The organism is Pseudobutyrivibrio xylanivorans (assembly GCF_010906925.1).
In the GTDB taxonomy this organism is placed as follows: Bacteria; Bacillota; Clostridia; order Lachnospirales; family Lachnospiraceae; genus Pseudobutyrivibrio.
Genome location: NZ_VTVE01000001.1, coordinates 1,211,100 through 1,404,277, shown reverse-complemented (window position 1 = coordinate 1,404,277; position 193,178 = coordinate 1,211,100). Strand labels below are relative to the sequence as shown.

Annotated in this window: 195 protein-coding genes, 5 tRNA genes, 1 rRNA gene and 1 pseudogene (1 of these 202 only partly in view); 184 read left to right on the top strand and 18 right to left on the bottom strand. The window is 38.2% G+C overall.

The window, feature by feature from the left end; genetic code table 11:
• The 14 genes from F0Q01_RS06665 to F0Q01_RS06600 form a co-directional block, all read left to right on the top strand.
• Positions 1-124 (top strand): 23S ribosomal RNA (locus tag F0Q01_RS06665); the annotation flags it as partial.
• 119 nt (positions 125-243) lie between these two features.
• Positions 244-316, top strand: a tRNA-Ala gene (locus F0Q01_RS06660).
• Positions 317-493: 177 nt separating this feature from the next.
• Positions 494-564 (top strand) — tRNA-Trp (locus tag F0Q01_RS06655).
• Positions 565-871: 307 nt separating this feature from the next.
• On the top strand, positions 872-1,726 hold the full coding sequence (locus tag F0Q01_RS06650) for a LysR family transcriptional regulator (RefSeq protein WP_090487561.1): 855 nt from the start codon (positions 872-874) through the stop codon (positions 1,724-1,726).
• A gap of 133 nt (positions 1,727-1,859) precedes the next feature.
• A complete protein-coding gene (locus F0Q01_RS06645) occupies positions 1,860-3,086 on the top strand; it encodes an EAL and HDOD domain-containing protein (RefSeq protein WP_090487558.1) in 1,227 nt (408 codons plus the stop codon).
• Between the two features lie 197 nt (positions 3,087-3,283).
• Positions 3,284-3,511: an HPr family phosphocarrier protein gene (locus F0Q01_RS06640; RefSeq protein WP_090154718.1), complete on the top strand. Its 228-nt coding sequence runs from the start codon at positions 3,284-3,286 to the stop codon at positions 3,509-3,511.
• A 71-nt stretch (positions 3,512-3,582) separates the two neighbouring features.
• Positions 3,583-6,081: an ATP-dependent DNA helicase gene (locus tag F0Q01_RS06635; RefSeq protein WP_090487555.1), complete on the top strand. Its 2,499-nt coding sequence runs from the start codon at positions 3,583-3,585 to the stop codon at positions 6,079-6,081.
• A 109-nt stretch (positions 6,082-6,190) separates the two neighbouring features.
• Positions 6,191-9,991, top strand: a complete 3,801-nt coding sequence (locus F0Q01_RS06630; RefSeq protein WP_090487552.1) for a phosphoribosylformylglycinamidine synthase — start codon at positions 6,191-6,193, stop codon at positions 9,989-9,991.
• Positions 9,992-10,135: 144 nt separating this feature from the next.
• On the top strand, positions 10,136-11,206 hold the full coding sequence (locus F0Q01_RS06625; protein ID WP_090487549.1) for a carbamoyl phosphate synthase small subunit: 1,071 nt from the start codon (positions 10,136-10,138) through the stop codon (positions 11,204-11,206).
• Positions 11,206-14,406 carry a carbamoyl-phosphate synthase large subunit gene (gene carB / locus F0Q01_RS06620; protein ID WP_090487545.1) on the top strand — a complete coding sequence of 1,067 codons (3,201 nt, stop codon included), beginning with the start codon at positions 11,206-11,208 and terminating at the stop codon, positions 14,404-14,406. Before F0Q01_RS06625 ends, carB begins: the two co-directional genes overlap by 1 nt.
• 109 nt (positions 14,407-14,515) lie before the next feature.
• Positions 14,516-15,331 (top strand): YhfC family intramembrane metalloprotease, encoded by an 816-nt coding sequence (locus F0Q01_RS06615; RefSeq protein ID WP_090487541.1) that lies wholly within the window; start codon positions 14,516-14,518, stop codon positions 15,329-15,331.
• A complete protein-coding gene (locus tag F0Q01_RS06610) occupies positions 15,312-16,121 on the top strand; it encodes an alpha/beta fold hydrolase (protein WP_090487538.1) in 810 nt (269 codons plus the stop codon). The genes F0Q01_RS06615 and F0Q01_RS06610 overlap by 20 nt, the downstream gene beginning before the upstream one ends.
• A gap of 81 nt (positions 16,122-16,202) precedes the next feature.
• A complete protein-coding gene (locus tag F0Q01_RS06605; RefSeq protein ID WP_090487534.1) occupies positions 16,203-16,847 on the top strand; it encodes a MerR family transcriptional regulator in 645 nt (214 codons plus the stop codon).
• The gene (locus F0Q01_RS06600) at positions 16,828-17,139 is read left to right on the top strand and encodes a YbjQ family protein (protein WP_090154736.1); all 312 of its coding nucleotides are present in this window, start codon (positions 16,828-16,830) and stop codon (positions 17,137-17,139) included. The genes F0Q01_RS06605 and F0Q01_RS06600 overlap by 20 nt, the downstream gene beginning before the upstream one ends.
• Before the next feature lie 52 nt (positions 17,140-17,191).
• Here the strand turns inward: F0Q01_RS06600 and F0Q01_RS06595 are convergent, their stop codons facing one another.
• Positions 17,192-17,584 (bottom strand): pyridoxamine 5'-phosphate oxidase family protein, encoded by a 393-nt coding sequence (locus F0Q01_RS06595; RefSeq protein ID WP_090487531.1) that lies wholly within the window; start codon positions 17,582-17,584, stop codon positions 17,192-17,194.
• 286 nt (positions 17,585-17,870) lie between these two features.
• Here F0Q01_RS06595 and F0Q01_RS06590 point away from each other — a divergent pair, with 286 nt between their 5' ends.
• From F0Q01_RS06590 to F0Q01_RS06480, 23 genes and pseudogenes are all read left to right on the top strand, one after another.
• The gene (locus F0Q01_RS06590; protein ID WP_090487529.1) at positions 17,871-18,473 is read left to right on the top strand and encodes a hypothetical protein; all 603 of its coding nucleotides are present in this window, start codon (positions 17,871-17,873) and stop codon (positions 18,471-18,473) included.
• 3 nt (positions 18,474-18,476) lie between these two features.
• The gene (locus tag F0Q01_RS06585; RefSeq protein ID WP_090487526.1) at positions 18,477-19,034 is read left to right on the top strand and encodes a hypothetical protein; all 558 of its coding nucleotides are present in this window, start codon (positions 18,477-18,479) and stop codon (positions 19,032-19,034) included.
• Between the two features lie 41 nt (positions 19,035-19,075).
• Positions 19,076-19,870, top strand: a complete 795-nt coding sequence (locus F0Q01_RS06580) for a leucine-rich repeat protein (protein WP_090487523.1) — start codon at positions 19,076-19,078, stop codon at positions 19,868-19,870.
• A 26-nt stretch (positions 19,871-19,896) separates the two neighbouring features.
• Positions 19,897-21,258, top strand: coding sequence for a hypothetical protein (locus tag F0Q01_RS06575; protein WP_143096640.1), 1,362 nt, complete (start codon positions 19,897-19,899; stop codon positions 21,256-21,258).
• A gap of 42 nt (positions 21,259-21,300) precedes the next feature.
• Positions 21,301-21,789, top strand: coding sequence for a hypothetical protein (locus F0Q01_RS06570; protein WP_090487517.1), 489 nt, complete (start codon positions 21,301-21,303; stop codon positions 21,787-21,789).
• The gene (locus F0Q01_RS06565; RefSeq protein ID WP_330584276.1) at positions 21,773-22,666 is read left to right on the top strand and encodes a DMT family transporter; all 894 of its coding nucleotides are present in this window, start codon (positions 21,773-21,775) and stop codon (positions 22,664-22,666) included. The genes F0Q01_RS06570 and F0Q01_RS06565 overlap by 17 nt, the downstream gene beginning before the upstream one ends.
• 12 nt (positions 22,667-22,678) lie before the next feature.
• The gene (locus F0Q01_RS06560) at positions 22,679-23,491 is read left to right on the top strand and encodes a TrmH family RNA methyltransferase (RefSeq protein WP_090487514.1); all 813 of its coding nucleotides are present in this window, start codon (positions 22,679-22,681) and stop codon (positions 23,489-23,491) included.
• Positions 23,492-23,555: 64 nt separating this feature from the next.
• Complete coding sequence (locus F0Q01_RS06555; protein WP_090154751.1) at positions 23,556-24,149, top strand: HD domain-containing protein; 594 nt, start codon at positions 23,556-23,558, stop codon at positions 24,147-24,149.
• Between the two features lie 13 nt (positions 24,150-24,162).
• Positions 24,163-25,236: a tRNA 2-thiouridine(34) synthase MnmA gene (gene mnmA, locus F0Q01_RS06550; RefSeq protein WP_090487511.1), complete on the top strand. Its 1,074-nt coding sequence runs from the start codon at positions 24,163-24,165 to the stop codon at positions 25,234-25,236.
• Between the two features lie 40 nt (positions 25,237-25,276).
• Positions 25,277-26,323 (top strand): lysylphosphatidylglycerol synthase transmembrane domain-containing protein, encoded by a 1,047-nt coding sequence (locus F0Q01_RS06545; protein ID WP_090487507.1) that lies wholly within the window; start codon positions 25,277-25,279, stop codon positions 26,321-26,323.
• Positions 26,307-27,002 carry a CDP-alcohol phosphatidyltransferase family protein gene (locus F0Q01_RS06540; RefSeq protein WP_090487504.1) on the top strand — a complete coding sequence of 232 codons (696 nt, stop codon included), beginning with the start codon at positions 26,307-26,309 and terminating at the stop codon, positions 27,000-27,002. Before F0Q01_RS06545 ends, F0Q01_RS06540 begins: the two co-directional genes overlap by 17 nt.
• Entirely contained in the window at positions 27,003-27,818 is an 816-nt protein-coding gene (locus F0Q01_RS06535; protein ID WP_090487501.1) for a phosphatidylserine decarboxylase, read from the top strand.
• A 176-nt stretch (positions 27,819-27,994) separates the two neighbouring features.
• Positions 27,995-28,816 (top strand): transporter substrate-binding domain-containing protein, encoded by an 822-nt coding sequence (locus F0Q01_RS06530; protein WP_090487498.1) that lies wholly within the window; start codon positions 27,995-27,997, stop codon positions 28,814-28,816.
• A gap of 13 nt (positions 28,817-28,829) precedes the next feature.
• Complete coding sequence (locus F0Q01_RS06525; RefSeq protein WP_090154764.1) at positions 28,830-29,486, top strand: amino acid ABC transporter permease; 657 nt, start codon at positions 28,830-28,832, stop codon at positions 29,484-29,486.
• Between the two features lie 28 nt (positions 29,487-29,514).
• The gene (locus F0Q01_RS06520; protein WP_090487495.1) at positions 29,515-30,267 is read left to right on the top strand and encodes an amino acid ABC transporter ATP-binding protein; all 753 of its coding nucleotides are present in this window, start codon (positions 29,515-29,517) and stop codon (positions 30,265-30,267) included.
• A 24-nt stretch (positions 30,268-30,291) separates the two neighbouring features.
• Positions 30,292-31,806 carry a sodium/proline symporter gene (locus F0Q01_RS06515; RefSeq protein ID WP_090487492.1) on the top strand — a complete coding sequence of 505 codons (1,515 nt, stop codon included), beginning with the start codon at positions 30,292-30,294 and terminating at the stop codon, positions 31,804-31,806.
• Between the two features lie 38 nt (positions 31,807-31,844).
• Positions 31,845-32,093 carry a DUF6171 family protein gene (locus F0Q01_RS06510; RefSeq protein ID WP_090154771.1) on the top strand — a complete coding sequence of 83 codons (249 nt, stop codon included), beginning with the start codon at positions 31,845-31,847 and terminating at the stop codon, positions 32,091-32,093.
• 123 nt (positions 32,094-32,216) lie between these two features.
• The gene (locus tag F0Q01_RS06505) at positions 32,217-33,737 is read left to right on the top strand and encodes an alpha-N-arabinofuranosidase (RefSeq protein WP_090487489.1); all 1,521 of its coding nucleotides are present in this window, start codon (positions 32,217-32,219) and stop codon (positions 33,735-33,737) included.
• A gap of 364 nt (positions 33,738-34,101) precedes the next feature.
• Positions 34,102-34,791, top strand: a pseudogene (locus F0Q01_RS06500) (methionine ABC transporter ATP-binding protein); the annotation flags it as partial.
• 88 nt (positions 34,792-34,879) lie between these two features.
• Positions 34,880-35,542: a methionine ABC transporter permease gene (locus tag F0Q01_RS06495; RefSeq protein ID WP_090487486.1), complete on the top strand. Its 663-nt coding sequence runs from the start codon at positions 34,880-34,882 to the stop codon at positions 35,540-35,542.
• Positions 35,543-35,602: 60 nt separating this feature from the next.
• Positions 35,603-36,472 carry a MetQ/NlpA family ABC transporter substrate-binding protein gene (locus tag F0Q01_RS06490; protein ID WP_090487483.1) on the top strand — a complete coding sequence of 290 codons (870 nt, stop codon included), beginning with the start codon at positions 35,603-35,605 and terminating at the stop codon, positions 36,470-36,472.
• Positions 36,473-36,605: 133 nt separating this feature from the next.
• Positions 36,606-37,376 (top strand): tRNA threonylcarbamoyladenosine dehydratase, encoded by a 771-nt coding sequence (locus F0Q01_RS06485; RefSeq protein WP_090154781.1) that lies wholly within the window; start codon positions 36,606-36,608, stop codon positions 37,374-37,376.
• Positions 37,377-37,378: 2 nt separating this feature from the next.
• The gene (locus F0Q01_RS06480) at positions 37,379-38,320 is read left to right on the top strand and encodes a LysR family transcriptional regulator (RefSeq protein ID WP_090154784.1); all 942 of its coding nucleotides are present in this window, start codon (positions 37,379-37,381) and stop codon (positions 38,318-38,320) included.
• Here the strand turns inward: F0Q01_RS06480 and larC are convergent, their stop codons facing one another.
• From larC to F0Q01_RS06460, 4 genes are read right to left on the bottom strand one after another with little or no spacing between them, the layout of a single operon-like run.
• Complete coding sequence (gene larC, locus F0Q01_RS06475; RefSeq protein WP_090487479.1) at positions 38,321-39,532, bottom strand: nickel pincer cofactor biosynthesis protein LarC; 1,212 nt, start codon at positions 39,530-39,532, stop codon at positions 38,321-38,323.
• A gap of 16 nt (positions 39,533-39,548) precedes the next feature.
• Positions 39,549-40,292 (bottom strand): nickel pincer cofactor biosynthesis protein LarB, encoded by a 744-nt coding sequence (gene larB / locus F0Q01_RS06470; protein WP_090487476.1) that lies wholly within the window; start codon positions 40,290-40,292, stop codon positions 39,549-39,551.
• Positions 40,293-40,295: 3 nt separating this feature from the next.
• The gene (gene larE / locus F0Q01_RS06465) at positions 40,296-41,114 is read right to left on the bottom strand and encodes an ATP-dependent sacrificial sulfur transferase LarE (RefSeq protein WP_176753767.1); all 819 of its coding nucleotides are present in this window, start codon (positions 41,112-41,114) and stop codon (positions 40,296-40,298) included.
• Positions 41,115-41,132: 18 nt separating this feature from the next.
• Complete coding sequence (locus F0Q01_RS06460) at positions 41,133-42,263, bottom strand: aldo/keto reductase (protein ID WP_090154792.1); 1,131 nt, start codon at positions 42,261-42,263, stop codon at positions 41,133-41,135.
• Between the two features lie 343 nt (positions 42,264-42,606).
• Between F0Q01_RS06460 and pgeF the strand changes: the two genes are divergently transcribed.
• Together pgeF and F0Q01_RS06450 are read left to right on the top strand one after the other, a co-directional pair.
• A complete protein-coding gene (pgeF, locus tag F0Q01_RS06455) occupies positions 42,607-43,428 on the top strand; it encodes a peptidoglycan editing factor PgeF (protein WP_090487473.1) in 822 nt (273 codons plus the stop codon).
• Between the two features lie 27 nt (positions 43,429-43,455).
• Complete coding sequence (locus F0Q01_RS06450; protein ID WP_090487469.1) at positions 43,456-45,480, top strand: zinc ribbon domain-containing protein; 2,025 nt, start codon at positions 43,456-43,458, stop codon at positions 45,478-45,480.
• Here the strand turns inward: F0Q01_RS06450 and F0Q01_RS06445 are convergent.
• On the bottom strand, positions 45,471-46,742 hold the full coding sequence (locus F0Q01_RS06445) for a PLP-dependent aminotransferase family protein (RefSeq protein WP_090487466.1): 1,272 nt from the start codon (positions 46,740-46,742) through the stop codon (positions 45,471-45,473). The two genes, F0Q01_RS06450 and F0Q01_RS06445, sit on opposite strands and share 10 nt — an antisense overlap.
• 121 nt (positions 46,743-46,863) lie before the next feature.
• Here F0Q01_RS06445 and F0Q01_RS06440 point away from each other — a divergent pair, with 121 nt between their 5' ends.
• The 13 genes from F0Q01_RS06440 to F0Q01_RS06380 all read left to right on the top strand — a co-directional run bounded on the left by F0Q01_RS06440 (position 46,864) and on the right by F0Q01_RS06380 (position 57,935).
• The gene (locus F0Q01_RS06440) at positions 46,864-47,430 is read left to right on the top strand and encodes an ECF transporter S component (protein ID WP_090487463.1); all 567 of its coding nucleotides are present in this window, start codon (positions 46,864-46,866) and stop codon (positions 47,428-47,430) included.
• A gap of 145 nt (positions 47,431-47,575) precedes the next feature.
• Complete coding sequence (gene nifS, locus F0Q01_RS06435; RefSeq protein WP_090487460.1) at positions 47,576-48,781, top strand: cysteine desulfurase NifS; 1,206 nt, start codon at positions 47,576-47,578, stop codon at positions 48,779-48,781.
• 14 nt (positions 48,782-48,795) lie between these two features.
• Complete coding sequence (nifU, locus tag F0Q01_RS06430) at positions 48,796-49,233, top strand: Fe-S cluster assembly scaffold protein NifU (RefSeq protein WP_090154803.1); 438 nt, start codon at positions 48,796-48,798, stop codon at positions 49,231-49,233.
• Positions 49,234-49,337: 104 nt separating this feature from the next.
• The gene (locus F0Q01_RS06425; RefSeq protein ID WP_090487457.1) at positions 49,338-50,948 is read left to right on the top strand and encodes a spermidine synthase; all 1,611 of its coding nucleotides are present in this window, start codon (positions 49,338-49,340) and stop codon (positions 50,946-50,948) included.
• Positions 50,949-50,961: 13 nt separating this feature from the next.
• Positions 50,962-51,594, top strand: a complete 633-nt coding sequence (locus tag F0Q01_RS06420; protein ID WP_090487452.1) for a precorrin-2 dehydrogenase/sirohydrochlorin ferrochelatase family protein — start codon at positions 50,962-50,964, stop codon at positions 51,592-51,594.
• A 9-nt stretch (positions 51,595-51,603) separates the two neighbouring features.
• Positions 51,604-52,770: an ATP-binding protein gene (locus F0Q01_RS06415; protein ID WP_090487449.1), complete on the top strand. Its 1,167-nt coding sequence runs from the start codon at positions 51,604-51,606 to the stop codon at positions 52,768-52,770.
• A 167-nt stretch (positions 52,771-52,937) separates the two neighbouring features.
• Complete coding sequence (locus tag F0Q01_RS06410; RefSeq protein WP_090154819.1) at positions 52,938-53,813, top strand: AraC family transcriptional regulator; 876 nt, start codon at positions 52,938-52,940, stop codon at positions 53,811-53,813.
• Entirely contained in the window at positions 53,810-55,252 is a 1,443-nt protein-coding gene (locus F0Q01_RS06405; protein WP_090487448.1) for a C40 family peptidase, read from the top strand. Before F0Q01_RS06410 ends, F0Q01_RS06405 begins: the two co-directional genes overlap by 4 nt.
• Before the next feature lie 76 nt (positions 55,253-55,328).
• Positions 55,329-56,075: an alpha/beta hydrolase family protein gene (locus tag F0Q01_RS06400; RefSeq protein WP_090154823.1), complete on the top strand. Its 747-nt coding sequence runs from the start codon at positions 55,329-55,331 to the stop codon at positions 56,073-56,075.
• A gap of 68 nt (positions 56,076-56,143) precedes the next feature.
• Complete coding sequence (locus tag F0Q01_RS06395; protein ID WP_090487444.1) at positions 56,144-56,374, top strand: hypothetical protein; 231 nt, start codon at positions 56,144-56,146, stop codon at positions 56,372-56,374.
• Positions 56,375-56,420: 46 nt separating this feature from the next.
• Complete coding sequence (locus F0Q01_RS13980) at positions 56,421-56,843, top strand: DUF4430 domain-containing protein (RefSeq protein ID WP_090487441.1); 423 nt, start codon at positions 56,421-56,423, stop codon at positions 56,841-56,843.
• A gap of 1 nt (position 56,844) precedes the next feature.
• Positions 56,845-57,363, top strand: a complete 519-nt coding sequence (locus F0Q01_RS06385) for a hypothetical protein (protein ID WP_090487438.1) — start codon at positions 56,845-56,847, stop codon at positions 57,361-57,363.
• A 161-nt stretch (positions 57,364-57,524) separates the two neighbouring features.
• A complete protein-coding gene (locus tag F0Q01_RS06380) occupies positions 57,525-57,935 on the top strand; it encodes a flavodoxin family protein (RefSeq protein WP_090487436.1) in 411 nt (136 codons plus the stop codon).
• A 34-nt stretch (positions 57,936-57,969) separates the two neighbouring features.
• On the opposite strand, the gene F0Q01_RS06375 is transcribed toward F0Q01_RS06380, so the two are convergent.
• Both F0Q01_RS06375 and F0Q01_RS06370 read right to left on the bottom strand, forming a co-directional pair.
• The gene (locus tag F0Q01_RS06375) at positions 57,970-58,269 is read right to left on the bottom strand and encodes a hypothetical protein (protein WP_242941837.1); all 300 of its coding nucleotides are present in this window, start codon (positions 58,267-58,269) and stop codon (positions 57,970-57,972) included.
• 91 nt (positions 58,270-58,360) lie between these two features.
• A complete protein-coding gene (locus tag F0Q01_RS06370; protein ID WP_090487434.1) occupies positions 58,361-58,681 on the bottom strand; it encodes a hypothetical protein in 321 nt (106 codons plus the stop codon).
• Positions 58,682-58,912: 231 nt separating this feature from the next.
• Between F0Q01_RS06370 and F0Q01_RS06365 the strand changes: the two genes are divergently transcribed.
• From F0Q01_RS06365 to F0Q01_RS06270, 21 genes are all read left to right on the top strand, one after another.
• On the top strand, positions 58,913-59,413 hold the full coding sequence (locus F0Q01_RS06365) for a GNAT family N-acetyltransferase (protein ID WP_090487431.1): 501 nt from the start codon (positions 58,913-58,915) through the stop codon (positions 59,411-59,413).
• Between the two features lie 10 nt (positions 59,414-59,423).
• A complete protein-coding gene (locus F0Q01_RS06360) occupies positions 59,424-60,242 on the top strand; it encodes an MBL fold metallo-hydrolase (protein WP_090487428.1) in 819 nt (272 codons plus the stop codon).
• A 9-nt stretch (positions 60,243-60,251) separates the two neighbouring features.
• Positions 60,252-61,088 (top strand): histidinol-phosphatase HisJ family protein, encoded by an 837-nt coding sequence (locus F0Q01_RS06355; RefSeq protein ID WP_090487425.1) that lies wholly within the window; start codon positions 60,252-60,254, stop codon positions 61,086-61,088.
• Between the two features lie 29 nt (positions 61,089-61,117).
• Positions 61,118-61,570: a GNAT family N-acetyltransferase gene (locus F0Q01_RS06350; RefSeq protein WP_090487422.1), complete on the top strand. Its 453-nt coding sequence runs from the start codon at positions 61,118-61,120 to the stop codon at positions 61,568-61,570.
• 91 nt (positions 61,571-61,661) lie between these two features.
• Positions 61,662-62,840 (top strand): iron-containing alcohol dehydrogenase, encoded by a 1,179-nt coding sequence (locus F0Q01_RS06345; protein WP_090487419.1) that lies wholly within the window; start codon positions 61,662-61,664, stop codon positions 62,838-62,840.
• A gap of 130 nt (positions 62,841-62,970) precedes the next feature.
• Positions 62,971-63,438: an NUDIX hydrolase gene (locus F0Q01_RS06340; protein ID WP_090487416.1), complete on the top strand. Its 468-nt coding sequence runs from the start codon at positions 62,971-62,973 to the stop codon at positions 63,436-63,438.
• A gap of 24 nt (positions 63,439-63,462) precedes the next feature.
• Positions 63,463-63,879, top strand: a complete 417-nt coding sequence (locus F0Q01_RS06335; RefSeq protein WP_090487413.1) for a hypothetical protein — start codon at positions 63,463-63,465, stop codon at positions 63,877-63,879.
• 107 nt (positions 63,880-63,986) lie between these two features.
• Complete coding sequence (locus F0Q01_RS06330; protein WP_090487410.1) at positions 63,987-64,277, top strand: chorismate mutase; 291 nt, start codon at positions 63,987-63,989, stop codon at positions 64,275-64,277.
• The gene (locus tag F0Q01_RS13860; RefSeq protein ID WP_242941836.1) at positions 64,267-64,509 is read left to right on the top strand and encodes a hypothetical protein; all 243 of its coding nucleotides are present in this window, start codon (positions 64,267-64,269) and stop codon (positions 64,507-64,509) included. The genes F0Q01_RS06330 and F0Q01_RS13860 overlap by 11 nt, the downstream gene beginning before the upstream one ends.
• Positions 64,509-64,712 carry a GNAT family N-acetyltransferase gene (locus tag F0Q01_RS13855; RefSeq protein WP_242941835.1) on the top strand — a complete coding sequence of 68 codons (204 nt, stop codon included), beginning with the start codon at positions 64,509-64,511 and terminating at the stop codon, positions 64,710-64,712. The genes F0Q01_RS13860 and F0Q01_RS13855 overlap by 1 nt, the downstream gene beginning before the upstream one ends.
• Before the next feature lie 18 nt (positions 64,713-64,730).
• Positions 64,731-64,901, top strand: coding sequence for a chorismate--pyruvate lyase (locus F0Q01_RS06320; RefSeq protein WP_090154854.1), 171 nt, complete (start codon positions 64,731-64,733; stop codon positions 64,899-64,901).
• Positions 64,902-64,920: 19 nt separating this feature from the next.
• Positions 64,921-65,775: an SDR family oxidoreductase gene (locus F0Q01_RS06315; RefSeq protein ID WP_090487407.1), complete on the top strand. Its 855-nt coding sequence runs from the start codon at positions 64,921-64,923 to the stop codon at positions 65,773-65,775.
• Positions 65,776-65,808: 33 nt separating this feature from the next.
• Positions 65,809-66,618: a GNAT family N-acetyltransferase gene (locus F0Q01_RS06310; RefSeq protein WP_177209272.1), complete on the top strand. Its 810-nt coding sequence runs from the start codon at positions 65,809-65,811 to the stop codon at positions 66,616-66,618.
• Between the two features lie 45 nt (positions 66,619-66,663).
• Positions 66,664-67,104 carry a DUF5680 domain-containing protein gene (locus F0Q01_RS06305; protein WP_090487405.1) on the top strand — a complete coding sequence of 147 codons (441 nt, stop codon included), beginning with the start codon at positions 66,664-66,666 and terminating at the stop codon, positions 67,102-67,104.
• 20 nt (positions 67,105-67,124) lie between these two features.
• On the top strand, positions 67,125-67,586 hold the full coding sequence (locus F0Q01_RS06300; RefSeq protein WP_090487402.1) for an HD domain-containing protein: 462 nt from the start codon (positions 67,125-67,127) through the stop codon (positions 67,584-67,586).
• Positions 67,587-67,629: 43 nt separating this feature from the next.
• Entirely contained in the window at positions 67,630-68,178 is a 549-nt protein-coding gene (locus F0Q01_RS06295; protein ID WP_163927172.1) for a putative ABC transporter permease, read from the top strand.
• 19 nt (positions 68,179-68,197) lie between these two features.
• Positions 68,198-68,386: a hypothetical protein gene (locus F0Q01_RS06290; RefSeq protein ID WP_090487396.1), complete on the top strand. Its 189-nt coding sequence runs from the start codon at positions 68,198-68,200 to the stop codon at positions 68,384-68,386.
• Positions 68,387-68,425: 39 nt separating this feature from the next.
• Complete coding sequence (locus F0Q01_RS06285; protein WP_090487392.1) at positions 68,426-68,809, top strand: VOC family protein; 384 nt, start codon at positions 68,426-68,428, stop codon at positions 68,807-68,809.
• Between the two features lie 38 nt (positions 68,810-68,847).
• Positions 68,848-69,636, top strand: a complete 789-nt coding sequence (locus tag F0Q01_RS06280) for a class I SAM-dependent methyltransferase (protein WP_090487388.1) — start codon at positions 68,848-68,850, stop codon at positions 69,634-69,636.
• Positions 69,637-69,897: 261 nt separating this feature from the next.
• Positions 69,898-70,506, top strand: coding sequence for a DUF3793 family protein (locus tag F0Q01_RS06275; protein ID WP_090487386.1), 609 nt, complete (start codon positions 69,898-69,900; stop codon positions 70,504-70,506).
• Between the two features lie 24 nt (positions 70,507-70,530).
• Complete coding sequence (locus tag F0Q01_RS06270) at positions 70,531-70,962, top strand: flavodoxin (protein ID WP_090154872.1); 432 nt, start codon at positions 70,531-70,533, stop codon at positions 70,960-70,962.
• Positions 70,963-71,108: 146 nt separating this feature from the next.
• Here F0Q01_RS06270 and F0Q01_RS06265 read toward each other — a convergent pair whose 3' ends face one another.
• The 3 genes from F0Q01_RS06265 to F0Q01_RS13925 are packed head-to-tail and all read right to left on the bottom strand — an operon-like array spanning position 71,109 to position 72,437.
• Positions 71,109-71,492 (bottom strand): hypothetical protein, encoded by a 384-nt coding sequence (locus tag F0Q01_RS06265; protein ID WP_090487383.1) that lies wholly within the window; start codon positions 71,490-71,492, stop codon positions 71,109-71,111.
• The gene (locus F0Q01_RS06260; RefSeq protein WP_163927170.1) at positions 71,492-71,926 is read right to left on the bottom strand and encodes a LytTR family DNA-binding domain-containing protein; all 435 of its coding nucleotides are present in this window, start codon (positions 71,924-71,926) and stop codon (positions 71,492-71,494) included. The genes F0Q01_RS06265 and F0Q01_RS06260 overlap by 1 nt, the downstream gene beginning before the upstream one ends.
• A complete protein-coding gene (locus F0Q01_RS13925; protein WP_242941834.1) occupies positions 71,883-72,437 on the bottom strand; it encodes a CPBP family intramembrane glutamic endopeptidase in 555 nt (184 codons plus the stop codon). Before F0Q01_RS13925 ends, F0Q01_RS06260 begins: the two co-directional genes overlap by 44 nt.
• A 562-nt stretch (positions 72,438-72,999) precedes the next feature.
• On the opposite strand from F0Q01_RS13925, the gene F0Q01_RS06250 reads away from it, so the two are divergent.
• The 7 genes from F0Q01_RS06250 (at position 73,000) to F0Q01_RS06220 (ending at position 81,702) form a co-directional block, all read left to right on the top strand.
• Positions 73,000-73,623 (top strand): YesL family protein, encoded by a 624-nt coding sequence (locus tag F0Q01_RS06250; protein ID WP_090487380.1) that lies wholly within the window; start codon positions 73,000-73,002, stop codon positions 73,621-73,623.
• Positions 73,620-75,251 (top strand): sensor histidine kinase, encoded by a 1,632-nt coding sequence (locus F0Q01_RS06245; protein ID WP_090487377.1) that lies wholly within the window; start codon positions 73,620-73,622, stop codon positions 75,249-75,251. The genes F0Q01_RS06250 and F0Q01_RS06245 overlap by 4 nt, the downstream gene beginning before the upstream one ends.
• Positions 75,226-76,809: a response regulator gene (locus F0Q01_RS06240; protein ID WP_090487373.1), complete on the top strand. Its 1,584-nt coding sequence runs from the start codon at positions 75,226-75,228 to the stop codon at positions 76,807-76,809. Before F0Q01_RS06245 ends, F0Q01_RS06240 begins: the two co-directional genes overlap by 26 nt.
• Positions 76,810-76,947: 138 nt before the next feature.
• The gene (locus tag F0Q01_RS06235; protein ID WP_090487370.1) at positions 76,948-78,618 is read left to right on the top strand and encodes an extracellular solute-binding protein; all 1,671 of its coding nucleotides are present in this window, start codon (positions 76,948-76,950) and stop codon (positions 78,616-78,618) included.
• A 117-nt stretch (positions 78,619-78,735) separates the two neighbouring features.
• Entirely contained in the window at positions 78,736-79,653 is a 918-nt protein-coding gene (locus tag F0Q01_RS06230) for an ABC transporter permease (RefSeq protein ID WP_090154890.1), read from the top strand.
• A 12-nt stretch (positions 79,654-79,665) separates the two neighbouring features.
• Positions 79,666-80,565 (top strand): carbohydrate ABC transporter permease, encoded by a 900-nt coding sequence (locus F0Q01_RS06225; protein WP_090154892.1) that lies wholly within the window; start codon positions 79,666-79,668, stop codon positions 80,563-80,565.
• A gap of 6 nt (positions 80,566-80,571) precedes the next feature.
• On the top strand, positions 80,572-81,702 hold the full coding sequence (locus F0Q01_RS06220) for a glycosyl hydrolase family 8 (RefSeq protein WP_090487368.1): 1,131 nt from the start codon (positions 80,572-80,574) through the stop codon (positions 81,700-81,702).
• Positions 81,703-81,784: 82 nt separating this feature from the next.
• Here the strand turns inward: F0Q01_RS06220 and F0Q01_RS06215 are convergent, their stop codons facing one another.
• Positions 81,785-82,711, bottom strand: coding sequence for an aldo/keto reductase (locus F0Q01_RS06215; RefSeq protein ID WP_090487365.1), 927 nt, complete (start codon positions 82,709-82,711; stop codon positions 81,785-81,787).
• Positions 82,712-82,792: 81 nt separating this feature from the next.
• On the opposite strand from F0Q01_RS06215, the gene F0Q01_RS06210 reads away from it, so the two are divergent.
• From F0Q01_RS06210 to F0Q01_RS06155, 12 genes are all read left to right on the top strand, one after another.
• A complete protein-coding gene (locus tag F0Q01_RS06210) occupies positions 82,793-82,966 on the top strand; it encodes an iron-containing alcohol dehydrogenase (RefSeq protein WP_143096639.1) in 174 nt (57 codons plus the stop codon).
• Between the two features lie 625 nt (positions 82,967-83,591).
• Positions 83,592-83,936, top strand: a complete 345-nt coding sequence (locus F0Q01_RS06205) for a hypothetical protein (protein ID WP_090487363.1) — start codon at positions 83,592-83,594, stop codon at positions 83,934-83,936.
• A gap of 21 nt (positions 83,937-83,957) precedes the next feature.
• The gene (locus F0Q01_RS06200; protein ID WP_090487360.1) at positions 83,958-84,164 is read left to right on the top strand and encodes a hypothetical protein; all 207 of its coding nucleotides are present in this window, start codon (positions 83,958-83,960) and stop codon (positions 84,162-84,164) included.
• An 11-nt stretch (positions 84,165-84,175) separates the two neighbouring features.
• On the top strand, positions 84,176-85,420 hold the full coding sequence (locus F0Q01_RS06195; RefSeq protein WP_090487358.1) for a glycosyltransferase family 2 protein: 1,245 nt from the start codon (positions 84,176-84,178) through the stop codon (positions 85,418-85,420).
• Between the two features lie 357 nt (positions 85,421-85,777).
• Positions 85,778-86,509, top strand: a complete 732-nt coding sequence (locus F0Q01_RS06190) for a LytR/AlgR family response regulator transcription factor (RefSeq protein ID WP_090487355.1) — start codon at positions 85,778-85,780, stop codon at positions 86,507-86,509.
• Entirely contained in the window at positions 86,497-87,741 is a 1,245-nt protein-coding gene (locus F0Q01_RS06185; RefSeq protein WP_090487352.1) for an ATP-binding protein, read from the top strand. Before F0Q01_RS06190 ends, F0Q01_RS06185 begins: the two co-directional genes overlap by 13 nt.
• A 249-nt stretch (positions 87,742-87,990) precedes the next feature.
• Positions 87,991-88,194 (top strand): hypothetical protein, encoded by a 204-nt coding sequence (locus F0Q01_RS06180; protein WP_090487348.1) that lies wholly within the window; start codon positions 87,991-87,993, stop codon positions 88,192-88,194.
• An 18-nt stretch (positions 88,195-88,212) separates the two neighbouring features.
• Positions 88,213-88,398, top strand: a complete 186-nt coding sequence (locus tag F0Q01_RS06175; RefSeq protein WP_090487345.1) for a hypothetical protein — start codon at positions 88,213-88,215, stop codon at positions 88,396-88,398.
• Between the two features lie 20 nt (positions 88,399-88,418).
• Entirely contained in the window at positions 88,419-88,796 is a 378-nt protein-coding gene (locus F0Q01_RS06170; RefSeq protein WP_090487341.1) for a hypothetical protein, read from the top strand.
• Positions 88,797-89,181: 385 nt separating this feature from the next.
• The gene (locus F0Q01_RS06165; protein WP_143096638.1) at positions 89,182-89,544 is read left to right on the top strand and encodes a hypothetical protein; all 363 of its coding nucleotides are present in this window, start codon (positions 89,182-89,184) and stop codon (positions 89,542-89,544) included.
• Positions 89,545-90,187: 643 nt separating this feature from the next.
• A complete protein-coding gene (locus F0Q01_RS06160; RefSeq protein WP_090487332.1) occupies positions 90,188-92,428 on the top strand; it encodes a peptidase domain-containing ABC transporter in 2,241 nt (746 codons plus the stop codon).
• On the top strand, positions 92,425-93,978 hold the full coding sequence (locus F0Q01_RS06155; protein ID WP_090487329.1) for an HlyD family efflux transporter periplasmic adaptor subunit: 1,554 nt from the start codon (positions 92,425-92,427) through the stop codon (positions 93,976-93,978). Before F0Q01_RS06160 ends, F0Q01_RS06155 begins: the two co-directional genes overlap by 4 nt.
• A gap of 64 nt (positions 93,979-94,042) precedes the next feature.
• Here F0Q01_RS06155 and F0Q01_RS06150 read toward each other — a convergent pair whose 3' ends face one another.
• Positions 94,043-95,161, bottom strand: coding sequence for a 5-methyltetrahydropteroyltriglutamate--homocysteine S-methyltransferase (locus F0Q01_RS06150; RefSeq protein ID WP_090487326.1), 1,119 nt, complete (start codon positions 95,159-95,161; stop codon positions 94,043-94,045).
• A gap of 196 nt (positions 95,162-95,357) precedes the next feature.
• On the opposite strand from F0Q01_RS06150, the gene F0Q01_RS06145 reads away from it, so the two are divergent.
• The 3 genes from F0Q01_RS06145 to F0Q01_RS06135 all read left to right on the top strand — a co-directional run bounded on the left by F0Q01_RS06145 (position 95,358) and on the right by F0Q01_RS06135 (position 97,095).
• A complete protein-coding gene (locus F0Q01_RS06145) occupies positions 95,358-96,272 on the top strand; it encodes a LysR family transcriptional regulator (RefSeq protein WP_090487322.1) in 915 nt (304 codons plus the stop codon).
• A gap of 123 nt (positions 96,273-96,395) precedes the next feature.
• The gene (locus F0Q01_RS06140) at positions 96,396-96,779 is read left to right on the top strand and encodes a hypothetical protein (protein ID WP_090155218.1); all 384 of its coding nucleotides are present in this window, start codon (positions 96,396-96,398) and stop codon (positions 96,777-96,779) included.
• A 10-nt stretch (positions 96,780-96,789) separates the two neighbouring features.
• Complete coding sequence (locus F0Q01_RS06135; RefSeq protein ID WP_090487319.1) at positions 96,790-97,095, top strand: hypothetical protein; 306 nt, start codon at positions 96,790-96,792, stop codon at positions 97,093-97,095.
• 74 nt (positions 97,096-97,169) lie between these two features.
• Here the strand turns inward: F0Q01_RS06135 and F0Q01_RS06130 are convergent, their stop codons facing one another.
• Positions 97,170-97,754 carry a hypothetical protein gene (locus F0Q01_RS06130; RefSeq protein ID WP_090487316.1) on the bottom strand — a complete coding sequence of 195 codons (585 nt, stop codon included), beginning with the start codon at positions 97,752-97,754 and terminating at the stop codon, positions 97,170-97,172.
• Between the two features lie 150 nt (positions 97,755-97,904).
• Complete coding sequence (locus F0Q01_RS06125; RefSeq protein ID WP_090155212.1) at positions 97,905-98,306, bottom strand: RrF2 family transcriptional regulator; 402 nt, start codon at positions 98,304-98,306, stop codon at positions 97,905-97,907.
• 266 nt (positions 98,307-98,572) lie between these two features.
• Here F0Q01_RS06125 and F0Q01_RS06120 point away from each other — a divergent pair, with 266 nt between their 5' ends.
• The 6 genes from F0Q01_RS06120 (at position 98,573) to F0Q01_RS06095 (ending at position 102,848) form a co-directional block, all read left to right on the top strand.
• On the top strand, positions 98,573-99,193 hold the full coding sequence (locus F0Q01_RS06120; RefSeq protein WP_090487313.1) for a GDSL-type esterase/lipase family protein: 621 nt from the start codon (positions 98,573-98,575) through the stop codon (positions 99,191-99,193).
• A 23-nt stretch (positions 99,194-99,216) separates the two neighbouring features.
• Positions 99,217-100,107 (top strand): transporter substrate-binding domain-containing protein, encoded by an 891-nt coding sequence (locus tag F0Q01_RS06115; RefSeq protein WP_090155208.1) that lies wholly within the window; start codon positions 99,217-99,219, stop codon positions 100,105-100,107.
• Positions 100,108-100,142: 35 nt separating this feature from the next.
• Positions 100,143-100,802 (top strand): amino acid ABC transporter permease, encoded by a 660-nt coding sequence (locus F0Q01_RS06110; protein ID WP_090487310.1) that lies wholly within the window; start codon positions 100,143-100,145, stop codon positions 100,800-100,802.
• On the top strand, positions 100,783-101,457 hold the full coding sequence (locus F0Q01_RS06105; RefSeq protein WP_090487307.1) for an amino acid ABC transporter permease: 675 nt from the start codon (positions 100,783-100,785) through the stop codon (positions 101,455-101,457). The genes F0Q01_RS06110 and F0Q01_RS06105 overlap by 20 nt, the downstream gene beginning before the upstream one ends.
• A complete protein-coding gene (locus F0Q01_RS06100) occupies positions 101,458-102,195 on the top strand; it encodes an amino acid ABC transporter ATP-binding protein (RefSeq protein ID WP_090155202.1) in 738 nt (245 codons plus the stop codon).
• 80 nt (positions 102,196-102,275) lie between these two features.
• Positions 102,276-102,848 carry an AAA family ATPase gene (locus F0Q01_RS06095; RefSeq protein ID WP_163927168.1) on the top strand — a complete coding sequence of 191 codons (573 nt, stop codon included), beginning with the start codon at positions 102,276-102,278 and terminating at the stop codon, positions 102,846-102,848.
• Here the strand turns inward: F0Q01_RS06095 and F0Q01_RS06090 are convergent.
• On the bottom strand, positions 102,845-103,726 hold the full coding sequence (locus F0Q01_RS06090; RefSeq protein WP_090155198.1) for an AraC family transcriptional regulator: 882 nt from the start codon (positions 103,724-103,726) through the stop codon (positions 102,845-102,847). The genes F0Q01_RS06095 and F0Q01_RS06090 overlap by 4 nt on opposite strands.
• A gap of 184 nt (positions 103,727-103,910) precedes the next feature.
• Here F0Q01_RS06090 and F0Q01_RS06085 point away from each other — a divergent pair, with 184 nt between their 5' ends.
• The 77 genes from F0Q01_RS06085 (at position 103,911) to F0Q01_RS05705 (ending at position 185,831) form a co-directional block, all read left to right on the top strand.
• Positions 103,911-104,804, top strand: a complete 894-nt coding sequence (locus F0Q01_RS06085) for an ABC transporter permease (RefSeq protein ID WP_242941833.1) — start codon at positions 103,911-103,913, stop codon at positions 104,802-104,804.
• 16 nt (positions 104,805-104,820) lie between these two features.
• On the top strand, positions 104,821-105,684 hold the full coding sequence (locus F0Q01_RS06080; protein ID WP_090487300.1) for a carbohydrate ABC transporter permease: 864 nt from the start codon (positions 104,821-104,823) through the stop codon (positions 105,682-105,684).
• A gap of 58 nt (positions 105,685-105,742) precedes the next feature.
• Positions 105,743-107,347, top strand: a complete 1,605-nt coding sequence (locus F0Q01_RS06075; protein ID WP_090487295.1) for an extracellular solute-binding protein — start codon at positions 105,743-105,745, stop codon at positions 107,345-107,347.
• 34 nt (positions 107,348-107,381) lie between these two features.
• A complete protein-coding gene (locus F0Q01_RS06070; protein WP_090487292.1) occupies positions 107,382-108,470 on the top strand; it encodes a Gfo/Idh/MocA family protein in 1,089 nt (362 codons plus the stop codon).
• A 1-nt stretch (position 108,471) separates the two neighbouring features.
• On the top strand, positions 108,472-109,632 hold the full coding sequence (locus F0Q01_RS06065; protein WP_090487289.1) for a Gfo/Idh/MocA family protein: 1,161 nt from the start codon (positions 108,472-108,474) through the stop codon (positions 109,630-109,632).
• A gap of 20 nt (positions 109,633-109,652) precedes the next feature.
• Positions 109,653-110,834: a Gfo/Idh/MocA family protein gene (locus F0Q01_RS06060; protein WP_090487286.1), complete on the top strand. Its 1,182-nt coding sequence runs from the start codon at positions 109,653-109,655 to the stop codon at positions 110,832-110,834.
• Between the two features lie 318 nt (positions 110,835-111,152).
• Positions 111,153-111,223: transfer RNA gene (locus tag F0Q01_RS06055), tRNA-Pro, on the top strand.
• A 34-nt stretch (positions 111,224-111,257) separates the two neighbouring features.
• A complete protein-coding gene (locus F0Q01_RS06050; RefSeq protein WP_090155183.1) occupies positions 111,258-111,401 on the top strand; it encodes a YezD family protein in 144 nt (47 codons plus the stop codon).
• A 111-nt stretch (positions 111,402-111,512) separates the two neighbouring features.
• Positions 111,513-112,757, top strand: a complete 1,245-nt coding sequence (metK, locus tag F0Q01_RS06045; protein ID WP_242941832.1) for a methionine adenosyltransferase — start codon at positions 111,513-111,515, stop codon at positions 112,755-112,757.
• Between the two features lie 16 nt (positions 112,758-112,773).
• Positions 112,774-113,649, top strand: a complete 876-nt coding sequence (locus tag F0Q01_RS06040) for an AAA family ATPase (RefSeq protein ID WP_090155173.1) — start codon at positions 112,774-112,776, stop codon at positions 113,647-113,649.
• Between the two features lie 26 nt (positions 113,650-113,675).
• Positions 113,676-115,070, top strand: coding sequence for a nitrogenase component 1 (locus F0Q01_RS06035; protein ID WP_090487283.1), 1,395 nt, complete (start codon positions 113,676-113,678; stop codon positions 115,068-115,070).
• Entirely contained in the window at positions 115,071-116,504 is a 1,434-nt protein-coding gene (locus F0Q01_RS06030; RefSeq protein WP_090487280.1) for a nitrogenase component 1, read from the top strand.
• Between the two features lie 19 nt (positions 116,505-116,523).
• Entirely contained in the window at positions 116,524-117,588 is a 1,065-nt protein-coding gene (locus tag F0Q01_RS06025; RefSeq protein WP_090487277.1) for an ABC transporter substrate-binding protein, read from the top strand.
• A gap of 24 nt (positions 117,589-117,612) precedes the next feature.
• Positions 117,613-118,842: a radical SAM protein gene (locus F0Q01_RS06020; RefSeq protein WP_090487274.1), complete on the top strand. Its 1,230-nt coding sequence runs from the start codon at positions 117,613-117,615 to the stop codon at positions 118,840-118,842.
• Between the two features lie 10 nt (positions 118,843-118,852).
• On the top strand, positions 118,853-119,614 hold the full coding sequence (locus F0Q01_RS06015; protein WP_090487271.1) for an ABC transporter permease: 762 nt from the start codon (positions 118,853-118,855) through the stop codon (positions 119,612-119,614).
• A complete protein-coding gene (mtnN, locus tag F0Q01_RS06010; RefSeq protein WP_090487268.1) occupies positions 119,611-120,318 on the top strand; it encodes a 5'-methylthioadenosine/S-adenosylhomocysteine nucleosidase in 708 nt (235 codons plus the stop codon). Before F0Q01_RS06015 ends, mtnN begins: the two co-directional genes overlap by 4 nt.
• Positions 120,319-120,363: 45 nt before the next feature.
• Positions 120,364-121,152, top strand: coding sequence for an ABC transporter ATP-binding protein (locus F0Q01_RS06005; protein WP_090487265.1), 789 nt, complete (start codon positions 120,364-120,366; stop codon positions 121,150-121,152).
• Positions 121,153-121,513: 361 nt separating this feature from the next.
• Complete coding sequence (locus F0Q01_RS06000; RefSeq protein ID WP_090487262.1) at positions 121,514-122,785, top strand: radical SAM protein; 1,272 nt, start codon at positions 121,514-121,516, stop codon at positions 122,783-122,785.
• Positions 122,786-122,797: 12 nt separating this feature from the next.
• Entirely contained in the window at positions 122,798-123,841 is a 1,044-nt protein-coding gene (locus F0Q01_RS05995; protein ID WP_090487259.1) for an ABC transporter substrate-binding protein, read from the top strand.
• Between the two features lie 12 nt (positions 123,842-123,853).
• Complete coding sequence (locus F0Q01_RS05990; protein WP_090487256.1) at positions 123,854-124,288, top strand: pyridoxamine 5'-phosphate oxidase family protein; 435 nt, start codon at positions 123,854-123,856, stop codon at positions 124,286-124,288.
• A 15-nt stretch (positions 124,289-124,303) separates the two neighbouring features.
• Entirely contained in the window at positions 124,304-125,704 is a 1,401-nt protein-coding gene (locus F0Q01_RS05985) for an MATE family efflux transporter (protein ID WP_090487253.1), read from the top strand.
• A 158-nt stretch (positions 125,705-125,862) separates the two neighbouring features.
• Positions 125,863-126,933 carry a sulfate/molybdate ABC transporter ATP-binding protein gene (locus tag F0Q01_RS05980; RefSeq protein ID WP_090487250.1) on the top strand — a complete coding sequence of 357 codons (1,071 nt, stop codon included), beginning with the start codon at positions 125,863-125,865 and terminating at the stop codon, positions 126,931-126,933.
• Positions 126,934-126,944: 11 nt separating this feature from the next.
• Positions 126,945-127,709: an ABC transporter permease gene (locus tag F0Q01_RS05975; RefSeq protein ID WP_090487246.1), complete on the top strand. Its 765-nt coding sequence runs from the start codon at positions 126,945-126,947 to the stop codon at positions 127,707-127,709.
• A gap of 79 nt (positions 127,710-127,788) precedes the next feature.
• Complete coding sequence (locus F0Q01_RS05970) at positions 127,789-129,237, top strand: aminotransferase class I/II-fold pyridoxal phosphate-dependent enzyme (protein WP_090487243.1); 1,449 nt, start codon at positions 127,789-127,791, stop codon at positions 129,235-129,237.
• Positions 129,237-130,109, top strand: a complete 873-nt coding sequence (gene speE / locus F0Q01_RS05965; protein WP_090149985.1) for a polyamine aminopropyltransferase — start codon at positions 129,237-129,239, stop codon at positions 130,107-130,109. The genes F0Q01_RS05970 and speE overlap by 1 nt, the downstream gene beginning before the upstream one ends.
• Positions 130,110-130,124: 15 nt before the next feature.
• Positions 130,125-131,384: a saccharopine dehydrogenase family protein gene (locus F0Q01_RS05960; protein WP_090487240.1), complete on the top strand. Its 1,260-nt coding sequence runs from the start codon at positions 130,125-130,127 to the stop codon at positions 131,382-131,384.
• Between the two features lie 19 nt (positions 131,385-131,403).
• Complete coding sequence (gene nspC / locus F0Q01_RS05955; protein WP_090487645.1) at positions 131,404-132,549, top strand: carboxynorspermidine decarboxylase; 1,146 nt, start codon at positions 131,404-131,406, stop codon at positions 132,547-132,549.
• Positions 132,550-132,558: 9 nt separating this feature from the next.
• Positions 132,559-133,662 carry an agmatine deiminase gene (gene aguA, locus F0Q01_RS05950; protein ID WP_090487237.1) on the top strand — a complete coding sequence of 368 codons (1,104 nt, stop codon included), beginning with the start codon at positions 132,559-132,561 and terminating at the stop codon, positions 133,660-133,662.
• 20 nt (positions 133,663-133,682) lie between these two features.
• A complete protein-coding gene (gene aguB, locus F0Q01_RS05945; protein ID WP_090487234.1) occupies positions 133,683-134,558 on the top strand; it encodes an N-carbamoylputrescine amidase in 876 nt (291 codons plus the stop codon).
• 413 nt (positions 134,559-134,971) lie between these two features.
• Positions 134,972-135,622 (top strand): DUF3990 domain-containing protein, encoded by a 651-nt coding sequence (locus F0Q01_RS05940; RefSeq protein ID WP_090487231.1) that lies wholly within the window; start codon positions 134,972-134,974, stop codon positions 135,620-135,622.
• A 4-nt stretch (positions 135,623-135,626) separates the two neighbouring features.
• Positions 135,627-136,271 carry a helix-turn-helix domain-containing protein gene (locus tag F0Q01_RS05935; RefSeq protein ID WP_090487227.1) on the top strand — a complete coding sequence of 215 codons (645 nt, stop codon included), beginning with the start codon at positions 135,627-135,629 and terminating at the stop codon, positions 136,269-136,271.
• Between the two features lie 124 nt (positions 136,272-136,395).
• Positions 136,396-137,520 (top strand): glutamyl-tRNA reductase, encoded by a 1,125-nt coding sequence (gene hemA, locus F0Q01_RS05930; protein WP_090487221.1) that lies wholly within the window; start codon positions 136,396-136,398, stop codon positions 137,518-137,520.
• Positions 137,507-138,478: a porphobilinogen synthase gene (gene hemB, locus F0Q01_RS05925; protein ID WP_090487218.1), complete on the top strand. Its 972-nt coding sequence runs from the start codon at positions 137,507-137,509 to the stop codon at positions 138,476-138,478. Before hemA ends, hemB begins: the two co-directional genes overlap by 14 nt.
• Before the next feature lies 1 nt (position 138,479).
• Positions 138,480-139,736 (top strand): glutamate-1-semialdehyde 2,1-aminomutase, encoded by a 1,257-nt coding sequence (gene hemL / locus F0Q01_RS05920; protein WP_090487642.1) that lies wholly within the window; start codon positions 138,480-138,482, stop codon positions 139,734-139,736.
• A gap of 146 nt (positions 139,737-139,882) precedes the next feature.
• Positions 139,883-140,962, top strand: coding sequence for a sulfate ABC transporter substrate-binding protein (locus F0Q01_RS05915; protein ID WP_330388706.1), 1,080 nt, complete (start codon positions 139,883-139,885; stop codon positions 140,960-140,962).
• Between the two features lie 62 nt (positions 140,963-141,024).
• Positions 141,025-141,858, top strand: coding sequence for a sulfate ABC transporter permease subunit CysT (cysT, locus tag F0Q01_RS05910; RefSeq protein ID WP_090487212.1), 834 nt, complete (start codon positions 141,025-141,027; stop codon positions 141,856-141,858).
• A gap of 11 nt (positions 141,859-141,869) precedes the next feature.
• Positions 141,870-142,700, top strand: a complete 831-nt coding sequence (cysW, locus tag F0Q01_RS05905) for a sulfate ABC transporter permease subunit CysW (RefSeq protein WP_090149099.1) — start codon at positions 141,870-141,872, stop codon at positions 142,698-142,700.
• A gap of 14 nt (positions 142,701-142,714) precedes the next feature.
• Complete coding sequence (locus F0Q01_RS05900; RefSeq protein ID WP_090487209.1) at positions 142,715-143,776, top strand: sulfate/molybdate ABC transporter ATP-binding protein; 1,062 nt, start codon at positions 142,715-142,717, stop codon at positions 143,774-143,776.
• 11 nt (positions 143,777-143,787) lie between these two features.
• Positions 143,788-145,518 (top strand): adenylyl-sulfate reductase subunit alpha, encoded by a 1,731-nt coding sequence (locus F0Q01_RS05895; RefSeq protein WP_090487206.1) that lies wholly within the window; start codon positions 143,788-143,790, stop codon positions 145,516-145,518.
• The gene (locus tag F0Q01_RS05890) at positions 145,515-145,826 is read left to right on the top strand and encodes an indolepyruvate ferredoxin oxidoreductase subunit alpha (protein WP_090487203.1); all 312 of its coding nucleotides are present in this window, start codon (positions 145,515-145,517) and stop codon (positions 145,824-145,826) included. The genes F0Q01_RS05895 and F0Q01_RS05890 overlap by 4 nt, the downstream gene beginning before the upstream one ends.
• A 13-nt stretch (positions 145,827-145,839) precedes the next feature.
• The gene (gene cysD, locus F0Q01_RS05885) at positions 145,840-146,745 is read left to right on the top strand and encodes a sulfate adenylyltransferase subunit CysD (protein WP_090487199.1); all 906 of its coding nucleotides are present in this window, start codon (positions 145,840-145,842) and stop codon (positions 146,743-146,745) included.
• Positions 146,746-148,380 (top strand): sulfate adenylyltransferase subunit 1, encoded by a 1,635-nt coding sequence (locus tag F0Q01_RS05880; protein ID WP_090487196.1) that lies wholly within the window; start codon positions 146,746-146,748, stop codon positions 148,378-148,380.
• A 139-nt stretch (positions 148,381-148,519) separates the two neighbouring features.
• Positions 148,520-149,740 carry an O-acetylhomoserine aminocarboxypropyltransferase/cysteine synthase family protein gene (locus F0Q01_RS05875; RefSeq protein WP_090487193.1) on the top strand — a complete coding sequence of 407 codons (1,221 nt, stop codon included), beginning with the start codon at positions 148,520-148,522 and terminating at the stop codon, positions 149,738-149,740.
• A gap of 42 nt (positions 149,741-149,782) precedes the next feature.
• Positions 149,783-150,649, top strand: a complete 867-nt coding sequence (locus tag F0Q01_RS05870; protein ID WP_090487190.1) for a 4Fe-4S binding protein — start codon at positions 149,783-149,785, stop codon at positions 150,647-150,649.
• 117 nt (positions 150,650-150,766) lie between these two features.
• A complete protein-coding gene (locus F0Q01_RS05865) occupies positions 150,767-151,015 on the top strand; it encodes a sulfurtransferase TusA family protein (protein WP_090149121.1) in 249 nt (82 codons plus the stop codon).
• A gap of 1 nt (position 151,016) precedes the next feature.
• Positions 151,017-151,334, top strand: a complete 318-nt coding sequence (locus F0Q01_RS05860; RefSeq protein WP_090487187.1) for a thioredoxin family protein — start codon at positions 151,017-151,019, stop codon at positions 151,332-151,334.
• Positions 151,335-151,350: 16 nt separating this feature from the next.
• Positions 151,351-151,557: a sulfur carrier protein ThiS gene (gene thiS, locus F0Q01_RS05855; protein WP_090149127.1), complete on the top strand. Its 207-nt coding sequence runs from the start codon at positions 151,351-151,353 to the stop codon at positions 151,555-151,557.
• A complete protein-coding gene (thiF, locus tag F0Q01_RS05850) occupies positions 151,557-152,393 on the top strand; it encodes a thiazole biosynthesis adenylyltransferase ThiF (RefSeq protein WP_090149130.1) in 837 nt (278 codons plus the stop codon). Before thiS ends, thiF begins: the two co-directional genes overlap by 1 nt.
• Positions 152,393-152,827, top strand: a complete 435-nt coding sequence (locus tag F0Q01_RS05845) for a M67 family metallopeptidase (protein ID WP_090149133.1) — start codon at positions 152,393-152,395, stop codon at positions 152,825-152,827. The genes thiF and F0Q01_RS05845 overlap by 1 nt, the downstream gene beginning before the upstream one ends.
• A 105-nt stretch (positions 152,828-152,932) precedes the next feature.
• Positions 152,933-153,838, top strand: a complete 906-nt coding sequence (hemC, locus tag F0Q01_RS05840; protein ID WP_090487185.1) for a hydroxymethylbilane synthase — start codon at positions 152,933-152,935, stop codon at positions 153,836-153,838.
• A 3-nt stretch (positions 153,839-153,841) separates the two neighbouring features.
• Entirely contained in the window at positions 153,842-155,368 is a 1,527-nt protein-coding gene (gene cobA / locus F0Q01_RS05835; protein ID WP_090487182.1) for a uroporphyrinogen-III C-methyltransferase, read from the top strand.
• A gap of 138 nt (positions 155,369-155,506) precedes the next feature.
• Positions 155,507-156,436 (top strand): ABC transporter substrate-binding protein, encoded by a 930-nt coding sequence (locus tag F0Q01_RS05830; protein ID WP_090487179.1) that lies wholly within the window; start codon positions 155,507-155,509, stop codon positions 156,434-156,436.
• 26 nt (positions 156,437-156,462) lie between these two features.
• Complete coding sequence (locus tag F0Q01_RS05825) at positions 156,463-157,224, top strand: ABC transporter permease (protein ID WP_090487176.1); 762 nt, start codon at positions 156,463-156,465, stop codon at positions 157,222-157,224.
• Positions 157,224-157,997, top strand: coding sequence for an ABC transporter ATP-binding protein (locus F0Q01_RS05820; protein WP_090487173.1), 774 nt, complete (start codon positions 157,224-157,226; stop codon positions 157,995-157,997). The genes F0Q01_RS05825 and F0Q01_RS05820 overlap by 1 nt, the downstream gene beginning before the upstream one ends.
• 31 nt (positions 157,998-158,028) lie before the next feature.
• Positions 158,029-160,158: an anaerobic carbon-monoxide dehydrogenase catalytic subunit gene (gene cooS / locus F0Q01_RS05815; protein WP_090487170.1), complete on the top strand. Its 2,130-nt coding sequence runs from the start codon at positions 158,029-158,031 to the stop codon at positions 160,156-160,158.
• 137 nt (positions 160,159-160,295) lie between these two features.
• Complete coding sequence (locus F0Q01_RS05810) at positions 160,296-160,988, top strand: DUF975 family protein (RefSeq protein WP_163927166.1); 693 nt, start codon at positions 160,296-160,298, stop codon at positions 160,986-160,988.
• A gap of 315 nt (positions 160,989-161,303) precedes the next feature.
• A complete protein-coding gene (locus tag F0Q01_RS05805) occupies positions 161,304-162,635 on the top strand; it encodes an O-acetylhomoserine aminocarboxypropyltransferase/cysteine synthase family protein (RefSeq protein WP_090149157.1) in 1,332 nt (443 codons plus the stop codon).
• 66 nt (positions 162,636-162,701) lie between these two features.
• Positions 162,702-163,634, top strand: a complete 933-nt coding sequence (cysK, locus tag F0Q01_RS05800) for a cysteine synthase A (RefSeq protein ID WP_090149160.1) — start codon at positions 162,702-162,704, stop codon at positions 163,632-163,634.
• Between the two features lie 187 nt (positions 163,635-163,821).
• Positions 163,822-166,194 carry a ferrous iron transport protein B gene (gene feoB, locus F0Q01_RS05795; RefSeq protein WP_090487164.1) on the top strand — a complete coding sequence of 791 codons (2,373 nt, stop codon included), beginning with the start codon at positions 163,822-163,824 and terminating at the stop codon, positions 166,192-166,194.
• A gap of 174 nt (positions 166,195-166,368) precedes the next feature.
• On the top strand, positions 166,369-166,830 hold the full coding sequence (locus F0Q01_RS05790) for a helix-turn-helix domain-containing protein (RefSeq protein WP_090487161.1): 462 nt from the start codon (positions 166,369-166,371) through the stop codon (positions 166,828-166,830).
• 117 nt (positions 166,831-166,947) lie between these two features.
• Positions 166,948-167,850: a LysR family transcriptional regulator gene (locus F0Q01_RS05785; RefSeq protein WP_090487158.1), complete on the top strand. Its 903-nt coding sequence runs from the start codon at positions 166,948-166,950 to the stop codon at positions 167,848-167,850.
• Positions 167,851-167,855: 5 nt separating this feature from the next.
• The gene (locus tag F0Q01_RS05780; protein ID WP_090487155.1) at positions 167,856-170,300 is read left to right on the top strand and encodes a homocysteine S-methyltransferase family protein; all 2,445 of its coding nucleotides are present in this window, start codon (positions 167,856-167,858) and stop codon (positions 170,298-170,300) included.
• Between the two features lie 18 nt (positions 170,301-170,318).
• Positions 170,319-171,362, top strand: coding sequence for a 16S rRNA (cytosine(1402)-N(4))-methyltransferase RsmH (rsmH, locus tag F0Q01_RS05775; RefSeq protein WP_090487152.1), 1,044 nt, complete (start codon positions 170,319-170,321; stop codon positions 171,360-171,362).
• A 159-nt stretch (positions 171,363-171,521) separates the two neighbouring features.
• Positions 171,522-172,679 (top strand): SPFH domain-containing protein, encoded by a 1,158-nt coding sequence (locus tag F0Q01_RS05770; protein WP_090149174.1) that lies wholly within the window; start codon positions 171,522-171,524, stop codon positions 172,677-172,679.
• 21 nt (positions 172,680-172,700) lie between these two features.
• Entirely contained in the window at positions 172,701-174,368 is a 1,668-nt protein-coding gene (locus F0Q01_RS05765; protein WP_090487149.1) for a hypothetical protein, read from the top strand.
• Positions 174,355-175,128: a TPM domain-containing protein gene (locus F0Q01_RS05760; RefSeq protein ID WP_163927164.1), complete on the top strand. Its 774-nt coding sequence runs from the start codon at positions 174,355-174,357 to the stop codon at positions 175,126-175,128. The genes F0Q01_RS05765 and F0Q01_RS05760 overlap by 14 nt, the downstream gene beginning before the upstream one ends.
• A 197-nt stretch (positions 175,129-175,325) precedes the next feature.
• A tRNA-Val gene (locus F0Q01_RS05755) sits at positions 175,326-175,398 on the top strand.
• Between the two features lie 26 nt (positions 175,399-175,424).
• Positions 175,425-175,498 (top strand) — tRNA-Met (locus F0Q01_RS05750).
• Positions 175,499-175,852: 354 nt separating this feature from the next.
• Positions 175,853-176,395, top strand: a complete 543-nt coding sequence (locus F0Q01_RS05745) for a GNAT family N-acetyltransferase (RefSeq protein WP_090487143.1) — start codon at positions 175,853-175,855, stop codon at positions 176,393-176,395.
• 79 nt (positions 176,396-176,474) lie between these two features.
• Positions 176,475-176,852, top strand: a complete 378-nt coding sequence (locus F0Q01_RS05740) for a VOC family protein (RefSeq protein ID WP_242869188.1) — start codon at positions 176,475-176,477, stop codon at positions 176,850-176,852.
• A 236-nt stretch (positions 176,853-177,088) separates the two neighbouring features.
• On the top strand, positions 177,089-179,257 hold the full coding sequence (locus F0Q01_RS05735; RefSeq protein WP_090487140.1) for a hypothetical protein: 2,169 nt from the start codon (positions 177,089-177,091) through the stop codon (positions 179,255-179,257).
• 115 nt (positions 179,258-179,372) lie between these two features.
• Positions 179,373-180,167, top strand: a complete 795-nt coding sequence (locus tag F0Q01_RS05730) for a hypothetical protein (protein WP_090487137.1) — start codon at positions 179,373-179,375, stop codon at positions 180,165-180,167.
• A 12-nt stretch (positions 180,168-180,179) separates the two neighbouring features.
• Positions 180,180-180,926, top strand: coding sequence for a sce7726 family protein (locus tag F0Q01_RS05725; RefSeq protein ID WP_090487134.1), 747 nt, complete (start codon positions 180,180-180,182; stop codon positions 180,924-180,926).
• Between the two features lie 126 nt (positions 180,927-181,052).
• Positions 181,053-182,558, top strand: a complete 1,506-nt coding sequence (locus tag F0Q01_RS05720; RefSeq protein ID WP_090487131.1) for an ABC transporter substrate-binding protein/permease — start codon at positions 181,053-181,055, stop codon at positions 182,556-182,558.
• Between the two features lie 19 nt (positions 182,559-182,577).
• Positions 182,578-183,315: an amino acid ABC transporter ATP-binding protein gene (locus F0Q01_RS05715; RefSeq protein ID WP_163927162.1), complete on the top strand. Its 738-nt coding sequence runs from the start codon at positions 182,578-182,580 to the stop codon at positions 183,313-183,315.
• A 104-nt stretch (positions 183,316-183,419) separates the two neighbouring features.
• Positions 183,420-184,589: an alanine racemase gene (gene alr, locus F0Q01_RS05710; RefSeq protein WP_090149198.1), complete on the top strand. Its 1,170-nt coding sequence runs from the start codon at positions 183,420-183,422 to the stop codon at positions 184,587-184,589.
• Positions 184,590-184,616: 27 nt separating this feature from the next.
• A complete protein-coding gene (locus F0Q01_RS05705) occupies positions 184,617-185,831 on the top strand; it encodes an EAL domain-containing protein (protein ID WP_090487128.1) in 1,215 nt (404 codons plus the stop codon).
• On the opposite strand, the gene F0Q01_RS05700 is transcribed toward F0Q01_RS05705, so the two are convergent.
• Positions 185,775-186,287 (bottom strand): YgjV family protein, encoded by a 513-nt coding sequence (locus F0Q01_RS05700; protein WP_090487126.1) that lies wholly within the window; start codon positions 186,285-186,287, stop codon positions 185,775-185,777. The genes F0Q01_RS05705 and F0Q01_RS05700 overlap by 57 nt on opposite strands.
• Positions 186,288-186,442: 155 nt before the next feature.
• Here F0Q01_RS05700 and leuD point away from each other — a divergent pair, with 155 nt between their 5' ends.
• From leuD to F0Q01_RS05680, 4 genes are all read left to right on the top strand, one after another.
• Positions 186,443-186,910, top strand: coding sequence for a 3-isopropylmalate dehydratase small subunit (gene leuD, locus F0Q01_RS05695; RefSeq protein ID WP_090149208.1), 468 nt, complete (start codon positions 186,443-186,445; stop codon positions 186,908-186,910).
• Between the two features lie 154 nt (positions 186,911-187,064).
• Entirely contained in the window at positions 187,065-188,309 is a 1,245-nt protein-coding gene (locus F0Q01_RS05690) for a 3-isopropylmalate dehydratase large subunit (RefSeq protein ID WP_090487123.1), read from the top strand.
• A gap of 1 nt (position 188,310) precedes the next feature.
• A complete protein-coding gene (locus F0Q01_RS05685) occupies positions 188,311-188,790 on the top strand; it encodes a 3-isopropylmalate dehydratase (RefSeq protein ID WP_090149213.1) in 480 nt (159 codons plus the stop codon).
• A gap of 14 nt (positions 188,791-188,804) precedes the next feature.
• Entirely contained in the window at positions 188,805-190,046 is a 1,242-nt protein-coding gene (locus F0Q01_RS05680) for a homoaconitate hydratase family protein (RefSeq protein ID WP_090487121.1), read from the top strand.
• 114 nt (positions 190,047-190,160) lie between these two features.
• Here the strand turns inward: F0Q01_RS05680 and F0Q01_RS05675 are convergent, their stop codons facing one another.
• Complete coding sequence (locus tag F0Q01_RS05675) at positions 190,161-191,438, bottom strand: chloride channel protein (protein ID WP_090487118.1); 1,278 nt, start codon at positions 191,436-191,438, stop codon at positions 190,161-190,163.
• Positions 191,439-191,518: 80 nt separating this feature from the next.
• Between F0Q01_RS05675 and F0Q01_RS05670 the strand changes: the two genes are divergently transcribed.
• Both F0Q01_RS05670 and F0Q01_RS05665 read left to right on the top strand, forming a co-directional pair.
• Entirely contained in the window at positions 191,519-192,445 is a 927-nt protein-coding gene (locus tag F0Q01_RS05670; protein ID WP_163927160.1) for a diacylglycerol/lipid kinase family protein, read from the top strand.
• A 142-nt stretch (positions 192,446-192,587) separates the two neighbouring features.
• Positions 192,588-193,178: the 5' portion of a DUF5692 family protein gene (locus F0Q01_RS05665; RefSeq protein WP_090149224.1), read on the top strand. Its footprint extends 522 nt past the window's final position; the window shows 591 of its 1,113 coding nt (coding positions 1-591); the start codon lies at positions 192,588-192,590; its stop codon lies beyond the right edge, outside the window.

Here is a 193,178-nt window from a genome sequence, read left to right as displayed (position 1 = left end):
AGATGAGATATCCCCTCCTTCAAGGAGATAAGATCCCTTAAAGACGATAAGGTAGATAGGTTCAAGGTGTAAGTGTGGTAACACATTCAGCTGATGAATACTAATAGATCGAAGGTTTATTCTAAAAGATGTTTAGCGAATAGGATACTAAGTCCTACTGTGTGAAGTTTTGAGGTTGCTATAAAATAAAGGTAGCAAGCATTTATTAACGCTTGCTATTTTTCTTAATAAAGTAACTTATTTGGGGGCGTAGCTCAGTTGGGAGAGCACCTGCCTTGCAAGCAGGGGGTCAAGAGTTCGAATCTCTCCGTCTCCACTAAAGTTCTTGCAGAATTTTGCAAGAACTTTTTTTATGAAAGTCACTTTGAAAAAACTTAAATTAATGTGAAGTTTTTGTGATTTTTCTATTGAAAGCGACTACATATTGTGATATTATCATTGAGTCGCGTGGGTGAAGGACTTAAATTAATTTTAGGTTTTTCGCTTACGATTTAGGGGATTGGTCAAATGGTATGATAGGGGTCTCCAAAACCTTTGGTGGGAGTTCGATTCTCTCATCCCCTGTTTGACTAGAGCTGTAAGCTACATAGCTTACAGCTTTTTTTATTGCGTTATAAGAAAGTAAAAGTTTCCGATGAGAAACTAATTGTTTATTCTTTTTTTCACAATTATTACATATAATGAAAATGTGCAAACGCATTATATCAGCCAACCCCTACGGCTGATTATGATTAACACCCTATTAATCATTTCTCCCCTATTTTTATAATAGGCCCTTTGTAAAATTCGATTTTACAAAGGGGTTTTTTTTTATATAATAAAATATAAGCTATTTATAGCGAAATATTATAGGGAGAATAATAATAGGGAAATGAATACTAAGAATTTTAAGTGCTTTCAGGTTCTTTATGAAGAAAAGAATCTTGTTCCAGCTGCTAAGAAATTATTCATGTCTCCTCAGGGGTTAGGAAAGTTAATCAAGAATCTTGAGGATGAGCTGGATACACCTTTGTTCATCAGAAGCAAGGATGGATTCTTGCCTACTGATGCAGGGATTTTGTTTTACGAAAAATGTCTTGAGCTAGAGAAAAGTTTTCGGGATTTAATGATTAATCTTGAGAATGTCCGCAACCGAGAAAAGCGTTTTCAGATTGGATTTGCGTCTGGCTCAATTAGGGTTATTGATATAAATAAGATTCAGAAGTTCATGGATGAGAATCCAGCAATCGTCGGAGCCTGGTACGAGCAGGATAATGCTATGGTTAAGGAACGAGTTCTTAATGGGGAATTAGGATTTGGATTTGCTATTGGCGCTCCAGAGGATGATCGTCTCAAGGGGGAGCTTATTAAATCTGAGGATATGGTCTTATATGTATATAGAGGACATCCTCTTTTTGATAGAGAAGAGATTTCCGTAGAGGAAATTAAAGGAGATAAAATTATCTCTATGGCTAGCAGATATAGGATTCATCAGGATTTTCTTACAGCTTGTCATATGAATGGATTCCATCCTAACATAGTGGGTAATGTTAATGAAGGATTCTCTATTTTCAGACTAGTTGAAAATCGTGTTGGTCTTGGTGTGTCTCCAAAGATTTTACCAGACTCTGATGATGTTAGAGCGGTAAAGCTCAAGGGTGAATATTCTTGGGATGTATACGGCATTTATCGCGAGGATGGAGCAGATGTAGAGCTGGCTAAAAAGTTGATTGCGTTTATTAAATAGTGTCTAAAAAGAGACATGATTCATTGAATATAGATAATCTTAGTGATATAATATTTTTAAATATTCAGACAATTTAAAACATTGACTGAAGGGGATTTTAATAGGTGTTTTTACAGACAAAAGGAGAAGGATTATGCTTGCTACACTAGTACCACTTTTTTTTGAAGACATGTCAGTGGCATCATATTGTTTGTATGCCCAAAAGGAGAACATGTTTGAACATCCTCATTTACTTGGAGCTGGTAAGTATGATGGGGCCGGTTCTATCGTAGGAATCGAAGTATTTGACAGTATTTCAGAGACGGATTTAATTGATAATTGCAGTATTATTATTCCGATTAATAATATTTCATTGTTTTCAAATATAGAGCAGCAGCTCACTAGATTTCAAGGAAGAATAATGCTTCTTCTTGATCAGTCTATTAAGCCGGAGGATTCTTATAACAAGAGAATTGTGGACCTTAAAAACAAGGGATTTAAGCTTGCAATTAAGGATTTGCCTCTTGCTAATGTTGAAGACTATAAGACCTTACTTAAGGACTTTGATTTATTCCTTGTTAATAGTGATACAGGTGATGTGGTAGAACAGGCAAAGGCTTTCAGAAAGGTTTTGCCTAGTATAGATTTCTGTGCAGAGAATTTACATTCTAAGGAAGAATTCGATGCAGCTAAGGATTCTGGTTTATTTAAGATTTTTGAGGGAACATTCTTCAGAATTCCTATTAATACTCAGGATACAGAGGTTACACCTATCAAGATGAATTACATGAAGCTTATGAGTGTGATTAATCGTCCTGACTTTGACCTAGAGGATGTAGCCAATGTAATTGGTCAAGACCCGGCTCTTTCTATAGAGCTTCTAAAAATTGCCAATAAACTGACACTTAATTCAAATATTAGATCTATTCAGCAGGCTACAGCACTTTTAGGGCAGCGAGAGCTTAGACGTTGGTTGAACACTACATTGTTTAACGGACTTGCAGCTGGTAAGCCAAATGAAATCACTCGTCTTTCATTGATTAGAGCTAGATTTGCAGAGAATCTTGCATTGGTATTTGATTATGCAATGCGCAAGGATGAGCTTTTCCTTATGGGATTGTTCTCACTCTTGAATTTAATTCTTGATATGCCAATGGAAGAGGCTCTTACACAGGTAGGTGTTAGCAATGAAATCAAGAAGGCCCTTGTCAGCGGAGATGGTATTTTTGCACCACAGCTAGACTTCTTACTTAGCTATGAAGCTGGTGACTGGCAGGAAGTTTCTAGATTAATGGTGCTTCATGACATAGAAATGCATGTGGTATATGATGCTTATGTAGAGGCATTGAAGTGGTATGGCAATATGTTTATAGAACATTAATTAAATAAAAATGTCTTATTTAGCCTCGTGGGTGGTTCCACGGGGCTTTGTTTTGGATAAAAAACAATTTTTGCGTCTTTTAGTGCACGAATTGATAATTGTGGGCTCGAATTAGATTGACATACTCCTATAATGATGATATAAATTTATAGTGCTTTTTTTAGGTATGTTTTATTGTTTATAGGAGTTGAGTTATTATGAAGTTTAAAATTAGACTTGAGAACACTAAAGATGCTGAAGAGTTTGTAAAAGCAGCATCAGAGTGCGGCGGCGAGGTTGATCTTCATAGTGGCGTTGTATATATCGATGGTAAGTCGCTTCTTGGTGTGCTAGCTATGGGTATTAAGCGCGAGATGGATGTTCATGTTTCTGAGCATGTATATGCATCCTTCAAGAATGAAGTTGAAAAGTTCGTTGTTGCGTAGAATAGAATAATGTATAATAAAGCCTGTGATTATCACAGGCTTTTGCTTTGCAAAACTTTATTTTATTCAAAATGAAAGTATCTAGATTAGTTACTCCTGAGGGAGAGAAGGCACAAATTAATATTTCCGTTAGAAACTTGGTTGAGTTTCTGCTGAGAGAGGGCGACATTGATAACCGAAGAGGCTCTGTTGACCCATTTGAAGCGATGCAGGAGGGTAGTAGGATCCATAGAAAGATTCAAAATTCTATGGGTCCATTTTATAGTGCAGAAGTTCCTCTCAAATATGCTGTAGAGTACGACGATTACATACTAGGACTTGAGGGAAGAGCAGATGGACTAGTATTAGATAGAGATGAAAATGGCGATGTAGTCACTGCTACAGTTGATGAAATAAAGGGCATGTATATGGATGTCATGACCTTTGAAAAGCCGGTTCTAGTGCACGAGGCTCAGGCTAAGTGTTATGCCTATATTGTGGCTAAGGAATATGAGCTTGAGACCATAGAGGTTCAGATGACCTATGTGAGTCTTGAGACAGAGGAAATCAAATATTTTAATAAAATATATACATATGAAGAGATAGAAGAATGGTTTTTAACAATAATTGGAATATTTAAAAAGTGGGCAGATTTTCAATTCTACCATAAGAAGGAGCTTATTGATTCCATTCAAGGCTTGCAGTTTCCTTATGATTACAGAGATGGACAAAAGAAGCTTGTTGCTGATGTGTACCGTAGCATTTATAGAAGAAAGATTCTTTTTATGCAAGCTCCAACTGGTACAGGAAAGACTATTGCCAATGTATTTCCGGCTGTGATGGCATTAGGACAGAATTTAGCAGAGAGAGTTTTTTATCTTACGGCCAAGACGGCTACAGCTTTGGCGGCTCGAGATGCATATAGTTTGCTAGTTGAAGGCGGTTACGAGGGTAAGACAATAATGCTTACCGCCAAGGAAAAGATGTGTCTATGTGATGAGGCGGATTGTAATCCTGACTATTGCCCATATGCAAGGGGTCATTTTGACAGAATAAATGATGTAATATATGAAGTTATTACTAAAGAGACAGTAATAACACGAGATATACTCCTGGGATATGCTCAGGAGTACGTGGTGTGCCCTTTTGAGTTGGCACTTGATGTAAGCACATGGTGCGAGGGAATTATCTGCGATTATAATTATGTGTTTGACCCAAATGTTTATCTGAAGAGATTTTTTGCGGAAGGCAAAAGTGGCGAGCATATTTTCCTAGTTGATGAGGCTCATAATATGGTAGATAGAGCTAGAGAGATGTATTCCGAGACTCTAATCAAAGAGGAGATTCTTTCTATTAAAAGATATGCTAAGTCGGTTAGTAGAAAGCTTACCAATGCGCTGGAAAAATGCAATCGTATTATGCTTGAGTATAAAAGACTCTGCGATAGTGACATTACTGTCCTAGAAGATATCGATACATTAGTTTATGCATGCGATAATCTTCAGATGATATTTGAGCAGCTATTCAAAAAGGAAATAAAATTTGGCATTTACCAGGATGAGGTCCTTGATTTTTATTTTAGATTGAGAAATTTTACAGCTATAGCTTATCAGCAGGATAGGGCCCACTACAGAATATACTGTGATTTTGATGAGGATAAGAATTTTAATTTACATCTTTATTGTATTGACCCATCTGCACAGCTGCAGGATAGACTTAGACTAGCTAGGGCATCAGTGTATTTTAGTGCCACACTTCTTCCTATAGATTATTACAAGGACTTATTGTGCAACGATAAGGATGTTTACGCTATATATGTAGATTCAGTTTTTGATCAAAAGAATAGACTGTTGTTACTTGGTACTGATGTGACAAGTAAATATACAAGACGAGGCGATGGCGAGTATACTAAGTTCGCTAAATATATTCATAGCATTGTAAGTGCAAAGCAAGGCAATTATATGGTCTTTGGACCTTCCTATAAATTCATTGAGGATATTAGGCAAAAATATGTGGAGCTTATGGAAAATGATTTTTCTGAGCAGGGTGATTTTGCATGGGAAAATATATCTGAAATAGAGCGGGAGGATTCAGAAGTTTCATATAAAGAAGAATTTGATAATGTAGAGCTTTTAGTGCAGAGACAGAAAATGACAGAGCAGGAGCGAGAGGATTTCTTGCTGGAATTTGAAAAGCAAAGGGACAAGTCAATGGTGGCCTTTTGTACCCTTGGTGGCATTTTCTCAGAGGGAATAGATTTAGTCGGTGGAAAGCTTATTGGAGTTATAGTGCTTGGAGCTGGATTGCCACAGGTGGGAAATGAAAGAAAGCTTATGTCAGATTTCTTTGATGAATATGGTAAAAATGGATTTGAATATGCCTATCTTTATCCTGGAATGAACAAGGTAATTCAGGCAGCGGGAAGACTTATTCGTACAAAGGATGATGTAGGAGTAATCGCTCTTTTAGATGAAAGATTCAGATTTTCAAGCTATAGAAAGACTTTTCCCCGAGAATGGAATGATGCTGCATTTACAACTGTAGATGATGTTTCGGTAAAATTGACGAATTTCTGGGAGAAAAAAAGCTAAAATACTATTAGGAGATGTGAATTTTTTGTGTTATACTGTCTACAACTGTGGGATATGAGATGACTAATCAGTCCCAGAGGAGTCTAAATAAATATCACGGAGGTGTAATGTGGGCAAGGTAAGAAGAATTTACGTCGAAAAAAAGCCACAATTCGCAGTATCTGCTAAGTCACTGTTTTCCGAAATAGGAAGCTATTTGGGTATCAAGGGTGTTACAGGAGTCAGGGTTCTGATTCGTTATGACATTCAGGATGTTTCTGATGAGGTCTTTAAGAAGGCTGTTAAGACCGTTTTTTCGGAGCCGCCTGTTGATGATGTTTATGAGGAGTCATTTGACTATAATGGTCGTGTCTTCTCTGTTGAGTTTTTGCCAGGTCAGTTTGATCAGCGTGCTGATTCTGCTGAGCAGTGCATGAAGCTTTTAAATGAAAATGAAAATCCAACTATTCACACAGCAACTACCTATGTTATTGAGGGTAGCATTTCTGACGATGAATTTAATGCTATTAAAGAGCATTGTATTAATCCAGTTGATTCTAGAGAGACTTCACTTGAAAAGCCAGAGTCTCTATCTGATATTTTCGAAGAGCCAGCCGATGTCAATACTTTTGACGGTTTCATTTCTATGGCTGAGAAAGATTTACGCAAGTTATATGATTCCTTAAATCTTGCTATGACATTTAAGGATTTCCTTCACATTCAAAATTATTTTTCCAATGAAGAACATAGAGACCCTACTGTTACTGAAATTAGGGTATTAGATACATATTGGTCTGACCATTGTAGACATACTACTTTCTCTACAGAGCTTAAGAATGTCACATTTGCTGATGGTTACTACAGAGCTCCTATCGAGGATACTTACAATGATTATCTTGATAACTTCAAGGTACTTTACAAGGATAGAGATGACAAGTTCGTATGTCTTATGGACCTTGCGCTCCTTGCAATGAAGCGTCTTAAGGCTGATGGCAAGCTTGCAGATCAGGAAGAGTCAGATGAGATTAACGCATGCTCAATTGTTGTACCTATCAATGTAGATGGTACAGAAGAGGAGTGGCTCATTAACTTCAAGAACGAGACACACAATCACCCTACTGAAATTGAGCCATTTGGTGGCGCTGCTACTTGTCTTGGTGGTGCAATCAGAGATCCACTTTCAGGACGTACTTATGTATATCAGGCAATGCGTGTAACTGGTGCCGCTGATCCTACAGTATCTGTTAAGGATACTATGGAAGGAAAGCTTCCACAGAAGAAGCTTGTTCGTGAGGCAGCTCATGGATATAGCTCATATGGTAACCAGATTGGTCTTGCTACTGGATATGTTAAGGAAATCTATCACCCAGATTACGTTGCTAAGCGTATGGAGATTGGTGCTGTAATGGGTGCTGCTCCAAGACGTGCTGTTCAGCGTCTCAACTCTGATCCAGGAGATAGAATCATCCTCCTCGGTGGACGTACAGGTCGTGATGGTATCGGTGGTGCTACAGGTTCTTCCAAGGCTCACAATACAGAGTCTACTGCAGTGTGTGGTGCTGAGGTTCAAAAGGGTAATCCACCTACAGAGAGAAAGATTCAGAGACTTTTCAGAAGAGAAGAAGTTTCTTATATAATTAAGAAGTGTAATGACTTTGGTGCAGGTGGTGTTTCAGTTGCCATCGGTGAGCTTGCTCCAGGTCTTCAGGTTAACCTTGATAAGGTGCCTAAGAAATATGCAGGTCTTGATGGTACAGAGCTTGCTATATCTGAGTCACAGGAGAGAATGGCAGTTGTTGTTGCTCCTGCTGATGTTAACAAATTCCTTCAGTATGCAGCAGAGGAGAACTTAGAGGCAATCGAGGTTGCTATTGTAACAGAGGAGCCTAGACTTGTGCTTAACTGGAGAGGTAAGGAGATTGTTAATCTTTCTCGTGCTTTCCTTGATACAAACGGTGCACATCAGGAGACAGACGTATTCGTAGAGCTTCCTGATAATCAGAATAAATATACTGACAAGATTGGTATTGAAAAGGTTGCTAAGGATATTGAAAATGGCGACTTTAAGGCTGCTTGGTTAGATACTCTTGCTGACTTAAATGTCTGCTCGCAGAAGGGTCTCGTAGAGATGTTTGACGGCTCTATTGGAGCAGGTTCGACACTTATGCCTTTCGGTGGTAAGTATCAGCTTACAGAGACACAGGCAATGGTAGCTAAGGTGCCAGTTGCTGATGGCAATACAGATGCAGTTACAATGATGGCTTATGGCTTCAATCCATATGTCAGCTCATGGTCACCATACCATGGTTCACAGCTTGCAATTTTAGAGTCAGTTGCTCGTATCGTTGCAACAGGTGGTGATTACAAGAAGATCAGATTTACATTCCAGGAGTACTTCCGCAGAATGAGCGAGGATCCAAAGAGATGGAGCCAGCCATTTGCAGCACTTCTTGGTGCATATAAGGCTCAGATGGAGTTTGGACTTCCATCAATCGGTGGTAAGGATTCAATGTCAGGTACATTCAATGAAATTGATGTTCCACCAACACTTGTTTCATTTGCTGTAGATGTGGCTAAGGAGCAGGATATTGTTACTCCAGAGTTAAAGGAAGCAGGAGATAAGCTTTACTTACTTAGAGTTCTCCGCGACAACTATGATCAGCCTAATTACGATCAGGCAAAACTTATCTTTGAAGTTGTTAGACAGATGGTTGAGCTTGGCAACATTAAGGCAGCTTATGCACTTGATGCATACGGACTTGTACCAGCTGTTTCAAAGATGGCATTTGGTAACAAATTCGGTGTTAAGCTTCATGATGCATGTCAGACAGAGCTTCTCTTTGGTTGTGTCATTGGTGACATTGTTGTAGAAGTTTCTGAGGATGGCGCAATGGCAATTATACAGGAGCTTGAGAAGCGCGGATTATCAGATTGCGGTTATGAAGTTGGCGAAGTTACAGCTGATAGCACATTTACATATAAAGACACAAAGATTTCTATGGATGAGGCCATTGCTGCTTGGACAGGTACTCTTGAAAAGGTATTTAAGACACGCAGCTACGAGGATACTTCACTTGTAGATACAGGTGTATATGAGGCTAAGAACTTCTACGTTTGCAAGAACAAGATTGCAAAGCCAAGAGTATTTATTCCAGTATTCCCAGGAACTAACTGCGAATATGACTCTGCTAGAGCATTTGAAAATGCTGGTGCTATTGCAAATGTTAAGGTATTCAAGAACCAGACAGCAGAGGATATCAGAGAATCAGTTGACGAGTTCTCAAGAGCCATTGCTCAGTCGCAGATTGTAATGTTCCCTGGTGGATTCTCAGCTGGTGATGAGCCAGAGGGTTCTGCAAAGTTCTTTGCAACTGCATTCAGAAATGAAAAAATGAAGGAGGCTATTCACGGTCTTCTTGATAATAGAGATGGACTTATGCTTGGTATCTGTAATGGTTTCCAGGCCCTCATCAAGCTTGGTCTCGTACCTTATGGCGAGATTCATACACAGAAAGAGGATGCTCCAACTCTTACATACAACACAATCGGACGTCACATTTCTAAGATTGCTTACACTAAGGTAGTCAGCAACAAGTCTCCATGGCTTGCAGGTGCATACCTTGGCGAGACATACTGTGCTCCAGCTTCTCATGGTGAGGGACGTTTCGTCGCTTCTGATGAGTGGCTTAAGAAGCTATTTGAAAATGGTCAGGTGGCTACACAGTACGTTGATGAAAATGGTAATCCTACAATGGATGAAGAGTGGAATATCAATGGAAGTTACTGTGCTATCGAGGGTATTACTAGCCCAGATGGTAGAGTATTTGGTAAGATGTGCCATGCTGAGCGTAAAGGGCAGGGCGTAGCTCTCAACATTTACGGTGAGCAGGATATGAGACTCTTTGAAGCTGGTGTAGCTTACTTTAAGTAAAACGTAAAATCCAAGGTATATTCTACCTTGGATTTTTACAAAACATAGAACCGGTTGGATTCTGTGTAGATGATAGATAGCTTCTGTTTATGAAAATACTAGTCAGAAGCAGGAGAAAATGTAAAAGGGTAGAAAAGAGGAAAGATGAAAGCATTTTTGATTTTGGAAGATGGTACAGTGTTTGAAGGAACAAGTATTGGTTCTACAAGAGAAGTTGTCAGCGAGATAGTATTCAACACATCAATGACAGGTTATCTTGAGGTACTTACAGATCCTTCTTATGCAGGTCAGGCAGTGTGCATGACATACCCACTGATTGGCAACTATGGTATTACTGATGATATGGAAAGTGGCAGACCTTGGCCAGACGGATTTATCGTTAGAGAGTTAAGCAGAATTCCTTCTAACTTCCGTTGCAAGGGAACTATCCAAGATTTTCTAGTAAAGCACGATATTCCAGGTATTGCTGGTATAGATACTAGAGCACTTACAAAGATTCTCAGAGATCGTGGTACAATGAACGGAATGATTACTACAAATGAGAATTTCAATTTTGAAGAAATTAAGCCAAAGCTTCAGGCTTATGTTACAGGTGATGTAGTTTCAAAGGTTACTTGTTCAGAGAAGACAGTTTTAAAGGGAGCAGGTAAAAAGGTTGCACTTTTAGATTTTGGTGCAAAGAAGAACATTGCAAAATCTCTTAATGATAGAGGTTGTGAGGTAACTATTTATCCAGCTCACACAAAGGCTGAGGAAATCCTTAAGACTAATCCAGACGGAATTATGCTTTCAAACGGACCTGGAGATCCAAAGGATTGTGGACCTATCATAGATGAGATTAGAAAGCTTTACGAAAGCGATACACCAATATTTGCAATTTGCCTTGGCCATCAGCTTATGGCACTTGCAACAGGTGCAGATACACACAAGCTTAAATATGGACACAGAGGAGGGAATCACCCTGTTAAGGATTTGCAGACAGGTCGAGTATATATTTCCTCTCAGAACCATGGCTATGTTGTAGATACAGACAAGCTTGATCCTAAGGTTGCAACACCAGCATTTGTAAATGTTAATGATGGAACCAACGAGGGTCTTAAGTATACTGGAAAGAACATTTTCACTGTTCAGTTCCATCCTGAGGCATGCCCAGGACCACAGGACAGCGGATACTTGTTTGATAGATTTATTGAAATGATGGGAGGAGCGAAATAATGCCAAAGAGAAGTGACATTAAAAAGGTAATGGTGATTGGCTCAGGTCCTATCGTCATCGGACAGGCAGCAGAGTTTGACTATGCAGGTACTCAGGCTTGCCGTTCACTTAAGGAAGAGGGCATGGAGGTATGCTTGGTTAACTCAAACCCAGCTACAATCATGACAGACAAAGAAATTGCAGATCAGGTTTATATTGAGCCTCTTACTGTAGATGTTTTAAAGCAGATTATTATTAAGGAAAAGCCAGATTCACTTCTTCCTACTCTTGGAGGTCAAGCTGGACTTAACCTTGGTATGGAACTTGCTGAGTCAGGATTCTTGGCTGAGCAGGGAGTTAAGCTTATCGGTACAACTGCTGAGACAATTTTTAGAGCAGAGGATAGACAGGCATTCAAGGATACAATGGAAAAGCTTGGTGAGCCTGTAGCAGCATCCCTTGTAGTAAATACAGTAGAGGATGGTATCAAATTCACAAATACAATCGGCTATCCTGTAGTACTTCGTCCTGCATATACACTTGGTGGTTCAGGTGGTGGTATTGCTCACAATCAGGCAGAATTAGTTGAGATTCTTACAAACGGACTTAGACTTTCTCGTGTACACGAAGTACTTGTAGAGAGATGTATCGCAGGTTGGAAGGAAATCGAGTACGAGGTAATGCGAGATGCAGCAGGCAACTGCATCACAGTATGTAACATGGAGAATATTGATCCAGTAGGTGTACATACAGGTGATTCTATCGTAGTTGCTCCTTCACAGACACTTGGCGACAAGGAATACCAGATGCTCCGTACATCAGCTCTTCGTATCATCGATGAGCTTGGTATCACAGGTGGATGTAACGTACAGTATGCTCTTCATCCAGAGAGCTTTGAGTACTGCGTAATCGAGGTTAACCCTCGTGTATCTCGTTCATCAGCACTTGCTTCAAAGGCAACAGGTTATCCAATTGCTAAGGTAGCTGCAAAGATTGCCCTTGGTTACACACTTGATGAGATTCCAAATGCAATTACTAAGAAGACTTTCGCCAGCTTCGAGCCAATGCTTGACTACTGTGTAGTAAAGATTCCTAGACTTCCATTTGATAAGTTCATTACTGCAACTAGAAAGCTTACAACTCAGATGAAAGCTACTGGTGAGGTAATGTCTATCTGCAACAACTTCGAAGGTGCCCTTATGAAGGCCATCCGTTCACTTGAACAGCACGTTGACTCTCTTATGAGCTATGACTTCTGTGATATGACAGATGAGGAACTTAATGAGGCACTTACTGTTGTAGATGATAGAAGAATTTACTGTATCGCTGAGGCACTTCGTAGAGGTGTATCATACGAAAAGATTCATGATATTACTCAGATTGATATCTGGTTCATTGATAAGATTAAAATCCTTGTTGAGATGGAACAGCGCCTTGCTAATGAGGAACTTACGGTAGAGCTCCTTAAGGAAGCTAAGAGAATTGAGTTCCCTGACAATGTCATCGCTGATTTAAATGGCAAGATGACAGAGGAAGAAGTTCGCAAGATGCGTTATGACAATGGAATTGTAGCAGCTTACAAGATGGTTGATACATGTGCAGCAGAGTTTGACGCAATGACTCCTTACTACTATAGCGTTTACGGTAGCGAGAATGAGGCAGCTGAGACTAGCGGACGCAAGAAGGTACTTGTACTTGGTTCTGGTCCTATCAGAATCGGACAGGGTGTTGAGTTTGACTACTGTTCAGTTCACGCTACATGGGCCTTTGCTAAGGAGGGCTGGGAGACAGTCATCGTAAATAACAACCCAGAGACAGTTTCAACAGACTTTGATATTGCTGATAAGCTTTACTTTGAGCCTCTTACTAATGAGGATGTAGAGTCTATCGTTAATCTTGAAAAGCCAGATGGCGCAATCGTTCAGTTCGGTGGTCAGACAGCTATCAAGCTTACAGAGCACCTTATGAAAATCGGTGTGCCAATCCTTGGTACAAAGGCTGAGGATGTAGATGCAGCGGAGGATAGAGAGCTCTTCGATGAAATCTTAGAGAAGACTCAGATTCCACGTGCAGCCGGCGGAACAGTATTTACAGCTGAGGAAGCTAAGGAAGTTGCAAACAGACTTGGTTACCCAGTACTTGTACGTCCTTCATACGTTCTTGGTGGTCAGGGGATGCAGATTGCATTCAATGATGAGGAAATCGAGAAGTTCATGGACATCATCAATCAGATTGCTCAGGATCACCCAATCCTTGTAGACAAATATTTACAGGGTAAGGAAATCGAGGTTGACGCCATCTGCGATGGTGAGAATATCCTGATTCCAGGTATCATGGAACATATCGAGCGTACTGGTATCCACTCAGGTGATAGTATTTCAGTATATCCTGCACATACAATCACACAGGATATCAAGGACAAGATTGTAGACTATACAGAGCGACTTGCTAAGGCTCTTCACGTACTTGGTATGATTAACATCCAGTTTATCGCCATGGATGGAGAGGTTTATGTAATCGAGGTTAACCCACGAAGCTCTCGTACAGTTCCATATATCAGTAAGGTAACAGGTATTCCAATCGTAGACCTTGCAGCTAAGGCTATCTTAGGTCACAAGATCACAGATATGGGATACAAGCCAGGTCTTCAGCCAGAGGCAGATTACATTGCAATCAAGATGCCAGTATTCTCATTTGAGAAGCTTCGCGGTGCTGAGATAAGCCTTGGACCTGAGATGAAATCTACAGGTGAGTGTCTTGGTATTGCTAAGACATTTGAAGAGGCTCTCTACAAGGCATTCCTTGGCGCGGGAGTTGTACTTCCAAAGCACAAGCAGATGATTATCACTGTAAAGGATGCTGACAAGCCGGAGGCACTTGAGGTAGCAAAGAGATTTGAGAAGCTTGGTTACAAGATTTATGCTACACGCTCTACAGCTAAGTTCCTTCAGGACGGCGGTGTAGATGCACTTCGTGTCAACAAGATTACACAGGAATCACCAAATGTAATGGACCTTATCCTTGGTCACAAGATCGATCTTGTTATCGACACACCTACTCAGGGACATGGTGACAAAACAAGAGATGGTTTCCTTATCAGAAGAAATGCAATCGAGACAGGTATCAACTGTATCACAGCTATGGATACTGCAGTTGCTCTTGCAACTTCTCTTGAGTCTGCAACTACAGAGTACACACTTGTAGATGTGGCAACTATATAATTTAATATAATTAATTAAAAAATATTGACCTTCCACTATGTGGAAGGTTTATATTTTATTCAAAGACATGGCCTGGTCTAAGAATAATTACATTGGGAGGTAATGAGATATGGGAACAGTACCCGTAGCATCACTTGTAGGAATGTGTGTTTCACTGGTTATTGCATTTGGATTACCAATTGGACTCGTGATATATGGGAGAGCGAAACTAAAAGCAAACTTGATTTGGCTTGTAATCGGAGCAGTTACATTTGTAATATTTGCCCTGGTTTTAGAGCAAATTATGCATACTGTAATGCTTAGGCATCTAGGTGATACTTTAGCTGGAAATGTTTTATTGATGGCAATTTATGGGGGACTTGCAGCAGGTATATTTGAAGAAATAGGCCGTTTTGTTTCTATGAATTTATTTAAGAAACATAGTCTTGGAAAACAAAATGCATTTATGTATGGAGTTGGCCATGGTGGAATAGAAGCAATTATACTTGTTGGCATAACTTACATTTCGAATCTTTTAACTTCATTTATGATTAATGCAGGAACTTTTGAAGCCTCACTTTCTATGCTTGATGATAAAATGAAAGAGGATACTCTGAATCAGGTTTCCTTATTATGGACACTGCATCCGACAGTATTTTTTATGGCAGGCGTGGAGCGCATTATAGCTATAGCTTTACATATATGTTTGTCTTATATTGTTTATAAGGCAGTAACGGAGCATAAGATATATCTTCTTTTGGTAGCTATTGCTATTCATGCAGGTATTGATTTTATAACAGTTCTTCTCGGTGCTCAGATTTCAGTTTTCATGCTTGAGATTATACTTCTTCTTATCGTTGCAATAATTTCTATAATTGTTTATAAGAAATATAAAGGTGAAAAAACCGACAACAGGGAGCAGGATTATGAAAGAGAGAGTTTATGAAAACCGATGTGGAGCCATCCACTATTGGATAAATCCAGATGGGGATAATAAAGATAAGCAGATAGTATTTCTGCCGGGGCTTACTACTGATCATAGACTGTTTGATAAGCAGATAGAATATTTCGAAGGTAAGTATCCGGTGTTTGTATGGGACCCACCGGCTCATGCATCTTCCTATCCATTTGAGTTGGATTTTTCTCTATCCGATAAGGCTAGATGGCTAGATGAAATTCTTATGGAAAATGGTTTTGATAAGCCTGTAATTGTGGGACAGTCAATGGGGGGATATTTGGGACAGATGTATATGCAGCTTTTCCCAGAAAAGATAGTAGGATTCATTTCTATTGACTCAGCTCCGCTGCAGAAGCAGTATTATACAGGAATTGAACTATGGCTTTTACATAGGATGACTCCAGTCTATCGTCATTATCCATGGAAGACTCTGATTAGACAGGGAACAAAGGGCGTTGCTACTTCTGAATATGGGCGTGAGTTGATGAGAAAATTCATGATGACCTATGATGGTAATCAGGAAAGATATGCTAGGCTTGCGGGCAGTGGATTTAAGATTTTAGTGGAGGCAGTAGAAGAAGAGCTTCCTTATGAGATAAAGTGTCCGGCGGAACTTATATGCGGAACAAAGGATATGGCTGGGTCCACCAAAAGATATAATAGAGCTTGGCATAAGAAATCGAATCTACCAATTCATTGGATAGAAGGCGCTGGTCATAACGCAAATACGGATTGCCCAGAGGAAGTAAATAAAATAATTGAAGATTTTTTAAAATAAGTGTTGACCTTCCATCTGGTGGAAGCTTTATATTATAGCCATAGACAAGGCCAAGTCGAATAAAAAATCTAGGGAGAAAGCATGAAAATCAATCAAGTTGAAGAGCTAGTTGGAATTACTAAAAAAAATATTCGCTTCTATGAGGAGCAGGGATTGATTAATCCTGAGAGAAATAGAGACAATGGTTATAGAGAATATTCTCTTAAGGATGTGGATCTATTAAATAAGATAAAGCTACTTAGAAGTCTGGATGTTCCAATTGATGAGATTCGGAAATTGGAAGCAGGAGAGATATCCATGGTAGATTGTCTGGATAGGCACATTTCCCATTTTACACATCGCCAAAAGGAACTGGATATTATGAAAGAGATGTGCAGGGAAATAATGGCTGAAAATGTTCAATTTGATGATTTACAGGCAGACTCTTATCTAGAAAATATGAGAAACCTAGAAAGGGGAGGTGTCAGATTTATGGATGTAAATAAAACAGATATAAAGAAGACCAAAAGAGGCCCAATTATTGCAGCAGGGGTTAGCATCATATTTTTTATCCTTATGATAGTGTTTATGTGCTGGACGAAAAGTGCAGATGAGGAGACCCCTATAGGATTAGTTGTAGTTATGGTATTATTGTTTGTGTCTATGATTGTTGGAGTTTTGCTAGCACTTAGACAGAGATTAAAAGAAATTGATGGAGGAGAGATTAATGAAGCTCGTAAGTATTGAGACAATTCCAGGACAGGAATTTGAGGTTATTGGTGTGGTAAAGGGTACTATCGTACAGTCTAAAAACTTTGGTAAGGATTTTATGGCTGGAATGAAGACTCTTGTTGGTGGTGAGATTTCAAGCTATACAGAAATGCTTGTAGAGGCAAGACAGATTGCCACAAAGAGAATGGTAGATGAGGCAGAGCAGCTTGGGGCTGATGCTATCGTAGGAGTTAGATATGCATCTTCATCTGTTATGCAGGGTGCAGCAGAGGTGCTTGCATACGGAACTGCAGTAAAGTTTTTATAGAACTAGATAAATAATTAGGGATGGCAAATGCCATCCCTTTGTTGTTCATTAATTAAAATGTAACTGTCTTTGGAGCATCAGTGAATGATGAGAAAGTAGCTGTAGCGTTCTTGAAGTAAAGAACCTCAGTGTTGTCATCTTCAGCTGAATACATAGCCTTGAGATTTGGATAAGCATCAAGCATGTTCTCCTTAGCCTCGATTCTATCATCACGTACAAGCTCGCCTGCAACACGTACCCACTTTCCTTCTGCAAATCCGCAAATCTCTACCTTAGGATTCTTCTGAATCTGCTTTGATACGTCCTTTGACTTTCCAGTCTGGATGTAAAGCTTATCTTCGAAAATATGAATAGTGCCGAAAGGACGAACTCTTGGCTGGTCACCATCAACTGTAGCTAAATAATATGTACCGCATTTCTTTAAAAACTCGCAAACTTCTTGCATAATGAAAACCTCCTTAATGAATAATGCTTAAACACTTATATTATAATTAATTGCATGCAATCTTTTCAACCCTAAAATTCATAGGACGATTATGCAAACATGATAAATTGAAGTGTAGATTATTATTCCAACAAAAAAATTATACCAATAACTTTAAAGTAGTTATAGACAACTATAAAGGAGACTGGTATAATTAATATCGGTGTATGCGTTTATATGATTATTGAATCTAAAGTTTCAATTTTACGGGAAAATATTGGTTAATAGTAAAAAGGGAAGGACGGTTATGATGAAAAACAAAGCATTTTTTACAACATTAATTATTGGTGCACTTCTTTGCGGATGTGGTAGAACGTCGGACGTTGGTACAGGGAATATAGATAATGATGACTTAGTAAGAGAAGAGGTAAGTATAGAACAGCTTGCCACTAGGGGAAATGGAGATATGGTAGATTATGAATCTATCTATCTTAAATCAGATAATACTAATATAGGAGATAGAAATTACAGTTTATTATACTTAAATGATGATGACGTACCTGAGATAGCAGTTTATGGAAATGGTCTTCAGCATAATGATTTAGTTGAGATATATACCATAGTTGAAGGGGATGTAAAAGAACTTGGAGATTATGGTATGTATGGAACTATACAATATATCAAGCAGGAAGGAATTATCTACGAGGAGTACGATAGTGCTGAAAGCTTCTATACAAATATTTATAAGATGCAGGATGGAGATGTAACTACTGTAAATAGTCTGCAAATGGATTATGGAACGGATGGTATTGTTTATACTATAGATTCCCATTCAGCAGATGAAAGTGATTATAGAGAAATGCTTGCAGAGTATGACGGTAAGTTGGTAACAGTTGGAGCAGGTAAATAGTAGATGGATGCTAAGCTTGTTCAGAAAATGAAAAAAATTAGAAATGGGATTTTTGATTTAGTTGGCCTAACAATATTGTTATACACGATAGCTTTTATTCCGCTGACGATAGCAGGCCTTCAACTAAGAGCATGGGTTAATGTAGCATGCGCAGTGTTTGTTGGAGTTTGCGTGTTATTGTGGCTGCTTTTAACATTTATTACTGCTGATAGTATAAAAAAGAGAATTACTATGGGAGTAACACTTTTGGGAATAGCATGTTTCTTATGGATTTTTAGATTTCCATTATTTATATTTTGTGCAGCGGTGCCGCATAAAGAGCGAGTAGATACAATTGATGGAAAAACTTTTGTTGGCTATGAAGACAATTTCTGGGATAAATCAATAGACTATTACGAATATAAGAATTTTATTGTATCAGGTGCTAAACGGATTTTTTCATTATATACCGTAGAAGAAAAGCCGGATGGCAGCATAGCATATTATGATATGGATGGAAATAGGATAGATCATCTTCAGGATTTGCATGAATATAGGTATGTGGATGAATTAAAAGAATAAAAGTTATTTTATTCTTCAGATGTTATAAGGGAAGATAATTTATGAAAAAGAAACATTTAGTTATAGGCTTGGTGATAATAATAGTTTTACTATGTGGAGTAATCTGTTTTTTGAATCGAGACTATAGTTTTTCTTTTGTAAGAGACGAAAAGTATGGTTTATCTGTAAAAGTTAATAAATACATTGGAAGAGATCCAGTAATAGTTTTGCCAACTAAAATAGGTATTTGGGATGTGGTGGAATATGATGAATCTTTTTTGAACAACGAAAGAATAAAAGTTGTGACAATTCCAGAGGGCAATATAGCTTATCCTAAATTCCAGGATGATAATTATATACAGGTCGTTTTCTTTGATAATAATTGTACAGCAATACCTGATTCTTTTTTTGAAGGTTGTTGTAATTTGCGAGAAGTAAATGGACTATTGAAGGTTGAAATAATTGGAGCAAATGCTTTTCGCGGATGTAGTAAATTAGAAAATGTGGATTTTTCTTATAAATTAGAAGTCATAGGCGAGGGGGCTTTTGAAGGTACAGATATAGTTGATATAGACCATGGTATGACGATTTATTCAGAAGAAGAGAATGATGTTGTGGATAAATATTTTGAATTATGCAAAGTAGAGTCAATAACTGAAGATAAAGTGATTTTATATAGTCTAGATTCTGAATGTTATTATGAAATCGATTTAAGTGAAGCGGAAGACTTGATTGAAGGTGAGTATTACAATGTAGTATTTACTAGTAAAAATCAAATTGGCGAGAATAGATACTCAATCGAAGATGCTACTGTTATGTTAGAAACCTTCGAAGAGTGCATAATATGTAATTATTGAATATTATCATGGAGGAAATGATGTACATGAAAAATAAAAAGTATAGATGGTGTGTTGCTGGTCTTGCGGTTGCTATGGTTATGTGTTCCTGTGGCAAGTCGACAGATTCAGTTAGCAATAAAAATGAGGAAGTAGTAGAAGAAAAGCAATCAGAAGAAAATACGGAAGAGATTGTATCTGAAGTAAAAAATAGCTATTTTTTTGATGCATCCCAGGAGAATCCTACATATACAGTAAATGCATTCTTGGAAGAGGATGTGGATGAGGTCAACATGAAAGTTGAGCAGGTGGCTACTTATGATAATGGCGATGTATATACCATTAATATTCAGTATGATGATTGTCCGGGCAGATACTATTATGATGTTACAGATAGATTCAATCTAGGTTTCTTCTATGTAACAGATAGCAAGATAATAATGATAAGAGAACAGGAAGATGTTCCAACGGAAGATGAGTTTATTTCAGATGGTATCCTAATATGTGATAGTGAGGATTCTACGATAAATAATGATGGCGAAGAAGTTGAAATAACAAATGAGGATGGCACTTGTAGATGTAGTATTTACAACACCCTTATAGAAAGCGGCTTTTATTCTACTTTTGTTTGGACTGAAGGAAAAGGGCTTACTTGTTTCAGATCTGGATATGGAGCAGGGGGAGAGCCAATCGAACTAGTGCTTCAAGACTATAGAGATATCAAAAGCATAAGTTTACTAGATATATATGATTTTGATGATGATTCTTCTTTAGAAAATGGTATGTATACTCAGGTGACAGATGAAGCATCGGAAGAGGAGTTTTTATCATATTTTTATAATGATGATTCTCAGTATGAGATGATTGAAGACGCTGGTGCTGAGGTTTTTGTTGGAACAGTAGAAGATAAAAACGTATTTGTATCATTGGTTAGCAATAGTAAATCAGAGTATCCTAAGGAGGCCTATGGATTTAAATATTCAACTAGTGACGCTGTAAAAGAGGCTAAATACATTCCATATCAAGAAGGTATAGAGGTCCTTGATGGAATAAAATCTATAGATGGTAAAGAATACCAGTACATCGATGAGATTAGGCCTCTGCTAGATTACCAAGAAAAAGAATATATAAGAGAAGATGGCAAAATAGTAAAGGTGGAATATAGCTCAGATTCAGAGGAATATGGAACCTATAATTCCTCAGGAACCCTATATTATGACAGTCAAGAACGTCCTTTTTATAAATCATATTATGTCACTAGCGGCTCAAAATATATGTTTTATTTATACGATGAAGAAGGAAAATTGATGCAGATATTTGATTTTGGTGGCATGGCCTATAAAGGGCTAGAAGAAAACCAGGATATTGAAATTGGAGTGGATTTTAAAACATATATTTTTGAAAGATAATGGGGATGGCAAAGGCCATCCCTTTTTTATATAATTTATGCTATGGGAAATAAAGATAATCAGGAATTTAATAAGGCCTTATCTAATTTCATAAATGATGCAGCAGCTGGTGGAGCAGTGCGGCATTTGGCAGACAAGGGATATGGCATAAGCGAGATAGGCGAGCAGCTGGATTTTCCGGTGTCAAAGGAGAAGATTGCCAATTTTATGTGGGAACATTTTCTAAATACAGGAAAGATTTCCCTTGAAGCGCCAAGGGACACCTATGAGAAGGCTTCTTTTGTGAAGGAGCAGGATGAATTTGGCAAGATTAGTTTCAGAAGGGTGACAGAAACTGTTGATAACTCAAACCGTAAATACGTATTATGTGAATTCGGCAAGAAGTTATATAGGAAAGATCCTGAGTTTGTGACGTGGCTAGATAGCTTGGAGGATAGGGATAAGGAATATATTTTACTATTGCCTTGGCCGCTAGAGCCTGTGTACCATGAGCTGGATGAGAGAATGATTAGACTTGGATTTAAAGCATAAGATAGGACAGATTATGAAGACTACAAATCATATTAAAGGTATTATTTTTATTTTGCTGGCAGCATTTGGATTTTCTCTTATGACCTTTTTTGTAAGGATATCGGGAGACCTTCCAACAATGCAAAAGGTATTTTTCAGAAATAGTGTTGCACTTATAGTAGCGGTATCAGTAATGATTCGTTCCAAGGAAAAAATTGTAGTGGGAAAGGGCAACAGGCTAGGTCTTTTCCTAAGATGTTTTTTTGGTACTACAGGAGTGATTTGTAATTTCTATGCCATAGATAGACTTGGAATAGCAGATGCTAATATGCTAAATAAGCTATCGCCATTTTTTGCCATACTACTTTCTATTGTTATTTTAAAAGAGATACCAAATAAATTTGATATTATAACCACAGTTATAGCTTTTATAGGGGCGTTGTTTATCATAAGACCTACAGGAGCTGTCTCATCATTCTTCCCAGCAATTATGGGATTGATAGGAGGATTTGGAGCGGGAGCAGCATACGTATTCGTTAGAAAAATAAGCAATAATGGTGTGAAGACACCTGTTATTGTAGCTGGCTTCTCACTGTTCTCGTGTCTTGTAACTTTACCATTTTTAATTTTTGATTATTCTCCAATGAGTTTAAAGCAACTGGGATTTTTGGTAATGGCTGGAGTGGCAGCATCTCTTGGACAGTTTTCTATTACAACTGCCTATAAGTATGCGCCTGCAAAAGAGATATCTGTGTTTGATTACACTCAGGTAATATTTGCTGCACTGCTTGGATTTGCATTTTTTGGAGAGATTCCAGTGGCACTTAGCTTTGTTGGATATGGAATTATCATCACCGTGGCGGTGATTCGTTGGAATAGAAATAGAAAGATAGATTAATGGTAAATCATTATGGCAATAATTAGAATTAATGATATTAATGACGATAGAGTGGAGTTGTTTACAAAATATAATGAGGCTCAGCTTTATCATTATTTTGAGCCAAAGGGGGGAGCATTTATAGCAGAGACACCTGAGGTAATTAAGCGTGCCCTTGATAGGGGAGCGGAGCCTTTGGCGTTTCTTGTAGAAGAAAAGGCTTTTGAAAGTGATGTGGTACAGAGTCTGCTTAGAGACTATTTAGAAGAAATTGATGTATTTATAGCACAGCTTAATGTGATTAATAAAATCACAGGTTTTAATCTGACCAGAGGTGTGCTTGCTGCATGTAAGCGTCCTAATCTTCCAGAGGCAGGAGATCTTTTAGCAGGGGCTAGACGAGTTGCTATTTTGGAGGATGTGATGAATCCTACCAATGTGGGTGCTATTTTTAGAAGTGCAGCAGCCCTTGGAATAGAGGCGATTTTTCTTACCCATCCCAGTGCGGATCCTTTCTACAGAAGAGCTGCTAGAGTTTCTATGGGGACGGTATTTCAGGTGCCATGGACATATTTTATAAAGGATTCAGACTATATGAATACTCTTCATGAGGCGGGATTTTCTGTTGTTTCTATGGCTCTTAAAGAAGGTGCTATACCCCTCTCCGCGCCAGAGTTGAAGGCACAGGAGAAGCTTGCAGTGGTATTTGGAACAGAGAGTACTGGAATAAAGGATGAGACAATAGCAAAGTCTGATTTTGTTTCTATTATTCCAATGCACAATGAGGTGGATTCTTTAAATGTTGCAGCAGCAAGTGCAGTGACATTTTGGGAGCTTTGTAAATAATCATTATTTATTAAGAAATATAAGGATTATTATTTGTAAGTAATATTCATAGGGAGGCGTTATAATGGATGAGCGATTGAAAAGGCAGATGGATTTTGCCCTTGAGATAGATAAAGAGAAAAACATTTTCAGACAGACTCATATATCAGGTCATGGTCGAAATGAGAATGATGCAGAGCATGCTTGGCACATGGCCATTATGGCTTATCTATTGCAGGAGTATTCCAACGAGAAAATAGATGTGGCAAAGGTAATGCTCATGTGTTTGATTCATGATATAGTGGAAATCGATGCAGGGGATACCTATGCATACGATGAAGAGGGGCTTAAGACCCAGAAGGCCAGGGAGGATGCTGCAAAAGAGCGCATTTTTTCTATTTTGCCAGATGATCAAAAGGAAAAGCTCATGGGGCTTTTTGATGAGTTTGAAGCCTATGAGACTGCTGAGGCAAAATTTGCTCACGCCATGGACAATATACAGCCACTTATGCTTAATGACAGCAATGGTGGAGCTGACTGGAGAGAGCATCAGGCTAAGGCATCTTTAGTTTATGGTCGTCAGGGCAAGACAGCACTTGGTTCTCAGAAATTGTTTGATGAAGTGGTAGATGTGCTTATCAAGCGCAACATTGAAAATGGAAATATTAAACCAGAATAAGTAAAGGATTTTTATGAAAGCACTTATTGCAATGAGCGGCGGTGTAGATAGTAGTGTAGCTGCTCTTTTAATGAAAGAAAAAGGATATGATTGTATTGGTTGCACCATGAAGCTCTATGCCAATGAGGATATTAATGTGTGCGCCACTAACACTTGCTGTTCTTTAGATGATGTAGAGGATGCTAAATCAGTGGCAAGGCGACTTTCCATGCCTCATTACACATTTAATTTTCAGGATAGATTTAGAGAGACAGTTATAAACGATTTTATTAATTGCTATGAAAATGGAATGACACCTAATCCATGTATTCAGTGCAACAAGCACATGAAGTTCTCAGAGCTCTATAGGAGGGCATTGGAGCTTGGCTGTGACAAGGTAGTAACAGGTCACTATGTAAGAATCCGTAAATGCGATAATGGATACCAGCTTTTAAAGGGACTTGATGACAACAAGGATCAGTCTTATGTTCTCTATAACATGACACAGGAGGAGCTTGCACACACTGATTTTCCTCTGGGAGAATTGACTAAGGATGAGGTTAGAAAGATTGCTGAGAGCAATGATTTTATCAATGCCAACAAGCCTGACAGTCAGGATATTTGTTTTGTGCCAGATGGAGATTATGTGTCTGCACTTAAGAGACTTACTGGCAAGGAATATGAGCCAGGTGAATTTGTGGACGCCGATGGCAATGTGCTTGGTCAGCACAAGGGAATAGTAGGATATACAATCGGTCAGAGAAAGGGGCTTGGTATTTCTGCTGCTCATCCACTTTATGTGACAAAGCTTGACGTTCCTAATAATAAGGTTGTGTTAGGAAAGAATGAAGATCTTTTTACAAGAGACGTGTATGTTAAGGATATAAATTGGATTGGTCCAGATGAGACTCCAGAGAGATTTTCTTGCAAGGCTAAGGTTCGCTATAGAATGGCAGAGCAGCCATGTCAGGTAGAAAAGACTGGTCCTACTTCTGCAAAGATTATTTTTGATGAGCCACAGAGGGCAATTACACCGGGACAATCTGCTGTATTTTATGATGGAGAGGTTGTTCTTGGTGGAGGAATAATATATAATAATTCACTGTGATAAATTTTGGTTTTAGTAAAGCTTTAAGGAATATTTTGTAATGAAAGGTTCTCAAAAGAAAAAAATATTTTGGATGATTTTTTCTTTGGCCTTGGCGCTTTTGACCATATGGGCGGTGCTAAAGCAGAGTGAGGACATGTCTATAAAAAAGCTCCTTACAATTATTGAAGGAGCAGATAAAAAATGGATTATTGTCTCCATGATTTCGGCTGCTTTGTTTGTTTTTTTTGAAGCGGTAGCGATTTGCTCGATTTTAAAGGAAATCTCATACAAAAAAAGTATAGGTAAAGGTATTCTTTACAGTACATCAGATATTTATTTTTCGGCTATCACACCGTCAGCTACAGGTGGTCAGCCTGCCAGCGCATTTTTCATGTTGAGAGATGGCATACCGGTGGGTGTGGCATCCGCTACTTTAGTTGTGAATTTGATGATGTATACGGCAGCTATTATTTTTCTTGGTTTGATAGCTGTAATCCTATCACCTAAGCTATATTTTGAATTTAATTTTTGGTCTAGGGTTTTTATAGGGGCAGGAGCTATAGGACTTACAGTTCTAGTTATTTTCTTCTTGGCGGTTTTGCGAAGAGGTGAAAAGGTATTTACCGCACTGGCAAATCTTCTTCGATTCCTGCACAAGAAAAAGATTATTCACAAGCTGGACAGTAGATTACTGAGGCTTAACAAAATACAGATTGATTATGAAAATTGCTCCAGCCTTATTGCTGGCAAGTCTTCAATTATGTTCAAGGCGTTCTTTTGGAATGTGATTCAGCGAAGTTGCCAGATTGTAGTACCTTCAATGGTATATATGGCATTGGGCGGTCAGAGACATCAATCTGTTTTGCTGTTTTTTAAACAGTGCCTAATTACAATAGGTTACAATTTTGTCCCTATTCCAGGTGCTATGGGAATAGCTGATTATCTTATGATTGATGGATTCTCTAGTTTTATGACAAAAAATGCGGCGTTTGAATTAGATATGATTAGCCGCGGTATTACATTTTATATTTGCGTGACAATCAGTGGATTAGTCACACTGATAGGATATATGAAAGGGAAGAAGAGATATGATAGGAGTTTATGATTACACGGTTATTTTAACTTATCTTTCAACTTGCTCAGGCTTGCTTGGAATTATTTTTACAATGACAGAGGTGGGACATCCATACTGCGGCACACTGTTTCTTATGATTTCAGGATTGCTTGATGGATTTGATGGCAAGGTTGCTAGAACAAAACAAAACAGAACTGATTTGGAGAAGCGTTTTGGAATTCAAATCGATTCACTTTCAGATTTAATATGCTTTGGTATTCTTCCAGCAACTATCGGAATTGCACAGCTTAGAGTAAATGGACGTCTTCCAGAACTTTCACTTACTGACAAGCAGATTCCAAACCACATGGGACTTTTAGTGCTTCTTATTTCTATTGCTGTATTTTATGTACTTTCAGCACTTATTAGACTTGCTTATTTCAACTCTACAACAGAGGAGAGAGCAGAAGAGGCTAAAATCAAGGGTAAGGAATACTTTACAGGTATGCCAGTTACTGTAGCAGCACTTATTTTTCCACTTACACTTGTAGTTCATTGGTTTGTTAGAGCGGATCTTACAATGTTCTATTTCTGGGTATTGTTTATTATGAGCCTTCTTTTTATAGGCAATTTCAAGGTACCAAAGCCTAACATTAAGCAGTTTATCGGTATTTTCTTTGTGGGATTAGTTGAGTTTGTAGCAGTTATTTTTATTTTATTCTTTTCGTAGATGAGTACATTAAATTTTTTATATGAAACAAAATTGGGGCGAATAATACTTCGCCCCTTAATATCAAAACCAATTTCTGATTTTTCTGGATTTATTTTAGATTCCAAAATATCAAAGGCATTAATTCGCCCTTTTGCAAAAAATAATAATATTAATTTAGATGACTATATTTTAGATGATATAGGTTCTTTTAATGACTTCTTCTGTAGAAGAATTAAGTCAGAACTCAGACCGATTGATGGTGAGCCTAGTCATCTTATCACTCCATGTGACGGATTACTTAAGGTGATTCCTATTAAAAATGGAGAGGTTTTCCCTGTAAAGCAGAGCATTTTTACAATAGGAGATTTGCTTAAGGATAAGGAGCTGGCAGACAGTTTTGAAGGTGGCTATTGTCTGGTATATCGTCTATGCGTTAATCATTATCATAGATATAGCTATTTTGAATCTGGTGTGAAAGGTGTGGATGTAGTTATCCCTGGAGTTTATCACACAGTTCGTCCTATAGCCCTTGAGGCAGGTCCTGTTTTTGTACAAAACGCAAGGGAGTATACAGTTATCGAAACTGAGAATTTCGGCAAATGCGTACAGATGGAAGTTGGTGCTATGCTTGTAGGACGTATAGTAAATGAGGAGCCTGAGTCAAAAGAGGTAACTCGCGGCAGCGAGAAAGGCCACTTTGAATATGGCGGCTCTACTATCATAGTGCTTGTTCCACCGGGTAGAGCAGTAATTGATGAGCAATTGCTTGAGGCATCTGCTAAGGGAGAGGAGACTCCTGTTGTTTTAGGTCAACAAATAGGAACTACGATATAGTAAAATCATATTATAGATTATTATTGCCTTTCACTTCTCTGGTAGGTACAGAGAGGTGGGAGGTTTTTTGTTTTGGAAATGTAATTGATGATAAAAAATTAAATTATGTTTACATAAGTGGTTTAGTATGCTAAAGTAATAAAGTAATTTTTAACGAAACTATAAGGAGAAAATAGATGAAGAAGAGATTACTTGCTGCTTTATTAACTGTTGCAATGGTTGCATCTTTTGGTGCTTGCGGTGCAAAAAAAGAAGAGGCTACAACAGGTGAGGCTACAGAAGAGACAGTAGATAGCGATGTTGCTTATATTCAGGAGAAGGGTACTTTAGTTGTTGGTATCACTGATTTTGCTCCTATGGATTATAAGGATGATGATGGCAACTGGATTGGCTTTGATGCTGATATGGCGAAAAAGGTTGCTGAGTCACTTGGCGTAGATGTTGAGTTTGTTGAGATTGATTGGGACAACAAGATTCTTGAGCTTGATAATAAATCAATCGATGTGGTTTGGAATGGTATGACTCTTACATCAGAAGTTACTAATGCAATGGAGTGCACTAATGCATATCTTAACAATGCACAGGTTGTCGTAGTATCTAAGGACAAGGCAGAGGATATTACTTCAGCAGAGGATGCATCTTCACTTTCATTTGCAGTAGAGTCTGGTTCTGCTGGTGAAGCAGCAGCTTCAGAGAACGGATTTGACTATGTAGCTGTTAAGTCACAGGCTGATGCAGTTATGGAAGTTGCAGCTGGTACTTCAGATGCATGTATCATCGACTTGTTAATGGCAGGTGCTATGGTAGGCGAGGGCACAAGCTATCCAGATCTTACATATACAGTTGAGCTTACAAGCGAGGAGTACGGAATCGGATGTCGTAAGGGTTCAGACCTTGCAGCATATATTAATGATGAGCTCAAGGCACTTTACGAAGATGGCACTATGAACGCAATTGGCGAAGAGTACGGAGTTCAGGCAGCTATCGTAAAACAGTAGGACGGTATTTAAGATGTTTGCAAACGTAACATTATCACTACTTGAGGGTTTCTTGGGAACCCTCAAGTTATTTATTTTAACACTTTTATTATCACTTCCATTGGGACTTCTTATTAGCTTTGGCTCTATGAACAAGAATCCTATAGTGAGACTTCCAATCAGATTTATAATTTGGGTTGTACGTGGTACGCCACTTATGTTACAGCTTCTCATTATTTTCTATGGACCGGGTATATTTTTCGGGATGAATTTCTGGGGCTCTGGTGACACTGGTAGATTTACAGCAGCACTTGTTGCATTTGTAATTAACTACGCTTGCTATTTCAGTGAGATTTTCAGAGGTGGTATCCAGTCTATTCCAAAGGGACAGTATGAGGCGGCCGCAGTTCTTGGACTTACTAAGGGGCAGACTTTCTTTAAAATAGTGCTTCTGCAGGTAGTAAAGAGAATTGTTCCACCTATTTCAAATGAAGTTATCACACTTGTTAAGGATACTTCTCTTGCGAGAGTTATTGCCTTCTATGAAATCATCTGGGAGGGCGAGAGATTTATTAAGAGTGCAGGAATCATTTGGCCACTGTTCTATACAGGTGCATTTTATCTTGTATTCAGTGGAGTTTTGACTCTGTTATTTGGCTATATTGAAAAGAAATTGGATTATTTCAAATAGGATAATTCATAAGGACGAGAGATAGACTATGGCGATTTTAGAAGTTAAGGATTTAAAAAAGAGCTTTGACAATCAGGAGATTTTAAAGGGAATTAGTTTTGAAATGGAAAAGGGGCAGACTCTTTCTATTCTAGGAAGCTCTGGCTCTGGTAAGACTACCCTTTTAAGATGTCTTAATTTTTTAGAGACACCAGATGCTGGCACAATATCTGTTAATGGAAATCTGCTTTTTGATGGTGCAGTAGGACATGAAAAGGGAGTTGATTTAAGAGAAAAGCGACTTCACTTTGGAATGGTTTTCCAGCAGTTTAATTTATTCCCACAGTATACAGCTCTTGAAAATGTTACTCTTGCTCCAAAGCTTGAGGCTAATGGCAAGAGCGATGAGGAGATTATAGAGCTTGGCAAGGAGCTTCTTGTTAAGATGGGACTTGAGGATAGGATGAACAATTACCCTCACCAGTTATCTGGAGGTCAGCAGCAGAGAGTGGCTATCGCAAGAGCGCTAGCACTTAAGCCAGATATTCTGTGTTTTGATGAGCCTACAAGTGCTCTTGATCCAGAGCTTACTGGAGAAGTACTTAAGGTAATCAAGGAGCTAGCTGATCAGCATACCACCATGATTATAGTTACTCATGAGATTGGATTTGCTAGAGATGTTTCTGATGAGATTATCTTCATGGACAATGGTGTGATAGCAGACAAGGGAACACCGAGTCAGCTTATTGATAATCCATCTAACGAGAGAACGAGACAGTTTTTGGCTAACTATTTAAAATAAATTTTCATAGAGAAGGGAGAAAAAATGGCTACACTAGGTATTGTTATTGCAATCGTAGTTTATTTGGCAGCACTGCTTATTATGGGGGCTTCATTTGCCAAGGAGAATCACACTGTAGGTGATTATTATTTAGGAGGAAGAAAGTTAGGTCCTTTTGTTACAGCTATGAGTGCTGAGGCATCAGACATGTCTTCATGGCTTCTTATGGGACTTCCAGGAGTTGCTTTCGCTACTGGTATTTGCGATGCATTCTGGACAGCTTTTGGACTTGGTATTGGAACTTATCTTAACTGGCTTTTGGTTGCTAAGCGTCTTCGCAAGTATTCTGAGAAAAATGATTCAGTGACCATTCCAGATTTCTTCGAGCACAGATTTAGAGATAAGAGCCATATACTTATGCTTTTATCATCACTTATTATTGTAGTGTTCTTTGTTCCTTATGTAGGTTCTGGATTTGCTGCATGTGGTAAGCTTTTTTCATCACTTTTTGGACTTGATTATACAGTAGCAATGATTGCATCAGCAGCGGTTATTATCGGATACACAGCTACAGGCGGATTTATGGCTGCATCTGTAACAGACTTTATCCAGTCAATCATTATGACTATTGCTCTTATTGCAGTTGTTTGCTTTGGCCTTTCTACTGTTGATGGCCTTCAGACAGTAAGCACATATTCCACATCACTTGATGGATATATTAGCTTACTTTCAACATATGATTTTGATACAGCATCAAGAGTTTCTTATGGTGGTATCATTACTATTATTTCAACAATGGCGTGGGGACTTGGTTACTTTGGTATGCCTCATATTCTTCTTAGATTTATGGCTATCGAGAAGCCAGAGAAGATCAAGCTCAGCCGTCGTATTTCTACTGTTTGGGTATTTATCGCCATGGGCGTAGCTATATTTATCGGTGTTATGGCAAGAACTATGGTTAGCAAGGGCGCTTTGGCAGAACTTCAGGACCCAGAGAGAGCAATCATCGTAATTGCTCAGACTCTTGCAGAGCACAGCTTTATAGCATCACTTTTAGCAGGTGTTATCTTAGCTGGAATTTTAGCATGTACAATGTCTACTTGCGATTCACAGATGCTTGCGGCTTCATCATCAGTGTCTGAGAATATTATCCATGAGACATTTGGAATTGAGCTTTCTGAGCATATGCAGATGGTAATGGCAAGAGTAGTTCTTGTTATTATCGCAGCTATTGGTGTTATCATTGCTAGAGATCCTAACAGCTCAGTGTTTGGTATTGTATCATTTGCATGGGCAGGATTTGGTGCTGCATTTGGACCTATTATGCTTCTTGCTCTTTTCTGGAAGAGAGCTAATAGATATGGTGCTATCGCTGGTATGCTTGGTGGCGGTGTTATGATTTTTGTTTGGAAGTTTTTAATCAAGCCACTTGGCGGTGTCTTTGGTATCTATGAGTTGCTTCCAGCATTTATCGTTGCCCTTATCCTCTGCGTTGTAGTAAGCCTTGCTACTGAAGCACCTAGCAAAGAGATTGTTGAGGAGTTTGAATCAATCAAGTAAAATAGTCATAATTAGTAATCGAAAGATGCATAATAACTATGATTGATAAAAGAGTTTGTGTGCGATGTCTGCTTCGTGATATGGTTGATGCAGATATGGCTATGATAGAAAAATATAAAAGTGCGCTAAAAGAGGCGGATATGGTATCTGACGAGGAATACGAAAGACGCCTTGATATATGTGGTGAATGCGACAAGCTAAATGCAGGTACTTGTATGTCCTGTGGATGTTATGTTGAAATTCGCGCAGCAGCTAAAATATCAAAATGTCCTACAAAAAAATGGTAGGGCATTTTTTAGTGATATTTTTACCTTTTTTTATCAATTTTTTGCTTATTAAAAGATATGTTATTGACGGAGGAAATTAGGTATTGTAAAAAGAAAATAATAAGGGAAAAAAGGAGAAGAATAATGTCAAAATTAGTTATCAATAACGAAAACAAAAAGAGCACCATAGCTCCAGAAATTTACGGACATTTTTCAGAGCATTTGGGACGCTGCATCTACGAGGGGCTTTATGTAGGTGAGAACAGCGATATTCCTAATGTAAATGGAATGAGAACTGATGTAGTAGAGGCCTTAAAGGAGATGAAGATACCTGTTCTTCGTTGGCCAGGTGGATGCTTTGCGGATGAGTATCACTGGATGGATGGTATTGGACCAAAGGAATCTCGAAAGAAGATGATCAACACTCATTGGGGTGGAGTTGTTGAGGATAATAGCTTTGGTACACATGAGTTTTTTGAACTTTGTAGACAGCTTGGATGTAAGACATACGTAAATGCGAATATGGGCTCAGGCACTGTCAGAGAAATGAGTGAGTGGGTTGAGTACATGACATTTAACGGTGTTTCTCCAATGGCTGATCTTAGAAAAGCTAATGGTCATGAGGAGCCATGGACAGTTGATTATCTTGGAGTAGGCAACGAGAACTGGGGATGCGGCGGTAATATGCGTCCACAATTTTATGCTGATGAATACAGACGTTACCAGACATACGTTAGAAATTATGATGGCAATAAGCCAATAGCAAAGATTGCTTGCGGTGCCAATGTAGATGATTATCACTGGACCAAGGTTGTGCTTGATACATGCTTCGATGGTACTCCTGAGAAAGAGCATGGATTTATGGATGGTCTTTCACTTCATCACTATACTCTTCCAGAGATGGATGGAGATTGGAACTACAAGGGAAGTGCTACTGATTTTACAGAGGAAATATTCTACAAGACTCTTAAGAGATCTTATTACATGGAAGAGCTCATCACAAAGCATGGTGCAATCATGGATCAGTATGACCCAGAAAAGAAGATTGGCATGATGGTAGATGAGTGGGGTATTTGGACAGATGTAGAGCCAGGTACAAATCCAGGATTCCTTTATCAGCAGAATACAATGCGTGATGCACTTGTAGCTGGTATGAATTTAAATATCTTCAACAAGCATTCAGACAGAGTAAAGCTTGCATGTATAGCTCAGATGGTTAACGTGCTTCAGTCTGTTGTTCTCACTGAAGGCGAGAAGATGATAAAGACACCTACATACTATGTATTCAAGATGTATCGTCATCATCAGGGGGCTACACTTTTAGGAAGCGATTTGCTTAACTCTAGCAAAGTAGGCTCTGGTGAAAATGAAGTTCCTAAGATATTTGAGTCAGTTTCTGAGGATGAAAATGGAGTAATCAATATTACTCTTACAAACAATTCTCTTAAGGATACAGAGAATATAGAGATTCAATTAACAAAGGATGGAGATGCATATTCAGTATGTGAGGCATCTATTGTAACTGGTGCTATGAATGCACACAATACATTTGAAAATCCTGAGGTAATTAAGGAGCAGGAGTTTACAGATTACTCTAAGGCTGTAAATGGAATCAATGTTACTATTCCAGCTTGCTCAGTAGTAAGTATTAGAATTAAGAAATAGCCTAAATTTAGGAAAATAATAGTGTTTCAAATATAGCTAGTTATCAATTTGGTTGATAACTAGCTATAATTTTTGCCTATTTGATTTCACAGCGGTAGGAGACTATTATATTCCTATAACAAATACATATGATTATTTAATTGTTATTTAATATTCAAGAAAGGAGCAAGGCAAATGAGAACTATAAATTGTACATCAATGATGAATATGTGCATGCGTCGAATGCTGTTCTCCCAGGTGATTAAGGGCCGAGGGTGCATGGCTTATTGTCTTGCGCCAATATCTTAAGAAGCCATTGCCTGGGAGTAGTTATAAGCGGCAATGGTTTTTTTATTGCCAGGTTATGGCACAAGGAGATTTATAAATGAGAGCAATAGAAATTAAAAACTTATCAAAAAGCTTTGAAAGCAAGGACAGCAGAGTTGAGGCACTTAGAAATATCAACTTGAATGTTGAAAGCGGAGATATCTGTGGAATCATCGGAATGTCTGGAGCCGGTAAGAGCACATTGATTCGATGTTTGAACTATCTTGAGAAACCAACTAGTGGTCAGGTTATAGTTTACGGAAAGGAGTTAGGACAGCTTAATGAGGCTGAGCTTAGAGCACAGCGGCAGGAGATATCAATGATTTTCCAGCACTTTAATTTGCTTCAGCAGAAAAATGTCATTGATAATGTAATATTTCCACTTACACTTCAGGGTGTAAAAAAGAAAGAAGCCAGAGCAAAAGCATTCGAGCTTCTTGCAAAAGTAGGGCTTGAGGATAAGGCTAAATCATATCCTTCGCAGCTTTCAGGTGGACAGCAGCAGAGAGTTGCAATAGCAAGAGCCCTTGCTTCCAATCCAAAGATTCTTCTTTGCGATGAGGCAACAAGTGCACTTGATCCACAGACAACAGCATCAATCCTTACACTTCTTAAGGAGATTAATAGAGAGTATGGAATCACAATAGTTCTTATTACTCATCAGATGTCAGTAGTAAAGGCCATCTGTAATAAGGTGGCAATCATCGATGACGGCGAGCTTATTGAAAGCGGAAGAATCGATGAGGTTAATCTTCCAGAAGACAAGTTCTTTTGGCTGAACAAGGAAAATGAGTTAAAGAATAGAGAACAAAGAGAAGGAAAGGAGGCAAAAGATTATGTGGGATAGTGTTACAACAAATATGATATTAAACGGAATACTTGAGACAGTCTACATGACAGTGGTTTCCACATTCTTTGGATACCTTCTTGGACTTCCAATGGGAATTTTACTTACTACTTCAGATAAAAACGGATTAAAGCCTAATCCATTTTTATATAAAGTGTTGGATGCAATTTCAAATGTAGTGCGAAGCGTACCATTTTTGATTTTACTTATTTTACTTATTCCTGTTACAAGACAGATTGTAGGTAAGTCATACGGCACTACAGCAACAATCGTTCCGCTTGTTATTTCAGCAGCTCCATACATTGCAAGAATGGTGGAGTCATCACTTAAGGAAGTGGACGCAGGAGTTATAGAGGCAGCCAAATCAATGGGCGCATCTAGAATCCAAATCGTATTTAAGGTGCTTCTTGTTGAGGCAAGAACATCTCTTATCACCAACGCGACAATAGCCTTAGGTACTGTACTTGGTTATTCAGCTATGGCTGGTACCGTAGGCGGTGGTGGACTGGGAAATATAGCAGTCCAGTACGGATACTATAGATATCAGACAGATATCATGATAGTTACAGTTATCTTGCTTATTATTTTATTCCAGGTATTTACAAACTCTGGAATGTTCATAGCAAGAATACTGAATCACAAGAAAGTATAAGGGTATATTAGGGGAGATAATATATTACTTAAATTTTTACACACAAAGGAGAGAAAAGACATGAGAAAGAAAATTTTAGCAAGCATTTTAGGGGCAACATTTGTAATAGGTGCATTAGTAGGTTGCGGAAGCAGCGACGCTACAGCGGATGCACAGCCAAAGGCAGATGAGGCAACAGAGGCAAAAGAGGAGAACAAGGAGCTTACAACAATTACAGTAGCAGCATCAGCTACACCACACGCAGAGATTTTAGAGTATGCAGCTCCACTTTTAGAGGAGAAGGGCTACAAGCTTGAGGTTACATTATTTGATGATTATGTTCAGCCAAACCTTGTAGTAGATTCAGGCGAGTTTGATGCAAACTACTTCCAGCACGTACCATATCTTGATAGCTTCAACGAGGAGAAGGGTACACACCTTGTAAATGCAGGTGGCATCCACTATGAGCCATTTGGTATCTACCCAGGTCAGAAGGCATCTCTTGACGATATCGAAGATGGTGACACAATTGCTATTCCAAACGACACAACAAACGAGGCTAGAGCACTCCTTCTTCTTCAGGACAATGGTCTTCTTACATTAAAGGATGGTGCAGGTCTTACAGCTACAGTTAATGACATTACAGAGAATCCAAAGAACATCAAGTTTGAGGAGCTTGAGGCAGCTCAGGTAGCTCGTGTAAAGGACGAGGTAGCATTTGTTGTATTAAATGGTAACTATGCACTTGAGGCAGGATATTCTGTATCAAAAGATTCTATCGCTTACGAGTCTGCAGATTCAGAGGCTGCTAAGACATACGTAAACATCATTGCTGTTGCAGAAGGTCACGAGAATGATGAGGGAATCAAAGCACTTGTTGAGGTTCTCACATCTGACGATGTTAAGAGCTATATTGAGTCAACTTATGACGGTGCAGTTGTTCCATTTTAATTAGTGAAATTGCAGCTTATAATTGACAAATCACTGCAAAGAAAATAATATATAATTACCTATTGTTTAGATAGGAGATTAAAAGCAGATGGTAGATATCATCTGCTTTTGCTTTGTAGGATAGGATAATAAAATGTTAAATCAGTTTTCGAGAACAGAACTCCTTTTAGGTAAGGATGCAATGGAGGAGTTACAAAATAAAAGAGTGGCTATCTTTGGTATTGGTGGCGTAGGGGGCTATGTATGTGAGGCCCTAGTTCGTACTGGAGTGGGTCACTTTGATTTGGTGGATGATGACAAGGTATGCCTGACTAATCTCAATCGACAGATCATTGCCACTAGAAGTACCGTTGGCAAGCACAAGGTAGACGTCATGAAGGAGAGGATGTTAGACATCAATCCAAAGGCTGATATTACAGTTCATAAGTGCTTCTTCCTTCCTGAGAATGCAGATACATTTGATTTTAAGTCATATGATTACGTAGTAGATGCTGTTGATACAGTTACTGCCAAAATAGAAATTATCATGCGTTGCAAGGAGCTTGATGTTCCTGTAATTAGTTGCATGGGCGCGGGCAACAAGCTTGACCCTAGCAGATTTAGAGTGGCCGACATTTACAAGACTACCATGTGCCCACTGGCAAAGGTAATGAGACGTGAGATGAAAAAGCGTGGAGTTAAGAGTCTTAAGGTGGTATTTTCCGATGAAAAGCCAACACGTCCAGTTGAGGATATGGCTATTAGCTGCAGGACTAATTGTATTTGTCCACCAGGCGCAGAGCACAAGTGTACAGAGAGACGTGATATACCAGGCTCTATTGCATTTACACCTGCTGTGGCAGGACTTGTTTTAGCAAGTGAGGTTATTAAGGATTTGTCTAACGGTTTTGGAGGGAGAGTTTAATTATGACATTACAGCAGGTTTTATACGCTCTTACAATTCAAGAGTGCGGTTCAATGAACAAGGCAGCTGAAAAGCTTTATATCGTTCAGCCTACTTTGACTTCTGCAATTCAGGAGCTTGAAAATGAAGTGGGCATCACTATTTTCATGCGTACCAATAAGGGCGTTATTGTAACACCTGAGGGCGAGGAGTTTCTTAACGACATTAGAGGCTTTTATCGTCAATACGATATTGTAATGCAGAAATACAGTGGAGAGGGTAATTACAAGAGAAAGTTTGGTGTTTCCACACAGCACTATACATTTGCAGTACGTGCTTTTGTTGATATGGCAAAGCAGTACGATATGAATGATTTCGATTTTGCTCTTAGAGAGACTACCACTATGGATATTATCAATGACGTTAGTTCTCTAAAGAGTGAGGTGGGAATTCTCTATATCAATGAGAGAAATAAGAGAGCCATGAACAAGCTTTTTGTGGAGCATGGACTGGAGTTTCACACACTTATAAAGTGCCGTGCCTTCGTTTATTTATGGAAGGACCATCCACTTGCAAGCCAGGATTCTATTAGCATTGAGGATTTGCAGGAATATCCATGTATGTTCTTTGAGCAGAGAGACCAAAATGAATTTCTGGCAGAGGAGATTCTTAGCGAGAACTTTTATCCAAAGACATTGAGAGTCACAGACAGATCGACAATGCTTAATCTTATCCGGGCTCTCAATGGTTATACACTATGTTCAGGAATCATCTGGGGCGATTTAAATGGCGACGGTTATATCGTAGTTCCATATCGCGGAGATGAGGAGAATCCTAACAGCGTAATGGAAATTGGATATGTAACTAAAAAGAATAGTGTAATGAGTAAAATGGGAGAGCAGTTTATCGAGGAAATCCACAAAGCTTTGGAGCAAATCGATAAATCTGTTATCTACGAAGGATAATTACTCATTTATGAAAGGGGCTATGGTAGTTCTTACTTCTGTAAGACTAAGCCCTTTTTCTTTTGCAATTTTTGATAAATCATCAAACTCTACTTTAGATTTTTGGACTCCATAGCCACTTGATTTTTTAACATGAACAGGGCCTAGTGGAGTATCAATAGTTTCTATTTTTCTATCAAGAATAAAGCGATTACATGCTTTTTCTCTGATGCCAATAGTGGTAGTGTTGGCAAAAATAGCTTTTACCACAGCATCCTTATCTGCAGCAGTTGTGATAACTGTAAGCAATACGCCAGGACGATTTTTCTTCATCTGGACAGATGTGAAGAATGCTTCCCTAGCTCCTGATTCATAGATGGCATCAAGAGCAAATCCTAAATCTTCTCCAGTAATATCATCTATATTGCAGTTTAATTCTATTATTTCATCTGTTGAGCCTATGGTCTCACCTAGGAAAATGCGGACACAGTTAGCCACAGGGAAATCTTTCTTGCCCATACCGTAGCCAATTTTTTCAGTAGTCATGGTAGGCATAGATTTAAATTCTCTGCCGAAATGCATGAGAATTGCAGCTCCTGTAGGAGTGCATAGCTCGCTTTCTACTGTGTCGCTGTATGTTGGCAGGCCCTTTAGTAATAGTGCAGTGGCAGGAGCAGGCACAGGTAAAATGCCGTGGGCGCACTTAACAGTTCCACTTCCCACATTGATAGGGGATACGATGATATCCTCCACCTGAAGCTTATTTATTAAGTAGCATACGGCAATCACGTCAGCTATGGCATCCATAGTGCCTACCTCATGAAAATGAATTTCACTGACAGGCTCACCGTGGACAGCTGATTCAGCCTCTGCTATAGAATTATAGATTTCGATTCCATGATTTTTAACTGCATCATCAACAGATAGATGTTCTATGATATGGGTAATGTCAGCTAAGCTACTGTGAGAATGATGGTGGTGTTCATGATTATGGTCATGTTCGTCGTGATGGCTGTGTTCTATTTCTTCTTCTACGCCATTTATGGATACAGTGACATGAGTTCCCTTGATACCACATTTTTCCGCAGAAGAAGCGGTATATGCAACTCCTGGAATTCCTATTTTATTAAGCTCATTAAGGGTGGCATCTTTGTCATCTACCAGTTCAAGTAGAGCAGCTGTAAGCATATCACCAGCAGCACCCATTTTACATTCAATATAGAGAGTCTTCATAGTTCCTCCTATAAGTTTAACGATGGTTAATTAGGCTGGCTTGGTAGGCAGCTCCAAAACCATTATCAATATTTACCACGGAGATTCCGTTGGCACAGGAATTTAGCATGGATAAAAGTGCTGATATTCCACCAAATGATGCACCGTATCCTACAGAAGTAGGAACAGCAATTACAGGACATTCTGCAAGTCCGCCAAGTACGCTGGCAAGAGCACCCTCCATACCTGCGATGGCAATTATTACATTGGCATCTACAATATCATCAAGGTGGGAAAGTGTGCGATGTATACCGGCAACTCCCACATCGTATATACGTTTTACATTGTTGCCAAGAAACTCTGCTGTAAGAGCAGCTTCTTCTGCAACAGGAATATCGCTAGTACCACCTGTGGCTACTACAATTGTGCCCTTGCCATTAGCCTGTGGAATGCCGCCTATGATGGCAATTTTTGCATCTTCGTAGTAGGTAATGTCGTGAGCTTTTTTGACTTCATCAGCCTTTTCTGGTGAAATGCGAGTAATGAGGATTCTATTTTGATTTGATTCCTTCATGGTATCAATAATGCCAATGATTTGTGCTGGTGTTTTGCCGGCGCCATAGATGATTTCTCCTACACCATTTCTCAGGGCTCTGTGAGTATCAAGCTTAGCGTAGCCGATGTCCTTAAAAGGCTTTGTTTTTAATTGGTGCATGGCATCATCGACAGAAATATTTCCGTTTTTAACACCTTCTAATAATTCTTTGATTTCATCATTCATGGTCTAATTATCCTTTTTTGATGATAGAACTTCGTTAAGACTTCCTGTACGATATCCTTGTAAATCCAGTGATATATATTTGAAGCCAAAGCTTTTGAATTCAGTAATTATTCTGTTTCGATTATCATCCTGAAGGAGAATAGGAAAATCCTCAGGAAGAGTCTCTATGCGAGCTGTATCCTTTTGCATGCGTACACGAAACTGCTTAATCCCAAGTGAGGAGATAAGATCCTCAGCTTTTTCAATCATTGCAAGCTTTTCTGGAGTGATTCGCTCGCCGTATGGAATTCTGGATGAAAGACAGGCAAATGATGGCTTGTCCCATGTAGGAAGACCTAGCTCCTTGGAATACTGACGGATTTCTGCCTTTGTCAATCCCACTTCTCTAAGAGGACTTAAAATCTCTAATTCTTTTATGGCCTGAAGCCCTGGACGATAGTCACCTAGGTCATCTAAGTTAGAGCCCTCTGCTATGTAAGCAATGCCATTTTCTGCAGCCATCTTTTTCATACGAGAGAAGAGAATGTGCTTGCAGATGTAACAGCGGTTAGAAGGATTCTTGGCGAATTCTTCGTCCTCCACCTCGTGGGGATAGAGGATAAGCTGGCGGATGCCTTCTTTTTTGCAGAATTCAGAAGCTTCATCCTGCTCTTTGTGAGGGAAGACTTCGCTGATTCCTGTGATTGCTATGCAGGAATCCCCTAGGGTATCGTGGGCTACCTTAAGAAGAAAAGTAGAATCCACCCCAGCTGAATAGGCGATGGCAATACTGCCTTTTTCCTTAAGGTATGCTTTTAATTCATTTAGTTTATTGTCGCTCATGATTGTAATCCTTTTGTGTTATTCAAATGCAGCTGCACAATCCTGTAGTCTGTTAATGATATCAATATGCTGAGGACATACACCCTCACACTGACCACACTGAATACATGCGCTGGCCATTCCTTTATTTGATACGGCCTTGTCGTAGTCAGCCTGACCTGCCTCTTTTTGCTCCCAGATAAGCTGCTTGTTTCTTGCAGAGAAAATCTCTGGAATAGGAATCTGCATAGGGCAGCCGTCTGTACAGTAGTGACAAGAGGTACAAGGGATAGAATCGATGCCATCCAAGATATCCTGCGCCTGCTTAATAACTTTCTTTTCATCTTCTGAAAGTGGCTTAAAGTCTGCCATATAAGAAAGATTGTCAGCCATCTGCTCCTCAGTGGACATACCTGAAAGTACAGTGATAATGCCATCAAGTGATGCCACGAATCTAATTGCCCATGAAGCTACGCTTAAATCTGGTCTTGCACTTGTAAGCAAATCTCTAACTGCCTTTGGAGGATTGGCCAATGTGCCACCTTTAATAGGCTCCATTACTACAATTGATTTGCCATGCTTTCTGGCAACTTCGTAGCAAGCTCTTGACTGAACATCTGGATTGTTCCAGTCAGCATAGTTGATCTGAAGCTGAACAAACTCAGCATCTGGATGAGCTGTAAGAATCTCATCAAGTCGCTCAGGAGTAGAGTGGAATGAGAATCCCCAATGCTTAATCAGGCCCTTTTCCTTCATTTCCTTTACATAATCCCAAAGATGCCATTCATCGTATTTTTTATAGTTGCCATCCTGAAGAGCGTGGAGAAGATAGTAGTCGATGTATCCTGCTCCAGTGCGCTCAAGACTAGTAAGAAGCTCCTGCTTTGCGCTAGCCTCATCTGTTGCAGCAAATGAAGCAAGCTTTGTTGCCAGTGTGTAGCTCTCACGTGGATATCTATCTACGAGAGCAAGCTTTGCTGCCTTCTCTGATTCGCCGCCATCATATACAAAAGCGGTGTCAAAATAGGTAAGACCTGCCTTCATAAACATGTCTACCATTTCCTTAGTACGTTCTATATCAATCTTTGTTGGATTGTCCTTTTCCTTTGGAAGGCGCATCAAGCCAAATCCAAGCTTTGGTGTGCTTTCACCGAAATATCTTTCTGCCATAGTGACCCCCTTTTACTTAAATACAATAGTATTATGGGCATTTGTATTTGCCAGTTTACTGCCCAGATATGTTTTAAGTATAACATATAGGAAATTTAAATAAGAATATCATTTGTTGTCGTCTTGCTTATTATTTTTTGCGGTAGGGTAGGGGCGAGGTGAGGTTTCCTGCTGTAGGTTATGTAGATGGCGAATTGATTTTACTGCCTAAAATGAAAAAGTCCGTGCAAGCAGTAGAAAAAGATACTTTACAGGTCGGTGCAAAAGTATTATTATACTACCAAGGCTTAAATTGATATAAGTGACATATGAGGTATGCAGAAGAATAGACGAGGACAATGCTATGAATAAAGAGACAAAAAATAACGTGACTTTTATGACATTTGATTTGTTTAAGAATGCAGGTGTGAAGCATGGCTTTTCTACAAGGATTGGTGGAGTGAGTGATGGTGTTTTTGATTCACTTAACTTGGGATTCAATCGTGGAGATGAGGATGCCAATGTACACGAGAATTTTAAGCGAATTGCAAATGCACTTGATATGAATTATGAGCGTATGTGCCTTTCAAAGCAGACACACACAACCAATGTAATTGTGGTGGATGAAAAGGATGCAGGAAATGGAATAGTTAGACCGCTTCCTTATGATGATGTAGATGGGCTTATTACAAATGTAAAGGACATGCCACTGGTTACTTTTTATGCGGATTGTGTTCCTCTTTTTTTGTATGATCCGGTTCATGAAGTGGTGGCTCTTTCCCACTCTGGTTGGAGAGGAACAGTTGGAAAAATTGGCAAGGTGACTATTGAAAAAATGGCTGAGCATTTTGGCACAGTTCCAGCTGATGTAATCTGTGGTATAGCTCCAAGCATATGCAGAAATTGCTACGAGGTAAGTGCTGATGTTGCAGATGCTTTTGTAGGTGCATTTGGAGAAGAAAATAGAGATGTGATTTTAAAACCATCGGTCTTTAATCCAGATGATTCAGATAAATACATGCTTGATTTGTGGGCTGCATGCAAGCTTGTTTTTCTTGAAGCAGGAGTGCCAGAGGAGAATATTGAAATTACGGATTACTGCACTCGGTGCAATCCAGATTTATTCTACTCACACAGAATTATGGGAGCAAATCGAGGCAGCCTAGCTGCGTTTATTTCATTGTAGTTTAGTTTATTTGGGAGAATGTTGTTTATGAATTGTAAAAATTGCGGAGCGCCTGTAGATGGACATATTGCCTGCCCTAAGTGTGGGCGGATAGTTGATTTTTCTGGCGGAGTTTCAAAACCAGAACCTCGCACTAGTTATGGAATTAATTGGGGTACAGAGGAAACACCTGCAGCTACGGCAGGGGTGGAGTTGGCAAAAGAGAATAAAGCAGAAGCTACATCAGTATCAAACCAGGTATTTGAGCCTGTGACAGAAGAGCCAGTAGCAGAAAATAGTGTAAAGACAGCTCCTTTTGTAGCTGAGTCTAGAACAGATACATCAGAAGATGAATCTGAGGATATCTCTATTTTTGATACATTCAGCGAAGCTATGTATGATATTGCTGAGGACGTGTTAGAGGTTGGGGATGATATGAAAGAGGATATAGCTGATGCAGTTGAGAATATTACTGATGCTGTAGAGAATATTGCTGATGCTATTACTGCAGATTCGGATGATGAGGATGAAGAAGATAATTCGGCTGCTGTCACTTCAAGTTCTATAGCTGCAGAAGATAAAGAAGAGGAGCCATACAGATATAAGGATAATAAATATGAGTTTAGTGGTGTAGCAAGTTCAGCTGACTCAAGCGATATTTCGAAAGGAAATCGAGCAAAATCTCGTAAGAGTTTTAAAGGGAAGCTGTTTGCTGCGCTAATGTCCATTTTGGTGTTCATGCTACAAATAGTTTATGAAACTGCAACTTATCAACCTACGTATACATATGATACACCATCGACTAGTATAGATAATAGATATTTAAATTCTGAATATGCTAGGCAAGAATTATACAATAAAACAAATTTAAATATTTACGGTTTGTCGGCAGGAGTCGAACAGGATCCAGTTGTATATGTTTACGCTGACTTAGGAAAGATCTATAAAAGTGATGGAGAAAGAATTGAAATATTTAATAATGCTATTGTGAAGTCTGACTTAAATCACAAAAGGATTGCATATTATCAGGAAGGGCAGTTGTTTTTGGTAGATAAAAAGTTGGAGCCAGAAATCGTAGCTAGTAAAGTAAAGGATTTCCAAATTTCATCAGATGGAGATGACCTTGCATATATAAATGAAAACAATGATTTGATTTATCGTAAATACGATAACAATGATTATGAAGAATATACAGTAGCTTCTAATGCGGATTCTTTTGTTTTTGCTGCTTCAACAAGTAAAGCAGGCTTTTTATATTTAGGGGAAACTGATGAAGGAAAAGCTCTTATTCAGTGTGACAAAGATGGAAACAATCAGAAAGTAATAGCATCAGGAGAGTGCAAACCAATTTCTGTTGCATATGATTTACTTTGTACTTTTTATTTGGATGAGAATAATCACTTGCATAGATATTATGATGGAAGTGATGAAGATATAGAATATGATGTGACAATAAATGATAATTCTGAGTATATTATTTCCAATGACAAGAGCGCTATATTAGTTAACAATATTGCTGTGGATGGTAAGATCTACTGTGCTAACAAATTTACAAAAGAATTATCTGTTATTGATGAGCCAGGATTATCTGAGGTTGATATTTATGAGGCTACAAAAGCTGTTGTAGCATTAGCCGTTACATATCGGTCAGATGAAGGGCTTGTAGAAGTGAAATTTGGTCCTGGCGGATCTACCAAATATGTGATTACAGAAAGTACAAATGTAGATTGCTTTGCAGTTAATGCCAAAGAGGATGTAGTACTGTACAAGCTTGATAATCAGTTGTACAAATGGTCTAGAACAGAATCCACAGATGAAGTTATAGATGAAGATGCTTCAGCCATTGATAATATATCTGTCTCAAGTCCTGGAGAATTCTATTATCTAAAGGGAAGTGAATTGTATTATTATAGTACTATTACCCATACACATGAACCGGTTTTATTATCAGATGAGGTAGACAGGATAGATAAATACACTGATAATACAGGTCATGTTACAATCGGATTTGTTAAAACTGATTTAATAACCCGATATATGTTGACAGAAAACGGACAATATATTCAGGAGTAAAGGGCATTTACAGCCGCTGGAATATCTTCCTTTGGAATTCTGCTGAAGGACAAAAGAAGAGTTTCCTCATCTTCAGTAGAGCTGATAGTATTTACCGCGATGCCTTTTTTTAGAAGCGCATCTGATAGGTTTTTACCTTTTAAATTTAAGGCGATTTCCATTCCGCTATCGCCAAATAATAATTGTTCAGAAGAGAAATGTTTACTTAGTTCACTAAGAGCTAGTTCACGTTTCTCTTCTTGTAGTTTACGGATTTTTTTTATGTGCCTGTTAAGATGGCCATCACGAAGAAACTGGGCAAGTGCAATTTGCTCAGCCTTTGAGGTGGTTTGGTTGAAATATTTTTTTATGTCCTGATACTGGTTTTTGGTGTCCTTTGGAAGAATAATATAACTGATTCTGACGCTTGGAAGAAGGACACTTGAAAAGGAGCCAAGGAAGGCCACTTGCTCTCCGCCAGTCATGGCATATAGACTAGGGGTAGGGGTGGTTGAAAATACAAACTCATTTTGATAGTCATCCTCTATAATAAGGTGGTCATTGGTGAAGGCATGGTCGATAAGCTCGCGGCGTCTCTTCATAGTCATGACCTGGCCCCATTTGGTCATGTAGGATGGGGTGACATATATGAGGGCACTGTTTTTATCTCTATAATTTACCTGATAGCCAGCCATCTCAAATGTCTTGGCACCATCAGAAAATTCTCTTGTAGGAAAAGATATAGTCTTATCAGTTGGATTAAGAGCAATTAGAATCGTAAGCAAACTTTGGAATCCGGCGCCGATTACCACGTCATCTGCGCTGCAAATGATATTTCTTTTTTTCCTAACATATTTTGCAATTTCTGCTCTAAGATCTTCTTCACCTTGATTGTCGGAATAGGATAGTAAACGTTCCTCTTGTCTGAGGGCGGATTTCATATATCTAGTCCAAAGCGGAAGGCAAGAAACCTGCTTATCTTCGCCGATTGTAGCTAGGTCATAGCGGATTTTGGCAGTATCTTTTTTGATATTTTCAATTTCTTTTTCCTGAACGCGGTCCTTCATGGTGGCCGAAAGACCTGTTACAAAATAGCCAACCTTCTCCACTGAGTAAATATATCCATCGGCAGACAGCTGCAAGTATGCTGTTTCTACAGAGGTGCGGCTAACACTAAGAAGCTGCTCCGTCTCCCTGAGAGATGGCATTCTATCCCCTTTGTTTAGGGCTCCTTCGTTCATTTGCTTAACATAATAGTCATAGATTTTCTCGTATACCTTCATATCTGTCCCCTAAAAATTAATTTAAATTGAGTATTTTTTAAGTATCAGTTTGGTGGTATTATACCGCTAACATAAATGATTAGGAAGTGCTTTCGAATAAAAAGTTTAAATGGAGGACATCATGAAAAACACATCTATCAGCACAAAAACTAACGCAACTGAAACCACTCATACTTTGATTATTGCTTCTTTGATGGCTGCACTTACATGTGTGGGCACTATGATTATAAAAGTTCCAACACCGACAAATGGATATATTCATCCAGGAGACGGATTTGTTTTGTTATCGGGTCTTTTACTAGGGCCTATTTGGGGAGGCTTGGCAGCAGGCATTGGTTCAGCTCTTTCTGATTTAATTGGCGGATATTTTATTTATGTTCCTGCCACTTTTATCATTAAGGCACTGACTGCGTTTGTAGGGTATTTTGTTTTTGTTTTTATGAAAAAGGTTATTTCTTCAAAAACCAATCCTGCGCCAGTGATTATTTCAGGAATAACAGGAGAGGCTGTGATGGTGGTTGGATATTTCCTTTTTGAAATTTTCATGCTTGCCACTGTAAATGGCTCCTCAGTACAAGCTGGATTTGTGGCTGCTACAGCAGGCTTGATTCCAAATATTATACAGGGAGTTTTTGGAGTAATTATTTCCACAGTTCTTTATCCTTTGCTTACTAAACTTTCTCGATAAGAGACCATTATTGATAAAATATTTCATCTATTGAAAAAAGTGGAATCGCCTATTGACTATATAGGCGATTCTTTTTATAGTAATCACATATTTAACCAGTAGGTAAATATATTTAAGATAAAAAAAGTGAAAGGAACAGGAGATAATGTTTGTTTATGCAGATAATGCGGCAACAACAGCCGTTAGTAAAAATGTATTAGATGCAATGGTTCCAATATACACAGAAGTATATGGAAATCCATCTAGCTTATATTCAGTAGGACAGAAGGCTAAGGAGATTCTTGAGGAATCAAGAGAGAGAATTGCAAAAATCTTAGGAGCTAAGCCACGTGAGATTTACTTTACATCAGGTGGTAGCGAGGCTGACAATCAGGCTATCGTATCAGCTGCCAGATTTGGAGATAAGAAGGGAAAGAAGCATATTATCTCAACAAAGTTTGAACACCATGCAGTACTTCATACTCTTCAGGCTCTTGAGAAGGAAGGCTTTGAAGTAACACTTCTTGATGTACATGAGAATGGTGTTGTTACACCTGAGCAGGTAGCAGATGCTATTCGTGAGGACACTGCACTTGTAACAATCATGTACGCTAACAATGAAATCGGAACAGTTCAGCCAATCGCTGAAATCGGTGCTATTTGCAAGGAGAAGGGTGTTCTTTTCCACACAGATGCAGTTCAGGCTGTTAGTCATATTCATATTAATGTTGTAGAGCAGAATATTGATATGCTTTCAATCTCAGCTCATAAGTTCCACGGACCAAAGGGCGTTGGTGTGCTTTATGCTAGAGGCGGTGTTGCTCTTACTAACATCATCAATGGTGGTGCTCAGGAGAGAGGTAAGAGAGCAGGTACAGAAAATCTTGCAGGTATTGTTGGTATGACAGTAGCTCTCGAGGATGCTGTTGAGCATATGGATGAGAACAATGCAAAATTCGAGAAGCTTCAGGACAGACTTATTGAGGGACTTTCAAAGATTCCTTATTCAGAGCTCAATGGTGACAGACGCCAGAGAGTAAAGCCAAATGTTAATTTCTGCTTTGAGGGAATTGAGGGAGAGTCATTGCTTCTTCTTTTAGATGACAAGGGAATTGCAGTGTCATCAGGCTCAGCTTGTACATCAGGCTCACTTGATCCTAGCCATGTACTTCTTGCTATCGGAAGACCACATGAGGTGGCGCATGGTTCTCTTAGAATTTCTCTTGGAGAGGATGCAGATGAGGAGCAGGTAGACTACATCATCAAATCTGTAACAGAGGTTGTGGAGTATCTTAGAAGCTTTTCACCATTCTGGGGTGATTTAACAACTGGCAAGAGACCACACGTTTTTTCAGAGCATAAAGCAGTATAAGGAGGAAATGAAAAATGGCACTTTATAGTGAAAAGGTTATGGACCATTTTAGAAACCCAAGAAATGTGGGAGTTATAGAGGATGCTGATGGAGTTGGAGAAGTAGGAAATCCAGTCTGCGGCGATATTATGAAAATCTATTTAAAGATTAACGATGAGCAGGTCATCAACGACGTAAAGTTTGAGACATTTGGTTGCGGTAGTGCCATTGCATCTAGCTCAATGGCTACAGAGCTCATTAAGGGCAAGCCACTTTCTGAGGCATTACAGCTTACAAACAAGGCTGTTACAGAGGCGTTAGATGGACTTCCACCTCACAAGCTTCACTGTTCAGTACTTGCTGAGGAGGCAATCAAATCAGCAGTAAAGGATTACTATGACAAGAATGGAATCGAATATGATCCAGCTGATTTCCCAGAGGATCATGACTGCGAGGCATGTCATTTACAGTAACTAAAGAGTGTGGTCAGGAGATAAAGGCTCCTGACCTTTTTATTGCAATAGAATAGAGGACACCATATAATTAATTCAATTGAATTATAAGGTGGGGGACAATAATGGAAAGACCAATACTAAAAAATAAAATTTACCTGTATTTGACAGAGTTTTTCGCAGGAATGTCAGTTATGGCTGTAGAGCTAGGTGCCAGCAGACTATTGGCGCCTTATTTTAGTTCATCACAAATAGTGTGGACCATTATAATAGGAACAATTATGATAGCCATGGCGCTTGGAAACCTTTACGGTGGCAGGATGGCAGACAAGGATCCCAATCCAGATAAGCTTTATAAGAGGATTGTGATAGCAGCCATTTGGATAGGACTTATTCCTGTAGTTGGAAAATATATAATTATTGGAATATCGGCGCTTCTGATTTTTGCAGTTAGCAATCATTTCCTTGTTATTGCAGGATTTGTTGCCTGCATGGTGTTATTCGTATTTCCGTTATTTCTTCTGGGAACAGTTACTCCTTCCCTTGTAAAGTTTTCTGTGGATAGCTTGGATGACAGCGGAAGTGTAGTTGGAAAGCTCAATGCCAGCAACACAATCGGAAGTATCATAGGCACCTTCGTGCCTACATTTATTAGTATTCCTGCAGTGGGTACAGCAGTTACATTCTTGATTTTTGCTGGAATACTTTTAGTGCTTTGCATTGTATATTTTGTAAGTTCAAAGATAAATTTTTCACAGGCCAAGAGGGTTCCTATTAGCATAGTGCTATTTTTAGTCTGCTGCCTACTTGGCCATAGCAATAGCTTTGCTTTTTGGCAGACTAATCTTAACTATGAGGGTGAATCTATTTATAACTACCTGCAGGTGTATGAGGACGATAAACAGGTGACACTTTCTACCAATGTGTTGTTTGGCGTCCAGTCGGTATATCAAAAGGAAAAGGGGCCTACCGGCTTGTACTATGACTATGCCATGGCGTCACTTTATATGGCAAATGAAGAGGCGAAGGAGACACCCTTAAAGATACTTATCCTTGGAAATGGCAGTGGAACATTTGCTACTCAGTGTGAGAGATATTTTGACAATGTAGATATTACCGGTGTTGAGATTGATGGAAAAATCACCGATTTGGCCACGAAGTATTTTGAACTGCCAGAGGATGTTCCTGTTGTCACATACGATGGCAGGGCATATCTTAATGCTATTGATGAAAAATACGATGTGATTATGGTGGATGCCTATCAGGATATTACCATTCCATTTCAGATGTCTTCCCAGGAGTTCTTTCAGTTGGTAGCAGACCATCTCGATGAAAATGGTGTGATGGTAGTCAATCTTAATATGAGAAGTGATACCCCAGGAAATATTAATGATTACCTTTCTGATACTATAGGCAGTGTATTTCCATACATTTACACAGCAGATGTTAGTGGATGGAGCAACAGAGTTTTATACGCTAGCTTTAATTCGGAGATGGTGGCTAATCTAGAAGGGGCTATTAATAGAGAGACTGATTCGGATTTACGATATATGATGGGAAAGTCCTATGAGGGGTTGCAAGCGTACAATCCAGGTGATTTGATTATGACTGATGACAAAGCTCCGGTTGAGCTTCTAGGTATGCAAATAATTGACGAAATTATCGTGGATGAAGTAAATTATTATAAAAGAATATATAAGGATAAGGGTCTTTCGGGACTTTTAGAATTGATATAAGAGAGGGGATTTTATGGCTTATTTTCCAATGTTTGTTGATTTGACAGACGCCAATTGTCTGGTCGTAGGAGGAGGCTCTGTAGCCCTTAGAAAGGTTAACGTTCTTCTGGATTTTGGCGCAAAAGTCCATGTTATTGCAAAAGAGATTTCAATGGATTTGGCCGCACTTTCAGAGGAGACGGATCACTTGCTTCTTGAGCAGAGAGAGTTTACGCCATTTGATTTGCAAGATAGAAAATTGGTTATTGTTGCAACAAGCGACAATGAATTAAATGGGCAGATTTATATGATGTGCTCAGAGGGTGGAATACCTGTAAATGTAGTTGACGACCAGGAAAAATGCAGCTTTATTTTTCCTTCTTATATCAAGGAGCAGAATCTTGTAGGTGCATTTTCAAGTGGAGGCAATAGCCCTGCCCTTACTCAATATCTTAAGAATAAAGAAAAAGAAATACTTACACCTAGGCTTGGTGAGCTTAATGAAGTTCTTGGTCGTTGGCGTCAGCCAATCAAGGAGCTTTTCCCACTGGAGTCTAGTCGCAAGAGTGCATTCGAGCAGCTTATTGACTATGCTCTTTGCTATGATGGCATTCCAACAGACGAGGAGATAGAAGAGTTGCTTGGGGCCATTAGTATGACTTTGTAGAGGAATATAATGAAAGAAATATCTTATAAGGAATTAACAGAATTAGCAGAAGGGAGTTATGTATTAGTCGACATTCGAAATGAAGGCAGTCTAAAATATGGAATGATTCCAAATGCCATCAGCATTACTCACGAGATTTTTGAGACGGATTTTGAGGGTGTCGTAGCTAGACTTGATAAATCGAAAAAGATTGTTTTGTACTGTACAAGAGGTCAGATTTCAGTGGATGATGCTGAGCTTCTTTGCGATGAGGGATTTGATGCTGTTAGCTTAAAGGGTGGATATAATAGCTACCTTTCAGCACTTATGGAGCAGCAGGAATCTGAGGGAGAGGCAGAGCTTTCTGAGAAGACAGCTGAGATAGAAAAAAGCATTCGAAAGAAATTCCACAAGACTCTTTTTTCACCATTTGCCAGAGCCTGCAAGCAGTATGAGCTTATCAAAGAGGGAGACCATATCTGCGTGTGTATTTCTGGGGGCAAGGACTCTATGCTTATGGCAAAGCTTTTTCAGGAGATTAAGCGCCATCAGAAGGTGAATTTTGAGCTAACATTTCTTGTAATGGACCCTGGATATAGCCAGGTAAATAGACAGCTTATAGAGAGCAATGCCAAGCTTATGGGCATTCCTATTGTTGTGTATGAAAGCGATATATTTGATGCGGTTGATACAGTAGATAAGAACCCATGTTATCTTTGCGCCAGAATGAGAAGAGGACATCTGTATTCCAAGGCCAAGGAATTGGGCTGCAACAAAATAGCTTTGGGCCATCATTATGACGATGTTATCGAGACTATTCTTATGGGAATGCTTTACGGGGCCCAGGTGCAGACTATGATGCCAAAGCTTCATTCCACTAATTTCGAGGGCATGGAGCTGATTAGGCCACTCTATCTGGTGCGCCAGGATGATATTATCGCATGGCAGAGATACAATGGCCTTCACTTCCTACAGTGTGCTTGTCACTTTACTGAGACTTGCGACAGCTGCTCAGTTGATGGTACCAGCGCATCAAAGAGACTTGAGACTAGAAATCTCATTGCTGAGCTTAAAAAGGTTAATCCTTATGTGGAATCCAATATTTTCCGCAGCGTGGAAAATGTTAATCTAGCTACAGTTATTGCTTACAAGCAAGATGGAGTTAAGCATCATTTCCTTGATACCTATGATGAATAGTTACTCTTAAGTTATGATAAAAAATATGGAGAACCATCCTTTGGGTGGTTCTCTTTTTTGTCTAATTCTCTTACAATATTTAACATTTAGATGACAAAAATTGACAATATTTTGCAAAAAAAATACAATTAAGGGCAATATATCTATTATTATGTGGGGTTTATGGGATGGACTTTAGCCAGTATGAAATGCAAGGCTTACATGATGTAGGCGCTATTAATATTTTCATGGGAAATCAAGGTCGCAATTACAAGAGGCATTGGCATTCCTATGGAGAGATTATTTTAGTAGGGCCAGGAGATAGGCACATTTTCATGGTCAATCAAAATACCTACGATTTAGTGTCAGGTGATTTTGTATTGGTTTGGCCTAGAGAGATGCATGAGGTAGTAGATACGAATTTGGAAGAGGCATTAATTATTCAATTTAGCAATACTTTTATGAATTCATTATTTGATCTTCAACGTATCATGCATTTTTATAGAAATCTTCATGTACTTTGCGTAAATAATCATCGGCAGTTAGTTTTACAGTTACAGGAGATTGTTCATAAGATGCGAGACATTTTCTTTTCAGATTCATCTGATAAAGAGCTGAGATGTTGCATGCTTCTTATGGAGTTTATGCTTACACTAGATGAGCATAAAAATGAGTTTGCCCCAGAAATTAATTCTCTGGATAATAATGGATATAATGAAGATATCATGCGACGTATGATATCAGTTACTGATTACATTAAAAATAACCTTACTGCTGACGATTTGTCACAGGCGACTATGGCAAAGATGGCCGGCATTAGTAAGGATTATTTTTCCAGACTATTCAAGACAGTTACTGGCACTAATTATAGCAAATGGCTAAACATGATTAGGATGGAAAAGGCTACAGAACTGTTGAGTCTGGACAATAGACCACTTACCGAGGTTGCGATGCTTGCGGGATTTCAAAGTATCCCTAGCTTTAATAGAGTATTTCGCGCCGAAAAAGGTATGTCTCCAGGGGAGTATAGGAGCTTACGTGTAAAGGAAAAGGAGGTATTATGACTAGATTAACTAGACATGGAAGAACTATTGTTAAGGCACTATCTATGGTAGCACTTGCTGCAGTATTATTAGCAAGCGTAGGTACTAGTGCTGTTCATGCTGAGGTAGCTACAGAGAGTTCAGTTACACAGGAAATGTGTAATCCTACATATTGGAATAATTTATATGGCGATACAAATGGCACAGTTTTAATGGATGCCAATCAAATAAATTCTTTTAATAGTGCAGCATTAAAGGCAGCTGATTGTCATATGAACGATTTGACTGCTATGGATGCTAGCTTTGACAGCTCAGAGCTTAAAGGCAATCTTGCTAGCGCTATTATTTCTGAGAAGCCTGAGAAACCTATTTTTGTTAATGGCGTTCAGACAGACACAGCTACATATTATGGGGCTATTTCCCAGTTGGTTTCAGCTACAGGCTGGGACGGAGTAATTGGGCCTAAATATGCTCTTGCTGTTAGTCAGACTCAAATCAAATCAATCCCTACAGCTGATTATATTGGATATGATGAAACAGACTCAGACGATGAGGTTACTTTATCTAGCCTTAGAGTAAATGAGCCATTTATTGTAAAGCAGACAGCTGTTATAAATGATAAGGTTTTCTATTGGGGATATTCTAATAGCGTATCTGGTTGGGTACTTGCAAGCGATTTAGCTTTTTGCGGTAGCAAGGCTGAGTGGCTTAATATGTGGCAGACAGGTGTATCCAATAAGGATTTTATTGTGGTAACAACAGACTATTTCACACTTTCTGAGTCACACTATGCACCTAGTGTATCTGGTGTTAAGTTGACTATGGGAACCACTCTTAAATTAGTTCCAGAATCAGAGATTCCTAGAAATATTTCAATGCGAGGAACATGGAATAATTATGTTGTATATATTCCAACTAGAGGTGCAGACGGAAGCTGCGTTAAGGAGATTGCATTAATTGCTCAGAATAAAGATGTAAACGAGGGATATTTACCTATGACATCAGCTAATGCAGTTGATTTAGCTTTTAAATATCTTGGAGATACATACGGATGGGGCGGTATGCTTGATTCTGTAGACTGCTCTGCATTTGTTAGAAATGTTTATAAGTGCTTTGGATTAGAAATGCCTAGAAATACTAACTGGCAGAAGGAAGTGCCTGGCACTTGCGTAAATGTTGGCGAGTACGATAGTGCAAGCAAGGCAGCATTAATTTCTGGTTGTACACCAGGAACTCCTCTTTATTTTTCAGGTCATACTATGATTTATCTTGGCACTGTAAATGGCACATCTTATGTAATAAGTGCATTAGGCTCAACAGCTGACAGTGAAGGATATCTTGATGTTCGAGTTCAAAATACAGTAGCAGTAACACCACTTACTGTTAGAAGGAAAAACGGAACTACATGGCTTGAAAACATTAATGGTGTAGTTATGCCATGGGCGATTGCAAACAATTAGAGGGGTAGTGAATTGAAACATACGGATATGCGGTATGTAATAAACTAGAAATAAAGGCAAAAGGAGAATGGTGGTAATGAAGGAATTTTACATTGATTGTGACGGGATTAAGTTGCATGCCAAATTGGATTTTCCAGAGGGGTTTGAAAAGGGGCCTCTTTGTATTCTGATTCATGGCTTTACTGGTCACATGGAAGAGGACCATATTGTAGCTGTTCAAAAGGCTATCAATAAGGCTGGGGTTGCTGTGCTTCGCGCAGAAATGTATGGTCATGGCAAAAGTGATGGGCAGTTTGAAAATCACACACTTTATAAATGGGTGACAAACGCTCTTGCTGTAGTTGATTATGCCAAGACTTTAGATTTTGTAACAGATTTATATTTGTGCGGACACTCTCAGGGCGGACTTCTGACAATGCTTATAGGTGGTATGTGCAACACTGCTTTTAAGGCAATTATTCCATTATCACCAGCTTGGATGATTCCTGAAATCTGTCGAGAAGGCTCCGTTCTAGATCAGACCTTCGATGTGAACAATATTCCTGAGACTGTATCATCCGGTGATTGGAATCTGTCGGGAAATTATATTAGAGTAGCTCAGACAATTCATGTGGAGGATGAGATTGCAAGATATAATGGTCCGGTTCTAATAGTTCACGGTGAAGCAGATGAGGTGGTCCCATTTTTCTATGGAGAAAAGGCTGCAAAGCTTTATAAAAACGCAAAGCTTGTTCCAATAAAAGATGATGATCATTGCTACGGACGCCATATGGATGAGATGGCAGATGCGGTATATCAGTTTTTTGCTGAGGATATGAAGTAATACATGGGGTTATATAATGTATGTTGTAAGTTAATGTTTCAATAAATAACAAAAGTGGAGGGTAAAAAATGAAAAAAGTGGATAATGCAACAAAGTATTATCTAGGATTTATTGCAGCAGCATCTCTTGTTGCTATAGGTGGGGCAATTGATATGCCAAGTTTTTTCGAGGGCTTATTAATAGGAGCTAGTATTCCAATTGCTGTTTACTGCCTTTGGAAATATGGCGTTTATCAGAATGAAAAGAAGAACAAAGCCAAAGAGGATGATGCTACTGGTATGAACAATGAAAATGCTTAAGGCTACAATGGGGACATTGTGAATTTAAGCAAAGGAGAATTTTGAAGTGAAAAATACTAGCACAAAAAAGATTGTTATCTCAGCCATAGTTTTAGCAGTGCTTATTGCAGCATTTGCACTTTTATATGGCAAGTTTCCAGCCAAGAGTACAGCCGGTGACAAGGCTATTGTTATTGAGGTTGTAGATGAAAGTGGAAACAGTACAGAATATGATGTTGATACAGATGCTGAGTATTTGAAGGATGCCATGGATGATTTGGCAGAGGCAGATGATAGCTTTTCTTTCAGCGGCAAGGATGGCGGTTATGGTCTCATGGTGCAGGTTATTAATGGCAAGCAGGCTATCTATGAAGAGGATGGTGCTTACTGGGCATTGTATGTAAATGGTGAGTATGGTCAGTATGGAGTGACAGAGCAGCCAGTTACTGATGGAGATACTTATACTTGGTCATATGAAGCGGCTGAATAGTATGGAAGACAAGTTTCGTTTTTCTGCCAAAGACATTGCACTAATCGGTGCCATGATTGCAGTAATAGAAGTATGTAAGGCAGTTCTTAGCTTTATGCCAAATGTAGAGTTGACCACATTTTGGTTGATTATGTTTACCCTATATTTTGGAAGAAAGGTTATAGCGGTAGTGCCAGCCTTTATTTTAGTAGAGGGCATTATCTACGGCATGAATACCTGGTGGATAATGTATCTATACATCTGGCCTTTGCTTGTGCTTTTGACTTGGCTTTTCAGAAAAGAAGATTCAGCATTATTCTGGGCAATTTTCTCAGGCATATTTGGGCTATGTTTTGGTGCCCTTTGCTCTATAACCTATTTTTTCATAGGATTTAGCTCAGGTGGAATTGCAGCAGGATTTAACACCGCCTTTCCTTGGTGGATTGCAGGAATAATGTGGGATATGATTCACTGCGTAGGAAATTTTGTTTTAATGCTATTTCTGTACAAGCCAATACGAAATGTAATGAAACGGTTTTAATTTTAGGACTTTATGATTAGAAAAATTCTAGTCATAGAGTCCTTTATTTTGTTGCGGAACATTCTAAAAAAATAGGCTTGCAAAAATAGGTGGTAGGAGTTATTATAAAGAAAATAGATTGCACGCAATATAATGATACAAAATCTAAAGGAGGGCTAATCATGAAATGCGCTGTTAGATATTACACAAAGACAGGAAATACTAAGAGACTTGCTGAGGCTATTGCTAATGTAGTTGGAGTTGAGGCTTTGCCAATTAGTGAGCCAATTACTGAGCAGGTAGATATTCTTTTCCTTGGAAATTCATATTATGCTTTTAGCATTGATCCAGAGGTTAAGAGCTTTGTAGCTTCACTAGATAAGAATCTTGTTGGCAAGATTGTTAACTTTGGCTCAGCAGCAATGCTTAATTCTACATACAAGAAGGTTAAGGCTGAGGCTGACAAAGTTGGTATTCCAATGGACGAGAGAGAGTTCCATTGCAAGGGCGAGTTCAAGGGACTTCACAAGGGCAGACCAAATGCCGACGATGCAAATGCAGCAGCAGAGTTTGCAAAAAAGATTATTGGCTAAATAGACAACAGGCTGTCACAGAAGTGGCAGCCTATTATATTGCTAATTTCCAGCGATTATCTATTTTAGGACTGTAGTAGAGTCGCACAGTCCGCTCAGTTCCAAAAATCACCACTCGACACTCAAATATCTCGGTGCTATTGCTAACGTATATGCCGTCCTTAGTAGTGCGGGTCCCCTGCTTGGGGACTGGCTTGTAGGTCTTGATAGAGTAGGTTTCAAATATGCCATCCTCATTTTGAAGGCGGAACTTCAGTGGGATGGCTGAGCCATCTGATTTTATCTGGCAGATGACATCTATATTGTCAAAAATATTTTTCATTTTGTAGTACATGTATGGTCACTTCCATTCTTGTAAAAATAGTATCGAAACTATAGGAGATATGTAGCCGTCATACTGGCGCTCACCAAGATCAGGAAAGCAGTTAGCACACTGCCTCTGGCAGCATATTCCTATCGTCTATATAAATATCACAGGTTATTTTTCTGGAATTGTTCCCGTAGAGCTCAACAATCTCAGGTAGATTGTCATTAATAGCATCAAAACTAAGCCCCTGCTCAACACACCAATCAAGAGCAGAAGACAGGGCATCGCCTGCTCGGCATGTCCATAGGATAATTTTATTGCCAGCGGCCTGCTGAGCCTGAAGATATTGAATCAACCTAGTATTAGGCTCCCCAAGCTCTGGCCAGTTACTAAAGCAGAGAGTACCATCGAAATCCACAGCTATTATCTTGTAATCCATAGGCAACCTCCTGAAATCTCGAATGTTAGTTCCGAAAATATGTTCTATATCTGTATCAATAATATACACCCTGCTTTCTCTTTTTTCAATCGAACAGAAAATAAATTTTCAACCAATTACTCGAACTAATAATAATTGGGAATTTAATCTTTATTTTAGTAGGTGGAAAGTATACAATTAGCATAATTAATTAGTTGATAGTAGGACTATTTACTTGCAAGGAGAGGAAAAATGAATATTGAATATCGCTTAGGAACAAAGAGTGATCTGGACAATATTTGTGTATTGATAAGGGATGCAGTTAAGGAAATGGAAAGACATGAAATCTATCAGTGGGATGATGTCTATCCTGCTAGAGGAGATTTTGAATCTGATATAGAAAAACAGACACTATACGTAGCATACGAAGAGGATAACTTAGTTGCTTTATATGTTATTAGCGGAGAGTGTGACGAGCAGTATGGCAATGCAAATTGGAAATACGATGATAACTCAGCCTATGTATTGCATAGATTTTGCGTTTCACCACGTTTTCAGAATAAGGGCATAGGAAAGGCAGCTCTTATTCACATCGAGCACCAGATAAAGGATATGGGATATGAATCTGTTAGACTAGATACTTTTACAGAAAATCCATTTGCGCAAAACTTGTATCGCCACAATGGCTATGAGGCCAGGGGTTTTGCTGATTGGCGCAAGGGTCGATTCGATTTGATGGAGAAAAAATTGTAGGTAATAGAAGATGAAAACAGAAATAACAGTCATAGTTGACAATATAGCAAGTGAAAATTTATGCGGTGAATGGGGACTGAGCCTTCTTGTTAAATATAATGGAAAGAAGATTCTTGTGGATGCAGGCGGTTCCAATCTTTTCCTTGAGAATATGAAAGGACTGGGAGAAGATGTTGCAGAGGTAGATTATGGAGTCCTTAGTCATGCTCACTATGATCATGCCAACGGCATGCCTGGTTTTTTTGATAACAATTCAAAGGCAAAACTTTTTGTTAGAGAAAATACAGCTGCAAATTGTTATGATAAGAAATTCATTTTTAAGAAATATATTGGCATACCTAAGAGAATGCTTGAGGACTATGCAGATAGAATAGAGAAGGTAGAAGGGGTATACGAAATTACAGATGGAGTATATCTAGTGCCACATACTACAGCGGGGCTTTCTAACATTGGAAAACGAGAAAAAATGTATAGGAGGACTGGCTGGAAATGGAGCTTTGATGATTTTGACCATGAGCAAAGTCTTGTAGTTGATACAGATAAAGGATTATTGATTATTAATTCCTGTTCACATGGAGGGGTTATAAATATCATTAACGAGGTGAAAGCGGCATTTCCTGAAAAGAAAATATATGGATATATTGGCGGTTTTCATTTGTTTAACAAGACTGATGAAGAAATATTAGATGTAGCCACTGCAATCAAAGAAACATCAATAGAATATATTTGTACAGGACACTGTACTAGAGGAAGAGCCTTTAAAATTTTAAAGGAACAGCTTGGGGATAGAATTGAACAGATGAAAGTGGGACTGCAGATAGAGATTTAAGGGGAATGTATGGGAGAGGTTTTATCATCAGCACATGTGCATACAACTTTTTGTGATGGAAAGTCTACGGCGGAGGAACTAGCTGTAAGGGCATGTGAATTAGGATTTGTTTCTCTTGGTTTTACATCTCATGCACCGCAGACTTTTGATGAGGCACATTGTATTAATCCATCCAGGGAAAGTGATTATAAAAAAGAAATAAGAAAGATCCAGCAAGACTACAAGGGAAAGATGGCTGTGTATCTTGGGATTGAACGGGATTTATATAGTTGCTCAGATGTAGCCGATTATGATTATTTTATTGCATCGGTTCATTATTTTATGAAACCTGATGGAAGTTATGTTGGGGTTGATGGAGCAGCTGAGGAGCTTCAGAAATATATTGATGAATACTGCGGTGGCAGTGGGCTAGAAATGGCTAAGCAATATTTTTCATTGTTTAGAGATTATGTGCTTGATTTTAAGCCTGCGATAATAGGGCATTTTGATTTATTAAGATACAACAATTCCATATTGCATCTATATGATGAAGAGTCTTTGGCCTATAGAAAAATGGCTCTTGATGCGCTGAGAGATATGTATGAAACAAATGCTTTTCTTGAGGTAAACACCGGTGGCATGGCAAGAGGGTATATGAAGGCTCCATATCCTGCGCCATTTTTGCTTAAGGAATGGAAAGAATGGGGAGGAGAAGTGATTATCAATTCTGATTGTCATGATGCCAAATTGCTAGACGCTGGGTATTCACAGGCCAAAGATATTTTATTATCTCTAGGTTATGATCATGTTGTGCGACTTAGTGCAAATCCACAAGAGGGTATGTGGGAGCAAGTTGGGTTGCTTTAAAGTATAATGGCTTTTGAATGGGAGGTTTTATGGGTATTGATTATAGGAGACTTAGCAAAGAGTATTTAGAAACATTTATTCAAATGCGAATTACGCAACTTCGCGAGGAGGGGGCTAAGGAAGAAATCGATTTGGAACCTGCTCTTAGAGATTATTATGATAGGCATATGGCTGATGGGACATTTGTATCTTGGCTAGCCTTTGATGGAGAAAAAATCATCGGAACAAGTGGAATGTCATTTGTAGAGAAGCCTCCATATTTTGGCTGTCCCTCTGGAAAGATGGGATTACTTTCCAGTATGTACACAGACCCAGAGTACAGGAGACGAGGAATAGCAAAGGAGCTACTTGATAGAGTGGTTAAAGAGGCGAGAAACTATGGCTGCGGAACAGTACAGATTACTGCCTCAGATATGGGTGTGAAGCTGTACTCGTCATATGGATTTATTCATAACGGAAATTTTATGCAGTATAAGCTTTAGCAGGAGTTTTTTATCACAGAATGGGGTTATTACTTGTGTTGTTACAAAATAATATTTAAGAGGAAACAGATTTTTAGAGGAGGGTTTTTACATGTTTGATTTCAATTATTTTACACCTACAAAGGTGGTATTTGGAAAGAATACTGAAGCAAAGGTTGCTGATTTAGTAAAGGAGTTTGGTGGTACAAAGCTTTTAATTCATTACGGTGGTGGAAGTGTTGTTCGCTCTGGACTTTTAAAGAGGGTGACAGACACTTTGGACGCAGCAGGAATTAGCTATGTAACATTAGGTGGAGCAGTTCCAAATCCTCATCTTGGTTTAGTATACGAGGGGATTGAACTTTGCAAGAAAGAAGGCGTGGATTTCCTTTTGGCAGTTGGTGGAGGAAGTGCAATCGATTCAGCTAAGGCAATAGGATATGGTGTAGCCAATGAAGGAGATGTATGGGATTTTTACGATTATAAAAGACAGGCAAAAGGCTGTCTTCCAGTAGGAGTAATTCTTACAATTGCTGCTACTGGTAGCGAGATGAGCGATTCTTCAGTAATTACTAAAGAGGATGGTCTTGTTAAGCGTGGATACAGCAGTGATTTTGGGCGTCCAAAATTTGCAATCATGAATCCAGAGTTGACTATGACATTGCCAGACTATCAGACAGCATGTGGATGTACTGATATTATGATGCACACCATGGAGAGATATTTTTCAAATGGTGGAAATATGGAAATTACAGATTCTTTGGCAGAGGGGCTTCTTCGCACCGTCAAGAAAAATGCCCTTATTTTATACAAAGATCCAAAGAACTATGACGCTAGAGCAGAAGTTATGTGGGCGGGAAGTCTTGCCCATAATGGACTTACAGGCTGTGGTAATGATGGCGGTGACTGGATGACTCACAAGCTAGAACATGAGCTTGGTGGTCTTTACGATGTGGCCCACGGAGCAGGTCTTGCAGCTATCTGGGGAAGCTGGGCTAGATATGTATATAAGAACTGTTTGCATAGATTCAAGAAGTTTGCACTAAATGTCATGGAGGTAGAAAACAGCGGCACTGATGAGGAAATTGCACTTCGCGGAATTGAAGCAGTAGAGGATTTCTATAGACAAATTGAGATGCCTACAAATCTTCGTGAATTAGGTATTAACCCTACAGAAGATGAGCTTGCTCTTATGGCAAAAAAATGTGCTATCGGAGTTGGCGGAGAAAAAGGCTCTGCAAAGGTGCTTAATGAAGCGGATATGCTTGCAATTTATAAGGCAAGTATGTAGGAGCGATAATACATGGAAGAAGAGGTCTAAAATAGTGGTACGTGCATTAACTAGTGGGATTTGAATGGCAAACAGAGAAGAATAGCATTGGCAGGCTATACAGGAATCAAAAATAAAAGGAATAGAGAATATGGATTATATTAAGGACTTAAGAAAAGTAATAGGTCATGATTTAATTGTAGGTGTGGGCTGCGGTTTGCTCCTAGAGAATGAAAAAGGTGAACTTCTTCTACAGAAGAGGAGCGATAATGGTCAGTGGTGTATACCAGGCGGAGCACTGGAGCCTCATGAAACATATATTGAAGCTGTAAAACGAGAAATACGTGAGGAAGTTGGGATAAACGTACTTAACCCAGAGCTTTTTGGATTGTATTCAGGAGAGGATAGAGTCATTCATTATCCCAATGACGATGTGGTGTATTCGTTAGCTGTTATTTTTAGAGCAACTGAATATGAGGGTGTGATTTCAGATGAGGATTCTGAAGTGTTGGAGCATCGCTTCTTCGCACGAAATGAGATTCCAGATGAACTTTTTTATCCTGATGCTCGCCCAATCCGAGACTGGGCCGCTGGCGGAAATACTTGTATTGTTAAATAAGAGCTTTTTAGGGGGAAGTTTAATGTGTTAGCGTGGATTAGAAAATTCAATTTAAAAAAGGCAGGATATATTTCTGTTTCTATAGGTCTATTTACAATAATTGTGCATATTTTAGTGATTACAGGAGTTTTACCATATCTTTGGGTAAATGGTGGACGGTCAGAATCTTTTGAAGTTGCTAAGCAGACTTCAATTTCATCAATTATAATTTTACTTATCAGTATCGTAATTACGTTAATTGCAAGTCAGATTATCCCAATCAAGTTTAATAAGTTTTGGGGAATTGTTGTATCAGTGTTCTTGATTGTCTTGTTGCCATTATCTTTTATTGGAATTATTCAGCAGTTACTAGGTACTGTTTTTGAAAAATGTGTTATGTCACTCGTGACAATAATTGGTTTTATTGCTGCGGTGAGAATTGCCTTTGAAAAGAGATGGTAGAGCGTCTGGTATTTGAAGGAAACTAGAGTTTAATGAGCTATAGGATCAAAAAATAAAGGGAATAGAGAAATAGATTTAATGTAAGGCATATTTTAGGAGATTAGAAAATGATTTGTGCTAGTTTAGAAGAAGTTCGTTCTAATATAGATAGAATTGACAATGAGATTATTAAGCTGATAGCTGAGAGAAGTGATTATGTAAAACAGGCATCTGCCTTTAAAAAGAGTGAGGACGGAGTAAAAGCACCTAATCGTGTTGAGGCTGTGATTAATAAAGTGAGAAGCAAGGCTGAGGAATATGGTGCAAATCCAGATATGGTTGAGAAATTATATAGGGAAATGATTTCAAGTTTTATTAACATGGAGATGGATGAATTTAAGAGGAAAAATGAAAATTAGTAGAGCAGAATTACAAGATTTAGATGAGATATTAAAGTTGCAGTACTTGGCATATCAAAGCGAGGCTGCATTATTTGGAACAGATGATATCCCACCACTTAAGCAGACTATTGAAGAGGTTGAGGATGAATATAGCAATGGCATAATCTTGAAGATGCACACAGATGATAATGTTATTGTAGGCTCTGTTAGAGCAAAAAAGAGAAAGACACTGCATATATCGGTAAATTAATGGTGCATCCTGATTATCAATGTCAGGGATATGGAAGCAAATTATTAGCGGAAATAGAAAAAAGTTTTCCTGATAGTAGATACGAGCTGTTTACCAGCACAAGGAGTGTTGATAATATTAGGCTTTACAAGAAGCTAGGTTATAAAGAATTTGATGAAAAGAAGATTGATGATGAATTAGTGTTTGTATATATGGAAAAGTAATTATAAAAGGAGAAGAATATGGAAACTTGGTACTACACTGTCGTATCTATTGACGGGGATTATGCGAATTTAAAAAGAACAGATATTGATTCAGACGAGTTAAAACTTGTGGCTAGGGCACTACTTCCAGCTGATATAGAAGAAGGAACTAATCTGAAGTACGAGTTAATGCAATATTTTATTGTATAAGCGTTTTTATAGAAATAATATGGAAAAATTAGACGGTAAAATAGCCATAGTAACTGGAGCAAATTCGGGAATGGGTATGGCTACGGTAGAGGCATTAAGTGACGAAGGCGCGAATGTGATTATGCTTTGCAGAAATGAGAAGCGGGGCAAAGAGGCCTTTGAAAAGTTGATGTTAAATAAAAATCGCAAGATAGAGCTAATGCTCTGTGACTTGGAGGATTTTTCATCAATCAATTCATTCGTAGAAGCAATAAAAGAAAAATATGAGAAAATTGATATTTTAGTAAACAACGCTGGATTTATTTCTCTAGATAGACAAATTACAAAAGAAGGATTTGAAAAACAATTTGGTATCAATCATCTGGGGCATTTTTTACTGACTACTAAGTTGATTGATATGATGCATGAAGGGGCGAGAATCGTCAATGTTGCATCAGGTGCTCATAAGGTTGGAAATATTCATTTTGAAGATATCAATTTAGAAAAGAGATACAACGTTATAAAGGCATATTCTCAAAGCAAACTTGCAAATGTACTTTTTACAAGGGAGCTGGCAAATCGTTTGAAGGATAGGAAAATCACAGTAAACTGCTGTCATCCAGGTGCAGTTGCGACTAATATTGGAATAGATAGAAACACTGGATTTGGAAAGACTATTACAAGTTTACTAAAACCATTTTTTCAAACACCTGCCGAGGGGGCGCGTACAGCAATTTTCCTTGCAACGGATGATTCTGTTGAAAATATTTCAGGAGAATATTTTTATAAATGTAAGATTGCATTGTCTTCAAAGCGCTCAAAGGATATGGAGTTAGCAAGAAGATTGTTTGAGCTCAGTGAGGAATTGGTACAAAAGGACAAAGACAAGGTATAAAAACATCAAAATGACGGACTGGAGGAAATGTAATTGAAAGAGTATTTATCTGCAACAACTGGGGATTTACAGAGAGTTTATGACATTGTTCAATCTTCAATTCGAAGTACATACCCTAAGTATTATCCTAAAGAAGTTGTAGATTTTTTTAGTGATTTACATAGCAAAGAAAACATTTTAAAAGATATTGAGGATGAGCTAGTTGGGATTCTTCAGGTAGATGGAAAGTGTGTTGGAACTGGCTGCTATAAGGATAATCATATTACTAGAGTATACATTGAACCGGCCTATCAGAAAAAGGGGTATGGTTCATACATTATGGATTGTTTGGAAAAGAATATTTCATTGAATTATTCGTCAGCAGTTTTGGATGCATCTTTGCCAGCAAGTCACTTATATTCAAGCCGTGGATATGAAACAATTGAACACTGCAAATATCCAGTGGAAAACGACGTGATTCTTGTGTATGAAGTAATGGAAAAGGCACTGTCTAAGAATGAGACAAGGATAGATTACAATGGGAAAAAATTTGTGCCATTGATCAATACTGAAAATGGTGAGGTTGATGGTAATACAGTGTTTATCTATCACCAAAGTGGAACAGATTTTTCTGCTGAATATTCTGGCGGGGAAGTGAAGACTGGTTTTATGGTTGGAAAAGTTGATGCAGCAGGAGAGCTTGATTTCTATTACGAGCATCTGAACTTGGATGACGAGATTCGAGCTGGAAAATGCCATAGTGTTCCAACTATAAAAGATAATGGAAAAATTGAATTACATGAAAAATGGCAATGGCTTAATGGAGATTGTTCCAAAGGAGAATCAGTTGTAGTCGAGCTATAAAAATATAAATAGAAAAGATTGTAGGCAACAAGGAGGAGTCTAAAAATGGATAAAGAATTGGTGGAGTTTTTAATTAGGGCGAAGAAGGCTACATATGCAGGCAAGGGGGCAGAGACAACATCATCTCGTGAGAAATCCCATGATTTGATTTATAGAGATGGCGATTATATGTATTATGATACCTATCTCGGTACAGGGAAATTCGCCGGTGAGGAAGCTCTCTGGATTAAGGATATTCCATATTGGAGTATGAATTATATTGGAATAGTAACTGGGGATAATTTCAGTGGAGATTTTTTGAAGGAGGCACTGCTTTTAGTTCCTGAGGATAAACCTTTTAGAGGGCCGGAGAAATATACTAACGGTGACTACACTTATGATTGCAAAATCGATGGAGATTATAAGTGGTTTAATGGACGAGAAACTATTTCATATAAAGGCGAAGAGATCTATGAATGTATTTTCCACGGTGGACTTGTGGAATAACTTAGAGATTGGTGAGGGCTATGAGTAGATTAAAAACATTAAGAGAGTATGTGGATAATGAACTTTTGATGCTGGCAGAAGATAAGAGGGTGAGTGCAACTGCACATCTTTATGGTGTGTCCCTTGCGGCTACAATACTAGCAAAAAAGCGTGGGATGAATGAAGAACTGGCAGCTATGGCAGCCATGCTTCATGATATGCATGCATACAAAAGTGGTTCATATGATGACCATGCGCATCTAGGAGCGGATTTGGCTAGGGATGTTCTAGGCAAGCTTAACATAACAAAAGAGGAAGAGACAGATATAATATGCTCTGCTATATATCATCATGATGATAAACTGGTGGTTGACTCACCGATGGATGAATTGTTAAAAGATGCAGATGTTATTGATCATTGTTTTAAAGACTCATCAAAGCCGGTGAAGGAAAAAGAGCAGCAAAGATACGATAACCTATGCAAAGAATTAGGACTAAACTAAAGCGTTTTAAATGAAGAAAGTGTTGTATGAAAAGGGGAGAGAAATGAATAATGATAAGAAAATAAAACTATGGAATGTATTTCGCGATTATATGGAATATTTCCTACTATATTGCTTTCTAGGATGGGTATATGAATCAGTGTGGTGCTGTATGATATATCACCATAGAGGATTTATTAATAGAGGATTTCTATTTGGACCGTGGTTGCCAATATATGGATTTGGATTTTTTATAATACTTGGAATATTCAAGATTCTTAGAGTAAAGAAGCCACTTTGGGTATTTATAGTAGGAACAGTTGTGGCCACAGTGGCGGAGCTTGTGGCAAGCTATATTATTGATGCTACAATAGGCACTCCTATGTGGGATTACACAGGATATTTTATGAATTTTCAGGGGCGAATTGCGCTGGTTCCAGATTTGATGTTTGGACTTATGATATGGGTGGCAATTTGTCTGATTCAGCCAGCAATAATTAAATTGCAAAATAAGTATAGATCCTCTAAAATTCATAATACATTTTTTATCGTATTTACGGTATTGTTTATGATAGATCTTATAAGCAGAATATGGCTTGGAAGCAATATCTAAATATAAATAGAGGTCAAAGATGAAAGTAATAAAGCATATTTTTGATGGGGTTTTTGGTTGTGAGGAAAGTACAAAGAATAAGCCGACAGTATCAGTAACACTAGTGGATGAGTTAGGAAATGAATCTTATGTAACAGTGGAAGATCAGTGGCTTGTGGAAAATGGTCTAGATGTGGGCGATAAATGGCCAGAGGATTTAGACCAATAAACATAGGCGCTTATAGTAAATGAAGAGAGGGCTAGAATAATGAAAATTGAACACATTGCAATGTATGTAAATGACTTGGAGGGGGCTAGAGATTTTTTTGTAAAGTATTTAGATGGCAAATCAAATGATGGCTATCATAATAAAAATACTGATTTTAGATCATTTTTTATAAGCTTTGATGATGGGGCAAGACTTGAGATTATGCAGAAGCCTCAGATGGAAGAAGCAGAGAAAACTCTTAATAGAACTGGTTATATTCATATTGCATTTTCGCTGGGAAGTGCTGAGGCGGTAGATAGTCTTACAGCACGTTTCAAGGAAGATGGCTATGAAGTAGTAAGCGGACCAAGAACAACTGGAGATGGCTACTATGAAAGCTGTATTGTAGGCATTGAAGGCAATCAGATAGAAATCACAGTTTAGGACCTGCGCAGCAGAAGCGTACAAGTATGAGGTGAAGGATGATCAAGCTCAATGATATTGATGCGGGGCGGCCTTTTGATTGGGGAAATACGTCAAAAGACTATGCCAAATATAGGGATATTTATCCGGAGGCATTTTATAAGTGCATATTGGATTTGGGATTGTGCAAGGATGGACAGCGTGTACTTGATATAGGTACAGGTACGGGCGTGCTGCCGAGGAACATGTACAAATATGGTGCAAAGTGGACTGGAACAGATATTTCTGAGAATCAGATAGAGCAGGCGAAGCTGCTTGCAGCAGAGCATAATATGGATATTGAATTTTATGCTTGTCCAGCAGAGGAAGTAGAGTATTCTCCAGAGACATTTGATGTTATTACAGTGTGCCAATGCATATGGTATCTCAATGCAAAAGTGTTTCCTGAAAATTTTGCCAAGATGCTGAAGCCAGGTGGCAAGCTCTTGATTTTATATATGGGATGGCTTCCATATGAGGATGAGATAGCAGGAAAAAGTGAGGAGATAATATTAAAATATAATCCTGCATGGACAGGCTGCGGTGATAAGGTGCAACCAGTTTTTGTACCAGAGGAATTGCATTCATATTTTGATTTAGTAAAAAGAGAAGAATTCAGAGTAGATGTGCCATTTACGAGAGAAGGCTGGCATGGGAGAATGCGAGCTTGCCGCGGTGTGGGTGCATCTATGGATGAGAAAAAACTCCCTCTTTGGGATAAGGAGCATATGGAAATGCTTCAAAATAATGCCCCTGAAAAATTCAATGTTAAGCATTATATTTCCTATGCAGAATTACAAGTGAAATAGTAGTCAAAGAGTTATCGCAAAATGCGGTAGCTCTTTTTTTGTTAAGTGCGTTAGCACTGAGATAGAAGTCTGAAAGACTTCCATTATGAATGCGGTAGAGTTACTGTGAATAGTAACTATTCACACTCAAAAAAAGAAAAACAAGAGGGCTTGTTGATATGATTTCTCAAAAGAAAAAAAGTTGTTGACTTGCAACTGATGTTAGATTATTATAACAACAGTTAGTAAGAGCTAACGAAATAAAAATGACGAGAGTAGATTATGAGCGAAGAAGTATTTGAGATAGTTTGTTCCATGGATAGGCGCAAGGTTGAACTTCAGATTGTACTACAGTGTGCACCTACACTAGCGGGACTTAAGACATCCAATCTTCTTATTCTCCCAAAGGACTTAGAAGAGCAGGCTAGAGTGATACTACGTCACACCGGTTTAGTGGGGTATCGGTTAGTGTACGATAGGCACAGAGTTGTGTTTCTTGTATTCAAGAGGGATATGCTTATAAGCTACTTGAAATCAGATGAGGTCAAAAGTTTTCTTGCTTCTTATGAGTACGACGTTGATTGCTTTGGTGCTTGTCTTAAGACATTCCAAAGGAGATATGAGGATTTCGTAAAAAGCAGAAAGAATTTTCCACACGAGATGGGCGCATTTTTGGGATACCCAATGTGTGATGTAAAGGGCTTCATCGAAAATGAAGGCGATGGGTTCTTAATAGCTGGTTACTGGAAGGTTTACGGGGACGCTAATAGGACAAAGCAGCTGTTTGAACTTTTCGACGAAACAAAAGATGATATGGTTTGCATGCTTTCAAAGGGATTTACATTAAATCAGATTATTAGTGAACAGTCCCGTGCATCATTAGCAAGCTAAACAAAGACAAAGGAGAAACATGTCATGAGTAAAGTAAATGTAGTTTTTTGGTCACAGTCAGGTAATACAGAGAGCATGGCCAATGCAGTAGGTGCTGGTGTTACAGCAGCTGGTGGAGAGGCAAATGTTGTTTACGTTGGCGATGCTTCAATAGATGAGTTAAAGAATGCAAAGGCATTCGCACTTGGTTGCCCAGCAATGGGAGCTGAGGTTCTTGAAGAAGGTGAGATGGAGCCTTTCGTAACAGATTTGGAAGGTTTTGTTTCAGGTAAAACAATCGGTCTTTTCGGCTCTTATGGTTGGGGAGACGGACAGTGGATGCGCGACTGGGTTGATCGTATGACAGCAGCAGGCGCAACAGTAGTTGGCGGCGAAGGCGTTATCTGCCAGGAAGCTCCAGATGGAGCAGCTGAGGAAGCTTGCAAAGAGCTTGGTAGAGCATTAGCTGCAATTTAATAAAAGCTTATTTCCTTTCCCTGAGTTTCTAACCGGGTTTCTTAGGGAAGTTATTAGACTCCTTTTACAGCCTCCAGGTATGCCAGTGCCTGGAGGAATTTTTTTGCAAAAAAAGAGAAGCTATAACAGCTTCTCAATTAGAAAATCTATTTATCCTGTATCAATTGATTGATTTCGTTTATCTCACCATTGATGCTTAAGGTATCAAGAAATGTGCATATCAAAAGTATGGCCAGTGACATGACTGTTAAAACTGTAACTGAAAGACTACTATACCAACCAAAAATCATTCCAAAGACCAGTATGAGCCCAATTGAATAAATAAGTTTTATTGTGGTTTCCAAAAGAAAATATGGTATCTCAAATTTGTTAATGATATATACTCCAAAATAGATAAGTGCATTAACGCCTAGTGCTTGGAAAACTGTATCAAGACAGAGGAAAGAAGCCTTGTAGCAAAGGGCCACAAGAGAAAGTACAACCAATGTGACTCCGGTCATGGCAAATATATTAAGGATATTTTTTCGCATTATCGGTTCCTCCTTATAAGCACTTCTCTAATGTCCTTGAGATACTTTCTGCTTACACAGATTCGCTCACCGTTTGTAAGCACCGCTTCAAGCTTTGAGTTGGCTAGATTCTTAACGCTAGAAAGTGTTTCTACATTGAGGATAGTTGATTTGCTAACTCTTACAAACCCAACGTTAGAAAGCATTTCATCTAATTCGATTAGACGAAGATTAGTCTGATAGACATCTGATTTGTCGTATATAAAAGTCTTCTTGTCCACACTTTCTATGTAATAGATATCACCTGCAAAAATAGAGTAGGACTGTCCTTCCTTTTTGCAGAGGATGGTCTTGTCAATTCCGCGGACAAAGTCGCAGACTCTTTTAACATTTTCTGTCAGTTCGCGATACTCAATTGTAACTGCAGGATTCTCGATATCCTGTCTGTTTTTCATTGTAAGTTGCATTTTGTCGGCTCCACATGAAATACCATATGAGTACCAACAGGAAAGAGACAGTCTGTGCAATGCAAACTCGTACTGTCATCAGCTCATCGGCACCGGTATTTGTAACAACGTGTAAAATATTAACGATGGTATTGTTGACAAAATGGTCGCTCATAGACATATATAGGCTTCCAGTAATCCTTGTCAACATAGTAAATTTTAAACCAACCAGTGCACTTACCACAAGCATAAAAAGTGAGGTTATAATCATTCCTCTAAGGCTTTGTCTTCCATCAACATAGTTTCTAATAGGCCCGGCAACATGCCAAAATCCAAATAGGATAGCAGAAATAACAGTGGACTTTACAAATGAATATTTAGTCTCGAGAATTCTAAGAAAAAGTCCTCTGAAATTTCCTTCCTCCATAATTACGTTGACTATATTTCCAATGATGCAAATCAAAAAGAAGATTAGTTCAGTTCTATTGCCAATATTTGAATCGATTGCATAGGCACTCACATACAATTCCAATGATTTAAAATTTCCACTATTTAGTGAAAGTAAAAATTCAGCCCCATATGCGATAAAAAATACGCCCAACCCAAAAGCTAAACCTAGTAAAATATATAGTAAATGTTTACCGTTTTTAAATCCGATTTCATTTTTTGAAATCCTTAGCTTGCAGGCTATTATTGCCATTATAATGATGCCCAGCAGCTTGTGAATGATAGCTTCGCCAACCCAGGTTTGGTCTGTTCTTAGAACAAAATATTCAAGAATGTGTAATAGATAGTAAAAAATGTAAAGGGTAAATACCATAAATAAGGGGTTTTTAATTGTTTTGTGGTTCATTTTTCTACCTCGTTTCTTTTTTTGAATGTCTGTTTTCTCGAAGTTATCATAGGAAAAATATGTCATCAAGAGCTCTACTACCAAGATGCAAAATAGCTATACCAAGATACAAATTTTCTAGAGCAACCATGGGAGATGCCATACTTTTTCCTGTTAATATTTAAATTTTGTCGGTAGATATGAGAGGGAATTTTTTTTATCCTTAGGATAAAGTGGGAGGTAGTATGCTATGGGAATTTTCAGTCCAGATAGTGAATTGATGGAGTTTTTGGGGAAGGTTACAGATTATATAATCATCAATCTGCTCACTCTATTTTTATCTATACCTATAATCACAATGGGTGCAGCCCATACTGCAAAATTTTATACATCAATGAAAATTGCCAGAGGGGAAGAACCAAGCGCAGTAAAAAGTTATTTCAAGTCATTTAGGGAAAACTTTTCTCAGGTTACAGCCGCATGGCTAGTATTTCTTGTGCTAGGAGTAATCCTGGTGTTTGATTGGTACAACGTACTTTACGGCAAAGGCCAGAGTATGCCATTTCCATTAAAAGTCATGCTTGGCATTATCAGCTTTGTTGTCTGGGCTAGCTGCTATTGCATGTTTGTATTTGAAGCCAGATTCAAGGTGACTTTAAAGGAACTGTTTAAAGCATCTATTTTGATGGCACTTGTGAATCTTCCTAGGATGGTTTTGATAGCTATTTTTGTGTTTTTGCCATATTTAATTTGCGCGTGGTATATACAGTGGGGGCTTGCAATATGGCTTTTTGCAACTACAGTGACCTTGTACTACATAAGCAAAGAATTTAACGGGCAGTTGGAGATGTTATATAAGGACAGCGAACAATGAATCTAATTAGTTCTTTATTTGGAAAAATAATAAACCGTGCCAGCACAAAAAAGCTCTTTATCTTTTACACTTTATTTATTATTTTGCCAATGCTTTTAGTGGACGGCATGTTTGTATCTAGTGCATACAGGTATGAGAAGACAGCTCAGGAACATTTGCTAGAGAACCAAGCTAATGCCATTCATTATACCTTTTTTAATCAGGTAGATCAGGCGGCCAAGCTTGGCAATGCCATATACACCAGCATGTATGTGGACAATTTTTTGACTAAGGAATATACATCCAATTTGGACTTTTATAATTCCAGAAAAAGTTTTTTTGACAACACACTTTTGCAGATGGTTGAGAGCCAGTCAGGCCTTACATTTACTTTCTATATAGACAATGACACTATTACAAATGGTGCTGAGTTTCAGAAAATAGATCAGGCTTATGACATGGATTGGTATAAGTGGATGAAAAAAACAGACCTAAATAAGGGCCTTGTTTTTGGAAGTCGCATGACACCTGAGGGGAATGATCAGAGAAAAATTTATTATTATCAACGGCTAAATTACTACGGAAAAGATCCTGACAATTTTGTTGTTATCACGATAGATTACAGCAAGTGCAACAATGATATTGCCAATCTGAACTACGGAAATCCTGCATATATTTGCGATGATAAAAGAATTCTTTTGACAAATGGAAAATACAGTAACGTCAACAAGAAGTACAGTTTAAAGGCAGGTCTTAATCCATCCTATGTGGATCAGGTGGAAGTCTATGGTCAGACTCTATACATTGAAATTGTAAATAACAATAAGGATATTATCAGTGTAATGAGGGCGAGATGGTATCAGTTTTTACTTCTTGCTGTTGTAAATATCATTTTGCCATTTTTCGTTGCAGGAATAATATATGCTGCTTATCAGGCCAAGCTTAAAGAGCAGGAAAATGTTATGGCAAAGAAAAATGCAGAGCTACTGGCACTTCATAGCCAGATTAATCCACATTTCTTGTTCAATGCATTAGAAAGCATAAGGATGCATGCACTGATTAAGCAGGAAAATGAAACTTCAGAAATGGTGGGACATTTGGCTAAGCTTCAGCGACAGTACACTGAGTGGAGCGAGGACAGTATCACAATCGAAAAAGAGATAGAGTTTGTCGATTCGTATTTACGGTTACAGAAATATAGATTTGGAGACAGGCTTTCATTTGAAATAGATGTTGCTGATGAATGCAAAAACTTATTTATACCAAAGCTGTCATTGGTTACATTTGTGGAGAATGCATGTGTTCATGGCATTGAAAGCAAGATAGCACCTGGGTGGATATTTGTTAGAAGTTATATTGACAGAGATACACTCATCATGGAGGTTGAGGATACAGGAAATGGTATCGATGAGAGCATTAGATTGGACCTTTTAAATAAGATGCGTTCATCTAGTATTAGCACACTGAAAGATTCAGGCAGAGTGGGGATTGTAAATGCCTGTCTTAGATTGAAAATGATTTCAGATGATGAGGTGTTATTTGATTTAGATTCGGAGGTAGGTACTGGAACGCTAGTACAGATTTGTATTCCAGTTAAGTATGTAAAGTCAAGGGGGAATAGGGTTGTTAAAAGCATTGTTGGTAGATGACGAACCGTTTATTTTGCAGGGGTTACAGCTTCTTATTGATTGGGACAAGGCAGGATTTGAAGTTCATACTGCCTCAAATGGTGAGGAAGCATACGAGTATTTACAGTCAAATTCTGTAGATTTAATAATTGCAGATATTAAAATGCCTGTAATGACAGGAATTGAGTTGTTGAAAAAAATCCGGGAGGAATTAAACCTGGATACCTACTTTATTATTTTAAGTGGATATGCAGAGTTTGAGTATGCCAGACAGGCGCTTCATTACCATTGTACGGACTATATTTTAAAGCCTGTTGAAAAGGACCAACTGAAATCCCTGTTAAAGAAAATTACAGATTTGGCGCAACAAAAAACATCTAAGGAGAAAAATGGTATCAAGAGAGAAAAGGCATTGATGGAGCGCACATTGATGCATTTGCTCAGCGGAAAATATGACGTAAACGACCTGGAGTACATAGAAGATAAAGTCCCTGTGGATGATGAAAAATGCTATGTGGAAATACAGTTAAATGATAGTGGCTGCCTAGAGGAGTGCGCTGACGAGGATAAGAGAACGCGACTTGATAAGATATATCAGGCAGTGATTGATTATCTGAAGCAGGATGCCATGTATTGCATTCGAGATGTCTCTGATAATAGCCAGATATATGATATAGGCTTTGTATATAGTAGCTTTATGGCGCAAAAGATTAAGTCGACCAGGGAGGACTACCTGAGGGGCTTTTATAACTATATTGTTTCTAACACCAATTTATCTATCACCATGCTGGTGGGAAAGATGGTGTCTGGAATCAGAAATGTTTCAAAATCTTACGGCACAGCAAATATGCTTCGTTCTCTTCAGGGATTTAGAGCTAAAAAAGACATTTATTTTTATGAAGAAGAATATAAGGTGAATGAAGCTGGACTTGTAATATGTAAAAAGCAGCTTGATATGTTAATAAATGCAATTGAAACAGGAGAGCATGTTAATATTCGTAAATGCGTAGATGATTTTTACGAAGAAATGCAAAAGATGGGAGTGACAGGCTCTACAATCGATTTGAATGTTAACTATCTGTTGTTCCAACTTATTCATCTGGCAAGCGAGCTAGATAGTGAGGTAAATCAGGAGGAGATTCTTCGAATTATATCGGAGAGTACCTCTGAAGAAGACATTAGTCGAAGCAGTAAGACTCATCTTTGCAGGATGGCATATGCCTACAGTGAGTACCTGTGTCAGCTTCGTAAAAACGTATCATGTAGTGTCTTAGTAAAAATAGAAGACGAGATAAAAAAGAATTATTCGTCCAACTTAACACTTAAGGATTTGAGCGAAAAATATTATGTTAATTCTGCTTATCTAGGTCAGTTATTTAGAAAAAAATGTGGCTGTTCTTTTAAAGACTATTTAAACCGAACCCGAATTGAGGCGGCTGCAAAATTGCTTAGAAAAACTGATATGAAGGTATATGAGATAGCAGAATCAGTAGGTTACAAGGATGCAGATTACTTTGTAAATAAATTTATTGAGGCAAAGGGCTGTACACCTACAAAATACAAGAAAAATATTGGATAAATATAAAAATTCGGGGAGAAAATATAAAATTTCTCCCCTTTTTTTCTATAGTTTATCGGATGTTTTGTTTGAAGATTAAAAATACAATATTGACATAGGTAAGGGAGAGGGCTCCCGATTATAACAGGAGGGTTTTGTATGAAGAAAAAATTAGTTAGTGCTTTATTAATCACTGGCATGCTTTCATCTATGTTTGCCGGATGTGGCAAATCAGCAGGTGGCGGCGGTGCAGTTAATGCAGACGGTATTAAGGAGTTTACCGCCTTTTTTGCTGTTCCAGGAAACGAGATTAATAATGACAATGAGATCCAAGGTCTCATTGCAGAAAAGACAGGCTGCAAGGTAAAAGAGTCATGGCTTACAGGTCAGTCTGCTGAGGAAGCAGTTGGTACATTTATTGCCGGTGGCGAGTATCCAGACTTTATCGACGGTGGAAATAGTTCAGTTCAGCTTTATGAAGCTGGTGCTCTTATTCCAATTGATGAGTACTATGATGATTATCCAAATATCAGAAATTACTTTACTGATCAGGAATGGGATATGCTCCGTCAGAGCGATGGACATATTTACTGGATTCCACAGTTCTCTAAGATTAATGGAGAGGAAAGAGTTTGTCAGCACAATGACGAGGCTTTCTGGATTCAGACAAGAGTATTAGAGTGGGCAGGATATCCAGAAGTTCATACAATGGATCAGTATTTTGATTTGATTGAATCTTACAATGAGGCAAATCCAACAATGGAGGATGGCACAGCAAATATCCCTTACACAATTCTTTGTGATGACTGGAGATATTTCTGCTTGGAGAATGCTCCACAGTTCCTTGATGGATATCCAAATGATGGTTCAGTAATTGTTGATCCTGAAACACTTACAGTAATTGACTACAATACAACTCCAACAGCTAAGAAGTATTTTGAGAAGCTTAATGAGGAGTACAAGAAGGGCATCGTAGATCAGGAGTCATTTACTCAGACATATGATGAGTATATTGCTAAGCTTTCTACTGGTCGTGTACTTGGTATGATTGATCAGTGGTGGGATTTCTACAATACAGCAGGAGATGCTATCAAGTCAGCAGGTCTTGATAAGCAGGGCTGCGAGTATGTTCCACTTCCAATCACTATCGAAGAGGGCATGACAAACCAGTGGCACAACTCAGGTGGAGCATTCAATGCTTCTTCAGGTCTTGCAATTACAACAAGCTGTCCTGACGTAGAGGGTGCTTTACAGTTTGTAAATGATTTGCTTGCTCAGGATGTTCATGATCTTAGATTCTGGGGTGTTGAAGGTGTTGATTATGAAGTAGGCGATGATGGCTTATATTATAGAACACCTGAGATGAGAACAAATTGTGCAGATTCTTCTTACAAGGCTGCTCACCTTTGCTTCTATTCATACTTCCCACAGTTCAATGGTACAAGCCAGGATGGAAAGAATGCGATGAAGCCAGAGAATCAGGAAAATGAATTCTATGATGGACTTTCAGATAATTTAAAGAAGTGCTTCGATGCATATGGTGTTAAGACTTATGTTGAGATGCTTGGTACATCTCCAGCACCAGGTCCTTGGTACCCAATGTATTCATACTCTCAGACTCTTACAACATCAACACCAGGTGGTGTAGCTTGGAACAAGATTGGTGAGGTTAAGCATGAGTATCTTCCTAAGGTAGTTATGGCTGAGAATTTTGAGGCAGGCTGGGAAGACTATATGAAGGTATATAACGAGTGCAAGCCTGAGGACTTCCTCTCTGAAATGCAGACAGAGCTTGAGCGAAGAGTAGAAATGGCAGCTAAATATCAATAAAAGGTGTAATAGGTTATAAAACCCATGGCGGGCATAATCCTTTTGTGCCCGCCATTATTATACCTATTTATAGCCTAAAATAAGGATTTTTAGCTATAAAAGATGGGAGTTTAAATCATGAAAACCAAAAAATTAAGTAAAATTGAATTCAAGCATCAAAGAGTTCTAATCGTATGGGCTGCCATTATTTGTTTATACGGATTTATTTTCTACTATGTGCCACTTGTAGGGTGGTTAATGGCGTTTCAGAATTATAAGCCAGTGCTTGGAGTTTTTAAATCAGAGTTTATTGGATTAGATAAATTTAAGTTTTTATTTGAAGATGAGAGCTTTATTCGTGTAATTAGAAACACTTTCGCAATGGGTATTATCAACTTGGTTTGTACCTTTGTTATGGCAATCCTATTTGCGATTCTTTTAAATGAAATAAAAACAAAAGGCAGCAAAAAGGTAGTTCAGACAATATCTTATTTGCCTCATTTCTTATCATGGATTATTGTTACTGGTATTTTACATGATGCACTTTCTGGTTCTGGAATTATAAATGAATTGTTAATGAATTTTCATATTATAAGCAAACCTATTGATTTTTTTGCACATGAAGGATATTTCTGGCCTATAGTTGCCTTCGCAAATGTTTGGAAGGAAACTGGTTGGAATGCAATTATATATTTAGCAGCGATTACTTCTATTGATCCATCACTTTATGAAGCTGCTGCTATAGATGGAGCTGGAAGATGGGCAAAAATTAAGCATGTTACACTTCCAGGAATCAAGCCTACTATTATGATTCTACTTCTTATGAATGTAGGAAATATCTTAAATGCAGGTTTTGAAATTCAGTACTTGCTGGGTAATGGACTTGTTCAAAAGGTATCACAGACAATTGATATCTATGTACTTAAATGGGGTATTAGTCAGGCTGACTATTCTTTAGGTACAGCAGCTGGTATCTTCAAGAGTGTGGTAAGTATTGGATTGATTTTAGTATTTAACAATATCGCTAAAAGACATGGCGAAGAAAGATTATTCTAAGGAGGCAAAGGAATGGAACAGAAGAGAAGACGTAAAAAAATTTCCGGCGCTGATTTAGCATTTAGAATTTGCAATGGCATTTTTATGATAGCCTTTGTAATAGTTACTTTATATCCGGTTTTAAATACACTTGCTATTTCTTTTAACGAAGGAACAGACGCCCTTAGAGGCGGAATATATCTATGGCCTAGAGTATTTACTCTGAAAAATTATACTACTGTTTTACAGAAGGATAATTTGATTACAGGTGCTTATATTACAGTTTTGCGAACAATAATTGGAACATTACTTGCGCTTGTTACAAATGCAATTTTGGCATTTATCGTAAGTAGAAAGAATTTTATTTTCGCAAAATCAGTATCACTATTTTGGGTTATAACAATGTATGTTAATGGTGGATTAATTCCGACCTTTCTCCTCTATAAATCTTTAGGACTTACAAACAGTTTTGCTGTATATGTAATTCCAGGAATGATATCTGCTTTTAACATGCTAGTAATAAGGACCTACATGAGGGGCATACCTGATAGCTTGGAAGAGTCTGCCCAGTTGGATGGAGCAGGTTACACAACAATCTTCCTAAAAATAATATCACCGCTTTGCAAGCCTGTTTATGCAACAGTGGCACTCTTCGTAGCTGTCTTTCAGTGGAACTCTTGGTTTGATGCAATGCTTTACAACAGAATGTCAACACAGTATACAACATTGCAGTACGAATTGATGAAGCTTCTTTCATCAGTTTCAAATCAAAGCTCCTCAGCTGAGGCTATGAAAAATTCGGAAGGTTCTATTACACCTACATCTATTAGAGCAGCAGCGACAATTGTTACTATGCTCCCTATAGTTTGTATTTATCCATTTTTACAGAAATACTTTGTAACAGGACTCACCCTTGGTGGTGTTAAGGAGTAATATTTTATGAGAAATTATAGAAATGTCTTTTTGGAAATCGGTAAGAATCAGGAAGAGATAGAAAAACGTCTATACGATATTTTTGAAGAAATATTTTATGGACCGGACAAGTTTTACGAGACAACAGCAGATGGAAAAATGGGCTATCTGGTGGACACAGGAAATGTGGACACGAGAACCGAGGGCATTTCTTACGGAATGATGATGTCTGTACAGCTTGATAAGAAAAAAGAATTTGACCAGCTTTGGAACTGGGCCATGACAAATATGTACATGGACTATGGTGAAAATAAGGGATATTTTGCCTGGTCAGTAGACCCAAGCGGTAAGAAAAATGCAGACGGTCCAGCACCAGATGGCGAAGAATTTTTTGCAATGGCACTTATTTTTGCCAGCCATAGATGGGGTGATGGTCAGGGCATTTACAACTACAGCCATATGGCAAAGGAGTTGTTAAAAGTCTGCATACATCATGAAGAGCTGTATGGCGGTCATAATATGTGGACGGATGATGGACTTATTAAATTTGTCCCTGGACTTGATTTTACTGACGCTTCATATCATCTTCCTCATTTTTACACCTTGTTTGCAGACAACTGCTATGAGGAAGATAGAAGCTTTTGGCTTAAGGCAGCAGAGGCTAGCAGACAGTATCTGAAAAAGTCATGTCATCCAAAGACAGGATTATCGCCAGAATATGGAAACTATGATGGTACTCCTCACGTAGTTGAGCCAGGTACATTTGGCGGGCGACATGATTGGTTCTACAGTGATGCCTACAGAACTATTGCAAATATAGGGCTGAGTTATGAGTGGTTTGATAAGGATACAGAATTTGGAAAATGGTCGAAAGAGACTGCCAACAATCTACAGAGATTTTTCTATTCCCTTCCAGAAAAAGATGCTAGAGGAATCTATGAAATAGACGGAAATATTGTAGAGGGAAAGGCGCTACATCCAGTTGGACTTACAGCCACAATAGCCCAGGCTTCATTGGCATCAGACAACGAATATTCACTTAAGGCAGTGGAGGATTTTTACAACACACCACTTAGAACAGGTGATAGACGCTACTATGATAATTGCCTGTACCTATTTGCGTTTATGGCTTTAAGCGGAAACTATAAGATTTGGTAATAAATATTATTTAATATTTATCCATAACAAAGAAAAACCACTATCTTACATGGGGGTAGATAGTGGTTTTTCGTCGTTTATGTTATGGTAGGAACTTTCCTGATGCAAGGTACAAGTCGTACCATTCCTTGTGAGTCAAATCTACTTTTGCAGCATCACAGAATTCCTTAAGGTGTGCTGGATTCATAGTGCCGGCAATGGCTTGCATTTTAGCTGGATGTCTTAAAATCCATGCGATAGCAATGGCAGTTTTAGACACACCGTATTTGGCGCCAATTTCTGCAAGCACATCATTGAGCTCCTTGTAGTCAGGATGGTCAATGAAACAACCCTGGAACATGCCAATCTGAAGAGGAGACCAGGCCTGGATTGTTATGTCATTAAGGCGGCAATAATCAAGTATTCCATTGTCTCTATTTGTTGAGCGGTCTGTAGTAAGGTTGTTTAAATAAAGGGCAGCATCGATAAGTTGTGATTGGTCAAGTGAGAACTGAAGCTGGTTAAATACCAGTGGCTGCTTAACATACTTCTTTAATAACTCTAACTGACCAGGTGTTACGTTGCTTACACCAAAATGTTTTACCTTGCCTGAGGTGTAGAGATTGTCAAAAGCCTCGGCAACTTCCTCAGGATCAAAAAGTAAATCGGGACGATGTAAGAGTAGTGCATCCAGATAATCCATTTTTAATCGAGAAAGGATTTCGTCTGTGCTCTTTAAAATGTCTTCCTTTGTCCAGTTATATTCTTTTGTATCAAAGTGTAGGCCACATTTGCTTTGGATGATAACATCCTCTCGCTTTAAGCCTGTAAGAGGAAATGCATCTCCAAATCTTTTCTCAGCCTCACCATCTCCATAGCATGTGGCATGGTCAAAGAAATTGATGCCATTCTCAGCTGCAGTAGAAATGATTTTTGCTGCCTCATCCACATTGAGTGCAGGCATTCTCATACAGCCTAGGATGATTCGCGATGCATTCTTTGGGCCGTTAACTACATCCAACATTTTCATATATATTGCCTCCTTAAATATTTTCAAACATTTATCTAATTATACAAATACCAAGGAATCAAATTCTTCTTAATATTTGATTTGCCATGTATCAATTTTTGCTATGAGCGTTACCTTACAAATACAAAAGAGGAAGAGGATATTCCAAAGCTTGTAAACATCTTTTGCCGTGGCGATGGAAGAGATGGTACAATCGAAGGCTTCATAAAGCTTAATGAAGAGGATTGCACAAAGATTTATAAGATGATGGTTTAAAAATAGAAGAGTTAAAAATAAGAGGCAGATGCACTTAGCATCTGCCTTTTTCGCTGTTTATCACAAAAATAACGTTGTTTGTCACATTTATATATTGTATTGATGATGCACATGTTATAGTGGATGAGTAAGAAGTTGGAAGTGAATTTAAAGCGATAGATATCAAATGCATTGATATAGATTATATGTATTGGGAGTAATTTTAGTCGCGAATGAGATTGCCCCGAAAGATTATTAAATAAGGAGGAAAAATGAAAACACATTTGCAATATTAAGTTGGACACTCCTTAAGTAGAGTCCTGTTGATAGATAGTATCAAGCCCAGTCTCGAAGAATGCACCGGTGTTTGATAGCCGAGTATCTTCTTTGGAGGGCTATTGCACTAGGTTTAAATAATTGCGATTTCCTAAGTGGTATAGTGGTCAATCCGCTTCCTTTTAAGAATAAATCTACGGATTAATCCATTGTTACGCTACACAGACCCTTTTCATATGATGTCTAAAGGTGTGCATAGTAAATGAGAGTATTTGCTTTAGACTTCAAGGCCAGAGAGATTCGCAAACTTTGAATTATAAAGAATTTCGTGGCTTCCTAGTGTTTTAGTCAAGAAAGGAGGTGATAAGATATGGAAAAAATAATTCTTATTTGGAATTATCCACATTTCTTTGGCGTGCCAATAATATCTATGATTTATAAAAAGAAGTATAAAAGATTTGTTCAATGTGCAAATCAAAAATTAAAAGAATTTGAAATAGAGATGGTATTGGATGATACATTTGGTGATATCGAAGTATTATTAAAAAATCAATATAAGATGATTGTTTTTATTCCAGGATGTGAGACAAAATATTGGATGTGGATGGATGATCTGAAAAAAACAATGATTCCATCGCTCATTTTTACTGAGTCAGAAATGTATAATGCTGATATATCGAGGGTTTTACATTTGTTAAAAAATATCAATAATTAATGAATATGGAGGATTTATATTATGTCAGAGAAGTTATTAGAGAAAGTTTTAAAGGAAGTTGATACAGATGAGTTGGAGAATGTAGAGGGGGGGATTGATATGCTAACAATTAGTTATGCTTATGGAGCAATTGTTGGTGGGTTTTCCACTTGTAGTTTTCCGGTTGGTTTATTGGAGTCACATCCGATGGAACCTGGAATTGGTACATGCACAACTAGAACTAGGTAGATGGTAACTATATGGAAAATATTACATTTTCAAGAGATACAGTATTTGTAAATTGGATTGCAAATCTAGATAGAAGACATTTTTTTGATGAGAATTTTACAATAGCTGCTGTAATTATAGTTAAAGATGAAGAACGGTGCATAGCAAGATGTTTAGATAGTATAAATGATTATTTTGATGAAATAGTTATTATAGATACTGGTTCAAAAGATGATACGCTTAATATTCTCGATTCTTATAGTAACAATAAAATAATGGTGCTGGAGAAAAAATGGGAAGATGATTTTTCTTATGTTAGGAATGAGTCATTAAAAACCGTAAAATCAGATTGGATTTTCGTTATTGATGCTGATGAATATTTAGATGAAAACTCGTATGATTTTAAAAAAATTATTGCTATGATAAATGCTTATAGTGATGCTGATAAGAATGTTTTTTGTCCAATAATTATAGATTATGATGGGAATGTAAGTATATCAGTGCCTAGAATATTTAAAAATAACAATCGTTTTAAGTATTTTGGAAGGGTACATGAGGAATTGCGAGTATATGAACAAGAACGTTTTAGTCTACCGCTTAAGATTGGCTTAAATATAATACTTAGACATGATGGATATAAGAAAGATATAATCGAAAAAAAAGAAAAATATAAACGGAATATTAGATTAGATCTGATAAATGTAGAAGAGGAACCAGATAATCCTCGGTGGGTATATTTTTTACTGCGAGAAGCCAAAACTACTTTATCACTTCAAGAGTATAAAAATTATATTACGAAACATATTTTGAAGAATCAAAATGCAGGAATAGTGATCGATAATATAAATGATGGTGAATATACCTACGGATTGTTAGCTCAATATGCCTATAAGTGCCTTTTTGATGGATTTTTTTCAGTAGCTATTGACATGGCAAAGATATTGGATGAACTCATGCCTAATAATAGTGATAGTGTATATATAGAGAATTATGCAAATATCGCAACTTGTAAGCAACTAGAGAAAGAGTGTTTGAGGAAGTTGGTTGTGTATAGAAAGAATAATAATAATAATAGTATAGCAACCGATGGAATGTTACATAGTGAAGGGAATAGCGAAGGGAAGCATATAGATTATTTGTTGGGGTGTGCATTGTTTGATACTGGGCATATTTCTAGAGCTATAGATTATTTTGATTATTTGAAAGGGTATTTTGAATCGGATTACTTGTTTAATTACTACAGGGAATTCTTCTCGATAGTATTTGGAAAAGTATGAGGAATGTCATAAGTATTTGAGAATGTATTAAAAAGAGATGACATAAACGAGAAAATTATACTGAATTCTAAGAGGGCAAAATTTTGGCTGTTTGCACTTCTTTTTTATCAGGAAAACGTTGTTTATCACAAAAATAGCGTCGTTCGTCACAAAAAGCTTGAAAATATTAGACGAATAAGGTATTGTGTACCCACAAAAAAATATGAGACACAACAAAGGAGGATATATCATGTGGGGTGACAACTGGTTATTTAGTTAATGAAAATCTTAAAAAGCTCGGTATTTACCGGGCTTTTTCTTTGTTTGAGGCCTATTATATAGTATTATGATTAGGGCAAGTTATATAAAGGGGGAAAAATGGAATCAAATTTTCTTGTGGCAGTATGTGACGATGATAAAGAAAACAGAAAAGCTATTATTGATATAGTACTTAAGCATTTTGAAAGTATAGGAATAAAAGCAGAAATTAAAGAATATAAATCTGGAGAGGATTTATTAAAAAATGTTAATGAGCAGATATGTTTGTTATTTTTAGATATCGAAATGCCAGGGAAAAGTGGTATCGAAGTAAAAGATATATTAACTACGAAAATGAATGTTTCAAACATAGTTTTTGTTACTAATCATATTGGATTTATGAAAGAAGCATTTGGAAAAAATGTTATTGGATTTATGGAAAAACCAATAGATGAGAATCAGATTATTCATTGGGTAAATATCGCGTATGAGGCATTTAAAGATACTAGATATATAAATATAGACAAGAACGCAAAGATTAAAGAAGACTCAATAAAATACATAGAGGCGGAAGGAAATTATGTTAGGATTGTGCTAGTTGATCGTAGTGGAGGTATACTCCAAAGAGGCACAATTGCCAATTGGGAGAAACGATTAGACGCTAATTTTGTAAGATGTCATAAGTCTTTTTTAGTGAATATGAATTATATTACGAGTATACATTATAAAGAAGTCGAATTAGAGGGGAATACGTGTGTTCCACTGGGGAGGAACTATGTTAATGATACAAAAAATGCCCACAATGAATTTATGCTTGAAAAGATAAAGTGGAGAGTAGGATGGCAAAACTAATATTTATAATTCTGTTGCTTGGGCAATTTATCTGGGCATATGTAAAGTTATTAGATATAAAGTTCAAAAAGATGAAAGTAACCTATTGGATTGTGGTTGGTTTAATCGAGTTGGCAACTATATTGATAGGGATTATTTATAATTTTGGACCAACAAAGATATCTTTATTAGCGGGATTGTTTCTACTGCCGGCATTTAATGGTGAAAAAAGAACTAATATAGGTTTATATTATCCTATCTTTGGGTTATGTATATCATTAAATACAGTTTGGGGATTATTATCGTATTATTTTGCCCTAGAAATGCATTATAGAATTTTTGCGTGTGTATCGCCTACTTGGGGATTAATTATATTAGCGTATTTTTTAAAAAAGAAAAAAGATTTTCTTTGGAATGATTTAAATTTTACAAATGTTGAGCTGATAATAATAAATATTTTTACGGCTTTTATTGCGATTTCGATGGGGGCAGTAGCTAATATTCAAAGTGGGAATAATGGAGCATATATTATAACCATTTATATAGTCTTCACAACTATATTATGTAGCGTTATATATTTGTTAACGATATATTCTATTTTTTTGAACAGAAAAATTCAAAATGAAGAGAAAAAACTACTATACCAAAAAGTGACACTAGAGGCTCAGAAAGAGCAAGTAGATGCCATACTTGAAAGCGAAAAAAAGTATCATAAATATCGACATGATTTAGCGGCTCATTTAAATGCCATACATCATATGGCTGAAAAATCTAGAATAGATGAGCTAAAGGAATATTGTGAAACATTATTAGATAATGCAAAACCAATTAATAATACAGCCATCTCAGGAAATGTTGCTGTAGATGGAATATTGAGGAGTTATAAGGACAAATGTGAGGAAAATGGTATCGGCTTGCAGATGCAGGTACAGTTATTGGGAAAAAACAAAGTGCAGGATTATGACTTATGTATTATATTTTCAAATATACTTAGTAATGCGATTGAGGCATGTAAAAAGGGCGATAGTATAAGACTTGTTAGTTATCCTTATAATAATTCTTTATGCATTATGGCAAATAATCCTACTAATCATGAAATAATGATAAATAATGGAGAAATTAAAACTACTAAGAATGACAAAACATATCATGGCCATGGGTTAAGTAACATCAAAGCGGTTGTAAATAAATATAATGGAATACTAAACATAAAGGCTCAAAATGGTATGTTCAATATTGAAATACTAATTTAGATAGAACAAAGGCAGATTCGATAAGCAATCTGCCTTCCTTCATTTTTAAATTCAAATTATATACAGAGGAGGACAATTATTAGGGGACTGTGAGCAATAATTGCTATAGAAAGTGCAGTTCGTCACAAAATAGTGTGGTTTGTCACATTTTTATTGAAATGAGGATTTACATATATACAATTAATTTTGGAAGTGAATTCGCGAATCACGTTCTTCAAAAATAATAAAAAATTACGGAGGATGTAAAACATGGATTTAGTATTATCGAATGATTTTTCACAGCTTTCAACAATGGATGAGATGCTTGTTGAAGGTGGCGATTGGGCTGAATTTGGATATGCAGCACTTGGAACAGTTTCGATTGCTGCTGCACCTATCGCATTGGCTGCAGGACAGCCTTGGGCAGCAGTGGCACTTGTAGGGAATGGTTTATATCAATTTGGTAATTTATAAATTTGGGAGGATGCATTGATGAGAGAATTAACAAATAATGAATTACAGATAATTGATGGAGGAGTTAATGGCCTAAAAGTTGCAGGCGGAGTACTATTGGTAGCTGCTGGTGTTGGAGAATGTGCAACAGTAGCTTTTAGTGCAGGCGGTGTTTGTACAGCTTTGGGTGGTGTAGGTTGTATAATCGATGGTCTTAATGATTAGTCAGATTAGGAGTTGATATTATGAAATTACAGTGGAAAGTAAATTTTGGATTATTAATAATATATTTTACTGCAGTAAGTATTTCGGCGGCATACAATGCCGTTATAATAAAGGATTTGGAGCCTATTTTTTATGTAAGAAACATTTTATGCATAGGAGTAGCTGTTGTTACTACTGTAAAAATATTAGTTAATAGAAATTTACTTGAATCATCGTTAGTGGATAAACTTTGCAGATGGATTGCAGTCTTTAGAATACTGCTATTATTTGGAGCCTTATATATAGTAATTACAGAGAATATAGTGGCAAGTAATAATTTGGGAAGTGTTGGATCGATAATCGCGGCGATGGTTATGGTAGATGTTGATATAAACTACAGAAAAAAGACTGTAAGATAATAATGCGCACTCTAATTAACTATTTGAAACATAACGATTGTCGTATCGTTAAATGATGCAATAAAGACAAAATAGTTTAAATCATAGCATATGTGGGAATATTTATTATAAATTATACTAGGATAATGATTATTTGGTCTACCTATGGCAAATGTATTTTATATAAACTAAAGAATACAAATTTGCGAAATACATGGGGGTATTGCATTATTTGAGGTATATGGTTTCTCTTGCTTAGTAAAACGAGAAATAAATAAATAGATGCCCCAATTCTTAGCTAAGAATTGGGGGTCTTTTAGAAGGACAAGTGAATACGTTCAATCGTTATTTAATACATTTTGGAATAATATGATTAGTGGTGTTTATAATATTTTTTACATTAATAATGATTGATGGTGGAAAGCTGGTTAATCCGTTATTTCTTTCAGTAATAGTATTATTAGATTTGTTTTTTGTGTTTTTTATGACTTTATTTTTCTATGTAGTAGCAAAACCGAGTTCAATAACATTCACGGTAAAAGATCGGCGAGGTCTAATAAATGAACTTTCTGAAGTGGCTAGCAAAAAATGGAAAAGAAATAATAAAGTTGAGACAAAAGAAACATGTAGTTTTAAATTTGGAAACAAATATAAAGATTGGCTGACTACTCCAATTGATTTTATTTTTGAGGAAGAAAAATGCACAGTTATAGTTCCTTCATACTATCAGGAAGATGTATTGCGAATAAATAAAAAGCTTAGAGAGTAGATTCTAAAGAAATTGTAGGAGTTGGATATTTTTTCAAGAGGTTAATTTTATGAATTTTTTAGATAAATCTGATTTTACAAGATCAAAAGTACTTTGTATAATTCTATTTTTTTCATTATTTTTATTACCCTTTAGAAATAATATGGTAATAAGATATATTTTTTTGGTGGAGATTATCTGCATGTTTTTGAATGCAGTTTACATCATTTTCAAATGGATAAAGTATTGGAAGAAAAACAAATAGATATTTAAAGTGACGATTCTATGTGTTGCGCTAGCATTTGCAAAGTCTAATCAGTGGGATTGGAAAATGATTTTCGATGTAATAATGTGTCGGTTCACATCTGTTGTATTGTTTACTAAAGAAAATAATCGAGTGTCAATAGATGATAGTCAATTACAGTTGTGTAGCAATCCATTTCTATTATTTTTCGCTATACTTCTGGCTATAATTCAGAATTTTATGATTTATGGAAAACTAGTCAAAATGCAACCAGGACTAACAAGTGCTTTGTGTGATGTTGGTTCAAATATTATGATATCAACTTCTACAATGTATTTGAAAAAGGAGTAGTTCGCACATTTACATTAAATGAAAATTTGATAATGGAAAAGAACAAACAAATATAATTGCGAGGGAGAAATGAAGTATTACTGTGTCAAACAACACGATATAACAGATTGTGGGGCGGCATGCCTTGCTACAATCTGCAAACAAAATGGTTATAAACTCAGCATTTCAAAAATTAGAGAAATTGCTGGTACAGATAAAAAAGGAACAAATGCTTTTGGAGTAATTAAAGCAGCCGAAGAGCTTGGGTTTAGTGCAAAAGGTGTAAAGGGAACCCAAGAAGGTTTTTTCTCGGAAATACCTTTGCCTTGTATAGCGCATGTGATAGTAGATGGGAAACTACTTCATTATGTGGTTATACATAAAATTACAAAAAAACAAGTTACAATAGCAGATCCAGCAAAAGGTTTGATAAAGATTAGCCCGGAAGAGTTTTTTGGAGAAGTACACGAAGATAATAAGCCACCAACATACCAATGGAGCGGTGTTTTAATTCTTTTAGTCAAAAAAGAAACATTTGTAAAAGGCGACGAAACAAAAGGATTGTTTAGCCGCTTTTTTTATTTACTTGTGCCTCAGAAAAAGTTGTTGGTGCACATATTTATTGCTTCGCTAGTGTATACGATTCTTGGAATATTAGGGGCCTTTTATTTTCAAGAGATGATTGACTCGGTATTGCCGGATGCATTATCGAAAACATTAATGACTTTATCAATTGGAGTAATTGCACTTAACTTATTTAGAGTTGTATTAAATGCATTTAGGACTCATCTATTATTATATCTTAGTCAAAAGTTGGATATTGCGATGTTGTTAGGATACTATCAGCATATTTTAGAGCTTCCTATGAACTTCTTTGGAACGCGAAGAGTAGGCGAAATAATTTCCCGGTTTAATGATGCCGGAAAGGTGCGTGACGCTATTTCAGGAGCTACACTTACCATTATGATCGATACTTTGATGGCAATAGCCGGAGGGATTATTCTTTATATGCAAAACGCTAAGTTGTTTGGAATTACGGCTATAATTGTTGTGTTGTATTTTGTGATTGTGCTTGCATTTAACGGTTTGTATGAGAGGCTTAATAGAAAGCAGATGGAAGATAATTCTCAGCTGACTTCATATATGGTTGAGTCTTTAAATGGAATTCAGACAGTAAAATCCTATAATGCAGAGCGAAAAGTAAATCATGAGACAGAGAAAAAGTTCGTAAAGTTGCTGAAAAGTATTTTTAATCTGACATGGGTTGGTAATATTCAGACTTCTTTAAAGACAATAATTGAGTTAGTAGGTGGGGTTGTAATCCTCTGGGTTGGAGGATTAAGTGTAATCAAAGGTGAAATGACAATTGGTGGACTGATTACATTTAATTCTTTATTAGCATATTTCTTAGATCCAGTTAAGAATCTAATAAATCTTCAGCCACAGATGCAGACCGCAATAGTTGCAGCCGATAGATTGAGTGAAATATTAGACTTAGAAGCGGAGAAAAAGGAAGGTGAATCTAGAAAACTTCAGCCAAAAAGAATTGCTGGAGATATAGAAATGAAAAATATCAAGTTTAGATATGGAACTCGTAGACTAGTTATTGATGATGTCAGTTTAAATATCAAACAAGGTCAGCGAGTTGCATTTGTGGGTGAAAGTGGTTCAGGAAAAACTACTCTATCAAAACTATTATTAAACTTGTATCAACCAGAAGAGGGAGAAATACTCATTAATAAAAACAATATCAAGGATATTCAGATAGAAAAATTGCGAGAAAAGATTGCATATATACCACAAGAAACGTTTTTATTTTCTGGAACAATATATGAAAACTTGATCTTGGGATTAGATGATGTAAACATGGATGATGTAATTGAGGCTACAAAAATGGCTCAAGCTCACGACTTTATAAATGATTTACCGCTTAGATATGAAACTATGTTAGAAGAAAATGGTTCTAATCTTTCGGGAGGACAGCGACAGAGATTGGCAATCGCAAGAGCTATGCTAAAGAAACCAGATATCCTGATTTTAGATGAGGCAACAAGTAATTTAGATGCTGTTACGGAGAGAGCATTAGATGAAACAATCAATAAATTTGCTAAAGATTTAACAACTATATTCATTGCACATAGACTTAGCACAATTAAGAACTGTGATGTTATTTATGTTATGGAAAAAGGAAAGGTAATTGAGAGTGGAAATCACGAGGAATTGCAGCGACTAGGTGGTAAGTATGCAGAGCTGGTACGGCAACAGTCTTTAGGCGAAATCACTATCAGTGAAAATATAAAAGAGCTAAAAGAGGAAGGTGAGGTATCATGAAACCAGTTTTTATAGATATAGGGGAAATATCAGAAAGCGTAGAGGTATATGAATCAAAGCCTAACCCTGCAATAGTATATACGATATATACTATATTTCTAATGCTAGTAATATCTGTTATTTGGACAGTAAATTTTAAACTTGATAATGTGGTAAAGAGCAATGGTGTATTCAAGGGGACAGATTCTATATTTGAGGTTAGTAGCGCAGTAACAGGTTGTGTAAAAGAGGCAAATGTAGAGGACGGACAGTTTGTGGAAAAGGGGGATGTTTTATTTGTAGTGAATATAGAATCTCTCTCAGAAACGATTCAAAATTATCAAAAAGAGAAAACGGATGCAGAAAATAGATTAGAGATATTAGATGCATATGAGCAAAGTTTAGATACTGGTGCCGGAATACCGGATAGTCTAAAGGATAACCCATACTATGATGAGTTTGTTAATAAGAGAAAACTGTTATTGGAGAATATTTCAGTAAGTAGTGAGGATTTGGAAGGCAAGATATCAATATATCAAGGAAGTATAGATAATACAAATGAAACAATTGCGGTCTATACTGAAAAGGTTGAGAAGCTTACAGAGGTTAAAAATTGTATTCTTAATCGTGAAAATACCTTTCAACCCGAAGAGACATATTATTATAGCATGGTTAATAGCTACCTAGCTTCATACAATTACAACAGAGTTCAATATAATAACAAGATTTCTGAGTATAATAACCAGATAGATACATGCAATAGTCAAATCTCAGAAGCTGAAGATGATGAAGAAAAGGAAGCTTTATATGAACAAAGAAACGCATTATATTCGAGTGTTGAAAATATGGAAAATGAGCTTACTAAAGCTTTATCTAGTTTGGAAACACAACAGATTTCTGAAATTGAATCCCAGATAGAAAGTATTAATAATACGCTCTTGAGTTTAAATTCAAATCTTAGTGAAACACAATTAGAGTTAAATGCTAATACAACAGGTACGGCTGAATCAGTAAAAAAAATTGCTATTTTAACAGAGAAAGGTAATATTTACACTGAGGAATTAACATACAATGAGAAAAAAGATGAATGCGAAAATTATCTTACTAGCTACGGCATACAAAACGATAATTGCACTATTAGGGCTGCTTCTAGTGGATACTTCTATTCGACTGAGGATGTAAAGGTTGGAACATATCTTAATGAATCGACTACTCTGGGTAAAATATATCCCAAGGAAGAATCGGATTTTTATGCTCAGATATATGTTGAAAATAGTGATATTGGAAAAATAGAAGAAGGCCAAAATGTTAAATTTGAAATTGCGGCATTCCCTTCTAGAGAGTATGGTTATTTTGAAGGTATTGTAAGTTCTATTTCAAAGGATATTACGGTAGACCAAACAACAGGTGAGGCATACTATATTGTAAAAGTAGCATGCAAAAATATGATGTTATCTGGAAAAGATGGAACCGAAGCGAGCTTAAAAAATGGAATGGCTTGTACAGCAAAGATAATTGTGGGAGAACGAAGCGTAATTAATTATATTATAGAAAAGCTACATTTGAAGTAAAAGTACAGAAGCTATACTATAACAAAAGGCAGATGCATCAAGCATCTGCCTTTTGATGTATGGATTATTTACCCCAAACTTCTTCTGCGATTTCTTTAACTAGTTTAAGCTTTGCCCACTGCTCATCTTCAGTAAGTTTGTTACCGATTTCGCATGAGGCAAATCCGCACTGAGGGCTGAGATAAAGTCTATCGAGTGGAATATATTTTGATGCGTCCTTGATACGCTTAATGATTGTCTCCTTGTTCTCAAGCTGTGGTGTCTTTGTTGTAATGAGACCAAGAACTACCTTTTTATCAGGTGATACCTTAGCAAGCGGAGCAAATCCACCAGAGCGAGCATCATCGTACTCAAGGAAGAGAGCATCTACATTTTCCTTGGCAAATACGTAGTCTGCTACTGAGTCGTATGGGCCACTTGTAAAGAATGTAGAGTGGTAGTTACCACGGCAAATGTGTGATGTGATTACCATGTCAGCTGGCTTGTTCTCAAGTGCAAGGTTATTAACTTCAAGAAGCTGCTTTTTAACATCCTCAAGATCAATACCAAGGCTTGCGTATCTCTGCTTTGCAGCATCTCCTACGATGGCACCCCATGTACAATCATCAAACTGAAGATTGCGGCAGCCTGCCTCGTAGAACTGCTTGATAACATCCTGGTATGCAACTCCGATATCCTGGATTAATTCCTCATTTGTAGGATAGAATTTTCTTGTAGTCTCATAGTTTGCAGGGACAATCATCTGCTGGAAAGTCTGAGCAGGTGCTGGGATAGTATATTTTGCAACAGTATTTTCATCCTCAAACTGCTTTAAGAACTTGAAATACTCAACAAATGGATGAGCCTTTGCTTTGATTTTTCCTACAAGATATGTGTCATCAAGTAATGCGAGCTCCCCGTTGAAGCTAACGCCGCCACCTGTGTTTTCGTGGGCAACTCCTTCAAAGCCCCACATGAAATCAAGGTGCCAAAATGTTCTTCTGAATTCTCCGTCTGTGATTACGTGGTAACCAAGCTTTTTCTGCTTAGCTACAACCTTTGTGATTTCTTCATTTACAACTTTATCGAATTCTTCTTTTGTGATTTTGCCAGCCTGAAAAGCTGCTTTTGCATCCTTAAGAGCCTGTGGTCTAAGGAAACTTCCTACAAAATCATATCTGTAAGGTGTCTGTATTTTGCTCATTTTATTCTCCTTTTTGTTTAGTTTTAACGGTTCTGCGCAATACCAATGTTTTACAATATGTTCAATATGAGGATTATATGCCTAGTGAGTAGATAGGTAAAATATAAAAAATTATGACTGATTGATAGATTTTACCTATAATAAAAGCTATAATAGCTAAAGAATCTATTGAGTAGTTTTAATATAAGGAGAAGACATGACACTAAAACAGCTTAGATACGTGGTTGAAGTTGCAGAAACAGGCAATATTACTGAGGCGGCAAAAAAACTTTTTATAGCTCAGCCTAGTTTGACATCTGCAATTAGAGAACTTGAAAATGAATACAATATCACTATATTTACTCGTTCCAACAAGGGAATAGAAATCACTCCTGAGGGAGATGAGTTTTTAGGTTATGCCAGACAGGTCTTAGATCAGGCTAATTTGATTGAGGAGAAGTATACGGGCGTCAGCCACATCAAGCAGAGATTTTGTGTCTCTGCCCAGCATTATTCTTTTGTTGTGGAGGCATTTGTTGAGCTTTTAAAAAAATATGGTGGAGATAAATATGAGTTTCACATGAGAGAGACCCAGACCTACGATATTATCGAGGATGTGGCGAAGCTTCGAAGTGAGATAGGAATTCTCTATATTAATAAGTTTAATGAGACGGTTATTAAAAAGACCTTGAGGGACAATGGCCTGAATTTTCATCTTTTGTTCAAGGCCAAGCCTCATGTATTCATAGGAAAAAATAGCCCTTTGGCCAAAAAGAAATCATTAAGTTTAGAGGATTTAAAGGAATATCCACGTCTTTCATATGAGCAGGGAAGTCATAACTCCTTTTATTTCTCTGAGGAGATACTTAGCACTATCGATAGTGATAAGGAGATAATCGTAAGAGATAGAGCTACCCTTTTTAATCTTTTGATTGGTCTTAACGGATACACTATCTGTAGCGGTGTTATAAGTGAGGAGCTTAATGGCGCAAATATTATTGCTAAACCCCTAAAGGTAGATGATTACATGGAAATTGGTTACATTCTTCCAAGCAGTATCCCACAGTCACAGTTGACAAAAAACTATATCGAAATGCTTGTAAAATACACTGCTGAAGGGAAAAATAATTAGATATTCCATAGAGGAATAGATGCTGTCACAATTAGAATAGAAATAAGCTCTTAAAGACGTTCATATTTAATTATAATATTGATATAATTTCATTCGAATTCATGATTAATAAGGAGGTCTATTATGGCTTGTTTTACAGTGCCAGCTGGCGAGGCTATAGTTTCAACTATAGTTAAGAAAAGTATTGAAAAAAAGAATAAAGGTGGCGAAAAGGCTGCAGAATCAACAGGTATTCCATTTTCTCGTAAGTTAAAGTGGTTAACAAACTTACTTTGGGGTGGTGCTGTGCTTTTGGCATATGAGCACGTATGGCATGGTGAGGTTAAGCCATTCTTCCCATTTTTAACAGCTATGGAGAATCCAGAGGACAAGGCAGAGATGCTTCACGAGATGGGCACAGTAGGTGTTGGTATGGCACTTCTTGTTACTGTTGTTTGGATTGGTATTTGTGTAGCTGCAGATGTGATTGTTAAGCGTCCAGTTGCAAATACAGAAGCTGCAAAGTAGGAGGTAGAAGATGACTTTATTACTTACAGTTTTCGCTGCTATTATTACAACAGTTAAATGGTACAACAGAGAGAATGACAATATGAAGCTTCATGTTTTAATGTACATGTTCTGGGGCGCATCACTTATGTGGTTTGTAGATGCTATTGCAGAGTACATTGAGCTTGGCGCAGAGTATTTCAATCCTGCATTAGAAGATATGATTAACGATAGCTTTCTTGGCTTATCAGTAATCGCCTTTGCTCTTATCATTTGGGTTGTTTATCTTTTAGTAAAAGACCCAAAGGGTGTAGTTAGAAAATCAATTACTAAATAATTAAAATTGCAAAAAAAATCGGGAGGCCTTATGGCCTCCCTTTTATGTTAATTAGGGGTAGGGTGTTAACAGGTTTATTCGGTAGTACAGTTGGCTGTGAAAGAGAATTCTACAAGTTTACCATCTTTGAAAGTAAAGTACTGTGAGAATTCATCATAGTAATAATCAAAGAAGTGCTGGTCTTCACAATCATATTCAGTAGATGGCTCGCCAAATGCTTTTTTTACTTCTTCTTCAGAAGCACCGATTTTAATGCCGTTTGATGTAAATTCATCAGTTTTAATTAATAAATAATCAATAGTAGGGTCATCGTTAGTTGACTCATATTCGATAACGCAATTTTCATAAGTGTTATTGTAGAATGAATCAAATTCACTTGTCTCAGTTGGCTCGCCTAATTTGTCAAGAATAGCATTAGCATCAGCGAATAGAGAAAAGCTAACTCCATTGTATTCTACAGTAGTCTGGGCAATTTTATCTTTTGTATCTAAAGTATTAAGATTCTCAATAGATGTACCACAGCCTCCGCAGTAATCATCTGATGGAGCTTGGCATACTGTATCTTCTGGAATATCATCATTTGTTACTTCTGTACTACAGCCAAAAAGGGAAAGGCTGAGAATTGTTGCTGCTGAAAGCAATACTAATTTTCTTTTCATAAATTATCTCCTTGTTACTGTGTTATACGTTCTAGTACAGTTATAACACTAATGCACTTATTCGTCAACTATTAAATTATATTGTGGTATTTAGTAAGAAAATAAAATAAAAAACAGCCATCAAAAGATGACTGTTTCAAGTAGAAAATACTATGAATTTACTATATCACTGAGCTTCTTGCCGTAGAAGAAATCTCGCTCTAACATATAGAACTCAGTCCACATAGGAAGTGTCTTACATACTTTTTCACGAGGACAATCCTCAGCGCCATCTGCTAGACAGGCAACTGGAGCAAGGCTTCCTTCCATGAGCTCGATTATCTCTCCAATTGAATACTCCTCAGGAGAGCGAGTAAGCATGTATCCGCCACCTTTTCCACTGACACCCTTTACAAAGCCGCCGTGAACTAATTCTTTAACAATAATCTCTAAATATTTTTTGGAAATATCCTGACGCTCTGCGATGTCCTTTAGGGGAATGTATTCTTCACTATGTTGTTGAGCTAAGTCTATCATGACACGCAGTGCATATCGACCCTTTGTACTGAACATAATCAATCCTCCATAATTTTTTAATTCAATCGCTGGTTTTGTACTATTATACGATAGGTTAATAGGCAAATCAATAAGTAACAGATTTTTATAGCCTGTATCAAAAAAGGCATAATTTATAGAGGTTGAAGTTGCTATTAATAGAATTGATAGCAGACTATAATTTTTGCTTATTATTAAACCTATTGACTCAGTAGGCAAGTAGGTTTAATATACCAACATGCAAGACAAAAGCCCATACAAAAGGGCACAGAAAGGGGACCAAGATGAAGAGTGTACTTTGCTTTGGCGATTCAAACACATATGGATTAAAGCCAGACGGTAGTGGCAGATTTGAGAAAACTGAAAGATGGACCGGGGTGCTTTCCGACATGCTTGGTCACCAGGATTATGAAGTGATAGAGGAAGGACTAGTAGGACGGACTACAGTTTTTGAGGACAGCACAAGACAGGGAAGAAATGGCTCCAAATTACTTCCAATTCTTCTTGAGAGCCATGGACCTGTTGACACAGTAGTGGTCATGCTTGGAACAAATGATTGTAAGGCTGTCTATAATGCTTCACCAAAGCTTATAGCCAGAGGCGCTGAGATTTTACTTAGACAGATTAGAGACAACAATAGCGCAGCGAAAATCCTACTTCTTTCCCCAATCCACTTGGGAGATACAGTATGGAAGGAAGAGTTTGATCCTGAGTTTGATGAGAAATCAGTTATCACTTCTAAGGAGCTTAAGGCAGTGTTTGCAAAGCTTGCAGAGGAGTTTGATTGTATGTTTTTGGCAGCATCTGATGTGGCTAAGCCATCAGAAACAGATCAGGAGCACTTAGATGAAAAGGGACATCTTGCTCTAGCAAATGCAATATACAAAAAGCTCGTTGCAGCTTAATTAATAGAAAAGAGGAAATTAATATGAAAAAGAATTTAGTAAAGACATTAACAAGTGGACTTTTAGTGACAGGACTTTTAGCAGCTTCACTTACTGGTTGCGGTTCATCTGACAAGGCTGACAGCAGTGCTGATGGAAGCGCTGTAGAGGCAGGTGAAAGCGCAGCAGGTTTTAGAACACTTGATGAAATTAAAGAAAGCGGCACAATCAATATCGGTGTATTCTCAGACAAGAGCCCATTTGGTTATGTAGATGAAAATGGTGAGTACGCTGGATATGATGTATATCTTGCTGAGAAAATCGGTGAGGATCTTGGCGTAGATATTAACTATGTATCAACTGAGGCAGCTAACAGAATCGAATATCTTCAGACAGGAAAGGTTGATATCATCCTTGCTAACTTTACAGTTACAGAGGAGCGCGCTCAGGAAGTTGATTTTGCTTTACCATACATGAATGTAGCGCTTGGTGTTGTTTCACCTGATGGAGCTGTAATCGAGAGCCTCGATGATTTAGGTGCTGATGACGAGGTTATCGTTATCTCAGGAACAACAGCAGAGACATATCTTGCTAAGAATTACCCAGATATCAAGCTTCAGAAGTATGATGCTTACGCTGAGGCAAAGACAGCATTTGAAAATGGCAACGGCGTAGCATGGGCTAATGACAACACAGAGGTTATTGCTTTTGCAATTGAAAACGAAGGCTATACAGTAGGCATTCCATCACTTGGTGACCAGGATACAATTGCTCCTGCTGTAACAAAGGGTAATGAGACACTTTTAACATGGTTAAATGACGAGCTTGTATCTCTCGGAAGCGAGAATTTCTTCCATGCTGATTACGAAGCAACACTTCTTGATACATACGGTGCTGATTACGAGGATGAGCTTGTAGTAGAGCCTAGCAAGTAGGAAGTATTATACGAAAGGATTTGTAACCTATAGTAATGGATAAGGATATTCTTGTTGAATATTTCCCACTCTATAAGGATGCACTATTTTTAACACTTAAAATTGGATGGCAGGGCATTATTTTGGCTTTTGTAATAGGCTTAATTGGCTCTGCCATTATTCATTTTAAGACACCAGTGCTTAGGAAGATTGTGGGAATATACATTGAATTATTTAGAAATACACCACTTTTGGTACAGTTATTTTTTATTTATTTTGCCCTTCCAAAGGTGGGGATTCAAATAACAGCAAAGACCTGTGGTGTGCTAGGACTTGGGCTTTTAGGCGGTGCATATATGATAGAGACATTTCGAAGTGGCCTAGAAGCTGTGCCTGTTATTCAGACCGAGAGCGCACTTAGCCTTGGAATGAGTGATTTCCAGACACTGTGGTACGTTATTTTGCCACAGGCGATTTCAATCAGTGTGCCGGGAATTCTTGCAAATGTTATTTTCCTTTTGAAGGAGACATCTGTATTTTCCACAATCAGTTTGATGGATTTGATGTTTACAGCAAAGGATTTGATAGGCATGTACGCAAAGACAATAGAATGCTTATTCCTTTTGGTTGTTTTTTACCTGGTAATGCTTCTTCCTATTTCTATAATAGGTGCAATTGTAGAAAGGAGGATGCGCTATGGACAGTTTGGGGATTGATGTTCTATTTAAAGGAACCAACTTTTTAAGATTACTTCAAGGATTATGGGTATCGGTGGAAATTAGCTTGATTGCTGTTGTACTCAGCATAATTCTTGGGCTAGTTGTTGGTATGCTTATGACTTTAAACAATCCATTTTTAAAGACAATACTCAAAGTGTATCTTGAGGTGGTAAGAATCATGCCTCAGATGGTGCTTTTATTCATTGTATATTTTGGAACTACTAGAGTTTTTGGTTGGGAAGTTTCAGCAGAAGCATCGGCAATTATCGTATTTACGTTTTGGGGAACTGCAGAGATGGGAGATCTGGTGAGAGGCTCTATAAAGAGTATTCCAGTAATCCAGTTTGAATCAGCAATGGCTTTGGGATTTAACAAGGTGCAGACATATTTCTACATCATTTTCCCACAGACAATTAGGAGACTGATTCCACTTTCTATAAATCTAATTACAAGAATGATTAAGACAACATCTCTTGTACTTATGATTGGAATCGTTGAGGTGCTTAAGGTGGCACAGCAGATTATAGAGGCAAATAGAAATTCGTCGCCTAACGCAGCCTTTGGCGTATTTGCAGTTGTATTTTTACTATATTTCATTGTATGCTGGCCAATCAGCCGGCTCGCAACATATTTAGAGAAAAGGTGGGAGTAAATGGAATTATTAAAAGTAACACACTTACACAAGGAGTTCGGACAGAATACAGTTTTAAATGATATTAATCTGTCTGTGGAAAAGGGGGAAGTAGTAGTAATAATTGGTCCATCGGGTTGTGGGAAGAGCACATTTTTAAGATGTTTAAATGGTCTCGAGGAGATTCAGGGAGGTGTGATTACCATATCAGGACTTCCTGTTGAGGCCGGTAAAAGGGATATTACAAAGTTACGTCAGAAGATTGGAATGGTTTTCCAGTCCTATGAGCTGTTCCCTCACAAAACAGTTCTTGAAAACATCATTCTCGCCCCTACAAAGGTGCAGAAGCGCGATAAAGAGGAGGCTACCAAGGAGGCTATAGAACTTCTTGATAAGGTGGGACTAGTGGACAAAAAGGATTATTATCCACGACAGCTTTCTGGAGGACAAAAGCAGAGAGTAGCTATTGTTCGTGCACTTTTAATGCACCCTGAGGTGATACTATTTGACGAGGTTACAGCAGCACTTGATCCAGAGATGGTACATGAGGTATTAGAGACAATGATAGCTCTTGCTAAGGCTGGCTCCACTATGCTTATTGTCACCCATGAGATGGCTTTCGCTAAGGCTATTGCAGATAGAATTATTTTCATAGATAAGGGTGATATTGTAGAAGAGACCAGAGATGTAAAGGAATTCTTCATTGAGCCTAAAACAGAGCGTGCGAAGAAGTTCCTAAAGACATTTGCTTACGAATAAAAAAATGTGTAGCTTTTTTGTATTGTATGTACTCATTTTTGCAATATGGTATAATAATTTGTATTGAGAGGAGGGTTTTTATGTACGATTATATTACCATAGAGCGTAAATATGGCAGTGGTGGTCATGAAATCGCAAAAAAGCTTGCAAAAAAGTTGGGTTATCGTCTATATGACCGTGGTGTTGTTGAGCAGACTTGTAAGAAAATGGGGTTATCTTATGAGGAAGTTGCCAATATGGACGAGCAGACACCGATTAAGCCTATTTTTAAGACACCGGGAATCGATTATACTACCATAGCTGAGAAGATATACAATACAGAGGCGGATATTATTAAAGAGGCTGCTGAACAGCCTGGCTGCGTATTTGTAGGTCGATGCGCCAGCGAGATTCTTAAGGACAAAAAGTGCCTTAAGGTATTTATCACAGCCGATGATGATTATCGAATGGATAGATCCATTAATGTAGAAAATAATCCAGCAGATAAAGCTGATGAGGTAATGAAGAAGTTCGATAAAAAGCGTGAGAAATTCTTCACCACTCACTCTGGCGGTAAATGGGGCTCTCCAGAATACTTTGATTTAATTATCAATTCAGCAAATATGGATGAGGATTCTATAGTTGCTATGCTTGAGGGCGCAGCAAAAGCTTAGTGGATTACGAATGGACTCCTAACTGACATCTGGTATTGTTTTGGTGATGTACCGGTGTGATTAGAGAATGTTCGTGAAAAGTTTGAATAATTGTTAAAGCCTGATTGGAAACATACATCTATTGGGGCATTTCCCTCTTTCAGTAGCTTTTTGGCAAGTGCTAGTCTCTTTTCAATTATGTATTGCTGGATAGAGGTGCCTGTGTTTGCCTTAAATATTCGATTGAGATACACAGGATGTAAATGCAAATTTTCAGCTACACTGCTAGCGGAAATAGAGTCTGATAGGTGCAGGTTGATATAATTAAATGCATCAGTAATGGTTTTTGGAAGGACATCTACGTATGTAGGTGTCTTTTTTTTATTTGCAAGTCTGTTTATGGTGATAAGAATGATATTAAGAATAGATTCCGCAAGTACAGTGGAACCGAATTCTTGCTCATGTTCATTTAGTGATTTTTCTAGAAGATCAGTATAGCCAACAAAAGTATCTATCTGTTCTTGATTTAAGTGGATGATATTAAGCTTTGTCATATCCTCCTGCTTGAAGCAATCAGTAAAATGCTTGTAGTCATCCCCTTTGTTCTCGAAGTATTCCTCTTTTATATTAATAACAACTCGGCCATAGTCCTCAGTTCCCATAGGGCAGGCATGGTGAAAAACGTATGGAGGAAAGAGTACTAAATCCCCTGGCTCCATAATTTTACCGTCATTTTCTAATAGTATCTTTGTGTCTCCGTGAAGAAATAAGTAGATTTCATATCCGTCATGGCTGTGATAAATACCGGTCTCTGTAATAGGAGAATTCTTGTAGGCGCAGATAAAATCATTTTCATGAGTCTCCATTATTTTTTTGTAATTTGGCATTTCTTTTTTCATAAGATTTCTCCTAAAAAATACAATAGTTTATTTTTTACCTGTTGATATCATTATATTTACCTAGGTTTAAAAACGCAATAATTTTGGCATTAATATATGTATTTGTGCATAGATAAACGTGCTATTATCTAGATACGCTATAGATAATAAACAAAGGGGGAATATGCGACACATGTCTAAAACTATGCATAAAATTTGGAATTACAAGTGGTTATATATAATGCTTGTCCCTGTAATTTCGTATTTTGTAATCTTTAAATACATTCCAATGTACGGTCTTGTAATGGCCTTTAAGGACTACAACGTTTTTAAAGGCATATCAGGAAGCCAGTGGGTTGGTTTTGAAATCTTTAGGAAAATCTTTTCTAATCAAAATTTTTGGAACAGTATAAGAAATACTTTTCTTTTAAATCTTTTGACTCTGGCAATAAGTTTTCCATTCACTATTATTGTGGCCCTTATGCTTAATGAAGTGGTAAGCGGAAAGTTTAAAAAAGTCATTCAGTCAATTCTATATCTTCCACATTTTATTTCATGGGTTGTAGTGGCAAGTATTGTTGTAAATCTCTTTTCTCAGAATGGAGGAACAATCAATCTGTTTTTATCTAAGATGGGGTTATCATCAATTCCATTTTTATCTAACAATGGATGGTGGATTTTTACATACGTAATCAGTAATGTTTGGAAAGAAATAGGTTGGGGAACAATTATTTATCTGGCAGCGTTAACTGGGGTTGATGAAACATTATATGAGGCATCTTATTTGGATGGGGCAAGTAAATTCCAAAGACTCATATACATTACTCTTCCTGCTATTAAATCTGTAATTGTGGTAATGCTCATTCTTCAAATTTCAAAAATGATGACAATTGGACTTGATGCGCCACTTTTAGTAGGAAATAAAAAAGTAATGGAAGTTTCAGAGGTTATCAGTACTTATACATATCGAATGGGTATTGAGCAGGCGAAATATAGTGAATCTACAGCTATTGGACTATTCCAGTCAGTGGTAAATATTGTGATTCTGTTTTTTGCAGATAAGTTTGCAAAGCTTATAGGAGAAGAAGGGATTTTATAAGGCGAGGGTATTTTACATGAAAAATAAATTGAGTATTGGGCGAATTTTAAATGGTGTTTTATTGTTGGTGCTGACATTCGTATGCATTTATCCATTTCTAAATGTAATAGCTTATTCATTAAGTGGATACAATGCAGTATTAACAGGAAATGTCACAGTTTTGCCAAAGGATTTTTGCCTCGATGCATATAGAGATATTTTGGCTAAAAAGCAAATATGGCAGGCAATGAAAACTACAGTATTTGTTACTGTGATGGGAACAACTGTCAGTATGCTACTTACTATTTTTGCAGCATACACGCTTTCAAGAAAAGACTTAGTGGGAAGAAAGTTTATTACAGGTATGATTCTTTTTACTATGTACTTTGGCGGTGGATTGCTTCCTACATTCTTGGTTGTAAAAAATGTAGGACTATACGATTCTCTTGGAGCTTTGTTTATTCCAAACGCAATCAATGTTTTCAACTTTATTGTAATGAGAACATTTTTTAAGAGCCTTCCACCTTCTCTGGAGGAGGCAGCAAGAATTGATGGGGCTTCATACTTACAGGTACTAGTAAAGATAATATTGCCGCTGTCACTTCCAATTATAGCTACAATCGGACTATTTTATGCAGTTGAATACTGGAATTCATATTTTAACGCACTTTTATATATAACAACACCTGAAAAGTACACACTTCAGCTTAGACTTAGATCTCTGCTTTTCGGAGGAGAATTAAATAGTACAGCAAATCTGGAGGGAGGAGGCAGTATGGTGCTGTCACAGTCTCTTAAGATGGCGACAGTAGCAGTGTCCACACTGCCTATTCTCGTGGTTTATCCATGGCTCCAAAAGTATTTTGTAAAGGGAGTAATGGTAGGTTCTGTGAAGGGTTAATAGAGTTTTTTTACTGGCCAGTAAAGATATATAAATGTAAAGAAACATGGAGGGTAATATGAAAAAAAGATTTATTGCATTAGCAGCCACTGCTGCTATGGTAATGTCCACCTTTGTTGGATGTGGAGGAGGAACTGCTTCAGCTAGCAATGAAGGTGGTGGCGATTATAAAACTACATATGGAGACAAGCAATTTGACGATGTGACTATCACAGTTGAGTTGTTTGATAGAAGTAATGCGCCAGAGGGTTCTACTATTACAGACAATAAGTGGACCAATTATGTGAACCAGGAAATGAATAAGGTGGGAATCAATGTTGAGTTTGTTACTGTACCTCGAAGTGATGAGGTAACAAAGATGCAGACCATGGTAGGTTCTCAGACTGCACCGGATATCACAATTACTTACACATATCCATACGCAGAGGATTACTTTAATCTAGGTGGAACTTGGGATTTATCAGAGTTTATAGATGGAGAAGACCAGGCTAGAAATCTAAAGGCTTATATTGGAGAAGATTGTCTTGATATTGGACGAAATGGCGATGGACAGCTCTATGGTATTGTAGCTCGCCGTGCTACTACCGCAAAGACGAATTTCTTCATCAGAAAAGATTGGCTAGATGCTCTTGGAATGGAAGTGCCAACAACACCAGAGGAATTGCATGAGGTGCTTACAGCATTTGCAAAGGAAAATCCTGATGGAAGAAAAGATGTTGTTGCCGCTCATTTAGTACAGATGTGGAATATGCGTGCTGCATTTTCAACAAAAACTCAGGATGAGAATCAGTGGCAGGTAGCAGCTTCAGAAGACTGCATCATGGACTACTATGATCAAGACGGTATGAGAGAGTTCTACAAATACATGAACACTCTTTACAACGAGGGCCTTTTGCACAAGGAATACTACACAATGGCAACAGATGAAGATATGTTTAAGAGTTTATTCTGCTCAGGTGCCATTGGATTCTGTGAGTACAACGTAAATGGAAATGTTGATGTACTGCGAGGCGGATTGCTTCAGACTCTAAAGGAGAATGATCCAAATGCAGACATCGTATCAATTGAGCCATTTAAAAATGTAAATACTGGACAGCAGAACAGTGCAGCCTATGCTACTGGTGGTCTAATTGCATTTTGTCCAAAGACAGCTTCCGCTGAAAAGGTTGAGGCTTGTATGACATATCTTGATTGGATGTGCTCAAAGGATAGCGGATATGTTTTATATCACGGTTTTGAAGGAGAACACTACGATTTAGTAGATGGTGTTCCTGTTGTAAAGGATTCTGATTACAACGCAAAGGATAAGGATTGGATCCGTACAGATTTATTCCTTACAGGAAATCAGGGCTATTTTGATACAGTAGATGCTTTTAATGCATGTACATCAAAGGAATGTCCAGGATATGAGGACTACGTAATTAATAACTATGAGAATGCTCTTAAAGGAAATATTCTTCCAGATAGTTATTACACAGCGCCATCAACATCTGAGTACATCACTGATTTAAAGATTGTTCAGGATGAGTATCAGGTTAAATGTATTACAGCTTCTCCTAGTGAGTTTGACAAAACATTTGATGAGTATATGAGCAAGCTAGAGGACGCTGGCATCAAGACAGTTGTTGACGAGAGAATGGAGTACTTTGGAGTAACAAATTAGACTTCAAAAAACTATAGAATGTGAGGATTGATTGATGAATAGGAAAGACGGAATGAATTATGCACCAGTGGGAAAACCTAGGCCAGTTGTAAAGGAAGGGGAATTTGTTATTGCAGCTATTGCACTTGATCACGGTCATATCTATGGCATGTGTAATGGGCTTATAGAAGCAGGAGCAACACTTAAGTGGGTGTACGACAGGGACCCTGAAAAAGTAAAAAATTTCTGCAACGCCTATCCAGGAGTAAAGGCTGCAAGCAGTGAGGAAGAGATATTATCTGACCCAGAAGTAAAGCTAGTATGCGGCGCAGCAGTTACAAGTATGCGATGTGCCCTTGGCCTTAGAGTAATGGCCGCAGGCAAGGATTATTTTACAGATAAAGCACCTCTTACGTCCCTAGAACAGCTAGCTCAAGCTAAGGAAATGGTAGAAAAAACTGGCAGAAAATATATGTGCTATTACGGCGAGCGACTTCATGTGGAGTCAGCAGTTTTTGCCGGTCAGTTGATAAAGGAAGGTGCCATTGGAAAACCTATTCATGTAGATGGATTCGGTCCTCACAGAGTTGGGGATGTGAAAGGACGTCCTGACTGGTTCTTTAAAAAAGAATATTATGGTGGAATTCTTTGTGACATTGGAAGTCATCAAATTGAGCAGTTCCTTTATTACTGCGATTGCAAAGATGCCACAGTTCAGTACAGCCAGGTAGGTAACTACAATCATCCGGACCAGCCCGAGCTTGAGGATTTGGGAGAGGCTACTCTTCTTGGAGACAACGGTACAACTCAGCATTTTAGAGTGGATTGGTTTACCCCTGATGGTCTATCTACCTGGGGTGATGGACGAACTTTCATTATAGGAACAGAAGGATATATCGAGCTTCGTAAATACGTTAATATTGCAACCGATGAGGGTGCAGAGCATGTTTATTTGGTAAATAAAGACGGTGAACAGCATTTTGCAGTGGAGGGCAAAGTTGGATTCCCATTCTTTGGTGAGCTGATATTGGATTGTATTAATCGCACTGAAAATGCTATGACTCAGGCCCATTGTTTCAAGGCTGCCGAGCTTTGCGTTAAGGCGGAATTACAAGCAGAAAGAGTATATGGATTGGAGAAGTAAAATGATAAAAGTTGCAATTGTAGGAACAGGTGGAATTAGTCATGCTCACATAAAAGGTCTACTAACATTTCCTGAGAGATGTGAGATAGTGGCTCTTTGTGATATAAAGCCTGAAAAAGCGGAAAAAATAAAAAAACAATATGGACTTGATTGTCCTGTATTTGACGATCATGAGAAGATGCTTGCATCTGGAATTCACATTGATTTAGTCCATGTGGCAACTCCTCCATTTTCTCATGCTGAGATTTCTATTAACGCAATGAACGCAGGCTGCAATGTGCTTTGTGAAAAGCCAATGGCATCATCACTTGAACAGTGTGATGCAATGCTTGAAGCAGAGAAGCGAAATGGAGTTGTTCTAGGACAGATTGCCCAGAATAGATTTACAAATCCATATTGGAAATTAAAGAAAGTGATTGATAGTAATAAAGCAGGAAAGATTTGCTCGGTTCAAATAAATTCAAATTGGTGGAGAGGTCATAGTTACTACGATTTATGGTGGAGAGGCACTTGGGAAAAGGAGTGCGGTGGACCTACTTTAAATCATGCAGTTCACCATATTGACCTTTTAAATTGGCTTGAGGGAGGACTGCCAAATCAGGTTACTTCCATCCTTTCAAATGTGATGCATGATAATTCTGAAGTAGAGGATATTTCAAAATCAATTATGGCATACGATGGTGGAAGCCTTGCAGATGTAACTGCATCAGTTGTTCATCACGGTGAGGAGCAAAGCATCATCGTCCAGTGTGCAGATGCCAAGCTTTCAGCTCCTTGGGACCCAAAAGCAGAGGTATCAATGGACAATGGATTTCCTATGGAAGAAAAGAATGAAAAGCTTTTAGCTGAGTTGAATCAGTATATGGATTCCATTCCTGATTTAAAATATGAAGGACACACAGGTGAGATTGATGATGTTTTAACGGCACTTGAAAATGGAAAGAGGCCTCTTATTACAGGCGTAGATGGCAAGCGCACTTTAGAGCTTATTACAGCCATTTACAAATCTGGATTTACAGGTATGAGAGTATCTTTGCCAATTCAAAAGATTGATGAATATTATCGTACCGGAGGAATCGAAAAACATGCTATTCATTTTTACGAAAAGACAGTATCTGCTGAGGAACTTTCAGAGGAAGATATAAAAATCAATAGTATATAAAACGGGAGAGTAGGGGCGCTATGGAACAGATAGTGAATATTGGAGTTGTAGGAATAGGAAATATGGGTTCAGCCCATGGAATGAGTCTTTATAAAAATAAAGTCAAGGGATGCAAGCTGGCAGCAGTTTGCGATAGCGACGAAAAAAGGCTTCAGTGGGCGAAATCTAATCTAAAAGGTGTAAAGTGCTTTAATGACTATCATGAGCTAATCAATAGTGGGATAGTCAATGCTATTGTAGTTGCAACTCCTCATCCTATGCATCCTGTTATTGTGGAAGAGGCTTGTAAAAATGGGATTCATGTGCTGACTGAAAAGCCTGCAGGAGTGGACGTTAAGACAGTTGCTCACATGAATCAGGTGGCAAAGGAAAGTGGAGTAGTTTTCTCTATTATGTATAATCAGAGAACTAATCCCCTGTATACAGAGCTTAGAAGAGTATTTCAAAATGGTGACTTAGGTCAACTTGTTAGATTTAATTGGATAATTAATAACTGGTATCGGACAGATGCCTACTATGCATCTGGAGATTGGCGAGCCACCTGGGATGGAGAAGGTGGCGGTGTGCTGATGAATCAGTGCCCTCATAATCTTGATATCTGGCAGTGGATTACCGGTATGCCAATTAGGATAAGAGCCTTTTGTCACAAAGGATTATTTCATCCTATTGATGTGGAAGATTCAGCTGAGATTTTTGCAGAATATGAAAATGGAGCTGTCGGTATATTTCAGACATCTACAGGAGAATATCCTGGAACAAACAGAATGGAAATATCTGGTACAAGAGGCAAGGCTGTTATCGAAAATGGAAAACTTACCATCACTCTTTTAAAAGAAGATTTGATGGAGTACACAAAAAATTCTAAGGAATTTATGCCAAAGATTGATGTGGACGAAAGGACTATTATCCAAGAGGAACCAGAGAGTGCTCACATAGGCATTTTACAAAACTTTTCTAATGCCATAAGAAAAGGGGAGCCGCTAATATCACCAGGGGAAGAGGGAATATATGGACTTAGCTTGGCAAATGCCGCCTATTTGTCCTGGTGGAAAAATGATTTTGTTAACTTACCACTTGATGAAGATGAATACTTGCATTTTCTCCAAAGTATAAAAAATAGCAATCATGAAAAGCATATTAAAACATTATGTGAAGATGGTTCTTATGGCGAGTATTCCAATCGATGGAAAGTGAAGTGGTAGTATATATAGCTAGTTATAAATCTGATTTATAACTAGCTATTATTTTTGGCTATTGTTAAACCTATTGACTTAGTAGGTTATTAAAGATATAGTATCAACAACGAATCAGAAATAACAAGAAAGGAGCAAGACAACAATGAGACATATATTAAAATCCGAGAACTGTTGTTGTATGAATATGTGTATGTGTAGAATGCTATACTCCCAGGTTGTGAGTGCTGAAGGGTGCATGGCTTGTTGTCTTGCACCATGATGAACAAATTCGTATATACGAATTTTGAGCCACTGCTTTGGGACCACCTAGGCGGTGGCTTTTTTGGTGCTATGGCCGCTGGAATGGCATAGGTGCGGCAGCACTGAAGTTGTTGGTTCGAATCCAACTAGCACCACTTATGGTTTACACAAAAGTAAAAGGAGAAAAAAATGGCAACATTAAAAGAGGTTAGTGAAAATCAACTGGCGCAGATTAAAGATTATATAGAGTCAATAAAATATGGCTCGGTAAATATAATCATCCAAGATGGAAAAATCATCCAAATTGACAAAAGTGAAAAGATAAGATTGTAGGACTTATCGAACTGACTAGAAAACTAGAGGTTCAAGGTTACGGTTCCATTAGCTGTGACTTTGGGCCTCTTTTTTATAAAAAAATGTAATAAGAAAAGGAGTAAAAAGAACATGGGAAAGTTATTCACATCAGAATCAGTAACAGAGGGACATCCAGACAAAATCGCAGATCAAATTTCTGATGCAATCCTTGATGAGCTACTTGCTCAGGATCCATATTCTAGAGTAGCTGCTGAGACAACAGTAGCAACAGGACTAGCACTTGTAGTTGGTGAAATTACTACAAAGGCATACGTGGATATAGCAAAGGTTGCAAAAGACACAATCAGAGAGATTGGTTATGTAAATAATGTAGATGGATACAACGCGGATTCAATTGCAGTACTTACATCAATTGATGAGCAGTCAGCAGATATTGCACTTGGAGTTGACAAGGCATTTGAATCAAAACAGGAAGGAGCGACAGAGGACTTTGGAACAGGCGCAGGAGATCAGGGAATTATCTTCGGATATGCAACAGATGAAACAGAAGAGTTTTTACCACCAGCTATTTCATTTGCTCACCGCCTTACTAGAAGGCTTACAGAAGTTCGAAAGAATGGAACACTTCCATACCTTAGACCAGATGGAAAGTCACAGGTAACAGTAGAATTTGCAGAGGATGGACAGACTGTAAAGAGAGTACATACCATTGTTATTTCAACACAGCATGCAGAGGATGTAACTCTTGAACAGATAAGAGCTGATATTATCGAGCATGTTATCAAGCCGGTAATTCCAGCAGAGTTATTGGACGAGGATACAATCTACTATGTAAATCCAACAGGTAGATTTGTAATCGGTGGTCCACAGGGAGACGCAGGTCTGACAGGACGAAAAATCATCGTGGATACCTATGGTGGCACAGGTCGTCACGGCGGCGGTGCTTTCTCAGGAAAGGATCCAACAAAGGTTGACCGTTCTGCAGCCTACGCAGCTCGCTGGGTAGCAAAAAATTTGGTAGCAGCAGGTGTGGCGAAGAGACTTGAGGTTGAGCTTGCATATGCCATTGGAGTAGCAAAGCCAGTATCTATTGCAGTAGATACATTTGGCACAGGAGTAATTGATGATGAGAAGATTGTTGAGATTATTGAAAAAGTATTTGACCTCAGACCAGCAGCAATCATTGATGCCCTTGATTTACGTAGGCCAATCTACAAGCAGACTGCAGCTTATGGCCACTTCGGAAGAACAGATGTTGACCTTCCTTGGGAGCATTTAGATAAGGTAGATGAGATTAAAAAATATTTTGATGACATCAAGGTAGACATCGCAGTTCAGTTTATTTCAGAAGCTAAGGAAGCTACAACAGTATAAGGAAAGGTAAAAGGAAATGGCAGAGAAAATTGGTAAGCATATAGCAATATATGGTAAAGGTGGAATCGGAAAATCAACAACTACATCAAATATTAGTGCAGCACTTGCAGAGGCTGGATATAGAGTAATTCAGATTGGTTGTGATCCAAAGAGTGATTCTACAAATACACTTAGAGGAAATAACTATCTTCCTACAGTTCTTGATAGTTTAAGAGAGGGTAACAAGATTCATCTTGATGATATATCGGTAAAGGGATTTGGTGGAGTTTTATGTATTGAATCCGGCGGTCCAGTACCAGGCGTTGGATGTGCAGGTCGTGGTATTAACGCGGCAGTTAATCTTCTTCAGGAGCTTAATCTTTTTGAGGAGTTCAAGCCTGATTACGTACTTTACGATGTACTTGGCGACGTTGTTTGTGGTGGTTTTGCTGTTCCTATTCGCGATGGAATTACAGACAGAGCCTACGTTGTATCATCATCAGATTTTATGGCTTTATATGCAGCTAACAATCTTTTCAAGGCCATTAATAAATATGCACCTACAGGTGGAGCAAAGCTTGGTGGCGTTATTGCAAATAGCATGAAACCTGGTTATCACAGAGAAATTGTTGAGGACTTCGTTGCAAAGACAGGCACTAGCATTGCAGGATATGTAAATCGTTCAATTGATGTACAGCAGTCAGAGCTTTACGGCAAGACAGTTATCGAGGCTAAGCCAAACAGCGCTCAAGCGGATATTTATAGAAACTTAGCTAAATATATCGCTGAAAATGAAAATCTTGTGGTTCCAAATCCACTTGGTTCATCAGAGCTTAGAGATTGGGCTAGAAGCTGGGGAGACCGTATATACGATATTGAAAATGGTGTTGTTGGAGTTGCAGAGGCAATCTAACACTACAAGAAAGGAGAACCTAAAAGATGAGTTTTTTAGATGAAAGAAAAGCGTTAACAAGAGAAAAACGCTTAAGTTCCCTTAGCCATTTTCATGGTAATTTGGAAGCTCTAATTGATGAAACATCAGGTGAGGAGATAAAGCAGAGAATCAGAACCTTCTCCCAAATACATGATGATGAAACGATTTATGCATTTGATGTCCTTTCTACAATTGAGGATGCAGCAATCATAGTAAATGGCTCCATTGGATGTGGAGCCATAGGAATTGCTCAAAATAATAATGAAAACTTTAGTTGGTATTCAACAAATCTCGTAGAAAGAGACACCATTTTAGGTGGGGATGATAAGCTTTCTGAAGCTATTCTTAGAGCCTATGAGGAAAAGCATCCAAAGGCAATTTTTATTGTTGGAACACCTGTAGTTGCTATCAATAATGATGACATTAATTCAGTCATATTGGAGCTTGAGGATGAAATAGGTATTCCAATTATCAGCATTTATACAGATGGTTTTAAAACTAAAACACCTGTTACAGGATATGACATCGTTACACATAGTCTATTGAAATATCTTGTTTCAAACAATGAGGATGTTAAGGAAGATTTCATAAATATCATTTCTTATTCAGAAGATATTGAGGATGTAGCAGTTATAGCTGATATTTTTAGAGAGCTTAATATCAAATTCCAGATACTTCCAAGATTCTCAAATGTGGATGAGATTAAAAGAGCATCAAAGGCAAGAGCATCTGTAGTGCTTAACCCGGAAGAGGGTGAGTATCTAGCTAAGGAGCTTGAGGAAGTTTTTGGCGTACATTACATAGAGACCGATGTACCCGTGGGATTTAGAGGGACAAAGAATTTTCTTTTAAAGATTGCCGCATTTTTAAATATCGAAGATGAAGTGATTGAATACATTGATAAAGCAGAAACTGAGTTATCTCAGGTGGTTATAAAGGATGTATTAAAGGATAAGAAAATCTTTGTTGATGTAGCTCTTAGTAAAGTTTCTGCTTATGCACGATTGTTTACAAATTTAGGTGGAGAAGTGGTTGGATTTTCATCTTCATTTGTGGATTTAGACAACAGAAAACAGCTGAAGAAATTAGACTTTTTACCAAAGACTACTATAGCAATCATTGGAAATGGACAGCAGTTTGAAAAGGCAAACGAGCTAGCTAAGAACAGCATAGATATATATTTTAGTGAAAAATCAGGAAGCTCATTTGCTACTGATGAGGGAGCAGTTGTTATTTCCACAAAGAATAAGGTTACATATGGTTTTAAAGGTGTGGAGGTTATTGCTAACACTATAAAAAAGGTTGAAGAATTCCAGGGAAAATACAGATTAAAGAGCAGCTACAAAGAAAGCTTTAAGAAGCGTAGCGGAAACTGGTATGTAAAGCAGGAGGTAAGTTAAATGGCAGATATAATCAAGAATCCTAGAAATGGATGTGCCCTTCATGGTGCTTTACAGACAGTTCAGGAAATAAACGGTGTTGTACCAGTTGTTCATGCAAACGCAGGCTGTGGAGTGATTAACTATCTGGCAAATTCAAAGACTACAGGAGGCTCGGCTAGATTTTCAGGATACTCCATACCGGGTACAGCAGCTCAAGAAAGACATGTAATTTTTGGTGGAGCATCGAGACTTAGGGAGCAGATTAAAAACACTATTAAGGTGGTTGATGGAGCTCTTTATGTAATCCTTAACAGCTGTGAGTCAGCTATGGTTGGAGATGATGTTGATGCCATGACTAGGGAGATAGTGGAGCAGCATGAGCCAGTTGTAGATACACTTATTGCAGGTTTCAATGGTGGAGCTCACTTTGGTTATGAGCATGTGTTTGCTGATGTATTTAAATCTGTTTATGATGTAAGACTATCTGAAACTAATAAAAACTCAAATCTTGTAAATATCTTTGGAATCATTCCTGAAAAGGATCCATATTGGCAAGGAAACATAGAAGAGATTAAGAGAATATTAGAGGGTGTAGGAATAAAGGCCAATGTATTCTTTGGTGTAACCGGAGGCATCGAAGATATTTATAATGCGAAGAATGCAGCACTGTCAATCGTGTTTGGCCGTTGGGGAGAATTACCTGCAAAGGTACTTAATGAAAAATTTGATATACCTGTAATCCAAAAGGCAGCACTTCCAGTAAATGCACTAGAGGAAAAAGAGTTAATAGATGAAATTGGCAAAGTGATTTCTCTAGAGCAGGATGTGGTAGATGAGTTCTTAAATAAGGAACTAGCTTATGAAAGCAACTATTACGGAAGAATTCGCGATGAAGTGATTGAGCATGCTATTGGAAAGTCTGTAGCTATCGTCGGTGACGAAGAGCAAGTAATTAGACTTGGAAGAATAGCAAAGGATGTCTTTGGAGCAAAAATCGTTGCAGCGATTCTTACTGATTCATTGAAGAAAGATGAGGAGCATGAGCTGAACAATGATGAGGTGTTTGCTTCAATCACAAGTAGTGTATATAAGACATCAGATCAAAAGGACATTGATGATATTATCAGACAGTCTAAGGCTGAACTTGTAATAGGAAGCTCGCTTGAGGTGAATATAGCGAACAAGGCCGGAATTCCTTTGATAGAAGCCTCATATCCTATATATCACAAGAGTATTCTTAATCAGTCTACTTCAGGAGTAAGAGGGGCTGTGGAATTTGTAAGCAATTATCTTACAACAGTAAAACAGGATGAAAAAGAAAAATCAGAAGAGCTTTATAACTATTTAAAACAGTTAAAGGGACAGAAGACCTGGCAAGAGCATTCTTCTAAAAGGGGCCAAGTAAAACAATTAAATCTAATTTCAGAACTGGCATCGAAAGAATCTATATAGGTAATTAGGAGGACTAATAATGAAGAAATTGAAAAAGACTGTGTTGGCAGCTTTAGTTGGTACATTTGTATTATCAGCTCTTACTGGCTGCGGTGGCACTGCTGATAATGGTCTTGTAGATAAAGAGGAAAATATCGAAGCAGGAAGTGACGTTACCAGAGAAGTAAATATTGGATTTGTTGATACTTCAGGTTCCAATATTCTTTTGGGAAGCGAAGGCATTGCAAGAGATAACGGATATTTTGAAGAGGAATTCAAAAAGATAGGTGTAAAGGTTAATCTTGTTCCTATGTCAGGGGCAGGCCCAGCAATTAATGAGGCCCTAGCATCTGGAAGTCTTGATATTGGTATTCTAGGTGATGTGCCTGCTGTTAACGGAAAGGCTAACGGAATTGATACAACAGTAATTGCATTTAATGGCTTAAACAATTTTATTGTTATTTCTGCAAATCCAGATTCAGGAATTGATTCTGTAAAGGATTTGAAGGGCAAAAAGGTCGCTACACAAAAGGGCGCATTTATGCACAGATTACTCTTATATGCACTTGAAGAAGAGGGACTTACTATTGATGATATTGAATTCGTTCCGATGACTGCTCAGGATGCACTAGCTGCTCTTGAGACAAAGAGTATCGATGCAGCAGTTGTACAGCCTAATGATGTAAGTTACAGACTTGCCAAGGAAAATGGATTTAAGGAAATTTTATTTAGCAATGATCATGAAGGATGGGCAGCTGGTTCTATTACAGAAATCAGAACTGAGTATTTAAATGCAAATCAAGATGTGGCAGTGGCATATTTAAAAGCAATTTTAAGAGCTAACGAATACATTGAAGCTAATGAAGATGCTTTAAAGGAACAGTGGATTGCAGCAGGATATTCAGCTGAAAGCTATGATTACGCTTATCCATTACACGATAATTATTCAAAAATCGAGGCTACAGATGATGTTATAGCAAATGCTAAAAAGACATTGTCTTTCCTTCAGGAAAATGATTTGTCTGATGGAGACTTTGATGTGGATTCATGGTATGACCTTTCATATTATGGAAAGGCTAAAACAGAACTTGAAGAAGGCAAGTAATTAAATAGGAGAAAATAGAGAATAATGAGCACTATAAAAGATAAATTATATAGCGAGTTGAAATTTAAGGCTAAGGTAAATATTGATGGAATCAAGGTAGATCCAAAGATTTTTAAGAATCTTGACTTGGGTGGAAAATATCAGGAGCAGATTCATGCTCTATTTGAAATGGACCATGTGGCTCACCCTGAAGTATTATTCCCTTGCAATTTTACCTCTCCTAGCGGTCTTAGATATTCATTCTCATGGGATCCTAGATCTACAGTAGAGATTAAATATATTGATGGTCAGTTTGTTTTATTTGATAACGGTGTTGAGAAATTCCCAATCGAATTTGATCACAGACCTGAGTACTATAGCAAGAAGACATCTGATGGAACAGAAATGTCACATGTAGCCACATATTCAAATGGTGTCGTAAGTATTGCATACAGTAATGAATGTTCCCTCAAGGAAAAGGGCTTAGATTGCTTATTCTGCAATGCCAATGCAACAAAGGATACTTATGCTGAAAAGGAAAACATCCAGTGGAAGAATCCTAAACAGATTGGTGAGACAGTAGCTGAGGCATTTAGACTTGGCGAAGGCAGACATGTAAACCTTACTGGTGGATTTGTTCCAGAGCGTCGTGAGGTTGATTATTACATTGATGTGGCTGAGGCAATCCAGGATGAGACTGGACTTGAGGATTTCAATGGAACAGCTGTTATTGGAGCACCTGCAGATTTATCTGTAATTGAAAAGTACAAGGAAGCAGGCTTTAGAACACTTGCAATTCAGCTTGAAGTTTGGGATGAAAACTACTTTAGAGTAATTTGCCCTGGAAAGGAAAAAGAGTGTGGCGGTAGAGAAAACTGGATTGCTGCACTAGATAAGGCTGTTTCTGTATTTGGTAAGGGACGTGTAAGAACTGGATTTGTAGCTGGAATAGAGCCAAAGGAAAGAACTCTTGAAGGCGTTGAAATTCTTACAAAGAAAGGTGTTATCTGCTTAACAAATGCGTGGTGCCCAAATCCAGGCTCAAAGCTTGAGGGACACAGAACACCTACTTTTGAGTGGCACTACGATATGGCACAGAAGACTTATCTTTTACATAAGCAGGCTGGTATTACATACGAGCAGTATTTGGATGTTTCTCCATCGCCAGACTTCTTAGTACTTGATTTCTACAGAATCGAAGAGGAAAGATTACCTATCTTTAAGGAGGAAGGTATCGAAAGCGAGAAGGAGAATGAGTCTGCCTTAGCTGTTTAGGAGGACAATTATGAGTAACAAAGTTAAGGATGCTAATATAAGTTTCATAATTCCATTTTTGATTGTTGTGGCATGGTTCTATGCCACAACAATTAACAATATGTCAGGAGCTATTCTGCCAAAGATTAGTGATGTTTTTGAAGCTTTTAAAAATCTAACTCAAAATGGTCAGCTACAGCAGGACATTATTGCAAGCCTTTTAAGAGTAATCCAAGGATATGTAATCGCTTCATTTTTAGGAGTAGCCTTGGGTGCTTTGGCTGGTATGATTCCATTTGTTAGGAAGCTTATATTGCCAGCTGCAACTGCCATTAGACAGGTGCCAATTATTGCCTGGATTCCACTTATCATTCTCTGGTGTGGAATTGGCGAGGTCTCAAAGGTGGTTATTATAGTTATCGCCGCAACATTTCCAATAATGATTAACACTATGAGTGGTGTCTCATCAACATCAGAGTTGCTACTTGAAGTGGCAAGCCTTTATAAACTTGGAAAATGGGAGACTTTTCTTAAGGTATATTTGCCAAATGCACTTCCATCTATTTTAGTAGGCTTAAAGCTTGGAATGGGAGCTTCTTGGATGGCTGTAGTGGCTGCTGAAATGTTAGGTGCTTCATCTGGAATAGGATATCGATTAAATGATGCTAGAAGCATGCTTAAGTCGGATCAGGTAATTCTTTGTATTATTCTAATTGGAGTTATTGGTATTGGCACTGATTGGATTCTATCAAAAATCTTTAAAAAGATTACACCATGGGAGAACAATAAATGAAAAGAGTAGCAATAGTAAGTGCAATGGATGAGGAAACTGAGTACATCCATGAGTATCTCGATAAAAGAGAAGGATGGTCAAGGACTAAGAAAAATTTATACAGACATGACAAAAAGGACATTGATCTGTATGTAAAAGTCCTTGGAGTGGGAAAAGTAAATGCAGCATACAATACAGCAGATGTTATCAGCGAATTCAATCCAGATTTCATTGTAAATATAGGCGTTTCAGGTGGGCTTGCACCTAATGCCAAAAGAGGAACGGTTGCAATCGGAAAAAGCTATGTTCAGACTGATTTTCATCCTTATATTGATGACAACTATCCTAAGATTAAAGACACAGAAGACTGGATTATAGATGGACTTGAAAAATCTGCTAAAGATAACAACTTTGATTACATCACAGGAAAGCTTGCAACAGGGGATTTCTTTTTAAGTGATGAAACAGAAAGAAAAAATATTATCGAGACTTATGACCCAGTTTCCTTTGATATGGAAACAGCAGCTATAGCTCAAGTGGCTACTGCAAAAAATGTTGAGTTTGCAGCCTTGCGTATTTTCTCTGATTTGGCCAATGATGAGTCCATAGAAATCATTGAAAATAAAAAGGCCAATAATATCGATGATAGAGAAAAAGAGATAGACAAGAAATTAAAAATAAGACCTACAGAACTGCTTGTTCCTTTTTTAGAAGAAATTGGCTGATGAAAATGGTAGGGATAGTCTACTAGAGATAAGAGGAGAACAGCCATGGGCATTAAGGATAATAACATTATAAAAATACATAATCTGAATAAGGAATTTGTTGTTGATAAGAATCCAATACGCGTATTGAATGATATTAACCTTGACATAAGAGAAGGTGAATTCATCACTATTGTAGGTCATTCAGGTTGTGGAAAGAGTACCCTGCTTAAAATCATGTGTGGACTAGTAGATTATGAAGATGGAACTGTTGAAAGAAATGGTCATCCAGTAGATGGTCCTGGTCCAAATTGTGGCATGGTTTTTCAGGATCACAGACTCCTTCCATGGCTTAAAATTAAGGACAACGTTGGCTTTGGATTAAAAGACCTTTCAAAGGAAGAGAAGGAAAAAACTGTCCTTAGCCACCTTAAAATGGTAGGCCTTGAGGGCTTTGAAAACAGCTATCCAGCACAGCTTTCTGGAGGAATGAGTCAAAGGGCCGCTATTGCCAGAGGGCTTGCTAATAATCCAACAATTCTACTTCTTGATGAGCCATTTGGTGCACTGGATGCACTTACAAGGATTCAGATGCAAAAGGAGATTCTTGAAATACAGGAAAAGGAAAAGACTACCATGGTTATGGTTACACACGATATTGATGAGGCAATATACTTAGGAGACAGAATCGTGGTAATGTCTGCCCGTCCTGGAGAGATTAAGGAAATAATAGAGACAGACCCTGTGGAATCTAAAAAGCGTGGTAGTGCTAAATTTGCTGAGTATAAGAAAAAGATTTACGATTATTTCTTTGAAGACTCAGATGTAGATTACGAAATAGAGTATATAATATAGTTTTTATTTATAACTGGCTATTATTATATTCATTAACTAGAGCTATTGACTTGCAATATATCCTAAAATATAATTCAATCAATCAAAAAAAACAACAGCAATAGAAGAAAGGGAATTTATTATGAAGACAACTAAGATGATGAAAAAGAATACAGTTGTAGTAATGGAGTGTTGTCAGTCCCTTTGTTGTTGCGGGTATATTTTAGAAAAGAATAGGCAATAGGCCACAGGTAATTATTAATACTGACTAGACAACTAGAGGTTTAAGACTTGGGATAAAATCCTGGTCTTAGGCCTCTAGTTTTTTATGTAAATGTTTTTCAATAACTAAATTAAATGTGAATGTTTAAGGAGGAATGAAATGTCACGAGCTATTACAAGAGAAGAGTTATTTAATCAGTTGGAACTTGATAACAGGATAACTAATGAGGGCGTTTATATCAGTCCAGAGGTTGTGTCTACAATCGATTTCGAGAACAAAGTTCAGGAGCAGATGCAAACATGTTTTGATATGAATCATGAGACTTATTTAAAGTCAAAACTTCCAACAGCTATAAGACTTGATAGCAATTACAGAATCAGATTTTCATACAAACATGATGCTCCATTTTCTGTAGAGCACGAAAATGGAAAGTATTATCTTACAGAAAAGGGAAACCAAATTAGTGAAATAACATTTGTTGAGAAGCCTGCATTTTATAATTTTAAGACATCTGATGGTGTAAACATGAAGACTATTGCAAATGAAGTAGGTAAGACAAAAGTTACAGTTGCTTATAGCAATGAATGTGCTCTCAAAGATAAAGGTCTTGATTGCAAGTTCTGTAATATAAATGCAACTAAGAGCCGCTTTGCTGATATCCAAGGCATCTCTTGGAAGACACCATATCAGATAGCTGAAACTTATGCTAAGGCAAGAGAAGAGGGATATGAATCTATTACTATTACAGGCGGATTCGTTCCTGAGCGACGGGAGGTAGAATATTACATTGATGTAGCTGAAGCAATTCAGGATGTGACAGGACTTACAGATTTTGGTGGTACAGCTTGTGTAGGTGCTCCAAGTGATTTGGATGTTATTGAAAAATATAAGGAGGCAGGCTATAGAGCCATATCAACTAACCTTGAAATTTGGGATGCAAACTTCTTTAAGACAATTTGCCCAGGCAAAGATCAGATTTGCGGTGGAAGAGAAAATTGGATTAATGCTCTAAAAAAAGAGGTAGAGGTATTCGGAAAAGGTAATGTCCGTTCATTCTTTGTAGCTGGTATCGAGCCTAAGTCCACTCTTTTAGAAGGCATTCAGTACCTAACAGAACTTGGCGTAGTGGCTATTCCACTTCATTGGACACCAAATCCTGGTTCTGAACTTGAGGGTCATAGAGCTCCATCACCAGAATGGTATTTTGACTTGTACCAGAAAACATATAATTTGCTACGACAAAATGGTTTGACACATAAGGACTTATATCACTCAGCAAATGTAGAAAATTCAATCTTTGATTATTTCTATGATCTTGACGGGGATCACCTTGATATTCCAAGACATGAGGCAGATAGAGTTCATTTTGTAGGTGAAGATTCAGTTGCAAGCAAAGGCGAGGGTTCTGCAGCTATAGAGAAGACAGCATAGGAGGAAATATAGATGAAAATATATAAATTGATAGTGAGCTTGTTTTTGGCATTTTCTTTGACAATTTCAGCTACAGGCTGCGGTAGCAATGCTAGTAGTGTTTCAGCAAAAACAAATGATGAGGTTGGTTCTGATAATCCAGATGAATTCACAATTCGTATAGGCGTTAATTCATTAGATAATAACTTCTTATTAAAAATTCTAGATAATCATACAGGATTTTTAAAGGATCAGGGAATTACCCTTGAAACAACTGAATTTTCAGCTGGTATTAATACAATTGATGCAATTACAACAGATACAGTAGACATAGGTTTGTTTGCCACTTATGCAGGTGTTAATAGAATTGGAAATACGCTTTCTGATAGTAAGTTGCGTGCATTTGCAATGATTGACAAATCATCAAATTACAAGCTCTATGCTAATCCCGATACTGTGACAAAACCTGAGGATTTGGTAGGTCATATCGGTGTTTCTCAAGCCGGTGTAGTATTTGAGTATTATTATGGTGAATTGTTCAATCAGTATGGTATTGATCCAAAGGATGTAACCATTACAAATGTTGGCAGTGTTCAGGAAGCTCTTGCACTTGCAGCAAACGGTGGTGGAGATGCATATTGGACTGGCTCTGCAAACTATGGAAAGTTTGAGGAGAAAGGATGGAAACCTGTTATTGGTATTGATGATTTAGGAATTTACATGTACACATTCCTTGTTGCAGATGAATCTTATTTGCAGGCATATCAGCATGAAGTTGCAAAATATCTACAAGCCAGCGAAGAAGGATTTAAATACATTGATGAAAATCTTGATGAGTTTGCTGAGTGGGTTACAGCAGATACTGGTCTTGATAAGGAAATATTCAAGGCAGAGTGGAATTCAAGACGTCATTACTATTCATTTGAGCAAGAAGCATATGATGACTTGGTAAAGATAAAGAATTGGTGCTATGAGAATGGCAGATTTGATACAAACTACAAGATTGAAGAATACATTAACACAGATGCTTTGGCAGAAGCTTTCCCTGACAGAGTTGATTGGAAGGCAACAGAATAATAGGAGCAAAAAATGGGACTTACATTAAAAGAATATCAGAATTATTTGTATGATAATAAAAGTTTAGTACTAGCAACTGTAACAGAAGATACCACACCTAATCTTAGACATATTGGCGGTTATAGTATCGATGGAACAGATATTGTATTTCAAACTTCTAAGGGAACGGACAAGACTGTAGATATTAAAAATAATTCTTCTGTGGCAGCAGTATTTCAACATGAAGGACAACAATCATTAAAGAATATTACAGTATATGGAAAAGCTAATGAATTGAGTGGTGATGAAGTTGAAAAGGCAGTAGAGCTCATTAAGGAAAGACGACCACAGCTTAATTACAATTCAGAGATTAATGTTATTTACAAGATTCATGTTGAGAGAATCAAGAAGCTTGATTTTTCTTCAGAGGAAAAGCAGGTAGAGATTAAAGCTGAGGACTTAGTTTAAAAGGAGCATTAAGACATGAAAAGAGATATGACATCAGGTAATGTAATGGTATCTCTATTATGGTTCGTAGTTCCTTTGGCAATAGGCAATATTTTACAACAGCTTTATAACATTATTGATACTTACATAGTGGGGAGATATGTAGGTAATGATGCACTTGCAGCTGTAGGATCTGTAAGCCAACTGATTTTTATCTTTAATGCTGTGATTATGGGGCTGAAAGCTGGAATTGCAGTTACATGTTCAGAGTGCGTAGGGAGAAAAGATATAAAAGGTTTTGTAGTTTGCAGTAGAGCAGGATTAATACTTGTTTCTACTGCGGCACTAGCCTGTACCAGTGTTGGTTTTTTATTAATTAAATCATTTTTAAAACTAATAAGCGTTCCTTTGGAAATAAGGGCAGATGCATCTAATTATCTTTCGATTATTGTACTTGGATTGCCACTTGTATTTGTTTTTAACTATGGAATAGCGTTAGCTCAGTCTAAAGGAAATTCAATTATAACTTTTATAGCTTTACTGATAAGCACAATTAGCAATGTAGTGTTGGATTTGATTTTTATTAGAGGTTTTAAGATGGGGGTGAAGGGCGCTGCTTTTGCTACAGTAATCGCCCAATTTATACCGGCAGCAATTGTTATAGGAACATATATGGCTACCCTAAGAACTGATAGGGATGAAAGCAAAACGTTAAAGCTTCAGTCCAATACTTTTATAGATATTTTAAAAGTTTCCCTACCTTCAATGCTACAACAGGGGATTTTATCAATTGGAGTTGTGTCCATATCGGCTTTAATAAATCGCTGCGGATATGCCATGATTGCTGGTGTGACTATAGGTGGAAAAATAGATGGAATAACATCAATGCCAATTGTTACTATAGCAGAAGCATTATCTGTTTTCACAGCTCAAAATATAGGAGCTAACAAACCTGAAAGAGTTTTGAAAGGGTTAAAAAGTGCTATGGGGTTATGTTTTGCTTTAGCATTAATTCTTGCAGTTTTGATTGTTTTTCAGGGGCGATATATGATTTCGTTATTTTTAGCTGAACCCGATGATCAAATAGTAAATGAAGGCATGGGCTACATGATTTCAATTCTTGTGATGATGTTCTTTATGGTTGTATTTCGATGTTTCATTGGTATGTTTACCGGAAAAAAGATGATGGGACCGGTAATATTGAGCTTTGTTTTTAACATAATAAGCCGAGTGGCATTTGCTTATATTACCTTTCCATTTATAGGAAAATATGCTGTTTTAATTGCGAATCCTTTAAGTGTTTTTGTAGGAGCTATATCTATTATCATTTTTTATTATTTTATAGAAGTTAGAAAAAATCGTATTTACGATAATCACATAAGGAATAATTGTTATGAACAAAATATTGATTGTAAGTGCTCTTTATCAGGAGATTGAGGCTGTAGAGCATTATATAGAAGGTAAATCTGATTGGAAAAAAATAAGCGCCAATTGGTATGTAAATGATAAAAGTAAAAAAGAAAGTATTTAGCGAACCAGTTGAATTGATACTTGATTATATTGACATCGCATAATAAAAAAGGTAGGACTGGCTTATGTACATAAAATTAGAAAACATAAATAAGACTTTTGGAAATTTTAAAGCATCAAATAATGTAAATATAGAGATTGAAAAGGGTAAGCTTGTAGCGCTTCTAGGACCTAGTGGAAGTGGCAAAACAACAATTTTAAGGATGCTGGCAGGTCTTGAACATCAGGATTCTGGGGATATTTATATAGATGAAAAACTTGTAAATGGCATTCCAGTTCAAGACCGAGGGATTGGATTCGTATTCCAAAGTTATGCGCTTTTTCCTTATTTAACTGTATATGACAATATCGCTTACGGCATGAAAATTAGAAAAAAGTCTAAGGATGAAATAGACAGCAAAGTAGAGGAATTACTTGAATTAGTGGGACTCAAAGGACTTGGCAAAAGATTCCCTGATCAGTTGTCAGGAGGGCAAAGACAAAGAGTTGCCTTTGCTAGAGCTCTTGCTACAGAACCTCAGGTGCTCCTTTTGGATGAACCATTTGCAGCTATTGATGCAAAGGTAAGAAAGGACCTTCGTAGGTGGCTAAAGGAAATGATAGAAAAACTTGGAATTACAAGTATTTTTGTCACCCACGATCAAGATGAGGCTGTAGAGGTTGCTGATGAATTAATAATTACTAATGAGGGAAAGGTTGAGCAGATTGGCACTCCTGTTGATATTTATAGAAATCCAAAGACAGCCTTTGTGGCACAGTTTATTGGAGATTCTGTGATTCTTGAAGATTATGAGTATGAGAAGCTAAAGGGCTTTACGAGACAGGAGGGTGCTCCAAAAGCTGCCATTAGACCTGAATTTGTAAATGTCATTCATAGCAGTGGCAACAAGGAACAATCATCTGCATATATGCCAGGAAAGATAGTACATACTGAATTTAGAGGCAATAGTATGGAACTTACTATTGAATATGAAGGTATTGAATTAAAGGCGGCTCATCAGATTGATGATTTCCAAGCAAAGAAGGGTGATGACATTCTTTTTAAGGTTACGAGATTATATGCCTTTGATGATGATAACGCATATACGTTAATCAATGAGATTCTTAAAGATAATCCAGAAATGTACTATATTTAGAGGTGACTGCTATGGAAATAAAAAAGATAATTAATAGAGTGTTAAAAAGTGGATTAATCACTTGGGTATTATTACTTGCAATTTGGTCAATTGGTTCATTGTTTTATACACCGGATTTTTTACCAAATCCTATCATTACACTTGATGGAGCGAAGACCCTTGTTACAAGTGGTACATTGTGGACTGATATTTTTGTAAGTATGAGCCGAGTGTTAAAAGGTTGGACAGCAGGACTTTTATTTGCAATCCCAGTGGGACTTTGCGTAGGAAATTTTAAATGGGCAAGCTATGTGTTTGAGCCTTTTTTAAATTTCTTTAGATTTGTACCAGCTATCGGTTTTATTACGTTATTCCTGTTGTGGTTTGGCGTAGAGGAGAAATCTAAGGTGGCCCTTATTTTTTACGCTGTGATTTTCCCGGTTATGGTAAATACAATTGCAGGAGTTAGAAGTGTTGATCATTCATTGATTGAAGCTGCTGAATCCATGGGGGCGAGCAAGAGAAGAACATTTTTTACTGTTGTTTTTCCATCTGCTATTCCAAATATTTTTACAGGGGTTAGACTTGGATTGAGTAGTGCCATTATTTGTATTGTTGCAGCTGAAATGCTTGCAGCATCAGAAGGCTTGGGATATTTGATTTATACTTCTCGACTTTTCTATAGAACTGATTGGATTTTTGCAGGAATTTTTACTCTTGGTTTAATTGGCCTATTGGCAGATATGCTTCTTAGATTTTTAGGGAAAAAATTTCTATACAGATTTGGAGTGAGATAACAGGGATAGTAATTGACATGAAACCCCGTGCAAAGTATACTTTTACTTGCATTTTTTAGTGTTAAAAGGGGTCAATTTAGTGAAAAAATATGAACAAAAGGCAGCTCCAATATGCGAGGCATTGGAGCGTTTTAAAAGAAGAAGGGTGGTCCCATTTGATGTACCTGGCCATAAGCGTGGCCGTGGCAACCCGGAGCTCGTAGAATTACTTGGCAAACAGTGTGTTGGCCTTGATGTTAATTCTATGAAACCTCTGGACAATTTGGGACACCCTATTTCTGTTATTAAGGAAGCTGAGGAGCTTACAGCCGATGCTTTTGGAGCGGCTCATGCTTTTCTTATGGTAAATGGAACCACCAGCTCAGTTCAGACAATGATTCTTTCTGTATGTAAGGCTGGGGACAAGATTCTCATCCCAAGAAATGTGCACAAGAGTGTAATCAATGCCTTGGTGCTTTGTGGTGCGGTTCCAGTATATGTTGAGGTAAAAGTTAATCCTGAGATAGGTATTGCTCTTGGAGTTGAGGTGGATGAAGTCAGACGCGTGATGGATTTAAATCCTGATGCTAAGGCTATATTCATTAACAATCCTACATATTATGGAATCTGTTCTAACCTTACTGAGATTGTAAAGCTTGCACATGAGCGAGGTATGAAGGTGCTTGTAGATGAGGCTCATGGAACACATCTTTATTTTAGTGACAAGCTTCCAATTTCTGGTATGGCGGCAGGGGCTGATATGGCGGCAGTTTCTATGCACAAGTCCGGCGGTTCTTTGACACAGAGTTCCATTTTACTTTGCGGGCCAGACATGGATGCAGAATATGTTCGTCAGATTATTAATTTAACTCAGACAACTAGTGCATCTTATTTGCTTCTATCGAGCCTTGATTTGTCTAGAAGAAATCTTGCTCTTAGAGGTCAGGAGTCTTTTGAAAGAGTGGCTCATATGGCAGAGTACGCCAGAAATGAGATAAATGAAATCGGGGGCTTCTATGCATATGGTAAAGAGCTGATTGACGGAGATAGCGTTTACGATTTTGATGTAACAAAGCTTTCTATTTACACACAGGGAATTGGTCTTACCGGTATTGAGGTCTACGATTTACTTAGAGATGAATATGACATTCAAATAGAGTTTGGCGACATTGGAAATATCTTAGCTTACATTTCAATAGGAGATAGAATTCAGGATATTGAGCGACTTGTAGGAGCGCTTGAGGATATCAAGCGTCTCTATGAGAAGGATTCTAGCAATTTATATTGCGGAGAATTTATTCAACCGGAGAACGTGATGACTCCTCAGCAGGCATTTTACGCAGATAAAGTACAGCTCCCTCTTGAGCAGACTGACGGCAAAATCTGCGCAGAGCTTGTTATGTGTTATCCACCAGGAATACCTATTCTTACTCCGGGTGAGAGAATCACTAGAGAGATAATAGACTATATTGAATTTGCAAAGGAAAAGGGATGTAGCTTACAGGGCACAAAAGACCCTACAGTTGAGCTCATAAGTGTGATTAGATGATGGATTTTTGGTTTTCACAATTAGAGACGGAGGATGTTAAAACTAGCATTCGTGTCAACAAGCAGCTCTATAGTGCACAAAGCGAATATCAGCGTATAGATGTCTTTGAAACCAAGGAGCTTGGAAAGATGATTGTTCTAGATGGTGAAATCATTTTTTCAGATGCAGATGAGTTTATCTATAACGAGATGATTGTTCATGTGCCTATGGCTGTTCATCCAAATGTAAAGAATGTGCTTATCATCGGTGGAGGCGATGGTGGAGTGGCTAGAGTTCTCACAGAGTATCCAGAGATTGAGCACATCGATGTGGTAGAGCAAGATGAGATGTTCCTTGAGATAAGCAAGCAGTTTTTCCCTGAGACAGCTAAGGGCTTTGACGATGAGAGGGTAACTGTTTCTCATATGGATGGTCTGAGATTTCTTCGTCGATGCACTGACAAATATGACCTGATTATAAATGATACAACTGACCCATTTGGTTATGCAGAAGGTCTTTTTACAAGAGAATTTTACGGTAGTTGTTACAGAGCCCTAAAGGAAGATGGCATCATGGTTTATCAGCATGGTAGCCCATTCTACGACGAGGACGAGGAAGCCTTTAGAGCCATGCATCGCAAGGCTTACAAGAGTTTTCCAATTAACAGAGTATATCAGGCCCATATTCCAACTTGTCCATCAGGATATTGGATGTTTGGATTTGCCTCTAAGAAATATCATCCACTTAAGGATTTAAATGCTAAGAGGTGGAAGGCCAGAGATATAAAGACTTGGTATTACACAACCAATCTCCATAAGGGAGCTTTTATGCTGCCTAAGTATGTGGAGGATTTACTTGTTGAAGAAGAAAAAGCAGCAAAGAAAGAAGTATAAATAGGAGAGTATAAAATGGCTAGATTATTAATTATTGGATGTGGTGGCGTAGCACAGGTTGCAATTTCAAAGTGCTGCCAGAATAGCGACGTTTTCGAAGAAATCATGATTGCAAGCAGAACTGTCTCTAAGTGTGAGGCAATGAAAGAGAAGCTTCAGGACACAACAAAGACTGTTATTAAGACAGCTCAGATTGATGCAGATGATGTTGATGCTCTTACAAAGCTTATTAAGGATTATGCTCCTGATGCTGTGCTTAATGTGGCACTTCCTTATCAGGATCTTACAATCATGGATGCATGCCTTGCAGCAGGAGTTGATTATATTGATACTGCAAACTATGAGCCAGAGGATACTGACGACCCTCAGTGGAGAGCAATATATGAGAAGAGATGCAAGGACTTAGGATTTTCAGCATATTTTGATTACAGCTGGCAGTGGGCTTATGAGGATAAATTTAAAAATGCGGGACTTACTGCGCTTTTAGGAACAGGCTTTGATCCTGGTGTTACATCAGTATTTGCAGCCTATGCTAAGAAACATTATTTTGATGAGATTCATACGATAGATATTCTGGATTGCAATGGTGGAGACCACGGTTATCCATTTGCAACAAACTTTAACCCAGAGATTAATCTTCGTGAGGTTTCAGCCCCTGGCTCATATATGGAAAATGGTAAGTGGGTTGAAATCCCAGCCATGAGCATTAAGAGAGAATACGATTTTGATGGAGTGGGCAAGAAGGATATGTATCTTCTTCACCATGAGGAAATTGAGGCTCTTGGACGTAATATGCCAGAGGTTAAGAGAATTCGTTTCTTTATGACATTTGGACAGAGCTACCTTACTCATATGAATTGTCTTGAGAATGTTGGTATGCTTTCTACAACTCCAATCAATTTCAATGGACAGGAAATTGTTCCAATTCAGTTTTTAAAGGCACTTCTTCCAGATCCAGCATCACTTGGTCCTAGAACTGTTGGTAAGACAAATATTGGCTGTATCTTTACAGGTATCAAGGATGGCAAGGAGCGCTCTATTTACATTTATAATGTATGCGATCATCAGGAGTGCTACAAGGAGGTTGGCTCACAGGCAATTTCCTACACAACAGGTGTGCCAGCTATGATTGGTGCCATGATGGTTGTTACAGGACAGTGGAAGAATCCAGGTGTATTTACAACTGATGAATTTGATCCGGATCCATACATGGAGGCACTTAATAAGTGGGGCTTGCCATGGCAGGTTGTAGAGAATCCAGTGCTTGTTGATTAATTATTTGACTGAGGTAGAGATGTTTATTTCAAAAGTTGAGACTCCATCTTACGTTATAGATGAGGGAAAATTAATTGAAAATCTAAGGGTTTTAGACCGAGTTCAGACTGAGGCTGGATGCAAGATTTTGCTTGCACAAAAGGCGTTTTCCAATTTTGCTGTATACCCATTGATTGGAAAATTTCTTGCTGGCACTACTGCCAGCGGAATTTACGAAGCCCGACTTGGTAAGGAGGAGATGGGCAAGGAAAATCATGTTTTTGCTCCTGCTTACAAGGAAGCGGATATGGCTGAGCTTGTTCAGATTTGCGACCATATAATCTTTAATTCTGTGGCTCAGCTTATGAAATATAAAAATATGTGCCTGGACAATGGGGTGGAGATAGGACTTCGTGTTAATCCTGAGATGTCTACCCAGAAGGACCATGCTATCTATGACCCATGTGCTAAGGGTTCGAGACTTGGTGTTACTGCAGTTAAGCTGAAGGAGGCTCTTGAGGCTGATTCTACTGTTTTGGATGGAGTTACAGGACTTCATTTTCACACACTTTGCGAGCAGAATTCCGACGACTTAGAGACCACACTTTCTGCCTTTGAAGAAAAGTTTGGAGATTATCTACCACAGATGAAATGGCTTAATATGGGAGGCGGTCATCATATAAGTAGAGCTGACTATGATGTTGACAAACTTATTTCTCTGATTAAGCATGTTAAGACCACTTATGACCTGCAGGTGTATTTGGAGCCTGGTGAGGCAATTGCGCTTGATGCAGGATATTTTGTGACTGAGGTTTTAGATATCGTAGATAATGATATTAAGACATTGATTTTGGACGGTTCGGCAGCTTGTCATATGCCTGATGTTTTAGAGATGCCATATCGTCCACCACTTATGGATTCAGGTCAGTGGGGGGAGAAGCCTTTTGAATATAGACTTAGTTCCTATACTTGTCTGGCTGGAGATATTATAGGAGATTATTCTTTTGACCATGAGATTAAAGTAGGAGATAGACTTGTGTTTGAAGATATGGCTATCTATTCAATGGTTAAGAATAATACATTTAATGGAATTCCTTTGCCTAGCATTTACCTGCTGAAGGCAGATGGCAGTCTAGAATTAATAAAGAAATTTGGATACGAGGATTTTAAAAATCGATTATCGTAAATACGAATTATGAAATTAAAGACGACACCTAGAAATGACAAATTTCATATGCCGGCAGAGTATGATTCTCACAGAGGCTGTGTGATGATTTGGCCAGTACGACCTGGTTCTTGGCCTTATGAGGGCAGGGCAGCTAAAAAGGTTTTTACTGAGGTGGCTACGGCTATATCCGAAAGTGAAAAACTATGGATGCTTGCTGATGAGGAGCATATTCATCAGGTGGAGGAGGCATTTTCAGGAAATGATAATGTAATACCTCTTTTGATTCCTACAGATGATGCATGGGCCAGAGATGTGGGACCAACCTGCGTTGTAGATGGCAATTGTGTCAGAGGAATTGACTGGCAGTTCAATGCCTGGGGAGGAGATTATGATGGTCTGTACGCTCACTGGGACAATGATGACAGGGCAGCGGCTGCTATTTGTCAGGCTCTTGATATGGATGTTTATGATGCCCATCCTTTTGTATTAGAAGGCGGCAGTATCCATTCAGATGGTGAGGGTACTATACTTGTTACAGAAGCTTGCTTACTTAGTAAGGGGCGCAATCCTAAGATGAGCAAGTATGAAATCACCGACAAATTATGCGAATACCTAGGAGCTACAAAAGTCATCTGGCTTCCTAGTGGAATATATAATGATGAGACAAATGAGCATGTGGATAATGTATGTGCCTTTACAGGGCCTGAAGAGGTGGTGCTAGCCTGGACTGATGACAAGACAGACCCACAGTATGAAATGAGTAAGGCTTGTCTTGATGTTTTGGAGAATGAGGTGGATGCTAAGGGCAGACATTTTACCGTTCACAAGCTTCCTATTCCAAAGCAGTCAGTTTGTATTACTGAAGAAGAGCTTCAAGGATACGAATTTGAAGATGGTGAAGATGTTAGAGAGGTAGGAGAGCGACTCGCTGCATCCTATGTGAATTTTTACATTTCAAATGGCGGTGTGATAGTGCCTCAGTTTTCAGATGAGAATGACAAGGTGGCAGTAGATATTTTAGGAAAGCTTTTTCCAACCAGGAGGGTTTATCCTATTTATGCAAGAGATATAATTGTTGGCGGTGGCAATATTCACTGCATAACACAGCAGATACCAGAATGTAACTGTTAATCTTAGATTTGGAGTTAATTATGAGAAAAAATACTGTAGCAGCTATTCAGATGAGCTGCACCAAAATCGTAAAAGAGAATATCGAAAAGGCGGATGCAATGGTAAGAAAGGCAGCCAGTGAGGGGGCTCAGATTATTCTTCTCCCAGAGCTTTTCGAGCGACAGTATTTCTGCCAAGAGCGACAGTACGAATATTATGATTTTGCAAAATCAGTGGAAGAAAATGATGCTGTGAAGCATTTTCAGGCTGTGGCAAAGGAATGGTCAGTAGTTATTCCTGTTAGCTTCTACGAAAAAGATGGAAATGTACTCTATAATAGTGTGGCTATCATAGACGCTGATGGTGCAGTTCTTGGAGTATACAGAAAGACCCATATTCCTGACGACCATTTCTATCAGGAGAAATTCTATTTCACACCTGGAAACACAGGTTTTAAGGTATGGGATACTAGATATGGCAAAATCGGTGTGGGCATCTGCTGGGATCAGTGGTTCCCAGAGACAGCTCGCTGTATGGCTCTTCAGGGAGCAGAGCTTCTATTTTACCCAACTGCAATCGGCAGCGAGCCTATAATCGAGTGCGACAGCATGCCTCATTGGAGAAGATGCATGCAAGGACATGCTGGAAGCAATCTGATGCCTGTTATTGCAGCCAACCGAATCGGCCTTGAGGAGGTTACTCCTTCCAAGGAAAATGGAGGCCAGTCCTCTAGCCTTAATTTCTACGGCAGTTCATTTATGACAGATGAAACAGGAGATATTGTTGCAGATGCATCCCGTGACAAGGAAGAAATCCTCCTCCACACCTACGATTTAGACGAGATCGCAGTTAATCGAATGAGCTGGGGCATCTTTAGAGACCGCAGACCAGAGTGCTATGGGGATATAGCTAAATAAATTTCATAATGTTCAGGTATTAAGCATGTTATGGCCGGCGGGACGTGATTCTTTTGATATGTACTGGTCTACGATATTATAATGGTAATCTGGGCGAGAGTCCTTTGGATCACCGTAGGCGGGAAGAATTTCCCGCCATTTTTTTGAGATAGTGTTATGAAAATGCTTATCTTTTTCATGTCCTCCTCATAATAAAAAATGGTGTGGGACACCCACACCGTATCGTTGGACCCGGATCTTACAGCAACCATTGTAGTTTCATAATCTATCGTTGTATATATATATTTAGTACAGATATTAAAAGAAAACAATGTGATTAACGAAATTTGTATCAACTACACCCGAACGATTCTTGTCTTTATACTTCTGAGGAGTTATAATATATATACTTCTAAAGAAGTATAGGAGGCGGAATGGATAATATTACCTTATATCATGGTTCGGATAAAATAATAGCTGAACCTAAAATGAAGTTAGGAAAAATATATAATGACTACGGTCAGGGACTATATTGCACTAGGCACATCGAACTTGCAAAAGAATGGGCAGTTGATGAGGGAAGAGATGGATTTGTTAATGCATACGAGTTGCCTGTTAAGGGGTTGAGAATCTTAAATTTAAATGGAGAAGATTATAGTATCTTACATTGGCTTACTGTTCTTCTTGAGCATAGAGTGGTTGGACTTAATACACCTGTAGCTCAGGAGGGGTTGACATTTTTAAAGAAGAATTATCATGTTTCCTTGGATGGATATGATGTTATTGTTGGGTACAGAGCCGATGATTCTTATTTTGCATTTGCAAGAGGCTTTATATCTAATTCGATAAGTTTGGCACAATTGGAGCAGGCAATGTATTTAGGCGAGCTAGGTATGCAGTACTTTATAAAAAGTGAAAAAGCTTTTTCTAGGCTGAAATTTATCGAAGCTATACCGGTGGACTGTAATGATTATTATTTGAAAAAAACAGTTAGGAATTCAACTGCGAGAGCAAACTATAGAAATATCACAAATACAATGGATAGAAACGGAACTTACTTAATAGATTTAATGCGAAAGGAGTAGGCTGATGCTACATTCTTATAATCAGATATATTTAAATGATGCAATGACCAATCTGGCAGAAGCTTTCGAGACTGCGGCATCTATATACAAATTTGATTTAGACTATTTTATGCATTTATTTATAGCTTCTGGAATAGCCCAGCAGTTCCAGGTTGGAAATCCTAAATATATTTCAGGAAAATCGGGAGCTGAATTAGTAGCAGATATTGTTCTAAAAACTAATGCATGTGAAATCAATCTCACCCAACCTATTTTTATAAATCCTTCTATAGAATATTGGACAGGATGGGTGCTAGCCTATTTCCAGTGGTATACAGGGATGAGTTTTAAAGATATTCAAAAAGTTATTAGTATGTCTGAGCTTATGGATAAGTACCATCCATATCATGAGATGGACGAGCAAAAAATAGTAGATCTGATTATTACAAAGTATAAGGAGTCGGATACAGTCAATAGACTCCAAGCCTATAGAAGAGCTTTGGGATTATCTCAAAGTCAACTATCTAAAGAAGCAGGAATTAATCTGCGTACACTTCAGCAATATGAAATTGGTGCAAAAGATATTAGTAAGGCTTCAGTTTCCACTGTGATATCTCTCAGCAAAGTGCTTAATTGTTCAGTAGAAGAGTTGATTGGAGTTAGTGACTAAAGCTGGCATTGATTCAAAGAATTAAATAAGTAAAATCCTATTGACCATGTAGGTAATTATAATTATAGTAAAAACAAACTTTATCTGATGATGAAGTTTGTTTTTATGTATAGAGGAAAATGTTATGTTTGTAGTTTCGTTGAATCATAAGAAAGCTATGGCTGAGTTTAGGGAGAAGCTTTCTTTTGATGATGACAAGAGAATATTACTTTTAGAGAGACTAAAGGAAATAGGCTTTGAGCAGATTGTATATCTGAACACATGCAACAGATGTGAGATATATGGTGTTGGTAAGGCATCTAAGGTTATATCTGTTTGGGCTGATATGGCTGGGGTGGATATAGATGAGCTTAAGGAACAGCTTTTATTCTTTGATGGAAATGGAGCGGTTTCTCATCTATTTCATGTTACAGCTGGTTTTGATTCCATGGTTCTTGGAGAGGATGAGATACTAGGTCAGATTAAAACGGCCTATTCTTTTTCTAAGGATAACGGATATACGAATTATGAATTAAATACTATCTTCCAGGCGGCCATTAGTTGCGCCAAGAAAATAAAGACAAGGACAAAGCTTTCTAAGACCTCGGTTTCTATAGCATCTCTTGCGGCCACTAAAATTCATAACTATAAGCGTGGCAAGAAAAAGGTCATGATTATGGGAGCCACCGGTGATACAGGCAACAAGGTGCTTTTGAATTTGTTGTCCTATGGGGACTGTGAGATATATGCTACAAAGCATATTCATCACATTAGCAATCCTAATGCTAAATCCATTCCATATTCAGAGAGATATGATTATGTTAAGGATATGGATGTGATAGTATCGGCTACCAGAGGTCCTCACTATACAATTACTTATGGTGCCATTAAGAACCTAGGTCTTGATGATAAAAAGAGACTTTTTGTAGACCTGGCGGTTCCTAGGGATATAGATGAGGATGTTGTAAATATCAAGGGAAGTCAGCTGATTTCCATTGATGATTTTACAGCTATTGCAAAAGAAAATAACAGACTTAAATCAAAGGAAAAAGAAAACGGAGAAGCAATCATAGAAGATGAAATGGATACTTTACTAAAAGATTTAACATTTCATAATAATAGAGATGCTTTTGAAGCAATGAAGAAATCGCGAAAGGAAGATTTTGAACACTTCGTTTACAAGTATAGAGATGTTGCTTCTTCTGATGAATTTGAGAGTTTTATAAATGTTTTAAATAAGATGCAGGAAGTGGAAAATGAGACGATTTAGAAGACTAAGACAGACAAAAGAGATGAGAAGCTTCGTTAGGGAGCATGAAGTAAGTGTTAAGGATTTGATTTATCCTATGTTTGTGGCAGAGGGGGATGGAATAAAAAATGAGGTTCCATCTATGCCAGGTATTTATCAATATTCTCTAGATAGGATTAATGAGGAGCTTGATAGAGTTATTGCTGCTAAAATCCCTGCAGTATTACTTTTTGGAATTCCAAAGCACAAGGATGAAAAGGGAACTGGAGCTTACGATGACAATGGCATCACACAAAGATGCATAAGACACATAAAAGAAAAATATCCTACTTTAATCGTAATTGCGGATGTTTGTCTCTGTGAATATACTTCTCATGGTCACTGCGGACTAGTATGTGAGGGGCATATATTAAATGACGAGACCTTGCCACTCCTTGCAAAGATGGCAGTTTCAATGGCTAAGGCTGGAGCTGATATTGTGGCTCCTTCTGATATGATGGATGGAAGAGTTGCGGCTATTAGAGCTGCTCTTGATGAGGCTTCATTTATCAATACACCAATCCTTAGCTACAGTGCTAAATTTGCTTCAGGTTACTATGGACCATTTAGAGATGCAGCTGGTTCTGCTCCTCATTTTGGAGACAGAAAGTCATACCAGATGGATCCGGCAAACGGTCGTGAGGCTATGCGCGAGATAGAGGATGATTTGGAAGAGGGAGCAGATATGATTATCGTAAAGCCTGCTCTTGCATATCTTGATATTATGAAAGAGGCAAGAGAGTGTTTCGATGTTCCTTTTATCACCTACAATGTAAGTGGCGAGTACTCAATGGTTAAGGCAGCTGCTGCCAATGGCTGGATTGATGAAAAGAGAATTGTCCTTGAGAATATGATAGCAATGAAGAGAGCTGGTGCTGATAGGATTATCACATATCATGCTCTTGATGTAGCTAAGTTTTTGGAAGAAGAGGATGCTTAAGATGGGTAACAAATCTGAAACTTTATTTGATGATGCAAAAATGGTGATACCAGGCGGAGTCAATTCACCTGTTAGAGCATTTAGGGCTGTTGATAGAAACCCCCTATTTATAAATCATGCAAAGGGCAGCCATATCTTTGATGAAGATGGCGGTGAATATATAGACTATGTATGTTCATGGGGGCCTATGATATTAGGACATGCCTATCAGCCAGTGATTGATGCGGTAAAGGCAGCTTGTGAGAATGGTCTTTCTTATGGAGCGCCTACAGAAAAGGAGACAGTCCTTGCAAAGCTTATCCTTGAGGCAGTGCCATTTATGGACAAGGTTAGACTTGTTAATTCTGGTACAGAGGCTGTTATGAGTGCTATAAGAGTGGCTCGAGGCTTCACAAAAAGGGATAAGATAATCAAATTTAGAGGTAATTACCATGGCCACAGTGATGGTCTTCTTGTTACCGCAGGCTCTGGACTATTGACTGAGTCCAATCCAGATTCGGCTGGTGTTCCAAAGGGATATACAGCCACCACACTTCTTGCTGATTATAACGACAGGGCTTTGGTAGAGGCGTTGTTTGAGGCTAATAAGGGACAGATAGCTGCTGTAATAGTAGAGCCTGTCAGTGCTAATATGGGTGTTGTCCCACCTAAGGAGGGATTTCTTGAGTTCCTTCGCCAGATTACAAAAGACAATGGCAGCTTACTTATATTCGATGAGGTAATTACAGGATTTAGACTGGCATACGGTGGAGCCAGTGAGTACTATGGAATACAGCCAGATATGATTACTTTTGGCAAGATTGTAGGCGGTGGTATGCCACTTGCAGCCTATGTTTCCACATCAGAGATTATGGATGTGGTGGCACCTGTCGGCAGTGTTTATCAGGCTGGTACACTTTCAGGTAATCCAATAGCAGTTACTGCTGGAATAGAGCAGCTTAAGGCACTAAAAAATGATAAAGACATATATATTCGTATAGACGAATTTGCTTCTAAGCTAGAAGACACCTACAAGGAACTTGGGGTAACAGTTAATAGAGTAGGTTCTTTGCTTTCTCCATTTTTTACTGATGGAGAAGTGACTTCTTACAGCGATGTGCTTAAATGTGATACGAAAAAGTTTGCTGCATACTTTAGGAAAATGCTTGAAAATGGCGTTTACGTAGCACCTAGCCAATTTGAAGCCATGTTTGTATCAGATGCCCATTCTCAGGACGATTTAGACAAGACCATAAAGGCAATTAAAAATAGTATTTAAAGCATTAGTGCTAGTTATAGAATTCACCTATAACTAGCACTAATTTTTTCCTTGAACGTAGGGGATTGTACAGCAATATTAGTTCTGTTAATATACCTACTAACCTAATAGGTATGTATGTTTTATATTTAACGGAGGTAATGGAAATGAAGAAAGTAATTACACTAGGGTTAGTCTTAACACTTGCGGCATCGGTGGTTACTGGTTGTGGTAAAACATCTTCTGCAAAGGAAAATGAGGGAAGTTCTTCAAATGGAGTTATTGAATTAACAAATGTTTCCTACGATCCAACAAGAGAGCTTTATGCATCATACAATGAGTTATTTGCAAAGCACTATGAAGAAGAGTTTGGACAGAAAGTTGAAATCACACAGTCACACGGTGGTTCAGGTAAGCAGGCACTTGAGGTAGCAAATGGACTTGAGGCAGATGTTGTTACACTTGCACTTGAGGGAGATGTTCAGGTAGTAGCTGATGCAGGACTTATTGATGATGGATTCACATCTGAGTTTGATGTAGATAGCTCACCTTACACATCAACAATCGTATTCTTAGTTCGTTCTGGAAATCCAAAGGAGATTTATGACTGGGATGATTTGATTAGAAGTGATGTAGGAGTTATTACTCCAAATCCAAAGACATCAGGTGGTGCTATGTGGAACTACCTTGCAGCTTGGTACTATTTTGAGCAGCAGGGTCAGAGCGAAGAGGAAATCCTTGATTCTATCAAGCAGCTTTATGCCAATGTAGTAGTACTTGATTCAGGAGCAAGAGGTGCAACAACATCATTTGTTGAGAATAAGCAGGGTGATGTACTTATTGCATGGGAGAATGAGGCATTCCTTTCACTTCAGGAATATCCAGGAGAGTATGAAATCGTAGTTCCTTCAGTATCTATTCTTTGCCAGCCAACTGTTGCAGTAGTTGATGAAGTTGCTAAGAAGCATGGAACTGAGGATGTTGCAAAAGAGTATTTAAGCTACTTGTACTCAGATGAGGCTCAGGAGATTGAGGCACAGAATTACTACAGACCTAGCACAAAATCAATCTATGACAAGTATGTATCATCTGATTCATCAAATACTATTACAGAGGTTCCTGCTGATGGTAAGTGGATTAATGACAACATTTCACTTACAGATATCAACCACTTTGGTGGTTGGGCTAAGGCTAGAGCAGATCATTTCGCTGACGGAGCTAACTTCGACAGCATTTATGAACAGTAAACAGTAAAACATTTTGGAATGGGAAATCCCCATTCCAAAATTTTGTAGAGAGGACTAGAAGAATGAAAAAGAGAAAAAGTGTAATACCGGGTTTTGGAATTTCATTAGGAATAACGATAACAATACTTAGCATTGTAGTGTTGATTCCACTTTGTTCACTTGTAGTCTTTTCTGCAAAGTTGAGTTTTTCGGAATTCGTATATACGGTAACAAGACCCAGGGTGCTATCTGGATATTTTGTAAGTATTTCCACTGCTTTTATAGCATCGCTAATAAATGTTGTAATGGGACTTATATTGGCATTTGTTTTAGTGCGATATGACTTCAAGGGCAAGAAATTTATTGATGGAATAATTGAACTTCCATTTGCTTTGCCAACAGCGGTAGCAGGTATTTCTCTGACTCACCTTACAACCACTAATGGCTGGGTGGGAAGTATATTATACAAGCTATTTGGAGTAAAGATTGCCTACACAAGAATAGGTATTACAATAGCCCTTATTTTTATAGGAATACCATTTGTAGTGCGAAGCGTGCAGCCGGTATTAGAAAAAATTGATATTCAATATGAGGAGGCAGCATTTATTCTTGGTGCCAATTCTAGAACTACTTTTTTTAAGGTTATTTTCCCTGAAATACTACCAGCAATTATTTCGGGATTTACACTTGCATTTGCGAGAAGTATTGGGGAGTACGGAAGTGTTGTATTTATAGCAGGAAATACTCCTTATGAAACCGAGATAGCACCACTTCTCATTATGTCAGAGCTACAGGAATATGATTATTCAGCAGCTACATCAATAGCTCTTGTAATGCTTGCTATAGCGGTGGTTATTCTATCGGTAAATGCCATAGTCCAAAGCATTGTTTCAAGAAGAGTTAATGGACTTGCATAGGAGGTGAAGAAATGGAGCTTAGAAAAGAAAACAAAGCACTAAAAACAATTTTAATCATTATAAGCTTTCTGTTTTTAGGTATATTTTTGATTTTGCCTCTAATCTATATTTTGGTAACAGCATTTAGATATGGAATCTCTGAATATATAAATGCGGTTACTGATGAATATGCAATTAAGGCAGCATTACTTACTTTGGAGGCTACACTTTTTGCTGTTGTAATCAATACACTTTTTGGTATTGCTGCGGCATGGCTTATAACAAAATATGCATTTAAAGGAAAGAAGCTTTTATCCACATTTATTGATTTGCCTGTAACCGTATCTCCGATTATAGCAGGTCTTATATACGTTCTTACATTTGGAAGACAGAGTTTCTTATATCCGATTTTGGACTCCTATGGAATACAGATTATATTTGCGGTTCCTGGTATTGTCCTTGCAACAATATTTGTTACTTTCCCATTTATTTCTCGCGAGCTGATTCCGGTTCTCACAGCCCAGGGAAGTGATGAGGAGGAGGCAGCTGCATTAATGGGAGCAGGTACTTTTCATATTTTCAAGAAAGTAACATTTCCTCATATTAAGTGGGCGCTACTATATGGCGTGGTTCTTTGTACGGCAAGAGCCATGGGAGAGTTTGGTGCAGTATCTGTTCTCTCAGGACACTTGAGAGGCAAGACCAACACACTTCCACTGTACATTGAGCTTTTGTATCAGGGATATGATTTCACAGGAGCTTTTGCAGCTTCTTCAATTTTAGTTGTACTGGCAATTGTTGTATTGATACTTCGTCTTGTAATTGAAAAGAAAGGCAAGAAGGAGTTGGATTTAAATAAGTAAAGGGTGGATAAATTATGGCATACGTAGAGCTTTATGATATAAATAAGCATTTTAAAAGATTTCATGCTTCAAAGGATATTAATATTTCTATCGAAAAGGGCAAGCTTGTAGCATTGCTTGGCCCATCAGGAAGTGGAAAGACAACAATCCTTAGAATGATTGCTGGTCTTGAGAATCCTGATTCAGGAGAAATAGTTATCGATGGGAAAGTGGTCAATGATGTTCCAGGAAGTGAGCGAGGAATAGGTTTCGTATTCCAAAGCTACGCACTTTTTAGATACATGACTGTATATGACAATATCGCATTTGGTCTTAGGGTTAAAAAGACTCCAGAAAATGAGATAAAAGAGCGAGTAACAGAATTGCTAGACTTAATCGGTTGTTCTGGACTTGAAAAAAGATTTCCAAGTCAGCTTTCTGGTGGTCAGAGACAGAGAGTGGCATTTGCCAGAGCTCTTGCCCCTAATCCTCAAATATTGCTTTTGGATGAGCCTTTTGCAGCAATCGATGCAAAGGTAAGACTAGAGCTTCGTTCATGGCTTAGACAGATGATTACAAAGCTTAACATAACAAGTATTTTTGTAACCCATGATCAGGATGAAGCCATAGAAGTAGCTGATGAGATCATAGTTACAAATCAGGGTAGAGTTGAGCAGACTGGCACACCTCAGGAGCTTTATAAGAATCCAGCTACACCATTTGTAGCCCAGTTCATTGGACAGTCAACTGAGGTACAAAACTTCGATGAATTCAAGTGCTTTGAAAAGGAAGATGAGAGTCAGACATCTTTTATCAGACCAGAATTTGTAAGCATTTTCAAAAAAGGCGAAAGTCTTCAGTTTGAAAAATCTGCAGAGGAAGCTATTGTTGAAGACATTATTTTCAGAGGAAGCAATCTGGAGGTAAAAACAAGAATTCATGGCAATCTCATTTCTGCTATTAGAAGCATTAATGATCCTGCTGTGGAAATTGGAGAGGAAGTTTTTGTATTCATATACAGATTGTATGTAGTTACAAATGACGAAGTCTCTCTTTTAATTAACAGTTCAATTGCAGAGGAAGCAATTGTTATTTAATAGGAGTTTTAATGGGTAAAAAAATTACAGTAGAAGAATTAAATACTGATGTACTTATAATCGGCGGAGGTACTGCAGGCTGCTATGGTGCCTATATTCTAGGTCAGAATGGCAAATATAAGGTACTTATTGCTGAAAAGGCAAATATCAAGCGCAGTGGTTGTCTTGCTGCAGGTGTAAATGCAATTAATGCATACATTACTAAGGGGCGAGTGCCACAGGATTATGTGGACTACTGCAAGAATGACGCAAAGGGAATAGTCAGAGAAGATTTGCTTTTATCTATTTCAGAAGGACTTAATGAGGCCACCAAAACTCTTGAGGATAACGGACTTGTAATTCTCAAGGATGAGAATGGTGACTATGTTACCAGAGGAAATAGAAATATAAAAATAAACGGAGAAAACATTAAGCCTATACTTGCTAAGATGGCAAAGGATGCAAAAAATGTCAGCATACTTAATCATATCAATATCACTGATTTGCTGGTAAAGGAAAATAGAGTTCTTGGTGCTGTTGGATTTGATGTAAATGATGAGAAGGCCTATGTGATTAAGGCTAAGGCAGTTTTGATGGCAACAGGTGGCGCCGCTGGTTTATACAGACCAAATAATCCTGGCTTTTCTAGACATAAGATGTGGTATCCACCATTTAACACTGGGGCGGGATACGCCATGGGTATTAACGCAGGCGCAGAAATGACCACACTTGAGATGCGCTTTATTGCCCTTAGATGCAAGGATACTATAGCACCAACTGGCACAATCGCTCAGGGCGTTAGAGCAAAGCAGATGAATGGTGTAGGCCAGATATATGAGACTAAATACGGTGTGGCTACATGCGAGAGAGTCTATGGTACCACTGTGGAAAACATGGAAGGTCGTGGACCTTGCTATTTAAAAACTGATGAGATTTCAAATGAGCAGCAGGAGGATTTATACAAGGCATACCTGAATATGGCTCCTTCTCAGACACTTAAATGGATAGAAGGTGGTCAGGGCCCAGCTGAGCAAAATGTAGAAATAGAAGGCACTGAGCCATACATTGTTGGCGGTCATACAGCAAGCGGCTACTGGATTGATGATGACAGAGCCACAACTGTTAAGGGACTTTATGCAGCTGGTGATGTGGCAGGAGGCGCACCTCAAAAGTATGTTACAGGGGCACTTGTAGAAGGAAAGATAGCAGCTGAGGGCATTCTTAAATTGTTAGATGATGATAATGGTGCAGCTTTAGATACCTCATATGAAGCTATCATTAACAACTACAACAAGCACCTTAACAACGCAGATTCTGATATCTCAATCGAGCAGGTTGAGGAAGCTATGCAAAAGATAATGGATGAATATGCAGGAGGTATATCAAAGCATTATCAGTTCAATGACACAGGTCTTGTCATAGCAAGAAAGCTTATCCTAGGTCTCTTTGAAGTATTTGAAAAGCTTAGAGCAAATGATGCTGATGAGCTACTTCAGATATACGAATTAAGGGACAGGCTGATTGTATGCCTATCTTTGATTGAGCATTTGCACGCCAGAAAAGAGACAAGATGGCATAGCTTTGCAGAAAATATGACTCATGAAAATGAAGACGATAACTACAGGCTATATATTAATTCGATTAAAGAAGCTGACGGAATTAAAATCATAAAACGACCTCTTGTGGTAGATGAATACAAGCCACTTAAGTTTACCTTTAATGAGGATAACAGTATTAACTATGCAGGAGGTGTGGTTCTTTGAGTATCAAAATAAATCAGGATAAATGTATTGGCTGTAGGAAATGTATAGAGGCATGTCCTGGAAATCTAATAAAGCTAGATAATAAAAAAGCTTTTATAAAAAGGGAGAGAGACTGCTGGGGTTGCACATCATGTCTTAAGGAATGCAAGGCACAGGCTATTGAGTTTTTCTTAGGTGCAGATGTGGGTGGACGAGGTACAATTCTTACCTTTAAAGAAGAGGGGCCAATTAAGCATTGGATTTTTTCTAAAGGGGAAAAGGAAATAAGGACAATAGATATCAATTCCCTTGAATCAAATAAGTATTAAAGAGAGGATTAACATGAGCAATTTGACACATTTAGACAAACTAGAAGCAGAAGCAATTTATATCATAAGGGAAGTTGCGGCTGAATGTGAAAAGCCAGTTATGCTTTACTCGATTGGCAAGGACAGTTCGGTTATGCTTCATTTGGCTCTTAAGGCATTTTATCCTGAAAAGCCACCATTTCCATTTTTGCATGTAAACACTACATGGAAATTTAAAGAAATGATTGAATTCAGAGACCATGTAGCAGAAAAATACGGTCTTAACATGCTTGAATACATTAACGAAGAAGGTGTGAAGGCTGGTATTAATCCTTTTGACCATGGTAGCGCATATACGGATATTATGAAGACTCAGGCTCTTAAGCAGGCTCTTGATAAATACGGATTTACTGCAGCATTTGGCGGTGGACGTCGAGACGAGGAGAAATCCAGAGCCAAGGAGAGAATCTTCTCATTTAGAAATACTGAGCATGCTTGGGATCCCAAAAATCAGCGTCCGGAAATGTGGAAGCTCTACAACACAAAGCTATTTAAGGGCGAAGAGGTAAGAGTTTTCCCACTTTCAAACTGGACAGAGAAAGATATTTGGCAGTATATCAAAAGAGAAAATATCGAGATTCCTTCCCTTTATTTTGCAAAGGAACGCCCTGTTATTTACAGGGATGGCAATATCATCATGGTAGATGACGACAGATTGAAGGATAGACTTTTACCAGGTGAGGAGATTGTAAATAAAAAGGTGAGATTTAGAACACTTGGATGTTATCCCCTTACCGGTGGCGTTGAATCTGATGCAGACACACTTGATGAGATTATCGATGAGACATTAAGTGCCATCTCAAGTGAGCGTACTACTCGTGTAATTGACAACGAGGCAGCAGGCTCAATGGAAAGAAGAAAAAGGGAGGGTTATTTCTAAATGCAATTACTTAAATTTATTACTTGCGGTAGTGTTGATGATGGAAAATCAACACTTATCGGTCATATTTTATATGATTCTAAGCTTTTATATGCTGATCAGGAGAAGGCCCTTGAACTTGATTCAAAAGTAGGAAGCCGCGAAGGCAAAATTGACTATTCACTTTTGCTTGATGGTCTTATGGCAGAGCGTGAGCAGGGCATTACAATTGACGTGGCATATAGATATTTTACAACTGATAAGCGAAGCTTTATTGTTGCAGATACACCAGGCCATGAGGAATATACAAGAAACATGGCTGTAGGAGCATCATTTGCTGACCTTGCAATTATTCTTATTGATGCAAAGCAGGGAGTGCTTGTGCAGACAAAGCGCCATGCTAGAATCTGTTCACTAATGGGTATCAAGCACTTCGTATTTGCGGTAAACAAAATGGATTTGGTTGGATACAGCAAGGAGCGTTTTGATGAGATCACAGATCAGATTAATGAGCTTGTAGATGAGCTTGGACTTTCTAATGTTGTTGTAATCCCAGTTTCTGCTACAGAAGGTGACAATGTTACAGAGGCTTCAGGTAATATTCCTTGGTACGAGGGACCTGTACTTTTAGACTATCTTGAGACAGTACCTATCGATGAGGAAAAAGAAGAAGGCTTTTACCTACCTGTTCAAAGAGTGTGCCGTCCAAACCATACATTTAGAGGATTTCAGGGACAGATTGAAGCTGGCAGTGTAAATGTGGGAGATGAAATCACTGTTTTACCTAGCAACGAAAAGGCCAATGTAAAAAGTATTCATCTTTTAAATAAGACAGTAGATGAGGCAGCTATAGGTCAGCCTGTTACCATCCAGCTTGATAGAGAGGTTGATGTATCAAGAGGCTGTGTCCTTACAAAGGATACAGCCCTTCAGGTTGCCACATCATTTGAAGTAACACTTCTATGGATGGATGATGAGAGGCTGGAGCTTGGCAAGAACTTCTTTGTAAAGCTTGGCACAAAGCTTATTCCAGGTGTAGTGACAAGCATTAGATATGCTATAGATGTTAATACTGGTGAAAAGAGAGAGGTTAGCTCTTTAAATAAAAATGAGATTGCTGTATGTGAGCTGAAGCTAGCGGACAGCATCGTAATTGACGTATTTAAAAAGCATAGGACTCTAGGTGAGCTTATCCTCATTGATAGAGTTTCTAATATGACATCTGCCTGTGGTGTAGTTACACAGCTTTACAAGTCAGACAATGCTAATACAGTTACAGAAATCGACAGAGAGACTAGAAGTCAGTGGAAGGGCCAGAGGGCTATCACTGTGGAGATTCCTCTTTCTGAAGATGGATTTGATTTAGAGTTTGTTAAAAAGGTTGAAAGAGAATTATCTAATCAGGGACGCCATACATATTTGTACGCGCCAGATAGCTCTCACGGAGTAAAGGGTGTGATTAGACATCTAAATGATGCAGGAATTTTAGTTCTTTTTGCAGCTAACAGCAGTATCGATACATCTGTATTTGATACAACTAGAGGCTATTATTCAAACTGGTTTGATAAGAATATGACAGTTGAAGAGGTGGCTTCATTTATCTACAGAGCATCTTCAATCCACGGAGATACGGCAATTTTAGGAGATTATATCTAGAAAATAACCAGTTATAAATTCAGTTTATAGCTAGCTATCATTTATTGTAGGAGCTACATTTATTGACCCGGCACCTATGTTTTGATAATATCCTACTAACCCAATAGGTAAATAGTTCAAAGGAAAAGAGGTGACATGGGTGGGATTCAACACAGATCTTTTACATGCAGGAAAAATCAAAGACTCCAAAGGTGCAACATTGCCACCTATATATCAAAGCAGTGCTTTTGAACAAGAAACCTCTGAGGACTTGGCAGGTATTTTTGGCGGAAGAAAGATGGGGTTTTGTTATACGAGAGTTGCGAACCCAACGGTTTCAGCTTTTGAAGAGCGAATCAATAAATTAGAAGGTGGTCTTGCATCTGTGGCTTGCGCCAGCGGAATGGCTGCCATATCAATGGCTCTTTTAAATATTTTGCAGGCTGGAGATGAGATTATATCAAGCGCCAGTTTGTACGGTGGCTCCATCGATTTGTTTAGAGATATAGAGGCCTTTGGAATAAAGACAATATATGTAAAGAACAATGATTGGGATGAGATTGAAAACGCATTTACGGATAAAACCAAGGTGGTATTTGCAGAGACCATCGGGAATCCCTGTTTGGACGTAACTGATATTGATAAGCTGGCAGAGATTGCCCATAGCCATGGTGTTCCGTTAGTTCTTGATAACACAACAGCAACACCTTATTTGGTAAAGGCAATAGAGCATGGAGCAGACATTGTAGTCAATTCTTCTTCTAAATACATAAACGGAAGCAGTAATTCTATCAGCGGTATTCTTACAGACAGTGGCAATTTCAAATGGACAAAGGACAGATATCCAGTGTTAGGAGAGTATCTTAAGTTTGGAAAGTTTGCCTTTGTAAGTAAGCTGAGAAATGGTTTGTACAGAAATGTAGGTGTATGTCTATCACCACTTAATGCATATCTTAATATTATAGGCCTTGAAACACTTGGACTTCGAATGGATAGACAATCAGATAATGCATATCAATTGGCTAAATGGTTTGAAGAGAACTATAAGGATATTAAAGTCAATTATCCTGGACTTGAATCAAGTGATTGGCATGATGTAGCAAAAAGGGTTTTGAAAAATGGATTTGGTGGAATACTTACCATTCGCGTAGGCTCTAAGGAACGAGCATTTGAAATAATGAATAAGCTTCAAATACCATTTATTCTTTCGAATATTGGAGATACAAAGACTCTGGTGGTACATCCATCATCAACCATATCTCTTCATAGCACTGAAAAAGAGCTTGAAGATTCCGGAGTATATGATGACTTGATACGTATTTCCGTAGGTATTGAGGACATAGACGATTTGATTGCTGATTTCAAGCAGGCAATAAATTAATTTAATCAGCTGGCCAAGACCAGCAATGTAAAGGAGTATAAGATGGCAGAAAAAATTGATTACAAGGCTCTTAAAGCTGGCGGATTTATGAGTCAGGTACAGAAAGGCTATGGTTCACTTAGACTTGCTGTAGTAGGTGGTAATCTTGATGCAAATCAGATTAAGGTTGTGGCTGAGGTTGCAGAGAAATATGGACATGGATATATCCATATGACATCTCGTCAGGGTATTGAGATTCCATTTATTCATGTAAATGACTTAGAGCAGGTGAAAAATGAGCTTGAAGAAGGTGGTGTTTACACTGGTGTCTGCGGTCCTAGAGTTAGAACAATCACAGCCTGTCAGGGTTCTGAAATCTGTCCTTCAGGATGTATAGATACATATACTTTGGCAAAGGAATTAAATGACAGATATTTTGGTAGACAGCTTCCACACAAGTTTAAGTTTGGTGTTACAGGTTGTCAGAATAACTGTCTTAAGGCAGAAGAAAATGATGTAGGAATCAAAGGTGGCATGACAGTTGAATACAAGGAAGATGCATGTATTTCATGTGGTGTATGTGTAAAGGCCTGCCGTGAAAATGCTCTTAAGATGGAAGATGGAAAAGTTATTATCGACAATGCGAAATGCAACAACTGTGCTAGATGCGTAAAGAGCTGTCCTACAGATGCTTGGGAAGGCACACCAGGATATATCGTATCCTTCGGTGGTACTTTTGGAAATAAGATTTATAAGGCGGAGGAGTATCTTCCAATCCTTCGCGATAAGGAGACACTTTTCAGAGTTACTGATGCAGCTATTGATTACTTTGAAGAAAATGCTAATCCAAGCGAGCGCTTTAGAGCAACACTTACACGTCTTGGTGTAGATGACCTACGCGAGAGACTTGAAAAGGCATATCAAGGATAAAGAAAAATTTAGATGAGCTGATAGGTAACAAGCTCTTAGCTCTCCCAAGGGAAGCTTTTTATGCTGAGTCTGGGAGAGTTTAAGGCTTGTAACCGTAATCAGCGAAGGAGGATTAATATGGCAGAGATTTTAGAGTTTGATGAGAGCATTGATATTACTGATAAGGTTTGCCCTTTGACCTTTGTTACTGCAAAGGTGGCAATCGAGGAGCTTGATGACGGACAGGTTCTTGCTATTCGCTTAAATGATGGTGAGCCAGTGCAGAATGTTCCTCGTTCATTCAAAGAGGATGGTCATCAGGTGCTTAAGTTAGATGACAATGGAGATGGAACATACACATTGTATGTAAGAAAAGTGGAGGAGTAATATGGCCGCTAGAATTTATGCAGATGATTTCAAGTCAAAAGTTTTGGATAGCGAAATCCCAGTATTAGTAGATTTCTATTCTGATTCTTGTGTAGCTTGCAAAAAGCTTGCACCAGTGTTGTGTGAGCTTGAAGAAGATTATGAAGGCAAGCTAAACATTTATAAAGTAAACACTAACTATGAGGGTGATCTGGCCAAAGAGTTTAACGTACTTTCAAATCCCACACTTGTGTTATTCAAGGATGGTAAGGATATTGATAAGCAAATTGGCGCCAAGGATTACGATGATTTATCCGATTGGATTGATTCAAATATTTAACAGGGAGGATTAGGAAATGACAATCACAGTTGCAGGAGAAAAGAAAGAATACAAAGATGGATTAACACTTCCAGAGCTTATTGAACTTGAGAATGTTGAGACACCACAGTATGTAACAGTTTCTATCAACGACGAATTCATTGAAACTGAGAACAAAGATAAGACTGTTCTTAAGGAAGGTGACTCAGTAGAATTCCTTTATTTCATGGGAGGCGGACAGTAATGGCAATGACAGACCAGCAGATAGAACGCTACAGCCGCCACATTATCCTTAAAGAAGTTGGAGCAAAGGGCCAAAAGAAGCTTTTAAATGCTAAGGTTCTTATTATTGGAGCCGGAGGACTTGGAGCTCCAGCAGCTATGTATTTAGCAGCGGCAGGTGTAGGTACAATAGGTATCGTTGATGCTGATGAGGTTGATTTATCAAATCTTCAGCGTCAGATTATTCATAGCACAGCTGATATTGGAAAGCCAAAGGTAAAATCAGCAAAGGAAACTATGAATGCAATGAATCCAGATGTGGAAGTTAAGACTTATCACATGTTTGTAGATTCAACAAATATTAGAGAGTTAATTCGTGAATACGATTTTGTAATTGATGGAACTGATAATTTCCCAGCAAAGTTTTTGATTAATGATGCTTGTGTAATGGAGAAGAAGCCATTTTCACATGCTGGTATTATCAGATTCAAGGGTCAGCTCATGACATACGTGCCAGGAGAGGGACCATGTTACAGATGTGTATTTAAGAATCCACCACCAAAGGATGCAGTGCCAACATGTAAGCAGGCAGGTGTAATCGGTGCCATGGGTGGTGTTATCGGTTCACTCCAGGCAATGGAGGCAGTTAAATATATTGTAGGAGTTGGAAAGCTTCTCACAGGTCATCTTCTTACTTATGATGCTGTAAATCAGGAGTTTAGAAAGGTTAAGCTTCCTTCTGACACAAGCAAATGTCCAGTGTGCGGTAGCCATCCTACAATTACAGAACTTATTGACTATGAGCAGGAGGTTTGCGAGGAGACAGCAGGCCGCTTTGAGACAAAGGAAAATCAATAATGAGAATAATAAGATTAGATTATCGTATATACGATGATATAGTTAAATACGCTAGGGAACATCTTCCAGAAGAAGCATGTGGACTCATTGCAGGAGAGGAAGAAGAGGATGGGACCAGACTTATAAAAAAGGTATATTTTCTTGAAAACATTGACCATGCTCAGGACCATTTTACTCTAGATCCCAAGGACCAGATGCAGGCCATTAAGGACATGCGAGCAAATGGCCTTAAGCCTCTTGGCAATTGGCATTCTCATCCAGAATCTCCATCAAGGCCATCAGAGGAGGATATCAGACTTTCCTTTGATTCAAAGGCAAGCTACATGATTTTATCTCTTATGGCAGAAAATCCAGTCCTTAATAGTTACCATGTCGAAAATGGCATCTATGAAAAGGAAGATTTAAGAATTATTTCTCAAGATTATTTTTATTAAAGAGTATAAAGCCTTTTAATTTTTGTATAAAAGTTAAAGGGCTTTTATAATACTTTTGGATATGATAATTTTAAGAGAGAAAATTCTTAAAAAGGATATTTTGCTATGAAAATAAAAGTAGGAACTCGAGGCTCAAAGCTTGCATTGGCACAGACCAATTATGTAATTGATAGATTAAGGCAGGCTTTTCCTGAAAATGAATATGAGGTAGTTATAATAAAGACTACTGGCGATATAGATCAAATTAGACCGCTGGATCAGATTGGTTCTAAGGGACTTTTTGTTGATGAGATAGAACGAGCTCTTCTTGCTGATGAGATACAGCTTGCTGTTCATTCTATGAAGGATATGCCATCAGATCAGCCTAAGGGACTTATTTTTGCTAAGGCATGGCTGAGAGAAGACCCAAGAGATGTTTTGATATTGAAAAATGGTAATAAATTATCTGACTTGCCAGAAGGAGCCAATGTAGCCACAGGAAGCAAGAGACGAAGCTTCCAGCTTCTTGCACTTCGTCCTGACCTTCATATTTTCCCAATAAGAGGCAACATCGATACTAGAATAAAAAAGCTTAATGAGGGACTTGCAGATGGGACAGAGTTGGACGGAATAGTTCTTGCTGCTGCAGGGCTAAAGAGACTTCACATTGAAAATGACAATTATTATTTCTTTGATATAGATGAGATGATTCCATCCCCAGCTCAGGGTACTTTGGCCCTTGAGCTTAATGAGTCAAATACCAAGCTGCTTGAGATGGTCAACTCTCTATCAAGTGAAGAGTCCAATAGCATAGCATATTTAGAGCGAGGTTTTTTACAAAAGATAGAGGGTGATTGTCATTTGCCTATAGGAGCTTTTGCTTCAAAGACAGATACAGGCTATAACCTAAAGGCACTGTTTGGTGATGAAAATGGTACTAAGCTTGCAAAGGTTTCTGTAGATGGAACCACAGCAGATGATAGCTTGATTGAATTGGCTATTAAAGAAATAAAAAAGCAACTGGAGAATTAATAGATGAGTGAATTAGGTAAGGTGGTACTTGTTGGTGCCGGCCCAGGTGAAAAAGGGCTTCTTACATTAAAGGGATATGAATATCTAAAGCAGGCAGATTGCATTGTATACGATAGGCTTTTAAACAGTGATTTCCTTGAGCTTGTACCCCTGGATTGTGAAAAGATTTATGTGGGAAAGGCCAACCACTGTCATACAGTTCCACAGGATGAGATAAATCAGTTGCTTTACGACAATGCTAAAAAACATAAGCTTGTTGTTAGATTGAAGGGTGGAGATCCTTATGTTTTTGGTCGTGGAGGAGAAGAGGCTCTTTTTCTTCAGGCTAGGAATGTAGAAGTAGAGGTCGTTCCAGGTATTAGTTCATCTATAGCGGCTCTTTCAAGTGCTGGTATTCCAATTACTCACAGAGGACTTTCTAAGGGATTTCAGGTTATTACAGCACACAGTAAAAAGGACAGGATATCTGATATAGATTATAGTCAGCTACTTGATGAGGACATCACATACGTATTTCTCATGGGACTTGCTCATGTAGGAGATATTTCAAGAGGTCTAATAGCAGCTGGAAGAGCAGAGGATACTCCTGCAGCTGTAATTTCAAGTGGCACCACAAATCATCAAAAGAAGGTTGTTGGAATTCTTTCTACCATTGAAAATCAGGTCAAGGAGGCTGGACTTTTATCTCCTGCGATTATAGTTGTTGGAAAAGTGGTTACACTTTCTAATGACCTTAGCTTTTTTGAGAAGAGACTTTTATTTGGTAAAAAGTTTTTCCTTCCAGTTATCGATAGATTTGAATACAGTATTCTAGGTGGAAGACAGCAGAATCGACCTAATGAACTTAAGGAGAGGCTGATTTCATATGGAGCAGATGTGATCACTGCAAAGGCAGGAGCGATTGAGCCAATCAAATGTGATTTGAGTTTTATTTCAGAGGCGAAGTTTGGGGACTATGTGGTGTTTACCAGTCCAAATGGAGTGAAGTCATTTTTCTGGAATTTATATGAGAATGTAGGTCTTGATGTTAGATCTTTGGCCGGCTATAGATTTGCATGTATTGGAAAGAAGACCGCCAACACTCTTATGGAATTTGGTATAAAAGCTGACGTGATTTCTGAGGTTCAAAATGGTAAGGATTTAGCAATAAAGCTAAATGAGGTTATGGCGCCAGGAACGGGCATTTATTGGATCTGTCAAAATAACACATCTGAGGATTTTGAAAATACAGTTTCAAAGGAGCATGTGATAACTAAAATTGTCTGCTATGAGAATGTAGAGGTTGAGTGCGATAGGGATGAAAACTATCTATCTGAGATTCAAAATTGTGATGCCTCAATTTTCACAAGTGGAAGTAATGTAAGATTTGCTATAAAAAATTTTGGAAATTTTCTTCCAAAGGATGTTATTTCAATAGGATCAGCATGTTCTAGAACAATAAGAGAGCTAGGATTTGAGGTGGCCGCAGAGGCTGATATTTCTTCTTATGAAGGAATAGTTGAATGTATATTTAATTCGTATATGCGTTAGCTATAAATTTAGTTGATAACGCGCTATCATTAAATGTGGGAACTAGGTTTATTGACCTAGTTCTTTTGTTTTGCTAAAATCCTATCAACCTAGTAGGTGAGAGGAAGATTAATAACGTAAATACGGAGGATAAGAAATATGAAAAAATACTTACTATTAACATTGCTAGTTTTATCAACATTTTTACTTGTTGGCTGTGGCAAGGCCAAAGCCAGTGAATCAAAAGAGACCGTGAAGATTGCTTATCTTCCAATTACTCATTCACTTGCTGCTCTCGAGGAAGCTAAGGAACTTGAAGCTAGCGCAGATGGAAACATTCAGGTGGAGCTTGTTAAATATGGTTCTTGGCCAGAGCTTTTAGATGCCCTTAATTCAGGTCAGGTAGACGGCGCATCAGTACTTATCGAGCTTGCTATGAAATCAAAGGCAGAGGGCGTTGGAATTAAGGCAGTTGCACTTGGTCATAAGGATGGCAATGTAATTGTTGTTTCAAATGATGTAAAAGATGGTGCTGATTTAAAAGGTCGCACAATTGCAATCCCTCACAGACAGTCATCACACAATATTTTGGTTAATCTAGCCTTGGAGGAAAATGGCTTAACAATAGATGATATCAATGTAGTGGAGCTCGCTCCTACAGAGATGCCTTCAGCACTTGCTGCAGGAACAATTGATGGATATTGCGTTGCAGAACCATTTGGCGCTATGGGCGTATCAATTGGAGCTGGCAAGGTTTTATATGAATCAAATGAACTTTGGGAAGATAGTGCATGCTGCGCACTTGTCCTCACTGACAAGTTTATAGATGAGAGACCAGAAGCAGCCAAGGAATACGTAGAGCAGTACAAGGCAGCTGGAAATGCTCTTACTGAGGAAGAGGCCAAGGCAGTTGCAAAAGAGTATTTAAATCAGAAGGATGATGTTCTTGATATTTCACTTCAGTGGATTTCTTATGATGACCTTGAGATAACAGAGGAAGTATATGATTCACTTGTTGAAAAGGTTAAGAAATATGGATTGAGTGATAATCCACCAGCTTACGAAGATTTTGTATTAAGTGATTTCTAGAGATTCAAAGGTAAGGGAGAATAAAAATGAAAAAGATTCTTTCAGTCAGATATGTAATAGTATCCATTCTAATATTAATAGGAATTTGGCAGGTATTATTTTTAGTTAGTGATTACAGTGATGCCTTGTTTCCATCACCACTTATGGCATTTTCGGCCTTGATTGAGATGATTACATCAGGTCAGCTTTTTGAATCAATACTTACAAGTATGGGAAGATTCATAATTGGTTATGGATTGTCTGTAATTATTGCTGTAGTTCTTGGGCTTATTCTTGGAAGCCTTCCAAAGGTTTTCAATTATGTTAATCCAACACTTCAGCTACTTAGACCTATTTCTCCAACAGCATGGATGCCATTTGTAGTTCTGCTGTTTGGTATTGGCGATTTGCCAGCTATAGTGATTATTTTTATTGCAGCATTTTTCCCAGTATTACTTTCTACTGTATCAGCTGTAATGAAGATAGATGATATCTATTTTAGAGTATCTGAGAATTTTGGAATAAAGCAGCCAAAACTTATGTGGAAGGTTATTCTTCCTGCTGCATTTCCGCAGATTGCAAATTCAATTCATCTAGCCCTAGGAAGTGCATGGATTTTTCTTGTAGCTGGTGAGATGGTAGGAGCCCAGTCGGGACTTGGATATCAGATTATCGATGCGAGAAATAATGTAAGAGCTGACATTTTGCTTGCAACAATTCTTGTTATTGGATTGATAGGATTACTATTAGACTTTTTAATTGGACTTTTAGAAAAGAGAATCCTTAGAGCTTGGGGAGGTGAAAACTAATGTCATATATTCATATTGAAAATGCAGGTAAGACATTTACGGAAAATGGACAGGAGTTTATAGCTCTTTCAGGCGTAAATCTTGATATTGAAAAGGGAGAGTTCATTTGCCTTTTGGGACCTTCAGGATGTGGTAAAAGTACACTTTTAAATGCTATTGCAGGATTTGATCTTGCTAATCAAGGTAATGTGCAGATTGATGGTGTGGATGTCACATTGCCTAGCCCAAAGAACGTTACTATTTTCCAAAACTATGGCCTATTGCCATGGAGAACAGTTATTAAAAATATAGAACTTGGACTTGAGTCAAAGGGGATTGATAAGAAAACAAGAAGAGAGATAGCTCTTAAATATTTAAAGCTTGTAAAGCTAGAAGATTTTGCAAATAGTTTTCCAAGGCAGTTGTCAGGAGGAATGAAGCAGCGTGTTGCCATTGCAAGAGCCCTTGCGGTTGAGCCGGATATCATTTTCATGGATGAGCCGTTTGGTGCTTTGGATGCAATCACTCGAATGAAGCTCCAGGATGATATTTTGGATATATGCAAAAGCGAAAAGAAGACAATTATTTTTGTTACCCATGATATTGAAGAGGCAGTATATCTTGCTGATAGAGTTGTAGTTATGACACCTAATCCTGGCAAAGTAAAGGGTGTTTTGACTGTGCCACTTCATCATTTCAGAGATAGAACAAGTGGAGATTTTCTTCTTGTTAGAGATAAGATCTTTGATTTGCTTAACATGAAGATGGAAGACAATATTGAATACACAATCTAATAGTTTTTAGTTTAGTAAAGGGAGATAGAAAATGAGCGAAACAAATTCAAAAGAACACTGTCACAATCATTCACATGAACACGACCATTCACATGAACATAATCATTCTCATAAGCATGGGGTGGACCATATCCATTCTCACAGAAATTTAATTGGTTTTGATGAGCACGGTATTCCAACTGTCACACTTAAGGCCAGTGACCATGGTGGAGAAAGTGATCCTGCTGATTTTACAAAGGATTATATGAATGCTGTGCAGGAATACAGAAAGACATTCCCATCTAAGCAGGATGTTATCGAGCAGACACCAGACCCTGCAGTAAGAGAGATGCTTCTTAGAATGGAGCAGTTAGGAATTGATACTGCCTTTGATAGATTCGATGCTCAAAAGCCACAGTGTAACTTTGGTCTTTGTGGTACTTGCTGCAAAATTTGTAATATGGGTCCATGTCGTATTACTCCAAAGGCACCAAAGGGTGTGTGCGGTGCTGACGCTGATTTAATCGTTGCAAGAAATCTTCTTCGTTCTGCTGCGGCAGGTGCAGCTCAGCATGGTATGCATGCTAGAGAGGTAATGCTTGCACTTAAAAAGGCAGCAGAGGGCGAACTTGATGTGCCAATTTTAGGTGAGCAGAAAATCAGAGCTACAGCTGAGGCCTTTGGTATCAGACAAAAGAATAGACAGATTAAAAATGTGGCAAAGGATTTGGCAGATGCACTTTTAGAGGATTTGTCTAGAACAGTCCCTGCTAAATATAAGACTATCGAGGCCTGCGCATTGCCTGAGAGAAAAAAGGTGTGGAAGGACCTTGATATTTTACCTATCAGTGCTTACCACGAAGTGTTTGAAGCTTATCATAAATCAGGCTGCGCCACTGACGGAGACTGGAAGAGTATCATGCAGCAATTTTTGCGTTGCGGACTTGCATTTACATTCTCAGGTGTTGTTGGTGCATCAATTGCTACAGACTCACTTTTTGGTGTTGGAGATAGAGTAACATCAAAGGTCAATATAGGAGCGCTTAAGAAGGGCTATGTAAATATAGCTGTTCACGGACATTTGCCACTTCTTGTAAGTGAAATTGTAAAGGCTGGAAAGCGTGAAGATTTAATTGAGCTTGCTAAGTCAAAGGGAGCAAAGGGAATTCGTTTTTACGGTATTTGCTGCTCAGGACTTTCTGCTATGTATAGAGATAGTGGTGTTATTCCTCTATCTAATGCTGTATCTGCAGAGCTTGTTCTTGGAACAGGTGCTCTTGACCTTTGGGTGGCAGATGTACAGGATGTATTCCCATCTATAATGGATGTGGCAAAGTGCTTTAAGACTGCAGTTATTACTACAAGTGAGTCAGCAAGACTTCCTGGTGCAGAGAGATTTGAATACGATCATCATCATAGCAATCTTTCTGAAACTAAGTCACTTGCAGAGAGAATTGTTCGTCGCGCCATTGAAAGCTTTGAGGAGAGAAAGGGCATCCCTGTATTTATCCCTCCATTTGAAGTGGAGGCTGAGGTAGGATTTTCAGTTGAATATATTCACAAGAGATTTGGCAGCATGAAGCCACTTGCTGAGGCTATCAAGTCGGGACAGATTCTTGGTGTTGTAAATATGGTTGGATGTAACAATCCAAAGGTACTATATGAAAAGTGTATTGTAGATGTAGCTGATGAGCTTCTCAAGAATAATGTGCTTATCATAACAAATGGATGTGCGTCATTCCCTCTTATGAAACTTGGGTATTGTGCTATTTCTGGAAAGGAAAAAGCAGGGGAATCTCTAAGAGAGTTCTTAGAGCCTGATTTGCCACCAGTATGGCATGTGGGAGAATGTATCGATAATACTCGTTCTACTGGAATTTTTGCAGGAATTGCAGGTGAGCTTAAGAAAGATTTATACGAGCTTCCATTTGCATTCTCCTCACCAGAATGGGGCAATGAAAAGGGTATTGATGCGGCACTTGGATTTAGACTTAATGGTATCAATTCTTATCATTGTGTTGAGGCGCCAATATATGGTTCTCAAAATGTAATCGAGTTCTTAAAGCATGGAACAAAGGAATTATTAGGTTCTACTATGAACGTAAATACGGATCCAGTAGCTCTTGCAAAGCAAATTGTTGCTGATATGAAGGAAAAACGAAAGGCTCTTGGCTGGGATTAGTGAAAAATCAGTGAATTTTGTAAAAGAAATGTGAATTAATACGTGATATGACGCTAATGAGTTATAATTATTACCAGTGAAAGATGATATGTGATATTTCTATAACGAAATATTATTGCTTTGAAAGGAGACCTGTTATGTGGACTATTGGGGAAGTTAAAAGTATCGGAAAGGCAGCCTTTAAGGCTAACTATTGGAAATGTGTTTTGGTAGCATTGATTCTAGGGGTTGTATCAGGTGGTGCAACTTATACTATCAAGAATAGGGGTGATTATGATCCTAGAGAAGTTGCTAATGCCATATTTTCTGGATTATCGGCTGAGGAAATGAGTGCGTTAATGGCATTCTTTGGTGGATTGGTTGGAATGGCATTATTAATTGGTTTCTTGATTCAGATTTTTATTAAGAATCCACTTCAGGTTGGCTGCTATAGATTCTTCAAGAAAAATGTAGAAGATGGTCAGGCTGAGCTAGGAATTATCGGTGAAGGCTTTGGGGATTACGGACGTGTTTTTGTCACTCTTTTATTGAGAGATATATTCTTGTGCCTATGGTCATTGCTATTCTTAATTCCAGGAATCATCAAGATGTATTCTTACAGAATGGTTCCATATATTGTAAAGGATAATCCAGAACTTTCTGCAACAGAGGTTATTACAAAATCTCGTGAGATGATGAATGGCCATAAATGGAAAGCATTTCTACTTGATTTATCATTTATTGGTTGGATTTTCTTAGGTTTAATTACATGTGGTATTGTGTTTGTTTTCTGGACAGCACCTTATATGGAGAGCGCAGATGCAGCACTTTATGTTGAGCTTTCTAAATAACAATTTGTAGGTGTTAAGAACAATTGTTAAATAAGGATTTATAAGAACTATAGCTGGTTATAAATTCTATTGATAGCCGGCTATAGTTTTTTGTTATCGTTAAACCTATTGACCTAGTAGGTAATAACGTTTATGATTACATCAACATAAAACAAAAGCAAACAAAAAGAAAGGCAGGCAGTACAAATGAAGCAGTTATTAATTGATTTTGTAAGACATAATTTTAGAGTAGAGCGAATGCAGTTTTGTTGCTGTAGTCGATGTTGTTAATAAAAAGAAAATGAAAATTGATTGATTTGAAAAGGAGAAAATATTATGAGCAATTATAGATTTGAAACATTAGCACTTCACGTAGGACAGGAAAATCCAGATCCAGCATCTGATGCAAGAGCAGTACCTATTTACCAGACAACTTCATACGTATTTAGAAATTCACAGCATGCAGCTGACAGATTTGGGCTTGCAGATGCAGGTAACATTTACGGAAGACTTACTAATTCAACACAGGGTGTTTTAGAAGAGAGAGTTGCAGCAATCGAAGGTGGTACAGCAGCACTTGCAGTTGCATCTGGAGCAGCAGCTATCACATATACAATCGAGGCACTTGCTGCAGGCGGCGGACACATCGTAGCACAGAAGACAATCTACGGTGGTAGCTACAACCTCTTGGCTCACACACTTCCACAGTATGGAGTATCTGCTACATTCGTAGATGCTCACAACCTTAAGGAAGTTGAGGATGCTATTAAGGAAGACACAAAGGCAATCTATATTGAGACACTTGGAAATCCAAATTCAGATATTCCTGATATTGATGCACTTGCAGAAATCGCTCACCGCCATGACCTTCCACTTGTTGTTGATAACACATTTGGCGCAGCTTACTGGGTACGTCCAATCGAGCACGGTGCAGACATCGTAGTTCATTCAGCAACAAAGTTCTTTGGTGGTCACGGAACAACACTCGGCGGCGTTATCGTTGAGGCTGGTACATATGATTGGAAGAAGAGCGGAAAGTTCCCTGCAATCGCAGAGCCAAACCCAAGCTATCATGGTATTTCATTTGCAGATGCAACAGCACCAGCTGCATTTGTAACATATATCAGAGCAATCCTTCTTCGTGATACAGGAGCTACAATTTCTCCATTTAATGCATTCCTTCTTCTTCAGGGAATCGAGACACTTCCACTTCGTCTCGACAGACATGCAGAGAATACAGCAAAGGTTGTTGAGTTCCTTAAGAATCATCCAAAGGTTGCTAAGGTAAATCATCCATCACTTGAGGATCATCCAGATCACGAGCTTTATAAGAAGTACTTCCCTAAGAATGGTGGTAGTATCTTCACATTTGAAATCAAGGGCGGCAAGGAAGCAGCATATAAGTTTATTGACAATCTTGAGATTTTCTCAATCCTTGCAAATGTAGCAGACGTTAAGAGTCTTGTTATTCATCCAGCAACAACAACTCATTCTCAGCTTACAGAGGAAGAGCTTTTAGATCAGGGTATTACACAGTCTACAATCAGACTTTCAATTGGTACAGAGCATATTGATGATATCATCGAGGATCTTGAGAAGGGCTTTGCAGCCATCGATGGTGTTAGCAGCGTAGGTACAGATTCAAATTCAAATACAAAGGCCGTTTAATTTAAATAGCGGATAAACACATTAAGTTGTATACTAAAAATAGTTTTTTTACACGGAGGTTATGTTATGGCAAACATTTACAAGAGCGCATCAGAGCTCATCGGCAACACACCACTTGTAGAGGTGACAAATATTGAGAAGGAACTTGGCCTTGAGGCAAAGGTTTTAGTTAAGCTTGAGTACTTCAATCCAGCAGGTTCAGTAAAGGATAGAGTAGCACTTGCTATGATCGAGGATGCTGAGCAGAAGGGCCAGCTTAAGGAAGGTTCAGTTATCATCGAGCCTACATCAGGTAACACAGGTATTGGTCTTGCAGCTATCGCTGCAGCAAAGGGATACAGAGCTATCCTTACAATGCCTGAGACAATGTCAGTAGAGCGTAGAAATATTCTTAAGGCTTACGGTGCAGAAATCGTTCTCACAGAGGGCTCAAAGGGTATGAAAGGCGCTATCGCAAAGGCTGAGGAGCTTGCTGCTGAAATCGAAGGCAGCTTCATCCCAGGTCAGTTCGTTAACCCTGCAAACTCAGCTGCTCATCGCAGCACTACTGGTCCAGAAATCTGGAAGGATACAGATGGACAGGTTGATCTTTTCATCGCAGGTGTAGGTACAGGCGGTACTGTAACAGGTGTTGGCGAGTACTTAAAGAGCCAGAATCCTAACGTTAAGGTAGTAGCACTTGAGCCAAAGGATTCTCCAGTTCTTTCAGAAGGCAAGGCTGGCGCTCACAAGATTCAGGGTATCGGTGCTGGTTTCGTTCCAGATGTACTTAATACAAAGATTTATGATGAAGTATTTGTAGCAGAGTCTGATGATGCATTTAAGGCTGCTAAGCTTCTTGCAAAGAAGGAAGGTATCTCAGTTGGTATTTCTTCAGGTGCTGCACTTCACGGTGCTATCGAGTACGCAAAGAAGCCAGAGAACAAGGGCAAGACAATCGTAGCTCTTCTTCCAGACTCAGGTGACCGTTACTATTCAACACCACTTTTCACTGAATAAAATGTAAATAATGATGAGCCTCTAGTAGACAGCAAGCTCTTAGATTTCTCAAGCGAATCGTGTTAGATGAGCGGAGAAATACTAAGGCTTGTAGTCGTAACTAGAGGCTATTTTATTGCATATAATGGGTGTTAGTGTGCTATAATAAAGGGCGTTTATAACTAACTATGATTAGAGGAGTCGAAACTTGGATTTAAGTAAACTTAATATTGGCAAAACTGCTACGGTTAAGGCAGTTGGAGGAAGCGGTGCCCTAAGGCAACATTTCCTTGATATGGGCATCATCCCCGGTTCAGATGTGTCCATGATTAAGTATGCACCAATGGGAGATCCTATAGAAATTCGTATTTCCGGATATGAGCTTACCATCAGACTGGCAGATGCTAAGCAAATAGAAATCGATAATATTAGGGATATATCTGGTGCGGATAGTGAGGCTATTCATGACCACGAGAAGCAAATAAAAGAAATACCTCATCCAGCCCTTGGCGAGGAGGCCGGCACCCATGATTATGAGGTGGAGCACAAGGCAAAGGCTGTTAACACAGGCATGCTTACTTTTGCTCTTGTAGGCAATCAGAATTGCGGTAAGACTACACTTTTTAATCAGCTTACAGGGGCTAACCAGCATGTGGGAAATTTCCCTGGAGTTACAGTTGATAGAAAAAGCGGTTCAATAAAGGGGCATCCTAATACTGAGGTGGTGGATTTACCTGGTATTTATTCTATGAGCCCTTATACCAGTGAGGAGATTGTCTCTCGTAGATTTGTCCTTGAAGAAAAGCCTACAGCTATTATTAATATTGTTGATGCTACAAATATAGAGAGAAATCTGTACCTTACTATGCAGCTTTTAGAGCTTGAAATACCTACTATTTTAGCCCTAAATATGATGGATGAAATGGCTGGTAATGGTGGTTCGGTACTTATTAATAAGCTGGAGGATTTGCTACAGATTCCTGTAGTTCCAATTTCTGCAGCCAAAAATGAGGGTATAGCTGAGCTTGTTTCTCATGCTATTCATATTGCTAAATACAATGAGAAACCAGGTCGCACGGATTTCTGTGGTAAGGAAGACCACAATGGAGCAGTTCACAGAGCCATTCATGGTGTTATGAGCCTTATAGAGGATCATGCAGAAAAGGCAGATATACCAATTCGTTTTGCTGCCACAAAGCTTTTAGAGGGGGATATGCTTGTATCTAAGGCATTGGGCCTAGATGAAAATGAGCAAGATACCCTTGAAAAAATCGTCCTTCAAATGGAAAAGGAACGTGGGCTTGATAGAGCGGCAGCTATGGCTGATATGCGATTTACATTTATAAACCGTATATGCGAAGAGACAGTTGTTAAGCCAAAGGAAAGCAGAGAGCATATCAGAAGTAGAAATCTAGATAGATTTTTCACCGGTAAGTGGACTGCAATCCCTGCATTTATAGGTATAATGGCTCTTGTTTTTTATTTGACATTCAATGTTATAGGAGCATTTTTGCAGGGATTACTGGAAGATGGAATAGGAGTGCTTACTGAGGCAGTGGATAAATTGCTTACTGCAGGTGATGTGGCTGCGCCTATTCATTCTCTTGTGATAGATGCCATATTTACAGGTGTTGGTTCTGTACTTAGCTTCGTACCTATTATTGTGGTACTTTATTTCTTTCTATCAATGCTTGAGGATAGTGGCTACATGGCACGAGTTGCTTTTGTAATGGACAAGCTTCTTAGAAGAATCGGTCTTTCCGGTCGAAGCATCGTGCCAATGCTTATCGGTTTTGGATGTTCTGTTCCTGCTATTATGTCTACAAGAACACTTCCATCTGATAGAGATAGAAAGATGACTCAGCTTTTGATTCCATTTATGAGCTGTAGTGCCAAGATGCCAATTTATGCATTTTTTGCAGCGGCATTTTTCCCTGATAGAGCTGCCCTTGTAATGGTGGGCTTATATATTATTGGAATAGTTGTTGCTGTGGTTGTTGCTCTTTGCAGCAAGAACACCTTATTTAAAGGGGAGGCAGTGCCATTTGTTATGGAACTTCCAAACTATCGTCTACCAGGACTTAAAAGCGTGTTAATGCTTATGTGGGATAAGGCTAAGGATTTCATACAAAGGGCCTTTACAGTTATTTTCCTTGGTACAATAGCAGTATGGTTCCTGCAGAACTTTAACTTCTATTTCCATATGGTTGAGTCATCTGAGGATAGTATTTTAGCAGCACTATCCGGAGTGCTTGCACCGATATTTATCCCGCTTGGATTTGGAAATTGGAAGATGGTTACTTCTTTGATTTCAGGATTCCTTGCAAAAGAAAGTGTGGTTTCAATGATAACTGTACTTTATGGTGGGATGTCTGGCATGCAATCAGAGATTACTCCGCTGACAGCATTTGTATTTTTGATTTTCTGCCTGCTCTACACACCATGTGTGGCAGCTATAGCAGCAGAAAAAAGAGAAGCTGGCCGCAAGGCTGCACTGAAGATGGTTATTTTCCAATGTGCAGTAGCATGGCTTGTAGCTTTCCTAGTTAGAGCAGTAGGACTTGCGTTAGGATTAAACTAGAATATTTTTTATTTTAGGGTTGGATTTTTGGATCCAACCCTTTTTATATAGACTAAATGGCTATTTTTCTGGGTGTAAATGATTCATCGACAGCAATTATTGAAAAAGATATTGAAGAAAATCTTTTCTTTGGGTTAAATAATTATAGTGTTCGTTTTAAAGGGGGATTAAATAATGGATGCATATGATTTTGGAAAGTTTGTTTATGAATGTAGAAAAGAGCAAGGACTATCTCAAACAGAATTAGGAGAGAAAGTTTCTGTTACAGGAAAGGCAGTTAGCCGATGGGAGCGTGGAGTTGGATATCCAGATATCACACTCTTAGAGCCTCTTTCAGTAGCATTGGGGGTGACAATTATGGAATTAATGAAGTCAAGTAAAGGTGATGATTCAATGACAAGTGAAGAAGAAATCAATATGCTAAATGAGACTATTACATATTTAAAGAAACAAAAGAAGGTAGCTAAGATTAAATGCTCTATAGTATGTGTTTTAGTGCTTATAACAGTTGTTATGGGTGATATTTTAGCTTGTAGATATGTTGATAATTTGTGGTTGAGAGGCGGATTCATATTTTTATTAACATGGACCGGTTGGGCATCTGGTTTCTTAATGAGAAGTTATTTGTTCTATTAATTTAATTGATATCACTATTTTTAAGGGCGGTTCATCTTGGACTGCCCTTATTATTATGTTAAAATCTTTAGCAGAGTAAAGTGAGGATATAAATCTATATCAAGTAGGAGAGTATAAATGGAGATTAAGCAATTAAAATATTTTGTTGTCTCTGCAGATGTGGGCTCTTTTAGTGAGGCGGCCAAGGTGCTTTTTACAACACAGTCAAGTGTAAGCAAGGTGGTGTCTTCGCTTGAAAGTGAGCTAGAGTATCCTCTGTTTAAGAGGGAGAGCAGAGGCATATCTCTTACAGAAAAGGGCAAGGCGTTTTACCAAAAGGCCAGTCATATAGTTCTTGATTTTGATAGGTTGGAGAGTGAGAATTCCAATCTGCAGAAAAATGTTGTTAGGATTGGAATGAATCATAGCTCTTGGCTCTCAAATTGTTTTTCCAAGTTCTATGATAATCATAGGGATGAAGATGCTTGTTTTTATATTCATGCTGATAGCACTATGAATTTAATTGAGCGTATCAGACTGGATGATGATGAAATAGGATTTATATACGTATTTCCGGATTCGCGACCACAGATTGAATACATGATTAAGAAGTACAATCTTAGATTCGTTAGCTTAAAGGCAATGAATGGAATGGTTTACTTGCAACCAGAGGATATGGTAAATACGAATATTCCACAGGCTAAGAGCCTGAAGGGACTTAAGTTTATTCAGTCTGAGAATGATGAATATCTTAGATATGGTAAATGGACTACCTCTGATGGTGAGCTTATAGATATAAGTCAGGATATATCTGTTGTCACTAATAGTGATTATGTAATGCATTATATGCTAGAGAAGAATCACTTGGCTAATCTTAGCGCGGCTTCCTTTAACAGCTATGAAAGTGGCTATGGGCCGGGATTAGAGTTATTTAATGAGGGTGGCCAGATTGAGTTTGGATATTTGATAAATAGGGAATATACACCAGGGACTCTTGCACTAGAGTTTTTGGATTATGTTAGACATGCAATTGAGGAGTAGTATTAATGACGAGAAATGATTTTAGACAGTTACTTGAAAAGAGAACGGTATTTATTGATGGGGCTACAGGAACTGAGCTTCAAAAGAGGGGGATGCCGGCAGGAGTTTGTCCAGAAAAATGGATTCTTGATAATCCATGGGCAATTCAGGAGATTCAAAAGGCATATTATGAGGCTGGCTCAGATATAGTCCTTGCACCTACATTTACCGCTTCACCTATTAAGTTGGCAGAGTATGGTCTTGAAGATGACATGGTAGAGATGAATAGGGGACTTATTCGTCTTACAAGACAGGTGGCTCCTGAGGGTAAGTTTGTAGCTGCAGATATTTCAATGACTGGCAAGCAGCTTTATCCTCTTGGAGATTTGATGTTTGAGGATTTGGTTGATTGCTATAAGGCACAGGTAGAGGCGATTCTCTTAGAGGGAGTTGATCTTTTTGTAGTGGAGACAATGATGAGTCTTCAGGAGTGCCGAGCAGCTGTTCTTGCCATTAAGGAGTTATGTGATTTACCTATTATTGTATCTCTTACATATAATCCTGATGGAAAGACTCTATACGGCACATCTCCAGATACAGCCACTATTGTTTTGCAATCAATGGGTGTTGACTGCGTGGGAATGAACTGTAGTACAGGACCTGATGCTATGCTTGAGCTAGTTCAGCAGATGGCAAAGGTTGCAACAGTTCCTATCATTGTAAAGCCAAATGCAGGTCTTCCTGAGCTTGAAAATGGTAAGACTGTATATAAGATGACTCCAGAGGAGTTTACAGATGCTAGTGAGAAATTATATGAGGCAGGAGCGTCCCTTTTTGGTGGATGCTGTGGCTCTACACCAGACCATATTAGAGCACTTGTATCTAGGCTTAAGGACAAGCCTGTTCATGAAATTATAGATAGACCACTTCGTGTAGTTACATCAGAGAGAAAAAATACATGGATTGATTTAGATGGTCCATTTATGGTTATTGGCGAGAGAATTAATCCTACTGGTAAGAAAAAGTTCCAGGAGACTCTTAAGAATGGTTCGCTTTCTATGGTTGTTGATTTTGCCAGAGAGCAGGAAGAAAGAGGCGCCAACATTCTCGATGTCAACATGGGTATGAATGGTATCGATGAAAAGCAGATGATGATTGATAGTATATATGAGGTTACATCAGCGGTTGATTTACCTCTCTGTCTTGATACTAGTCATGTGGATGTTATGGAGGCAGCTCTTCGTATATATCCAGGTCGTGCTCTTATTAATTCTATTTCAGCAGAGGAAGAGAAAATGATTCCTATGCTAAAGCTGGCTAAGAAATATGGAGCTATGTTTATCACACTTCCTCTTTCAGGAGCAGGACTTCCAAAGGATATAGAGGAGAAGAAGCAGCATATTAATACAGTTCTTACTAATGCTGTAGCGCTAGGACTTAAAAAAGAGGATGCTGTTGTTGACGTACTTGTACAGACAGTAGGTGCTGAGGGTACAGCAGGCTTACAGTGCTTTGAGACAATAGAATATTGTAAATACGAATTGGGACTTCCTACCGTTTGCGGCCTTTCAAACATTTCATTTGGTATGCCTAATAGACAGTTTGTTAATACAACATACCTTACTATAGCTGTTAGTAAGGGACTTACTATGGCTATTGCAAACCCAAATCAGGAAATGCTTATGTATTGCGCTGCAGCGGCAGATACTCTTATGAATAAGGCAGGGGCTCTAGAGAAGTATTCTTCGCTTCCTGTTGTTGAGACTAAGGCTGCGACTGCTTCTGCAGGAGCTGGTGCTCAGGCTTCAGGTGGAGGACTATCTGTTGCCAATGCCTGCGATGGTGTGAGCCCAATAGCAGAGTGTGTAATTAAGGGGAAAAAGGACCAGATTGTTTCAGAGATTCAAAAGGTTTTGGATGAAGGCATGGATCCTCAGGTTATTATAGAGGAGCACTTAATCAAGGGAATCAATGTGGTAGGCGAGCTCTACGATAAAAAGAAATATTTCCTTCCACAGCTTATAGCTGGTGCTAATGCTATGGAGCTTGGCATGAAACATATTGAACCACTTCTTGCCAGTGCGGATGGGGAGTCGAAGGCTACAATAGTTATAGCTACAGTAGAGGGTGATATACACGATATTGGTAAGAACCTTGTGGCGCTTATGCTTAAGAACTACGGGTACAATGTTATTGACTTAGGCAAAGATGTACCTGCTGAGACTATCATAGATAAGGCTGTGGAGGTTAATGCTGATATTATCGGGCTATCTGCTCTTATGACTACTACTATGATGCGTATGGATGACGTGGTTAAGCTTGCTAAGGAAAAGGGCTGTCACGCTCAGATTATCATTGGCGGAGCATGTATTAATGAATCATTTAGAGACGAGATAAATGCAGATGGTTATTCTGCAGATGCAGCAGAGGCTGTAAAACTTGTGCAGAATCTAATGACCAAGTTTGCATAGTTAACAATAGGAGAGTTAATGGAAGAAATTAAGCATAAAAGAAGGGTAAGATACTCTGGAAAATATCCTAAGAAATTCGAGGAGAAATACAAAGAACACAATCCTGAAAAATACAAGGATACAATAGAGCATGTTATCAGTAAGGGCTCCACTCCTGCTGGTATGCATATTTCTATTATGGTAAATGAGATACTTGATTTTTTACAGATTAAGCCCGGACAACAGGGACTTGATTGTACTTTAGGATATGGTGGACATACTAGAAAGATGCTAGAGCAGCTTGATGGTAATGGATGTATCTATGGACTGGATGTGGATCCTATTGAATCTAAAAAGACTGTGGAGAGGCTTAGAAATGCCGGCTTTGGAGAGGATAACTTTCAGTTTAGGCTCATTAATTTTGCAAATATAGATAAGGTGGCAGAAGAGGTAGGCCAATTTGATTTTGTATTAGCCGACCTGGGAGTATCATCTATGCAGATAGATAATCCCCAGAGGGGTTTCTCATACAAGATAGATGGACCATTAGATTTGCGACTTGACCCTGAACATGGTGAGAGTGCGGCTCAGCGTCTTCGCAGTATTACTGAGGAAGAGTTCGTAGGGATGATGATTGAAAACTCTGATGAGCCTTACGCTGAGGAGATAGCTCACAAGGTATTTACACTTATGTCAAAGGGCAATCCTATGGATACCACAACAGCCCTTCGTGAGGCAATAACAGAGGCTCTTTGGAAGGTCCCAAAGGAGGAAAAGGACCAGGCTATTAAAAAGAGCTGCGCCAGAGTATTTCAGGCGTTACGTATAGACGTTAACAGTGAATTTGAGGTGCTTTATTCATTCCTAGAAAAGCTGCCTAGTGTACTTAAGCCAGGAGGAAGAGCAGCCATCCTTACTTTCCATTCAGGAGAGGATAGACTTGTGAAAAAGTCATTTAAAGAGCTTGCCCGTCAGGGAGTGTATTCAGAGGTATCATCAGATGTGATTCGTCCATCGGCAGAGGAGTGTAGAATTAATCCTCGTAGTAAATCTACTAAGATGCGTTGGGCGATTAAGAAATAATTAGGGATATTAAATGGGAATACATATTTCTTTTAAAAAATTACAAAAATATTACGGCTTGCACTTTAATGTGCAGGCCTTTTTTGTTAAAATAATAAAGGTTATGTAAATACCCAATAATGATAAAAATAATAATTTATATGTGAGGGAGGAAAAGTCATGGGATTAATTAAGGCTTTTACAGGCTCAGTTTCAGGAGAACTAGCTAACCAGTGGAAGGAACTTTTTGTATGCGACTCTATGGATAACAGTGTGTTATTAAAGAGAGCAGAGCACAAGGTTTCTGGTCGTAGTACAAATACTAAAGGAGATCAGGATGTTATTACAAAGGGGTCAGTAGTTATCGTTAACGAAGGACAGTGTGCTCTTTTAGTAGATAGCGGTAAGATTATTGATTTAGCTGCAGAGCCAGGTGCTTACGAGTGGGAGGACAATGGTTCAGCTTCTATTTTTGCAGGCAATTTTGCAGCAGTATTTAAGGAGTTTGGCAGAAGATTCACATTTGGTGGAGAGAAGCCAGTGCAGCAGCGTGTATATTTTGTTAATACAAAGGATATTATTGGTCTTAAGTTCGGTACACCAAGCCCAATCCTTTTTAGAATTTTAGATCAGAATATTGGTCTTGATATGGATACAAACCTCAAGTGCAATGGTAACTACAGCCTTCAGGTTACAGATCCTACTCAGCTTTATTCTACACTTGCTGGTAATGTTAAGGATGAGTACACTATCGAGGATGTTCAGGATCAGCTTAGAGCTACATTTATTCAGGCTCTTCAGCCAGCTCTTGGCAAGCTTTCCGCTATGGGCATCAGACCATCAGGCATTCCTAGCTACACTAAGGAAATCTCTGAAGCAATGGCAGATGAGCTTGATCATGATTGGACAGAAAAATACGGTCTTGCTATTACATCCGTTCAGATTCTTTCTACAACAATTCCAGAAGAGGATGCAGCAACTCTTAAGGAGCTTCAGAAGACAGGTGCACTTCGTTCTCAGGCAATGGCAGGTGCTACACTTGTACAGGCTCAGGCTGAGGCTATGAAGGCAGCTGCTTCTAATGAAAATGGTGCAGCAATGGGATTCTTTGGAATGAACATGGCTATGCAGGCAGGTGGAGCCAATGGTGCAGATTTATTAAATGCAGGTGCACAGTCTGGTCAGCCACAGGGACAGCCTATGCCACAGGCTCAGCCAGGTCAGTTCAATGAGGTTCAGTCACAGGGACAGGCACCAGCCGGTAGATGGTTCTGTCCAAATTGTGGTAATGAAAACTTTGGCAATTTCTGTGTAAATTGTGGAACAAAGAGACCATAGATTATTCGGGGAGATTGATTTATGGCTACAATGTTTCCTTGCCCTAATTGCGGAGGGCAGCTTAGATATTCAATTAAGGACAAGCAATTAAAATGTATGTCATGTGGAGAGCTTACTGATGTTGAACAGTACAAGCCTGATGACAGGATAAATGCTGATTCTGTTAACACCAAAATCTACACATGTCCTACATGTAATGGCGAGATTCAGTTAATTGATAATGATGGTATGGAATTTTGTCCGTTTTGCGGCAATCAGGTAACTATGCAGGAGCATTTCTCAACTGAGGGTGCTCCTAAGTATGTGTTGCCCTTTATGATTGATAAACAGGAAGCAAAGCAGAGTTACGTTAGAAATACAATTGATATTTCATTTGCCCCTACTGGGCTAAATGATGATGCTAATGTAGAAAAACTGGTTCCTCTTTATACTCCATATTATCTCTATGATTACAATATTCATGACAAAATAAGTTATAGAGCAGAGAGATATGAGACCACTTCTCAGTACTATGTTACCTACAAAGCCAACATAAAGGTAGACATGGATCTTGATCATTTAAAGGTACCTTTCGATGCTTCACAAGCTTTAGATGATGAGATTGCAGAAAAACTTGAACCATTTCCTATGGAGAAGCTTAAGCCTTTTAATCCTAATTATTTAGCTGGCTTTTTTGTAGAGAATTCAACTGTTGAGAAGGATTTGTATAAGGATGATTCTGAGCACAAGGCGGTGGATTATCTCACATATAAATCTCTAGATAATAGTAATAATTACAGTCCTGAGTTTGGTTCTAAAAACGAAATTAAGAACAATATCTCATCAAGTATTAAATACAATGATACTGAAGGGGCTTATTTACCACTTTATTTCATGACCACCCGATACGGTGATAGAGTTGCATATTCTATTATAAATGGAGCTACTGGTCAGACATATCTTGATATGCCTATTGAGAAGCGAAAGATGTTTATAGCAGGTGCATTTGCTTCTCTTGGTATATTTGCATTACTGGTTTGCCTCAGTTTCCTCTTTAACTTTAGTTTCAAAGTTAAGACTCTTTGTTTGTTTAGTGCCTTTATGTCATCTGTGATTGCATATATTGGAGCAGGTCTAGCTAACAAGACCTATCGCTCTGACAATCATTTGGACGATAAGGGATACTACATGAACAATGCCAATCTGGATGAAGAGCACAGAGTAAATGGTAAAAAAGAATACTATGCAGACAAAATGAGAAAGTCAAAGCCTTTTGGCCATCCGGGCCAGATTTTAGGATTAGTTGCGTCTGCTATAGCAATTTTTGTAGTTTTTCAGCTTGCTACAGGAAATTTTGGATTTATAGAGTGGTTATTTTATGGCTTGTCACAGGTTAGTTCTGGTGGAACTAATTATCTTGGTATAATTGGTTATATTGCAACCGGTGTAATCATACTTATAGCCATGTTTAAAGTTGGCAAGGGCAAAAAGACAGTTTTGTTTTTAGGTATTTTAAGTTGGATATTGGCAGTTGCCATTAGAATAATTAATAATCCTGATGATTTATTCTATTATGGAGCGTTGATTATCGTATTTACGATACTTGTTATTTCTATAAATGCAATAGTAGATGAGTACAATAGATCAGCGACTCATCCATCTCCTCATTTTGAAAGAAAAGGAGGTGGCCTTGAAAATGCGAGAAATTAAAAGAATTTTAATGATAGTTGCAGTTGCTCTTGCATTTGCGATGCCTCTTTCTGTAAGGGCTGCATCAGACAATGTATCTATTCAGGATGATGCTAACCTTCTTTCAGAATCAGAAGAGCAGGAATTATATAATTATCTTTCTTCATTAGATGATGGAATAAACTATATTGCAGTTACAGCTGAAGACTCAAATTTCAATGATACTGATTCTACTTTAGAGTATTATTATTCAAATACTTTCTCAAAATATGAAGATGGAATCGCATTCATTATTGATATGTATCATCGCGAGGTATATATCCAGGGATATGGAGATGTGCAGAAACAGTTAAGAAGTGATGATTGTACAGATATCACGGATAATATATATCGCTATGCTTCAAGGCAAGAGTATTTTGACTGTATCAAAATGGCCTTTACCCAGGCAGATACAATTGTAAATAAGGGATTTATCTTAAGACCTATGAGATTTATTGTTTCATTCCTTATTTCTATTATCTTGGGATACTTCTTTGTATTTAGAAGAGCTATGAGGCAAAGAGCTAAATTTGCTCCTTATGGAGATATTGCATCAACAGTTGTTACGGTAGGTGCACCTATTGCTGGCACTGTTATGGTTTATGATACTATTCGCAGACATCGAAGCAGTGATAGCGGAGGAAGCTCCGGAGGCTTTGGTGGAGGTGGCTTCAGTGGAGGCGGAGGCGGCTTCAGCGGCGGAGGTGGCGGCGGCCACTCCGGTGGAGGACATAGCTTCTAAAAAGTTGTATTTAATGATAATATAGTGGGCGCAGGCATTGTCCTGCGCCTTTAATAATCTAAAAGTTAAACGTGATTTTCAGCCAATTATACAAATAAAAAAAAGTATTGCGAATATTAAATATTTGGTTGACAATACAGGCACCCTTTGTTATATTTATCTAGTCGCTTGAAGCGGTAACAATCGCGAAAAGCTCTGGGATCTTAGCTCAGCTGGGAGAGCATCTGCCTTACAAGCAGAGGGTCACAGGTTCGAGCCCTGTAGGTCCCATTCAAAATCAAATATTTAGTTATTGAGGCGAGATAGCTCAGTTGGCTAGAGCACGCGGTTCATACCCGCGGTGTCGAGGGTTCGAATCCCCCTCTCGCTACGCAACAAGAAGGAATCCGAATGGATTCCTTTTTTTGTTGCGTAGCGGAGGGGGATTCTATACTTAATCAAACCACGGGTCTCCCGCGATGTTGAGGGGCGAGCGTGGTCCAGTGGACCACATGGTTGCGAGCCGACCGGAGCGAAGCGAAGAATCGAATCCCCCTCTCGCACAAAGAATAAAAGCTAGACCAAAAGCTTAGGCCTTTTTTATTGGATTTTGTTCCTTAATACTATATACTCTTCCTAAAAGATTTGTTGCAAATTAGGGCAATATATAACAAGTAGCAAATATGCATTCTATAACTAATGTGTCGAGGATGTTTATGATGTTGTAGTTTTGGAGGAAATAAGCATGATATTACATACAGACAGATTAATTCTTAGATCTTGGGAAGAGAAAGACGCTGAGGATTTATATAAATATGCTAGTCATCCAGAGGTTGGACCAATTGCTGGCTGGCCAGTACATACTAGTGTGGAAAATAGTCGCGAAGTAATTCGAGACGTTTTATCTGCGCCTGATACCTATGCAATGGTATTAAAGGAAACAGGTCATCCTGTTGGAAGCATAGGTCTTATGGTTGGAGAAGCAAGTAATCTTCATGTACCTGATAATGAAGGTGAAATTGGCTATTGGATTGGTGTGCCTTACTGGGGGCAGGGATTAGTGCCTGAAGCTGTACGTGAGATAATGAGATACGGCTTTGAAGATAAGCAGCTTGATAAGATATGGTGCGGGTATTTTGAGGGAAATACAAAGTCTAAACGTGTTCAAGAAAAATGTGGATTCCATTTTCATCACACAGCAGATAATGTTCCTTGTGCAATAGAGGGTGTATTTAGAACTGAGCAGGTTAATTGCATTTCTAAAGAGGAATGGAATTTTCAAAACTAGGCATTATATATTGGTCAAAGATACCAGAGTTATTACAGTATGTTGTAGATAAGAAATGTTACAAAAGGAGAGTAGTGGCTTGATTAAAGGAATTCATCATATTTCTATGAAGTGTGAAACAGAAGAAGAACTAGTGAGAGTTAAAGAGTTTTATATGGACATTTTAGGTTTAAAAATCTGCCGTGAATGGGATGGTGGATTGATGCTTGATACTGGTAATGGATTGATTGAGATATTTACAAATCAAGCTGGTGAGCATCAGCTTGGTGTCATAAGACACATAGCCTTACTTACAGAGGATGTTGATGGCATCGTTATAAAAGTAAGAGAGGCTGGCTATGAAGTATTTGTTGAGCCTAATGATGTGGACATTCCAGCAAACCCTGTATATCCAATTAGAATGGCGTTTTGCTATGGACCATTAGGGGAACAGATAGAGTTCTTTTGTGAGAGATAGAATGAAAAAAATAAAAGCTAGACCATTTGGTCTACACTCTGAGAGAGGTTTCTTTTTGGAACCTCTCTTTTAATAGAAAAGGTTTTAAATATTTTATTATTCTTCAGAAGTAGGTAAATAGACGAAATCCTTGCGAAAGAATTGTAATCCCGATGTTTTATGTGCTTGTAATTCAGGAAACTAAGTAGTATTATTATACCCAGAAATAACATTTGAAAAGGATTAATATTTGCATTATGAGAAGAAATATTATTAGAAATTTATGGGCATTATTTATTCTGTTTTATATTATTTTTATGTTTGTAGATACATGTATTTTATTTTCAGCTAGATTTATTGGGGTGAATCAAAACACAGAATATGTTTTGTCATTAGTAAAGTTATTTATAGTGATGTTGATGTATATTAGTTCACGGATGTTATTGGGGGTTAAGGCACAGTCAATATTAAAACCTATAAGAAAAATATTGATAATTGATCTTATAATTGGGATTTTTGTCCCATTAATTGGAAATGTTGAAGATGATTTTATATGGGCTGTTTTGTGGGTATGTATTTTATTTACCTTCAGATATTATTATGAATGTAAACTATTTCTTAATGCGCGCAAGAAAATTACAGTCGTTTACGAACGCGCTGGTAGTTTGTATAGTAGAAAAAATTATAAATTAACCAATATGAGTTACAGATATATTTTTGTTTCTATTGTATTATATGTCGCTTTTCTATTAATGGGGGTAAGTGCTATATTTATTTACCTTATTGGAATTGTAGGTGTAGTTAGGTTGATTATTGAAATCAATTTTACTATTAATTTCTTGCAAGCATCTAAGATATATGGTCCGCTTAGAAATAGTACAATTTTAGAATATTGCGATTTAGATGATCGTGAGGGGTATTTTAGGACATATTATAATATATATAATAAATATCCTGAATTTACATTAAGAACGAAAATAGGCTGTTTCTTTGCAAAGATTGTTAAACCACAAATCATATATCCGGTTTTGTTGGGCGTGGTAATAATTCTTATAGTTGGAAGATTTCGTTATTCTTCAGAGGAAGTTGTAACTTCGCTTTCAAATGGATATGAATTATATTTCACTTCTAATTCTTTGCCTTTATGGACGGGGTTAGACGATAATCGTTATGGAATACGAAATAATGAAAAAGGATATGATAGCGGTTTAATATATGATCGCAAATTAGAGTATGACAGAACTGGGATTGCATGGTATAAGGACCGTTTTATTGACTATGAAGGTAATACGAAAGTTCAACTTGATTTAGATATTTATACCAAGGAGATTCCTAATAGAGAAAAGTTACTTCCAGCATATTCATTTGTTGTAAAGGGATGGATATACGTGGATGAGCCAATACAACAAAAAGAGGATAATTCATCAATAAAGATTGTTGTGGCTACTCAACCTAAGCCATATTCTGGATTAGGACTTCTAGGACACTCCGATGATGAAGAAGATACTGATTCTAAGGAAGAAAGTGTACCTGAAAATGAGAAAAAAACTAAGAAACAATTACGTATTAATAGTTTCTTTATTATGAATGATGAAAATAACTATTTTGAAGGGGGGCATGCTCAGTTCTATTCATCATATTTAAATGGATTAGGTTACATAGATGAAACGGGAAAAACTATTGTTTATCCAGAGTATATATATATATCGGATATTGATGCCTGTGATTATAGAAAGGAAAATCCATATGAATATATGGAAAATGTATATGCAATTGATAGGTTTGGTAGGACATCAGTTATAGATACCGGTACGGGAGATGTTATCTTATCAAGGCTTGATAGTAATATTTATTTAGTTGATTTGAGTTATAGCGCTCTCAGTGACGATAATTATTATTACAGGTTGATTAAGGTCTATAATCGGAAAGAAGATAGATGCCAGTATTATGATCTTCATGGAAATGAAGTAGTGTTTAAAGACACTAGTTTTACGGATCGTGATGGGGAATTGGTGACAATAAATACTGATACTGCATCAATTTTAGGCGATGATGTGTGGACTCTAATTGATGATTCCGGTAATTCTCTTTTTTATTTCTTAAAGAAAAATGACGAGTATTATGATGATTTATATTATATCTATGATAAGGATGGAAATATTTTGGTGAAAGAGTCGCTATGCGATTACAAAATAATCACATTAGACGATGGGACAAACTGTTTTCCTGCATTGACTTTAGATAATAAACCTGTTCTTATTTATATGAATGGAAAAATGACAGAGTATGATTTTTATGTGGAAAAATTTTTCAGGGATGATGATCATAATGTAATTTTTGAAGTTCGCAATAATTCAGATGATGATGGGGAAACATTTTATATAGATGCCTATGGAAATATTATTGAACCTAATCTTTCAGAGTAGATATTTGTCTAATAAGTTTTCGGTTATGCTGGTGTAGTGTATCTCCAAGAAACTTTCCCAATCCCTCTTAATGAGGTATACTATACAGGTATATAAAGGGGATTGGAGAGATATCATGAAGAAGAGATTATTATCATTTATATTATTAGGAACAGTTTGTTTTTCATTTGTGGCATGTGGACAAAAGAGCAAGAAGGCAGATTCTGACAAAGCAGAAGAGACAGCTACTGAGGCATCTAGTGATGATGAGGCTGAAAAAGTAGAGGAAGATGCAGATGCTGTTGTAGAAGTAATTGAGGGATATAGTCATACACCAGAGTATGATGAGGCACTTGCTAACGCTGATGTTTACGGCGGTACAGATGGAAAGACTTACGATGACTATAAGAGTGCTTATACCGCGGCTATAGCTGATGTGGAGGCTAATTCTCCTCAGTATAGTTTTACATATTCGCTTATTTATGTGAATGAAGACGATATTCCTGAATTAGTATGCAATTCAAATGATGAGACATTTGGTATTTACCTCATTTCATATCACGATGGAAGCCTTAATTACGCACTTACTAGCGGAACAGAGTTTACCTATATAGAAAAAGAGAATATTGTAGACAATACAGGCATAGTACTAGGAGCATATTATGATAATCTTCTTGCTATAAGAGATGGACAGTGGGTACTTCTTGGATATGGTGAGAAGGGTACTTCTGATCCATGGGCAGAGGATAGCTTCGATGAGAATGGTGAGCCTATTGTAGATACCTGGACATGGGATGAGGATTATCTTAAAAATGATGCTGATTATAATGCAACCTTAGAGCTTTATTACGCTTCTGATGCTGCCAAGTCAGTGGATAATTATGTATCAAAGGACGAAATATTAAAGCAAATCAACGGTGAGCAGGAATAGATTATTTAGATTATGCTAAAGGACAAGGATATTAGAGAGTCACTTTTTGACTATCTTGAAAAAGAATATAAAAAAGCAAGATTTTTCGAAGAGAAAATGATTGGTAAATCAAGAGCGGATGTGGTTATGGTAATTACATCCGCTTTAGTTGGTATAGAGATTAAATCTGACGCAGACACATACGCTAGACTTGAGAGTCAGATAAAGGATTATGATAAGTACTTTGATTACAATATTGTAGTGGCAGGAGGTAGCCATGGCCTTCATGTAGGCGAACATGTGCCTGAGCACTGGGGAATTATCACAGTGGATGAAGTGGATGGAAAGCCTGATTTTTATTTTTTAAAAAGACCTGAAATAAACAAAAAGGCAAAGCTTCAAAGAAAGCTTGAACTGCTGTGGAGACCAGAGTTAGGGATGATTCTTGAAAAATTTGGATTGCCTAAATATGCAAATCAAAGCAAGCCTTTTGTCAGGAAAAAACTTATAGAGTTCACTAAGATGCCACTTACAAATGCTGAGATAACTAGAATAAAAAGGGCGGCTAAATTAGAAGGGGTAGAGCCTGTTATACCTGAGAGCAGACTAGATGAAAATGAATTGTCTGCTACTATAAGTGAGCTTTTGTTTGAAAGAGATTATGAGAAGCTGTTATCGGAAATTAATGAATTTAGAAAAGCAAGGAATCCAAGGCGTAGGGGGGCCAAGAAATCCACTAGTGTGAAAAGGATTAGAAGACGAAATAAGAACAGCAAATAAAGGCGTAAGAATTGTCAGAATGCTGTTTAAATAAAAAGATAAATAATCTTTTAATTTTTGCTTTTCATTTGTAAATTGATGTGTTATTATCTATGCATAAAAATTCAGCAAAGGGAATAAATATACATGAAGAAGAAACTATCATTATTACTCTTAGGCCTAACGGCTGCCCTTTTTATAGGATGTGGCAACAAGGCTGAGAGCACAGGCAAACAAGTTAAAACTATTGATGATTTGGAAGGAGCTAGAATCGGTGTTCAGTTAGGAACAATCGGTGATATTTATGCTTCTGATTACGAAGGTGATAAGGCTGGCACAACAATCGATAGATATAACAAGATTACAGATGCTGTACAGGCTTTGAAGCAGGACAAGGTAGACTGCGTTATTGTTGACGAACAGCCAGCTATAGCTACTACTAAAGATGAGCCTTCTCTTGTAATCCTTGATGAGCCTTTTGCTCTTGAGGAATATGCAATTTGTATCGCAAAGGATAATGAGGAGCTTCTCGATTCTGTAAATGGTGCTCTTGCAGAACTTAAGGAAGAGGGCGTTATTGAACAGATTATTGAAAACTATATTGGTGATGAAACAAAGGGAACATGCCCTTATGTAACACCAGAGGGAACTGAGTATCCTAATGGGACACTAGTTGTTGCTACAAACGTGGCTTTCCCTCCTTATGAATACTATGAGGATGCTACTCCTGTTGGTATTGATATGGAAATCATCAAAGCAATTGGTGATAAGCTGGGCATGGATGTTCAGATTGAGGATATTGAGTTTGATAGTATTATCAATGCTGTAGATTCTCACAAGGCGGATGTGGGTATCGCAGGTATGACTATGACAGAGGAGAGACTTAAATCTATTAACTTCTCTGATCCTTACACTACATCTAAGCAGGTTATCATTTCACGAGATCCTGAAAAATCAGGTGAGGGCATTGGTTTTGTAGAAAACTTTAAGCGCTGCTTCATTACCGATGGTCGTTACAAGTATATGCTCAAGGGTCTTGTTAATACTCTTATTATTGCTCTTTGTGCCGTACTTGCTGGTATGTTTATCGGTTTTATTGTTGCAATTATTCGTGTTACACATGATAAGACAGGTTCGCTTACAGTTCTTAATTCGATTTGTAAAGTGTATCTTACAATTATCCGTGGAACACCAATGATGATTCAACTTTTGATTATTTACTATGTAGTATTTAAGGCGGTTGTAGTACCAAAGGTTATTGTTTCTATTATCGCATTTGCGATAAACTCAGGCGCCTATGTAGCTGAAATCATGCGTGGCGGTATTATGTCGGTTGATGGAGGACAGATGGAGGCTGGACGAAGCCTTGGTCTTTCATATAAGCAGACAATGGTATCTATTGTTCTTCCACAGGCTATAAAGACAGTGCTTCCTTCACTATTAAATGAGTTTATCTCATTGATTAAGGAGACATCTATCTGTGGTTACATCGGTCTTATAGATCTTACTCGAGGCGGTGATATCATCAGAAGTATTACATACGAGGCATTTATGCCACTTATTGCTGTAGCATTTATTTATCTTGCAATTGTTCAGCTTCTCACTATAGGTGTAGGCAAGCTTGAGAAGAATCTTAGAAAGAGCGAGAAATAATTAGAAAGAGGATAGAATAATGGGTAACGAAATTTTGATAAAAGTTGAGAATCTTTCTAAGTCATTTGGTGACAACGAGGTTCTTTCAAATGTAAATATGCAAATTGAAAAAGGCGAGGTTATCGCTATTATCGGACCTTCTGGTTGTGGTAAGTCTACATTTATTCGTACACTTAACCAGCTTGAGGAGGCAACTAGCGGAGCTATATATGTTGATGGCGAGGATATAACAGCAAAGGGAGTTGATATAAACGATGTTCGCCGTCGTGTGGGAATGGTTTTCCAGCATTTTAATTTATTCCCACATTTAACTATCAAAAAGAATTTAACACTTGCTCCTGTTAAGCTTGGAATCATGAGCGAGTCTGAGGCTGATGCAAAAGCTGTTGAGCTTCTAGAGAGAGTTGGTCTTTCTGACAAGGCGGATGCATATCCAGATAGCCTTTCAGGCGGACAAAAGCAGCGTATAGCAATTGCACGTACACTTGCTATGAATCCAGAGGTTATTCTTTTTGATGAGCCTACTAGTGCTCTAGACCCAGAGATGGTTGGCGAGGTACTTTCACTTATGAAGGAACTTGCTGATGACGGTATGACAATGGTGGTTGTCACACACGAGATGGGATTTGCAAAAGAAGTTGCTGACAGAGTTATGTTCTTCGATGAGAAGGGAATTAAAGAAGAGGGAACACCTGCTGAAATCTTTAATTTTCCACAGAGCCAGCGCTTGAAAGATTTCCTCTCAAAAGTATTGTAATAATATGACTTAAACTAACCCTCTAAGGTTGCATTAGAGGGTTTCGTTTTTTTTATAAATGATTATAATAAGTATTGTTACAATTTATTAGGAGATGATTTATAATGGAATCAACATTGAGAAGGACATGGGCCGAGATAAAATTGGACTCCATTGCCTATAACTATAAGAAGATTCGTGAAAAAATAGGACCAGATGTGAAGTTCCTTGGAGTTGTTAAGGCGGATGCCTACGGTCATGGTAGCATTCAGGTGAGCAAGCTGCTTCAGGATCTTGGAGCTGATTATTTGGCTGTAAGCTCAGCGGACGAGGCTCTTGAGCTTAGAGTTAACGGAATAGATATGCCTATCCTTATTCTGGGACACACTCCTAAGGAGCAGGTGGGCCGTTTGATTGAATATCACATTACACAGGCTATCACTTGTAAGGCCAAGGCGGACGAATATAGCGAAGAGGCAGTCAGATGTGGCGGAAAGTTAAAGGTACACATTAAGGTGGATACCGGCATGTCTCGCCTGGGATATTTATGTGATGATGGTTATTTTGATACTGGCGTAGAGGGCATTGTAGAGGCTTGCAATATGCCGGGACTTGATGCAGAGGGTATATTTACTCATTTCGCAGAGGCAGATGAGTTTGGTGATGAGAACGATGCCTATACTAAGCATCAATTTGAATTATTTACTAGCGTGATTTCTTCGGTAGAGGAAAAGCTTGGTCGTAAATTTGCCATTAGACATTGTGCAAATACTGGAGCGGTAGCTAGATTTGAGAACACTTATCTGGATATGGTTCGCCCAGGACTTTTACTTTATGGCTATGGCGAGTTTGCTAGACAGATGGGACTCAAGCCAGCCATGACTATGAAGACAACTGTCAGCACTATCAAGATTTATCCAGAGGGCACAGCCATAAGCTACGGTGGTGTGTACGTTACAGATAAGACTACTAGAATAGGCGTATTACCATACGGCTATGCAGACGGTTTCTTACGTAGCCTTTCCAACAAATGCAGTCTATACACAAAAGAAGGTCCAGCAAAGCTTCGTGGAAAGATTTGTATGGATATGTGCATGATAGATATTACAGATATGCCTTCAGTTGATGTAGGCAGTGAGGTAGAGATTTTTGGCGAGAAGAACTCGATAGATGAGCTTGCAAGCATTGCCGGCACGATACCTTACGAATTAACTTGCGCAGTTAGTAAGCGCGTTCCACGTGTTTACTATCGAGACGGACAGATTATTGAAAAAGAATTAATGTTGCGTATGTGATGTTTATTTTTTTAGAACGAGGAGTATATGAATTCATCATTTATCAACGAGGTCATAGCTGCTATAGAGAGCCGCGAGATTAAGGCCTATTATCAGCCACAGTACGACGCTAATACAGGGCGACTTGTGAGTGCAGAGGCTTTAGTTCGTTGGGAAAAAGCTAATGGGGAAATTGTGAGCCCGGATAGTTTTATTCCTGAGCTTGAAAAGACAGAAGCTATCAACCTTTTGGATTGGTTCATGGCAGAGGAAGTTTGTAGGACTATACATGAACTTGGTGAAGCAGCAGTACCTATCGCTGTTAATTTTTCTAGATGGCATATAAGGGAACGAGATTTTAGCCGCAAGCTCAATTCTTTACTTTCTACCTATGGCATTCAGCCTAGGATGTTTGAGGTGGAGATTACTGAGTCAGCCATGGCTGCAGTAGAGTTTAGCATAATTCAAGAGTGGGCCTACAATGTGGCAGACATAGGTGTTAGCATTGCGATTGATGATTTTGGAGCAGGTTTTACATCATTACAGTTTGTTAAGGATTTACCTGTTAATTTCCTGAAGATTGACAAGGCTTTTCTTGCAGACAACTGTCAGGATGACAGAGGTCGAGGCACACTTGAGACAGTTTTCTTCTTTGCTAACAAGCTTAACTTGAGCACTATTGCCGAGGGAGTTGAGACAATCGAGCAGTTAAAATTCATGCAGAATATGGATTGCGACAGAGTGCAGGGGTATCTTTTTTCTAAGCCCCTTAAAAAAGAAGATTTTCTTGTAATAGCACTTATGGATAATCAGCCAACTGTAGACGACGATAATTTCCTTAAGAAACAGGGGACATTCAGTACTCATAGTTTGCTTTTGAAGGCAATTAGAGATGAGTATGACATGATTATCTTTGGAAATCTTTATAAGAATAGCTATTATCTTATGCATCAGAGAGATGGTGTGAAATTTAAAGCTGCTACAGCTGGTGTTATTGATGATATGTCAGAAGCTACAATAGCTATGAGCGCTGATTATGATAGCGGCAAGAAATACAGAGATACTTTATCCCGCCCTGCCTTAATTAAAGCATTTAACGAAGGCAAGACGAGAGTAGAGTGTGAGGTTAACATTAAAACTGAACATGGTGTTCATGAATTCATAACAGTAGTTCATTTAATGAAACATCCTTATAGAGATGATATTTTAATGATCGGTATGTCTAGAACTGTAAAGAATCCTGTAGACACCAATCCAGCTTGATACAAAGGTAAATACGTCAAAGGCAAATACAAGCCAGTTGCGTAAATTAAAATCATATAGACCAAAGCAAAGAGTACTTCCGATGCAGCCAAGCTTGATCACGAGGTCTTTTTTTGAGCTGAGAGTGACGGTCAGAGCAGTGGCTGCTAAAAATGGAAGCCAATCTACCCATGTGTTTTGAGTAGTAAAGTATGTGAATACACCCTGGAATCCAATGAAAAAGATTTTCAGTGGTGTATTTAAATTCCATTTTAAACAAATAAGATTTCTTATGAGGCTAACTATGTTGCTGACAACAGCTGCCATACCGCCTAAAAATGCATAAGAAATGGTAAACAATATAAGTTGAACATTCTGAGCTAATAGCACAGTTCTTTTGTGGCGAATATATCCGATTACAACCATAAGGATACATGCCAACACAGAAAAAATTCTTCCAATTAAAATATAATTCATATTTAATACTCCTAAAATTAATTGCAGAACATTATATTAAGCCATATTCTTCCTCTTTTAAAGTTTAAAAATGAATACAGTGTGATTTACCCCTTTAAATCACTAAAGAATTGGGGTACAATGTTTGAATAATTATATTGGCAACAGGAGGAATTATGGGTAAGGTATTTCGATTTCACAAAGATGTAGATACAGATCAAATTATCGCTTCTCAGTATCTACTATTCCCAACAATAGATGAAATGAAGGTTCATACTTTTGAGTCTCTAAACTCAGATTTTGCATCACAGGTGAAGCCGGGAGATTTTGTTGTAGCTGATGAGAATTTTGGCTGCGGTTCATCTCGTGAGCAGGCGCCTAGCGTGCTAAAGGCACTTGGGGTCAAGGCTGTTATCGCAAAATCATTTGCTCGTATTTTCTATAGAAATTCTATAAATATTGGCATGCCTGTTATAGTCAGCAAGGAGCTCTATGATGTGGTAAAGGACGGAGATGAGATGGAGCTTGATTTACAGGAAGGCGTGATTACTGTTGATGGCAAGACATACTCATGTACCAAACTTCCAGCGAAGATGCAGGAAATCTTAGACCAGGGCGGTCTAATCGCTTCGTTAAATCAATAATCTTATTACTGTTAGATTATTATTTTTTGAAATTATTTATATGAGCTTTGTAGCTATCAAGCTCTGAGTGTTACTGGAAGTCACATGTTAGTGACTGTAAGTGATACTCAGGCTTGAGAGCGTAACAAAGCGGACTACAAGGAGATAATAAATTATGGGAATGACTATGGCTGAAAAGATTATTGCTGCTGCCGCAGGCAAGGAATCCTGCAAAGCTGGCGATATTGAGACAGTTACTTTAGATAGATTGATGAGTAATGATGGTACAACACATCTTACTATTGATATGTACAATAATTTAAAAAATCCACACATTGCAGACGTGGATAAGCTGGTTTGGATTATCGACCACAATATTCCTGCAGATAGCCCAAAGACAGCTGCATCTCATAAAAAGATGCGTGATTTCGCTAGAGAGCATGGGATTACATTTTATGAGGGTGAGGGTGTTTGCCATCAGGTTATGATGGAGAATCATGTACGTCCAGGTGAGCTTATTTTTGGTGCAGATTCACATACATGCGCTTACGGTGCCCTTGGTGCCTTTGGAACAGGTGTAGGATGTACAGATTACTTATATGCTATGGTTACAGGTACTTCTTGGCTTTTAGTTCCTGAGACAATCCGTTTTAATCTCCATGGAAAGCTTAAAAAGGGTGTATATGCAAGAGATTTAATCCTTAGTATTATAGGCAAGATTTCTGCAAATGGTGCCAACTACAAGGCTATGGAGTTTGCCGGAGATGGTCTTAAGGATTTGTCTATTGCTGATAGAATTGCTATTTGTAATCTCTGTGTAGAGGCAGGTGCCAAGACAGCATTAATGGAAGTAGATGAGGTGGCCCTTGATTATCTTAAGGAGCATGGTAGAGAGCCTAAGGCACTGTTTAAATCAGACGAGGATGCTGTATTTTCACAGGTAATTGATATTAATTTAGATGAGATTGAGCCAATCGTTGCTAAGCCTCATTTTGTAGACAATATTGTTCCTGTTAAGGAATGTGAGGGAACTAAAATTGATGAGGCATTCCTTGGTAGCTGTAACAATGGTCGAATCGAAGATTTACGTGTAGGAGCTGCAGTTATTAAGGGCAAAAAGGTAGCTCCAAAGGTTCGTTTCTTAGTTGTTCCTGCCAGCCGCAGCGTATACAAGCAGGCCCTTAAAGAGGGACTTCTTGATATATTTATGGAAGCAGGTGCTATGGTTATGAATCCTAACTGTTCTGTATGTTGGGGCGCATGCCAGGGCGTTATCGGTGAGGGCGAGACACTTATCTCAACTGGTACTAGAAACTTTAAGGGACGTGCGGGCCACAAGGATTCATTCGTATACTTGGCGAGTGCAGCTACAGTAACGGCATCAGCTATTGCTGGCTATATCACATCTGCGGAGGTGTAAAATGAGCAAGATTTGGAAATTAGACAATGATATAGATACAGATATTATTTTGCCTACAGAATATTTGGCTTTTGAGACAGTAGAGCAGATGAAACCATATGCTTTTTCTCCACTTAGACCAGAGTTGGCGGGCAAGATTCAGCCGGGAGATATGATTGTAGCTGGCAACAATTTTGGCTGCGGTTCATCTCGTGAGCAGGCCCCAGAGGTGGTTAAGGCTCTTGGAATTTCATGCATAGTTGCAAAGTCATTTGCCAGAATTTTCTTTAGAAACGCAATTAACAATGGATTGCTTCTTATTGAGCAGCCTGATTTATATGATGAGGTAAGCGAAGGAGACGAGGCAGAAGTTATCCCTGGTAAGGAAATAAAGGTAAATGGTAAATCATACCCAATTGCCAGCTTACCAGAGAATCTTACTGAGATTCTTGAAGCAGGTGGCCTTGTAAAGGCAATGAGAAAGCGCAACGGATTAGATTAATTTTGGAGAGTACAATGGGACACACACTTATTGAAAAGATAATCGGAAACAAGGTTGGCCATGAGGTTAAGCCTGGTGATATAGTTACTGTAGATGTTGATTGGTGCATGATTGATGACATCATGGTTCCTTTTGCAGTGCAGAAATTCGAAGAAATGGGATTTGATAAGGTCGCAAATCCAGATAGTGTTGTTTTGATTTATGATCACTTCCTTCCTGCAACACAGGTGGATGACAGTAGACACTTTAGAGCTGGCGATGAATTTGCTGACAAATATGGAATTAAGAGAGTTCATCGTACAGATGGTATTTGCCATCAGCTTATGACTGAGGCAGGCTATGTAAAGCCTGGTGATATCGCGTTTGGTACAGATAGCCACACTGTAACTTATGGATGTGTAGGTGCTTTTTCTACTGGTATAGGTTATACAGAGATGGCTGGTATTTTAGGTACAGGTCAGCTTTGGATAAAGGTACCAGAGACAATTCGAGTAGAAATCGATGGAACACTTCCTGGAAATGTTACATCAAAAGATGTAATCCTTAGAATTATTGGGGACTTAACTGCTTCAGGAGCTACATATCAGGCACTTGAGTTTGGCGGCTCCACAGTAGATGCTATGAGTGTCGCTAGTCGTATGACCATGTCTAATATGTCTGTTGAGGCTGGTGCTAAATGCGGCGTATTTGTTCCAGATGAGAAGACATGCGATTACTGCAGGATTCCTTATGATGATTCAGTGAAAGCGCTTCAGCCAGACGGAGATGCTACATATACAAAAGTTATGAGATATAGAGCTGAAGATTTTGTTCCTGTATGCGCTTGTCCATCTCTTGTTGATAATATTAAGCCAGTTTCTGAAATTAAGGGTACAAAGGTAAATCAGGTATTCCTTGGTTCTTGTACTAATGGAAGATTAGAAGATTTGAGAACTGCTGCAGCCTACATGAAGGGCAAGCATGTAGCTCCATTTGTAAAGATGATTGTTACACCTGCTAGCCGCAAAATATACCGCGAGGCTCTTGCAGATGGCACTCTTGAGATTTTATCTGATGCAGGTGCTATTATAACAACACCTGGATGTGGACTTTGCTGTGGACGTGGTGGCGGAATCCTCTCTGATGATGAGGTAGTGGTAGCCACTAACAATCGTAATTTCCTTGGTCGAATGGGTACCAGCAAAGTACAGATTTACTTGGCTAGTCCAGCAACTGCCGCAGCAACTGCCGTGGCAGGCTACATTACCGAAGCATAAAATAAGCCTAAGTTACATTCCATAATACTATTATGCTCCCGCAGGCATACATTTTGGGTGTAACTTAGGCTCTTTTATTACGTAATGGACCACTGACCCCGTCCCCTAGGGTCATTATTGTACGTGCTTGTCGATATAGTTGCTCTTGTATTTGCTGTAGACGATTTTTTGTGCGCGGTAGAGTCCTGAATATCCGGATACCCAATAGCTGAAGGATACGCCAAGTAGGAAATATGGCATTGGTTCATATCCAAAGAGCTCGAAGCAAATCAGAAGGCTGGCTACAGGACAATTGGTTACGCCACAGAAAAGGGCGCCCATTCCAACTGCAGCAAGCAATGCTGGGGATAGGCCAAGGATTGGTCCCATTGCTGCGCCTAATGTGGCGCCTATGAAAAGAGTAGGAACGATTTCACCACCTTTGTATCCACAGGATAATGTGAGGGTGGTGAATATTATTTTAAGGACGAATACTTCGAGTCCAATAGTAGCACCAGTGAAGCAAGACTCAATGATGGCTGAACCTGTACTGTTGTAAGTTTGTGAGCCGACTATAAGTGTGAGTAGTAATACGGATGTACCACCAACTAATCCTTTAATGTATGGATTTTTAAGCTTGTTAGATAAGAAACTCTCGTATTTGTGCATAAAGAGGCAAAATACGATGGATACAAATCCGCATATTATAGCAAATAGGCATATTATAATGGCGTTTTTAATTCCGAATTTAGGAATAGCTCCAATTGGGTATTGCTCTGCGTGTAGTCCCAAATATGAGGCGATAGCTCTGGCTACTAGTGATGAGATTACACAAGGAACTAATGCTGCATAATGCATGATTCCAACCGAGATAACCTCCATTGAAAAAATGGCGGCAGCCATAGGGGTACCAAAAAGTGCAGAGAATGCGGCACTCATACCACACATTATCATTGTTTTCTTGTCTGTTGAGTTAAGCTTGAAAGCACGTCCGATGCCATTTCCAATGGCACCACCCATTTGAAGGGCAGCACCCTCTCGACCGGCAGAACCACCTACAAGATGAGTGATTAGAGTGGATATATAAATCAATGGGGCAAGTCTAAGTGGAAGTACCTCGTCAGACTGGATGGCTGCGATGACTGTGTTTGTTCCACTGTCCTTGACCTTGAGAATCTTTTTATATATGAAAGTGATTATGATTGCACCCACTGGCAATAGATAGATAAGCCATGGGTAAGTCTCACGAGTCTTTATTATATATCTCATAGAAAGGCCGAAAGAACCGGCGAATAATCCAACAATTATTCCTACTAAAATAGCTCCTATAGTCCAATTGACAACCGAAAGAGCACGAGTTCCGTTGTGTTGTACCTTGTGAGCGTAGTATTGTTTCTTTTCTTGAGTGATCATTTTCTTTAGCACCTTTCATTTATTTTCGCTATTATGCTATCATTTAAATATGAAATGTAAAAGAAAAAATGAGGATAATTATGAAAAATATTTTTATTGTAAATAAAGCATCTCGTACTGGAAGGGCTGCAGATGTTTGGGATGAGCTGGAGGCTTATCTTAAGTCTGAGAATATTGAGTATGAGGCTCATTTTACTGCAGGGGCCAATGACGCTACTGAATTTGCAAAGGCAGCTACTAGCTCCGGCCAGAAGGTGGCTTTGTTTGTTATGGGCGGTGATGGCACTTTAAATGAGGCTTTGAATGGAATAGTGGACTTTGAAAATACCTTGTATACACCACTGCCTTCTGGTTCTGCCAATGATTTTGTTAGTGGAATAGGCCTTGAAGGGGATGCCCTTGAAATATTAAAAAGGGCATTAGCTACAGAAGAGTACAAAATTTTTGATATGGGAAAGGTCATTTATGATGGTGGCCAGCGTCTATTTGGCGTGAGCTCTGGAATTGGAGTGGATGCCTATGTATGCTTGCAGGCCCTCACTAGTAAGCTTAAAAAATTCCTTAATAAATTTGGCCTTGGTTCTGCTACTTATGGACTACTTACAGTTGGAGATATCTTTACAATGCCATTTTCTGATGCTCACATTACTCGATGGTTTAAAGATGAGGTGGAGGAGAAGGATGTAAATGGAACGATTTTTGCTGCGGCTATGAATTGTAGGGCAGAAGGAGGCGGTATTCCTATGGCGCCAAATGCTAAACCGGATTCTGGATATCTTACAGCTTTTTATGCCCATGATATTAGTAGATTAAAATGCCTTACACTTTTGCCTGTTTTAGTGGCAGGTAAGCATGAGGGCAAGGGTGGATTTGATTTATTAAATTTTGATAAAATTCGAATTCAAATGAAAGATAAGATGTGTGTTCACGTGGATGGGGAACATGTTGGATTTTTTGAGGATATTACCTTTGAATGTATACCACATGCCCTTAAGATTAGAGGCTGATGTGAATACAAAATATTAAAAAAGTATAAAAAATTTCACAATTGAAACATTGTTATTAATGCCACACAAGGATATAATAAAAACTGAGGTGTGAGAATTTAGTTTCTCAAAAGTATAAATAATTAAATAAGGAGGACACATTATGTTGTTCCAAATTACAAATCTTTGGCAGATCCTTGGCTGGTGCCTTGTATTTGCGGGATTAATTCTTATGAACGAGCTTGGTCGTCGTACTAAGGTCGGTGGTATGATTATCTTTGTAATCATTCCAGCTATTCTTACTCTTTACTTTATCCTTGCTCATGTTGGCATGTTTGGTGGCAGCGCTAATCCAACTGTTGCTTACATGGATGGATGGTTCCACTACTTCAAACTTTACGCAGCTGATATTGGATGCGTAGGTTTCATGATGATTAAGTACAAGTGGGGCATTGGTAAGGAAAAATGGTTTGCTTGGTGGCCATGGTTCATCGTTGCAGCCAATATCATGATTGCTAATGTTTCTGACATGGAGTCTGCTCTTGCAGCTTACTCAATCACAGGCGACTTCTCAGGTGCTTGGTGGTGCTCTAATGAGGGTGTATTCATCTATGGTGGATGGTGGAACGTTGTTAACGCTATCGCTGGTATGATTAACATCTTCTGTATGACAGGTTGCGTACATCTTTATACATCAAAGGACAAGAACCAGTCAGATATGCTTTGGCCAGATATGACAATCTGGTTCATCATT

What these genes read in the sequence shown, in the direction of transcription:
- nspC (WP_090487645.1), top strand. Translation starts at nt 131,404, where the DNA reads ATGTTTATTTCAAAAGTTGAGACTCCATCTTACGTTATAGATGAGGGA.
- F0Q01_RS06155 (WP_090487329.1), top strand. Translation starts at nt 92,425, where the DNA reads ATGAAACCAGTTTTTATAGATATAGGGGAAATATCAGAAAGCGTAGAG.
- F0Q01_RS06410 (WP_090154819.1), top strand. Translation starts at nt 52,938, where the DNA reads ATGGACTTTAGCCAGTATGAAATGCAAGGCTTACATGATGTAGGCGCT.
- F0Q01_RS06650 (WP_090487561.1), top strand. Translation starts at nt 872, where the DNA reads ATGAATACTAAGAATTTTAAGTGCTTTCAGGTTCTTTATGAAGAAAAG.
- F0Q01_RS06440 (WP_090487463.1), top strand. Translation starts at nt 46,864, where the DNA reads ATGAAAAACACATCTATCAGCACAAAAACTAACGCAACTGAAACCACT.
- F0Q01_RS05975 (WP_090487246.1), top strand. Translation starts at nt 126,945, where the DNA reads ATGGAAATAAAAAAGATAATTAATAGAGTGTTAAAAAGTGGATTAATC.
- F0Q01_RS05880 (WP_090487196.1), top strand. Translation starts at nt 146,746, where the DNA reads ATGCAATTACTTAAATTTATTACTTGCGGTAGTGTTGATGATGGAAAA.
- F0Q01_RS06520 (WP_090487495.1), top strand. Translation starts at nt 29,515, where the DNA reads ATGGCGATTTTAGAAGTTAAGGATTTAAAAAAGAGCTTTGACAATCAG.
- F0Q01_RS06355 (WP_090487425.1), top strand. Translation starts at nt 60,252, where the DNA reads ATGGGAGAGGTTTTATCATCAGCACATGTGCATACAACTTTTTGTGAT.
- F0Q01_RS06570 (WP_090487517.1), top strand. Translation starts at nt 21,301, where the DNA reads ATGGGAAATAAAGATAATCAGGAATTTAATAAGGCCTTATCTAATTTC.
- leuD (WP_090149208.1), top strand. Translation starts at nt 186,443, where the DNA reads ATGGGTAAGGTATTTCGATTTCACAAAGATGTAGATACAGATCAAATT.
- F0Q01_RS05845 (WP_090149133.1), top strand. Translation starts at nt 152,393, where the DNA reads ATGAGAATAATAAGATTAGATTATCGTATATACGATGATATAGTTAAA.
- F0Q01_RS06350 (WP_090487422.1), top strand. Translation starts at nt 61,118, where the DNA reads ATGGGTATTGATTATAGGAGACTTAGCAAAGAGTATTTAGAAACATTT.
- F0Q01_RS05830 (WP_090487179.1), top strand. Translation starts at nt 155,507, where the DNA reads ATGAAAAAATACTTACTATTAACATTGCTAGTTTTATCAACATTTTTA.
- F0Q01_RS05705 (WP_090487128.1), top strand. Translation starts at nt 184,617, where the DNA reads ATGAATTCATCATTTATCAACGAGGTCATAGCTGCTATAGAGAGCCGC.
- F0Q01_RS06450 (WP_090487469.1), top strand. Translation starts at nt 43,456, where the DNA reads ATGAATTGTAAAAATTGCGGAGCGCCTGTAGATGGACATATTGCCTGC.
- F0Q01_RS06305 (WP_090487405.1), top strand. Translation starts at nt 66,664, where the DNA reads ATGGATAAAGAATTGGTGGAGTTTTTAATTAGGGCGAAGAAGGCTACA.
- F0Q01_RS05690 (WP_090487123.1), top strand. Translation starts at nt 187,065, where the DNA reads ATGGGAATGACTATGGCTGAAAAGATTATTGCTGCTGCCGCAGGCAAG.
- F0Q01_RS06365 (WP_090487431.1), top strand. Translation starts at nt 58,913, where the DNA reads ATGAATATTGAATATCGCTTAGGAACAAAGAGTGATCTGGACAATATT.
- F0Q01_RS06130 (WP_090487316.1), bottom strand. Translation starts at nt 97,754, where the DNA reads ATGAAAAGAAAATTAGTATTGCTTTCAGCAGCAACAATTCTCAGCCTT.
- F0Q01_RS05900 (WP_090487209.1), top strand. Translation starts at nt 142,715, where the DNA reads ATGGCATACGTAGAGCTTTATGATATAAATAAGCATTTTAAAAGATTT.
- F0Q01_RS06415 (WP_090487449.1), top strand. Translation starts at nt 51,604, where the DNA reads ATGAAAGAAATATCTTATAAGGAATTAACAGAATTAGCAGAAGGGAGT.
- F0Q01_RS06215 (WP_090487365.1), bottom strand. Translation starts at nt 82,711, where the DNA reads ATGAAAATGTTGGATGTAGTTAACGGCCCAAAGAATGCATCGCGAATC.
- F0Q01_RS06600 (WP_090154736.1), top strand. Translation starts at nt 16,828, where the DNA reads ATGAAGCTCGTAAGTATTGAGACAATTCCAGGACAGGAATTTGAGGTT.
- F0Q01_RS05680 (WP_090487121.1), top strand. Translation starts at nt 188,805, where the DNA reads ATGGGACACACACTTATTGAAAAGATAATCGGAAACAAGGTTGGCCAT.
- mtnN (WP_090487268.1), top strand. Translation starts at nt 119,611, where the DNA reads ATGAAAAGAGTAGCAATAGTAAGTGCAATGGATGAGGAAACTGAGTAC.
- F0Q01_RS06200 (WP_090487360.1), top strand. Translation starts at nt 83,958, where the DNA reads ATGTCAGAGAAGTTATTAGAGAAAGTTTTAAAGGAAGTTGATACAGAT.
- F0Q01_RS06105 (WP_090487307.1), top strand. Translation starts at nt 100,783, where the DNA reads ATGGACAGTTTGGGGATTGATGTTCTATTTAAAGGAACCAACTTTTTA.
- F0Q01_RS06220 (WP_090487368.1), top strand. Translation starts at nt 80,572, where the DNA reads ATGAGAAATTATAGAAATGTCTTTTTGGAAATCGGTAAGAATCAGGAA.
- F0Q01_RS06225 (WP_090154892.1), top strand. Translation starts at nt 79,666, where the DNA reads ATGGAACAGAAGAGAAGACGTAAAAAAATTTCCGGCGCTGATTTAGCA.
- pgeF (WP_090487473.1), top strand. Translation starts at nt 42,607, where the DNA reads ATGAATAAAGAGACAAAAAATAACGTGACTTTTATGACATTTGATTTG.
- F0Q01_RS06115 (WP_090155208.1), top strand. Translation starts at nt 99,217, where the DNA reads ATGAAAAAGAATTTAGTAAAGACATTAACAAGTGGACTTTTAGTGACA.
- F0Q01_RS06525 (WP_090154764.1), top strand. Translation starts at nt 28,830, where the DNA reads ATGTTTGCAAACGTAACATTATCACTACTTGAGGGTTTCTTGGGAACC.
- F0Q01_RS06640 (WP_090154718.1), top strand. Translation starts at nt 3,284, where the DNA reads ATGAAGTTTAAAATTAGACTTGAGAACACTAAAGATGCTGAAGAGTTT.
- F0Q01_RS05670 (WP_163927160.1), top strand. Translation starts at nt 191,519, where the DNA reads ATGAAAAATATTTTTATTGTAAATAAAGCATCTCGTACTGGAAGGGCT.
- F0Q01_RS06485 (WP_090154781.1), top strand. Translation starts at nt 36,606, where the DNA reads ATGTTAAATCAGTTTTCGAGAACAGAACTCCTTTTAGGTAAGGATGCA.
- F0Q01_RS05825 (WP_090487176.1), top strand. Translation starts at nt 156,463, where the DNA reads ATGAAAAAGATTCTTTCAGTCAGATATGTAATAGTATCCATTCTAATA.
- F0Q01_RS06360 (WP_090487428.1), top strand. Translation starts at nt 59,424, where the DNA reads ATGAAAACAGAAATAACAGTCATAGTTGACAATATAGCAAGTGAAAAT.
- F0Q01_RS05985 (WP_090487253.1), top strand. Translation starts at nt 124,304, where the DNA reads ATGAAAAGAGATATGACATCAGGTAATGTAATGGTATCTCTATTATGG.
- F0Q01_RS06330 (WP_090487410.1), top strand. Translation starts at nt 63,987, where the DNA reads ATGATTTGTGCTAGTTTAGAAGAAGTTCGTTCTAATATAGATAGAATT.
- F0Q01_RS06005 (WP_090487265.1), top strand. Translation starts at nt 120,364, where the DNA reads ATGGGCATTAAGGATAATAACATTATAAAAATACATAATCTGAATAAG.
- F0Q01_RS06530 (WP_090487498.1), top strand. Translation starts at nt 27,995, where the DNA reads ATGAAGAAGAGATTACTTGCTGCTTTATTAACTGTTGCAATGGTTGCA.
- F0Q01_RS06180 (WP_090487348.1), top strand. Translation starts at nt 87,991, where the DNA reads ATGGATTTAGTATTATCGAATGATTTTTCACAGCTTTCAACAATGGAT.
- hemL (WP_090487642.1), top strand. Translation starts at nt 138,480, where the DNA reads ATGGGTAACAAATCTGAAACTTTATTTGATGATGCAAAAATGGTGATA.
- F0Q01_RS06290 (WP_090487396.1), top strand. Translation starts at nt 68,198, where the DNA reads ATGAAAGTAATAAAGCATATTTTTGATGGGGTTTTTGGTTGTGAGGAA.
- F0Q01_RS06090 (WP_090155198.1), bottom strand. Translation starts at nt 103,726, where the DNA reads ATGAAAAAAGAAATGCCAAATTACAAAAAAATAATGGAGACTCATGAA.
- thiS (WP_090149127.1), top strand. Translation starts at nt 151,351, where the DNA reads ATGACAATCACAGTTGCAGGAGAAAAGAAAGAATACAAAGATGGATTA.
- F0Q01_RS05820 (WP_090487173.1), top strand. Translation starts at nt 157,224, where the DNA reads ATGTCATATATTCATATTGAAAATGCAGGTAAGACATTTACGGAAAAT.
- F0Q01_RS05685 (WP_090149213.1), top strand. Translation starts at nt 188,311, where the DNA reads ATGAGCAAGATTTGGAAATTAGACAATGATATAGATACAGATATTATT.
- F0Q01_RS06060 (WP_090487286.1), top strand. Translation starts at nt 109,653, where the DNA reads ATGGAACAGATAGTGAATATTGGAGTTGTAGGAATAGGAAATATGGGT.
- F0Q01_RS06615 (WP_090487541.1), top strand. Translation starts at nt 14,516, where the DNA reads ATGGGAACAGTACCCGTAGCATCACTTGTAGGAATGTGTGTTTCACTG.
- F0Q01_RS06285 (WP_090487392.1), top strand. Translation starts at nt 68,426, where the DNA reads ATGAAAATTGAACACATTGCAATGTATGTAAATGACTTGGAGGGGGCT.
- F0Q01_RS06050 (WP_090155183.1), top strand. Translation starts at nt 111,258, where the DNA reads ATGGCAACATTAAAAGAGGTTAGTGAAAATCAACTGGCGCAGATTAAA.
- F0Q01_RS05860 (WP_090487187.1), top strand. Translation starts at nt 151,017, where the DNA reads ATGGCCGCTAGAATTTATGCAGATGATTTCAAGTCAAAAGTTTTGGAT.
- F0Q01_RS06260 (WP_163927170.1), bottom strand. Translation starts at nt 71,926, where the DNA reads ATGAAAAACAGACAGGATATCGAGAATCCTGCAGTTACAATTGAGTAT.
- F0Q01_RS06230 (WP_090154890.1), top strand. Translation starts at nt 78,736, where the DNA reads ATGAAAACCAAAAAATTAAGTAAAATTGAATTCAAGCATCAAAGAGTT.
- aguA (WP_090487237.1), top strand. Translation starts at nt 132,559, where the DNA reads ATGAAATTAAAGACGACACCTAGAAATGACAAATTTCATATGCCGGCA.
- F0Q01_RS06095 (WP_163927168.1), top strand. Translation starts at nt 102,276, where the DNA reads ATGTACGATTATATTACCATAGAGCGTAAATATGGCAGTGGTGGTCAT.
- F0Q01_RS05865 (WP_090149121.1), top strand. Translation starts at nt 150,767, where the DNA reads ATGGCAGAGATTTTAGAGTTTGATGAGAGCATTGATATTACTGATAAG.
- thiF (WP_090149130.1), top strand. Translation starts at nt 151,557, where the DNA reads ATGGCAATGACAGACCAGCAGATAGAACGCTACAGCCGCCACATTATC.
- F0Q01_RS05715 (WP_163927162.1), top strand. Translation starts at nt 182,578, where the DNA reads ATGGGTAACGAAATTTTGATAAAAGTTGAGAATCTTTCTAAGTCATTT.
- F0Q01_RS06490 (WP_090487483.1), top strand. Translation starts at nt 35,603, where the DNA reads ATGAGAAAGAAAATTTTAGCAAGCATTTTAGGGGCAACATTTGTAATA.
- nifU (WP_090154803.1), top strand. Translation starts at nt 48,796, where the DNA reads ATGGCACTTTATAGTGAAAAGGTTATGGACCATTTTAGAAACCCAAGA.
- F0Q01_RS06385 (WP_090487438.1), top strand. Translation starts at nt 56,845, where the DNA reads ATGGAAGACAAGTTTCGTTTTTCTGCCAAAGACATTGCACTAATCGGT.
- F0Q01_RS06190 (WP_090487355.1), top strand. Translation starts at nt 85,778, where the DNA reads ATGGAATCAAATTTTCTTGTGGCAGTATGTGACGATGATAAAGAAAAC.
- F0Q01_RS06205 (WP_090487363.1), top strand. Translation starts at nt 83,592, where the DNA reads ATGGAAAAAATAATTCTTATTTGGAATTATCCACATTTCTTTGGCGTG.
- hemB (WP_090487218.1), top strand. Translation starts at nt 137,507, where the DNA reads ATGAGACGATTTAGAAGACTAAGACAGACAAAAGAGATGAGAAGCTTC.
- F0Q01_RS06635 (WP_090487555.1), top strand. Translation starts at nt 3,583, where the DNA reads ATGAAAGTATCTAGATTAGTTACTCCTGAGGGAGAGAAGGCACAAATT.
- cysK (WP_090149160.1), top strand. Translation starts at nt 162,702, where the DNA reads ATGGCAAACATTTACAAGAGCGCATCAGAGCTCATCGGCAACACACCA.
- carB (WP_090487545.1), top strand. Translation starts at nt 11,206, where the DNA reads ATGCCAAAGAGAAGTGACATTAAAAAGGTAATGGTGATTGGCTCAGGT.
- F0Q01_RS05805 (WP_090149157.1), top strand. Translation starts at nt 161,304, where the DNA reads ATGAGCAATTATAGATTTGAAACATTAGCACTTCACGTAGGACAGGAA.
- F0Q01_RS06000 (WP_090487262.1), top strand. Translation starts at nt 121,514, where the DNA reads ATGTCACGAGCTATTACAAGAGAAGAGTTATTTAATCAGTTGGAACTT.
- F0Q01_RS06085 (WP_242941833.1), top strand. Translation starts at nt 103,911, where the DNA reads ATGCATAAAATTTGGAATTACAAGTGGTTATATATAATGCTTGTCCCT.
- F0Q01_RS06175 (WP_090487345.1), top strand. Translation starts at nt 88,213, where the DNA reads ATGAGAGAATTAACAAATAATGAATTACAGATAATTGATGGAGGAGTT.
- cysW (WP_090149099.1), top strand. Translation starts at nt 141,870, where the DNA reads ATGGAGCTTAGAAAAGAAAACAAAGCACTAAAAACAATTTTAATCATT.
- F0Q01_RS05995 (WP_090487259.1), top strand. Translation starts at nt 122,798, where the DNA reads ATGAAAATATATAAATTGATAGTGAGCTTGTTTTTGGCATTTTCTTTG.
- F0Q01_RS06195 (WP_090487358.1), top strand. Translation starts at nt 84,176, where the DNA reads ATGGAAAATATTACATTTTCAAGAGATACAGTATTTGTAAATTGGATT.
- F0Q01_RS05760 (WP_163927164.1), top strand. Translation starts at nt 174,355, where the DNA reads ATGCGAGAAATTAAAAGAATTTTAATGATAGTTGCAGTTGCTCTTGCA.
- F0Q01_RS06505 (WP_090487489.1), top strand. Translation starts at nt 32,217, where the DNA reads ATGTCAAAATTAGTTATCAATAACGAAAACAAAAAGAGCACCATAGCT.
- F0Q01_RS13860 (WP_242941836.1), top strand. Translation starts at nt 64,267, where the DNA reads ATGAAAATTAGTAGAGCAGAATTACAAGATTTAGATGAGATATTAAAG.
- F0Q01_RS05720 (WP_090487131.1), top strand. Translation starts at nt 181,053, where the DNA reads ATGAAGAAGAAACTATCATTATTACTCTTAGGCCTAACGGCTGCCCTT.
- F0Q01_RS06020 (WP_090487274.1), top strand. Translation starts at nt 117,613, where the DNA reads ATGAGCACTATAAAAGATAAATTATATAGCGAGTTGAAATTTAAGGCT.
- F0Q01_RS06625 (WP_090487549.1), top strand. Translation starts at nt 10,136, where the DNA reads ATGAAAGCATTTTTGATTTTGGAAGATGGTACAGTGTTTGAAGGAACA.
- F0Q01_RS05895 (WP_090487206.1), top strand. Translation starts at nt 143,788, where the DNA reads ATGGGTAAAAAAATTACAGTAGAAGAATTAAATACTGATGTACTTATA.
- F0Q01_RS06590 (WP_090487529.1), top strand. Translation starts at nt 17,871, where the DNA reads ATGATGAAAAACAAAGCATTTTTTACAACATTAATTATTGGTGCACTT.
- F0Q01_RS06405 (WP_090487448.1), top strand. Translation starts at nt 53,810, where the DNA reads ATGACTAGATTAACTAGACATGGAAGAACTATTGTTAAGGCACTATCT.
- F0Q01_RS05770 (WP_090149174.1), top strand. Translation starts at nt 171,522, where the DNA reads ATGGGATTAATTAAGGCTTTTACAGGCTCAGTTTCAGGAGAACTAGCT.
- F0Q01_RS05730 (WP_090487137.1), top strand. Translation starts at nt 179,373, where the DNA reads ATGAAGAAGAGATTATTATCATTTATATTATTAGGAACAGTTTGTTTT.
- F0Q01_RS05960 (WP_090487240.1), top strand. Translation starts at nt 130,125, where the DNA reads ATGGCTAGATTATTAATTATTGGATGTGGTGGCGTAGCACAGGTTGCA.
- F0Q01_RS06480 (WP_090154784.1), top strand. Translation starts at nt 37,379, where the DNA reads ATGACATTACAGCAGGTTTTATACGCTCTTACAATTCAAGAGTGCGGT.
- F0Q01_RS06170 (WP_090487341.1), top strand. Translation starts at nt 88,419, where the DNA reads ATGAAATTACAGTGGAAAGTAAATTTTGGATTATTAATAATATATTTT.
- F0Q01_RS05915 (WP_330388706.1), top strand. Translation starts at nt 139,883, where the DNA reads ATGAAGAAAGTAATTACACTAGGGTTAGTCTTAACACTTGCGGCATCG.
- F0Q01_RS05790 (WP_090487161.1), top strand. Translation starts at nt 166,369, where the DNA reads ATGGATGCATATGATTTTGGAAAGTTTGTTTATGAATGTAGAAAAGAG.
- F0Q01_RS06165 (WP_143096638.1), top strand. Translation starts at nt 89,182, where the DNA reads ATGATTGATGGTGGAAAGCTGGTTAATCCGTTATTTCTTTCAGTAATA.
- F0Q01_RS06145 (WP_090487322.1), top strand. Translation starts at nt 95,358, where the DNA reads ATGACACTAAAACAGCTTAGATACGTGGTTGAAGTTGCAGAAACAGGC.
- F0Q01_RS06080 (WP_090487300.1), top strand. Translation starts at nt 104,821, where the DNA reads ATGAAAAATAAATTGAGTATTGGGCGAATTTTAAATGGTGTTTTATTG.
- F0Q01_RS05990 (WP_090487256.1), top strand. Translation starts at nt 123,854, where the DNA reads ATGGGACTTACATTAAAAGAATATCAGAATTATTTGTATGATAATAAA.
- F0Q01_RS06605 (WP_090487534.1), top strand. Translation starts at nt 16,203, where the DNA reads ATGAAAATCAATCAAGTTGAAGAGCTAGTTGGAATTACTAAAAAAAAT.
- F0Q01_RS05940 (WP_090487231.1), top strand. Translation starts at nt 134,972, where the DNA reads ATGGATAATATTACCTTATATCATGGTTCGGATAAAATAATAGCTGAA.
- F0Q01_RS06075 (WP_090487295.1), top strand. Translation starts at nt 105,743, where the DNA reads ATGAAAAAAAGATTTATTGCATTAGCAGCCACTGCTGCTATGGTAATG.
- aguB (WP_090487234.1), top strand. Translation starts at nt 133,683, where the DNA reads ATGAGAAAAAATACTGTAGCAGCTATTCAGATGAGCTGCACCAAAATC.
- F0Q01_RS06275 (WP_090487386.1), top strand. Translation starts at nt 69,898, where the DNA reads ATGAGCGAAGAAGTATTTGAGATAGTTTGTTCCATGGATAGGCGCAAG.
- larC (WP_090487479.1), bottom strand. Translation starts at nt 39,532, where the DNA reads ATGAAGACTCTCTATATTGAATGTAAAATGGGTGCTGCTGGTGATATG.
- rsmH (WP_090487152.1), top strand. Translation starts at nt 170,319, where the DNA reads ATGGAAGAAATTAAGCATAAAAGAAGGGTAAGATACTCTGGAAAATAT.
- F0Q01_RS06270 (WP_090154872.1), top strand. Translation starts at nt 70,531, where the DNA reads ATGAGTAAAGTAAATGTAGTTTTTTGGTCACAGTCAGGTAATACAGAG.
- F0Q01_RS06425 (WP_090487457.1), top strand. Translation starts at nt 49,338, where the DNA reads ATGGAAAGACCAATACTAAAAAATAAAATTTACCTGTATTTGACAGAG.
- F0Q01_RS06585 (WP_090487526.1), top strand. Translation starts at nt 18,477, where the DNA reads ATGGATGCTAAGCTTGTTCAGAAAATGAAAAAAATTAGAAATGGGATT.
- F0Q01_RS06580 (WP_090487523.1), top strand. Translation starts at nt 19,076, where the DNA reads ATGAAAAAGAAACATTTAGTTATAGGCTTGGTGATAATAATAGTTTTA.
- F0Q01_RS05765 (WP_090487149.1), top strand. Translation starts at nt 172,701, where the DNA reads ATGGCTACAATGTTTCCTTGCCCTAATTGCGGAGGGCAGCTTAGATAT.
- F0Q01_RS06370 (WP_090487434.1), bottom strand. Translation starts at nt 58,681, where the DNA reads ATGGATTACAAGATAATAGCTGTGGATTTCGATGGTACTCTCTGCTTT.
- F0Q01_RS06595 (WP_090487531.1), bottom strand. Translation starts at nt 17,584, where the DNA reads ATGCAAGAAGTTTGCGAGTTTTTAAAGAAATGCGGTACATATTATTTA.
- F0Q01_RS06320 (WP_090154854.1), top strand. Translation starts at nt 64,731, where the DNA reads ATGGAAACTTGGTACTACACTGTCGTATCTATTGACGGGGATTATGCG.
- cobA (WP_090487182.1), top strand. Translation starts at nt 153,842, where the DNA reads ATGAGTGAATTAGGTAAGGTGGTACTTGTTGGTGCCGGCCCAGGTGAA.
- cooS (WP_090487170.1), top strand. Translation starts at nt 158,029, where the DNA reads ATGAGCGAAACAAATTCAAAAGAACACTGTCACAATCATTCACATGAA.
- nifS (WP_090487460.1), top strand. Translation starts at nt 47,576, where the DNA reads ATGTTTGTTTATGCAGATAATGCGGCAACAACAGCCGTTAGTAAAAAT.
- F0Q01_RS06135 (WP_090487319.1), top strand. Translation starts at nt 96,790, where the DNA reads ATGACTTTATTACTTACAGTTTTCGCTGCTATTATTACAACAGTTAAA.
- cysD (WP_090487199.1), top strand. Translation starts at nt 145,840, where the DNA reads ATGAGCAATTTGACACATTTAGACAAACTAGAAGCAGAAGCAATTTAT.
- F0Q01_RS06185 (WP_090487352.1), top strand. Translation starts at nt 86,497, where the DNA reads ATGGCAAAACTAATATTTATAATTCTGTTGCTTGGGCAATTTATCTGG.
- F0Q01_RS06030 (WP_090487280.1), top strand. Translation starts at nt 115,071, where the DNA reads ATGGCAGATATAATCAAGAATCCTAGAAATGGATGTGCCCTTCATGGT.
- hemA (WP_090487221.1), top strand. Translation starts at nt 136,396, where the DNA reads ATGTTTGTAGTTTCGTTGAATCATAAGAAAGCTATGGCTGAGTTTAGG.
- F0Q01_RS06120 (WP_090487313.1), top strand. Translation starts at nt 98,573, where the DNA reads ATGAAGAGTGTACTTTGCTTTGGCGATTCAAACACATATGGATTAAAG.
- F0Q01_RS05810 (WP_163927166.1), top strand. Translation starts at nt 160,296, where the DNA reads ATGTGGACTATTGGGGAAGTTAAAAGTATCGGAAAGGCAGCCTTTAAG.
- F0Q01_RS06245 (WP_090487377.1), top strand. Translation starts at nt 73,620, where the DNA reads ATGAATCTAATTAGTTCTTTATTTGGAAAAATAATAAACCGTGCCAGC.
- F0Q01_RS06035 (WP_090487283.1), top strand. Translation starts at nt 113,676, where the DNA reads ATGAGTTTTTTAGATGAAAGAAAAGCGTTAACAAGAGAAAAACGCTTA.
- F0Q01_RS06265 (WP_090487383.1), bottom strand. Translation starts at nt 71,492, where the DNA reads ATGCGAAAAAATATCCTTAATATATTTGCCATGACCGGAGTCACATTG.
- F0Q01_RS06100 (WP_090155202.1), top strand. Translation starts at nt 101,458, where the DNA reads ATGGAATTATTAAAAGTAACACACTTACACAAGGAGTTCGGACAGAAT.
- F0Q01_RS06250 (WP_090487380.1), top strand. Translation starts at nt 73,000, where the DNA reads ATGGGAATTTTCAGTCCAGATAGTGAATTGATGGAGTTTTTGGGGAAG.
- F0Q01_RS06280 (WP_090487388.1), top strand. Translation starts at nt 68,848, where the DNA reads ATGATCAAGCTCAATGATATTGATGCGGGGCGGCCTTTTGATTGGGGA.
- cysT (WP_090487212.1), top strand. Translation starts at nt 141,025, where the DNA reads ATGAAAAAGAGAAAAAGTGTAATACCGGGTTTTGGAATTTCATTAGGA.
- F0Q01_RS06540 (WP_090487504.1), top strand. Translation starts at nt 26,307, where the DNA reads ATGATAGGAGTTTATGATTACACGGTTATTTTAACTTATCTTTCAACT.
- F0Q01_RS06610 (WP_090487538.1), top strand. Translation starts at nt 15,312, where the DNA reads ATGAAAGAGAGAGTTTATGAAAACCGATGTGGAGCCATCCACTATTGG.
- larB (WP_090487476.1), bottom strand. Translation starts at nt 40,292, where the DNA reads ATGAATGATGAAATCAAAGAATTATTAGAAGGTGTTAAAAACGGAAAT.
- F0Q01_RS06555 (WP_090154751.1), top strand. Translation starts at nt 23,556, where the DNA reads ATGGATGAGCGATTGAAAAGGCAGATGGATTTTGCCCTTGAGATAGAT.
- mnmA (WP_090487511.1), top strand. Translation starts at nt 24,163, where the DNA reads ATGAAAGCACTTATTGCAATGAGCGGCGGTGTAGATAGTAGTGTAGCT.
- F0Q01_RS06140 (WP_090155218.1), top strand. Translation starts at nt 96,396, where the DNA reads ATGGCTTGTTTTACAGTGCCAGCTGGCGAGGCTATAGTTTCAACTATA.
- F0Q01_RS06235 (WP_090487370.1), top strand. Translation starts at nt 76,948, where the DNA reads ATGAAGAAAAAATTAGTTAGTGCTTTATTAATCACTGGCATGCTTTCA.
- hemC (WP_090487185.1), top strand. Translation starts at nt 152,933, where the DNA reads ATGAAAATAAAAGTAGGAACTCGAGGCTCAAAGCTTGCATTGGCACAG.
- F0Q01_RS06160 (WP_090487332.1), top strand. Translation starts at nt 90,188, where the DNA reads ATGAAGTATTACTGTGTCAAACAACACGATATAACAGATTGTGGGGCG.
- metK (WP_242941832.1), top strand. Translation starts at nt 111,513, where the DNA reads ATGGGAAAGTTATTCACATCAGAATCAGTAACAGAGGGACATCCAGAC.
- larE (WP_176753767.1), bottom strand. Translation starts at nt 41,114, where the DNA reads ATGAGCGACAATAAACTAAATGAATTAAAAGCATACCTTAAGGAAAAA.
- F0Q01_RS06395 (WP_090487444.1), top strand. Translation starts at nt 56,144, where the DNA reads ATGAAAAAAGTGGATAATGCAACAAAGTATTATCTAGGATTTATTGCA.
- F0Q01_RS06065 (WP_090487289.1), top strand. Translation starts at nt 108,472, where the DNA reads ATGATAAAAGTTGCAATTGTAGGAACAGGTGGAATTAGTCATGCTCAC.
- F0Q01_RS13855 (WP_242941835.1), top strand. Translation starts at nt 64,509, where the DNA reads ATGGTGCATCCTGATTATCAATGTCAGGGATATGGAAGCAAATTATTA.
- F0Q01_RS06345 (WP_090487419.1), top strand. Translation starts at nt 61,662, where the DNA reads ATGTTTGATTTCAATTATTTTACACCTACAAAGGTGGTATTTGGAAAG.
- F0Q01_RS06645 (WP_090487558.1), top strand. Translation starts at nt 1,860, where the DNA reads ATGCTTGCTACACTAGTACCACTTTTTTTTGAAGACATGTCAGTGGCA.
- F0Q01_RS06460 (WP_090154792.1), bottom strand. Translation starts at nt 42,263, where the DNA reads ATGGCAGAAAGATATTTCGGTGAAAGCACACCAAAGCTTGGATTTGGC.
- F0Q01_RS05675 (WP_090487118.1), bottom strand. Translation starts at nt 191,438, where the DNA reads ATGATCACTCAAGAAAAGAAACAATACTACGCTCACAAGGTACAACAC.
- F0Q01_RS06040 (WP_090155173.1), top strand. Translation starts at nt 112,774, where the DNA reads ATGGCAGAGAAAATTGGTAAGCATATAGCAATATATGGTAAAGGTGGA.
- F0Q01_RS06560 (WP_090487514.1), top strand. Translation starts at nt 22,679, where the DNA reads ATGGCAATAATTAGAATTAATGATATTAATGACGATAGAGTGGAGTTG.
- F0Q01_RS06315 (WP_090487407.1), top strand. Translation starts at nt 64,921, where the DNA reads ATGGAAAAATTAGACGGTAAAATAGCCATAGTAACTGGAGCAAATTCG.
- F0Q01_RS05725 (WP_090487134.1), top strand. Translation starts at nt 180,180, where the DNA reads ATGCTAAAGGACAAGGATATTAGAGAGTCACTTTTTGACTATCTTGAA.
- F0Q01_RS06445 (WP_090487466.1), bottom strand. Translation starts at nt 46,742, where the DNA reads ATGAAGGTATACGAGAAAATCTATGACTATTATGTTAAGCAAATGAAC.
- F0Q01_RS06125 (WP_090155212.1), bottom strand. Translation starts at nt 98,306, where the DNA reads ATGTTCAGTACAAAGGGTCGATATGCACTGCGTGTCATGATAGACTTA.
- F0Q01_RS05785 (WP_090487158.1), top strand. Translation starts at nt 166,948, where the DNA reads ATGGAGATTAAGCAATTAAAATATTTTGTTGTCTCTGCAGATGTGGGC.
- F0Q01_RS06545 (WP_090487507.1), top strand. Translation starts at nt 25,277, where the DNA reads ATGAAAGGTTCTCAAAAGAAAAAAATATTTTGGATGATTTTTTCTTTG.
- F0Q01_RS06400 (WP_090154823.1), top strand. Translation starts at nt 55,329, where the DNA reads ATGAAGGAATTTTACATTGATTGTGACGGGATTAAGTTGCATGCCAAA.
- F0Q01_RS06150 (WP_090487326.1), bottom strand. Translation starts at nt 95,161, where the DNA reads ATGAGCAAAATACAGACACCTTACAGATATGATTTTGTAGGAAGTTTC.
- F0Q01_RS06025 (WP_090487277.1), top strand. Translation starts at nt 116,524, where the DNA reads ATGAAGAAATTGAAAAAGACTGTGTTGGCAGCTTTAGTTGGTACATTT.
- F0Q01_RS06380 (WP_090487436.1), top strand. Translation starts at nt 57,525, where the DNA reads ATGAAATGCGCTGTTAGATATTACACAAAGACAGGAAATACTAAGAGA.
- F0Q01_RS06300 (WP_090487402.1), top strand. Translation starts at nt 67,125, where the DNA reads ATGAGTAGATTAAAAACATTAAGAGAGTATGTGGATAATGAACTTTTG.
- F0Q01_RS06575 (WP_143096640.1), top strand. Translation starts at nt 19,897, where the DNA reads ATGAAAAATAAAAAGTATAGATGGTGTGTTGCTGGTCTTGCGGTTGCT.
- F0Q01_RS06015 (WP_090487271.1), top strand. Translation starts at nt 118,853, where the DNA reads ATGAGTAACAAAGTTAAGGATGCTAATATAAGTTTCATAATTCCATTT.
- F0Q01_RS06420 (WP_090487452.1), top strand. Translation starts at nt 50,962, where the DNA reads ATGGCTTATTTTCCAATGTTTGTTGATTTGACAGACGCCAATTGTCTG.
- F0Q01_RS05735 (WP_090487140.1), top strand. Translation starts at nt 177,089, where the DNA reads ATGAGAAGAAATATTATTAGAAATTTATGGGCATTATTTATTCTGTTT.
- F0Q01_RS06375 (WP_242941837.1), bottom strand. Translation starts at nt 58,269, where the DNA reads ATGTACTACAAAATGAAAAATATTTTTGACAATATAGATGTCATCTGC.
- F0Q01_RS05935 (WP_090487227.1), top strand. Translation starts at nt 135,627, where the DNA reads ATGCTACATTCTTATAATCAGATATATTTAAATGATGCAATGACCAAT.
- F0Q01_RS06510 (WP_090154771.1), top strand. Translation starts at nt 31,845, where the DNA reads ATGATTGATAAAAGAGTTTGTGTGCGATGTCTGCTTCGTGATATGGTT.
- F0Q01_RS05870 (WP_090487190.1), top strand. Translation starts at nt 149,783, where the DNA reads ATGGCAGAAAAAATTGATTACAAGGCTCTTAAAGCTGGCGGATTTATG.
- F0Q01_RS06070 (WP_090487292.1), top strand. Translation starts at nt 107,382, where the DNA reads ATGAATAGGAAAGACGGAATGAATTATGCACCAGTGGGAAAACCTAGG.
- F0Q01_RS06295 (WP_163927172.1), top strand. Translation starts at nt 67,630, where the DNA reads ATGAATAATGATAAGAAAATAAAACTATGGAATGTATTTCGCGATTAT.
- F0Q01_RS06340 (WP_090487416.1), top strand. Translation starts at nt 62,971, where the DNA reads ATGGATTATATTAAGGACTTAAGAAAAGTAATAGGTCATGATTTAATT.
- F0Q01_RS05780 (WP_090487155.1), top strand. Translation starts at nt 167,856, where the DNA reads ATGACGAGAAATGATTTTAGACAGTTACTTGAAAAGAGAACGGTATTT.
- F0Q01_RS05980 (WP_090487250.1), top strand. Translation starts at nt 125,863, where the DNA reads ATGTACATAAAATTAGAAAACATAAATAAGACTTTTGGAAATTTTAAA.
- F0Q01_RS05745 (WP_090487143.1), top strand. Translation starts at nt 175,853, where the DNA reads ATGATATTACATACAGACAGATTAATTCTTAGATCTTGGGAAGAGAAA.
- F0Q01_RS06110 (WP_090487310.1), top strand. Translation starts at nt 100,143, where the DNA reads ATGGATAAGGATATTCTTGTTGAATATTTCCCACTCTATAAGGATGCA.
- alr (WP_090149198.1), top strand. Translation starts at nt 183,420, where the DNA reads ATGGAATCAACATTGAGAAGGACATGGGCCGAGATAAAATTGGACTCC.
- F0Q01_RS05700 (WP_090487126.1), bottom strand. Translation starts at nt 186,287, where the DNA reads ATGAATTATATTTTAATTGGAAGAATTTTTTCTGTGTTGGCATGTATC.
- F0Q01_RS06535 (WP_090487501.1), top strand. Translation starts at nt 27,003, where the DNA reads ATGAGTACATTAAATTTTTTATATGAAACAAAATTGGGGCGAATAATA.
- F0Q01_RS06515 (WP_090487492.1), top strand. Translation starts at nt 30,292, where the DNA reads ATGGCTACACTAGGTATTGTTATTGCAATCGTAGTTTATTTGGCAGCA.
- F0Q01_RS06495 (WP_090487486.1), top strand. Translation starts at nt 34,880, where the DNA reads ATGTGGGATAGTGTTACAACAAATATGATATTAAACGGAATACTTGAG.
- speE (WP_090149985.1), top strand. Translation starts at nt 129,237, where the DNA reads ATGGATTTTTGGTTTTCACAATTAGAGACGGAGGATGTTAAAACTAGC.